This is a genomic window from Streptomyces sp. NPDC048825, from assembly GCF_043198355.1.
In the GTDB taxonomy this organism is placed as follows: Bacteria; Actinomycetota; Actinomycetes; order Streptomycetales; family Streptomycetaceae; genus Streptomyces; species Streptomyces xiangluensis.
Window position 1 is genome coordinate 1 of sequence record NZ_JBICUR010000009.1, and the last position, 226,796, is coordinate 226,796.

At 69.9% G+C, this 226,796-nt stretch carries 197 protein-coding genes and 10 pseudogenes (1 of these 207 running past the window's edge); 113 read left to right on the forward strand and 94 right to left on the reverse strand.

The genetic code is table 11. From position 1 onward, the window contains the following. Both ACGFNK_RS21955 and ACGFNK_RS21960 read left to right on the forward strand, forming a co-directional pair. Positions 1-180 (forward strand): hypothetical protein (locus ACGFNK_RS21955; RefSeq protein WP_393418271.1); only part of this gene is annotated, 180 nt, incomplete at its 5' end. Positions 181-465: 285 nt separating this feature from the next. Continuing rightward, on the forward strand, positions 466-660 hold the full coding sequence (locus tag ACGFNK_RS21960; RefSeq protein WP_393418273.1) for a hypothetical protein: 195 nt from the start codon (positions 466-468) through the stop codon (positions 658-660). Between the two features lie 408 nt (positions 661-1,068). Here ACGFNK_RS21960 and ACGFNK_RS21965 read toward each other — a convergent pair whose 3' ends face one another. Next, a complete protein-coding gene (locus ACGFNK_RS21965) occupies positions 1,069-2,139 on the reverse strand; it encodes a PucR family transcriptional regulator (protein ID WP_393418275.1) in 1,071 nt (356 codons plus the stop codon). 691 nt (positions 2,140-2,830) lie between these two features. Between ACGFNK_RS21965 and ACGFNK_RS21970 the strand changes: the two genes are divergently transcribed. Genes ACGFNK_RS21970 through ACGFNK_RS21980 form a run of 3 tightly spaced genes read left to right on the forward strand, consistent with a single transcriptional unit; the run spans position 2,831 to position 5,815 of the window. Further along, positions 2,831-4,075, forward strand: a complete 1,245-nt coding sequence (locus ACGFNK_RS21970; protein ID WP_393418276.1) for a cation:proton antiporter — start codon at positions 2,831-2,833, stop codon at positions 4,073-4,075. After that, positions 4,062-4,520 (forward strand): CBS domain-containing protein, encoded by a 459-nt coding sequence (locus tag ACGFNK_RS21975; protein WP_393418279.1) that lies wholly within the window; start codon positions 4,062-4,064, stop codon positions 4,518-4,520. The genes ACGFNK_RS21970 and ACGFNK_RS21975 overlap by 14 nt, the downstream gene beginning before the upstream one ends. After that, positions 4,517-5,815, forward strand: a complete 1,299-nt coding sequence (locus tag ACGFNK_RS21980; RefSeq protein ID WP_393418281.1) for an SLC13 family permease — start codon at positions 4,517-4,519, stop codon at positions 5,813-5,815. The genes ACGFNK_RS21975 and ACGFNK_RS21980 overlap by 4 nt, the downstream gene beginning before the upstream one ends. A gap of 239 nt (positions 5,816-6,054) precedes the next feature. On the opposite strand, the gene ACGFNK_RS21985 is transcribed toward ACGFNK_RS21980, so the two are convergent. Further along, the gene (locus ACGFNK_RS21985; protein WP_393418283.1) at positions 6,055-6,660 is read right to left on the reverse strand and encodes a hypothetical protein; all 606 of its coding nucleotides are present in this window, start codon (positions 6,658-6,660) and stop codon (positions 6,055-6,057) included. A 159-nt stretch (positions 6,661-6,819) separates the two neighbouring features. Here ACGFNK_RS21985 and ACGFNK_RS21990 point away from each other — a divergent pair, with 159 nt between their 5' ends. Both ACGFNK_RS21990 and ACGFNK_RS21995 read left to right on the forward strand, forming a co-directional pair. Then, entirely contained in the window at positions 6,820-8,184 is a 1,365-nt protein-coding gene (locus ACGFNK_RS21990; RefSeq protein ID WP_393418285.1) for a putative T7SS-secreted protein, read from the forward strand. Next, entirely contained in the window at positions 8,181-8,927 is a 747-nt protein-coding gene (locus tag ACGFNK_RS21995) for a hypothetical protein (RefSeq protein WP_393418287.1), read from the forward strand. Before ACGFNK_RS21990 ends, ACGFNK_RS21995 begins: the two co-directional genes overlap by 4 nt. A gap of 23 nt (positions 8,928-8,950) precedes the next feature. On the opposite strand, the gene ACGFNK_RS22000 is transcribed toward ACGFNK_RS21995, so the two are convergent. Beyond that, positions 8,951-9,256 carry a hypothetical protein gene (locus ACGFNK_RS22000; RefSeq protein WP_393418289.1) on the reverse strand — a complete coding sequence of 102 codons (306 nt, stop codon included), beginning with the start codon at positions 9,254-9,256 and terminating at the stop codon, positions 8,951-8,953. 444 nt (positions 9,257-9,700) lie between these two features. On the opposite strand from ACGFNK_RS22000, the gene ACGFNK_RS22005 reads away from it, so the two are divergent. Both ACGFNK_RS22005 and ACGFNK_RS22010 read left to right on the forward strand, forming a co-directional pair. After that, positions 9,701-9,925 carry a transposase gene (locus ACGFNK_RS22005; protein WP_393418291.1) on the forward strand — a complete coding sequence of 75 codons (225 nt, stop codon included), beginning with the start codon at positions 9,701-9,703 and terminating at the stop codon, positions 9,923-9,925. Between the two features lie 348 nt (positions 9,926-10,273). Further along, the gene (locus tag ACGFNK_RS22010; RefSeq protein ID WP_393418293.1) at positions 10,274-10,750 is read left to right on the forward strand and encodes a CBS domain-containing protein; all 477 of its coding nucleotides are present in this window, start codon (positions 10,274-10,276) and stop codon (positions 10,748-10,750) included. Between the two features lie 44 nt (positions 10,751-10,794). Here ACGFNK_RS22010 and ACGFNK_RS22015 read toward each other — a convergent pair whose 3' ends face one another. The 4 genes from ACGFNK_RS22015 to ACGFNK_RS22030 all read right to left on the reverse strand — a co-directional run bounded on the left by ACGFNK_RS22015 (position 10,795) and on the right by ACGFNK_RS22030 (position 19,311). Continuing rightward, entirely contained in the window at positions 10,795-11,352 is a 558-nt protein-coding gene (locus ACGFNK_RS22015; protein ID WP_393418295.1) for a hypothetical protein, read from the reverse strand. A 159-nt stretch (positions 11,353-11,511) separates the two neighbouring features. Then, positions 11,512-16,578 (reverse strand): DNA repair ATPase, encoded by a 5,067-nt coding sequence (locus ACGFNK_RS22020; protein WP_393418297.1) that lies wholly within the window; start codon positions 16,576-16,578, stop codon positions 11,512-11,514. A 78-nt stretch (positions 16,579-16,656) separates the two neighbouring features. Continuing rightward, entirely contained in the window at positions 16,657-18,702 is a 2,046-nt protein-coding gene (locus ACGFNK_RS22025; RefSeq protein ID WP_393418299.1) for an SPFH domain-containing protein, read from the reverse strand. Positions 18,703-18,780: 78 nt separating this feature from the next. Then, positions 18,781-19,311: a hypothetical protein gene (locus ACGFNK_RS22030; protein ID WP_393418301.1), complete on the reverse strand. Its 531-nt coding sequence runs from the start codon at positions 19,309-19,311 to the stop codon at positions 18,781-18,783. 490 nt (positions 19,312-19,801) lie between these two features. Between ACGFNK_RS22030 and ACGFNK_RS22035 the strand changes: the two genes are divergently transcribed. From ACGFNK_RS22035 to ACGFNK_RS22045, 3 genes and pseudogenes are all read left to right on the forward strand, one after another. Beyond that, positions 19,802-20,623: a hypothetical protein gene (locus tag ACGFNK_RS22035; protein WP_393418303.1), complete on the forward strand. Its 822-nt coding sequence runs from the start codon at positions 19,802-19,804 to the stop codon at positions 20,621-20,623. Then, positions 20,620-21,300: a response regulator gene (locus ACGFNK_RS22040; RefSeq protein ID WP_393418305.1), complete on the forward strand. Its 681-nt coding sequence runs from the start codon at positions 20,620-20,622 to the stop codon at positions 21,298-21,300. Before ACGFNK_RS22035 ends, ACGFNK_RS22040 begins: the two co-directional genes overlap by 4 nt. A gap of 58 nt (positions 21,301-21,358) precedes the next feature. Beyond that, positions 21,359-22,093: pseudogene (locus ACGFNK_RS22045) on the forward strand (sensor histidine kinase); the annotation flags it as partial. A 209-nt stretch (positions 22,094-22,302) separates the two neighbouring features. On the opposite strand, the gene ACGFNK_RS22050 reads toward ACGFNK_RS22045, so the two are convergent. Together ACGFNK_RS22050 and ACGFNK_RS22055 are read right to left on the reverse strand one after the other, a co-directional pair. Next, entirely contained in the window at positions 22,303-23,028 is a 726-nt protein-coding gene (locus ACGFNK_RS22050; protein ID WP_393418307.1) for a potassium channel family protein, read from the reverse strand. Next, entirely contained in the window at positions 23,021-24,370 is a 1,350-nt protein-coding gene (locus ACGFNK_RS22055; RefSeq protein ID WP_393418309.1) for a TrkH family potassium uptake protein, read from the reverse strand. Before ACGFNK_RS22055 ends, ACGFNK_RS22050 begins: the two co-directional genes overlap by 8 nt. A 196-nt stretch (positions 24,371-24,566) precedes the next feature. Between ACGFNK_RS22055 and ACGFNK_RS22060 the strand changes: the two genes are divergently transcribed. The 3 genes and pseudogenes from ACGFNK_RS22060 to ACGFNK_RS22070 all read left to right on the forward strand — a co-directional run bounded on the left by ACGFNK_RS22060 (position 24,567) and on the right by ACGFNK_RS22070 (position 26,031). Next, a complete protein-coding gene (locus tag ACGFNK_RS22060) occupies positions 24,567-24,695 on the forward strand; it encodes a hypothetical protein (RefSeq protein ID WP_393418311.1) in 129 nt (42 codons plus the stop codon). An 84-nt stretch (positions 24,696-24,779) separates the two neighbouring features. Next, positions 24,780-25,613, forward strand: a pseudogene (locus ACGFNK_RS22065) (IS5 family transposase). A gap of 25 nt (positions 25,614-25,638) precedes the next feature. Continuing rightward, positions 25,639-26,031: a hypothetical protein gene (locus ACGFNK_RS22070; RefSeq protein WP_393418313.1), complete on the forward strand. Its 393-nt coding sequence runs from the start codon at positions 25,639-25,641 to the stop codon at positions 26,029-26,031. Positions 26,032-26,069: 38 nt separating this feature from the next. Here ACGFNK_RS22070 and ACGFNK_RS22075 read toward each other — a convergent pair whose 3' ends face one another. Both ACGFNK_RS22075 and ACGFNK_RS22080 read right to left on the reverse strand, forming a co-directional pair. Beyond that, positions 26,070-26,795, reverse strand: coding sequence for an ABC transporter permease (locus tag ACGFNK_RS22075; RefSeq protein ID WP_393418849.1), 726 nt, complete (start codon positions 26,793-26,795; stop codon positions 26,070-26,072). Between the two features lie 10 nt (positions 26,796-26,805). After that, positions 26,806-27,762 (reverse strand): ATP-binding cassette domain-containing protein, encoded by a 957-nt coding sequence (locus tag ACGFNK_RS22080; protein WP_393418315.1) that lies wholly within the window; start codon positions 27,760-27,762, stop codon positions 26,806-26,808. A 101-nt stretch (positions 27,763-27,863) separates the two neighbouring features. Between ACGFNK_RS22080 and ACGFNK_RS22085 the strand changes: the two genes are divergently transcribed. Beyond that, a complete protein-coding gene (locus tag ACGFNK_RS22085; RefSeq protein WP_393418317.1) occupies positions 27,864-28,652 on the forward strand; it encodes a TetR/AcrR family transcriptional regulator in 789 nt (262 codons plus the stop codon). Between the two features lie 69 nt (positions 28,653-28,721). On the opposite strand, the pseudogene ACGFNK_RS22090 reads toward ACGFNK_RS22085, so the two are convergent. Beyond that, a pseudogene (locus tag ACGFNK_RS22090) lies at positions 28,722-28,964 on the reverse strand (transposase); the annotation flags it as partial. Between the two features lie 249 nt (positions 28,965-29,213). Here ACGFNK_RS22090 and ACGFNK_RS22095 point away from each other — a divergent pair. Beyond that, positions 29,214-29,471, forward strand: a complete 258-nt coding sequence (locus tag ACGFNK_RS22095) for a hypothetical protein (protein WP_393418871.1) — start codon at positions 29,214-29,216, stop codon at positions 29,469-29,471. A 66-nt stretch (positions 29,472-29,537) separates the two neighbouring features. Here ACGFNK_RS22095 and ACGFNK_RS22100 read toward each other — a convergent pair. Together ACGFNK_RS22100 and ACGFNK_RS22105 are read right to left on the reverse strand one after the other, a co-directional pair. Further along, positions 29,538-29,678: pseudogene (locus tag ACGFNK_RS22100) on the reverse strand (CBS domain-containing protein); the annotation flags it as partial. 164 nt (positions 29,679-29,842) lie between these two features. Beyond that, on the reverse strand, positions 29,843-31,348 hold the full coding sequence (locus ACGFNK_RS22105) for a SulP family inorganic anion transporter (RefSeq protein WP_393418319.1): 1,506 nt from the start codon (positions 31,346-31,348) through the stop codon (positions 29,843-29,845). Positions 31,349-31,761: 413 nt separating this feature from the next. On the opposite strand from ACGFNK_RS22105, the gene ACGFNK_RS22110 reads away from it, so the two are divergent. After that, positions 31,762-32,172, forward strand: a complete 411-nt coding sequence (locus tag ACGFNK_RS22110) for a MerR family transcriptional regulator (RefSeq protein ID WP_393418321.1) — start codon at positions 31,762-31,764, stop codon at positions 32,170-32,172. Positions 32,173-32,420: 248 nt separating this feature from the next. Here ACGFNK_RS22110 and ACGFNK_RS22115 read toward each other — a convergent pair whose 3' ends face one another. Continuing rightward, the gene (locus tag ACGFNK_RS22115) at positions 32,421-32,717 is read right to left on the reverse strand and encodes a TetR family transcriptional regulator C-terminal domain-containing protein (protein ID WP_393418323.1); all 297 of its coding nucleotides are present in this window, start codon (positions 32,715-32,717) and stop codon (positions 32,421-32,423) included. On the opposite strand from ACGFNK_RS22115, the gene ACGFNK_RS22120 reads away from it, so the two are divergent. Beyond that, complete coding sequence (locus tag ACGFNK_RS22120) at positions 32,716-32,979, forward strand: hypothetical protein (RefSeq protein WP_393418325.1); 264 nt, start codon at positions 32,716-32,718, stop codon at positions 32,977-32,979. The genes ACGFNK_RS22115 and ACGFNK_RS22120 overlap by 2 nt on opposite strands. A 38-nt stretch (positions 32,980-33,017) precedes the next feature. On the opposite strand, the gene ACGFNK_RS22125 is transcribed toward ACGFNK_RS22120, so the two are convergent. Continuing rightward, positions 33,018-33,266: a hypothetical protein gene (locus ACGFNK_RS22125; RefSeq protein ID WP_393418327.1), complete on the reverse strand. Its 249-nt coding sequence runs from the start codon at positions 33,264-33,266 to the stop codon at positions 33,018-33,020. Here ACGFNK_RS22125 and ACGFNK_RS22130 point away from each other — a divergent pair. Beyond that, positions 33,224-33,571 (forward strand): annotated as a pseudogene (locus tag ACGFNK_RS22130) (hypothetical protein); the annotation flags it as partial. The gene ACGFNK_RS22125 and the pseudogene ACGFNK_RS22130 sit on opposite strands and share 43 nt — an antisense overlap. A 255-nt stretch (positions 33,572-33,826) precedes the next feature. Here ACGFNK_RS22130 and ACGFNK_RS22135 read toward each other — a convergent pair. The 4 genes from ACGFNK_RS22135 to ACGFNK_RS22150 all read right to left on the reverse strand — a co-directional run bounded on the left by ACGFNK_RS22135 (position 33,827) and on the right by ACGFNK_RS22150 (position 36,060). Beyond that, the gene (locus tag ACGFNK_RS22135; RefSeq protein ID WP_393418329.1) at positions 33,827-34,873 is read right to left on the reverse strand and encodes an SPFH domain-containing protein; all 1,047 of its coding nucleotides are present in this window, start codon (positions 34,871-34,873) and stop codon (positions 33,827-33,829) included. Between the two features lie 4 nt (positions 34,874-34,877). After that, the gene (locus ACGFNK_RS22140; RefSeq protein ID WP_393418331.1) at positions 34,878-35,309 is read right to left on the reverse strand and encodes an NfeD family protein; all 432 of its coding nucleotides are present in this window, start codon (positions 35,307-35,309) and stop codon (positions 34,878-34,880) included. Between the two features lie 184 nt (positions 35,310-35,493). Next, positions 35,494-35,754, reverse strand: a complete 261-nt coding sequence (locus ACGFNK_RS22145; protein WP_393418333.1) for a hypothetical protein — start codon at positions 35,752-35,754, stop codon at positions 35,494-35,496. Between the two features lie 156 nt (positions 35,755-35,910). After that, a complete protein-coding gene (locus tag ACGFNK_RS22150) occupies positions 35,911-36,060 on the reverse strand; it encodes a hypothetical protein (protein ID WP_393418335.1) in 150 nt (49 codons plus the stop codon). A gap of 40 nt (positions 36,061-36,100) precedes the next feature. Between ACGFNK_RS22150 and ACGFNK_RS22155 the strand changes: the two are divergent. Together ACGFNK_RS22155 and ACGFNK_RS22160 are read left to right on the forward strand one after the other, a co-directional pair. Further along, positions 36,101-36,220, forward strand: a pseudogene (locus tag ACGFNK_RS22155) (DUF2017 family protein); the annotation flags it as partial. Positions 36,221-36,489: 269 nt separating this feature from the next. Then, positions 36,490-38,016 carry an alanine/glycine:cation symporter family protein gene (locus ACGFNK_RS22160; RefSeq protein WP_393418337.1) on the forward strand — a complete coding sequence of 509 codons (1,527 nt, stop codon included), beginning with the start codon at positions 36,490-36,492 and terminating at the stop codon, positions 38,014-38,016. Positions 38,017-38,574: 558 nt separating this feature from the next. On the opposite strand, the gene ACGFNK_RS22165 is transcribed toward ACGFNK_RS22160, so the two are convergent. Further along, positions 38,575-39,192, reverse strand: a complete 618-nt coding sequence (locus ACGFNK_RS22165) for a TetR/AcrR family transcriptional regulator (RefSeq protein WP_393418339.1) — start codon at positions 39,190-39,192, stop codon at positions 38,575-38,577. Positions 39,193-39,306: 114 nt separating this feature from the next. Here ACGFNK_RS22165 and ACGFNK_RS22170 point away from each other — a divergent pair, with 114 nt between their 5' ends. Together ACGFNK_RS22170 and ACGFNK_RS22175 are read left to right on the forward strand one after the other, a co-directional pair. Further along, positions 39,307-40,218 (forward strand): alpha/beta fold hydrolase, encoded by a 912-nt coding sequence (locus ACGFNK_RS22170; protein ID WP_393418341.1) that lies wholly within the window; start codon positions 39,307-39,309, stop codon positions 40,216-40,218. Positions 40,219-40,685: 467 nt separating this feature from the next. Further along, a complete protein-coding gene (locus tag ACGFNK_RS22175) occupies positions 40,686-40,859 on the forward strand; it encodes a hypothetical protein (RefSeq protein ID WP_393418343.1) in 174 nt (57 codons plus the stop codon). Positions 40,860-41,493: 634 nt separating this feature from the next. Here the strand turns inward: ACGFNK_RS22175 and ACGFNK_RS22180 are convergent. After that, the gene (locus ACGFNK_RS22180) at positions 41,494-41,868 is read right to left on the reverse strand and encodes a hypothetical protein (RefSeq protein WP_386336954.1); all 375 of its coding nucleotides are present in this window, start codon (positions 41,866-41,868) and stop codon (positions 41,494-41,496) included. 27 nt (positions 41,869-41,895) lie between these two features. Then, entirely contained in the window at positions 41,896-42,408 is a 513-nt protein-coding gene (locus ACGFNK_RS22185) for a hypothetical protein (RefSeq protein ID WP_386336952.1), read from the reverse strand. A gap of 212 nt (positions 42,409-42,620) precedes the next feature. Between ACGFNK_RS22185 and ACGFNK_RS22190 the strand changes: the two genes are divergently transcribed. Then, positions 42,621-43,613, forward strand: a complete 993-nt coding sequence (locus ACGFNK_RS22190; RefSeq protein ID WP_393418345.1) for an Acg family FMN-binding oxidoreductase — start codon at positions 42,621-42,623, stop codon at positions 43,611-43,613. A gap of 409 nt (positions 43,614-44,022) precedes the next feature. After that, complete coding sequence (locus ACGFNK_RS22195) at positions 44,023-44,565, forward strand: DinB family protein (RefSeq protein WP_393418347.1); 543 nt, start codon at positions 44,023-44,025, stop codon at positions 44,563-44,565. Between the two features lie 384 nt (positions 44,566-44,949). Here the strand turns inward: ACGFNK_RS22195 and ACGFNK_RS22200 are convergent, their stop codons facing one another. The 3 genes from ACGFNK_RS22200 to ACGFNK_RS22210 all read right to left on the reverse strand — a co-directional run bounded on the left by ACGFNK_RS22200 (position 44,950) and on the right by ACGFNK_RS22210 (position 46,969). Then, complete coding sequence (locus ACGFNK_RS22200; RefSeq protein WP_393418349.1) at positions 44,950-45,546, reverse strand: peroxidase-related enzyme; 597 nt, start codon at positions 45,544-45,546, stop codon at positions 44,950-44,952. A 140-nt stretch (positions 45,547-45,686) separates the two neighbouring features. Next, positions 45,687-46,589 (reverse strand): phytoene/squalene synthase family protein, encoded by a 903-nt coding sequence (locus ACGFNK_RS22205; RefSeq protein WP_393418351.1) that lies wholly within the window; start codon positions 46,587-46,589, stop codon positions 45,687-45,689. Then, positions 46,586-46,969, reverse strand: coding sequence for an undecaprenyl diphosphate synthase family protein (locus ACGFNK_RS22210; protein WP_393418353.1), 384 nt, complete (start codon positions 46,967-46,969; stop codon positions 46,586-46,588). Before ACGFNK_RS22210 ends, ACGFNK_RS22205 begins: the two co-directional genes overlap by 4 nt. 461 nt (positions 46,970-47,430) lie before the next feature. Here ACGFNK_RS22210 and ACGFNK_RS22215 point away from each other — a divergent pair, with 461 nt between their 5' ends. The 10 genes and pseudogenes from ACGFNK_RS22215 to ACGFNK_RS22260 form a co-directional block, all read left to right on the forward strand. After that, positions 47,431-47,820 (forward strand): SRPBCC family protein, encoded by a 390-nt coding sequence (locus tag ACGFNK_RS22215; protein WP_393418851.1) that lies wholly within the window; start codon positions 47,431-47,433, stop codon positions 47,818-47,820. Positions 47,821-48,108: 288 nt separating this feature from the next. Further along, positions 48,109-48,885 (forward strand): PspA/IM30 family protein, encoded by a 777-nt coding sequence (locus tag ACGFNK_RS22220; RefSeq protein ID WP_393418355.1) that lies wholly within the window; start codon positions 48,109-48,111, stop codon positions 48,883-48,885. Beyond that, positions 48,882-49,160 carry a hypothetical protein gene (locus ACGFNK_RS22225; protein ID WP_393418357.1) on the forward strand — a complete coding sequence of 93 codons (279 nt, stop codon included), beginning with the start codon at positions 48,882-48,884 and terminating at the stop codon, positions 49,158-49,160. Before ACGFNK_RS22220 ends, ACGFNK_RS22225 begins: the two co-directional genes overlap by 4 nt. A gap of 5 nt (positions 49,161-49,165) precedes the next feature. After that, positions 49,166-50,068 (forward strand): zinc metalloprotease HtpX, encoded by a 903-nt coding sequence (htpX, locus tag ACGFNK_RS22230; RefSeq protein WP_393418359.1) that lies wholly within the window; start codon positions 49,166-49,168, stop codon positions 50,066-50,068. Between the two features lie 80 nt (positions 50,069-50,148). After that, entirely contained in the window at positions 50,149-50,727 is a 579-nt protein-coding gene (locus ACGFNK_RS22235; RefSeq protein ID WP_393418361.1) for a hypothetical protein, read from the forward strand. A 15-nt stretch (positions 50,728-50,742) separates the two neighbouring features. Next, a pseudogene (locus ACGFNK_RS22240) lies at positions 50,743-51,229 on the forward strand (transposase); the annotation flags it as partial. Between the two features lie 449 nt (positions 51,230-51,678). Beyond that, entirely contained in the window at positions 51,679-52,752 is a 1,074-nt protein-coding gene (locus ACGFNK_RS22245) for a medium chain dehydrogenase/reductase family protein (RefSeq protein ID WP_393418363.1), read from the forward strand. 20 nt (positions 52,753-52,772) lie between these two features. Further along, complete coding sequence (locus ACGFNK_RS22250; RefSeq protein ID WP_393418365.1) at positions 52,773-54,644, forward strand: glycoside hydrolase family 15 protein; 1,872 nt, start codon at positions 52,773-52,775, stop codon at positions 54,642-54,644. A 784-nt stretch (positions 54,645-55,428) separates the two neighbouring features. After that, positions 55,429-55,692 carry an SHOCT domain-containing protein gene (locus ACGFNK_RS22255; protein ID WP_393418853.1) on the forward strand — a complete coding sequence of 88 codons (264 nt, stop codon included), beginning with the start codon at positions 55,429-55,431 and terminating at the stop codon, positions 55,690-55,692. Positions 55,693-56,330: 638 nt separating this feature from the next. Then, positions 56,331-56,602 (forward strand): annotated as a pseudogene (locus ACGFNK_RS22260) (transposase family protein); the annotation flags it as partial. Between the two features lie 162 nt (positions 56,603-56,764). Here the strand turns inward: ACGFNK_RS22260 and egtD are convergent. The 7 genes from egtD to ACGFNK_RS22295 form a co-directional block, all read right to left on the reverse strand. Beyond that, a complete protein-coding gene (gene egtD / locus ACGFNK_RS22265) occupies positions 56,765-57,745 on the reverse strand; it encodes an L-histidine N(alpha)-methyltransferase (protein WP_393418367.1) in 981 nt (326 codons plus the stop codon). Next, positions 57,742-58,647, reverse strand: a complete 906-nt coding sequence (locus ACGFNK_RS22270) for an L-histidine N(alpha)-methyltransferase (RefSeq protein WP_393418369.1) — start codon at positions 58,645-58,647, stop codon at positions 57,742-57,744. Before ACGFNK_RS22270 ends, egtD begins: the two co-directional genes overlap by 4 nt. A gap of 63 nt (positions 58,648-58,710) precedes the next feature. Continuing rightward, complete coding sequence (gene egtC, locus ACGFNK_RS22275) at positions 58,711-59,583, reverse strand: ergothioneine biosynthesis protein EgtC (protein ID WP_393418371.1); 873 nt, start codon at positions 59,581-59,583, stop codon at positions 58,711-58,713. After that, positions 59,583-60,911: an ergothioneine biosynthesis protein EgtB gene (egtB, locus tag ACGFNK_RS22280; protein WP_393418372.1), complete on the reverse strand. Its 1,329-nt coding sequence runs from the start codon at positions 60,909-60,911 to the stop codon at positions 59,583-59,585. The genes egtC and egtB overlap by 1 nt, the downstream gene beginning before the upstream one ends. Continuing rightward, positions 60,908-62,269 carry an ergothioneine biosynthesis glutamate--cysteine ligase EgtA gene (gene egtA, locus ACGFNK_RS22285; RefSeq protein ID WP_393418374.1) on the reverse strand — a complete coding sequence of 454 codons (1,362 nt, stop codon included), beginning with the start codon at positions 62,267-62,269 and terminating at the stop codon, positions 60,908-60,910. Before egtA ends, egtB begins: the two co-directional genes overlap by 4 nt. Before the next feature lie 558 nt (positions 62,270-62,827). Next, positions 62,828-63,289, reverse strand: a complete 462-nt coding sequence (locus tag ACGFNK_RS22290; RefSeq protein WP_386343046.1) for a type II toxin-antitoxin system PemK/MazF family toxin — start codon at positions 63,287-63,289, stop codon at positions 62,828-62,830. 47 nt (positions 63,290-63,336) lie between these two features. Beyond that, positions 63,337-64,779 (reverse strand): amidase, encoded by a 1,443-nt coding sequence (locus ACGFNK_RS22295; RefSeq protein WP_393418376.1) that lies wholly within the window; start codon positions 64,777-64,779, stop codon positions 63,337-63,339. 179 nt (positions 64,780-64,958) lie between these two features. On the opposite strand from ACGFNK_RS22295, the gene ACGFNK_RS22300 reads away from it, so the two are divergent. Both ACGFNK_RS22300 and ACGFNK_RS22305 read left to right on the forward strand, forming a co-directional pair. Continuing rightward, positions 64,959-65,993: a LacI family DNA-binding transcriptional regulator gene (locus ACGFNK_RS22300; RefSeq protein ID WP_393418378.1), complete on the forward strand. Its 1,035-nt coding sequence runs from the start codon at positions 64,959-64,961 to the stop codon at positions 65,991-65,993. A gap of 27 nt (positions 65,994-66,020) precedes the next feature. Next, complete coding sequence (locus ACGFNK_RS22305; protein ID WP_393418380.1) at positions 66,021-67,199, forward strand: 4-hydroxybenzoate 3-monooxygenase; 1,179 nt, start codon at positions 66,021-66,023, stop codon at positions 67,197-67,199. Between the two features lie 9 nt (positions 67,200-67,208). Here ACGFNK_RS22305 and trxA read toward each other — a convergent pair whose 3' ends face one another. Next, positions 67,209-67,586 carry a thioredoxin gene (trxA, locus tag ACGFNK_RS22310; RefSeq protein ID WP_386343039.1) on the reverse strand — a complete coding sequence of 126 codons (378 nt, stop codon included), beginning with the start codon at positions 67,584-67,586 and terminating at the stop codon, positions 67,209-67,211. A gap of 122 nt (positions 67,587-67,708) precedes the next feature. On the opposite strand from trxA, the gene ACGFNK_RS22315 reads away from it, so the two are divergent. The 3 genes from ACGFNK_RS22315 to ACGFNK_RS22325 all read left to right on the forward strand — a co-directional run bounded on the left by ACGFNK_RS22315 (position 67,709) and on the right by ACGFNK_RS22325 (position 71,886). Continuing rightward, positions 67,709-69,142 (forward strand): dihydrolipoyl dehydrogenase family protein, encoded by a 1,434-nt coding sequence (locus ACGFNK_RS22315; RefSeq protein WP_393418382.1) that lies wholly within the window; start codon positions 67,709-67,711, stop codon positions 69,140-69,142. 165 nt (positions 69,143-69,307) lie between these two features. Continuing rightward, positions 69,308-70,714 carry a PepSY-associated TM helix domain-containing protein gene (locus ACGFNK_RS22320; RefSeq protein ID WP_393418384.1) on the forward strand — a complete coding sequence of 469 codons (1,407 nt, stop codon included), beginning with the start codon at positions 69,308-69,310 and terminating at the stop codon, positions 70,712-70,714. 206 nt (positions 70,715-70,920) lie between these two features. Continuing rightward, a complete protein-coding gene (locus ACGFNK_RS22325; protein WP_393418386.1) occupies positions 70,921-71,886 on the forward strand; it encodes a pirin family protein in 966 nt (321 codons plus the stop codon). 23 nt (positions 71,887-71,909) lie between these two features. On the opposite strand, the gene ACGFNK_RS22330 is transcribed toward ACGFNK_RS22325, so the two are convergent. The 3 genes from ACGFNK_RS22330 to ACGFNK_RS22340 are packed head-to-tail and all read right to left on the reverse strand — an operon-like array spanning position 71,910 to position 75,098. Beyond that, positions 71,910-73,184 carry a sugar ABC transporter permease gene (locus ACGFNK_RS22330; protein ID WP_393418388.1) on the reverse strand — a complete coding sequence of 425 codons (1,275 nt, stop codon included), beginning with the start codon at positions 73,182-73,184 and terminating at the stop codon, positions 71,910-71,912. Between the two features lie 5 nt (positions 73,185-73,189). Then, a complete protein-coding gene (locus ACGFNK_RS22335) occupies positions 73,190-73,972 on the reverse strand; it encodes an ATP-binding cassette domain-containing protein (protein WP_393418390.1) in 783 nt (260 codons plus the stop codon). 37 nt (positions 73,973-74,009) lie between these two features. Beyond that, on the reverse strand, positions 74,010-75,098 hold the full coding sequence (locus tag ACGFNK_RS22340) for a substrate-binding domain-containing protein (protein ID WP_393418392.1): 1,089 nt from the start codon (positions 75,096-75,098) through the stop codon (positions 74,010-74,012). A gap of 337 nt (positions 75,099-75,435) precedes the next feature. Here ACGFNK_RS22340 and ACGFNK_RS22345 point away from each other — a divergent pair, with 337 nt between their 5' ends. Continuing rightward, positions 75,436-77,955 (forward strand): SpoIIE family protein phosphatase, encoded by a 2,520-nt coding sequence (locus tag ACGFNK_RS22345; RefSeq protein WP_393418394.1) that lies wholly within the window; start codon positions 75,436-75,438, stop codon positions 77,953-77,955. Between the two features lie 11 nt (positions 77,956-77,966). Further along, positions 77,967-79,085: a sugar ABC transporter substrate-binding protein gene (locus tag ACGFNK_RS22350; protein WP_393418396.1), complete on the forward strand. Its 1,119-nt coding sequence runs from the start codon at positions 77,967-77,969 to the stop codon at positions 79,083-79,085. Positions 79,086-79,241: 156 nt separating this feature from the next. Here the strand turns inward: ACGFNK_RS22350 and ACGFNK_RS22355 are convergent, their stop codons facing one another. From ACGFNK_RS22355 to rhaI, 8 genes are all read right to left on the reverse strand, one after another. After that, positions 79,242-80,051 (reverse strand): SAM-dependent methyltransferase, encoded by an 810-nt coding sequence (locus ACGFNK_RS22355; protein WP_393418398.1) that lies wholly within the window; start codon positions 80,049-80,051, stop codon positions 79,242-79,244. A gap of 137 nt (positions 80,052-80,188) precedes the next feature. Beyond that, the gene (locus ACGFNK_RS22360) at positions 80,189-80,500 is read right to left on the reverse strand and encodes a hypothetical protein (RefSeq protein ID WP_393418400.1); all 312 of its coding nucleotides are present in this window, start codon (positions 80,498-80,500) and stop codon (positions 80,189-80,191) included. Between the two features lie 115 nt (positions 80,501-80,615). Then, positions 80,616-81,278, reverse strand: coding sequence for a lactate utilization protein C (locus tag ACGFNK_RS22365; RefSeq protein WP_393418402.1), 663 nt, complete (start codon positions 81,276-81,278; stop codon positions 80,616-80,618). After that, positions 81,275-82,771 (reverse strand): LutB/LldF family L-lactate oxidation iron-sulfur protein, encoded by a 1,497-nt coding sequence (locus tag ACGFNK_RS22370; protein WP_393418404.1) that lies wholly within the window; start codon positions 82,769-82,771, stop codon positions 81,275-81,277. The genes ACGFNK_RS22365 and ACGFNK_RS22370 overlap by 4 nt, the downstream gene beginning before the upstream one ends. Further along, positions 82,768-83,523 carry a (Fe-S)-binding protein gene (locus ACGFNK_RS22375; protein WP_344397393.1) on the reverse strand — a complete coding sequence of 252 codons (756 nt, stop codon included), beginning with the start codon at positions 83,521-83,523 and terminating at the stop codon, positions 82,768-82,770. The genes ACGFNK_RS22370 and ACGFNK_RS22375 overlap by 4 nt, the downstream gene beginning before the upstream one ends. A gap of 103 nt (positions 83,524-83,626) precedes the next feature. After that, positions 83,627-85,090 (reverse strand): rhamnulokinase family protein, encoded by a 1,464-nt coding sequence (locus ACGFNK_RS22380; RefSeq protein WP_393418406.1) that lies wholly within the window; start codon positions 85,088-85,090, stop codon positions 83,627-83,629. Next, positions 85,087-87,126: a bifunctional aldolase/short-chain dehydrogenase gene (locus tag ACGFNK_RS22385; RefSeq protein ID WP_393418408.1), complete on the reverse strand. Its 2,040-nt coding sequence runs from the start codon at positions 87,124-87,126 to the stop codon at positions 85,087-85,089. Before ACGFNK_RS22385 ends, ACGFNK_RS22380 begins: the two co-directional genes overlap by 4 nt. Positions 87,127-87,324: 198 nt before the next feature. Next, positions 87,325-88,485 carry an L-rhamnose isomerase gene (gene rhaI, locus ACGFNK_RS22390; RefSeq protein WP_393418410.1) on the reverse strand — a complete coding sequence of 387 codons (1,161 nt, stop codon included), beginning with the start codon at positions 88,483-88,485 and terminating at the stop codon, positions 87,325-87,327. Between the two features lie 272 nt (positions 88,486-88,757). Between rhaI and ACGFNK_RS22395 the strand changes: the two genes are divergently transcribed. The 9 genes from ACGFNK_RS22395 (at position 88,758) to ACGFNK_RS22435 (ending at position 98,635) form a co-directional block, all read left to right on the forward strand. Next, positions 88,758-90,275, forward strand: coding sequence for a sugar ABC transporter ATP-binding protein (locus ACGFNK_RS22395; protein WP_393418412.1), 1,518 nt, complete (start codon positions 88,758-88,760; stop codon positions 90,273-90,275). Then, the gene (locus ACGFNK_RS22400) at positions 90,272-91,312 is read left to right on the forward strand and encodes an ABC transporter permease (RefSeq protein WP_393418414.1); all 1,041 of its coding nucleotides are present in this window, start codon (positions 90,272-90,274) and stop codon (positions 91,310-91,312) included. Before ACGFNK_RS22395 ends, ACGFNK_RS22400 begins: the two co-directional genes overlap by 4 nt. Continuing rightward, positions 91,305-92,309, forward strand: a complete 1,005-nt coding sequence (locus ACGFNK_RS22405) for an ABC transporter permease (protein ID WP_386342976.1) — start codon at positions 91,305-91,307, stop codon at positions 92,307-92,309. The genes ACGFNK_RS22400 and ACGFNK_RS22405 overlap by 8 nt, the downstream gene beginning before the upstream one ends. A 126-nt stretch (positions 92,310-92,435) precedes the next feature. Further along, positions 92,436-93,521 (forward strand): rhamnose ABC transporter substrate-binding protein, encoded by a 1,086-nt coding sequence (gene rhaS, locus ACGFNK_RS22410; protein ID WP_393418416.1) that lies wholly within the window; start codon positions 92,436-92,438, stop codon positions 93,519-93,521. Positions 93,522-93,538: 17 nt separating this feature from the next. Next, positions 93,539-93,859, forward strand: coding sequence for an L-rhamnose mutarotase (locus ACGFNK_RS22415; protein WP_388669162.1), 321 nt, complete (start codon positions 93,539-93,541; stop codon positions 93,857-93,859). A 67-nt stretch (positions 93,860-93,926) separates the two neighbouring features. Continuing rightward, positions 93,927-95,351: a BNR repeat-containing protein gene (locus tag ACGFNK_RS22420; protein ID WP_393418418.1), complete on the forward strand. Its 1,425-nt coding sequence runs from the start codon at positions 93,927-93,929 to the stop codon at positions 95,349-95,351. A 79-nt stretch (positions 95,352-95,430) separates the two neighbouring features. After that, entirely contained in the window at positions 95,431-96,456 is a 1,026-nt protein-coding gene (locus tag ACGFNK_RS22425; protein WP_344397374.1) for a LacI family DNA-binding transcriptional regulator, read from the forward strand. A 55-nt stretch (positions 96,457-96,511) separates the two neighbouring features. Then, positions 96,512-97,813 carry an alpha/beta fold hydrolase gene (locus tag ACGFNK_RS22430; RefSeq protein WP_393418420.1) on the forward strand — a complete coding sequence of 434 codons (1,302 nt, stop codon included), beginning with the start codon at positions 96,512-96,514 and terminating at the stop codon, positions 97,811-97,813. Positions 97,814-97,891: 78 nt separating this feature from the next. Further along, positions 97,892-98,635, forward strand: a complete 744-nt coding sequence (locus ACGFNK_RS22435) for a PIG-L deacetylase family protein (protein ID WP_393418422.1) — start codon at positions 97,892-97,894, stop codon at positions 98,633-98,635. Positions 98,636-98,671: 36 nt separating this feature from the next. On the opposite strand, the gene ACGFNK_RS22440 is transcribed toward ACGFNK_RS22435, so the two are convergent. Beyond that, entirely contained in the window at positions 98,672-98,872 is a 201-nt protein-coding gene (locus ACGFNK_RS22440) for a DUF5999 family protein (RefSeq protein WP_393418424.1), read from the reverse strand. A 194-nt stretch (positions 98,873-99,066) separates the two neighbouring features. Here ACGFNK_RS22440 and ACGFNK_RS22445 point away from each other — a divergent pair, with 194 nt between their 5' ends. Both ACGFNK_RS22445 and ACGFNK_RS22450 read left to right on the forward strand, forming a co-directional pair. Beyond that, the gene (locus ACGFNK_RS22445) at positions 99,067-99,906 is read left to right on the forward strand and encodes a pentapeptide repeat-containing protein (RefSeq protein ID WP_393418426.1); all 840 of its coding nucleotides are present in this window, start codon (positions 99,067-99,069) and stop codon (positions 99,904-99,906) included. Between the two features lie 119 nt (positions 99,907-100,025). Continuing rightward, positions 100,026-100,751 (forward strand): DUF2470 domain-containing protein, encoded by a 726-nt coding sequence (locus tag ACGFNK_RS22450; RefSeq protein ID WP_393418428.1) that lies wholly within the window; start codon positions 100,026-100,028, stop codon positions 100,749-100,751. Here ACGFNK_RS22450 and ACGFNK_RS22455 read toward each other — a convergent pair. The 3 genes from ACGFNK_RS22455 to ACGFNK_RS22465 form a co-directional block, all read right to left on the reverse strand. After that, a complete protein-coding gene (locus ACGFNK_RS22455; protein ID WP_393418430.1) occupies positions 100,719-101,948 on the reverse strand; it encodes a lactonase family protein in 1,230 nt (409 codons plus the stop codon). The two genes, ACGFNK_RS22450 and ACGFNK_RS22455, sit on opposite strands and share 33 nt — an antisense overlap. A gap of 90 nt (positions 101,949-102,038) precedes the next feature. Next, positions 102,039-103,286 (reverse strand): aromatic acid exporter family protein, encoded by a 1,248-nt coding sequence (locus ACGFNK_RS22460; protein WP_393418432.1) that lies wholly within the window; start codon positions 103,284-103,286, stop codon positions 102,039-102,041. A gap of 132 nt (positions 103,287-103,418) precedes the next feature. Beyond that, complete coding sequence (locus ACGFNK_RS22465) at positions 103,419-103,913, reverse strand: FBP domain-containing protein (protein ID WP_393418434.1); 495 nt, start codon at positions 103,911-103,913, stop codon at positions 103,419-103,421. Between the two features lie 181 nt (positions 103,914-104,094). Between ACGFNK_RS22465 and ACGFNK_RS22470 the strand changes: the two genes are divergently transcribed. Next, positions 104,095-105,072 carry a phosphotransferase family protein gene (locus ACGFNK_RS22470; protein WP_393418436.1) on the forward strand — a complete coding sequence of 326 codons (978 nt, stop codon included), beginning with the start codon at positions 104,095-104,097 and terminating at the stop codon, positions 105,070-105,072. 133 nt (positions 105,073-105,205) lie between these two features. Here ACGFNK_RS22470 and ACGFNK_RS22475 read toward each other — a convergent pair whose 3' ends face one another. Continuing rightward, positions 105,206-106,387: an aromatic acid exporter family protein gene (locus ACGFNK_RS22475; RefSeq protein ID WP_393418438.1), complete on the reverse strand. Its 1,182-nt coding sequence runs from the start codon at positions 106,385-106,387 to the stop codon at positions 105,206-105,208. 52 nt (positions 106,388-106,439) lie between these two features. Continuing rightward, complete coding sequence (locus ACGFNK_RS22480; protein ID WP_393418855.1) at positions 106,440-107,474, reverse strand: PHP domain-containing protein; 1,035 nt, start codon at positions 107,472-107,474, stop codon at positions 106,440-106,442. Between the two features lie 177 nt (positions 107,475-107,651). Here ACGFNK_RS22480 and ACGFNK_RS22485 point away from each other — a divergent pair, with 177 nt between their 5' ends. Beyond that, positions 107,652-107,888, forward strand: a complete 237-nt coding sequence (locus ACGFNK_RS22485) for a hypothetical protein (RefSeq protein ID WP_388669201.1) — start codon at positions 107,652-107,654, stop codon at positions 107,886-107,888. A 168-nt stretch (positions 107,889-108,056) separates the two neighbouring features. On the opposite strand, the gene ACGFNK_RS22490 is transcribed toward ACGFNK_RS22485, so the two are convergent. Next, entirely contained in the window at positions 108,057-108,680 is a 624-nt protein-coding gene (locus ACGFNK_RS22490) for a VanZ family protein (protein WP_393418440.1), read from the reverse strand. Between the two features lie 283 nt (positions 108,681-108,963). Here ACGFNK_RS22490 and ACGFNK_RS22495 point away from each other — a divergent pair, with 283 nt between their 5' ends. The 6 genes from ACGFNK_RS22495 to ACGFNK_RS22520 are packed head-to-tail and all read left to right on the forward strand — an operon-like array spanning position 108,964 to position 112,757. Continuing rightward, positions 108,964-109,149, forward strand: a complete 186-nt coding sequence (locus ACGFNK_RS22495; RefSeq protein WP_393418442.1) for a hypothetical protein — start codon at positions 108,964-108,966, stop codon at positions 109,147-109,149. Then, the gene (locus ACGFNK_RS22500; protein ID WP_393418444.1) at positions 109,146-109,604 is read left to right on the forward strand and encodes an MrpF/PhaF family protein; all 459 of its coding nucleotides are present in this window, start codon (positions 109,146-109,148) and stop codon (positions 109,602-109,604) included. The genes ACGFNK_RS22495 and ACGFNK_RS22500 overlap by 4 nt, the downstream gene beginning before the upstream one ends. Continuing rightward, the gene (locus tag ACGFNK_RS22505; protein ID WP_393418446.1) at positions 109,597-109,851 is read left to right on the forward strand and encodes a Na(+)/H(+) antiporter subunit B; all 255 of its coding nucleotides are present in this window, start codon (positions 109,597-109,599) and stop codon (positions 109,849-109,851) included. Before ACGFNK_RS22500 ends, ACGFNK_RS22505 begins: the two co-directional genes overlap by 8 nt. Continuing rightward, positions 109,848-110,630 (forward strand): hydrogen gas-evolving membrane-bound hydrogenase subunit E, encoded by a 783-nt coding sequence (gene mbhE, locus ACGFNK_RS22510; RefSeq protein WP_393418448.1) that lies wholly within the window; start codon positions 109,848-109,850, stop codon positions 110,628-110,630. The genes ACGFNK_RS22505 and mbhE overlap by 4 nt, the downstream gene beginning before the upstream one ends. A gap of 7 nt (positions 110,631-110,637) precedes the next feature. Continuing rightward, a complete protein-coding gene (locus tag ACGFNK_RS22515) occupies positions 110,638-110,988 on the forward strand; it encodes an NADH-quinone oxidoreductase subunit K (protein WP_386343534.1) in 351 nt (116 codons plus the stop codon). After that, positions 110,988-112,757, forward strand: coding sequence for a complex I subunit 5 family protein (locus ACGFNK_RS22520; RefSeq protein WP_393418450.1), 1,770 nt, complete (start codon positions 110,988-110,990; stop codon positions 112,755-112,757). The genes ACGFNK_RS22515 and ACGFNK_RS22520 overlap by 1 nt, the downstream gene beginning before the upstream one ends. A 34-nt stretch (positions 112,758-112,791) precedes the next feature. Here the strand turns inward: ACGFNK_RS22520 and ACGFNK_RS22525 are convergent, their stop codons facing one another. After that, positions 112,792-113,442, reverse strand: coding sequence for a DUF4230 domain-containing protein (locus tag ACGFNK_RS22525; RefSeq protein ID WP_386342943.1), 651 nt, complete (start codon positions 113,440-113,442; stop codon positions 112,792-112,794). Positions 113,443-113,809: 367 nt separating this feature from the next. Between ACGFNK_RS22525 and ACGFNK_RS22530 the strand changes: the two genes are divergently transcribed. Together ACGFNK_RS22530 and tuf are read left to right on the forward strand one after the other, a co-directional pair. Beyond that, positions 113,810-115,003 (forward strand): cytochrome P450, encoded by a 1,194-nt coding sequence (locus ACGFNK_RS22530; protein ID WP_393418452.1) that lies wholly within the window; start codon positions 113,810-113,812, stop codon positions 115,001-115,003. Between the two features lie 153 nt (positions 115,004-115,156). Further along, positions 115,157-116,350, forward strand: a complete 1,194-nt coding sequence (gene tuf, locus ACGFNK_RS22535; protein ID WP_386342939.1) for an elongation factor Tu — start codon at positions 115,157-115,159, stop codon at positions 116,348-116,350. Positions 116,351-116,397: 47 nt separating this feature from the next. Here tuf and ACGFNK_RS22540 read toward each other — a convergent pair whose 3' ends face one another. Next, the gene (locus tag ACGFNK_RS22540; protein WP_393418454.1) at positions 116,398-116,784 is read right to left on the reverse strand and encodes an anti-sigma factor antagonist; all 387 of its coding nucleotides are present in this window, start codon (positions 116,782-116,784) and stop codon (positions 116,398-116,400) included. Positions 116,785-116,954: 170 nt separating this feature from the next. Further along, positions 116,955-117,395, reverse strand: coding sequence for a MarR family winged helix-turn-helix transcriptional regulator (locus ACGFNK_RS22545; protein ID WP_386342935.1), 441 nt, complete (start codon positions 117,393-117,395; stop codon positions 116,955-116,957). Between the two features lie 104 nt (positions 117,396-117,499). Here ACGFNK_RS22545 and ACGFNK_RS22550 point away from each other — a divergent pair, with 104 nt between their 5' ends. Together ACGFNK_RS22550 and ACGFNK_RS22555 are read left to right on the forward strand one after the other, a co-directional pair. Further along, positions 117,500-118,954, forward strand: a complete 1,455-nt coding sequence (locus ACGFNK_RS22550) for an aldehyde dehydrogenase family protein (protein WP_393418457.1) — start codon at positions 117,500-117,502, stop codon at positions 118,952-118,954. A 38-nt stretch (positions 118,955-118,992) separates the two neighbouring features. After that, on the forward strand, positions 118,993-120,099 hold the full coding sequence (locus tag ACGFNK_RS22555) for an NAD(P)-dependent alcohol dehydrogenase (protein WP_393418459.1): 1,107 nt from the start codon (positions 118,993-118,995) through the stop codon (positions 120,097-120,099). 84 nt (positions 120,100-120,183) lie between these two features. Here the strand turns inward: ACGFNK_RS22555 and ACGFNK_RS22560 are convergent, their stop codons facing one another. The 3 genes from ACGFNK_RS22560 to ACGFNK_RS22570 all read right to left on the reverse strand — a co-directional run bounded on the left by ACGFNK_RS22560 (position 120,184) and on the right by ACGFNK_RS22570 (position 122,724). After that, complete coding sequence (locus tag ACGFNK_RS22560) at positions 120,184-120,741, reverse strand: TetR/AcrR family transcriptional regulator (RefSeq protein WP_393418461.1); 558 nt, start codon at positions 120,739-120,741, stop codon at positions 120,184-120,186. Next, positions 120,738-121,100, reverse strand: a complete 363-nt coding sequence (locus ACGFNK_RS22565) for a DUF1304 domain-containing protein (protein ID WP_344397333.1) — start codon at positions 121,098-121,100, stop codon at positions 120,738-120,740. Before ACGFNK_RS22565 ends, ACGFNK_RS22560 begins: the two co-directional genes overlap by 4 nt. 112 nt (positions 121,101-121,212) lie before the next feature. Continuing rightward, positions 121,213-122,724 (reverse strand): MFS transporter, encoded by a 1,512-nt coding sequence (locus ACGFNK_RS22570; protein ID WP_393418463.1) that lies wholly within the window; start codon positions 122,722-122,724, stop codon positions 121,213-121,215. Between the two features lie 275 nt (positions 122,725-122,999). On the opposite strand from ACGFNK_RS22570, the gene ACGFNK_RS22575 reads away from it, so the two are divergent. Genes ACGFNK_RS22575 through ccrA form a run of 4 tightly spaced genes read left to right on the forward strand, consistent with a single transcriptional unit; the run spans position 123,000 to position 131,453 of the window. Then, complete coding sequence (locus ACGFNK_RS22575; RefSeq protein ID WP_393418465.1) at positions 123,000-124,700, forward strand: fatty acyl-AMP ligase; 1,701 nt, start codon at positions 123,000-123,002, stop codon at positions 124,698-124,700. Further along, entirely contained in the window at positions 124,697-129,082 is a 4,386-nt protein-coding gene (locus tag ACGFNK_RS22580) for a beta-ketoacyl synthase N-terminal-like domain-containing protein (RefSeq protein WP_393418467.1), read from the forward strand. The genes ACGFNK_RS22575 and ACGFNK_RS22580 overlap by 4 nt, the downstream gene beginning before the upstream one ends. Positions 129,083-129,106: 24 nt before the next feature. Further along, positions 129,107-130,111 carry an alpha/beta hydrolase gene (locus ACGFNK_RS22585; protein ID WP_393418469.1) on the forward strand — a complete coding sequence of 335 codons (1,005 nt, stop codon included), beginning with the start codon at positions 129,107-129,109 and terminating at the stop codon, positions 130,109-130,111. A gap of 28 nt (positions 130,112-130,139) precedes the next feature. Further along, the gene (gene ccrA, locus ACGFNK_RS22590; protein WP_393418471.1) at positions 130,140-131,453 is read left to right on the forward strand and encodes a crotonyl-CoA carboxylase/reductase; all 1,314 of its coding nucleotides are present in this window, start codon (positions 130,140-130,142) and stop codon (positions 131,451-131,453) included. A 4-nt stretch (positions 131,454-131,457) separates the two neighbouring features. On the opposite strand, the gene ACGFNK_RS22595 is transcribed toward ccrA, so the two are convergent. Then, the gene (locus ACGFNK_RS22595; protein ID WP_393418473.1) at positions 131,458-132,951 is read right to left on the reverse strand and encodes a cytochrome P450; all 1,494 of its coding nucleotides are present in this window, start codon (positions 132,949-132,951) and stop codon (positions 131,458-131,460) included. 371 nt (positions 132,952-133,322) lie between these two features. Between ACGFNK_RS22595 and ACGFNK_RS22600 the strand changes: the two genes are divergently transcribed. Genes ACGFNK_RS22600 through ACGFNK_RS22620 form a run of 5 tightly spaced genes read left to right on the forward strand, consistent with a single transcriptional unit; the run spans position 133,323 to position 137,604 of the window. Next, on the forward strand, positions 133,323-134,969 hold the full coding sequence (locus ACGFNK_RS22600) for a sensor histidine kinase (RefSeq protein WP_393418475.1): 1,647 nt from the start codon (positions 133,323-133,325) through the stop codon (positions 134,967-134,969). Between the two features lie 5 nt (positions 134,970-134,974). Then, positions 134,975-135,385 carry a roadblock/LC7 domain-containing protein gene (locus ACGFNK_RS22605; RefSeq protein WP_386342921.1) on the forward strand — a complete coding sequence of 137 codons (411 nt, stop codon included), beginning with the start codon at positions 134,975-134,977 and terminating at the stop codon, positions 135,383-135,385. After that, on the forward strand, positions 135,382-135,753 hold the full coding sequence (locus ACGFNK_RS22610) for a DUF742 domain-containing protein (RefSeq protein ID WP_393418477.1): 372 nt from the start codon (positions 135,382-135,384) through the stop codon (positions 135,751-135,753). The genes ACGFNK_RS22605 and ACGFNK_RS22610 overlap by 4 nt, the downstream gene beginning before the upstream one ends. Continuing rightward, positions 135,734-136,354, forward strand: coding sequence for an ATP/GTP-binding protein (locus ACGFNK_RS22615; RefSeq protein WP_386342919.1), 621 nt, complete (start codon positions 135,734-135,736; stop codon positions 136,352-136,354). Before ACGFNK_RS22610 ends, ACGFNK_RS22615 begins: the two co-directional genes overlap by 20 nt. Then, positions 136,351-137,604 carry a cytochrome P450 gene (locus tag ACGFNK_RS22620; RefSeq protein ID WP_393418479.1) on the forward strand — a complete coding sequence of 418 codons (1,254 nt, stop codon included), beginning with the start codon at positions 136,351-136,353 and terminating at the stop codon, positions 137,602-137,604. Before ACGFNK_RS22615 ends, ACGFNK_RS22620 begins: the two co-directional genes overlap by 4 nt. Before the next feature lie 51 nt (positions 137,605-137,655). Here the strand turns inward: ACGFNK_RS22620 and ACGFNK_RS22625 are convergent, their stop codons facing one another. Then, positions 137,656-138,687, reverse strand: coding sequence for a 7-epi-alpha-eudesmol synthase (locus tag ACGFNK_RS22625; RefSeq protein WP_393418481.1), 1,032 nt, complete (start codon positions 138,685-138,687; stop codon positions 137,656-137,658). Between the two features lie 323 nt (positions 138,688-139,010). On the opposite strand from ACGFNK_RS22625, the gene ACGFNK_RS22630 reads away from it, so the two are divergent. Continuing rightward, the gene (locus ACGFNK_RS22630; protein WP_393418483.1) at positions 139,011-139,403 is read left to right on the forward strand and encodes a VOC family protein; all 393 of its coding nucleotides are present in this window, start codon (positions 139,011-139,013) and stop codon (positions 139,401-139,403) included. Between the two features lie 11 nt (positions 139,404-139,414). On the opposite strand, the gene ACGFNK_RS22635 is transcribed toward ACGFNK_RS22630, so the two are convergent. The 3 genes from ACGFNK_RS22635 to ACGFNK_RS22645 all read right to left on the reverse strand — a co-directional run bounded on the left by ACGFNK_RS22635 (position 139,415) and on the right by ACGFNK_RS22645 (position 141,327). Then, positions 139,415-139,876, reverse strand: a complete 462-nt coding sequence (locus tag ACGFNK_RS22635) for a peroxiredoxin (protein WP_393418485.1) — start codon at positions 139,874-139,876, stop codon at positions 139,415-139,417. Positions 139,877-139,939: 63 nt separating this feature from the next. Beyond that, positions 139,940-140,245 carry a DUF4235 domain-containing protein gene (locus tag ACGFNK_RS22640; RefSeq protein ID WP_393418487.1) on the reverse strand — a complete coding sequence of 102 codons (306 nt, stop codon included), beginning with the start codon at positions 140,243-140,245 and terminating at the stop codon, positions 139,940-139,942. A gap of 65 nt (positions 140,246-140,310) precedes the next feature. Next, positions 140,311-141,327 carry a glutathione S-transferase family protein gene (locus tag ACGFNK_RS22645; protein ID WP_393418489.1) on the reverse strand — a complete coding sequence of 339 codons (1,017 nt, stop codon included), beginning with the start codon at positions 141,325-141,327 and terminating at the stop codon, positions 140,311-140,313. Between the two features lie 163 nt (positions 141,328-141,490). Here ACGFNK_RS22645 and ACGFNK_RS22650 point away from each other — a divergent pair, with 163 nt between their 5' ends. Beyond that, the gene (locus tag ACGFNK_RS22650) at positions 141,491-142,423 is read left to right on the forward strand and encodes a cation diffusion facilitator family transporter (RefSeq protein ID WP_393418491.1); all 933 of its coding nucleotides are present in this window, start codon (positions 141,491-141,493) and stop codon (positions 142,421-142,423) included. A gap of 153 nt (positions 142,424-142,576) precedes the next feature. On the opposite strand, the gene ACGFNK_RS22655 is transcribed toward ACGFNK_RS22650, so the two are convergent. Together ACGFNK_RS22655 and ACGFNK_RS22660 are read right to left on the reverse strand one after the other, a co-directional pair. Continuing rightward, the gene (locus ACGFNK_RS22655) at positions 142,577-143,026 is read right to left on the reverse strand and encodes a nitroreductase family deazaflavin-dependent oxidoreductase (RefSeq protein WP_393418493.1); all 450 of its coding nucleotides are present in this window, start codon (positions 143,024-143,026) and stop codon (positions 142,577-142,579) included. An 86-nt stretch (positions 143,027-143,112) separates the two neighbouring features. Then, positions 143,113-144,573: an aldehyde dehydrogenase family protein gene (locus ACGFNK_RS22660; protein WP_393418495.1), complete on the reverse strand. Its 1,461-nt coding sequence runs from the start codon at positions 144,571-144,573 to the stop codon at positions 143,113-143,115. Between the two features lie 197 nt (positions 144,574-144,770). Here ACGFNK_RS22660 and ACGFNK_RS22665 point away from each other — a divergent pair. Further along, a pseudogene (locus ACGFNK_RS22665) lies at positions 144,771-145,276 on the forward strand (flavoprotein). Here ACGFNK_RS22665 and ACGFNK_RS22670 read toward each other — a convergent pair. Further along, positions 145,261-146,100, reverse strand: coding sequence for an endo alpha-1,4 polygalactosaminidase (locus tag ACGFNK_RS22670; protein WP_393418497.1), 840 nt, complete (start codon positions 146,098-146,100; stop codon positions 145,261-145,263). The pseudogene ACGFNK_RS22665 and the gene ACGFNK_RS22670 overlap by 16 nt on opposite strands. A gap of 144 nt (positions 146,101-146,244) precedes the next feature. Here ACGFNK_RS22670 and ACGFNK_RS22675 point away from each other — a divergent pair, with 144 nt between their 5' ends. Together ACGFNK_RS22675 and ACGFNK_RS22680 are read left to right on the forward strand one after the other, a co-directional pair. Then, positions 146,245-147,261: an NAD(P)-dependent oxidoreductase gene (locus ACGFNK_RS22675; RefSeq protein ID WP_393418499.1), complete on the forward strand. Its 1,017-nt coding sequence runs from the start codon at positions 146,245-146,247 to the stop codon at positions 147,259-147,261. Between the two features lie 10 nt (positions 147,262-147,271). Continuing rightward, complete coding sequence (locus tag ACGFNK_RS22680; RefSeq protein WP_393418501.1) at positions 147,272-147,919, forward strand: HAD-IA family hydrolase; 648 nt, start codon at positions 147,272-147,274, stop codon at positions 147,917-147,919. A 419-nt stretch (positions 147,920-148,338) separates the two neighbouring features. Here ACGFNK_RS22680 and ACGFNK_RS22685 read toward each other — a convergent pair whose 3' ends face one another. Continuing rightward, a complete protein-coding gene (locus tag ACGFNK_RS22685; protein WP_393418503.1) occupies positions 148,339-149,172 on the reverse strand; it encodes a phytanoyl-CoA dioxygenase family protein in 834 nt (277 codons plus the stop codon). A 63-nt stretch (positions 149,173-149,235) separates the two neighbouring features. On the opposite strand from ACGFNK_RS22685, the gene ACGFNK_RS22690 reads away from it, so the two are divergent. After that, positions 149,236-150,159 carry a helix-turn-helix domain-containing protein gene (locus ACGFNK_RS22690; protein ID WP_393418505.1) on the forward strand — a complete coding sequence of 308 codons (924 nt, stop codon included), beginning with the start codon at positions 149,236-149,238 and terminating at the stop codon, positions 150,157-150,159. A gap of 268 nt (positions 150,160-150,427) precedes the next feature. Continuing rightward, positions 150,428-152,149, forward strand: coding sequence for a ricin-type beta-trefoil lectin domain protein (locus ACGFNK_RS22695; protein WP_393418507.1), 1,722 nt, complete (start codon positions 150,428-150,430; stop codon positions 152,147-152,149). A 9-nt stretch (positions 152,150-152,158) separates the two neighbouring features. Here the strand turns inward: ACGFNK_RS22695 and ACGFNK_RS22700 are convergent, their stop codons facing one another. Further along, positions 152,159-154,567 (reverse strand): SpoIIE family protein phosphatase, encoded by a 2,409-nt coding sequence (locus ACGFNK_RS22700; RefSeq protein WP_393418509.1) that lies wholly within the window; start codon positions 154,565-154,567, stop codon positions 152,159-152,161. A 278-nt stretch (positions 154,568-154,845) separates the two neighbouring features. On the opposite strand from ACGFNK_RS22700, the gene ACGFNK_RS22705 reads away from it, so the two are divergent. Beyond that, positions 154,846-157,941, forward strand: a complete 3,096-nt coding sequence (locus tag ACGFNK_RS22705; RefSeq protein WP_393418511.1) for a glycoside hydrolase family 2 TIM barrel-domain containing protein — start codon at positions 154,846-154,848, stop codon at positions 157,939-157,941. On the opposite strand, the gene ACGFNK_RS22710 is transcribed toward ACGFNK_RS22705, so the two are convergent. Further along, on the reverse strand, positions 157,913-159,640 hold the full coding sequence (locus ACGFNK_RS22710; RefSeq protein WP_393418513.1) for a cytochrome bc complex cytochrome b subunit: 1,728 nt from the start codon (positions 159,638-159,640) through the stop codon (positions 157,913-157,915). The two genes, ACGFNK_RS22705 and ACGFNK_RS22710, sit on opposite strands and share 29 nt — an antisense overlap. Next, positions 159,637-160,599, reverse strand: a complete 963-nt coding sequence (gene sigJ, locus ACGFNK_RS22715) for an RNA polymerase sigma factor SigJ (RefSeq protein WP_393418515.1) — start codon at positions 160,597-160,599, stop codon at positions 159,637-159,639. Before sigJ ends, ACGFNK_RS22710 begins: the two co-directional genes overlap by 4 nt. A gap of 200 nt (positions 160,600-160,799) precedes the next feature. Between sigJ and ACGFNK_RS22720 the strand changes: the two genes are divergently transcribed. The 3 genes from ACGFNK_RS22720 (at position 160,800) to ACGFNK_RS22730 (ending at position 163,418) form a co-directional block, all read left to right on the forward strand. Beyond that, entirely contained in the window at positions 160,800-161,045 is a 246-nt protein-coding gene (locus ACGFNK_RS22720) for a hypothetical protein (protein WP_344397280.1), read from the forward strand. Between the two features lie 3 nt (positions 161,046-161,048). Continuing rightward, the gene (locus ACGFNK_RS22725) at positions 161,049-161,429 is read left to right on the forward strand and encodes a toxin Doc (RefSeq protein WP_344397278.1); all 381 of its coding nucleotides are present in this window, start codon (positions 161,049-161,051) and stop codon (positions 161,427-161,429) included. 348 nt (positions 161,430-161,777) lie between these two features. Beyond that, positions 161,778-163,418, forward strand: a complete 1,641-nt coding sequence (locus ACGFNK_RS22730; RefSeq protein ID WP_393418517.1) for an RICIN domain-containing protein — start codon at positions 161,778-161,780, stop codon at positions 163,416-163,418. A gap of 45 nt (positions 163,419-163,463) precedes the next feature. Here ACGFNK_RS22730 and ACGFNK_RS22735 read toward each other — a convergent pair whose 3' ends face one another. Continuing rightward, complete coding sequence (locus ACGFNK_RS22735; protein WP_393418519.1) at positions 163,464-164,048, reverse strand: hypothetical protein; 585 nt, start codon at positions 164,046-164,048, stop codon at positions 163,464-163,466. A 334-nt stretch (positions 164,049-164,382) separates the two neighbouring features. Here ACGFNK_RS22735 and ACGFNK_RS22740 point away from each other — a divergent pair, with 334 nt between their 5' ends. The 6 genes from ACGFNK_RS22740 to ACGFNK_RS22765 all read left to right on the forward strand — a co-directional run bounded on the left by ACGFNK_RS22740 (position 164,383) and on the right by ACGFNK_RS22765 (position 171,797). Continuing rightward, complete coding sequence (locus tag ACGFNK_RS22740) at positions 164,383-164,820, forward strand: protease inhibitor (RefSeq protein ID WP_393418521.1); 438 nt, start codon at positions 164,383-164,385, stop codon at positions 164,818-164,820. Between the two features lie 418 nt (positions 164,821-165,238). Beyond that, positions 165,239-166,093, forward strand: coding sequence for an ABC transporter permease (locus tag ACGFNK_RS22745; protein WP_393418858.1), 855 nt, complete (start codon positions 165,239-165,241; stop codon positions 166,091-166,093). Then, positions 166,090-166,977, forward strand: a complete 888-nt coding sequence (locus ACGFNK_RS22750) for a carbohydrate ABC transporter permease (protein ID WP_393418523.1) — start codon at positions 166,090-166,092, stop codon at positions 166,975-166,977. Before ACGFNK_RS22745 ends, ACGFNK_RS22750 begins: the two co-directional genes overlap by 4 nt. Positions 166,978-167,030: 53 nt before the next feature. Beyond that, positions 167,031-168,689, forward strand: a complete 1,659-nt coding sequence (locus tag ACGFNK_RS22755) for a sugar ABC transporter substrate-binding protein (protein ID WP_393418525.1) — start codon at positions 167,031-167,033, stop codon at positions 168,687-168,689. A 54-nt stretch (positions 168,690-168,743) separates the two neighbouring features. Continuing rightward, the gene (locus ACGFNK_RS22760) at positions 168,744-169,811 is read left to right on the forward strand and encodes a LacI family DNA-binding transcriptional regulator (protein WP_393418527.1); all 1,068 of its coding nucleotides are present in this window, start codon (positions 168,744-168,746) and stop codon (positions 169,809-169,811) included. 18 nt (positions 169,812-169,829) lie between these two features. Then, complete coding sequence (locus ACGFNK_RS22765; protein WP_393418529.1) at positions 169,830-171,797, forward strand: DUF2264 domain-containing protein; 1,968 nt, start codon at positions 169,830-169,832, stop codon at positions 171,795-171,797. Here the strand turns inward: ACGFNK_RS22765 and ACGFNK_RS22770 are convergent. Next, positions 171,718-172,158: an STAS domain-containing protein gene (locus tag ACGFNK_RS22770; RefSeq protein ID WP_393418531.1), complete on the reverse strand. Its 441-nt coding sequence runs from the start codon at positions 172,156-172,158 to the stop codon at positions 171,718-171,720. The genes ACGFNK_RS22765 and ACGFNK_RS22770 overlap by 80 nt on opposite strands. A 214-nt stretch (positions 172,159-172,372) precedes the next feature. Here ACGFNK_RS22770 and ACGFNK_RS22775 point away from each other — a divergent pair, with 214 nt between their 5' ends. From ACGFNK_RS22775 to ACGFNK_RS22790, 4 genes are all read left to right on the forward strand, one after another. Next, complete coding sequence (locus tag ACGFNK_RS22775; protein WP_393418533.1) at positions 172,373-172,906, forward strand: GNAT family N-acetyltransferase; 534 nt, start codon at positions 172,373-172,375, stop codon at positions 172,904-172,906. A gap of 69 nt (positions 172,907-172,975) precedes the next feature. Beyond that, positions 172,976-174,469 (forward strand): ABC transporter substrate-binding protein, encoded by a 1,494-nt coding sequence (locus tag ACGFNK_RS22780; RefSeq protein ID WP_393418535.1) that lies wholly within the window; start codon positions 172,976-172,978, stop codon positions 174,467-174,469. Between the two features lies 1 nt (position 174,470). Then, a complete protein-coding gene (locus tag ACGFNK_RS22785; protein ID WP_393418537.1) occupies positions 174,471-176,318 on the forward strand; it encodes an ABC transporter permease subunit in 1,848 nt (615 codons plus the stop codon). Further along, positions 176,315-177,586: an MDR family MFS transporter gene (locus tag ACGFNK_RS22790; protein ID WP_393418539.1), complete on the forward strand. Its 1,272-nt coding sequence runs from the start codon at positions 176,315-176,317 to the stop codon at positions 177,584-177,586. The genes ACGFNK_RS22785 and ACGFNK_RS22790 overlap by 4 nt, the downstream gene beginning before the upstream one ends. A gap of 105 nt (positions 177,587-177,691) precedes the next feature. On the opposite strand, the gene ACGFNK_RS22795 is transcribed toward ACGFNK_RS22790, so the two are convergent. After that, on the reverse strand, positions 177,692-178,300 hold the full coding sequence (locus tag ACGFNK_RS22795; RefSeq protein ID WP_393418541.1) for a TetR/AcrR family transcriptional regulator: 609 nt from the start codon (positions 178,298-178,300) through the stop codon (positions 177,692-177,694). A 93-nt stretch (positions 178,301-178,393) separates the two neighbouring features. Here ACGFNK_RS22795 and ACGFNK_RS22800 point away from each other — a divergent pair, with 93 nt between their 5' ends. Together ACGFNK_RS22800 and ACGFNK_RS22805 are read left to right on the forward strand one after the other, a co-directional pair. Next, positions 178,394-179,134, forward strand: coding sequence for an SDR family NAD(P)-dependent oxidoreductase (locus ACGFNK_RS22800; protein WP_393418543.1), 741 nt, complete (start codon positions 178,394-178,396; stop codon positions 179,132-179,134). A 78-nt stretch (positions 179,135-179,212) separates the two neighbouring features. Then, positions 179,213-179,899, forward strand: coding sequence for an SDR family NAD(P)-dependent oxidoreductase (locus tag ACGFNK_RS22805; RefSeq protein WP_393418544.1), 687 nt, complete (start codon positions 179,213-179,215; stop codon positions 179,897-179,899). Positions 179,900-179,955: 56 nt separating this feature from the next. Here the strand turns inward: ACGFNK_RS22805 and ACGFNK_RS22810 are convergent, their stop codons facing one another. After that, entirely contained in the window at positions 179,956-181,371 is a 1,416-nt protein-coding gene (locus tag ACGFNK_RS22810) for a glycoside hydrolase family 43 protein (RefSeq protein ID WP_393418546.1), read from the reverse strand. 210 nt (positions 181,372-181,581) lie between these two features. On the opposite strand from ACGFNK_RS22810, the gene ACGFNK_RS22815 reads away from it, so the two are divergent. Beyond that, on the forward strand, positions 181,582-181,956 hold the full coding sequence (locus ACGFNK_RS22815; protein WP_393418548.1) for an ArsR/SmtB family transcription factor: 375 nt from the start codon (positions 181,582-181,584) through the stop codon (positions 181,954-181,956). A 6-nt stretch (positions 181,957-181,962) separates the two neighbouring features. Continuing rightward, positions 181,963-182,499 (forward strand): SRPBCC family protein, encoded by a 537-nt coding sequence (locus ACGFNK_RS22820; RefSeq protein ID WP_393418550.1) that lies wholly within the window; start codon positions 181,963-181,965, stop codon positions 182,497-182,499. 33 nt (positions 182,500-182,532) lie between these two features. Here ACGFNK_RS22820 and ACGFNK_RS22825 read toward each other — a convergent pair whose 3' ends face one another. The 3 genes from ACGFNK_RS22825 to ACGFNK_RS22835 form a co-directional block, all read right to left on the reverse strand. Continuing rightward, entirely contained in the window at positions 182,533-183,030 is a 498-nt protein-coding gene (locus ACGFNK_RS22825; RefSeq protein WP_393418552.1) for a methyltransferase family protein, read from the reverse strand. Positions 183,031-183,137: 107 nt separating this feature from the next. Beyond that, the gene (locus ACGFNK_RS22830; protein WP_393418554.1) at positions 183,138-183,893 is read right to left on the reverse strand and encodes a dienelactone hydrolase family protein; all 756 of its coding nucleotides are present in this window, start codon (positions 183,891-183,893) and stop codon (positions 183,138-183,140) included. 34 nt (positions 183,894-183,927) lie between these two features. Continuing rightward, positions 183,928-184,563, reverse strand: a complete 636-nt coding sequence (locus ACGFNK_RS22835; protein ID WP_393418556.1) for a hypothetical protein — start codon at positions 184,561-184,563, stop codon at positions 183,928-183,930. 231 nt (positions 184,564-184,794) lie between these two features. Here ACGFNK_RS22835 and ACGFNK_RS22840 point away from each other — a divergent pair, with 231 nt between their 5' ends. Next, positions 184,795-187,842, forward strand: coding sequence for a helix-turn-helix transcriptional regulator (locus tag ACGFNK_RS22840; protein ID WP_393418558.1), 3,048 nt, complete (start codon positions 184,795-184,797; stop codon positions 187,840-187,842). An 86-nt stretch (positions 187,843-187,928) separates the two neighbouring features. Here the strand turns inward: ACGFNK_RS22840 and ACGFNK_RS22845 are convergent, their stop codons facing one another. The 4 genes from ACGFNK_RS22845 to ACGFNK_RS22860 all read right to left on the reverse strand — a co-directional run bounded on the left by ACGFNK_RS22845 (position 187,929) and on the right by ACGFNK_RS22860 (position 194,198). Further along, positions 187,929-190,766 carry an NHLP bacteriocin export ABC transporter permease/ATPase subunit gene (locus tag ACGFNK_RS22845; protein ID WP_393418560.1) on the reverse strand — a complete coding sequence of 946 codons (2,838 nt, stop codon included), beginning with the start codon at positions 190,764-190,766 and terminating at the stop codon, positions 187,929-187,931. 1 nt (position 190,767) lies between these two features. Further along, entirely contained in the window at positions 190,768-193,029 is a 2,262-nt protein-coding gene (locus tag ACGFNK_RS22850; protein WP_393418562.1) for an NHLP family bacteriocin export ABC transporter peptidase/permease/ATPase subunit, read from the reverse strand. Beyond that, positions 193,026-193,832 carry an HlyD family efflux transporter periplasmic adaptor subunit gene (locus ACGFNK_RS22855; RefSeq protein ID WP_386342861.1) on the reverse strand — a complete coding sequence of 269 codons (807 nt, stop codon included), beginning with the start codon at positions 193,830-193,832 and terminating at the stop codon, positions 193,026-193,028. The genes ACGFNK_RS22850 and ACGFNK_RS22855 overlap by 4 nt, the downstream gene beginning before the upstream one ends. Before the next feature lie 150 nt (positions 193,833-193,982). Further along, positions 193,983-194,198 (reverse strand): type A2 lantipeptide, encoded by a 216-nt coding sequence (locus tag ACGFNK_RS22860; RefSeq protein ID WP_386342860.1) that lies wholly within the window; start codon positions 194,196-194,198, stop codon positions 193,983-193,985. Positions 194,199-194,780: 582 nt separating this feature from the next. Here ACGFNK_RS22860 and ACGFNK_RS22865 point away from each other — a divergent pair. Beyond that, on the forward strand, positions 194,781-196,118 hold the full coding sequence (locus ACGFNK_RS22865; RefSeq protein ID WP_393418564.1) for a S1 family peptidase: 1,338 nt from the start codon (positions 194,781-194,783) through the stop codon (positions 196,116-196,118). A gap of 185 nt (positions 196,119-196,303) precedes the next feature. Here ACGFNK_RS22865 and ACGFNK_RS22870 read toward each other — a convergent pair whose 3' ends face one another. Then, positions 196,304-198,469 (reverse strand): SpoIIE family protein phosphatase, encoded by a 2,166-nt coding sequence (locus ACGFNK_RS22870; protein ID WP_393418566.1) that lies wholly within the window; start codon positions 198,467-198,469, stop codon positions 196,304-196,306. Between the two features lie 115 nt (positions 198,470-198,584). Here ACGFNK_RS22870 and ACGFNK_RS22875 point away from each other — a divergent pair, with 115 nt between their 5' ends. From ACGFNK_RS22875 to ACGFNK_RS22890, 4 genes are all read left to right on the forward strand, one after another. Continuing rightward, complete coding sequence (locus ACGFNK_RS22875) at positions 198,585-201,071, forward strand: SpoIIE family protein phosphatase (RefSeq protein WP_393418568.1); 2,487 nt, start codon at positions 198,585-198,587, stop codon at positions 201,069-201,071. Positions 201,072-201,108: 37 nt separating this feature from the next. Continuing rightward, on the forward strand, positions 201,109-201,651 hold the full coding sequence (locus ACGFNK_RS22880; RefSeq protein ID WP_393418570.1) for a metallophosphoesterase family protein: 543 nt from the start codon (positions 201,109-201,111) through the stop codon (positions 201,649-201,651). A gap of 281 nt (positions 201,652-201,932) precedes the next feature. Continuing rightward, a complete protein-coding gene (locus tag ACGFNK_RS22885) occupies positions 201,933-203,915 on the forward strand; it encodes a GTP-binding protein (RefSeq protein WP_393418572.1) in 1,983 nt (660 codons plus the stop codon). A gap of 126 nt (positions 203,916-204,041) precedes the next feature. Beyond that, positions 204,042-205,901, forward strand: coding sequence for an endoglycosylceramidase (locus tag ACGFNK_RS22890; RefSeq protein WP_393418860.1), 1,860 nt, complete (start codon positions 204,042-204,044; stop codon positions 205,899-205,901). 127 nt (positions 205,902-206,028) lie between these two features. Here the strand turns inward: ACGFNK_RS22890 and ACGFNK_RS22895 are convergent, their stop codons facing one another. Further along, the gene (locus ACGFNK_RS22895; RefSeq protein WP_393418574.1) at positions 206,029-207,300 is read right to left on the reverse strand and encodes a YncE family protein; all 1,272 of its coding nucleotides are present in this window, start codon (positions 207,298-207,300) and stop codon (positions 206,029-206,031) included. A gap of 170 nt (positions 207,301-207,470) precedes the next feature. Between ACGFNK_RS22895 and ACGFNK_RS22900 the strand changes: the two genes are divergently transcribed. After that, complete coding sequence (locus ACGFNK_RS22900) at positions 207,471-208,142, forward strand: TetR/AcrR family transcriptional regulator (protein ID WP_393418576.1); 672 nt, start codon at positions 207,471-207,473, stop codon at positions 208,140-208,142. Positions 208,143-208,166: 24 nt separating this feature from the next. Here the strand turns inward: ACGFNK_RS22900 and ACGFNK_RS22905 are convergent, their stop codons facing one another. After that, a complete protein-coding gene (locus ACGFNK_RS22905) occupies positions 208,167-208,538 on the reverse strand; it encodes a nuclear transport factor 2 family protein (RefSeq protein WP_386342846.1) in 372 nt (123 codons plus the stop codon). A gap of 202 nt (positions 208,539-208,740) precedes the next feature. On the opposite strand from ACGFNK_RS22905, the gene ACGFNK_RS22910 reads away from it, so the two are divergent. Continuing rightward, positions 208,741-209,337 (forward strand): DM13 domain-containing protein, encoded by a 597-nt coding sequence (locus tag ACGFNK_RS22910; RefSeq protein ID WP_393418578.1) that lies wholly within the window; start codon positions 208,741-208,743, stop codon positions 209,335-209,337. A gap of 216 nt (positions 209,338-209,553) precedes the next feature. Further along, the gene (locus ACGFNK_RS22915) at positions 209,554-210,804 is read left to right on the forward strand and encodes a serine hydrolase domain-containing protein (protein WP_393418580.1); all 1,251 of its coding nucleotides are present in this window, start codon (positions 209,554-209,556) and stop codon (positions 210,802-210,804) included. Positions 210,805-210,810: 6 nt separating this feature from the next. On the opposite strand, the gene ACGFNK_RS22920 is transcribed toward ACGFNK_RS22915, so the two are convergent. The 6 genes from ACGFNK_RS22920 to ACGFNK_RS22945 all read right to left on the reverse strand — a co-directional run bounded on the left by ACGFNK_RS22920 (position 210,811) and on the right by ACGFNK_RS22945 (position 215,795). Beyond that, positions 210,811-211,167 carry a DUF1876 domain-containing protein gene (locus ACGFNK_RS22920; RefSeq protein WP_393418582.1) on the reverse strand — a complete coding sequence of 119 codons (357 nt, stop codon included), beginning with the start codon at positions 211,165-211,167 and terminating at the stop codon, positions 210,811-210,813. Between the two features lie 9 nt (positions 211,168-211,176). After that, the gene (locus ACGFNK_RS22925) at positions 211,177-212,475 is read right to left on the reverse strand and encodes an SLC13 family permease (protein WP_393418584.1); all 1,299 of its coding nucleotides are present in this window, start codon (positions 212,473-212,475) and stop codon (positions 211,177-211,179) included. 168 nt (positions 212,476-212,643) lie between these two features. After that, positions 212,644-213,105, reverse strand: coding sequence for a CBS domain-containing protein (locus tag ACGFNK_RS22930; RefSeq protein WP_393418586.1), 462 nt, complete (start codon positions 213,103-213,105; stop codon positions 212,644-212,646). A 42-nt stretch (positions 213,106-213,147) separates the two neighbouring features. Beyond that, positions 213,148-213,552: a hypothetical protein gene (locus ACGFNK_RS22935; protein WP_393418588.1), complete on the reverse strand. Its 405-nt coding sequence runs from the start codon at positions 213,550-213,552 to the stop codon at positions 213,148-213,150. Positions 213,553-213,700: 148 nt separating this feature from the next. Beyond that, positions 213,701-214,423: a potassium channel family protein gene (locus ACGFNK_RS22940; protein ID WP_393418590.1), complete on the reverse strand. Its 723-nt coding sequence runs from the start codon at positions 214,421-214,423 to the stop codon at positions 213,701-213,703. Continuing rightward, a complete protein-coding gene (locus ACGFNK_RS22945; protein WP_393418592.1) occupies positions 214,416-215,795 on the reverse strand; it encodes a TrkH family potassium uptake protein in 1,380 nt (459 codons plus the stop codon). Before ACGFNK_RS22945 ends, ACGFNK_RS22940 begins: the two co-directional genes overlap by 8 nt. Positions 215,796-216,063: 268 nt before the next feature. Between ACGFNK_RS22945 and ACGFNK_RS22950 the strand changes: the two genes are divergently transcribed. The 3 genes from ACGFNK_RS22950 to ACGFNK_RS22960 all read left to right on the forward strand — a co-directional run bounded on the left by ACGFNK_RS22950 (position 216,064) and on the right by ACGFNK_RS22960 (position 222,264). Further along, the gene (locus ACGFNK_RS22950; RefSeq protein WP_393418594.1) at positions 216,064-217,005 is read left to right on the forward strand and encodes a polysaccharide lyase family 1 protein; all 942 of its coding nucleotides are present in this window, start codon (positions 216,064-216,066) and stop codon (positions 217,003-217,005) included. A 192-nt stretch (positions 217,006-217,197) separates the two neighbouring features. Then, positions 217,198-221,178: a substrate-binding domain-containing protein gene (locus ACGFNK_RS22955; RefSeq protein ID WP_393418596.1), complete on the forward strand. Its 3,981-nt coding sequence runs from the start codon at positions 217,198-217,200 to the stop codon at positions 221,176-221,178. Between the two features lie 102 nt (positions 221,179-221,280). Beyond that, positions 221,281-222,264, forward strand: coding sequence for an aldo/keto reductase (locus ACGFNK_RS22960; RefSeq protein WP_393418598.1), 984 nt, complete (start codon positions 221,281-221,283; stop codon positions 222,262-222,264). A 62-nt stretch (positions 222,265-222,326) separates the two neighbouring features. Here ACGFNK_RS22960 and ACGFNK_RS22965 read toward each other — a convergent pair whose 3' ends face one another. The 3 genes and pseudogenes from ACGFNK_RS22965 to ACGFNK_RS22975 all read right to left on the reverse strand — a co-directional run bounded on the left by ACGFNK_RS22965 (position 222,327) and on the right by ACGFNK_RS22975 (position 224,901). Then, positions 222,327-223,136: an SAM-dependent methyltransferase gene (locus tag ACGFNK_RS22965; RefSeq protein ID WP_393418600.1), complete on the reverse strand. Its 810-nt coding sequence runs from the start codon at positions 223,134-223,136 to the stop codon at positions 222,327-222,329. A 170-nt stretch (positions 223,137-223,306) separates the two neighbouring features. Next, positions 223,307-223,899 (reverse strand): annotated as a pseudogene (locus ACGFNK_RS22970) (DNA-binding response regulator). An 84-nt stretch (positions 223,900-223,983) separates the two neighbouring features. Further along, a complete protein-coding gene (locus tag ACGFNK_RS22975; protein WP_393418602.1) occupies positions 223,984-224,901 on the reverse strand; it encodes a hypothetical protein in 918 nt (305 codons plus the stop codon). 400 nt (positions 224,902-225,301) lie between these two features. On the opposite strand from ACGFNK_RS22975, the gene ACGFNK_RS22980 reads away from it, so the two are divergent. Next, positions 225,302-225,478 carry a hypothetical protein gene (locus ACGFNK_RS22980; protein ID WP_386342827.1) on the forward strand — a complete coding sequence of 59 codons (177 nt, stop codon included), beginning with the start codon at positions 225,302-225,304 and terminating at the stop codon, positions 225,476-225,478. Between the two features lie 175 nt (positions 225,479-225,653). Here the strand turns inward: ACGFNK_RS22980 and ACGFNK_RS22985 are convergent, their stop codons facing one another. Beyond that, positions 225,654-226,796, reverse strand: the 3' portion of a protein-coding gene (locus ACGFNK_RS22985; protein ID WP_393418862.1) for a dolichyl-phosphate-mannose--protein mannosyltransferase. It continues 549 nt past the right edge of the window; the window shows 1,143 of its 1,692 coding nt (coding positions 550-1,692); its start codon lies off the right edge, out of view — the gene reads right to left on this strand; the stop codon is at positions 225,654-225,656.

Sequence of the window (226,796 nt, forward strand, 5' to 3'; positions counted from 1 at the left end):
CAAGAGGACCTCCTGGAAAGACTCCTGCCCGCCAGACGACTCCGCAGCCAGCCCCGTGTCGTGAAGCGCAAGATGTCCAACTACTGGCTCAAGCGAGCCGAGCACCACGCCTGGCCCCAGCCCACCCGCACCGGCACCCAAGCCATCCGCATCAAACGACCCCAACCCGCAGACCCATAAAGCAACGGCATTGGTCTTAGACCGTGTCCTTGCCGACGTGGACGTTGACCCGGTATGGGGCTGTGAACGTGGCGCTGGAACGTGCCGGACGGGTTGTGGGATACCGCTGGGCCGCTGCTCCTTGAGGCACGGGCACGGCCACAAGGCGGTTGAACGGCCAACTCCGATGCAGTGCTGGGCCTACCTCTGCCGAGACCTGTGGGGCGTGGCGGGAGCGGGCTCGTTCCCGGCTTGCGGGACGGGAACCGGTCACGATCGCCACCACCGGCTCCCGTCCCATCTGGCGTGTCAGGCGCCGTCGCTCTCCAAGCTGAGCACCCGCAGCACCCTGATCAGCCCGTCCGCGTCGACGGTCACGCGCTCGATGCCGCCCTGGGGGTCGGTCAGGTCGAGGCGGCGCGGATCAAGGTGCTGCGGGCGATGTGGCCGAAGCGGTTGGCGGGCATGAAGAAGTGCGTCAGTGAGCGGTGGCGAGAGTGAGTGCGAAGCCGGCGTTCGGGTCGGCCCAGGCTTGATTGATGCGGAGGCCCGCGTCGCCCGGCGCCTCCAGGCCCTCACCTTGCACCGCCGCGAGCAGAACAACGCATCCGAGCGGCGGTCGACGCCGACCACCCACCGGGCCCCGCACTCCGGGCACTCCACCTCGCCCGTATCGCCCTGAACGGCCGCCAGCCGCCTGCGCAACCGCCGTTCCCGACGCCACTGCCCGGACCGACACACCGACGAACAGCGCCCCGGGCCGGGCTCCCGGCCTCAGCCGTTCGCCGCAGCACCCGCAGATCCTTTCCCCGGCCCGACCGGCGTCCTCGGACACCAGGCCAGCGTCTACTCAGAACCGGGGCTTAGAAACACGCACTTACTCTGCCGCCACGTGCGGACCCGCACCCCTCAGAAGGACTTCGTCGGCCAGTCCAGGAGCCGGGCCCCGATCACCGCGGTCTGCAGTGTGTAGCGGTGCACCGGGTCGGCAGGGTTCGCGCCGGTGAGCTTGTGGATGCGATCCAGGCGGTAGGTGAAGGCGCGCACGCTCAGTGACAGCCGCCGGGCCGCCTCCGCGGCCACGCAGCCGGAGTCGAAGTACGCGGTGAGGGTGTCGAGGAGCGACTGGGCGCCGCCGCGGGCCGCGATGAGCGGGCCGAGGGTGCTCTGCACCAGGTCGGCCATGGCCTGCCGGTCGCGGGTGAGGACGGGATAGACGAGGAGGTCGGCGGCGCGGAGGATGGGCGCGTCGAGTTCCAGGCGTTCGGCAAGGCCGAGGGCGTTCAACGCCTCCTCGTACGACTGGACGACACCGGCCGCGCCGGGCTGCGGGCGGCCGATCGCCACCTGTCCCCCGTCGGTGGCGGCGAACGCCTGCTTGGCGAAGTAGGTGACGACCTCGTCCTGGTCGCCGGGGGCGATGCACACGAGCCGGCCGTCCTTGGTGGTGAGCAGGATGCTGCGGTCACTGAACCGGCCGATCAACGCGCGCTCCACCTCACGAGGGACCGGGTCTCCCTCGCCGTACGCGTCCTTGCCGCGCGCCACGGCGACCGCGTGCGCGGAGGCCAGCCGCAGCCCGTAGCGTTCCGCGCGCTGAGCCAGTCGGCCCAGGTCGCTACGGCCATAGAGCAGGTCGTCGATGAACTCGCGGCGGGCGGCCTCTTCTTGGCGTACGGCCAGATGTTGGGCCCGTTCGTAGCCCTCGGCGAACGCGTCGATGGCCTGTGCCGCGGCGGCCAGCACGCTGTCCATGGATGCACCGTTCGCGGTCGGTCGGCCGGCCCGGGTGGCGGCCATGTGGGCACCGACCAGGGCACGCAGGCCGAGACCGGCCTCCGCCGCCTGCTCGCCCAGGACACGGCGCGAGTCGAGTTCCTCCCGGGTCAGGCGACGGCCGGTCTCGGAGGCGTCAGCCAGGATGCGGGCGTACCCGGCCAGGTACTCCTGGTACTCCTCGGATACGTCTCGCCCCGCCATGTACGCCCCCGGATCCGTTGGTGCACCGCTGACGCCTTTTTAGCGCATGCGCCAGGGCACGCGATCCGTCGGGGGCGAAAGCGCTGCCGGATTGCTGCAAGCGCGTAGAACATGGCGACACATGGGCGAAGGGTTTGGCTGGGTCAGGACACCAGCGGCGAGGAGCCGCGGCAGGTCACCGAAGGGAGGACATGTCGGGCGCTCCCGCTGTTACGGCCATACGCTGCCCGCAGGTGTGCCGGGAAGCCTGGTCGGCGGACATGCCCGCCTGCCCCGGAGCCCCTGATGCACCCCCGGGCGGGGCACACGGCTGGTCATCACACATGCCGAAGACCGGGCGCAGTCGGTCCTGCGCCAGGTCGGCCTGTCCCGTGCCCTGTCGGACAACGACGGCGGCCCCCAGTGAGGTGGATCGTTCCATGCGGCGGCTCATGTGGTCGGCGCACCCGTCCGGAGCACCGCCGCGGTCTCCGGATACCGCGCGACCAGGAGTCCCTGGGTGGCGGAGTACTGGGGCAGGAAGAGCCGAAGGCAGCTGACTATGCCGGAATCCGGCAATCTTCGGGCCGCTCGAGTGCACGCAGAGGACCTGTTAATGCCGCATAAAGAACGTGTAGGGTTCCCTTCGGTGTGCCGGGAAGCCTGGTCGGCGGTCTTGAGATAACTCTCTTCACCGATCGGGGTCGGGCTCATGGTGCTTGTCGTGGTCTTCGGGGTGGCGCTGCTCATCGCGGTGCTGCTGTCGGGCTTGGCGGCCCGGACGGTGCTGTCCACCTCCTTCCTGTTTCTTGTCGGCGGTGCCCTGGTCAGCGACGGTTTCCTCGGCCTGATCCACATCACTCCGGACAGCGACATCGTGTCTGTTACGGCCGATCTGGCGCTGTTCGCGGTGCTGTTCACCGATGGCATGCACGTCTCCTTCCCGACCCTGCGCGCCAACTGGAAGAACCCGGCCCGCGCCCTCGGGCTCGGCATGCCGCTCGCGTTCATCGGCATGGCGCTGATCACGCACTTCCTGGTGGGCCTGGACTGGACGACGTCCTTCCTGGTCGGCGCCGTCCTGGCACCGACCGACCCGGTGTTCGCCTCGGCCATAGTGGGTCGTAAGGAAGTCCCCGCGAAACTGCGGCAGTTGCTGAACGTGGAGAGCGGCATCAACGACGGGCTCGCCCTGCCGGTCGTCCTCATTTTCATCGCCGCGGCCGGACCCACAGCCGGGCACGCCGAGGCGTCCCTGGCGAAGATCGCGCTGGAGCTGGTCCTCGGCCTGGTCTTCGGGGTCGTGCTGCCGCTGACCGTGATCGGCCTCGTACGCTTCCGGCTGCTGGGCGCCGAGCCCAAGCTGCAACCGCTGCTGCCGCTGGCGATCGGCGTGATCCTGTACGCCACGTGCCACCTCACCCATGCCAACCCCTACCTCGCGGCGTTCTCCGCGGGCGCCGTCCTCACCGCCCGCTCCCCGGAGGCGAAGACAGCGTTCGAACCGCTCGGCGAGGCGCTGGCCGAGCTGGCGAAGTTCGCGGCACTGCTGGTGTTCGGTGCGCTGCTCACCCCGCAGCTCTTCGGGGACCTGTCGGTGGGCGGTTATGTCGCCGTCGTCCTGGCCATCGTGCTGATCCGGCCGGCGTCGCTGCTGCTCTCGCTGCTGGGCACCCGGTTCGACCGGCGGGAGAAGCTGGTCGCCGCCTGGTTCGGCCCGAAGGGGTTCGCCTCGGTGGTTTACGGGCTGCTGGTGCTGCAGGCCGGGATACCGCAGGGCGAGGAGGCGTTCACGCTCATCGCCGTCTGCATCGCCTTCTCGATCGTCGCGCACAGCAGCACTGACGTGCCGATCGCCCGCCTGTTCCACGTCGACGAGCTGGCCGGTGTGCCCGGTGCCCGCCACGACGAGGACACCGCCCGCACCAAGAAGGAGACCGGCCATGTCGGCGCGTGAACTTGCCGAGCCCTACCCGTTCGTGTCCACAGACGACGACGCCACCACGGCGGCCCTGTTGCTGGCCGAACACCAACTGCCCGCACTGCTGGTCGTCGACACCGACGAACAGCCGTACGCCATCGTGCCCGGCTCCCAGCTCATCGGGCAGCTGCTGCCCGAGTACGCGCTGGAGGACCCGCCACTCACCGCAGTGCTCGACGACCGGTGCCTCGACGACGTGCCGGAGAGGATGGCCGGACTCACGGTTGCCGAATGGCTGCCGCGGCGCCGTTTCTGGGCGCCGGTCGTCGGGCCGGACGCGGGTGTCCTGCAGATCGCCGCCCTCATGGCCCGCGCACATAGCCCGCTCGTCGCCGTCGTGGAACGCGACGGCGACCGTGCCCAGTTGGTGGGCGCCGTCACGGCCGCCCGCCTCATGGAACGACTCATCGGAGGATCGTGAACGGCTGGCAGAGCTGGGCGGCAATCGTCGTCTTCGTGGCGACGTACGGCCTGATCATCAGCGAAAAGATCCATCGTGTGGGGGCAGCCCTCGGCGGCGCCGCGCTGATGCTGGCGATCGGGGCGACCGACGACAAGTCGGCCTTCTTCTCCGAGCACAGCGGGGTCGACTGGAACGTCATCTTCCTGCTCCTGGGCATGATGATGATCGTCGGCGTGCTAAAGAAGACCGGCATGTTCGAATACCTGGCGATTTGGTCCGTGAAACGGGCCAAGGCCAAACCCTTCCGGGTCATGGTGATGCTGATCGTCATCACCGCCATGGCCTCGGCGCTGCTCGACAACGTCACCACGGTCCTGCTCATCGCGCCGGTCACGCTGCTGGTGTGCGAGCGGCTGTCCCTGCCGGCTGCGCCCTTCCTGATCGCCGAGGTGCTGGCCTCGAACATCGGCGGTATGGCGACGCTGGTCGGCGACCCGCCGAACATCATCATCGCGAGCCGGGCCGGGCTCACTTTCAACGACTTCCTGGTCCATCTCGCCCCGCTGTCCGCGATCCTGATCGTGGTGCTCGTCGCGCTGTGCCGCTTCCTGTTCCGCAAGTCCTTCGTCTATGACGAGGCGCGCGCCGACGAGGTCATGGCGCTGGAGGAGCGCGAGGCCATCCATGACCCTCGTCTGCTCGTCCAAGGGCTCGTGGTGCTCGCCCTGGTCGTCATCGGTTTCGTGCTGCACCCGGTCCTGCACTACGAGCCCAGCGTGGTCGCGCTGCTCGGCGCGGGCCTGCTCATCGCCATCTCCGCCGTGGAGACGGGCGACGTTCTCGGCGAGGTCGAATGGCCCACCCTGGCCTTCTTCGCCGGCCTGTTCATCATGATCGGCGGACTGATCGAGACCGGCGTCATCGGCGAGGTCTCCAAGACTCTCGCCGACGCGATCGGTGACAACGAACTCGGCGGCTCGATGCTGCTGTTGAGCGCGTCGGCCGTGCTGTCCGGCATCGTCGACAACATCCCGTACGTCGCCACCATGGCCCCGATCACCAGCGACCTCGTGCAGTCGATGGGCGGGTCGGGCAACCACGTCATGTGGTGGGCCCTGGCCATCGGCGCCGACCTCGGCGGCAACGCCACCGCCATCGGCGCCTCCGCGAACGTGGTCGTGCTCGGCATCGCCGAACGAAACCGACAGCCCATCTCCTTCTGGCAGTTCACCAAGTACGGACTTGTCGTCACCGTCGTCACTGTCGCGCTCTCCGTCGGCTACGTGTGGCTGCGCTACTTCGCCCTCGCCTGACGGACGGCTGCTGCGTCATCCACAGACTGCAGCACGCCAGGTGCACAGAGGGTCTCTCCACGCCGCCAATGGGTTGGAGGAGCGGGTGGTGCCGCTGCGCAGGGAACTGGCCGAGACCGAGGCGGAGGTGACCCGGCTGGAGGCAGCGGAGGTCGTCTTCCGGCATTACCTGGCCACCCCCCGGAGCATTGACCGTCATCGGCAAGGTCGTGCCCTGAGCGTCTTCCCGATCCCGGCAATCACGTACGCGCTCGCGCCGGCGGCCAGTCGATTCCGGCCGCGGTCAGGATGCGCCCGTACTTCGTGAGGCGACGCCGGGCGAGAAACAGGCCAAGTGCCCACAGCGCGGCGAAGAGCAGCCAGACGGCGGCGCAGACCAGCAGGGCGGTCGGGGTGAAGCCGGTCTGGGAGAGCGGGATGAGCATGGCGACCGGGAGGATCACGAGCGCGATCAGGCCGCGCCGCCGGTGAGTGCGGCTGTAGTCGACCAGGATGCGGGCGTGCAGCAGGTCGACGTCGCGCTGGGCTTCGGGCAGCGGACGCAGACGCCCCCCGCCAGGGCGCATGCCCGGCAGCTGACCGCCTTGCAGCGCAGTCGGGTACCGCTCGGCGGTGCGGGTCGCTCGCTCGACGGCGTCTGGCAGGCGACGGAAGGCGAAGTACGGGTTCGGGCTCCCCTTCGGCGAGATCGGGGACAGCCCCTCGTATCGATAGCCGTACTGCTCGGCGACGTAGGAGAAGGCCGCGAACTTCCGCCAGGACCGCTGCAGATTGCGGGCGTCGTGACGCTGCGCGCCCTGCGAGCCGTCCCGCAGCAGGGCCTTCAGCTGGGGCTGCAGGAACATCACGCCTCCTGGTTCCGGTTTTGTGGGCGCTGTCAGCATGCCGTAGCGGTGTGGTCACGACGATGGCGGAACCGCTCACATCACGGATAGCTTCCTGTCACCTGGATGATCCGGCTCCCCACGGACGGGAGGCGAGCGGCAGTTGTAGGGGGATGAGCGGTGGGTTCGTCGAAGTATCCCAATCTCGGGTTCGATCCGGCACCGGGAGACCTGGAAACCGTGCGGCTGATGGTCTCCGCTATCGGACGGGTCAACCGCGACAGCGGCACCGCCCAGATGCAGCTCAGCAAGATCGGTACGTCCGACGGGATCTGGGTGGGCAAGTCCGCCGACACGTTCACCAAATCCGTCGAGAAGATCCCCCCGTACCTCAAGAAGGCGCTGGACTCGATCAGTTCGGCCCACCGGGCACTGTCGAACTGGGAGACCAGCCTCGACGGCTTCCAGTCGCGGGCCCGCAGGCTGGAGGAGGAGGCCGCCGCGGCCGCCCGGAAGGTGAGCACCGCGAAGGGCAACCTGGACGGGCTGCCGAAGGACACGACCACGCTCTCCGAGAAGGAGAAGGACGAGCACGACAAGGACAAGCGGGGCAAGCAGAAGGCGTACGAGACGGCCAACGACGAGCTGGAGGACGTACGCAGCCGGGCGCGGACCCTGCACATCGAGTACACCACCGCCGCCGACGCCACCGCCCGCACGATCAAGGACGCCGCGGACGACGCACCGCCCGAGCCCGGCTGGTTCGACGACTTGGTGGACGGCTTCACGGACTTCCTCGCCGACGCCTGGAACATCCTGAGCGACCCGAACTTCTGGAAGCTGGTCGGCGACATCCTCGCCGATATCGCCATGGTCATCGGCGTCATCTGCCTCGTCGCCCTGGCCCTGGGCACCGGCGTCGGAGCGCTGGGCCTGATCGGCCTCATCGTCGGCATCGGCGCGCTGGCCGCGCACAGCGCCGCCATGATCGGCGGCGCGGAGGGCGTGACCTGGCAGACCCTCGCCTGGGACGCGCTCGGCGTGGTCGCCGGCGGCGTGGGGCTCGCGGGCGCCAAGCTGGCCCAGGCCGGGCGGTTGATGGTGCAGTCCGGGCGGGCGCTGCGGGCGTCCGAGGGGTTCATGGCGACACTCGGCAAGATCGGCCCCGGTGCCTGGGGCAACATCGCCAAGATCCCCAGCGGCATGTCCAACTCCCTGCGCGGCTTCGCCATGTCCGGCCAGGGCTGGGTTCATGTCGCCACCGGCAGGACGCTCGACGTCGTCGGCACGGTCACCGGCGTGGGCTTCGCGGCGGGCTCCAACACGAACGAGGGCCGGTGGCTGGACGGCGACTGGAACATCTCCGACATCCCTCTGGTCGGTCCCGGGGCCGCATTCTTCGACTACGAGGCGCCGGACAACGAGCCCAGGACCATGGCACCCGGCCCGCTGGGACCGCGGTTCGACACCGGCACGACGCTCACGTCCGCCGGGGACAGCTTCACGAGGGGCCTGCAGCCCTCGAACTTCGGGACCGTCGCATGACCCAGAGCCCCGTCGAAGCCGCCGCCGCACGCGAGATCCCGTACGCCTTCCAGTACACGGTCCCCGACGAGTTCGTCCGCCTGCCCGACCACACCGCCTCCGACGGCTGGCGGGAATCACTGGCGAAGCTCATCCCGGACGCCGACGAGGAGCAACTCGCCTCCGCCACCCAGCAGTTGCGCGCCACCCTGCCGGGGCTGTCGGCGGGCGGCGAGGAGACAGTCGTCCTCACCGCTATGTGCCTGGGCACCGAGGACGTTGACGGTGACGAGCGGCTCTCCATGGGCCTGCTCGCCGTCACCGTGAAGCCCAGCGGGCACCGCGACCGGCTGCTGGCCGCCGAGGGCATCTACCGGGCGAAGGAGCAGAAGTTCTTCGCGGGCGAACGTGAGCTCCAGGAGCTGGACTTCGCGCTGGGCAAGGGTGTGCAAGGCAGGCAGGACATGCTGCTGGCGGCCAAGCTGCCGTCCGGGCCCGGCGTCATGTCCGCGTCCCTGCGACTGCTCACCCTGCCCGCCGCGTTCGCGGCCGAGACCGGCATCGCGGACGTCGCCGGTACGGGGGAGGCGGTGCGGCCGACGCTGCCCATGGCCTTGCTCCAGCTGATCGTTCCGGCGCCGCGCGGCTACTGTGCGTACGTGACGATTTCCACGCCGTCGGTGTTCCTGCTGGACTCCTACTGCGGGCGCCTGGCACAGATAGGCCGGACGTTCACCTTCGACGTACCGAAGGAGAACCGCTGAGCCTGGAGGGCAGCGGGCGCGGGCTACTTCTTGCCCTCGCTCGTCTTCTTCTTCAAGTCGTCGTACAGCTTCTGGTCCAGCTTGGTGAATTCCTCTCTCGCCTTCTTGGCGAACTTCGAGACGCCCTTGGTGAGCTTGGAGAGCTCCCCGAAGCCGTAGTCCCACGAGTCCGCGAAGTCGTCACAGGCGGACTCGAGGCCGCTGTGCCCGATCTGCGAGGAGTCGGCGTGCTTCATCTCCTTGGAGGCGGACTTCATCTGACCACCGCTGGTCTCCAGCGTGCCCGCCATCTCCAGCACTTCATCACCCGCGAACTTCAAGAAGGACAACCCGACTCCCCACGCCGCATGCCACCGGTGGCTCAAGAGCACTGACGTTAGGCGCGGGTCCGCGGTTTCGCCAGCCGCTTCCCGTTGCCCGGCCGCTGATGCTCACTTCGTCGACGTCGGTCGTGCGGTACGGGCGGTGGCGTCCAGCAGGGTGTTGAGGCGGAAGGCGACGAGCGTGGAGTCGACACGAAGGGCGCGCGGAATCAGCCCCTCTACTTCACGATGAAATGCCCCTTCACCCTCCCCTTTCACAGACCCCGCAGCATGTGCTGGGTGTCCTCGGCTTCGCGGCCGATCCACTCACCGGCCTGCGACCGGTACCGCACGCGCAACTGTGCGCCGCCTGCTGCAGCGTGTGGACAGTGACGCGCTGGGCGCGGTGATCAGCGCGTATCTGCAGGCCAGAACGCCGCCCCGGCCGAGCCGGAGACGAAGAAGGGACCGGTGCGGCGGGTGATCTCGGTCGACGGCAAGGTGGTACGCGGGTCACGGACCAAGACCGCCACAGCGATCCAGCTGCTGATGGCGATGGACCACCACAGCGTGGTCCTGGCCCAGCAGCAGGTCGCCTCCAAGAGCAACGAGATTCCCTCCTTCGCACCCCTTCTGGACGGCCTGGATCTACAGAACACGGTGGTGACCGCCGACGCGCTGACGGGGCCTGTCTGATCGGCCGCGGCGCTCACTACGTGGCTGTGGTGAAGAAGAACCATCCCGGCTTGTACGCCCAGGTCAGGAAGCTGCCCTGGCGGGACATCCCGCTCGGGCACCGCGCTGCGGCCATGCGGCCTCCGGAGGCCGCATGGAGCCGTGCTTCGCCGTCGGTCGGGGCTCGGATATGTGGTCGCCGCTCTTGTCAATCCCCGAGGCGCGTGACGGTCACGGTTCGTGATCGGAGTGACGCGATCCGCGTTCAGTGGGGATCGCCGCGTATGTTTCGTGTCAATGACCTGGCCCGCGTCCCGAATGCGTACGACGCTGTGTACAGGAACATTTCCATCAGATGAGGAGCCGGTCGTGCGAGCTCGTGACCTGGCGGTCGGATACGAAACGGTGAGCGTCGACAGTGACGCCTTGGAGGCGGCCCGGCTGATGGCCGAGCACAAGCTGCCCGGTCTGCTGGTGCTCGACGAGCGGGGCGAGCCGAAGGCGATCCTGCCCGCCTCCCAGATGATCAAGGTGCTGGTGCCCGCATACGTCATCGAGGACCCCACGCTCGCCGCGGTCGTCGACGAAAAGCATGCCGACCGGCTCTGCCAGGCGCTGGCCGGCCGCCGCGTCGGGGACTGCCTGTCCAGCAAGGCGGCCCCGCCGCCGATCGCCGACCCGGACGACACCGCGCTGGAGGTGGCCGCGCTGATGGCACAGGTACGCAGCCCGCTGGTGGCGGTGGCGGAGAAGGCCAAGGACGGCACGCATCTGCTGGGTGTGATCACCGCCTCGCACCTGCTCCATGAACTCCTGGGTGCCACAGGGGCGTTGAGTACCACGTGAGGTGACTACCACGTGACCGGGCGCGACCCCTCGGCGCGTACGGGCTATTCCATGCCGGAGACCCGAAGGATTCCGCGCCATGCCTCGGCGTCGATCCGCACCCTCAGCCGTTCCAGCACCGGCATGCCAGACCGCAGCGTCCCCTGCTCCAGGGACCGGCGCGCACCCTGATCCAGCTCGTGCCACAGCAGCGGGTTGGTGACCAGGACACGCGGGTCCAGCACCAGCCGTCCACCGGACGTATCGCTCAGGACCAACCGCTCGGCGACCCCTTCGGACATCCGCACGGCCGCCAGTTGGTCGGTGCGCACGTGGTGGTGGGACACGAGCCCGCGTGCGTCGAGTCCACCGTTTTCCGCGCTCACTCGTGGCGGCGTCAGGATGATCAGGAGCAGCACGGCGAGTGCGGCCCACAGCACGGCGCGCGTGGCGGTGAGCCCCACGAGCCCCCAGTCGAGCAGCATCAGCATCCCGAAGAGCAGCACTCCATAGAACACCGCGCTGCGCAGCTCCCGCGCCCAGTAACGGTCATGGACCACTGCGACGGCAGCCACACGGTGGGTGTCGCCTACTGAGGCACGCTTCTTGCTGCGCCGTTCCATGCGAGCCACATTAGGCACGCCACCGGGTCATGTCTCTGTCCGTGACAAAGCTGCCTTGGGCCGGAGGGTCAGCAGGGCCCACCGATGGAAAATGCCGCTCCGTCCGGTCCCGCGCCTGCCGATCGAGCGCCTTGCGCAGGGCGCGCCGCCCGGGGCACCTCAGCGCTCCCCGGGATCAGGGGCCGGGCGTGCCGCGTGGCGGGCTGCGGGGTTGGCCATGAAGTGGCGGGGGTCGGTGGCGCGGGTGATGGCCGACTCGACGGCGGCGACGCGGTCTGCGAGGAGACCGAGGGCGGCAACTGCCCTGGTGAGGGGGTCGCCGTCCGGGCCGCCGAGGGTCTGTGTGCGGACGTACGTGGCCTTCAACTCGGCCCAGCGTGCGACCTGTCCGGTGCTGAGGGTGCCGCGTAGCTCGGCCAGTTTCAGCAGGTTGGCCTCGGCTCCGGTGGTGAGGGTCTGGGCCTCGGCCGTGTAGTGGTCGTCCAGGACGGCGGCCAGCTCCGCGTCGTTCATGACGGGCTGGATGCGCTGGGCGATCTTGTTCATGTTGCGGTAGGAGCCCTGGAGTCGGAAGGGCGGCTCGGTGCGCGTGCTGTCGGTCTGCGCGGCGGAGGCGATGTAGGCCGCGTTCACCGCGAGGACCGTCTCGCGCGTGGTGAGCAGGTGGCGCAGGACGGCGAGGATCTGTTCCAGTTCGGCGGGGGCGTACGGGTGGGTGAGGTCGTCGGCGCGAGCGGTGGAGTCGCCCTCGGCCAGCCGGATCAGCAGGTCGAGGTCGGCGCGGTCGCGGCCCGCGAGGGGGGCCAGGACCGCGGTCGCGGTCAGGGCGTTCTCGATGAAGCTGACCGCGAAGGCGTCCTCCTTGCCGGTCAGGACGTCACCGAGGTTCCATACGTCGGCACGGTTGGCCAGCATGTCCGGGACGCGGAAGCGGCTGCCCGACTCGGTGTAGGGGTTGCCCGCCATGCAGACCGCGAAGCGCTTGCCCCGCAGGTCATAGGTGCGCGGCTCGCCGTTCCGCACGCCCTCGATACGGCGCGTGGCATCGCACAGCGGGATGAACTTCTGCAGCAGCTCGGGCGAGGTGTGCTGGATGTCGTCGAGGTAGAGGAGCGTGTTGTTGCCCGCCTCCAGCGCGAAGTTGATTTTCTCGATCTCCTGGCGGGCGGTGACGTTCGGGGCCTCGGCCGGGTCGAGCGAGGTGACCGCGTGCCCGAGGGCCGGGCCGTTGACCTTGACCAGGACAAGACCGAGGCGGTCGGCGACATACTCCATGAGCGTCGTCTTGCCGTAGCCGGGCGGCGAGACGAGCAGCAGCAGACCTCCGCTGTCGGTCCGCTTGCCGTCACCGGTCGTGCCGAGCTGCTTGGCGAGGTTGTCGCCGATGAGGGGCAGGTAGACCTCGTCGATGAGGCGGTTGCGTACGAACGCGGTCATCACTCGCGGGCGGTACTCGTCCAGTCGGATACGGGACCGCTCGGCGGCGACCAAGGCGGTGCGCTGCCGCTGGTAGGCGCGGTGGCCGGGCACGTAACGGGTGCGGAAGTCGCCGGTGCGGGCGAGGAGTTCGTCGATGCGGACTGTGAGCGTACGGCCGGTGATGCGCGGGTGGGAGCCCAGCAGTCCCTCGACCGTCTCGGTCAGCGGCGCGTCGGACTCGTAGCGCGCCAGGTCCTGGCAGAGTTCGGCGGCCACGGACTCGGCGAGGTCACCGGGGTCGAGGTCCTTGCCGGTGGCGGAGATGTACGCGGACAGCCACGCCTCCACCAGCTGGCGGCGTACGGCGAGGTCGTCGAGCGCGGCGAGATCCTCGTCGTACGCGGAAGTGCCCACCGTACGGCGGAACTTGTCGAGCAGCGTGCGCGCGGCCGAGCTGATGACGAACCCGTCGGGGCCCCTGGTCAGCTCCTCGAAGAGGTACGCGGCGGCGAGTGCCTGGTCGGCGCGCCCGGTCGGCGTCCCACCGGCCGTGGCGGATCCGGTCTGCACGCTCCCCACCGTGGCGGGACCGGCTACCACGCCGATTTCAGCGCTCGGCCCTCGCAGCGTCGCCGCCGCGGCAGCCACGGAGCCCGCCATCGCGGCGCGCGTCCCGGCCCACGCGCCGATCGCCTCCGCCAGCTCCCTCTCGAAGTCGGCGATCGCGGGGGCGAGCCCGAACGTGTCGCGGGCGCGGGCCAGCGACACAGCTCGGCGAGTCCAGAACGCGCGCTCGTCATCAGTGGTGCCGTGGGCCCAGAAGAGCTGGGCGGCGGCGCGGGCGGCAGGCCGGTGCCGCAGCGGGCCCGCTCCCTCGTGCAGCCGTAGCAACGCGGCGAGGATCGCGGTCGCGTCGTGGTCGTGGACGCCGCGCTCGTAGCCCTCGTCGTACGACGCCTCCGCGGCCTGCCGTACGAGGATGGCGAGGTCGCCGGTCTTGGCCAGCGCGGCCGCGCCGTGCTCGTCCAGGAGCCGGGCGGCGAGGTGTTCGGCCCGGTAGACGTTGGGGGACTCGGAGGGCAGCGGCCGGTCCCAGTACGGGCGGGTGGCCGCGAACTCCGGGTCCGTCACCGGTGAGCGGTAGTCCGTGCCGGTGAGCGCGAAGGCGAGACCGTCACCGTGCGGAACCAGCGTGAGGTCGAGCGGCTGGGTGTTGACAGCGAAGCGGTGGCGGCCCAGGCGGAGGGTGCGGCCGCCGTCGGCGTACAGATCGGTGCGGTCGCGCAGGGCGCGGGACGCCTCCTGACGGGCGGCATTCAGCCGGCCGTCCAGCTCCTCCGCGCGCACCTGGTCGCCCAGTTCGCGCAGCTCGTCCGCCGTACGCCGGACCTTGGCGACCATCGGGTCGGAGGCGAAGTAGGTGCTGACCGCGTCGGTGTCGGCGAGCGTGGCGGCGCGGCGTGCCACCGTCTCCAGGACCCGGGACGCCGAGGCGGCGAGCTGTTCGGCCCGGCGGGCGCGGGCGTCGGCGAGGGTCTGCTTGCGTGCGGAGAACGCCTCGTAGACCTCGGTGCGCTTGTCCGCCAGCTCGCCGAGGAAGTCGTCGAAGTCGGCGAAGCGGGCTTCCAGGTTCTCCAACTGGACGAGCAGGCGGGCGAGTTGCTCGTCGCAGGACTCCAGGCTGTCGGCGGCCGTGAGCGCGCCGGCGGCGGACTGGCCGAGGAGCGCGAACTCGGCGGCGAACTCGGCGCGCCCCTCGTGGTCGAGGAGTTCGCGGCGGCGGGCGTCGAGTGTGGCGCGGGCGCGGTTGACGCCGCCCAGGACCTCGGCGATGCGCTCCAGGATGGACGTACGGACCGTGGCGTCGCCGATGTCGAGTCCGGCGACGACCTCGGTGACGGTCTGCAGCCCGTCGGTCAGTTCGTCGAGGCGGGCCGTGACGGGTGCGGCCTCGGCGACGGTGGTGATCGACTCGGCGTCCGTGACGAGTTGCTCGAGGTCCTGGTGGTGGCCGGTGAAGGCGTCCTCGCGGGCCAGGAAGGCGACGGCACGCTGCCCGAAGGTGGCCAGGTCCGCCTCGGCATCGGCGGCGAGTTCGTCGATGCGAGCGGTGTCCGCGTACCGCATCTCCTTCAGGGTCAGCAGATGCCCCTGGGAGTGGCGCAGTTCGGTCAGGCCGCTCACCCAGGCGGCGGCGTCCCGTGGCGCCTCGCCGCGCAGGCGCCGTACGAGCGAGGCGATGCGCTGGGCCGCCTCACCAAGCGCGTTGGCAGCCTGCCGGGTGAGGTCCTGCACGGTCTCGAACTCGGTCAGCACCTGCCCGGCCGTGGCACGGACCGCGTCCAGCGGGGTGCGCAGGTCGCCCAGTTCGTCGTCACCGAGCCAGTGGTAGGTGTCGGCCGCTCGCACGCAGGCGTCGACCAGGGCCTCGTACACCTCGCCGGCCGGGGTCATGTCCGCGACGGCGCGCGTGACGGACAGACAGTCGGAGATACCGCGTACGAGGTCGGCGTTGCCGACGCGGGCCAGCGGTCCGGTGCCGGTGGGTGCGGTGGCGGCGTGCGTGTCGGAGACGTACGGGGAGCGCCACAGCTGGATGGGGTGCACGCGGGCCGGCTCGTCGCTGTCGGCGCGCAGGACCATGAGCGTGCCGTCGTCGAACAGGGCCCAGCCGTGGCAGGACAGCGGGGTGGCGACCTCCTTGCGGATCATGTTGTAGGGCAGCAGCAGGCTGCGGCCCTCCACGCGCGCGTGGAACGCGAACAGCACGTCCTCGCCGTTGGGCGAGCGGACCACGCGCTCGAACTCCAGGTCGGCCGTGTCCGTGCCGTCGAAGGTCTTGTACGCGCCCGTGGCCAGGCAGTAGCCGCCCGGGAAGACGATGCCCTGGTCCTCGGGCAGGCGGCGGCAGGCCTGCCCGATGCCGTCGAGCCGTACGACGGCCTTGGTGAGCGTGTTGAACACCAGGTATCGGTGGGCGTCCTCCTTGTAGGGGCGGATCCGCAGCAGGACCAGGGCGCCCACGCGCGCGTGGGCGATGTCCGCGTCGGCGAGGGACTGCAGCCGCTCGTCGACCGGCTCGGCGTAAATCCCCTCCCCGGTCTCGGTGTTGTCCTCGACCTTGACGGTAAGAGTGCCGCTGACCGTCTCGACGAAGACCTCGCCCTGGACGGACACGTGCGGGTGGCGGCCGAGGACGTGGTCCTCGCGGGTCGCGTCGATCCACTCGAAGTCGTGGGAGGGCGGGAATACGTGATCGCGCTCGCCGCGCGCGTCCAGGAAGGTCGCCCGGCCGTCGTCGGACAGCGCCCAGCGCAGGACGCGGATGTCCTCGGCCTTCTCCCCGGTCTGGAACACCGCAAGCAACTTGCCGTCGGTTCGGCGCAGTTGGAGGAGGTGGGCCTGACGGTAGTAGCGGTAGAGGGCCGCGAACTCCCGTACGAACGCGGGGTCGTCGAGGAGACCTGGGACGGCGTCCTCGGGCAGCCGGTTCAAGTCGTGGTCGTGCATCGCGAAGACGTCGGCCACCGTCGTCTCAGGCTTGAGGCCGAGGAACACGTTGTAGCCGAACAACAGGTGGTCGCCGACGGCGACGATGTCGCGCGGAACGCAGTTGTGCTCGGTGCGAATGCGCTCGGTGCCGGTGAGTTCGAGCCGAGTCGAGCCGAACTCCTCGGTGCGGCGGGCATTCAGCGCCTCGGCGCGCCGGGCGAGCTCGGCGGCCTGCGCGGCGAGGCGGTCGCGCAGCACTTCGTACGTGCCGGTGTCGAGCGCGTCGTACGTACCGGTGTCCGGGCCGGTTGCCATGGTCCAGCTTCCCTTCGAGGAGCGGGGTCCGGAGCTGCCGTCCCCTGTGCGGCAGCTCCGGACTCGTGGGGCGGGTGATCAGGCCTTGACGCCGCCGTTGAGCTCGGCGAGCGGCAGGTCGGCCAGGCCCAGTTCGCCCGCCCGGTCCATGAGTTGCTCCAGTCGGCCGGCGTTGGCTCCGCCCGTGTTCATCAGCTTCATCAGGAGCGCGGAGACGGTCAGGTTCTGCACGTCGGCCGTGGAGACCGAGCCGAGGACGCGGCTCAGGTCGTCGGTGAAGCTCGACGTGCCGTCCAGCCAGGGCCCCGCGAGCGCCTGCGCGGTCTCGGAATGCTGTACGAAGCCGTCGACGCTCTTGCCGAGCGCGATCGAGGAGACGAGGCGGTCGAAGAAGACGGACTCCCCGCCGACGATGTTGATGTCGGCGTTCTCCAAGCCGGTCGCCAGCACCGTGGCCTGTGCCTCGGCGACCTGCCGCTGCACGTCCAGGCCGGCCAGCCGGATGTCCTTCTCGGCCTCCAGACGCAGCCGGTACTCCTCATGCCCGCGGGACGCGTCGTCGAGAGCGGCCATCGCGGCGGCCTTCTCGGTCAGACCGGCCGCCTCGGCCTTCAGCTTGCCGCCGATCGCCTCGGCCTCCGCGAGAGCCTTCGCCCGTGCGCCCTCGGCCTCCGCCTTGAGGCGTGCCTCGGTGGCCTCCGCCTCCGCGAGGCCGGCCTTCTCGATGACCTCGGCCTCCTTGTCGCGGACCTGGACGGCCGCGAGTCCTTCGGCCGCCGCCTCGGCCTGGATGCCCTCGGCTAGCCGCAGCTTGGCCCGCGCATCCAGGTCGGCGGCCTTCAACCCCGCCTCCGCCAGCGTGAGTTGCTCAGCCGCCCGGTGCGTGGCCGCCTGCTCGGCCGCCTCCGCCGCCTTGATGTCCTTGACCAGCTTCTCCTGCGCCTGAGCCTCGGCGGCGATGATCACCGTCTGCCGGCCGCGCTCGGCCTCCTCCAAGGCGCGCAGCTTCTTGATGGACTCCTCCTGCTCGGCGACCGTACGGTCCACCGCGACCCGCTCCCGGATGACCTCGGCGATCTCCCGCTTCTCCGCCTCGACCTCCTTCTCGGCGGAGATCCGCGTCAGCTGGGTCTCCCGCTCCCGGGCGATGACTTCGAGAAGGCGGTCCTTCTCGATGCGCTCGTTCTCGATGGCGATGACCCGCTCGCGGTTCTTCTGCGCGACGGCCACCTCACGGGCCTGGTTCTCGCGCTGGATGCCCAACTGCTCCTCGGTCTTCAGGAAGGCACCCTGCGACCGCAGCCGCTCCTCCTCCATCACCCGTGCCGTCTCGGCCTCTTCCCGGGCCCGTACGGTGTCGATCTCCCGCTTCTGCTTGATCTCGGCGTCGGCCTGGCGGCGTTCCAGTTCGAGGATGGCCTCCCGGGCGTCGACGTTCTGCCGGGTGATCTCCTTCTCCTCGGTGCGCTGGAACTCGTTGGTGCGTACGTGCTCGATGGCCGTCAGCTCGGTGATCTTGCGGATGCCCTGCGCGTCCAGGACGTTGGCCGGGTCGAGCTGGGAGAGCGGCGTCTGCTCCAGGTAGTCGATCGCCGCGTCCTCCAGGCTGTAGCCGTTGAGGTCGATACCGATGATCTCGATGATCCGGAAGCGCAGTTCCTCGCGCTTGGTGTAGAGGTCGGTGAAGTCCATCTGCTTGCCGACGGTCTTCAGCGCCTCGGAGAACTTCGCGTTGAACAGCTCCTGCAGCGTGTCCTTGTCGCTGGCCCGCGCCGTGCCGATCGCCTGGGCGACCTTGATGACGTCCTCGACGGTCTTGTTGACCCGCACGAAGAACGAGATCCGGATGTCGGCGCGGATGTTGTCTCGGCAGATGAGCCCGTCTCGGCCGGCCCGCATGATCTCGATGGTCTTCACCGAGATGTCCATCACCTCGGCCTTGTGCAGCACGGGCAGCACAACCTGCCCGGTGAAGGTCACATCGACCTTCCGCATCTTCGAGACGATCAGCGCCTTGCCCTGCTCCACCTTCCGGAACAGCCGGGAGAAGACGAACAGCAGGGCGAGAGTGGCAAGCAGGACAACGGCGACGAGCACGCCGATGCCCACAGTCATGGCATCCATGGCATACGTCCTTGAGGCATAAGGGAGTTGATTGATGAGGGAGGAAGGCGCCGGGGCGTATCCGGGTGGCGACGCGGCTCAGGCAGCGCGATCCCGCGGATAGGGCGCGTCGGCGCGATCTCGAGAGTCGAGCACGGCCGCATGCGGCATGAGGCGCAAGGGTTCCTCGACGTCGTAGGCGGCACACGGCGAAGTCGTGCTGTCGCCGATGCGGGCCTCGGTGTGCCGGGGCGGCTCGGGTTCATCAGGGAAGAGGCGGTGCAGCGGCCGTACGAACAGGCGGGTCAGCCGCCAAGCGGCGAGCAGCACCCCGAGCGGCACCACCAGGCGCAGCAGCCCGCCGAGGATTCCCGAAGGCACGTACGCATCCAGCAGGATCGCCGTACCCAGACTGAGGAACCAGGCGAGCACGGTCAGCAGTGAGAACGCGACCGCCACCGGCACCCCGCCCATGCCCCAGGCATCGAGGTCCGCATCCGCATCCGCGTCGAAGCTGTCGGAGCCGGCCGCGCCGAAAGCGACGAGAACCCAGAATCCGACGACCACGACGAGGGCGGCGGTGAACAGGAGGGTGGGAAAGCCGGTAGCCGCTTCAAGAAAGGCCCGCATGTCCACCCCCGCTCACCACGTCATCGCACCTGGCCTGTGGGGAGGACCGGGCCCCAGTGCCGGGACCGACGTCCCTGCCGGTATCGAGCACCGGGGCTGCCTGTGGCTCCCCCTGGGGACATCTTGCCTGCGGGAGACCCGCCCCCGCATTGCCGGAACCCGGCAGCATTCCCCCGAGCCTCGATGCCGGTCCCCGCTAAGAAAGCGTCACCGGCGCATCAAGATGCAGGAGGACTCCAGGAGACGAGCGTCGCCCTCCTGACGCGCCTCACCACGCACCCACGCACCTCACTGGCGCCGCGCAGTCCGGCCCAGGAAATGAAGCCCGCCCGCCGGCTCGGCGAACACGGCGGCCCGTACCGACTGAACAGACGATCGGGGGATCACCTGGAACCCCGGCGCGAAGGCCAGGAAACCGGCAACCAAACCGGGCTCGTCGCTGCCCGGCCGCCACCCTGATCCGGCGCCGTCGGACGGCCACCCTTGGCGCATGGCCCGCTTTCAGCACACGGTGACACTCGCCCCCGTACCCCGCCACTGGTTCGAGTCATGCGTCGTCATGCTCCACGACCTAGCAGAGAGTCTCGAAGATGACGGGGCGCGGCTGCGGCTACCCGACGGTCGTCCGCTGCCGGAACTGCTCTTGGGCGAGGGACGCCATCTGCAACCAGGCGCCCGATACCACCCCGGGAGCGACGAGGACGGGGAGCCGGATCTCGACGCGGCGCTCACGGTGCTGGCCTGGGACCGGCGGCGGGAGACGGCCCTGGAGATCGTCACCCTCGGCGACGACTCCCCCAACCCCACACACATGGCCTGCGCGCTCAGGCTCACCAGCGTCGAACGGCCACGGGAGGCGGAGCTCTCGGGGAAGATGCGGGCAAGCGGCGGCAAATGGACGAAGTACATCAGCGGCAGCGGGCGCCTTCACCTCGACCTCGGCACGTGGTGGCCCTCCGCCGCGGGCCTCGGCCGCCCCACGGCCCCACCCGTCACCGGTACCCTCCACCACCCGCTCACCCGCGCCACGGCGACGGTCGTGCCGCGTCCGGCTAAGGACGGGCGCTGGCGAGTCACCGTCAAGGTACGAGTCACGGGCCGCTCCTTCGCCCGCCTGCTGCTCCCCGTCGCCATGGCCGTCATGGGACGGCGGGCACGCGCAGCCTTCGCCGAGGCGCTGGATGACACGGCGGAGGCGTGGAACGGACAGGTACCCGTGCTGGTCCGCAAGGACATGGAGCGACTGCGCCTGGACCTCGTCGAGTCGCTGTTCAATGCCGATGAGGAACACAAGCCGGAGGCACCTCGATGACCCGTGTACTCGTGGTCGAGGACGATCCGCAGATCGTCCGGGCTCTGACGCTCAGTTTGAAGGCGCGGATGTACGAGGTTGGCACCGCCTCCGACGGTGCCACGGCCCTACGGTTGGCCGCCGCCTACCTGCCGGATGTAGTGCTGCTCGACCTCGGGCTGCCGGACATGGACGGCATTGACCTCATCAGAGCCCTGCGTGGCTGGGCCCGAGTTCCGATCCTGGTGGTCTCCGCCCGCCATACCCCGCTGGAGAAGGTCGCGGCCCTCGATGCCGGCGCCGACGACTACGTGACCAAGCCGTTCAGCATGGATGAGCTGATGGCCCGGCTACGTGCCGCCATCCGTCGCACCGAGGACGTGGGGGCGGGTGAATCGGGGATCGTCGCCACGGACGATTTCACCATCGACCTGCTCGCGAAGAGGGTCCGCCGCGGTGAGGAGGACGTACATCTGACCCCGACACAGTGGCAGTTGCTGGAGGTGCTGATCCGCCGACCGGGGCGGCTGGTCAGCCACAAGCAACTGCTCCAAGAGGTATGGGGCCCGCCGTACGAGACGCAGACGCACTACCTGCGGGTCTACATGGCGCAGCTGCGGCGCAAACTGGAGACGGACCCCTCACATCCGCGGCATCTCATCACCGAGCCCGGCATGGGATACCGCTTCGAGAAGTAATCTCCTTCCTTTCCCTCCTGTCCCGTCCAGTACCGGCCCGGCGATCGGGAGCTGGACGCTCGCGGTCGGTGTGTCGGTCGCCTCGGTCGTGGACCTGGCCGCCCGCCGCACCCACCAGGCCGCCCGGCTGCGGGCCGAGTCCGAGACCCTGTCGTTCCTGGCGGGCAGCATGCTGCGCGGTGAGGACAGCCTGGCCGCACTGCTGGAGCGGGTACGAGAGACCTTCGGTATGGAGTCGGTGGCGCTGCTGGAGCGGGCGCGCGAGGCCGAGCCGTGGACGTGCGCGGGCAGCGCCGGGACGGCCCGTCCCATCGAGCGCCCTGTGGACGCCGACGTCGACATGCCGGTCGGCGACAACCTCGTACTCGCCCTGTCCGGGCGGGTGCTGCCCGCCGAGGATAGCCGGGTGCTCGCCGCCTTCGCCGCCCAGGCCGCCGTCGTCCTGGACCGCCAGCGGCTGAAGCAGGAAGCCCGACGGGCCCGCGAGCTGGCCGAGGGCAAACGCATCCGCACCGCACTGCTCGCTGCCGTCAGCCATGATCTGCGGACCCTGTTGGCCACCATCAAGGCCTCGGTCACCTCGCTGCGCTCCGACGACATCGAATGGTCCGAGGACGACCAGGCGGAACTGCTGGCGAGCATCGAAGAAGGCACCGACCGGCTGGACCACTTGGTGGGCAACCTGCTGGACATGTCCCGGCTGCAGACCGGCACCGTCACACCGCTGATCCGCGAAATGGACCTGGACGAAGTGGTGCCGATCGACCGCGGCCCCGGGGTGCCCGACGAGGCCAAGGAGAGGACATGACCATGGTCCTCACCCTCAAGACCGCCCCCGGCCGCCCACCCGTACCCCCCGACCTGCCCGCCCACATCACCTCGTGACAGCTGATCGGACTGGTCATGTGCGCGCTGGCTCCCGGCTTGTCCGCCCACGGCCGTTGGAGGCGGGATCGCCGGTCCGGCGATGCCGTCCCCACGGCCCCTGCCCAGAAGGAGGACTCAGCTGAGTTCGGCGAAGGACTCCACATCGTGGATCTTGCCGGTGACGACGATGACATCGCCCTTCTCTATGACCGTCTCGGCGGTGGCATAGGTGAAGCCCTCGCCCGGCCGCTTGATGCCGACGACCGTCACCCCGTACTTGCTGCGCACCTGGCTCTCGCCGAGCGGCATGCCGGTGGAGATGGCCGGGGCGATGGTCTTCACCAGGGCGTAGTCGTCGTCGAACTCGATGAAGTCGAGCATCCGGCCGGTCACCAGGTGGGCGACGCGCTCACCCATGTCGTGCTCGGGCAGGACGACGTGGTGCACGCCGAGGCGTTCGAGGATCTGGCCGTGCTGGCGGCTGATGGCCTTGGCCCAGATGTTGGGCACATTCGCCTCCAGCAGGTTGGAGGCGATCAGGATGCTCGCCTCGATGTCGGTGCCGATGCCGACCACGGCGCTGCTGAACTCGTGCACGCCGAGCTGGCGCAGCGTCTCGGGGTCGGTGCAGTCGGCGACCGCCGCATGGGTGAGATCGTCGCTGATCCGCTGGACGAGGTGCGGGTCGGTGTCGACGCCGAGAACGTCCCAGCCGCGCCGGATCAGCTCATGGGCCAGCGAGCTGCCGAAGCGGCCGAGGCCGATCACGGCCACGCGCTGGTCACCGTGGCCGGAGGCGGCGGCGTGCTTGGCGAGCCGCTTGCGGCGGCGACGGCGCAGGGAGTGCAGAAAATTAGCCAATGACGGGTCGCTCCTCGGGTAGCTCGTAGCGGCGCTTCCGCTCGCGCAGGGCAAGCGCCGAGACCAGGGTGACCGGGCCGAGCCGGCCGACGAACATGAGCAGGATGACGATCAGCCGGCCGACGGTCGGCAGGTCGGCGGTGATGCCGGTGGACAGCCCCACCGTGCCGAAGGCCGAGACCGACTCGAACAGCACCTCCTCGAAGGGCTTGTCGACCACGGCAAGCAGGGCGAGCGTCGCCGTCATCACGAAGCCCACGCCGGCCAGCGCCACGGTCAGCGCCTGCCGCAGCACATGCGGCGCGAGCCTGCGGCCCATCACCGCGGACGTGGGCTCACCGCGCACCTCGGCGAGCATCGCCGCACCCAGCACCGCGAAGGTGCTGACCTTGATGCCGCCCGCGGTGCCCGCGCTGCCGCCGCCGATGAACATCAGCATGCAGGTCAGCAGCAGCGTCGCATCGGTCATCGCCCCGACATCGACACTGTTGAACCCCGCGGTACGCGACATCGCCGAGTGGAAGAATCCCGCCAGGATCTTCTTGTCCCAGTCGAACGAGCCCAGCGTGTCCCGGTTCGTCCACTCCAGCACACACGTCAGCAGCGTCCCGGCGAACAACAGCACGGCCGTGGTGATCACCGTCAGCCGGAAGTGCAGCGACCAGCGCCGCCGACCCGTGGCGCGGGCCCGGTTGCGGTGCCGCAGCAGCTCCAGCAGTACAGGAAAACCGATTCCTCCGAGAATCACGGCCGCGGCGACGGGCAGCGTCATCCACGGATCCTGCGCGTACTTCGTGAGGCTGTCGGCGTGCAGTCCGAACCCGGCGTTGTTGAACGCCGACACGGCATGGAAGAACCCCAGATATGTGGCGTCCCAGATGGACTCGGCGTAGCCGAAGCGCAGCCGCAGTGCCAGCATCGCGCCCACCGCGAGTTCCACCGCGAGCGTGCATCCGGCGACCCCGAGCAGCACCCGCCGCACATCGCCGATGTCCAGGCTCTTGGTCTCCGCCTGTGCGGTCAGCTGCATCCGCAGCCGCAGTTTTCCGGAGATCAGCAGACCCAGCAGCGAGGCCATCGTCATGATGCCAAAGCCGCCGATCTGGAACAGGACCAGGATCACGCCCTCGCCGAAGCCGCTCCAATAGGTGCCGGTGTCCACCACGGCCAGACCCGTCACGCATACTGCGGACGTGGCCGTGAACAGCGCCGTCACCGCATCGGCGCTCCGGCCGTCCTCTGCGGCGACGGGCAGCATCAGCAGCACCGTCCCCAGCAGGATCACCGCCGCGAAAGCCATGACCACCGTACGAGCGGGATGCGCCGCCAGGAGCGACTGCATTATCCGCACCGCGCGTTTCGCCACACCCCCGCCTTCCTGCCCCGCCAACGTTCGGTAAAGGATCCATCAGCATCCAGCCAAGATCCAGCGGGCTACCTTAACCGAGGCCGTCCGAACCGCACCCTGAGCGAGTCGACCGAGGCTTCGGGTACGTACTCTTGAAGTGCACGGAGTGACGGGGCTCGGGAGGTGCCCCATGGCCCGCAGACACCGCTTTCACCTGGACCGGGACGGCCATTCGGTCACGGTTCAGACGGGCGAGGCATCGGCCGCCGTAGAGCTCCTCGTCGACGACAAAGTGGTCGCCTCAGAGGGCGGTATGTGACGTGATGTCGCATCTGTCGTCACTGGAAGTGGGACCGTCGCATCAGCGCTGACCAGAGGGCCCGGCCGTGCTGGAGTGTCTCCCGTGAGTGACCGCCAGCCCTACAAGAGCGACTTATCCGACGAGCGCTGGGCCCTGATCGAGCCTGTGATCACCGCCTGGAAGGCCCGGCACCCCTCCGTCAGCGGCCATGAGGGCCGCTATGAGGTGCGGGAGATCGTCAACGCCCTGCTGTACCAGTCCCGCACCGGCTGCCAGTGGGACTACCTGCCGCACGACCTGCCGCCGAGCGGTGCGGTGAAGTACTACTTCTACAAGTGGCGCGACGACGGCACCGACCGGACCATCCACGACCTGCTGCGCTGGCAGGTTCGGGAGAGGAAGGGCCGATTAGCCGACCCCAGCCTGGTGGTGCTCGACACCCAGAGCCTGCACGCCGCCGCCGGAGTGCCGGCCGACACCACCGGACGGGACGCGGGCAAGAAGGTACCGGGCCGCAAACGGGGACTGGCCGTTGACGTGCTGGGCCTGTGATCGCGGTGGTGGTACTGGCCGCCTCCGTCCACGACAACGCCGCCGGCATCGCGCTGCTGGACAGGGTGGTGGCCGCCACCGAGCCGGGCACCGTGAAGAAGGCCCTGGTGGACCAGGGGTTCAAGAGCACCGTCAAAGACCACGGGGAGAAGGTGGGCATCGAGGTCGAAGTGGTGAAACGCAACCCTGGCGACACCGGGTTCGTCCCGCAGCCCAAGAGATGGGGTGGAGCAGACGAACGGGATCTTGATGCTGCACCGGAGGCTGGTGCGCGACTACGAACATCGGCCCGCCTCGGGCGAGTCGAGGGTGTACTGGGCCATAAGCGACCGGATGTCCCGGATGCTGACCGTAACCTCCGCCCCCACCTGGCGCGGCGCATGACCGGCGGGGAGCTGACTTTGGGGCGGTGCTGGCGCGGCTGGAGGAACGGGAGCGGGAGATCGCCGCGCAGGCCGAGGCGGCCCGGCAGAAGATCGCGGAGCTGACCGCGCTGCTGGACAGGCTCGACAAGGCCGCCGAGGAGATCCAGATCACCCGCAAGACGCTGCTGGAGCTGCCCGATCCGCAGTTGCCCGCGCCGTCGGCCGCGAAGCTGCCGGACCATCCGGCCTACCAGCAGATCACGGCGGTGTTCGCCGCGGCCGACGCCCCGCTGGGGGCGCGGGCGGTGTGCGAGGCGATGGACATGGAGATCGCGCCCAACAACATCAACAACGTCCGCCTGAAGCTCAAGCGGCTGGTCGAGCGCGGGATCCTGGTCGGGACCGAGCAGGGGTTGTTCACCCAGCCGCGGCCATAGCCGCCCAGTGAACGGGCATCAGCTCGTGTACCGCCCTCTCACACCGTTCGTCTCCTGAACAAAACCCCCGAAGTCCCTACCGAAACCACCAGGATCCCTGCACACCAGGCCAGCGCCACCCATGGAGTGGCTCCCACCGGCTGCCCGAGCAGCAGCCCCCGAAGCGCCTCGATCACCTTGGTCACCGGCTGATGGGCCGCGAAGCCCTGGAGCCAGCCGGGCATCGTGTCGGTCGGGACGAAGGCACTGCTGGGGTAGGGGAGGAAGCTGACGAAGAAGGTGTAGCCGCCTGCCGCTTCGGGAGACTTGACGAAGAGGCCGATCGCGGCCGAGAACCAGGACAGGGCGAAGATGTAGGCGAGGAGGATGGCGGTTGCCGCCAGCCAGCCCGAGAGGGTGGCCAAGGGGCGGAAGCCGATGGCGAAGGCAAGGCAGAGGACCAGGGTGGTGGCCAGCAGGTTGCGGGCCGCCGAGGCCAGGACGTGGCCGGTGAGGATCGGGGTGCCGCCGATGTCCAGGGAGCGGAAGCGGTCGATGATGCCGCCCTTGAGGTCCTCCGTCACCGCCATCGCGGTGTTGGCCGAGCCGAAGCCCGCGCAGAGAAGGAGGACGCCGGGGACAACGTAAGTGACGTACTGGGTACCGGTGTTGATCGCACCGCCGAAGAAGTAGACGAAAATCAGCAGGATCATCACCGGAAGGGCCATCGAGGTGATGAGGGCGTCGATGTTGCGGCGGCTCAGGCGCAGCGAGCGGCCGGTCATGATCAGGGCGTCAGACACGGGCGGGCTCCGCGGCGGGGGATCGGGTGAGTTCGAGGAAGACGTCGTCGAGGGTCGCCGTGTGGACGGAGAAGCTCGAGATGGCAGTGCGGGTGGGGTCCAGCAGGTCCAGCAGGGCGCGGATGTGGGCGGCCGAGCCGTCGGTGGGGATGCCAAGAGTGCGGGTGTCGGGGTCGGTGAAGGTCGCCCGGGGGGCCAGGCGCAGATAGCTCGCCGAGTCGGCGAGGACCAGGTCGAGGCGGTGGCCCGCGACGCGTCGCTTCAGCTCGGCCGAGGTGCCTTCGGCGACCAGGGCGCCCTGGTCGAGAACCGCGATGCGGTCCGCCAACCGGTCGGCCTCTTCCAGGTATTGAGTGGTCAGGAAGACCGTGGTGCCTTGGGTCGACAGTTCGCGTACGACGTCCCAGAGGGCGGCGCGGCTGCGTGGGTCCAGGCCCGTGGTCGGCTCGTCGAGGAAGATCACCTCAGGGTCGCCGACCAGGGACGCGGCCAGGTCCAGGCGGCGGCGCATGCCTCCGGAGTACGTCTTCACCAGGCGGTCGGCCGCGTCGGTGAGGTCGAACCGGTCGAGGAGTTCCGCCGCCCTCGTGCGGGCGGCCGCGCGGCTGTGGCGGGCCAAGCGGGTCATCATCCGCAGGTTCTCGGTGCCCGTCTGCATCTCGTCGACCGCCGCGAACTGGCCGGTCAGGCTGATCGCCCGACGGACCTGGGAGCGCGCGGTGCGGATGTCGTGGCCAGCCACCCGGGCCGTGCCCGCGTCGGCGGTCGAGAGCGTGGCCAGGATGCGTACGGCGGTGGTCTTGCCCGCGCCGTTGGGGCCGAGCAGTGCGTGTACGGCGCCGCGCGGGACGGCGAGGTCCACACCGCGCAGGACCTGAAGGTCGCCGTAGGACTTGGTCAGGCCGGTGGCCTCGATGGCCGGGTGTACGTCGGACGGGTGCTCTCGCATCGCCCCTCATCTCCGTTCCGCTTAACTGCGTATTCCATACGCATTATCGTGTAAGGGTTACGCAGAACTAGGATGTGCGTCAAGCCGGGGCCGGAGATCGGATGGCAGCGAGGGTGACGAGAGAGGCGTACGTGGCGGAAACGGAGAGCGGGACGGGGCTGCCGGCGAGCCTCGAAGTGGCCTGGGGCCTGCGCGAACGTCCCGCGAAGGGACCGCGGCCAGGGCTGAGCCTCGACCGGATCGTGGACGCCGCCGTCCGGATCGCGGCCGCCGAAGGGCTCGGCGCGGTGTCCATGGGGCGGGTCGCCAAGGAGCTCGGCGTCTCGACCATGTCGCTCTACCGCTATGTCGGAGCCAAGGACGAGCTCTATGTGCTGATGCAGGAGGCGGCCGTGGGTGCGCCACCCGAGGCGCCGCCCGCCGGTACCGGGTGGCGCGAGTGCCTCGCGTGGTGGGCGCGGGCGCAGCGGGCGGTCTTCCGGCAGAACCTGTGGCTGCTGCGCATCCCGACCTCGGGACCGCCCATCGGCCCCAACTCCCTGGCCTGGATGGAGGCGGCGCTCGCGGGGCTGGACGGCACCGGGTTGCGCGAGGAGGAGAAGCTCTCCGTGCTGATGCTGGTGGGCGGCTACGTACGGAATGAATCCGTGCTGATGTCCGACCTGGAGGCAGGGATGCAAGCGAGAGGGGTCGGGCCCGACGAGTCGCTGCGGCGCTATGCGGCGGCGCTTGGAGCGCTCACCGACGCCGAGCGGCATCCCGCCATCACGCGGCTCCTCGGCTCGGGCGTGTTCGAGTACGGGGGTGAGGCCGACACCGACACCGACTTCGACTTCGGGCTCGACCGGGTGCTCGACGGGATCGAGGTCCTGGTCGAGTCGCGACGCTGATGGCGCACACCTTGGTCAACTCCCGTCGTCCAGCTCGTCTTCGAGCAGATCGAGGAGGAGTCCGTCGCGCTACCGGGCGCGCTCGTGGCCGTACCACTGCTTCCGCAGGAGTCCGACCCGGCGAAACCCGAGACCTTCGTAGCAGGCGATCGCCGCGGTGCTGTCGGCCGCCTGGTCGGTGCCGTCGTCCGGCCAAAGGCCGCAGTAGTAGTAGTACGCCGCGCCGCTCGGCGGCAGGTCGTTGGGCAGGTAGGGCCACTGGCAGCCCGTCCGGGACTGGTACAGGATCACGTTGACGATCTCCCGCATCTTGTAATTGGCCTCGTGACTCGTGGCCGAGGAACGCCCGGCCTTCCACGCGGGGAGTTTCGGGCTCGCTCAACACCCACCGCTCGTCAGGCAAGTCGCTCGGGTACGGCTTGCGCTCACTCGCCCCGCCACCCAACACGGCCAAGCCGACCGACCGGCCCGGATTCCCGCAGACCCACACGATCAGGCGACCACTAACCGGATATCAGCTCACGTATCGCCCTCTCACAGAGAAAGCGCGGCAAGGACGTCATGGTGCTGGCCGCGGAGCTGCCCGGCGACCCGCCGCAGCCCTTCACCGTCCGCATCGACCAGTCATGTCGAAAGGCGGCGGGGGATGTGCCCGTCTGCGTCATGGAAACCGGCGGCACCCGCACCCCTGTGCCCTACGCGCCGTTCACTGCTCGACGGGCACTGCCCCGGACCACCGGCACTCCGGTGCGTCCCATGAGGTGGCTGCGCAGGCTCGTACGCCGACGGGCGCGGCACATTGGCCTGAGCCGCCGTTAGATGCCCGCCCTGCTCACCGGCTCTCCGTGCCGCGAGTGCGTGGCGCTGGACGATCTGGGAGAGGTCCCGCGCGGTGATGATGCCCACCAGGCGCGGGCCGTCGGCGACGAGGATGCGCACGCCGCTGCCCGGGCGGAGCTTTTCGAGCACGTCTTCCAGAAGGTCGTCCGGCGCGCAGGTGGTGCACTGCGACAACGGGATCGCCACATCACGTACGCGCAGCGTCTGCCGCTGCTGCGCAGGGACCCTCTGGTGCTATCGCCGAATCGAGTGGTACCTAGGCGTTCTGTTCGCACCTCCGCAGCAGACACAGCGAGGGCCGCCGTGGACGCTGGTGGGTCCGCGGCGGCCCTCGTGGGCGTGACAGTCGGTCAGTGGCTGCCGGTGAGCTCGCCGCTGAGCTTTTCGTGGATGTGGGTGCTCGGCTTGTTCAGGCCGATGATCTCGACGGTCTTGCCGCGCTGGGCGTACTTGGTCTCGATCGCATCCAGTGCGGCGACCGAAGAGGCATCCCAGATGTGGGCGGCGCTCAGATCGATGACGACCTTGTCGGGGTCGGTGGCGTAGTTGAACTGGCCGACGAGGTCGTTGGAGGAGGCGAAGAACAGTTCGCCGGTCACGGAGTAGACCACGCTGCTGCCATCGGGGTCGGTGACCGCCGTGACGTTCGCGAGGTGGGCGACGCGCTTGGCGAAGATGACCATGGCGGTGACGGAGCCGACGACGACGCCGATGGCGAGGTTGTCGGTGGCGACCACGCAGGCGACGGTGATGACCATGACGGCGATCTCCCCGGTGGGCATCCGCTTCAGAGTCTTCGGGGCGATGGAGTGCCAGTCGAAGGTCGCGAACGACACCATCACCATCACCGCGACCAGGGCCGCCATGGGGATGTCGGACACGACCGGCCCGAAGACGATGCACAGCACCATCAGGAAAGAGCCCGCCAGGAACGTGGACAGGCGGGTCCGGGCGCCGGACACCTTCACATTGATCATCGTCTGGCCGATCATCGCGCAACCACCCATGCCGCCGAAGAAGCCGGTGACGATGTTGGCGATGCCCTGCCCGATCGACTCTCGCGTCTTGGAGGAGTGCGTGTCGGTGATGTCGTCGACCAGCTTGGCCGTCATGAGCGACTCCATCAGGCCGACCAGCGCCATCGCGAGCGCGTAGGGGGCGATGGTCGTCAGGGTGTCCATCGTGAACGGCACATCCGGCAGGCCCGGTACCGGCAGGGAGGAGGGCAGGTCGCCCTTGTCGCCCACGGTCGGCACCGCGATGCCGGCGGCGACTGTGATCACGGTGAGGATGACGATGGAGACGAGCGGGGCCGGGATCACGGTGGTGACCTTCGGGAAGAACACCATGAGCGCCAGCCCGGCGGCGATGAGCGGGTAGACGGGCCAGGGCACGTCGTGCATCTCGGGCACCTGGGCCATGAAGATCAGGATGGCGAGGGCGTTGACGAAGCCGACCATCACGCTGCGGGGCACGAACCGCATCAGCTTGGCGACGCCGAGCGCGCCGAGGACGATCTGGAAGACGCCGGCCAGGATCACGGCGGCGACGAGGTAGCCCAGGCCGTGCTCGCGGTTGAGCGGAGCGATGACCAAGGCGACGGCGCCGGTGGCCGCGGAGACCATCGCGCGGCGGCCGCCGACGATCGAGATGGTCACGGCCATGGTGAACGAGGCGAACAGGCCGATCGCCGGGTCGACCCCGGCGATGATGGAGAACGAGATCGCCTCGGGGATCAGCGCCAGGGCGACCACCAGACCGGCCAGGACCTCGGTGCGCCAGACCTTCGGGTCGGACAGCCAGTCAGGGCGCAGGCCGCGCAGCCGCGCAGCCGGGGACAGTGCGGACGTAGACAAGAAAAGTACCTGTCGTGCTCGGGCACGCCCGGCATCACTCGGGGCGTGCGGGAAGGCGCAGGAAGGCCGGGTCGGCCATCCGCGAAGCCCACGTACGGCGGGCTGAAGTCGAAGGCAGCAGCGGCCGAGAGCTGGAATCCGCGGGGCTGCTCAGGGGCGAAGGATCACGGCGGGCAGGCGGCGGCGCTGGGCGTCATGGGCATGCGCACGCTCTCTCCTGCAGGCATCGGTCTTCGCCGGGGGCATCGTCGGCCCCGACACGGCTGACGGTCACGGGAACGATCTATCCCGCACCATGGGAGCGGGGACGGCGTGGAGCCGACCCCGACGATCACTTACTCTACCCTAACGTTACGGTAGAGATCGACGTCGGCCGCCTGTGGCCTTGGCGACAGATGAGGAAGGGCGCCCGCGTGAGCAGCGAGCACATGCAGATCGGCGAGGTCGCCGCACGGACCGAGCTGTCGCTGCGGACCATCCGGCACTACGAGGAGACCGGTCTGGTCATCCCCTCCGCCCGGTCCCAGGGCGGCTTCCGCCTCTACACCGAGGCCGACGTCGCCCGCCTGATGGTCATCCGCCGCATGAAACCGCTCGGCTTCACCCTGGACGAGATGCGCGATCTGCTGGAGGTCACCGACCGCCTCGACTCCGGCGAGGAGTTGACGGCGGACGAGCGGGAGACCCTGTTGGAGCGCCTCCGCGGATACGAGCGGGGCGCCGCCGAGCAGGTGGAGAAGCTCCGCACCCAGCTGGCGCGGGCCGAGGAGTTCGCCGCCACCCTCCGCGAGCGCCTGGCACGGGACCAGGTCGCCGCAAATTAGAAGCCGTCCGGTCACCCGATACCCCGGCATCCGGACGAAAGGAGCCAACAGGTTCTGCTGGATGGACCTCAAAACCCGCGACCTGCCCGGTACTGCGGCCTTCTTCTCGACGGCGCTGGGCTGGCGCTTCGCGGTGGATGAGGACGACTGGCACAAGGACGGCGACGGCGAACAGCAATAGCGCCGCCGTCCACGATCCAGCCGCGATACGCGTCAGCGCCGTACGACTCCGCTTTCCCGGGGAGGGATTATCCGGCACGGCCTGCTGCGGTATCCGGACTTGGTAGGGGGTGGGCAGGGGGTTGGAAGAGCTGGTCGAGGTGGGCTCGCAGGATGCCCATGGCCGCGTCCGCGCTGCGCTGGCCGACCAGGACGCTGGTGCCCAGGCCATGGCTGAGAGATAGCAGGTGAACGGCTTCGGCCGCCGCATCGCGCTGCCGGTCCAAGCTGCCCTCCTGCCGGGCCTGCTCCAGCACGGCGGTCAGCTGCCTCTCCAGGCGGTCGGGCCCTTCGGCGAAGGGCTGCGCGGCCAGGTTGTCCGACATGAATGACGACTCCGAACTGTCCGTCCTGCGGGAACGGGGAGCAAAGGGCGACGGAGATGCGGTGGATGAGCTGATCGAACTGGCCGCCGAGCGAGGCGACATGGACGAGCTGCGACGCCTCTCCGATGGCGGCAGCAGCACGGCAACCGACCAGTTCATCGAACTCGCCACCGAACTAGGGGCTATGAGCGAGCTGCGGCGGCTCGCCGACCAGAGCAACACCACCGCAGCCGAGCAGCTCATGGGACTCACCGCCGAGTGACCAGCCGCTGCCGATTCCGCGTCGGCCCAGCCGAGGAGTCAGAGCCCGTCAGGCGTCAGGGGCACATCAGCAGAAGGGGCGGAGTGACCGAGCCGGAGCCGACGCAGTGCTATCTGCGCGGGTACGCGGAGATCCTGGCCGATGTCTCCGCCACCGGGCGCCAGCTCACCCGGGACGAACTCGACGAGCGCCGTGCTCTGGGCGAGCAGGCCGCGGAGGACGGGTACAGCCACGATGCCCGCAGATGCCCGCCAGGCGCGGCACACCATGCTTGCCAAGGTCAGCACGGGAGGACGGCAAGGTGGAGACACTGGTGGGTCGTGCCGAACGGTACGGCCTGCGGCTCGTCAGCAGCTATGTGGTGATCGTGGCGGCGGGCCTACAGCCGTTCGTCGACGGCGGCCCGATGACCCGCCAGGTGGAGTCCATCGTCGGCCTTGATCCCGCGAGCAGAGACGTACTCGTGACGACAAGGGACGGTCTGCTGGTGTGCATCGTGCCCGACATACGCGGCACCGTAGAGGAGTTCGTCACGCGCGTCATGGAGAGCCTGAGGCCCGACGTCGCCTGGCGGGTCGGCATCGGAAGCCCGCAACGTGGGCCCGGCGGTGCCGTCCGGTCCTTCGAGCAGGCCCGGCAGGCACTGCAGATCGGCCAGCGCCTGCAACTGCCCGGTCATGTACACCGGGCGTCCGACTCGGGGCACAGCTGCTCGGCTGGCCCGAGGGATCCTGACTTCTTCCCGCGACCGGCCCGCGTCACGGCAGCCGCGGACCGGGGGCACCCGCAACGTCCAGGCGATCATGCCCCACGGCGGCCAATGATGTTATGGATGCTTGGCATTTTGTCACCCGTGATCAGCGAGGGGATGGGGCGGGAGGGCGTCGGAGGCGACTCGATCGGCCTTGGCTGCGTCGGCAAGGGCGGCGGCAGCGGCTTCTGCGGCCTGAGCCTTGTCGTCGGCGGCTTGCGCGGCGCTGTCGTCCGAGGGCTTCTCGCGGGTGGCCGGCGACTGCGGCAGCACCTCGCTGAAGGCGCGGGACACGCCCTGGAGCGCGGAGGTGACCTCACTGGGGATCACCCAGAAAGTACTGCCCGAGCCTTGCGCGAGTTGGGGCAGCATCTGGAGGTACTCGTAGGCGAGCAGCTTGGGGTCGGGGTCGTTGCGATGCACGGCCTGGAACACCTCGTCGATGGCCCGGGACCGGCCCTCGGCCTGGAGGATCGCAGCGGTACGGTTACCCTCCGCGCGCAGGACAGCGGCCTGCTTGTCGCCTTCGGCAGTGAGAATCTGCGACTGACGTTGCCCCTCGGCCCCGAGAATCGCGGCCCGCTTGTCCCGCTCGGCACGCATCTGCTTCTGCATCGCGTCCTTGATGGACTGCGGAGGGTCGATGGCCTTGATCTCCACCCGGTTGACCCTCAGCCCCCACTTGCCGGTGGCCTCGTCCAGCACGCCACGGAGCTGGCTGTTGATGGTGTCCCGGGAGGTGAGGGTCTTTTCCAGGTCCATGGATCCCACGACGTTGCGCAGAGTGGTGACGGTGAGCTGTTCGACCGCCTGAAGGAAATTCGCGATTTCGTAGAAAGCCGCTCGCGGGTCGGTGACCTGGAAGTACAGCACGGTGTCGATCTCGACGACCAGATTGTCCTCGGTGATGACCGGCTGCGGTTTGAAGGAGACGACCTGCTCCCGCAGATCGATCACCGGGTGAACGCGGTCGATGTAAGGGATGACGAGGCTGAGTCCGGGATTCAGGGTCCGGTGGTAGCGGCCGAGTCGCTCGACATTACGAGCGCGTGCCTGGGGCACGATGCGGACCGCCCGCACCACGGTGAAAACCGCGATGAGCGCGACGATCAGGCCGGCAATCAAGAACGCCGAGGTTTCCATGGTTTCAGTCCCGTGGGTAGACGAGCGCGGTGGCGCCGCTGATCTCTATGACGTCGACGGTCTTTCCAGCAGGAATCACCAGCGTCTCGTCGTAGGCGCGGGCCGTCCACTCCTCGCCGTCGATACGGACCCTGCCGCCCAGGCCCGTCACCTCCGAGACGACATAGGCGGCCCTGCCAACCAGCGCATCTACGCCGAATCGCGCCACTTGGGGCTGGAGCACGTGGCGCAACGCAATGGGGCGCACGAACAGCACGGTGACCGTGGCGACGATGGTGAACACCAAGAACTGGAAGGGCAGTGGCAGCCCGACCGCGGCGGACCCCGCCGTGAGCAAAGCCGCCGCACTCAGCATTCCGAGCGCAGCAGTAAGGGTGAAGATCTCCGCAACAGCCAACACAGCTGCGATGATCAACCAGATCAGCCATAGATCCATTGCGCGCCTCTTCTGACCGGTGCGGGTGCGAAGGGCTTGATTCTCACCATTGGACCCCGATACGGGACAGCCGCGGTACCCCTGGGATAAGGAAACCTTGCCGAACGAGCGGAGGCGTACTGGTACAACGCACCGTAAGCGACCGCTTCACGCCTTTACACTAGCTTTACCCACGCGGAAAAGATCACTCATTTCGCGCAGACGAGTCGATCTCGAAGCAGGGCGCGAAGAAGGCCGACGGCTCGTACCTGTCCGGCTCCGCCGGATCGCCTGCATACCCGATCCGTAGGAGCTGGTACAGCAGGTCGGCACGCCTGAGCATCGGCTCGACCACCTCACACGTGGCGCACACACCCTCCCCCGCGGACCGCATACTCTCGACGGCCCCGCCCGTGCCCCGCGAGCACACGGGGAAGCCGTCGGACTCGTGATGACGTACAGCCATCCCACGTGCCTCCTCGCAGAACCTAGTGAAGCGCGGATCTCGCCACCGGGACGGTCCTTGCGATGTCGGACGCTCGACGGCTGATCGCCGACTGCGCCTCGCGCGCGGGCCGCCCTTTCCGCCGCAGCCGCCGATAGTGCTCCACGACCTCGGCCTTCACACCGACCATGGGCTCCCGCCGCACCCGTCGTCCGTGCTCTCCTCTCCTTGGACGCGTGGGTGCGGTACCCGGCCGCTGACCAAAGACAGCCCGGCCGGGAGCAGCGTGACGGAGAAGACGACGAGGCCGAACCAGTGCCAGGTCATGGACGAGACTCCTGTGATGCGCGGATGCGGGGCGGATCGCGAGGAGGACACCGACCCCCTCTACCGGCTGCCGGACGACGATCCGCGCAAGCCGATGGTCATGGCGTATCTGTGGCCGGGCGGGCTCCAGGAGACGCTCGTCGAAACGCTCATGCCGTGAGATGCGGGGCGCATATGCCCCGACCTGCGCGGATTACGTGTTCGCTCAGAAGACGCTCAAATCCGGATAACGATCGCATCACCGCCCCTGGGGTTTTGTACCCCAGGGGCATCTTTGCGTGACTTGAGTCACTCGAGCCCCCTGGGGAGCGTGATACGACTTCCCAATTCCTTCATGGGGCGGCCTTTGCCGTGCGTGCACCGTCCCTTTACCTGTCCCCCCACTGCCGCGCCATGCCACTACGTCCCCGCCCCACCGAGGTACGCCAGATGTCACTCGAGTCCGTCACCACATCCATCGACGACGCCGTCAGCGACTTCTTCGAACCCGTCGCCACCAACGTCGGCGAGATCGTCTTCTACACCGTGCCCGTCGGCGGCACCGACCTCCCCCTCATCGTCGCCTGGCTCGTGATCGCCGGGCTGATCTTCACCACCTGGTTCGGGCTGATCCAGGTACGCAAGTTCAAGCTCGCCATCGACGTCGTGCGCGGCAAGTACGACGAGAAGGGCTCGCCCGGCGAGGTCAACCACTTCCAGGCGCTGACCGCCGCCGTCTCCGGCACCGTCGGCCTCGGCAACATCGCCGGTGTCGCCGTGGCCGTCTCCATCGGCGGCCCCGGCGCCACCTTCTGGATGATCCTGTGCGGCCTGCTCGGCATGGCGACCAAGTTCGTCGAAGTCACCCTCGGCGTGAAGTACCGCGAGGAGCACGAGGACGGCACCGTCTCCGGCGGTCCGATGCACTACCTGCCCAAGGGGCTCGCCGAGCGCTTCGGCAGCGGCGGCGCCAAGTTCGGCAAGGTGCTCGCCGTCCTGGCCTCCATCATGATCCTCTTCTTCGGCCTCTTCGGAGGCAACCTGTTCCAGACCAACCAGAGCTACGCGCAGGTCGCTTCGACCTTCGGCGGCGAGGACGGCTTCATGGCCTCCTCCGCCGGTGCCGTCCTCTTCGGCCTGGTGGTCGCCGCGCTGGTCGGCCTCGTTCTGCTCGGCGGTATCCGCTCCATCGCCTCGGTCACCAGCAAGCTGGTCCCGGCGATGGCCGGCATGTACATCGTGGCCTGCCTGGCCGTCATCATCGTGAACATCAGCGCGGTACCCGACGCGGTCCAGGGCATCATCCAGGGCGCGTTCGAGGCCGACGGTGTCGCGGGCGGTGTGATCGGCGCCCTGATCGTCGGCTTCCAGCGCGCCGCCTTCTCCAACGAGGCCGGTCTGGGCTCGGCCCCGATCGCCCACTCCGCGGTCAAGACCAAGCATCCCGCGAGCGAGGGCCTGGTCGCCCTGCTGGAGCCGTTCATCGACACGGTCGTCATCTGCACCATGACCGCGCTGACCATCGCCATCGCCAACCCGGCCAGCTGGGCCGAAGCCCGCGCGGGCGAGGACGTCGGCGGCGTCACCATCACCTCCGACGCCTTCGAGACCGTGCTGCCCTGGTTCCCGAACCTGTTGACCGTCGCAGTGCTGCTGTTCGCCTTCTCCACGATCCTGACCTGGGGCTACTACGGCCTCAAGGCGTGGACGTACCTCTTCGGCAAGAGCCAGACCAGCGAGATCATCTTCAAGGCCATCTGGAGCCTGTTCGTCGTCGCGGGCTCCCTGCTCTCCCTCGACACGCTGATCAGCCTGGCCGACTCGGCGCTCTTCCTGCTGTCGGTGTTCAACATCATCGGCCTCTACCTGCTCGCCCCCGTCGTCAAGCGCGAGCTCAACTCCTTCCTGGACTTCGTCCAGCGCCGCAAGGACGGCCTGCCGGACGCGGAGCCGGAGACCGCGAAGGTGCTCGACTGATCCGAGCCCTGCGGCTCAGCATGTGGGCCGTCCCGTACCACTCCTCGGTACGGGACGGCCCGATGTGTCCCGCCGAGGCGGGCAAGGCCCAGTGCCTCATCAAACCGGACACCTTGGGGCGCGGCATCCACCTGCCTCTCATCGACCCGGAACCCAGCCCTGCCGGTCCGCTCAAGGTCTGCCGCCAGCGCACGATCACCGTCAACCCTGAAGCCAGCGCCAAGGAGTGGCAAGCCCTGGACTACGGCTTCCCCCGGAGTGGCAGAGGGTCTACTTCCGGCTCCGCAACAGCGTCGAGGGCTACAACGGCTACGCCAAGAACCCCCTCGCCGAGGGCATCGAATCCGCAGGCTCCCGCCGTATCCGCGGCATCGCGGCACAGACGATCCTGCTCGCCTTCCAGCTCGCCCACGCCAACCGCCGCAAGATCAAGAAGTGGCTGGACACGCTGTCGCTCGGCGGCGAACGCCCCTGCCGACGCACCCACCACACCGGCTCGACAGGGGGTATGCGGCCGCCCCGCCGGCAGCGGCTCCCACGCGGTGAGTCGGCCGCCCATCAACTAGCCGCATCACCGGTGCGGAAGATTCGGTCCAGGCGGTGGTCCAGGACGGCGATGGCAGACTCCGGGCTGCGCTGGCCGACGAGGATGCTGGTGCCGAGTCCCGCAGACATGGCAAGCAGGCCGGCTGCCTCCAACTGTGCGTCCACACCGGGCTGGAGCAGAGCTGCCTCTTGCGCCTGCCGGAGGAGCTGGGTTACCGCGTCTTCTGCGGCATCCGGGTTCTTGATGAAGGGTTGGGCGGCGAGTGCCTGGTCGGTCACGGCCAGAACGGCGTACGAGGTGTAGACGAAGTGGAAGGTGCGGCTGTCCTCGTCGGTCGGCAGCGCCGCCATCAGCAGCGCCTCGATCATTTCCCGCGGACCGGGACTGTCCCCGGCGGCCTGCACACGGGCGGAGGCCCGTTCCCCGAACCTCTCTGTCAGGTGCTCCAGTCCGAAAAGCAGCAGCTTCTCCTTGGTCTGGAAGTAGTACTGCACCAGCCGCAGCGACACGCCCGCCTCTGCTGCCACATCGCGCATCCCCACGGCATGCAGCCCGCGTCGCCCGGCGACCCGGACCAGTGCCTCGGCGATCTCGGTGCGCCGTTCTGCGTGGTCCACGCGCTTGGGCATCGGCCGTTTCTCCGCTCGTCGTTCCACTGTTGCGGCCCCAGTGGGACCTTGATGATACAGCCGTACCAACATTGTGGTACGTTCGTATCACGAAAATGAGATCCGGAGGTGACCGTGTCCGAGACTGCTGTCCGTGCCCGAGCCGACATAGGCCGCTACGTGAGCGATGCCTGGCGCGACCGCTACTTCGCGGCCTGCGACGCGGTCTATGCACTGGGCACACCCGCGCTCGCGGAAGAGGACGTGGAGACGTCCTTCGGCACCACGCACGTCTACCGCTACGGCCCCGCGAACGAGGCCGCTCGATCCCGCACCCCCGTCGTCCTGGTACACGGGGCGGGCTCCTGCTCCGCCATGTGGTACCCGAACACCCCCGCCCTCAGCGCCGACCGCCCGGTCTACGCGATCGACACCCCGGGTGATCCCGGCCGCAGCGTGCAGCGCGAATCGATCCACCAACCCGAACGCGCCGCACAGTGGCTGGACGAGACCCTCGCCGGACTCGGCCTCGACCGCGTGCACCTCGTCGGCACCTCCTACGGTGGCTGGCTTGCCCTGAACCAAGCGCACCGCAGGCCCGGTCGCCTCGCCTCGATCACGCTGCTCGACCCCGGCGGCCTGGAGAAAGTGGGGCTGCGCTTTTTCGTCTGGATCTTCGCCGGCCTCTTCGCGACCTTCGCGCCCAAGGCACTGCGCCCGCGGCTGGCGGCGTGGCTGGAACAGCCGGTCCTCGTCATGCCGGAACTGCGCACGATGATCAGAACGGCCGTTCGCGCCTACCGCATACGCCGCCCGGCGCCGCTTCCCCTGTCCGAGGAGGAGCTGTCCACCATCCGCACTCCGCTCTATCTGGTGCTCGGCAAGCGAAGCCTCCTCGTGCACCCGCAGCGGCAGGCGGAGCGCGTGCCGCGCCTGGTCCCCGGCGCCCGAGCCGAGATCATCTCCAACACGGGCCACGGGCCACAGATCGACCACGCGGAGGAGATCAACCGCAGGATGCTGAACTTCATGGCCTCCGTCGACTGACAACCGCCCACGCCGACGGGGCCAGGACAGTGCCGAGGGATGGCCCGGCCAGAGCCCCGGTAGCGCCCGGACTGCAGGACCGTTCCGCCAGGGGATCCCTCTGTCATGCGAGTGGAGACGCTTGAGGACGTCCTCTTGCCGGGCCTGAACCTCAAGGTGCGGCAGCTCATGGCCGCCGACGGCAACTTGGTGGTAGACGCGGCGGGATGCGGACCGCCGGGCAGGTGCCCGCAGTGCGAGCATCCTGCCACGCGGGTCCACAGCCGATATTGACGTCAGATATCCGAGTTACCCGTCGGCCGGGGGGGGGTGATCGTCCGCCTGCACGTGCGTCGGTTCCACGGCAGCAAGCACGCTCCCAAACTGGGACCCCTGCACGGCGGCCACGCCGCCGCATGTGACCGGTCTCACCGAAGTTTGACACCACCAGGGGTGTCTTGCTGATCAGGCTGCGTACCTTGGACTCCGTGCCCCGCCATCCGAAGAAGCCCCGCCTGCTGGTCGCCGACGGGCGCGCGTACCTGTGGACGCTCCGCCACAGCCACGGCGTGCTGGACAGCGGCCGGTCCACCGACTGCCGCGAGACCCTGACGCTGTACCCGCAGCCGGCCGGCACCGGCGGCCCGCTGCGCATCGACTGATGCCCCGCCTCATTCCGTCACCCCGCGACCCGCATTTCGTCGGTAGCCCGCCCTTGCTCGCGGTGTGAGCGGCCATGTCGGCTACGCCTTGTGCTCGGTCAGGACGTGGGTCAGTGAGCGTGGCGTCCTCGACGTGCCCGGTCTGTTCGTCACCGCCTGCGGGAACGGTGGTGCTTGGAGGAGTCTCAGGTGCTGGCGTCTTGGTACCGGTGTCCTCGCTGTGGCTGTCCTCGGTGTGCGTGTCGCCGCTGGTCGTTTCCTCGCCGTGGCTATGGCCTGCGCCGCCGCCTGGTTCCTTGGCCATGTCGGTGGCGAACCCGCGCAGCCCGATGAAGGCCACACCAGCCGTGAGCGGCTCACCGTGCTGTCCCGGCCGTGGACGGCGCGGGTTCGTCGGCGGCCCTGTTCTTGAGAGCCACGGGCGCGGCACTGCGATGGAACAGTGCCGCGGCGGCCAGAGTGAGGCCGGCCAGCCACGCGACGGCGATCAGCAGGGTGCCGGTTTCGTCGAAGCCGGGGATACGTCGGTGGGGGACGCGGCCGGCGCCGTTGCCCGGCAGGGCGTGAGCAGGCTGGCTGGTTTGGCGAAAACCTGGTTACGCGTCGGGTGGTGCCGGCTGTGCGAGTACAGGTCCTAGGCGAAAAGCTGGAAGAACGGGGGGAAGGTTCCGAGGACCCCCAGGGCGATGAGTACGAGGCTGATGACGAGGGCGCGCACGGTCTCGAACGGCTTGTTGTGCAGTACGGCGTACAGGACGCCCCAAGCCAGCAGCCACACGATCACGGCCAGGACGGTCTTGCCGGACAGCGGACCGACTGAGTCGCTCCACTGCATGCCGTCCTGCACCGTCGTGCTGGCCTCGCTGAGTGTGGTGACAAGGCCCAGTGCGGTGGCTCCGACACCTGCGGCGATAATCGCTGCCGAGATCGGTCCCTCCACCTTGTCGCTCAGGGGAAAGTCCTCTTCCCCTCCGCTTGGGGTGGGTGTTGCGCCTTTCTTGGGTTCCATGTCCGTGGCCTCCGTTTCAGAGCCTGGTCATTGGACGGGTTCCACCTTGGTGATGAAGGCGCCGAATGCCCCGGCCACCGCCGCGAAGGCGAAGGCGAGGACGAACAGGGCGATGGTGGTGCGGCGGACACGGTTGTGCCGGATCAGGCCGGGGCCGTAGTACCAGACGATGAAGACGACGGCCGTCGCCAGGATCGGGCTGAGCCAGGCGATGTGCTCCTTCCACTCCATGCCGAACTCGTGCCAGTCCGCCGTGTCCGGGTCGGCGAGCAGCTGTGACCTGGGACTGTCCGGCGTTTTCTCCCGGTACCACGGGTAGACGACCCAGGTGCCGGTGATCACGGTCGCCCATGCCGCCACCGCCATGGCGGTGACCCCGATTCGTACCCGCCGCATCCGCTCCACCACTCCCTCACGCGTCATCAGGGCGGGCTTGAGGCTGTACAGCTCGGCAAGCCCACCGGCGAAGGCGAGTAGGAAGGCGGCGCCGAGGATCATGCCGTGGACGAGGGTCCACCACTCGCGCTCGGTGAAGTTCACGGCCCATCTCCTGTTCAGCCCTCGGGGGCGACGCTGCCGCCGCACCCCTCTCCGTTTCGGCGCTGATCGAAAAGTGGCAATTCGTTCAAGAGAGATCGTGATGACGTTATCGCCATATTTCGGCACTGCTGTGCGGGCGCGCCGCGACTACCGTGAGGAGAGGCGGGCCACAGTTGCGCCAGGCCGGCCCGTTCCCGGAGGGAGGCCCCTCGGTGTCAGCAAGACCGCTCGACGCGAAGACCGTGGCCGCTCTCGTCAGCGACGCCACAGCCGCACCGTCCATGCACAATGCGCAGCCATGGAAATTCCGCTACTTCCGTGCCGTCGGCACCTTCCATGTCCGAGTGGACATGGAGCGGACCATGCCGCATTCCGATCCCACCACCCGCGCCCTCCACATCGGATGCGGCGCGGCCTTGTTCAACCTGCGCGTCGCCGCCGCTCACGCGGGCTGGGAGCCGGCCACCCGGCTGCTGCCCGACCCGGCGGACTCGGAGCTGCTCGCGACGGTGGAGCTGGCCGGTCCGGTACGCCCGGAGACCGACCTCGCCCCGCTGTACCCGGCCATCCGCCGCCGGCACACCAGCCGTTATCCGTTCTCGGACGAGGACATACCCCAAGCCATACAGGACGCCCTCTGTGGCGCTGCCCTGCGGGAGGGAGCGCGGCTGCTCTTTTCCGACGCGTGGCATGTGGAGTCGCTGCTGGACCTGGTCCACGATGCCGAGGGACGCGACTCGTTGGACCCCGGCCAGTTCCAGGACGTCGTCCGCTGGACCCGTATTGGCGCCGACATCGCCGCCACGTCGGCGGACGGAATCCCCGACTACGCTTTCGGCCCGCGCCAGCAGGACGGAAAAGCCCCTGTGCGCGACTTCGCGGGCCGACGCGCTGTGCCCGGCCGCGAGGTGGCCATTTTCGAGAAGAAGCCTCATCTAGCCCTGTTGGGCACCACCGGCGACCGGGCGGAGGACTGGCTGACGGCGGGACAGGCAATGGAGCGCATCCTGCTCGAAGCAACCCTTGACGGGCTGGCGACCTCGCTCACGTCCCACGCCCTCGAATGGCCGGAACTCCGCTGGGCCGTACGCCACCCGCAATCGGCGATGGGGTACGTGCAGATGGTGCTGCGCCTGGGATATGGCAAGCAGGGCCCGGTGACACCACGTCGCCCGGTGGAAGACGTACTCGACATCGAGCCATAGGGGGCGGTTTCGGAAGCTTCCCCAGCCTGTACCGGATCCATCGCGTAGGCCGCATTGCTCACGCGGCCATCCGCATCCGCCCACAGCTTGGGAGTGGGGCCGCCGGTCAGCAGTTGCGATTTCTGGAGTGGTCTGGCGGCCCCAGGCCGAGGTCTCGGCATGGGGCCTGCGATGGCCGCTCATCGGCGACGCCGACCCGCGCCTGAGGCGGCTCGTGAGAAGTGCCCGCCTGCTGACGGCGACATGGCCCATGCGGGCGCTGGGGAAGCGGACCGTGCCGGTCTTGCCGGCTCCCGTCGCCCCTCCTGAGGCGACATCTGGCTCAGGGGCTGGGATGCGAGGATCATCATGCTCCCGAGGTGTCCGGCCGTAGCCGGACTGGAGAAACGAGCGGGATGGGGTGGCAGTCATGGATGAGCGAGGCCAGCTGGATCGGCAGGCCGTCCACGCCGAGTTGGAGCGCGTCCCGGCCGACTTCCACCGCTTGCTCGCGGAGGCGAGTGCTGCCGATCTGCGCCGTCCGACGGATGGGACAGGGTGGACCAACGAGCAGATGCTGTTCCACATGCTCTTCGGCTACATGCTCATCCGCGTGCTCCTGCGCCTGCTCGGAGGCTTCGCCAAGCTGCCGCGCTCCGTCGGCGGGACGTTCGCTCGTCTGCTGGACGCTGCGGCCAGACCGTTCCATGTCATCAACTACGTCAGCTCCGTGCTCGGCTCTCTCTACTACAACCACCGCCGTATGGGCGCGAAGATGGACCGCACCGTCGCTGCACTGCATCGGCGCCTGGACCGCGAGAGCACAGCCTCCCTCAGGCGCGGCATGCACTACCCGCCCCGCTGGGACCCCTTCTTCCACGACTGGATGACCCGCGCGGATCTGTACCGCTATCCCACCCAGCACTACGACTTCCACCGCGCCCAGCTCACCCTGGGCCCTGCGCAGGACTGACACGGTTCGGACAGCATCGGCTGGTCGCTGTCACCGGTGTGGCGTAGCAGTCAGACGACAACGCGGCTGCGGCCTTCGAGAAGGACGACGTCGCGCCGGCGACCGTGGTGGCGGACGATGCGCGCCCGGGTGCGGACGTGAGCGCCGCTGCCCTGCGGCGCGCGCAACGCTGGTTCTGGGCCCTTGCCACCACGGCGGTTATGCGCCTCGGTCGCCCTGTGGGACGCGGGCGTTCGGTCACGTGCCTCAGGCTGTGGCAGGCGGAGGTCCGTTGGTGCGTTCCCGTCCTGAGGATTCGGGGAACGGAAGCGGGTCGCCAGGCCGACGGGATGGCTTCCCCCCAGGCTTTCCCCGGAGTGGTTCTTGCTGGCCCGATGCCGTTTCTCAGCCTTCCGGCGCTGCGGTCCGGCCGAGGTCGTGGTATCCGGCGTTGGGGAACAACCCGGTGGCGGTGGCCAGGCGTACGTTGTAGTTGAAGATCGCTGTGACTTCCACGATGTGCAGGATGTCCGCGTCGGTGAATCCGACGTCCCGCAGGCGGACGGTGTCGTTTTCATCGCATGCCTCGGGCGTCTGGGTCAGCTTGACGGCGAAGTCCAGCATCATCTTGTCTTGGCGCGCCAGCTCGACGTGACGGTAGTTGGCGGCGAGGCGGTCGACCAAGGTGGCGTCTTTGGTGCGCAGCCGCAGCGCGGCGGCGTGCGCGACCACGCAGTAGGGGCAGCGGGCTTCGGCGGAGATGACCACGGCGATCATCTCTCGTTGGGTCTTGCTCAGTCCCGACGGTCCGCGCATCAGCTCGTCGAAGTAGCGCCACCAGCCGACGAAATGGTCGGGGCTGATCGCCAGGAGTCGCGCCACGTTGGGCACGAAGCCGATCTTCTTCACGATCGGATCGATCTCGGTGGCGACCTTTTCGGGCAGGCTGTCTGCCGACGGCACGGTGATCCATGCCGGGTTGGCCGCGTTGGCGGGGTACATGGGCAGTGCTCCTTTCAGGGGTGCTGGTTCCCAGCGACCCCGGGCGGTCGCCGTCCTTGCCGGCCCATGCTGCTGCGCTCGTGGACACCTGACTGCCCGAGACACTGACCGTAGTTTCGGTGGTTGCCTGAGCTGCCGGGCTACTTCAGCAGCGCGCCCAGCATGGTGCGGAGCATGGTGGCGGGGTGGAAGCCGACTGGCCGGTGGAGGATGCGTGTACGGGAGCTGCGGATGTCGTTGAGTTGTCGTTCCTGCCGAGCCAGCAGCGAGCGGGCGGCGATCAACTGGCCCGGGTCGCATACCTCCAGCACCCCGCGTGCTTCCTTGAGCGCGGCATGGGTGCGGTCGCACATGTCCTGCAGGAGAGCCCGCACGTCAGGGGTGTCCCGGCTCTGTTCGAGGTCGGAGCGGGCCACGGCGTGCTCCGTGAGGGCGTCGGCGGGCAGACACAGGCGTCCGGCCTCCAGGTCTGCCCGTAGATCGTTGAGGAAGTCCAGGCGCTGGGCGAAGTCGGCGTAGGCCCGCCACGTGCGGGCCGCTTCGTCGCTGGGGCCGCCCTGGTACTGGAGACCTGCCGAGCACATCAGCAGGGGCCAGGTGTAGCGGTCCACGTACTGGCCGAACTCCGCCTCGTCGGCGAAGCCTGCGAAGTCGGGCTTCAGCTCGGCGGCATCCAGTAGGCGCCGCATCCACGATGGGCACAGCCCTCGTACCGTTATGGAATTCACGAAGGCCTGCACGATCGGATAAGGGCACGAGTCGTCCGACGCTCCGCGTCGCGCTTGGGCCAGCCAGTCCGCGCGCCGGGCTTGGGCGAGCCGGCTGTTACCCGCGTCGGCGAGGTCGTCGGTGCGGTTGGCGAATGCGAGCCCGGCCAACAGGTGCGGCTGCAGGGCCAGCGGGGCCAGGACACGGACGCCGACGTACGGTCCGGTATCGCGGTCACGGATGAACTTCGCGCACCGGGTGTAGTCCAGGCGCAGCTGCTCGCCGCCGATGTCAGCGGCCTCCAGGGCCGTACGCCAAGTGGCGAGCGTGGTCATTGTGCACCCACCTTTCCGAAGCGGCGCGAGCGGTGGCGGTAGGTCTCGATGGCGTCCCGGAACTTCTCCGATGTCATGTCGGGCCACAGATCGGGAAGAAACACCAGCTCCGCGTACGCCATTTGCCACAGCAGGAACCCCGACAGGCGCATCTCCCCGGAGGTGCGGATCAGCAGATCCACCGGAGGCATATCGGGATAGGGCAGGTGCGCCGCAAGGGTCCGCTCGGTGATCCGACCGGCTGGAAAACCGGCGGCGACGATGGAGCGGACCGCGTGCGCAATGTCGCTGTGCCCGCCGTGGTTCAGGGCCACGGTGACTGTCATGCCAGTGTTGCTCGATGATCCGCCGAGCGGGGTCAGCCCCGTGACTGTGACCATCACGGCGCATCAGGCCACGCGCTTCAGCCCATCTGCCGTTCCCGTCCAGGATGCACGCCACATGGCTTGGATCAATAGATTTCATATGATATGACCTTTGTATCCTGAGGCGGCATCATCTACATGGATAAGTGGTGCAAGGGATCCACGCCATTCCATAGGGGTCAGCCGTGCTCAGCGGCGCCAGAGTCGGGAGACTCCATCGTTCAACGAGGGATGGCGATGTCCTCGCTCCCGCCGGGGCGGTGCGAGGACATCGCGGCCGCAGCCACCTGGCTGCCACCGGCTGCCCACTCTGGAACGTGCCGCCGCATGTGCCCAGGTGACGCTTGGATGCTCCCCTGGCTTGCCGAGCGAGCCGGGTGAGATCATTTCCATGACCCTGCAGAGGGGGCCAAGAATGTCGCGCGATCAAGGAAACCGTTGACATCGATCGCAGCCCCGAGGAGGTCTTCTCGTACATCACCGACCCCTCCCACATGCCGGAATGGCAGCCGAGCGCCGTATCCGCACACCGGGTGGGCGACGCCCCTCTGGGTGTGGGCTCCCAGGTCAAGGCGACCTGGCAGCTGGGCCGCCTCCAGTTCCCGATGACCATGGAGATCACCGAGTTCGAGCCGCCGAGAAGCTGGCGTCTGCGCGGCATCGAGGGCCCCGCCAGAGGAGAGGTCCACGGAACGATCGAGCCGCTTGACGACGGCGCGCGCTCACGCCTGACGATTGACCCCGAATTCGAGTCCCATGGGATGGGCAAGGCTCTCGTGCCCCTGGTGCTCTGCCCTCAGGCTCGCAAGGAACTGCCGCGCGACGAGCAGACGCTCAAGAACCTTCTGGAGCAGCGCGCCGCCTGACCGGTGCCCCTGACTGCTGCTAAGCGGACACTGGGACACTCCGTCGGGCGGGAACCCAGGCGGGGCGCTCGCCTCGGCCGTCATGACAAGGGCGTCCGGCCTTCGCCCTGATCCACAACGCGGCCGAAGTCCCCCCCTCGCCGCAGGTGGCCCTGTACCCGCCGTGGGGTTTGGGCCTGAGCCGGCCGAGGTTGCGGCCCGGACCACACCGCCGGAGCCTGGAGATGTCCCGCAGACGAGGCATGGCCTGGCTGATTCCTCACCCCTGTCGAGAGGAGGCAGGCCGCTATGACCAGCATCGCCCACCGCATGGCCACCCTGTTCAGGACCAAGGCGAACAAGGCCCTGGACCGGGCGGAAGACCCGCGCGAGGTCCTGGACTACTCCTATACCCAGCAGCAGGAAATGCTGCAGAAGGTGCGACGTGGTGTGGCGGACGTGGCCACCAGCCGCAAGCGCGTCGACCTGCAGATCAACCAGTTGCGCCAGTCCAGCGGCAAGCTGGAGGGACAGGCTCAGCAGGCGCTCGCCGCCGGACGCGAGGACCTCGCCCGCGAAGCCCTGAGTCGACGCACCGCCGTGGTTTCCCAGCTCACGGACCTCCAGACCCAGCAGGTATCGCTGCAGGCCGAGGAGGAGAAACTCACCCTCGCCTCACAGCGCCTGCAAGCCAAGGTGGACACCTTCCGCACCAGCAAGGAGACCATCAAGGCCCGCTACACCGCGGCCGAGGCCCAGACCCGCATCACCGAGGCTGTCACCGGCATCGGCGAGGAAATGGGCGATGTCGGCCTGGCCATGCAGCGCGCCGAGGACAAGACCGAGCAGTTGCAGGCCCGTGCTGGTGCGTTGGACGAACTGCTCGCCTCCGGCGCACTGGAGGACGCCACCCTCCCCGCCGGCCGCGACGACATCCAGGCCGAACTCGAGCGCGTCACTGCAGGCCAGGACGTGGACAAGGAACTGGCGCGAATGAAAGCCCAGCTCCCGGCGTCCGCCACCCCGCCGGCCGTCGAAGGCAGGAGCGCCGAGCAGGGCCCGCCGGACCAGGAGGCGACATCATGATCATGCGGATTCTCGGCGAGGGCCAGTACGAGATCACCGACGATCACCTCGACCGGCTCAACGAGCTGGATGCCGCCCTGCAGTCGGCAGCCGACGCCGACGACGAGACGGCGTTCACAACCGCCCTCTCGGCCCTGCTGGACGCGGTACGCAGCTATGGCACGCCCGTGCCGGACGCGACGATCACGCCGTCCGACCTGGTCCTGCCCGACGAGGACACCAGCCTCACCGAGGTGCGGGAACTGCTCTCCGACGAGGGCCTCATCCCGGGGTGATGGCGATGCGCAGCCGCTTCGAGCCCGACCGGCAGCTCACAGCCCGGATGCTGGTCACGATGTTCCTGCTCGGACTGCTGTACGTGGCGTTCGTCGCCGCGCTGATCGTGCTGCTCAAGTCCGTCGTCCTGGTCGTCGTCATCGCCGCCGGGCTACTGGCCGCGCAGTACTGGTACTCCGACCGGATCGCCCTGTACGCCATGCACGGCCGTCTCGTCACCCGGGAGGAAGCACCCCAGCTGCACGGCGTCATCGACCGGCTGTGCGCCGCTGCGGACATGCCGAAGCCACGGGTGGCCGTCTCCCGGATGGACCTGCCCAACGCGTTCGCCACCGGCCGCAACGCCGACCACGCCGTCGTCTGCGTGACCACCGGGCTGCAGCGCCGCCTGGAACCCGCCGAGCTCGAAGGCGTCCTCGCCCACGAGCTGTCCCATGTCGCGCACCGCGACGTCGCAGTGATCACCATCGCCTCGTTCCTGGGCGTGATTGCGGGCCTTATCGTCCGTTTCGCCTTCTACTCCCAGCTGTTCGGGGGACGCAGTCGCGATCAGAACACCGCAGCGGTGCTCGCACTGGTCATGGGGGTCTCCGCCCTGGTCTACGCGATCAGCTTCCTGCTGATCCGGGCACTGTCCCGCTATCGCGAACTGGCCGCCGACCGCGCCGGAGCCATGCTCACCGCGCGGCCCTCCGCGCTGGCCTCGGCATTGACCAAGGTCACCAGCGACATCGCCCGTATCCCGACCCAGGACCTGCGCACCACCCAGGCGTTCAACGCGTTCTTCTTCACGCCCGCCCTCGGGCCCGGCACCACGGTGGCCCGTCTGTTCTCCACGCACCCTAGTCTGGAGCGGCGTCTGGAGGCGCTCGCGGAGATCTCCGCAGAGCTGGGTGAGACGTCATGACCGCCACCACTGCCATACCGGCCACACCCGACCGGCATGCGGTCTCTGAACCGGGAACGTGAGGAAGGAGCTGAACCGCTGTGGGTTTCCTCGATGCCCTGTTGGGTCGGAGCAGGCCGGTCAAGCCCGACCTCGACCAGCTCTTCGGCTTGCCCTCTGCGGCGATCACTCTCCAGGCGGCCATCGGTTTCACCCCGACCGGAGCGGGCTCGGTCTGCTTCGCCAGCATCGAAGGGGGCGCATTCGCCCAAGTCCAGCAGGACGTGTGGGCCCTGCTGGACGCCGACCCCGAACGCAGCGGCACGCCCGTGGAGTTCAGCCGCGACGACTACGGCTACTCATGGCTGCTCTCCCGCCGTGGCCCCGACGACCTGCCCGCACTCGTCAACGACCTGCACGCGGTCAACACCGCCCTGCAGGACAGCGGCTTCGGTCCCCAACTTCTCTGCTCCCTCGTCGCCTTCCACGACGCCGAGCTCCGCCCTCTGGCGCTGGTCTACCTCTACAAACGCGGCACGTTCTATCCCTTCGCGCCCCAGCCCGGCGAGAAGCGCGACAACCCGCTCGAACTCCAGGTCAAGACCATCGTCAAGGACGACGTGCGCATCGAGCAGGACCTGACTCGCTGGTTCCCCCTCTGGGGTGCCCCCGGCCTGTGACTCTCACGCTCCGAGATCCAGTCCACCGCAGGCTCCTGCTGGGCCGAGCCGGGTAAGCTCAACCGCCTGCTGGCGACCTACTGCCGCACCCATGGCGTGACCTACTTCCACGGCAACAGTCTCGCCGCGCTGAAGTCGATCCGCGCCGCCCGACCCGACGGCGCCCCGATCTACATCATCCTGGACAACCTCTCCGCCCACACCGGCGCGGACAGCCGCCGCTGGGCGAAGAAGAACAAGGTCGAACTGTGCTTCACCCCGACCTACGCCTCCTGGGCCAACCCGATCGAGGCCCACTTCGGCCCGCTGCGGCAGTCACCCTGGCCAACTCCAACCACCGTAGCCACCCCGCCCAGACGCAGGCCCTGCACCGCTACCTGCGTTGGCGCAACGCCAACGCCCGCCACCCGACGTCCTCGCCGCCCAGAGCAAAGAACGCGCCCGCATCCGCAGCGAGAGAGGCATCCGCTGGGGCGGACACCCCCTCGCACCCGCAGCCTGATCAACCCGGCGAACCCTCCGCGCTGGTCGCCGTCGTGATGGCCGCAGGCAGGACGATCGGCATGTTGGTGTGGATGAGTAATCGCGGTCTGGATGGGCGAGCATCGGGGCGATTGCCCTCGCCATGTACCTGCCCTTCATTGTGTTGTTCGTCCCATACTGGGCGGGCCTGAGCGGAGTCATGCTGTTCGCCGGGCACGTCCTCATGCTCCCGCTCATGTGGGCGTGTCATGCTCCGGCGGCGCGACGAGTACGCACAGAATCAGCGGCGTCATCGCCACCATCGGCAACGGTCGTCCAAACAGTTCGCAACCTAGCGACCCCGGGTCGCCCGGTTTCCCGGAGGCGGATCAAGAACGTGGTCACGACGATTCCGGGCCTGATCCGCAGGCCGGATCAGGCCCGGAATCGCGAAGTGCGAGGCCGGTGCGGTCGGCATAGGCTGAGGTGATGAAGCGCGTCGTCGTCGACCACTTCGGTGACCCCGATGCCTTGAGGGTGGTGGAGGAGGACGCTCCCCGTCCGGGGCCGGGCGAGGTGCGCGTCAGGGTGCTGGCCGCGGGCGTCTCGTTCACCGATGCCCAGCTGCGCGCCGGCACGTACCTCGGCGTGCCGAAGCCGCCGTTCACGCCCGGCTACGAGCTCGTCGGCGTCGTCGAGGAGCTCGGTCCGGGCTGCTCGAGGCTGCGAGAGGGAGACCACGTCGCCGCGCTTACGGTGTGGGGCGCCTACTCGGAGCGCGTCTGCCTGCTGGAGGAGAACGCGATCGAGGTGCCCGAGGACCGCGACCCGGCGGAGGTCGTGAGCCTGATCCTCACGTACGTGACCGCCTACCAGGTGCTTCACCGCATGGCGAAGGTGAGGCGCGGAGAGACCGTGCTCGTGCACGGCGCGGCCGGCAGGGTGGGCACCGCTGTCCTAGAACTCGGAGCACTGACCGGGCTGCACCTGTACGGAACCGCTTCCGCGCGCGACCGTGCCGCGGTCGAGCGGCACGGCGCCGTCGCGATCGACTACCGCAACGAAGACTTCCTGGCCCGGGTGCGCGAGCTCCCCGGAAAGGGCGTGGACGTCGTACTCGACGGGCTCGGGGGCACGCTGTCGCTCCGCTCCTTCCGCGCGCTGCGCCCCGGCGGAAGGCTCGTCGTGTTCGGCCACTACGCCATGCTCGCGCGCGGGCGCAAGAGCTGGCGAGGGTGGCTGGAGTGGTACGGGGCGACAGCGGCCGTCGCCCTGTGGGGCCTGCTCTCGCCAAGTCGGCGGGTGTTCGCGTACCGCATCCAGAAGCTGCGCGACCGCCGCCAGGTGCTTCCCGTGGGCAGCCGTCCGCCAGCGTTTCCCGTCGGTGGGGGGCCACGTTACCCGGAGTGGTTCCAGGAGGACTTCCGTACGCTGCTGGAGCTGCTCCGGCGGGGCGAGATCCACCCGGTCGTCGCCGAGCGCCTGCCGCTGTCCGACGCCCGTCATGCCCACGAGCTGCTCGAGCAGTCGGCGGCGAAGGGAAAGCTCGTGCTGGTGCCGTAGGCCGAGGAGGCCGATTGCCCATGGCGCTCGATGGCCGTGCTGATCAGGCAGAGCGGGTCGTATCCGCTGGAGTTCGGCGAGCACCGCAGGCGCGTTATTTGCCCATCGCCGAACACGGCCTGATCGGCGACGTGCACACCGTCGCGCTCGTCGGCACCGATGGGACGATCGACTGGTACTGCTGCCCGCACTTCGATTCGCCGAGCGTCTTCGCGGCGCTCCTCGACGCCGACCACGGCGGCATGTTCCGTATCTCTCCCGACTGCGAGGGCTGGAGCTCCAAGCAGCTGTACCTCCCCGACACCACCATCCTCATTACGCGCTTCCTGATGCCCGACGGGGTGGGGGAAGTGCAGGACTTCATGCCCCCGCCACGTACCGGCGAGGCGGCCCACCGTCACCGTATGATCCGCCGGGTGCTTGCCGTGCGCGGGCAGATGCGCTTCGTCGTCGACGTCGCCCCGCGCTTCGACTACGCGCGCGCCCGCCACGAGGTCGAGCTCACCCCGCACGGCGCGCTCTTCCGCTCTCCCGAGCTGGCGCTCAGCCTCTCGACGCGCTCCCCGATCGAGATCGTCGACGGCGGCGACGTCCGCGCGCGCATCACCGTCCGGGCCGGGGAGACGGCCACCTTCGTGCTCGACCGCGTCGGGACCGGCGAGATACCGGTGCCGTACTCCGAAGCCGACATCGCCGCCGAGTTCGACGCCACCGTGGCGTTCTGGCGGCTCTGGCTGCGCCACTCGCGCTACAGCGGGCGCTGGCGCGAGACAGTGCATCGCTCGGCGCTCACGCTCAAGCTGCTCACGTACGCGCCCACCGGCGCGATCGTGGCCGCCCCCACCACCAGCCTGCCGGAGGCGGTGGGCGGCGCACGCAACTGGGACTACCGCTACACGTGGCTCCGCGACTCCGCCTTCTCGCTCTACGCGCTGCTCAGACTCGGGTTCACCGAGGAGGCCGCCGCGTTCATGCAGTGGCTGGAGGGACGCTTCCGCTACACGACCGACCGCGACTCGGGCCCCCTGCAGATCATGTACGGCATCGACGGGCGCGAGGACCTGCCCGAGGAAGAGCTCCCACACCTGGAGGGGTACATGGGCTCGGGGCCGGTGCGGATCGGCAACCGGGCGGCGACGCAGCTGCAACTCGACATCTACGGCGAGCTGATGGACTCCCTCTACCTCTGCAACAAGTACGGGCGCCCCCTCTACCACGACGGCTGGATGCAGCTCACTCGTAACCTCGAGTGGCTGATGAGCCACTGGGACCAGCCCGACGAGGGGATCTGGGAGATGCGCGCCGGCCGCCGGGACTACACGTTCTCCCGGTTGATGAGCTGGGTCGCGATCGAGCGCGCGATCCGGGTCGCACGCCAGCGCGGCCTGCCCGCCGACCTCCCCCGCTGGATGGCGGTCCGGGACAGCATCTACGACCAGATCATGGAGCGCGGGTGGAACCCAAGCCGCCAGGCGTTCGTCCAGCACTACGGTACCGACGTGCTCGACGCCTCGCTGTTGCTTATGCCCCTGTGCAAGTTCGTCGCACCCACCGACCCGCGCTGGATCTCCACGCTCGACGCCATCACCGCGGAGCTGGTCTCCGACAGCCTCGTCTACCGCTACAACGTGAGCGCGTCACCTGACGGGCTTTCCGGCGAGGAGGCGACCTTCTCGATGTGCTCCTTCTGGTGGGTGGAGGCGCTCGCCCGGGCCGGGCGGCTCGACGAGGCGCGGCTGGCCTTCGAGAAGATGCTCACCTACGCCAACCACGTCGGCCTGTACTCGGAGGAGATCGGGCCGACGGGCGAGCAGCTCGGCAACTTCCCCCAGGCCTTCACGCACCTGGCGCTGATCAGCGCCGCCTACAACCTGGACCGCCAACTGGGGTGAACGCTCGTCACCGCCAGTCGTGAGCCCGCCTGCTCGACCAGGACGCACCTGACGACGTCTACGCCCGCCACGACCGGGTCATCGCCGAGCAGACGGAGATTTTGCGCAGGTGGGAGCCGCAACTGCGAGCCGCACTGGCTGTCCCTCGATCAGGAACCACAGACGCCGCACGACACCCGCCCAGTGCTGCGGCAAGACAGGGCCATCACATGGATCGAGGACGCCCTGGTACCACCGGCCGAATCGCGCCCGCACATCGACCGCAGACGACTCGCAGTCGCCATTCGTGCCGACTACGGAATCGAGGCTTGGGCCTGGAGTGATCACCCCGTGATGGTCTCTCGAGAGGTGTACTCCCGGACTCCTGCCGGTCGAAGACCAGCTCACCGGCGTGCCCTGGCGGACCTTGATGAGGCTGGGGTTGTAGCCGCCCCGAACCATCACCTCCACCCGCTGCACTCCGCCTTCCACCCGGGCGTCACCCGCACGGCGAGGGCCGAAGAAGAACCAGCCCAGCGCGGCGATCAGTCCTGCGGCGGCCAGGACAACGACGACATCCATGGCACCCATGGCAGCGCGCCCCCTCCCAGCCCGCTCCTTCAAGGCTCCGCCCGGCTACCCCTACCTGCCAGGGGCTGAACGGCCCACCCGGTCGGGACCATCCGGCCCCAGTGCGCCGCTCCCCGGGAGAGGCACGATGCGTATGAGGACACAGGCTCCTTCAGGGCGCCGGACCTCCAGGCCCGCACCCGATCGCCGAACGATCCGAAGCAGGTGAATGGCGATGTTCTGGTACGGCCACGACGTCAGTGGATGGGGCTGGTTCGCGATGTCCGCCAGCATGATCCTGTTCTGGGCGCTGATCATCACTGCGGCTGTCCTGCTGTTCCGCGCCCTCAACCGCCCACACGAGCACACCCACACCCCCGGCGCGCCGCAGACACCCGAGCAGGTACTCGGGGAGCGGTTCGCCCGCGGGGAGATCGACGAAGAAGAGTACTGGCGCCGCCTGAACGCCCTGCATGCCGGCCCTCTCACCAAACCCTGAAAACTGGCCGCACTGGCTGCGGCCTCTGCTCACCTGAAGGAGGCTCGCGATGAACCAGCGCAACTACGGCAACCGGTACATGGCCGCAGTCATCCACTCGACATCGTTGAGAGGGCCTTGCCGGGATGCCTCGGCGGGAGTGCGCCCGAGCCGTGGGAAGCGCGCCTACCGACTTCAGTGCCCCGGCCAGGCATTTAGCCATCTCCAAGTGCAAGTCTGGGCAGGGTAGTTCAGCAAGCCTAAAGGTGTGCGTGCGGCCGTCAGCGGCCCGGAAGGCAACCGCCGTCGGAGGCAAGGTGGGAGGCTGGGGTGGTTCACTGCCGTCAGAGAAGAGCGTAGGCATGGGCAGCACCTTTCGTGCGGCAATCACGCACAGAGGACCCCCGCCGTAAACCAGGGGCCGGGAAGGACCGGATCCGCTTTAAGGATCATCCGAAGGCCTGCTCCGTTGTCCGGGGAATCTCCATACGGGTGATCCCCTGACGCCGCGTTCGAAGATGCCTTCGAACAACGAGTTGTCGCACTCATGCGCAGTTGGCGGTGAGACCCTGTGGGTTTTCATCCCCGCGCAACGTACGAGGCTCCCGTGCTGTTGGGGGAGGTGTTCGAAGTCTCAACCCACAGGAACAGGAGTCGAGTTGGTTCCGTATTCTGCCGCCCCTCGAGCTGCCCCATGCCCTGGTCGAGTGGGGTCACCATGCTCATCGTCACCCGCGAGGGTGACCGCCGCTGCAAACTACCGCCGCATCAGCGTGCGCTGGTCGGCCTGGTGTACCTGCGCAGGCACGACGCCCTCGCCCAGGTCGCCGCCAGCTTCGGCATCTCCGTCGGCACCGCACACGCCTACACCACAGCTGTTATCGACCTGCTCGCCGACCGAGCGCCCGGCCTGCTGCGTGCGTTGCGCGAGCCGATCTGCCGATCTTCCGCCGAACGGCAGGATCCTGCCGGTCGCTGTGACCGGTGAAGTCGGGGTCGAGCGAGCACGCGCCGCTTACCAGCCGTCGCTGCTCTGTTGTCCCGTCAGCAGAGCAGCGATCTGTGACTCATCAAGAATCGTGCACCAGCTTGTTCAGCGAGCGGTGGCGAGAATGAGTGCAAAGCCGGCGTTGGTGTCGGCCCAGAGCTGATTCGTACGGAGACCCGCTTCAGTCATTTCTTCCTGGAGCCCGTCTGGGGTGAATTTCGCGCTCCGCTCGGTGATCCATTCTTCTCCGCGCGCGAAGTGCACTGCCAGGTCAAGGCCTCGAATCTTGACGAGCTGCTCGACTCGGCTGCGCAGCCTCATTTCGATGTGACTTTCCGTGCCGTTCCAGACCGATACGTGGTCGAAGGCATCCGGGTCGAAGTCGGCGTTCAATTCGCGGTTCAACACGTGCAACAGATGTTTGTCGAACTCGGCCGTGACGCCTTGAGCGTCATCGTAGGCGGCGATCATTTCCTGCTCGGTTTTGACCAGGTCAGCGCCGATGAGAAGGAAGTCTTCGGGGCGAAGGGTGTCTCGGAGCCTGCGGAGGAACGGTCCACGGGCCGGGCGTCGGAAATTCCCCAGCGTGCTGCCGAGGAAGGCGATGAGGCGTGGGCCGTCCTCGGGCAGCGTCGGTAGGACGAGGGAAGTCGTGAAGTCGGCGCGGAGGGCGTGCAGACGGATCCGCGGGTAGTCCTGGACGAGTTGGGCGCTGGCCTGATGGAGCGCGTCCGCACTGACGTCGACAGGGACGTAGTGCAGACCGCTCGGCCCCAGTGCCTCGATGATCAGCTTGGACTTCGTTGAGCTCCCGGACCCGAGCTCGACAAGGCTGCGGGCTCCGGTCCGCACAGCGATGTCCTGGGCATGGAGTTGGAGCAGTCCCAGTTCCGCTCGCCACAAGGGGTATTCCGGGAGTTGGGTGATCTCCTCGAAGAGTTCGCTGCCCCGGGCGTCGTAGAACCACGTGGGTGCCGTGGACTTCGGGGTGCAGGTCAGCCCGTCGCTGATGTCAGCGCGCAGTGCCTTGGCGTAGTGCTCGGCCTCGAGAGTGTCGGTGTAGCCATAGGCCCGGTTGTCGGTCATGCGTGCCTCTCTTCGGTCGACGCCACATCGGCGGAGTGCCGGGATCGCAGTTTCCTTGTCGAGCGCGCAACGCCGGCAGCAGCGGGCACCCTCCCCACCACCGGGCCGCTGGGCGCTCGGGATGACCGACGGGGCCGGGGCGCAGGCCGAGTTCTTCCGTTACCGATCCGGCTTCTCTGCCTGGGCTTGGGCACACAGGTGGGCCTTGCAGTGCGGACAACGGACAGGATGAACGACCCACATAGCTCGGCCGTGATGCCCTGAGCGTCGTCATAGGCGGCGGTCATTTCGTGTTCCGTCTTGACCAGGTCGGCGCCGATCAGAAGGAAGTCCTCGGGGCGCATGATGTTCCGGAGCCCGCGAAGGAAGGGGCCCCGGGCGGGTCGCCGGAAATTTCCCAGCGTGCTGCCGAGGAAGGCGATGAGCCGTGGGCCGTCCTCAGGCAGCGCCGGCAGGACGAGCGGAGCCGTGAAGTCGGCACGGAGGGCGTGCAGACGGATTCCCGGATAGTCCTGGACGAGCTGGGCGCTGGCCTGATGGAGTGCGTCCGCACTGACGTCGACGGGGACGTAGTTCAGGTCGGTCGGCCTCAGCGCCTCGATGATCAGCTTTGATTTCGTCGAACTCCCGGACCCGAGCTCGACCATGCTGCGGGCCCCGGTCTGCGCTGCCACGTCCCGGGCGTGGAGCTGGAGCAACCCCAGTTCCGCCCTCCACAAGGGGTACTCCGGGAGCTGGGTGATCTCCTCGAAGAGTTCGCTGCCCCGGGCGTCGTAGAACCACGTGGGTGCCGTGGACTTGGGGGTGCTGGTCAGCCCGGCGCGGATATCGGCGCGCAGCGCCTTGGCGTAGTGCTCCGCGTCGAGGGTGTCGGTGTAGCCGTAGGCGCGGGTGCCGGTCATGATTGCCTCATTTCAGTCGACGTCCTGCCGCTGGGTACCTGGAGGGACTGCGGGAACCAGAAGTCAGGCCCGGTTCTCTCCTTTGGTCGGACGTCCCCACGTACTGGGCTCCTTGTGCGATAGGGGTCCCCCCGCTCGAGCGGAGCCGAGAGTGAGGGAGGATGCCGGGCGTTCTGCCATGGGTTCGTCGACGTCCTTGAGTGGCGTGAGCAGGACGTCCGTGCGGCTTGCGGCCAGCAGGGTGCGGTCGGGCACTTCCTGCCAGTGCGGATCGTCGTCGTACGGCTCGGAGGCCACGACGGTGCGTCGGCCGGGTTCGGTGAGATACCAGAGGGTGTCGCCCCAGGCGGTCGCGGCGATCGTCTCGCCGTTGGTGAGCAGGAGGTTGAGTCGCGAGCCGGGGGCGGCGGCCGCGATGTCCAGGACCGTACCGGCGAGCGCCTGTCCCTCCTCGTCGCCGGCGCGCAGCCGGTTCAGGATCAGGGCCCAGACGAGGGCCGAGTCGCAGCGCGCCTCCAGTGACAGCAGTTCGGCGGGCGGGAGGGTCTGTGCGAGCGGTGCCAGGGAGCGCGGCCAGCCGCTGATCGCGCCGTTGTGGCTGAACAGCCACGAGTCCGCGGTGTACGGGGCTGCCGCGGCCTCCCCGTCGGCGCCCGCCACGGTCGCGTCGCGCACGGCGGCGAGCAGTGCGCCCGAGCGCACCACCCGCGCCAGGTCGGCGAAGGACTGGTCGCCCCAGATGGGGCCCGTACGCCGGTACCGCCCGGGTACGGGATCCCCTTCGGCGTACCAACCGACCCCGAAACCATCCGCGTTGACGGTCCCGTGCCGCTGCCGGCGCGGCGCCCACGACTGGCGGAACAGGCTGTGCGCCGGTTCCACGAGGAGCCGGCCGAGCGGCTCTTCGGGTCCCAGGTAGGCAAGGTGACGGCACATCAGGCGGTCTCCGCGGCAGCGTCGCGCGCCGTACGGAATCCGGAGAAGATCTGCCGCCGGATCGGATAGTCCCAGTTGCGGAACGTCCCCCGGCAGGCCACCGCGTCGACTGCGAACGAGCCGCCGCGCAGCACCTTGTGCTCCGGCCCGAAGAACACCTCCGAGTACTCCTTGTACGGGAAGGCCGTGAACCCCGGGTACGGCAGGAAGTCGCTCGCCGTCCACTCCCAGACGTCGCCAATCAACTGCCGTACGCCCAGCGGGGATTCACCCGCCGGATAGCTCCCGGCGGGGGCGGGCCGCAGATGGCGCTGACCGAGGTTGGCGTGCTCGGGCGTGGGGTCGGCGTCGCCCCACGGGTACCTCGTGGAGCGGTCGGCCGCCGGGTCGTGGCGGGCCGCCTTCTCCCACTCGGTCTCGGTGGGCAGCCGCCGCCCGGACCAGCGGGCGTAGGCGTCCGCCTCGTACCAACTGACGTGCAGCACCGGCTCGTCGGGTGGTACGACCTCGGTGACGCCGAAGCGCCGCCGCAGCCACTGGCCGGCCTCGCGGCGCCAGAACAGCGGCGCCTCGATGGAGTGCGAGCGGATGTGGGTCCAGCCGTCGGGGGCCCACCAGCGCGGGTCGCCGTAGCCGCCGTCCGCGATGAACGCCTGGTACGCGGCGTTCGTCACCGGCGTGGTGTCGATGAAGAACGGCGGGACGAGACGCTGGTGCGCGGGTCGTTCGTTGTCCAGCGCCCATGGTTCGGCCGAGGTTCCCATCGTGAACGGGCCGCCGGGCACCAGGACTTCGGCCGGTCCGGTGAACGGCGGCGCGGGCGCGGGATCCGGCGCCGTCAGGGCCGCGGGGCCCTTGCGCAGCTGATGGGTGATCAGCATCGTCTCGTCGTGCTGCTGTTCGTGCTGGGCGATCATGCCGAAGGCGAAGCCCGCCTCGGTGAGCGGCGTACCGCGAAAGCGCGTGCCCTCCAGGACGTCGAGCGCCCGGCCGCGCACCTCGGCGGCATAGCGGCGTGCCTCGTCCGGCGGCAGCAGCGGCAGGGAGGGCCGTTCGGCGCGCGGGTGCTCGAACGCGTCGTACAGTCCGTCGATCTCGGGGCGCATCGCGTCACGCCCCGCGACCTCCCGCAGCAGCCACATCTCCTCCTGGTTGCCGATGTGCGCGAGGTCCCAGACCAGCGGGGACATCAACGGCGAGTGCTGTGCGGTGAGATCGGGATCCTCCACGCACGAGGTCAGCAGCGCGGTGCGGTCGCGGGCCGTGGTCAGCGCCGCCAGCGCGCGCTCCCTGAGCGTCTCCGGGTCGGTGAGGTCGGGGGCGGTCATGTGCGGATGTCCTTCCCGTGGAGCGGGTGTTGCGTGCCGTGGGCGCGGTCGGTCAGGCCGGTGGTGTCCAGGTCGATGGCCTCGACTTCGGTGGCGCCCAGGCCGACGGCGTCGAGCAGGTCGTCGGCGGGGCAGCGGCCCCGGGCCACGTAGCGGTCGGTGAACTGAGCGACGGCTTCCTGGACTTCGTCCGTGGCCCCCAGCCTGGGCAGGGCCTCGGCCGCCGCCGCGAAACAGGTGACCGCCGCCTCGCGCAGCTCGGGATCGGCGAGCCCGGACCGGGCGGCCGCGATCCACAGCGGATTACGCGGAGCGGCGAGCGAATCCGCCTGCTCCGCAAGGGGTTTGACGGTCCGGTAGGCGATCTCTGCGGCCTCCGCGTCGTCGAACAGCGCCGCCGTCACGGCGAGCGGCACGATCCATCCGTCGTCGCCCGGCTGCGCGTCGATCATGCGGAGTTCCAGATGCCCACGCGGACGGACCGGCGGGAACAGGGTCGTCAGGTGGTAGTCGAGATCCTCCCGGTCCGGCGGCGTGCCCGACCGGGTCCACGCCCGGAAACTCATGCCCTCCGGTACGTCCCAGGCGCCGCTGCCCCGTGCCCGGACGCACATCACCGGCGCGTCGAGCACGTGCCGTGCCCAGGCCGCCCGTGGATCGCCGTCCAGGGGCGGGGCACCCGAGCGCCCCGGGTCCATCGCGGTCCACAGGGACTGCCGGGTCGAGCGCCAGCCGGTGTGCCGCCCCTGGGCCAGCGGCGAGTGGGCGAAGGCGGCCACCAGGACCGCGCCCAGCTGGTGCGCAAGCCACCAGCGCCGTCCGTGCCCAAGCGGCCCCGGCTCCTCGTACCCGGCGTCCAGGCACACCTGGACGGAGGCCGAGCTGCACATCATGGCGCGGCCTTCGGGGCCCGTACGGTCGAGGTATCTCTCCATGGCGTCATAGCGCGGCTCATGGAGGAAGCGGGTGGGTGGGTGCCAGGGTTCCTGGCCTATTCCGGTGAGGCCGAGACCCGCCTCGCGCAGTACCGCGCGTACAGCGTCGAGGTCGGCGGAGACGGACCCGATGCACTCCATCAGGGAGGCGGCGGCGGGGGAGCTGAGCTCCAACTGGCCGCCGGGTTCGACGGTGAGCGCCGACCGCAGGGGCAGGGTCCGCAGTGTGGCGTACGCCGCTTCGAGTCGTTCCGGTCTTACGGGGAGCCGCGGGAAGCGCAGCTCGCGGATGAACCATTCCACTTCGACACCGAGGAAACGGGGTGGTCCGGTCTTGAAGCAGATGCCCCGGACCAGGGCCTCCACCTCGGCCTCGGTGACAGCGGAGCGGCTCTCCGTACAGTCACTTTCCGAATCGGACATGTCGGGATCCTCCTGAGATTCCACCATGCCGCCGGCCCGGTGTCGGATGGGCCGGCCCGGCAATCACCCGTCCACCCAAGACGCTTGCGCCGCTTCGCACAAGGGTGCGTATGGATGCTCTCGGGGTCGGGTAACTCTGTTGCGGCGCAGTACAAGGATCGCTCACGATGCGTTCATGAGCACGACGGGGGAGATGTTGCGGGGCGCGTTCATGGCGCGTACAGGGGTGGCGCCATGGGTGCGCGCCTGCGCGGTGGGCGCGGATGTACGGGCCAGGGCGCGTGGAGGTTGCGCAGGGGGATTTCGCCCCTGCCGCCCCTACCCGTCCCATCCCGGGGCCGGCCCCGAACCCGCCAGGGGCTCCACCCCTGGACCCCGCTGGGGCTGCGCCCCAGACCCCCATCGGCCTGAACGGCCTCGTCCTCAAACGCCGGAGGGGCTGAAAATCAGCCCCTCCGGCGTTTGAGGAGCGGGGGTTCGGGGGCTGGCCCCCGAAACGGGGTCCGGGGCGGAGCCCCGAGATGGGACGGGTAGGGGCGGCGGGGGCGAGAAAAGAGCTCAGCGCCAGCCGTAGCGCTCTCTCAGCCGGTGCACCACGGAGTTGAACCGCATCCGGTCCAGCGCGCACGCCTCCCGCCGCATCCCCGTCTCGTGGAGCCGCAGTACCCGGTCCACGGAAACCCACGAGTCGCGCCCCGAGCGGTCCCACGGCCCGCTGCCGATCGGGACCCACTCGCGGTCGCCGTCGTGCCGCTTGCTCGACAGTTGTACGGCGAGGAACGTACCGGCGGCCTCGCGGGCGACCACGAGCACCGGGCGGTCCTTGCCCCGGCCGTCGTTCTCCTCGTAGGGCACCCACGTCCACACGATCTCGCCGGGATCGGGGTCGCCGTCGTGCGCGGGCGAGTACTCCGTACGGACCCGGCCCACCTCGCGGGGCTCCGCCTCGGTGGTCGCCGACGGACCGTGGCGGCCGGGGACGTCGGAAGCATGGGCGGCGTCATCGGTGAAGGCAGTCACGCGAGTCACGGTAGAGCCCCCACGTCCCCGCCCGCCGAGCGGGGCGCCTACGAAGCGGCGGGCGGCCTGAACTCCCGTAGAGCGCCGTCGGCCTCAACCGTCGGCCACCGCTCGTGCCAGCGCAGCTCCGCCTCCAGCTGCGCGGCCAGCGACACGAGGAGCGGTTCGCTGTTCGCCGGGCCGAGGAGCTGCGCACCCACGGGCAGAGCGTCGTCGACGAAGCCTGCGGGGACGTTCACACCGGGCCAGCCCAGCACGTTCCACGGCCAGGCATACGGGCAGGCGGCGATCATGGCACGGTCGGTGCCCAGGCCGTTCAGCTGGGCGAGGGCACCGATCCGCGGCGGGGGAGCGGCCGTCGTCGGCGCGAGCACCACGTCGTACGTCTCGAAGAGTCCTCCGATCCGCCGGTGCAGCATCGCCTCGGCACGGCGCGCCATCCGCAGCGGAGCCCCGCCGAGCAGCCGTCCCACGCGGGCCGCCTCGCGCGTGCGCCTGTCGAGCAGATGGGGGTGGGGCGCCTCGCGCACCCGCTCGGCGATCCCCGCGGTGGCACGCGGCACGAACGTCAACCCGATCTGCCCGTACGGCGGATCGGCCTCCTCGACCTCGTGGCCGAGCGCGGCCAGCCCCTCAGCGAGCGCGACGACCCGCGCCCGTACGTCGGGCCGCAGCCGCGCGGGCAACGCCGTGAACGGCGGCTTCAGCGAGAGTGCGATCCGCAGTCGGCCCGGCTCCCGGCCCACCGCGTCCGACACGCGCAGCGCGGGCGGCCGGTGCAGATCACGTGTGTGGGAGCCGCTCGCCGCGTCCAGGAGCAGTGCGGCGTCCTCGACGGTGCGGGCCAGCGTGCCGTTCACCGTGATCCCGTGGAAGGACTCCGCGCGCGGCCAGGTCGAGATCCGGCCGCGCTGCGGCTTGATCCCGATCAGATGCGTCCACGAGGCCGGGATCCGTACCGAACCCGCGCCGTCCGAGCCCAGCGCGGCCGGCACCAGGCCCGCCGCGACCGCCGCCGCCGAACCGCCGGACGAGCCGCCCGGCGTGTGCCCGGTGTGCCACGGGTTGCGGGTCTCCCCGAAGGCGGGCCCCTCGGTGAACGGCCACTGCCCGAACTCGCAGGTGTTCGTCTTGCCCACGACGATCGCCCCGGCCGCCCGCAGCCGCCGTACCGCCTCACCGTCCTCGGCCACCGGCTGGAACTCCCCGCGGCAGCCGAACGCCGTCGGCTCGCCCGCCACGTCCATGTCGTCCTTCACGGCCACCGGCACCCCGAGCAACGGCCGCCGCACCCCCGCCGCCAGCTCCTTGTCCGCCGCCTCGGCCTCGCCGAGCGCCGCCTCGGCCCGCACCAGCCGGAACGCGTTCAACGTGCCCTGCGTCGCCTCGATCCTGGCCAGCGCCTCCTCGACGAGCACCCGCGACGAAACCTGGCCGTCGGCCAGGGCGCGAGCGCACTCAGCCAGTCCTGGGGCACGGTCGGCAGCCATTCGAGACACCTCCGGAAGCACAGCGAATACCGAACGGTAACCTCCGGGCGCGCGATCCGGTACAGGGCGCGCAACTTCCCTCGTACACCAGGGGTTCCCGTAGGCGCCACTGCGCTCCGGGAGCGAACCGAGACCCACGACAGGCGCCACGGAGGGCTTCTGCAAAGATGCGTTACGTCATGGTGCAGATACCGGAACAGCCCGCCCCGTCCCTGCCCGCGCAGCGCTCCGTGCCGACGAGCGCCGACGTTGCCCGCGTGGCGGGTGTCTCGCGCGCGACCGTCTCCTACGTCCTGAACAACACGGGCGCCGTACGGATCAGCGAGCCCACGCGGCGCCGCGTCCACCAGGCCGCCAGGGATCTCGGATACGTCCCGCACGCCGCCGCCCGCAGCCTGCGCGCCGGGCACAGCCGCATGGTGCTGATGCCCGCGCCGACCGTGCCGGCGGGCCCGCTCTACAGCCAGTTCTTCAACGAACTCCAGTGGGCGCTCAGCCGCCTCGACTACACCGTCGTGCAATACGGCAGTGTCGGCCTCCAGGGCGACGAGGCGGCCCGCGCCTGGGCGGAGCTGCGACCGGTCGCCGTCCTGGTGCCCGGCAGCGGACTCGGCCCGCAGGGCGTGGCCGTCCTCAAGCGCTCCGGTGCGCGCGCCGTCGTCACGCTCGGACCCGAGCGCGTCGAGGGCGCCCACGCGCTGCTCATGGACCACAGCATCGTCGGCCGCTGCGCCGGCGAGCACCTGCTGGCCCAGGGCCGCCGCCGCGTCGGCGTCGTGATGCCCGAGGACCCCGAACTGGAACTCTTCTCCAAGCCCCGGCTCGAAGGCGTACGCCAGGCGCTGCACGGGCAGGACGCCTCGGTCACCGAGGTGCCGCTGGCGTACGAGGAGGAGGCCGCGGCCCAACTCGCCAAGGGCTGGCGCTCCTTGGGGCTGGAGGCGGTGTTCGCGTACAACGACGAGTACGCCATGCTGCTGATGCGCGCCCTGAAGGACGAGGGCGTCCGCATCCCGGACGACACGGCCGTCATCGGCGCCGACGACCTGATGCTCGGCCGGCTGCTGCGCCCGCGCCTGAGCACCGTCCATATCGAGCTTCCCTCCGGGCAGGAGCTCGCCGAACTGGTCGACCGCGCGGTGCGTGCCGCCGGCGCCGTGCCCGAAACGCACGAGGTACTGGGAGCGACCGTCGTACACCGTGCGTCAACCTGACAACTCGCGTACGTGGGAGGCATGTTCATGCGAACCACGATCGGCATCATCGGCGGCGGCCCCGCCGGACTGCTGCTCGCCAGGCTGCTGCACCGGGCAGGTCTTGACTGTGTCGTCCTGGAGAGCAGAACACGCGCATACGTCGAGCAGCGCCAGCGTGCCGGAATGCTGGAACAAGGCACGGTGGACGCGCTGCGCGAGTGCGGAGCCGCCGACCGGCTGGAGGTCGACGGCCTGGTCCACAACGGCATCGAGCTGCGCTTCGACCGCGAGCGGCACCACATCGACTTCCCGGTCCTCACCGGCGGCCGTACCGTCACGATCTACGCCCAGACGGAGATCGTGAAGGACCTGATCGCGCTCCAACTCGCCGACGGGCCCCAGTTGTTGTTCGAGGCGGAGGCGCTCGCGATCGAGCGGCCGGAGAGCGACACGCCCGTCGTACGCTTCGTACACCAGGGCCGGGAACAGAGCCTCACCTGCGACTGGGTGATCGGCTGCGACGGCTTCCACGGCATCGCGCGCGACACGTTCCCGGCCGCCGTGAGCCGCACGTACGAGCACGACTATCCGTACTCCTGGCTCGGCGTCCTGGCCGATGTGCCACCGTCCTGCGAGGAGTTGATCTACGCGCGCGGCGACGGGGGCTTCGCGCTGCACAGCATGCGCTCGCCCTCCGTCTCACGCCTCTACCTGCAGGTCCCCAACGACACGTCCTCGGACGACTGGCCGGACGACCGCATCTGGGACGAGCTGTCCGCACGCTTCGCCATCGACGCCGACTGGCACCTGGAGCGCGGGCCGATCACCTCCAAGTCCGTTACCCCGATGAGGAGTTACGTCCACGAGCCGATGCGCCACGGGCGGCTGCTGCTCGCCGGGGACGCCGCGCACATCGTGCCGCCGACCGGCGCCAAGGGGCTCAACCTCGCGGTGTCCGACGTACGCCTCCTCGCCCGCGGCCTGATCGAGCTGCACCGAACAGGGTCGAGTCAACTCCTCGACCGCTACTCGGACTTGTGCCTGGACCGGGTCTGGCAGGCGATGCGTTTCTCGTACGACATGACCCGGATGCTGCACGCCGATCCGGACGGGGACGCCTTCGAACACCGGCTGCAACTCGCCCGGTTGCGCCGGATCACGGCGTCCCGCCCAGCGGCCGCGGAGCTGGCCGCGAACTACACAGGGCTGCCGCTGCCTCTGTGACCGGCTCGGTCACTGCTCCGGCTGGGCCTGCTGCTCCTCGATGGACTTGCGGACCTCTTCCATGTCCAGCTTCCGGGCCTGTCCGATGACGTCCGTCAGCGCGGCCTCGGGCAGCGCCCCGGGCTGAGCGAAGATCGCGACCTGGTCGCGGACGATCATCAGGGTCGGAATCGACTGGATGTTGAAGGCCTGGGCCAGCTCCGGCTGCGCCTCGGTGTCCACCTTGCCGAAGACCAGGTCGGGGTTGGCCTCCGCGGCCTTCTCGTAGACGGGCGCGAACTGCCGGCAGGGCCCGCACCAGGACGCCCAGAAGTCGATCAGGACGAATTCGTTGTCCGTGACCAACTGGTCGAAGTTGTCCTTGGTGAGCTCCACGGTGCTGCTCATGGCGTTGATTCCCACTTCCTGGTTTCGGGGCGTGGCCGCTGTGCACAACGGTGCCTGTCGGTGGCGTATTCCGCGCGCGTACCCGTGTGGCCACGGCGCACACCACCCACCAGACTGAACCCATGACGGAAACGGAAACCATCGCGTACGACGTCGTGGTGCTCGGGGCCGGACCCGTGGGGGAGAACGTCGCCGACCGCACGCGCGCGGCCGGCCTCTCCACGGCGGTCGTGGAGAGCGAGCTGGTCGGCGGCGAATGCTCGTACTGGGCGTGCATGCCCAGCAAGGCCCTGCTGCGCCCGGTCATCGCCCGGGCCGACGCACGCAGGGTGCCCGGCCTGCGGCAGTCCGTGCAGGGGCCTCTCGACGCCACCGCAGTTCTCGCCCACCGGGACTACTACACCTCGAACTGGAAGGACGACGGCCAGATCGCATGGCTGGACAGCATCGGCGCCGACTTCTACCGCGGACACGGGCGGCTCGCCGGGCCGCGCCGGGTCACGGTCGCCGGACCGGGGGGCGAGCAGCATGTGCTCACCGCCCGGCACGCCGTGGCCGTCTGCACAGGCAGCCGTGCCGTTGTGCCCGAGCTGCCGGGAATCGCCGAGATCAAGCCGTGGACGAGCCGCGAGGCCACCAGTGCGCAGGCGGTGCCGGGCTCTCTCGTGGTCGTCGGCGGCGGTGTCGTCGGCGTCGAGATGGCCACCGCCTGGCAGGCCCTCGGCGCCCGCGTCACAGTCCTCGTGCGCGGCAAGGGCCTGCTGCCCCGCATGGAGCCCTTCGCCGGGGAGCTGGTCGCCGAGGCGCTCACGGAGGCGGGCGCGGACGTGCGGACCGGCACATCGGTGGAGTCGGTGACGCGCAACGGCTCGGCGGTCGTGGTCATGACGGACAAGGGCGACCGTATCGAGGCCGACGAGATCCTCTTCGCCACGGGCCGCGCTCCGCGTACCGACGACGTCGGTCTGGACACGGTCGGTCTGGAGCCCGGCTCCTGGCTCACAGTCGACGACAGCTGCCGGGTGACGGGCAGCAAGTGGCTGTACGGAGTCGGGGACGTCAACCGCCGTGCGCTGCTGACCCACCAGGGCAAGTACCAGGCCCGCATCGCGGGCGCCGCGATCGCCGCGCGCGCCGCCGGCGTCCCCCTCCTGGAGTCCAACTCGTGGGGCGCCCACGCGGCGACCGCCGACCACGCCGCCGTCCCCCAGGTCGTCTTCACCGACCCGGAGGCCGCCGCGGTCGGCCTCTCCCTCGCCGAGGCCGAACAAGCCGGCCACCGAGTCCGCGCGGTCGACATCGACCTCGCCTCGGTAGCGGGCGCCGGCCTCTACGCCGACGGCTACCGCGGCCGGGCCCGCATGGTCGTCGACCTCGACACCGAAACCCTCCGTGGCGTCACCTTCGTCGGCCCCGGCGTCGGCGAACTCCTCCACTCGGCGACGATCGCGGTGGCCGGAGAGGTCCCGGTGGACCGGCTCTGGCACGCGGTGCCGGCTTACCCGACGGTGAGCGAGGTGTGGCTGCGGTTGCTGGAGGCGTATCGGGACGCGTAGTCGCGCCAGGGGGTGCCGCCGGTTCTGATGACCGTCGGCACCCCCCTGTGTGACCCACGCCACACGCAAGCCCGGGAACTCATCACCCCCGTCGGCCGACTTCTGGACCGCCGCGACCGAACACGGCCGCACGGCCCGTCCCCGCACGACCGGAGAAGCCCGCCGATGACCACCGCTCCCTCGACCGAGACGGATGACTCCCCGGACCCGGATTCCCCGGACTCCGTCACGCCCGCACCGGGGCGCAGCATCTGGTCGCCGCTGCGCCCCCTGGTGCTGCGGCTGCACTTCTACGCCGGAGTGCTCGTCGCCCCGTTCCTGCTCGTCGCCGCCACGACCGGGCTCCTGTACGCGGCCTCGTTCCAGGCCGAGAAGATCGTGTACGCGCAGGAGATGACCGTCCCCGTGGGCGAGAGCAGGCTGCCGATCTCCGAGCAGGTGGCCGCCGCGCGAGAGGAGCACCCGCAGGGCTCGGTCGCAGCCGTACGCCCCTCGCCGGAGGCGGACGCGAGCACCAGGGTGCTGCTGTCCGGGGTCCCGGGCGTCGACGCGGAGCACAAGCTCGCCGTGTTCGTCGACCCGTACACCGGTGAGGTGCGCGGCGCGCTCGAGCAGTACGGATCCACGGGCGCGCTGCCGCTACGCACCTGGATCGACGAGTTCCACCGCGATCTGCACCTCGGCGAGACCGGCCGGCTCTACAGCGAACTGGCGGCCAGCTGGCTGTGGGTGATCGCGGGCGGCGGCCTGGTGCTGTGGTTCAGCCGCCGTCGTAAGCAGCGGAAGGTGCGCGGCACCAGCGGTCGCCGCCGCGCACTGGGTCTGCACGGCACGGTCGGCGTCTGGGCGGCGGCCGGGTTCTTCTTCCTGTCGGCCACGGGCCTGACCTGGTCGGCGTACGCCGGATCCCACATCGACGCCTTGCGCACCTCCCTCAACCAGGCCACGCCCACGGTGTCGGCGTCGTCGGGCGGCGAGCACGCCGAGCACGGGTCCGCCTCCGCCGAGTCGGGCGCCGACCACGGCGTCGGCCTCGACAAGGTCCTCGCGGCCGGACGCGCCGAGGGCCTGGGCGACCCGGTGGAGATCGTGCCGCCGGCCGACGCCTCGTCCGCTTACGTCGTACAGCAGGTCCAGCGCAGCTGGCCCACCAAGCAGGACGCGGTCGCCGTGAACCCGACGAACGGCCAGGTCATGGACGTGGTGCGGTTCGCCGACCACCCGGTCCTCGCGAAGCTGAGCCGCTGGGGCATCGACGCGCACACCGGCGTCCTGTTCGGCATCGTCAACCAGATCGCGCTGATGGGCCTCGCGCTCTGCCTGATCCTGCTGATCCTGTGGGGCTACCGCATGTGGTGGCAACGCGGCCGCACCTCCGCTTTCGGCCGCCCGATCCCCCGCGGCGCCTGGCAACAGGTCCCGCCGTACGTACTCGTCCCCCTGATGGCGACCGTCACCGTGATCGGCTACTTCGTACCCCTCCTCGGCATCCCCCTGGCGGCCTTCATCGCCGTGGACGTGGTCCTGGGCGAGATCGCGTACCGGCGCGGAAAGCGGACGTACGCGCGGTAGTTGTGGCCATCTCTATCCGCTCACCGGCCTCGTCGCCGCGGCCTGGGGTACGGCGGCCTTCTTCGCGGCGTGCGGAGTGGTCTGTGTGCTCGCGGCGGCGACCGCACTCACGGCGCCCCTGCGGGGGGCACGGCTTGAGTCGTGTGCCCTTCGACGGGCCGGCGATGGCCTGACGGGAAGTCGCCCGCGGGGCTAGGTTGAGGGCCATGAGCAATCTTGATCGCGAGGCAGTTCCCGCTCTCTGCGGTGGCCGGGGTTTCGTGGTGGCCGAGCCGGTGCGCGAGCTCCTCAGCCCGCGCAAGGTCAAGCTCGGCGAGTCCAGTGAAGTTCGGCGGCTGCTGCCCAACCTGGGGCGACGGATGGTCGGCGCCTGGTGCTTTGTCGATCACTACGGGCCCGATGACATCGCCGACGAGCCCGGTATGCAGGTGCCGCCCCATCCGCACATGGGACTGCAGACCGTCAGCTGGCTGCACGAGGGCGAGGTGCTGCACCGTGACTCCACCGGCAGCCTTCAGACGATCCGCCCGCGCGAACTCGGCCTGATGACGTCCGGGCGGGCCATCAGTCACTCCGAGGAGAGCCCGCGCTCGCACGCCCGCTTTCTGCACGGCGCGCAGCTGTGGGTGGCTCTGCCCGACACCCACCGCCACACCGACCCGCTCTTCGAGCACCACGCCGGACTGCCCGTCGTCACCGCCCCCGGCCTCAGAGCCACGCTGATCCTCGGCTCGGTCGACGGCGCCGCCTCACCCGGCACGACGTACACCCCGATCGTCGGCGCCGATCTCGCGCTCGACCACGGCAGTGACGTACGCCTGCCGTTGGAGCCGGACTTCGAGTACGCCGTCCTGTCCATGTCCGGCGAGGCCCACGTGGACGGCGTACCACTGCTGCCCGGTTCCATGCTCTACCTCGGCTGCGGCCGCTCCGAACTGCCTCTGCGCGCCGAGTCGGACGCGGGGCTGATGCTCCTCGGCGGCGAGCCCTTCGAGGAGGAGCTGATCATGTGGTGGAACTTCATCGGGCGGACGCAGGACGAGATCGAGACGGCCCGGAAGGACTGGTCGCAGGGCTCACGCTTCGGTGAGGTGAAGGGGTACGACGGCGATCCGCTGACCGCTCCCGAACTGCCGCCGGTGCCGCTGAAGCCGCGGGGAAGGGTGCGCTGAACCGGGAGGAACCGGCAGGCGCGTCAAGCCCGCCCATGTGCTTCCTGCGAGCGTCGTGACAGTGAGTCGAGTACCACCGCGGCGAAGAGCACCCCGCCGGTGATCATGAACTGGACGGCAGCGGGGGTGTCCGTGATGGCCATGCCCGAGGCGATCGACTGGATGACCAGCATGCCGAGCACCGCTGACCAGGTCGTACCTCGTCCTCCGAACAGGCTGGTGCCACCGATGACGGCTGCGGCGATGGCATTGAGCAGCAGGATGCTTGAGCCTGAACCCTGGCTCACCGAAGTGATGCGCGAGGCCAGGAACAGGCCGCCGACCGCGGCCATGGTGCCCGAGACCGCGAGCACCGCGGTCCGCACCCGCGCCACACTGAGGCTGGCGCGACGGGCCGCCTCGACACCGCCGCCGAGCGCGTAGACCTGCCGCCCGTAGTGCGTGCGGCGGAGAATGACGTCGAGGACGGCCACCACCACCAGGAAGATCAGGAGGGCGAGCGGCAGCCCCTGGAACCGGTTGAGCAGATAGGCGGAGGCGAACGCGATCACCGCGAGGCCTCCTGTGCGCACCGCTGTTTCCTTCAGCGAGCGGTGCGGCATGCCGGCGGCCCTGCGGCGCCGCCTGTCCAGGTAGGACATGAGGAAGACGAGGCCCACGCCGACTGCCGCCAGGCCGTAGGCGGCGGCGTCGTTGGTGAAGTAATGGCTGGTCAGCTTGGCGACGAGTCCGTTCTCGTCGAGGTTGACGGTGGCGCTGGTCCCGAGGACGTAGAGCATAAGGCCGTTCCAGGTGAGCAGCCCGGCGAGTGTGACGACGAACGCCGGCACGCGGGTCCTGGCGAAGGAGAAGCCCTGGACGGTTCCCGCCACGGTGCCCGCGAGGACTCCGACGATGAGGGCCAGCCATTCCGGCACGCCGTTGTTCACGTTGAGAACGGCGAAGACAGCCGCCGCGAGGGCGCTGATCGAGCCGACCGACAGATCGAGCTCACCGAGCAGGAGCACGAAGACGAGGCCGACCGCGATCAGACCCGTGCCCACAATGTCCACGCTGAGATTGGACAGGTTCCGGGGTGACAGGAAATTCTCGTTGAGGGACTGGAATGTGATCCAGACCGCGGCGAGGAGGAGGACGATGGGGAGCGAGCCCACCTCACCGGCGCTCAGCCTGTGCCGGAAGGCGGCGACCCGGCTCTCCACGGCCCGGGCGATGGCCTGCCCGCGGTGTGGCTGACGGGCCTCGGAGGGGGGTGTGGCGGGTTCGGCCCGCGGGTCTTTGTCCGCCATGTCGCGCATCCCTTTCACCACCCCGCATCCCGGGAGGCCATCCGGCGCGGCACGCTTTCCGTGGCGCCGGTGATGGAAGAGAGGATCTGTTCCTGAGGCGCGGTATTCACGTCGAAGAAACCGTTGTTGCGACCGAGGCGCAGCACGGCTGCCCGATCCGCGAGAGCTTTGACATCGCCCAGGTTGTGGCTGATGAGCAGCACTCCCTTGCCGCGGTCACGCAGCTCGTCGACGATGTCCAGGACCTCGTTGGCCTGGTCGATTCCCAGAGCCGCGGTCGGTTCGTCCAGGAGGAGGACCCGTGGGTCGCCGAGGAGCGAGCGGGCGATGGCGACCGTCTGCCGCTGGTCGCCGGACAGTGAGACGACGGGGGCGCGCAGATCGGGCACACCCCTGGTCAGACGTTCCAGCAGCTGTCTGGTGCGGCGCTCCATCTCCATCTCGTCGAGGAACCCGAACCTGCGGATCTCCCGTCCGAGGAACAGATTGCCCACGACGTCGAGGTTCCCGCACAGCGCGAGGTCCTGGTAGACGGTGGCGATGCCGAGGTCCCGGGCGTCGTGCGGCCGCCTGATCTGGACCGTCCCGCCCTCCCACTCGATGGTGCCCTTGTCCGCGGGGGTGACGCCGGAGATCACTTTGACCAGAGTGGATTTGCCGGCCCCGGTGTCGCCGAGAAGAGCGACCACCTGGCCGGCGTGGATCTCCAGCTCGATTTCCGTGAGGACCTCGACGACGCCGAAGCGCTTGCACACGCCGTGAAGCGCCAGCAAGGGGGGAGCCGGCACGCGAACCATCTCCTTCCCGGGGCCCGGACCTCCTTGGACCGGCCTGTCAGGTCAGCCCCGCCCTCTTGCAGGCGGCCTCGAGTTGGGGCGTGCAGATCTGCTGGATCGTGTACACGCGGTCCTTCACCAAGGTGTCCTCGATGTTGTCGACGGTCACGGAGACGGGGGTGAGCAGGACGGCCGGGACAGCGTTCCCACTGCTGGTCTCCACCTCGCCCGTGGCAACGCGGTCGAGCTTTTCACCACGGGCCGCGGCCACGGCCATGGTGGCGCCGGCGGAAGCCTGGCGTCCGAAGGGCTTGTAGACGGTCATGTACTGATCGCCGGTGACCATGCGCCGCAAGGCTCCGAGTTCGGCGTCCTGCCCGGTGACGGGGGGCAGCGGGTTGACCTTGTTCGCCTTGAGGGCGGAGATGCTGCCGGCGGCGAGGCCGTCGTTGGCTGCGTAGACCCCGTCGAGGTTGTCGGCGCCGAGGGCGGAGATGGCGCTGGACATGTTCATGTTCGCGGTCTCCGTCCTCCACTGGAGGGTGTCGTACGCCTTGCCGATCCTCACTCTCCCCTCGAGCACGGACAGTGCGCCCTTCTTGAACGCCGCCGCATTGGGGTCGCTGGGATCGCCGTTCATCATGACGATCTGGCCGTCGGGCACCGTGGCGCCCATGGCCTGCAGCAGTGCCCTGCCCTGCAGCCTGCCGACGTCCTCGCCGTCGAAGGAGACATAGCCGGAGATCGGGCCCGCGGCGAGGCGGTCGTAGGCGATGACCGGGATATCTGCCTCATCCGCCTTCCTGACCGCGGCGCCGAGCGATCTGGCGTCCACCGCCACGAGCACGATGGCATCGACCCCCTTGGTGATCATCGAATCCATCTGTTGCCGCTGGACGGCCACGGAGCCCTCGGCATTGCCGTGCTCGACCGTGCAGTCGTCGCACAGCTCCTTGATCTTCTTCTCGAACGACGGCCTGTCCTGTGCCTCCCAACGATCCGTGGTGGCGTCCGGCAGCAGCAGACCGATCTCCGGCGTGTTCCCCCCGTCGGAGTCGTTCCCGGCACCCGCGCCGCACGCCGCGAGAGCAACAGCCGTCGAGACGGCGGTCATGGCGATGGCCGCGTCCCGTATGCGGGCCTTCATGTGAGAGACCTCCCTTGTCCTGCACCTTGCGTGGTGAGGGGGCGCTCACGGAGTACGCGCGACCGGGCTTCAGCGGGTACGCGTGGGGAAACGGCGCGCGTGCATCGCGGTGTCAGGGATGCGTGTGCGGGGGGAGCGGAAGTGACAGACGATGACGACCACGTCGTCAGTTTGACACCGGCTGTGGTGATCCGCGATCGCAGAGGCGGCGACCATCGATGTCCGGCGCAAGTACTAATCAAGTAGATCTGTCCGTTTAGTCCCCGTGTGCGATTCTGGTAGTGGGTGCCCCGATCTTGTCGGTACCTGCCGCATGGACGGGAGGTAGGTAGCGGAGATGCCTCATGACGGCCGTGCCCGGGCCGGAGTCACGGAGCTGCGGGCATCCGAGGTCGGCGCCGCAGACACGGGTTCTCCGCCTCCGGTGCCGGAGGCCGCTGTGAGCGACCGGACCCTGACCTTCGCCGGAGCGGCGCTGGCAGCGGTCTACGTGCCCGGGGCCAGGGCCGAAGAGCTCCGGTTGGTGGAAGCGGCCGGATACGCCACTTCCCAGTACGGGCTGCCGGAGCGGCTGCCCCTGTCCGGCGGCTCACCCGCGGCGCACGCCTTCCGCACCGACCGGCCTCTGTGGCTGAACGCCGCGGCACTCGCCTCCTACCCCGAGGGCGGGCCGACGCCGCCGCGAGCGGAGACGTCGCTGGGTGCGCTGCCACTGAGGGCGGGGGCCAGGCGACTGGGCTGCCTTGTCGTCGTGGGGCATCCCGAGGTCGGCTTCGAGGCCGAGCAACGGAGCTTCCTGGAGCGCTACGCCGACGCGATCGCGGGCCTGCTCCAGGCCGGGAGCGGCCGCCCCGCGCCGTCGTCGCTCCTGAGTCCCGCCCTGCGGAGTCTGCGCGTCGGCACTTTCGTCCTGGTGCCCGACACCGGCCTGATCGAGGCGGACGAGACTCTGCTCGAGCTGGTCGGGATCGCGCCGGATGACTTCGACGGCAAGGCCGACACCCTGATCGCGCATACCCTCCCGGAGGACGTGCACGCGCTGATGTCGGTCCTGGAGCCGTCCGGCCAGGCGTTCGGCCGTCGGGACCTGGAGTTCCGTGTCCGCCGCCCCACCGGCGAGATGCGCTGGCTTAGCCTGATCTGCAGAGTGGCGGCCACCATCGATGACCGGCCGGAGCAGGTGCTGGGCCTGGTGATGGCGACCTCGGTCCTTCGCCGGAGCGCCGACGACGTTGCCAGGATCCAGTGGCTGACCGCCGCACTCGACGATGCCGCGACCGTCGGTGACGTCGGCATGGTGGTGGTCACCGCGCTGCGTGAGCCGCTGGGCGCCGACCGGGTGGCGCTCGCCGAGTTGCAGGACGACCGGCTCACGGTCAGCGTGCTCGACCCGCCGCAGCCCGACGCCTGGCCGGAGATATGGCGATCCGAGTGGCGCTCGGAGTGGCCCGACGCACCGGTCAGTGCCTTGCCCACTCTTCAGATGGCTCTGCGGGACGGACGTATGGATTTGTGGCCCGCCGGCACGGCCCTCGAACCCGGACTGGCAGGCATCGGCACCGGAGGTCTGGCCGTCCTGCCGCTCCCTGCCAAGGGCCGGGTCGCCGGCGTGTGCCTGGTCGGCTGGGACCGGCCGCACGAGTTCGTCCCCGAGGAGCGGTCCCTGCTGACCGCCACCGCGGCGCTGGTCGGGCAGGCCCTCAATCGTGCGCACGCGTACGACGCCGAGCAGGAGCTCGCGACAATGCTGCAGCGCAGTCTGCTGCCCCGGCGCCTCCCCGAGCTGCCCGGGGGGAAGGCCGTCGCCCGCTACCTGCCCGCCAGGCGGGGGCTGCAGGTGGGCGGTGACTGGTACGACGTCATCGCCCTCTCCGAGGATCGCGTGGCGCTGGTCATCGGGGACGTACAAGGACACAGTGCCGGAGCCGCGACGATCATGGGCCAGATGCGTACCGCGGTCAGGGCATACGCGGTGGAGGGCCACCCGCCCGATGTGGTCCTCTCACACGCCAACCGCCTCCTCGTCGGTATGGAGACCGACCTGTTCGCCACCTGCTGCTATGCCGAACTGGACATGGACGAGGGCAACATGCTGTTCGTCCGGGCCGGGCACCTCTCACCGCTGGTACGCCATCCCGACGGCAGTACCGAGGAAGTGCAGGTCGAGGGCGGCCCTCCACTGGGCATTCTCGCGGAGGCGGAGTTCCCCATGACCGCAGTCGCACTGCCCCCCGGCGCGGTACTCGCCCTGGTCACCGACGGCCTGGTCGAGGCCTCCGACCTGCCTCTGGACGAGGGCATGCTCCGGACCCGCGCCGCGCTCGCCGCGGCCGATCCGGCGGATCCGGGGCGGATGGCCGACGAACTGCTCGGCGACGTCGGCCGTCGTGAGGACGACGTGGCGCTGTTGCTGCTGCGCTACGACGGCATGGAGACCCGGCCCATACGGGCCGGCTGGGCGGTGTGGCGGCTGCCCGACGCCGTCATGCACGCCCGCCGTTTCACGGCGCGCACTCTGCGTCGGTGGAAGGTGCAGGAAGTGGCCGACGCGGTGCTGCTGGTCGTGTCCGAGCTGGTCACCAATGCCCTGGTGCACACTCAGGGTGAGGTCCGCGTCGACCTGATGCTCCGCGGGGGCCGGGTGCGAGTCAGTGTGAACGACGCCTCGCCGCGTGCGCCCGCCAAGCCGGTGATCGTGGACTGGGAGGCCACCGGCGGCCGAGGCCTGGTTCTGGTCGAAGCGGTGTCGGAGTCCTTCGGCACGGTGCCGGTGGCCGGCGGCAAGCAGGTGTGGAGCGAGATCGCTGTGCCGCCGCGCGAGCCGGCTCCCGCGAACTCGGGGCCCGGAACGGAATGAGGGGGTCTGGTGTGAGAACCCGTACGACCCACATGTCCCGCAAGGCCCGTATGTCCCGTAAGTGGCGCATCGTCGCGGCGCTCGTAGCGGGATTCACGGCGATGTCCCTGGCCGCCTGCGGCGGGGACGGCGAGGCGGGCACCGACAGCTTCGCCGTCGGCCTGCTGCTGCCGAACCGAACGACCCCCCGCTGGGAGAAATGGGACAGGCCGCTGATCGAGCAGCAGCTGAAGGAGCGGTGTCCCTCCTGCACCGTGGAGTACGCCAACGCCGAGAACGACGTGGCGAATCAGCGGCAGCAGATGGTTTCCATGATCACCAAGGGGGTCAGGGTCCTGATCCTCGACCCCGCCGACACCAAGGCGCTCCGCTCCTCGATTCAGGAGGCACGCGAGGCGGGAGTCCCGGTCGTCGCCTACGACCGGCTCGCCGAAGGTCCGATCTCGGGCTTTGTCAGCTTCAATGGCGCGCAGGTCGGCAGGCTCCAGGGTGAGGCGCTCCTGAAGGCCATGGCCGACAAGGGGAACGACGGGAACGTCGTCATGATGAACGGCGATCCGACCAGCGCCAACGCGGCGTGGTTCCGGAGGGGCGCGCTGTCGCTTCTCACCGGCGAGGTGAAGATCATCAAGTCGTACGACACCCAGGGCTGGAGGTCGGAGAACGCCCACGCCAACATGTCCGCCGCCATCGCGGCCCTTGGCCCGGACCGGATCGGCGGCGTCCTGGCGGCCAACGACGACATAGCCGCAGGAGTCATCTCCGCTCTCAAGAGCGCCCGCGTCAAAGAGCTGCCCCCCGTCACCGGCCAGGACGCCGATCTCGGCGCCGTGCAGCGCATCGTCAAGGGCGAGCAGTACATGACGGTGTACAAACCCTTCGGGACTCAAGCCGCCGCGGTCGCGGCCATGGCCGTCGCCCTGGGGCGCGGCGAGGACGGCCGCGACGTCGCCACGACGACTTTTGACAGCCCCACCACCAAGAACATCCCGTCCGTCCTGCTCACTCCGACGGCGGTGACGGTCGGCAACATCGAGCAGACACTCGTCAATGACGGCGTGTACACCATCGACCAGATCTGCGTCCCGGAGCTCCGGCGCGCCTGCGACAGGGCCGGACTTATCCGCTGACTTTCGGAAAGTAGACCTTCGGGAATCCGCCGAGACTGGCCGGCTACTCGCCTGATGGTGCGGTCAGTGTGAACGTCTTGCCGCCCCGCTGAAGGACTTCGGCGCCCTCGTTGACCGCACCGCCCAGATGAACCCGACGTCCGCGCGCAGCTGCGGCTACGGCTTGCGTGCCACCCCGCCGAAGCTGTCGACCTCCTGAGGTTCCGCCGGTTCCTGCGGCTCGTCCGACTCATCCGCGGGGCGCCACTGGGCGACGGAGACCAGGCCGGGATCGAGGAGTTCCAGGCCTCCGAAGAAGCGGGCGAGCTGGTCGGGGCTGCGGTTGGTGCGCGGGTTGTCGCTCGCCTGGTTCCACTGCTCGACCATGGCGCGCATCTCCTCGGGATGGAACACCTCGGTGCTGTCGCAGAACACGAGGTGGCTGCCGGACGGCAGGGCGTCCAGCAGGCGCTCGACGATGCCGTACGCACTGTCGTCGGGTACGTGAGCCGCGATGCCCAGCAGCATCAGCGCCATCGGCTGCTCGAAGTCCAGCGTCCGGGCGGCGCCTTCCAATATGGCCGCCGGGTCGCGCAGGTCCGCGTCGATGTAGTCGGTGGCGCCCTCGGGCGTGCTGGTCAGCAGTGCCGTGGCGTGGGCCAGCACGATGGGGTCGTGGTCCACGTACACGATCCGCGCCTCGGGGGTGATCCGCTGGGCGACCTCATGGGTGTTGTCGAACGTGGGCAGTCCCGTGCCGACGTCGAGGAACTGGCGGATGCCGACCTCACCGGCCAGATACGTGACGGTCCGCTTGAGGAACGCCCGCTGGGCCCGGGCGATCTGGACGATCTCCGGGTTCACCTCGCGGATCTGGTCACCGACCTCGCGGTCGATCTCGTAGCAGTCCTTGCCCCCGAGCCAGTAGTTCCAGATCCGCGCGGAGTGCGGCACGCTGCTGTTGATCAACGGAACGTCATGAGGCATGGGGCATCTCCGAGTTGGCCTGAAGGTACCGCCCAAGATTAAGCCGGTGAGCGGCGTACGTCATCGGTTGCGTGATCTTCCCGGCAACGTACGGTCCACAGTGGGAGTTCCGTATCCCGGCGACTGCCATCGCCGGCTCAGCGACGCCGCCGCAAGGTGAAGGCCGCGCCTCCCGTGATGAGCACGCCCGCCGCGCCGCCCGCCACGAGGGGCAGGGCGGTACTCGCACGGTCATCGACTACGGAGTCCTCGGAGGACACCGCTTCACCGCGCTCGCTCGTGACACCCGCCGGGGACTCGGCGGTCGTGCTGGTGACGATCGTCGACGACTTCGCGGGAGCGCCGGCGCCGTCCTGCGCCCCTTGCGCTGCGGCGGGCCAGGCGGCCCACACCGTGAGCAGCAGCGGAGCCACTCCGACGAAGGCGGCGATGCGGCGGTGTGCGGTCATCCGTCGGGTCCTCCTTGGCACGGCAAACGGGTCGGCCCGCTGTGCCATGGCTGTCAGCCACGGCTGCCGGCCGCCCCGTTGTCTCCGTGAAGTACGAGGCCCGCGCGCGATCCGTTCAACTCCCGCCGACAGCAGGACCGGTCACCAGCACCACCTCGAGGGTGCGCGGACCGTGCACCCCCTCGACCCGGTCGAGCTCGATGTCACTGGTCGCCGAAGGGCCGGAGATCCAGGTCAGCGGGCGTGTCGGGTCGAGACGCGGGAGCGACTGCGGCACCGAGGAGACGACCTGTTCCGGTACGCGTACGACACAGATGTGGTGATCCGGGACAAGCGTGATGCGGCGACGGCCCTGATCCGGGCCACCGTCCAGCACGATCGTGCCGGTCTCGGCGATGGCCACCGCGCATGCCGTGATCACGCTGTCGACCTGGTCGAGTTCGTACGGTGTGCTCTCGGAACGGTCGGGAACGCGCGTGACATCGGTCGCCGCCAGCCACTCCGCATCCAGGCCCGGCGGCACGGCCACCGACGTCGAGCCCCGCCCGGCGAGCAGCCCGGCGATCAGCGCCGCAAGACCGTCGGCCTCGCAGCGGTGCACGATCGCCCGGTAGTCCGCCAGGTTCTCGGCCAGCAGATCCACCGTCTGCTCGACACTCCGGTCTCCGTGCTCGGGCAGATAACCCCGGTCAACGGCCCGCTCGTACGGCGTGTCGTCCTGTCCCACGTCCGCCAGCGCGCGGCGCACGCGGCCGAGGATCACATCCCTGGTACTCACTTGGCGTCCTTCCTGCCGTTCCTTCCGCCCTGCGTACGCTGCCACCAGTCGCGGAACGGTTCCGACGGCACCGTCGGCAGATCGCGGGTCGCGCTCCACGCACTGCCGGGGCCCGGCAGCGTACGGGGATGGAAGCGGCGGCTCCGCGACGCCAGCCGCTGGCCGGTGCGCAGGGCACCGGGGTGGCTGAACGCCCAGCGTGCCGCGCGCATCGCGGCCCGTTCGGCGGCGTGTCCCTTCGCGGGCTTGAGGACGACCTTGTTGCCGTCCCTGGTCACCGCACCTCCCTCGACGACCCGCTCCCGCAGATGCACGAGCACCTCGGGGATGTCGATCGCCACCGGGCACACCTCGTAGCAGGCGCCGCACAACGAGGAGGCGTACGGCAGGGAGGCGTCGATCTCGCTTGCGGTACCCCTCAGTTGAGGGCTGAGGATGGCGCCGATCGGGCCCGGGTACACCGAGCCGTACGCATGGCCGCCCGCCCGCTCGTACACCGGGCAGACATTGAGACACGCCGAGCAGCGGATGCAGCGCAGGGCCTGGCGGCCGACCTCGTCGGCCAAGGTGTCGGTGCGGCCGTTGTCGAGCAGGACCAGGTGGAAGGTCTGAGGGCCGTCCGCGGTCCGGCTGTCCGTCGTGCCCGTCCACATCGAGGTGTACGGGTTCATGCGCTCGGCCGTCGAGGAACGGGGGAGTGTCTGGAGGAAGACCTCCAGGTCCTGCCAGGTCGGCACGATCTTCTCGATGCCGACGACCGAGATCAGCGTCTCGGGGAGGGTCAGACACATACGGCCGTTGCCCTCGGACTCGACGACCACCATGGTGCCGGTCTCGGCGACCATGAAATTGGCGCCGGAGATGCCGACCTTGGCGCGCAGGAACTTCTCGCGCAGGTGCAGACGGGCGGCCTCGGCGAGTTCGGCGGGGGTGTCCGTGAGCCCTTCGGGGGCCGGGCGGCCCCACTCGCTCATCTCGCGTGCGAAGATCTCGCGGATCTCGCCGCGGTTGCGGTGGATCGCCGGGACGAGGATGTGGGACGGCCGGTCCTTGCCCAACTGCACGATGAGCTCGGCCAGATCGGTCTCGTACGCGTGGATGCCCTCGGCCTCCAGCGCCTCGTTGAGGCCGATCTCCTGGGTGGCCATGGACTTGACCTTCACGACCTCGGTCTCGCCGGTCATCTTCACCAGGTCGGCGACGATGCGGTTGGCCTCGTCCGCGTCGGCCGCCCAGTGCACGATGCCGCCCGCCGCCGTGACCGACTCCTCCAACTGCACGAGATACCGGTCGAGATGACGGAGCGTGTGGTCCTTGATCTGTTTGCCCGCCTCGCGCAGCGCCGCCCAGTCGGACACCTCCGCTACCGCCTTGGCACGCTTGGCGCGGATCGTGTGCGTGGCATGTCGCAGGTTGTCGCGCAGGGTCTGGTTGTAGACGGCTTCGTGCGCGGCCTCGGGGAAGGCCGGCATACCGACGAAGGTGCCGCTCATGTCAGGGGCTCCTCTTCCGTGCTCGCCAGGATCTCCGCGATGTGCACCGGCCGCATCTCCGTTCTGAGGCGGGCCATCGTGCCGCCGATGTGCATCAGACAGGAGTTGTCCGCGGCACACAGCGCGTCCGCGCCCGTCGACGCGGCGTTACGGACCTTGTCGGCGCCCATCGCCGACGAGACATCGGAGTTCTTTACGGCGAACGTGCCGCCGAAGCCGCAGCATTCGTCGGCGCCGGGAAGCTCCCTCAGCTCGAGGCCCTTGACCGCCTGGAGGAGCCGGCGCGGACGGTCGCCGAGGCCCAGGCTGCGCAGACCGTGACAGGTCGGGTGATAGGTGACGGTGTGCGGGTAGTACGCGCCGACGTCGGTCACGCCCAGGACGTCCACGAGGAACTCCGTGAGCTCGTATGTCTTGGGCACGACCGGTGCGAGCGTGCGCGCGAGGGTGTCGCCGCGACCTTCCGCGCGGGCCCGCTCGCCCATGCGCGGATACAGCTCCCGGACCATGGCGCCACAGGAGCCGGAGGGCGTCACGATCGCCTCGTACTCCCCGAAGACATCGGAGAAATGCCGGGCCAGTGGCTCGGCTTCATGGCGATAGCCGGTGTTGTAGTGCGCCTGCCCGCAACAGGTCTGGCCCATGGGGAAGTCGACGTCGACGCCCAGCCTGGTCAGCAGTTTCACCACGGCACGGCCGGTTTCCGGATACAGCGTGTCGTTGACACAGGTCAGGAACAGGGCGACACGCATCGCGGCTCCTTGAGGTCGATCATCGGATGGATGCAGGTTACGACGTGGAGGCGCCGGCGGGGAGGGGGCCCGGCCCACCGGGCCCCCGTTCGGCTGTTCCGGCTCACCGGGCGGTGAGCCGGGCCTCTGCCGCACGCCACGCCGCCGTGTCGCCCCGCGGTTCGTACCGCTCCAACGGCTGCGTACGAGCGAGGAGTTGCCGCATCGCCGTACGGTCGCCGACCAAACCGTCCGCCCGTGCCTGGACGAGGACGTTGCCCAGGGCGGCGGCCTCCGCCGGGCCCGCCACGACCGGGAGGCCGCAGGCGTCCGCCGTCAGCTGGCACAGGAGGGCGTTGCGGGTGCCGCCGCCGACGATGTGGACGGTGTCGACCGGGTGGTCGGCGAGGGCCTGGGCCTCGGTGATCGCCCGGCGGTGGGCGAGGGCGAGCGAGTCGAGGATGCAGCGCGTGATCTCGGCGGGGGACTCGGGCACGGGCTGGCCCGAGTCCCGGCACGCGTCGGCGATCCGTGCGGGCATGCGGCCGGGGGCCAGGAACGCCGCGTCCCCGGCGTCCACGACGGACCTGAGCGGCGGGACGTCGGCCGCCGCGCGCAGCAACTCGGCCAACTCCGGGTCCCCCCAGGCCCGTAGACACTCCTGGAGCAGCCACAACCCCATGATGTTCCGGAGATAACGGACCGTGCCGTCAAGGCCCAGCTCATTGGTGAAGTTGGCCGCCCGGCCGGCCTCGGTCAGCACGGGCGCGTCCAGCTCCAGGCCCGCGAGCGACCAGGTGCCCGTGCAGATGTACGCGAAGCGCTCTCCGCCGGTGGCCGGGACGGCGGCCACCGCGGACGCCGTGTCGTGCGAACCGACCGTGGTCACCGGGACCGGACCGGTCAGCCCGGTCTCCTCCAGGACCTCGGGGCGCAGGAGGCCCGCCGGATCTCCGGGCCGCCGCAGCGGTGCGAAGAGCCCGAGGTCGATGCCCAGGCGCGAGGCGACGTCGTTGGCCCAGTCGCCGGTGCGCGGGTCGATCAGCTGGGTCGTCGAGGCGTTGGTGAGCTCCGTGCCCGCCTCGCCCGTGAGCCAGTACGTCAGCAGGTCAGGGATGAGCAACAGCCGCTCGGCGTGAGCCAGTTGAGCCGACTCGCGCGCCGCCGCCAACTGGTACAGCGTGTTGAAGGGCGCGTACTGGAGGCCCGTCCGCGCATACAGCTCGTCCGCCGGAACCGTCGCCCACACCTTCTCCGCGACACCCTCGGTGCGCGTGTCGCGATAGTGCACCGGGTTGCCGAGCAGCGCCCCGTCCGCGTCCAGCAGCCCGTAGTCCACGGCCCAGCTGTCGATGCCGACCGAGTCGACCTGCCCTGCCGTACGCAGACCGTCGAGGACACCGGCGTACAGCGCGAGGATGTCCCACCGCAGCCCCTCGGGGGTGCGCACCGGCCGGTTCGGGAAGCGGTGCGCCTCGGTGAGGCCGAGTGAGTCCGGCCCGACGCGGCCGACCATGACGCGCCCGCTGGACGCGCCGAGGTCGACCGCCGCGTACGACTTCACTTGAGCCGAGATCGGAGCCGTCATCGCAGGAAGGCGGCGGCGACGCCGGCGTCGACGGGGATGTGCAGACCCGTGGTGTGGGTCAAGTCCCCACCGGTCAGGGCGAATACGGCGCCCGCCACATGCTCCGGCAGAACCTCCCGCTTGAGGATGGTCCGCTGGGCGTAGAACTCGCCGAGCTTCTCCTCCTCGATGCCGTAGGTGGCGGCGCGCTGTGCGCCCCAGCCGCCCGCGAAGATGCCCGAGCCGCGCACCACTCCGTCCGGGTTGACGCCGTTGACGCGGATCCCGTGCTCGCCCAACTCGGCTGCCAGCAGCCGGACTTGATGCGCCTGGTCGGCCTTGGTCGCCGAGTACGCGATGTTGTTGGGGCCCGCGAAGACGGCGTTCTTGGAGGCGATGTAGACGATGTCGCCGCCCAGGCCCTGCTGGGTCATCACCCGGGCCGCCTCGCGTGAGACGAGGAAGGAACCGCGGGCCATGATGTCGTGCTGGAGATCCCAGTCCTTCGCCGTCGTCTCGAGCAGAGGCTTGGAGATGGAGATACCGGCGTTGTTGACCACGAGGTCGACCCCGCCGAAGGCGAGCACCGCCGCCTTGAAAGCCTGGGCGATCTGCTCCTCGGAGGTCACGTCGACCGTGACGGACACGGCCTTGTCAGGGCCGCCCAGCTCCTCGGCGACCTGCGCGGCCCCCTCGGCGTTCAGGTCCGCGACCACGACACACGCGCCCTCGGCCGCGAGCCGCTGCGCGATCGCCTTGCCGATTCCGCTGCCCGCACCCGTCACCAGCGCGACCCGCGTGGCGAGCGGCTTGGGCTTCGGCATCCGCTGGAGCTTGGCCTCCTCAAGGGCCCAGTACTCGATCCGGAACTTCTCCGACTCCTCGATCGGCGCGTACGCAGAGACCGCCTCGGCCCCGCGCATCACGTTGATCGCATTGACGTAGAACTCGCCGGCCACCCGCGCGGTCTGCTTGTCCTTGCCGAAACTGAACATGCCGACACCGGGCACGAGCACGATCGCCGGGTCGGCGCCGCGCATAGCGGGGGAGTCGGGCAGAGCGTGGCGCTCGTAGTACGCGGCGTACTCCTCGCGGTACTCGGCGTGCAGCTCCTTGAGACGGGCGATCGACTCATCGACGGAAGCGGTCGGCGGCAGGTCGAGAACGAGCGGCCTGACCTTCGTCCGCAGGAAGTGGTCGGGGCAGGAGGTGCCGAGAGCCGCGAGACGCGGGTGCTCGGCGCTAGCGAGGAAGTCGAGGACCACCCCGGAGTCGGTGAAGTGACCGACCTGCGGACGGTCCTGCGAGGCGATGCCACGGATGACCGGCGCCAGCGCAGCCGCACGCTCCTTCCGCTCGACGGAGCCGAGAGCCGCGTATCCCTCGATCACCGGCCCGAACGGCTCAACCTTGCCGCGCTCGGCAAGGAACGCCTCGGCGGTACGGATGATGTGCAGCGAGTTCCGCTCGCACTCCTCGGAGGTCGCGCCCCACGCCGTGATCCCGTGCCCACCGAGGACGCACCCGATGGCCTGGGGATTGGCCTCCTTGACGGCCGCGATGTCCAGCCCGAGCTGGAACCCGGGCCGCCGCCACGGCACCCACACCACGGTGTCCCCGAAGCACTCGGCGGTCAGCTTCTCCCCGTCGGCGGCACACGCGAGCGCGATACCGGAGTCGGGGTGGAGGTGGTCGACGTGGGCCGCGTCCACGAGCCCGTGCATGGCGGTGTCGATGGAGGGAGCCGCACCGCCCTTCCCATGCAGGCAGTAGTCGAACGCGGCCACCATCTCGTCCTCGCGCTCAACGCCGGGGTACACCTCGGTGAGCGCCCGCAGCCGGTCGAGGCGGAGAACGGCCAGCCCCGACTCCTTCAGGGTGCCAAGATCGCCACCAGATCCCTTGACCCACATCAGCTCGACGTCGCCGCCGGTCACGGGGTCGGTGTCAGTGCCCTTCGCGGAGGCGTTGCCGCCGGCGTAGTTGGTGTTACGGGGATCGGCGCCGAGCCGGTGAGAACGGGCGAGGAGGGCATCGGCTTCGGGGTGGGGTGCCATGGGTGTGATCAGTCCTTACGTGATGTTGTCAGCGGAGGGTGAGTGGAGCGCCCCTCCAGGGGCGCGGGGCTGTATCAATGTGCGGCTCCGCCGCGATGGGGGTCCCCCGCTCGAGCGAATTCGAGAGTGGGGGAGCGACCAGCCACAGACGGCCCGCAGCCCGCAACGGTCCTTACTCGGCAGACGCGATACAGCCGATCACGCCCCCCAGCCGGCCTGCTGACCCCCGACCCTCTCCTCAGCGATCTTCGAAGCCCACCCAGACCGGCGGTACGCCCTCATGGGGTCGGGGTCCAACCCCATCTCCTCGCGCAGCTCGCGCAACAACGGCCGCACGTCCGTGTTGTACGCATCCATGAGCACGGCGTTCGCCTCAAGAACGTCACCCGACCGCTGCGCGGAGACAAGAGAGTCGCGGTCCACCAGGAGCGCCTTCGCCGTGGCTTCCTGCACATTCATCACCGACCGAATGATCGCCGGAATCTTCGCCTCGATGTTGTGACACTGATCGAGCATGAACGCGACGTCGGGCGTGAACCCACCCCCCCGAATCACCTCGTACATGATCCGGAACAGCTGGAACGGATCCGCCGCCCCCACCATCAGGTCATCGTCGGCATAGAAGCGCGAGTTGAAGTCGAACCCACCGAGCTTCCCCTCGCGCAGCAGCGTCGCGACGATGAACTCGATGTTGGTGCCGGGCGCATGGTGCCCGGTGTCCACCACGACCTGCGCCTTCGGCCCGAGCTTGAGGCAGTGCGCGTACGCCGTACCCCAGTCCGGAACGTCCGTCGTGTAGAAGGCGGGCTCGAAGAACTTGTACTCAAGAAGCATCCGCTGGTCGTCACCGAGCCGCTCGTACACGGCGGCCAGTGCCTCCGCGAGCCGGTCCTGGCGCTCGCGAATGTCGTCCTGGCCGGGGTAGTTCGTGCCGTCCGCGAACCACAGCTTCAGGTCCTTGGACCCTGTGGCGTCCATGATGTCGACGCACTCGAGCAGATGATCAAGGGCCTTGCGCCGCACCGCCGCGTCGGCGTGACAGACGCTGCCGAGCTTGTAGTCGTCGTCCTGGAAGGTGTTGGAGTTGATGGTGCCGAGCTTCACGCCGCGGTCCTGCGCGTACTTGGCCAGCGCGGCATAATCGTCGACCTTGTCCCAGGGGATGTGCAGCGCCACGGTCGGCGCGACGCCCGTATAAGCGTGTACCTGTGCCGCGTCGTCCAGCTTCTCGAAAGGATTGCGCGGGACTCCGGCCTGCGCGAACACCTTGAAGCGGGTCCCCGAATTCCCGTACGCCCATGACGGCGTCTCTACGGCCTGGGTCTTGAGGGCGGCCTTCACCGCGGCGAGCTCGGTCACTTCGGGACTCCTGTGACTTCGGGTCTGGAAGACGTCTTCTGAAGGGTGCCTGTCTGAAACGATTCAGAACGCGAAGCTATGAGCCGTCCGAAGGACTGTCAAGCCCTCCTGCACGGACTTCGTTTCGTGACTTGGTTGTGACCACTGGCTATCGAAATTTTCGCCCGGTACCCATTGACGTGACCTGCGTGACCTGTCTAACGTCCCGGCAATCCAGTTGAAACCTTTCACGACGTCGTGAGGCCCCCGCCCCGCGTCGCTGAGGAGCCCTCATGACCCACCCGTCCGACACGGGTCCGGCCCCGGTGCTGGCGCTGAAGGACATCTCGAAGTCCTTCGGTGCCGTACGCGCCCTGCGGGACGTGTCCCTGGAGCTGTTCCCCGGCGAGGTGCACGCCATCGCCGGAGAGAACGGCGCGGGCAAGTCGACCCTCATCAAGGCGCTCGCCGGGGTGCACCGACCGGACGCCGGCCAGGTGCTGCTGGACGGTGAGCCCACTGTCTTCAACGGTCCGGCCGACGCCCGGGACGCGGGCATCGCCGTGATCTACCAGGAGCCCACGCTCTTCCCCGATCTGTCGATCGCCGAGAACATCTTCATGGGACGCCAGCCCCGCCGCGCCCTCGGCCGTATCGACCACAAGGCCACGCACACCGCGACGCTGGCCCTGATGCAGCGCCTCGGTGTCGAACTCGACCCGGACCGTCCGGCGCGCGGACTGTCCATCGCCGATCAGCAGATCGTCGAGATCGCCAAGGCCCTCTCCTTCGACGCCCGCGTCCTGATCATGGATGAGCCGACCGCCGCTCTTACCGGCAGCGAGGTGGCCCGTCTCTTCGGAGTCGTACGCACCCTGCGCGAGCAGGGCGCCGCGGTGCTGTTCATCTCGCACCGCCTGGAGGAGATCTTCCAGATCTGCCGGCGGGTCACGACCTTGCGCGACGGTGCCCTGATCTCGAGCGAGCCGCTGGACGGCATGACCGAGGACGATCTCGTACGCCGCATGGTCGGTCGCGATCTCGACGAGCTGTACCCCAAGCAGGAGGTGCGGGCGGGCGAGGTGGCGCTGAGCGTGCGCCGGCTGACCCGCGAGGGCGTCTTCACCGACATCTCTTTCGACGTCCGCCGCGGCGAGATCGTCGGACTCGCGGGGCTCGTCGGAGCCGGTCGTACGGAGGTGGCGCGTGCCGTCTTCGGTGTCGACCGGTGGGACGCCGGCGAGGTCGAGATCGACGGCAAGGCGCTGACCAACGGCGCGCCGTCCACCGCCATGGCCGCCGGGCTCGCCCTCGTCCCCGAGGACAGGCGGGCCCAGGGCCTCGTGATGGACATGTCGATCGAGCGCAACATCGGCCTGACCGGGCTGCGTACGACCGTGAAGGCGGGCCTCATGGACCGCGGCGCCGAGCGCAGCCGGTCCCTCGACTGGGCCGTCAAGCTCCAGGTCAAGTACGCCCGCATCGCCGACACCGTCAACACGCTGTCCGGCGGCAACCAGCAGAAGGTCGTCCTCGCCAAGTGGCTCGCCACCGGCCCGAAGGTACTGATCGTCGATGAGCCGACGCGCGGCATCGACGTCGGTACGAAGGCCGAAGTCCACCGGCTGCTCAGCGAGTTGGCCGCCGACGGGGTCGCCGTACTGATGATCTCCTCCGACCTGCCCGAGATCCTCGGCATGGCCGACCGCGTGCTCGTGATGCACGAGGGCCGGATCACCGCCGAGATCCCCCGCACCGAAGCCACCGAGGAAACCGTGATGGCCGCAGCCACGGGGAGGGCCGCCGCATGACGGTGACGGCTCCCAACCCCGCGCCCCCCGCCGACGTGGAGAAGTCGAGCGGTACGCGACTTGTCGACCGGGTCTTCAAGATGCGCGAACTCGCCATCCTGGTCGTCTTCCTGGCGATGATCGCCGTCACCCAGGCGGGCAACAGCGAGTTCCTGTCCGAGCAGGGCATCAAGGACCTGCTGCTGAACGCGACCATCCTGATGCTGGTCGCCACCGGCCAGTCGCTGGTCGTGATCACCCGGAACGTCGACCTGTCGGTCGGTTCGACCCTCGGCATCAGCGCCTTCGCTGCCGGTACGTACCTCCAGGGCGGCGGCAACTCCGTCGTGGCGATCGTCCTCGCGGTCCTGCTGGGAGTCGGCATCGGGCTGCTGAACGGACTGCTCGTCAGCCTCGGCCAGGTGCCCGCCCTCGTCGTGACCCTCGGCACGCTCTACATCATCCGCGGCATCGACTCGATCTGGGTCGGCTCACGGCAGATCACGGCGGCCGATCTCCCCGACGGATTCGCGGACTTCGGCTCCGGCGGCATCTGGGCGGTGCCCTATCTCGCCCTGATCGCGCTGGCCGTACTGATCGCCACCGCCTACTACCTCAAGCACTTCGGCAGCGGACGCGAGCTGTACGCGCTCGGCTCCAACCCGGAGGCCGCCCGGCTCGCCGGCATCCAGGTACGCAAGCGGATCCTGGTCGCATACACCTTCTGCGGAGCCCTCACGGGTCTCGCCGGCGCGCTGTACCTGGCCCGGTTCGGCAACGTCGACTCCGGCACCGGCAACGGCTACGAACTCACCGTCGTCAGCGCGGTGGTGGTCGGTGGCGTCGTCTTCACCGGCGGATCCGGCAGCGTCTACGGCGCCGCGCTCGGCGCCCTGCTGCTGACCTCCATCAACAGCGTGCTGCCCGCCCTCGGAGTCAGCTCGGTCTGGGTGCTCGCCATCAACGGCATCCTGCTCATCCTCGCCATCGCGGTCGACCGCATCGTCGCCCTGCGCGTGGCGTCCGCCCTGAAGAAGAGGAACGCCCGCCATGGCTGACTCGCCCCTCGCGCGCGCCGTCCGCTGGTCCTCCTTGAAAAGGTGGGATTCCGCCGTCGGCGCCCTCCTCATCGTCGTACTGCTGCTGTCCTTCACCACCGTCGACGGCTTCGGCAACGCCCTCAACCTGTCGTTCCTGATCGGCAACACCCTGCCGATCGCGCTGATCGCCCTGCCGATGACGCTGCTCGTGGTCGCCGGCGAGATCGACCTCTCGGTCGCCTCCACAGCCGGCCTGTCCGGTGCCGTGATGGGTGCGCTGTGGAACCAGGGCATGACCATCGAGACGATCATCCCGATCTGCCTGCTGCTCGGCGTGGTCTGCGGGCTGATCAACGGCCTGCTGGTGACCCGGCTCGGGCTGCCCTCCCTCGCCGTCACCATCGGCACCCTCGCCGCCTACCGGGGCATCGCACAGATCGTGCTCGGCTCGGACGCGGTGACCGACTTCCCCGCCCAGTACCTGGACTTCGCGTCCGGACGCATCGGGGACACCTTCATCCCGTACGCCTTCTTCCCCTTCCTCGTGCTGCTCGCGATCGCCGTGGTCGCGCTGCACGCCACCCCGTTCGGGCGCTCGCTCTTCGCGATCGGCGCGAGCGAGGAGGCCGCACGGTTCGCCGGCCTCCGGGTGAAGCGGCAGAAGCTGATCCTGTTCACCCTGACCGGCCTGATGGCCTCGCTCACCGGCATCTTCTGGGCCCTGCACTACGCCAGCGCCCGGTACGACAACGCCACCGGGCTCGAACTCTCCGTCGTGGCCGCCGTGTTGCTCGGCGGCATCGATTTCGACGGAGGCAAGGGCACGCTCGGCGGCGCGATCGCGGGAGTCTTCCTGCTCGGCGCGCTGCAGAACGTGATGAGCATCCAGGACGTCTCCGCCCAGTCGCAGATCGTCGTCACCGGCGTACTGCTCGTCGTCTCCGTGCTCGGCCCCAGGGTCGCACGGCAGATCTCCATCGCGAGGGCGGGCCGAAAAGCGGCAGCGCTCCGCTGAAAGGGCCGTTCGAAAGCTGCGGGCCGTCCGTGGCTGGTCGCGCCCACGCGGCGGAGCCGCAAATCAATAACAGCCCCGCGCCCCTTTGGGGCGCGCCACACTCACCTCCGTTCAAAGGATCCCCTCATGCGCAAGTCATCGATCCGCCGCAGCGCCGTCGCGCTCGCCGCCGTCACCTCGCTCGCCCTCGCCGCCACCGCCTGCGGCGGCGGCACCACCAAGGAAGACGTCAGCAAGGAGGGCGGCGCCGCCGCCACTGCCGGCAAGGCCGACCCGAACGCCGAACTGAAGAAGGGTCTGACCGTCGGCTTCCTGCCCAAGCAGGTCAACAACCCGTACTTCACCACCGCCGACAAGGGCGGCGAGGCGGCCCTCAAGGAGCTGGGCTCCAAGTACAAGGAGGTCGGCCCGTCCAGCGCCACCGACACCGCCGGCCAGGTGAGTTACGTGAACACGCTCACCCAGCAGCAGGTCGACGCGATGGCCGTGTCCGCGCAGGACCCGGGTGCCCTGTGCACCGCGCTCAAGCAGGCCATGAGCAACGACATCAAGGTCGTCACCTACGACTCCGACACCAAGCCCGACTGCCGCAACGCCTTCGTCTCACAGGCCAGCGCCGAGGACCTGGGCCGTACCGAGGTGCAGCTGCTCGCCGAACAGATCGGCTACAAGGGCGAGATCGCGGTGCTGTCCGCCGCGCAGACGGCGACGAACCAGAACGTCTGGATCGACTTCATGGAGGACGAGCTCAAGGATCCCAAGTACAAGGACATGAAGCTCGTCAAGGTCGCCTACGGTGACGACGACGCCCAGAAGTCCTTCCAGCAGACCCAGGGCCTGCTCCAGGAGTACCCGAACCTGAAGGGGATCATCTCCCCGACCACCGTCGGCATCAAGGCGGCCGCCCAGTACCTGTCCGGCTCCAAGTACAAGGGCAAGGTCAAGCTGACGGGCCTCGGCACCCCGAACGACATGCGCAAGTACGTCAAGAACGGCACCGTCGAGGCCTTCGAGCTGTGGAACCCGGCGGAGCTCGGCGAGCTGGCCGCGCGTACGTCCGTGGCACTGGCCTCGGGCCAGATCACCGGCAAGGAGGGCGAGAAGTTCACCGCCGGTGACATGGGCGAGTACACCATCGGCAAGGACGGCGTGATCAACCTCGGCAAGCCGACCGTGTTCGACGCGAAGAACATCGACGACTTCAACTTCTAGGCCCCGGAGGGTCCTTGATGCAGCGCGTGTGCTTTCTGCTGAAGGTCCGCGAGGACCGGATCGCCGAGTACCGCGAGCGGCACGCCGCCGTGTGGCCGGAGATGCTCGAAGCTCTCTCGGCCACCGGCTGGCACAACTACTCGCTCTTCCTGCGCGAGGACGGCCTGCTCGTCGGCTATCTGGAGACCGAGGACTTCGAGGCCGCCGTGGCCGGCATGGAGGCCACCGAGGTCAACGCCCGCTGGCAGGCGGAGATGGCGCCGTTCTTCGAGTCGCTGGACGGCGCCCGCCCCGACGAGGCCATGAAACCGCTCACCGAGGTGTTCCACCTCGCGTGACAGAACCGCTCGGCACAACCCACCTGACTGAAGTGCTCGATCTCGCCCGACAAAGGAGTCCCCCGAGATGAGAAGACGTACGCTGCTGGCCGGCACCATCCTCAGTGCCGTGGCCGGCCCGGTCGTCGGCGCCGGTGCCGCAAGGGCCGCCGACCCCGGCCCCTCGGTCACCCGCATCGGCAGCAGCCGCCTGGACGCGCAGGCCCTCTTCTTCGTGTCGTACGACGGTCTGGTCAACAACAACTCGTTCCAGAAGAACGGCCTGTTCACCTACAAGGGCTACCAGTACGCCGCCTGGTACACCGCCGACCGCAACGCCGTCGTCGGCCGCCGCGCCCTCGGCGCGAGCACCTGGTCCACCGTCAAGGTCGGCCACACCCTGCGCTACAACGACTCCCACAACGTGATCTCCATGGGCGTCTCGAAGACCGACGGCCGGCTGCACCTCAACATGGACTCGCACAGCGACGGCTTCACCTACGTCAAGTCGGCGGCCGGGCTCCTCGACAACCCCGCCGGGCTGAGCTGGACCACGAGCCGCTTCGGCGCACCGCAGTCCACCCTCGACGGGCTGGCGCTCACCTCGCAGTTCACATACCCGCAGTTCATCTCCACTCCCGAGGGCAGGCTCCAGCTCAGCTACCGCGTGGCGGTCTCCGGCAACGGCCGCAACGCGCTCGCCGAGTACGACGGCACCAGGTGGACCAACCTCGGCGAGTGGACGAGCTCCACCGGCACTTACACCAGCGAGCACGGCTCCAGCACGGCCCGCAACATGTACCTGCACGGCATCGACTACGACGGCAACGGGCGCCTGCACGCCATGTTCACGTGGCGCGAGCAGAACGGCGCCGTGATGTGCAACGGCGGCGGCATCACCAACCACGACACCGGTTACGTCTACTCGGACGACCGGGGCCGCACCTGGCGCAACAACGTGGGCGCAGTCGTCGGCACCACCGGAAGCTCCGACCGCGTCTCCGTCACCGACGCAGGGCTCGTTGTGGATCCGCTCAATGCCGACCACTCCCTGATGAACCAGGAGAGCCAGTTCATCGACTCGGCCGGCCGCCCGCACGCCATCATCAGCTACGTACCCGGCCGTTTCGGCCAGTGCACGACGAACTACGTCGCCAACCGCACGGCCAACGGCCGTGCCTTCCTTGTCCGCAAAAGCTCGTCCGGCGCCTGGCAGAAGACCGAGATACCGGTGCCGCTGAACTCCAGCCAGCGCACGAAGCTCGTCCTCGACAAGTACAACAACGCGTACGCGATCTTCCCGTTCGGCCGGATCGCCGGTGCCTCGGTGGCCTCCGGACACACCGACTGGAGGATCCTGTTCGACGGCGCCGGGCTCAATGCCTTCGGCGAGGTAGTGATCGACGAGATGCGCATCGCGCAGGACGGGGTCCTGTCGGTCATGTACCAGGAGAAGTCCAGCGGTACGACGCCCTCGGCGCTCCATGTCGTCGACTTCCGGCTGCCCGCGTGAGTGCTGCTCGTGGCGGTGGGCGCGCCGGTAATGTGAGGGTCTGCCTGCCGCCCCCCGTCACCTTGGAGGTCCCTGCCTGATGGCTCATTCGGTGGGTATAAAGGACGTCGCCCGTGTCGCCGGAGTCTCGGTGGGCACCGTGTCGAACGTGATCAACCGGCCGGACACGGTCGCCTCCGAGACCCGTGCCCGCGTGCTGTCCGCGATAGACCGGCTCGGCTATGTCCGCAGCGAGTCGGCGCGGCAGCTGCGGGCCGGACGCAGCCGGATCATGGGCCTGCTCGTCCTGGACATGGGCAACCCGTTCTTCGTGGACGTGGCACGCGGCGCCGAGCGCGCCGCCCGTGACGCCGGCCTCGGCGTGATGGTCTGCAACAGCGCGCAGAGCCCGGGCGAGGAGGCCGAGTACCTGTCGCTGTTCGCCGAACAGCGGGTACGGGGCGTGCTGTTGACGCCCGCCGACGCGACCGGGCGGAACATCGAGGCGTTCCGCCGTCACGGCATCCCGTTCGTACTCGTCGACCGGGTCGCCGAGGGCGCCACCGAGTGCTCGGTCTCGGTCGACGACGTGGCGGGCGGCGCGCTGGCCGTAAGGCATCTGATCGACGCCGGGCACCGCTCCATCGCGTATGTGAGCGGGCCGCCCGGACTGAACCAGGTCAGGGACCGGCGCACGGGCGCGCTGAACGCGCTGGCCGAGGCGGGGCTCGGCGCCGACCGCCTTCGTGAACTGCCCACCGAGCGGCTCGACGTGGCCGCGGGCCGGGACGCCGGCGCCCGGCTCCTCGGTCTCGCCGAGCGACCGACCGCCGTCTTCTGCGCCAACGACCTGCTCGCGCTCGGCGTCCTGCAGGCCATGTTCGCGGCCGGCGTCTCCGTCCCCGACGACCTCGCGATCGTCGGCTACGACGACATCGAGTTCGCGGCCGCCGCAGCCGTCCCCCTCACCTCCGTACGGCAGCCCGCCGTGACCATGGGTGCGCTCGCCGCGGAACTCCTCCTGGAGGAGACCGAGTCCGAGACGGCGCCGGTCCCGCACGAGCACCGAAGGGTCGTACTCCAGCCGGAACTCGTCGTACGCCGCTCCAGCCTGCCCCCGCGCTGAGGAGACCATGTGCTGAACTGGCCCCGGAAGCGTCCGAACGTCCTCGGGAGCCGCAGTGAGCGTCAGTTACCGTCAGCCCGGCGTCGTCCTCACCGACCGCCGCTTCACGGTGCCCCTCGACCACGACGACCCGGGCGGGGAGACGATCGAGCTGTACGCCCGTGAAGTCGTCGCCACCGGAAAAGCTGAGCGTGACCTGCCCTGGATGGTCTACCTGCAAGGCGGCCCCGGCTTCGGCGCCAACCGCTTCATCGGCAAGCAGGCCTGGCTCGGCCGCGCCCTCGAGGAGTACCGGGTCCTGCTGCTCGACCAGCGCGGCACCGGCAACTCCACACCCGCCAACCGCCAGACGCTCCCGCTGCGCGGCGGCGCGCGTGAACAGGCCGACTATCTCGCACACTTCCGCGCCGACTCCATCGTCCGCGACTGCGAGGCCATCCGCCCCACGGTCACCGGGGGCCGGCCATGGACGGTTCTCGGCCAGAGCTTCGGCGGCTTCTGCACGGTGACCTACCTGTCGTTCGCGCCCGAAGGCCTGCGCGCCGCCCTGATCACCGGCGGCCTGCCCTCCCTGGACGCAGGCGCGGACGACATCTACCGGGCCGCGTACCCGCGCATCGAGCGCAAGGTGGTCGCGCACTACGCCCGTTACCCGCAGGACGTCGAGCGGGCCCGGCGCATCGCCGAGCACCTGCTGGCGCACGACGTCGTCCTGCCGAACGGCTACCGGCTCACCGTCGAGGCCTTCCAGTCCCTCGGCATCGTCCTCGGCAAGAGCGACGGCAGCCACCGCCTCCACTACCTCCTGGAGGACGCCTTCGTCCGCACCCCGCAGGGCCCGGCCCTCTCCGACGCCTTCCAGGAGGAGGTACAGGGGTTGCTGTCGTTCGCGGGCCACCCGCTGTACGCGCTGGTCCACGAGGCCTGTTACGGGCAGGACGCCGGGCCCACCGACTGGGCCGCGGAGCGGGTGCGTGCCGAGTTCCCGCAGTTCGACGCGGCCAAGACACTCGCGGGCGACGGACCGCTGCTGTTCACGGGCGAGTCCGTGCACCCGTGGACCTTCGACTGCGACCCGGCGCTGCGCCCGCTGCGCGAGACCGCTGAGGACCTGGCCGAGAACAGGGGCTGGTTGCCGCTGTACGACCCCGACCGCCTCGCCGCCAACGAGGTCCCCGTCGCCGCGGCCGTGTACCACGACGACATGTACGTCGACACCGAGCACTCGCTGGAGACGGCGCGGAGCATCCGGGGCCTGCGTGCGTGGGTGACGAACGAGTTCGAGCACGACGGGGTACGGGCGGGCGGCTCGCGCGTACTGGACCGGCTGATCGCCATGTCGCGGGACGAGGTCTGAACGACTGTCACGGGCCTGGTTTTTGCCCGGCGCGTACGACCGGGCGCCGCTAATCTGCGAACCATGACGGAGCCGAGCATGACGGAATCGACTGTCGACCAGCTCAAGCCCATGCCCGACGACTGGCAGCGCGCCCTTGCCGTGGTGGCCCACCCGGACGACCTCGAGTACGGCTGCTCGGCGGCGATCGCCGCGTGGACGGACGCGGGCCGGGAGGTCGCGTATGTGCTGGCGACCCGTGGTGAGGCGGGCATCGACACGCTGGACCCTGCCGAGTGCGGGCCGCTGCGGGAGCGGGAGCAGCTGGCCAGTGCGGCCGTCGTCGGGGTGAGCGAGGTGGAGTTCCTCGACCACAGCGACGGGGTCGTCGAGTACGGGATCGCGCTTCGGCGGGACATCGCGGCAGCGATCCGCAAGTACCGGCCCGAACTGGTCATCACCCTCAACCACCGCGACACGTGGGGTGGGGTCGGCTGGAACACCCCGGACCATGTCGCCGTGGGACGGGCCACGCTCGACGCCGCCGCCGACGCGGGGAACCGGTGGATCTTCCCCGAACTGGCCGACCAGGGACTCGAACCCTGGAACGGGGTCCGCTGGGTCGCCGTCGCCGGTTCGGCGAGCCCCACGCACGCGGTGGACGCGACGCCAGGGCTGGAGCGGGCGGTACGGTCTCTCCTCGAACACCGCACGTACATCGAGGTGTTGACGGACGAGGACCCTGAGACATACGTACGTGGCTTCCTGATCGGCTTCGCGGAGTCGATGGGCGAGCGCTTCGGCGGGAAGCCGGCCGTGGCCTTCGAGCTCTTCGGCCGGTAGCTGTTCAGCCGGCAGGTCAGTCAGTCAGCCGGTGGATCAGGCGGCCACGGTCAGGGTGCCGAGGGCGCGGAGCGGGTTGACGACGCTGCCGTCCGGGAGGAGTTCGCCGGTGTCGTCGAAGACGATGGTTCCGTTGCACAGCCGGTACCAGCCCTGCTCGGGATGCGCGGACACGATCACGGCGGCGTGGTGGTCGGGGCTCTCGGCGGTCGGGCACAGGGGCTGGTGGGTGCACATGACGCTCTCCTCGGTTTGTGTGGCGCGTGCCTTCGGGCTCGTATCTCTGTAGTAGCGGAGCTTGTTTTCTTCTGTATGTGGAGACCCCCACAGGGCCGGAAATTCATCGGTGAGGATTCGTTCGGTGGAGGGGAGTTGGATGGTCGAGACGGGGAGTTGGCTGGGCCGGACCGAGCCCACGTACGCTGACCGGCATGCACGACCAGCCCGTCAACCTCCCGGCCCTCCACGATCTGCGCGCGGACTGCACCCGCTGCTTCGGCCTTTGCTGTGTCGCGTTGCCCTTCTCGGCCTCGGCGGACTTCGCGGTCGACAAGAAGGCGGGGAAGCCCTGCTCCCACCTCGGCACCGACTCCCGCTGCGGCATCCACACCGAGCTGCGGCAGCGCGGCTTCACCGGCTGCACGGTCTACGACTGCTTCGGCGCCGGACAGCAGGTCTCCCAGGTCACCTTCGGCGGGGAGGACTGGCGGACGGGGACGCGGGAGCACGCCCGGCGGATGTTCGACGTCTTTCCAGTCGTACGGCAACTCCATGAACTGCTCTGGTACCTGACGGAGGCACTGTCCCTGCCCGCCGCTCGCCCGGTCCACGCCGACCTCCGCCGACTGCTCCGCGAGACCGAGCGGCTCACCCGCCAAGCCCCGCAGGAACTGGGCGAGTTGGACGTGGGCGCGCACCGGCAGGAGGTCAACGTGCTCCTGCTGCGGACGAGCGAGCTGGTGCGCTCGGGTACCCGTGGCCGCAAGAAGGACCGCCGGGGCGCCGACCTGATGGGCGCCCGCCTCAAGGGGGCCGACCTCAGGGGTGCCAACCTGCGCGGCGCCTACCTCATCGCCGCCGACCTGACCGGCGCCGATCTGCGGGGCGCGGACCTCATCGGTGCGGATCTCCGCGACGCCGACCTCACGGACGCGGACCTGACCGACGCCTTCTTCCTCACCCAGCCCCAGCTCAACTCGGCCCGGGGCAGCGGGAGCACGAAGTTGCCGAGGGCGGTCAGCCGCCCGGTGCACTGGACCGCGCAGCTCTGAGGGCGAACGGCCGTCTGCTGAGGGCGATGGGCCTTTTTCCTGTGAAAAGGGCCTGACGTGGTTGGCGTCAGCCTCGATCTTCGGTAGGTTAGGCAAGGCTTACCTAAGGGAGGTTTGGGATGGGTGACCGTCACACCTGGACCGCCGTGCCGGCAACGGCACAGCGGGCCCGCTCCGTGCTCGCCACGGCATGGTCCTGCGCGGTGACCGCCGAGGGCGGCCGCGAGGAGTTCATCGGCGTCCACACCGTCGCCGAGGACGGCCGCGTGCTGCTGCATCTGCCGGACGACAGCATGCTCACCACGGCCGCGATCTGCGCGCCACGCGGAGAGCCGTCCGCCGTCCTGGAGTTCGCCGACGTGGCGCCCGTCCCCGTACGCAACCGCATCCGCGCCCGGCTCTGGATGGCCGGCTGGTTCGCGCCCGAGGAGGGACACCTGACGTTCAGCCCGACCCGCATCGTGCTGCGCGACTCCGGCGGGGCGGTCGTGGTCGACCGCGACGAGTACGCCCACGCCGAACCCGACCCGCTGGCCACCGCCGAGGCCCGGCTGCTGACCCACCTCGCCGACGCCCACCCGGACGCCGTCGAGCGGCTCACCCGCCTCGTCGAGCCCGACAGCCTGCACGGCGCGGTACGCGTCCAGCCGCTCGCCGTCGACCGGCACGCGCTGACCCTGCGCATCGAGCGCTCCCGCGGCCACGGCGACGTACGACTGCCCTTCCACCGGCCCGCCGACGACCTCGGCCAGCTGACGGAACGTATGCACATCCTCCTCGCCCAGGCGAGCGCCGGAACCTGCCCCCGCGCCCTACAGCGGCAGCGCACAGACGGCGACGGGTGACGCGAACGGCTCGCCCGCGGGCCGGAGTTCGCCGGACTTCCCGTCGACGTGGAAGACACTGACCGTGCTCGACTTCTGGTTCGCGGCGAACAGCAGGTTCCCGTCCGGCGAGAAGGCGATGTGACGCGGGAAGTCGCCGCGCACCGGCACGGTGTCCAGCAGGCGCAGCCGGGCCCCGTCCGCCTCGACGGCGTACCGGGACAGGCTGTTGTGGCCGCGGTTGGCGAGATACGCGTACGAGCCCTTCGGAGTGACGAGCAACTGCGCCGGGTAACTCGTGCCCCCGCCCGTGCCCGTGGACTGCGGATCACCCGGCGTCAGCCGCCCCGTCGCCGGGTCGTAGGCGCACACGGTGACCGTGTTGTCGAGCTCGTTCGCCAGATAGGCGAAGCGGCCCCCGGGGTGGAAGGTGAGATGGCGCGGACCCGCGCCGGGGTGCGTGCGGCCTTGGGAGACAGGGCGGAGTGTGCCCGCGGATTCGTCCAGGCGGTATGTGTAGACCGTGTCCGTGCCCAGATCGACCGCGAGCACATGGCCGCCGTCCGGGCTGGTGATGAACTGGTGCGCGTGCGGCCCCTCCTGGCCGGGGCCCGGCGGCGGGCTCGAGTGCGTCACCAGGTCCGTCCGCCCGCCGAGCGCGCCCGAGGCCTCGATGGGGTGCACCGCCACGCTGCCGGACCCGTAGTTGGCGCTCAGCAGCCAGCGCCCGCCGGGGTGCACGGACAGATGAGTGGGAGCGGCACCTCCCGTGGGGCGCGTGCCAAGTACCTTGTGCCGTCCGCTCGTTGACAGCCGGACCGCCGTCACACCGCCGTCCTCACGCTCGTTGACGGCGTAGAGCGTACGGCCGTCCGGGTGCGCCGCGAGATAGGACGGGTCGCCGATGCCGGTGAGGGTTCCCCTGCCGGTGATACGGCCTGTCGTGACGTCGTACGTCGCGAGTCCGATGCCGGTGCCGCCGCCCTCGGCCGAGGTGTACGTGCCGAGGAACAGGGGGCGGGGGCCGGTGGGGCGGGGCTTCGCGGAGGGCGAGGGGGACGTGGCGCGCGCGGGGGTGGAGGTGGTGCCGGCCTCGGGGCGGTCCTGCGTGTCCTGGGTGCCGCAGCCGGCCGGGGCGGTCACCGCGGCTGCCGCGAGCGCCCCGACGAAACGGCGCCTGCCGAGCGCGCCTCGCGCCGGTTCCACACCCTTGCTCATGCCCGCACCTCTGGTCTCGATCGCCACGGCCGTGACAGCCACCTTGGCCGCTCGCGGCGGTGCGGGGCAAATGCGGCTCCGAGCGGCGGGTCAGGCAGCTCGGTCCGAGGCGGTACGAGGCTTCCGGCGGAGCCCCCGCATACGGCGGCGCAGGCGGGTCAGGCTGGGCATGCGTTCGCTCTGCTCGCGCGTGCAGCGGTCCAGTTCCTCCAGGAGCCGATCGGAGCGGCGCTCCATGTCGAGCTCGTCGAGGATCCGGGTGACCTCGGTGAGCACCGCGCCGTGCAGTTGCCACTGGCGCGCGTCCCGCTGGACCTCGTCGAGCATGAGCTGGGCCAGTTTGTCGCGGGTGGCGGTCGCCGAGGCGAGTTCGGTGGCGAGCCGGGCCTCCGCGGACTCCGCGCTGCGGCTGACATCGGTGGTCACCAGGACGGCGAAGCTGACCACGGCGTCACCGACCTCGGCCAGCAACTGCTCCACCGTCGCGCCGGTCTCGCGCTCGAACAGCGGCTCGGGCTCACGCAGCCTGGCGAGGTCGGTGAGGCTGCGGGCGAGTACCCGAAGGACCACCGTGCAGATCTCCAGCGTGTCGAGGCCGGTCCGCAGGACGACCCGGTGCAGCAGCCCTTCGCGTACGCGGGGATTGAGCTTCAGGCTGTCCTCGGCCTGCTTGAGGGCCGCGTCCACCTCGACGATGTCGTGGTCGAGGCGGCGGGCCTCGTACAGGCGTTCCGCCGCGTACGCCACGGGGGTGCGCCCGCCCGCCTCCTCGCCGACCAGCAGCATCAACTGCCGCATACGGCGGGCCAGATCCTCGATGGACTCTCCGGCCGCGCCCACCCACACCGGGGGAGAGAAGAGCAGATTGCAGCCGAGCCCGACCACGGCGCCGATGACCGTTTCCAGCACCCGCGCCCAGGCCGTGTCACCGACTCTGGTGACACCGAGGACCAGCATCGCGCTGATCGCCACCTCGGGGACGAACTCGCTGACCCGCACCAGGTGGCCGACGGCCAGCGAGGCGAGGATCAGCAGGCCGAGGCTCCACCAGGTGAGTCCCACGATCGCACTGAACGCGATGGCGAGGAGGACGCCTGCCACCACGGAGTTCACTCGGCGTACGCCGGTGGTGAGCGTGGAGTAGAGGGTCACCTGGACGACGAGGAGTGCGGTCAGCGGAGCGGTGAGGGGTGCCACCTCCGGGCTGAACTGAAGCGCGACCACGTAAGCGACCGTCGCGGCCGCGGCCGACCGCACCGTCTGGACGAAAACGGGCTCCTGGCGCCACTTCACGACCCGGGCCGCGGCGGCGGCCCATGCCTCACGTACATCCCGCATCTCAGGCAACTTCCCGTTCCGTAGCCCCACCGAACGTCTCCGACGGCGCGGTTGACCCGGAACGACGGCGGGGACACGCAGGCCGAGCGGCCAGTCTGACACGGGGCCGTTCGGCGGGCCGGGCCAGCCCTTCTAGGCGTACAGCTTGTCCAGGAAGGCGGAGAGATTGCCGGTCGCCCGGGCGATCTGCTCCTCCACCGTGAGGCTCTCCTCGATGCGGAGTACGGACTCCGGGACCTTTTTCCCGCGTACGTACAACGAGCACGCCAGGTCGGCGCACATGTACACGCCGACGGAGTTGCCCTCGCGTCCTGCCGCGCCCGCCTTGCGCGCCGTCATCAGCGAGACGCCGTTGCCAGGGTGAGTCGTCATGCACAGGGAGCACATGCTGCGGTGCAGGAAGCCGCGCCGCGAGGACGGGAAGCGCAGGGTGACGCCCACGAGTCGCTCCTCGCGCTCGGTGACGAGATAGCTGCGATCGGGCGCCCCCGGATCTCGCCAGCCGAGGAAGTCGAGGTCGCTCCACGGGCGTTCGGCGAGGTCACGCGGTATCGCCAGGCGTTTGGCCTCTCCCTTCGAGCAGTTGATGAATGAGTTGCGTATGTCCTGCTCGGTGAGTGGTCTCATCGTGCGGGTCCTTGTGGGGAGTCGGGGCGGTGGGCAAGCCGGTCGACTCGGACCGGCGCAAAACCTAGGGTGACTAGGTTTTAGCCTACGGTACATAGCCGTATTGCCGAGAGCTAACGAATTTCGGGGACCGTACGCTGTACCGGAGCCGTACGTCGGATCATGAACGGGGAGGGGCAGGATGTCGGAGGAGCGGGCTCGGCAAGTTCTTGAGGCGGTCGGGGTGCCGGGGGAACGGCTTGTCCGGTGCCGGTCGCTGGACGGGGGGACGTACAACGCGGTCGAGGAGCTTCTGCTCGACGACGGCAGTCGTTACGTGCTGAAGGTCCCGCCCCCGCCTACCGACCCCGGCATGAGTCATGAGCGTGAACTGCTTGCCTCCGAAGCGGAGTTCTACCGGGCCGCCGCCACAGTCGACGTGACCGCACCGCGTGTGGTGGGCGTCTGTCTCGACGGAGCCGCGTCCACCGGGCGTTATCTGCTGATGACGGCGTGCCCGGGTGAACCGTGGGGCGACTCCGTCACGTACGGCGAACAGGTCCTTCTCCGTGAGGAGTTGGGTCGCCAGGTGGCCCGACTCCACCGGGTGACCGGGCCCGGCTACGGATACCCGTCCGGTGCCCTCGGGCCCTTGGCCGACGACTGGCGTACGGCCTTCACCACGATGTACGACGCCGTTCTGGACGACGCCCGCCGCTATCGTGCGTGGCTGCCGCGACCGGTGGACGAGATCGCCCGGACGGCCAAGGCCGCGTACGACGCGCTCGACGAGGTCTCGGAGCCGTGCCTCGTGCACTTCGACCTGTGGCGGGGGAACATTCTGGTCGAGCGTCCGGAGGGCGGCGCGGCACCCGTGATCGGCGGGCTGATCGACGGCGAGCGCATGTTCTGGGGAGATCCACTGGCGGACTTCGTCTCGCTGGCGCTGCTCGGCGACATCGAGCAGGACGAGGCGTTCCTGACGGGCTATCGAGAGGCGGGCGGCCACGCCGTGTTCACCTCGGCCGCCCGTCGACGCCTCGCCCTTTACCGCAGCTACCTCTACCTGATCATGCTCATCGAGACCGTCCCCCGGGCCTCGGGCAACGAGCGCGGGTCCTGGGTCCGCGAGACCGTCTCTCCGGAACTGATCGCTGCCCTGGACGCGCTCGACTGCTGAGCCTCCGGCCGGGGCGCGGAATGGAAAGAGACCCCGACCGGACGGGGGAATCACGGTCGGGGTCCCACGACTCATTTAACGGGAAACCACTGGCCGAGGTTCCCAGGTACGTGCAGGTCAACCGTGATATGTGTCACGAGCGAGGCGCCCGGCTCGGCCGCTCCGTCTCGGCCCAGATGTTCTCGGCCTGGAGCAGCAGGGTGCCCAGGACCGCGGCGCGGGGCGCGCCCAGACCGGCGTGGTCCCGCAGGCTCGTCTGCAGCGCTTCGTGCAGTTCCCGCATCGTCGCCTCGGCCCGGCGGTCCGTTGCGTACGCATCCGAACCGTCCCGGCGTCCGTCCGGCTCCAGACTCCTCCGGCCCTCGCGGTGGCAGGCCTCCCCGAGCAGGGCGAGCAGCCGGGCGTAACGGTGAAGGGCCGCTCCGTCCGGTGGGCCGGCGGTCCGTCCGCCGTCGACGGAGACCGCCAGGGCCCGGATCAGCGCCGCCACATGCCCGGTGATCCTGCCCCACCGCTCGTCCTCGTCCGCCGCCGGAACATCCAGCGGCACCCGGTGGAACGCCCTCAGCCAGTGCCCAGTGAGCCGCAGGCTCTCCTGGCTCCAGCGCCTGGCCGCCCGCAGATCGTCGAGCCGGCGCGCCAGGCGGGCGGAGGCGCGCGACCAGTGCGCGGCGGTCGACGCGTCCCAGTCGCCCTGCCGCAGGTTCTCGGCGATATCGGTCAGTACGTCGCCCGTCTCCTGCGCGAGAGCTGCCAGGTTCTCGCGTACGTTGCGCAGGTGGACCGGTGGCAGGACCAGGGCGTTGACGGCCACCCCGATGACGGCCCCGAGGGCGGCCTGAGCGAGCCGATGGCTGATCGCGGAGCTCGTCACGGTGTCCGAGGCGAGGGTGAACAGGGCGGTGGTCGTGGCGTAGATGCCCTGGTCACCGAAGCGGGGCCAGTTGGCGAGCAGCATCAGCACCGGGACGGACAGCGCGAGCGCGGCCAGGGTGTTCCCCGTGAGGACCTGTGCAGCCGAAGCCAGCAGCGTGCCGACGCAGATCGCCGCGAACTGCTGGGCCGCCTGCCGCAGCGAGCTGTAGACCGTGGCCTGCACCAGGACCACCGCCACCCAGGGTGCCATCAGCGCCATCGGGTCGCCGAGCCATTCGTCCGCCACGGTCCACGCGAGCAGCGCCGCCGCGGCGGCCTTGAGCGACTGCACGACGAGGTCCCGTTCTCTGCCCGGCTCGCGCGCCGCCCGCCGTGCGGCCTCGGCCACGGTCCGCATCTCGTTCCGCACCCGGTCCTTGGCCTCAGTCACATGGATCATCCGGGCCGGGTAACCGGAGAAACGGAACGCGCACGCATCCCGGCCCCCTCGGCTACGAGCTCACGCCACCTGGCAGTTCCCGATGCCGCGCCCACGCCAGCAGCTCGTCCGCCGACCAGGTGGTGACCACGCGCTCGGCGGGCACCCCGCACTCCTCGGCCCGCGCGCACCCGTACCCCTGCCAGGCCAGCTGGCCGGGTGCGTGCGCGTCGGTGTCCACGGAGAACAGCACACCCGCGTCGACGGCACGGCGCAGCAGCCGGCGCGGAGGGTCGAGCCGTTCGGGACGGCAGTTGATCTCGAGAGCCGTCCCCGACTCGGCGCAGGCCGCGAAGACCGCGTCCGCGTCGAACTCCGACTCCGGCCGCCCGCCCCCGCTGACGAGCCGGCCGGTGCAGTGCCCGAGCACGTCGGAGCGCGGATCCCGTACGGCGGCGACCATACGGCGGGTCATCGCCGCCGCGTTCATCCGCAGCTTCGAGTGCACCGAGACCACCACGACGTCCAGCCGGTCCAGCAACTCCGGTTCCTGGTCCAGCGAACCGTCCTCGAGGATGTCGCACTCGATGCCGGTCAGCAGCCGGAACGGAGCCCAGCGCGCGTTGAGTTCCGCCACCACGCCGAGCTGCTCCCGCAGCCGCTGCGGGGACAGCCCGCGCGCGATCGTGAGGGTTGGCGAGTGGTCGGTGAGCACCGCCCACTCGTGCCCGAGCCCGGCCGCCGCCCGCCCCATCTCCTCGATCGGACTCCCTCCGTCCGACCAGTCCGAATGCATATGGCAGTCGCCCCGCAGCAACGACCGCAACCGCCCACCGCCCTGTGCCCGCGGATCCGGAGCCTCCTGCTCCAGCCGTTCCAGATACCCCGGCACCTGACCCGCCAGCGCCTCTCGCACCACCTGCGCGGTCTTCGGCCCGACGCCCTTCAGCGACTCCAGCGATCCGGTGGCCGCCCTCCGGACCACTTCCTCGGCGGGCAGCGCCGCGACCGCGTTCGACGCCGTGCGGAACGCCCGTACGCGATAGGTGGGGGCCTGGGACCGTTCCAGCAGGAACGCGATCCGGTCCAGGGCCTCGGCCGGGTCCATGTCACCAGCGTCGCGCCACTCGCTCGGCTCCGCACAGCGGCCGCCGGAGCTCTGCTGTGCCACCATGAAGTGCGACCCTCGTTCGGCCGCGGGCCCTCTCGGCGCAGCCGAGTGCCACGACTGACATCGCCGCCACGGCAGGGTTACCGGCGGCACGCGTGTGGAACCGGTGGGATCATGACTGAAAGCGCAAGCCCCTACATTTCGCACCCGCGGATCATGGTGCTGGGCGTCCAGCCCGGGGACCCTCCCTTCCGCATCGTGGAGATCGACGGCGCCGTCATCGGCGAGGCCAAGTCCTTCACCGACGTCCTGGTCGCCGCCGCGGCGTACGGCATCCCGGTGCACGACGCCGACGACCCGGAGGTCGTCCGCTGGGTGGGTGGCGACAAACACACGTGGACGCGCCGCTAGGCGCTCCGCTGGAAATGCGGTTCGAAGGCTGCGGGCCGTTTGTGGCTGGTCGTGCCCAGGCGGCGGAGTCTTGGCAGTACGCTGGACGAACCACTCGTCGCCGAGGCCGCCGCCCTCCTCGCGAAGGCGCTGGTCCAGCCGTCGCGAGGCGAGCGAACCCGTCACGGTTCAGGCCGGGCCCTTGGGCTTACGTGGGTGCACGGCCCGGCTCATACGCCTGCCGAGGAGCAGGTAACCGACCATCGCCCCGGTGATGTTGAGCAGTACGTCGTCGATGTCGAAGGCGCGCCCGGTGACCAGCGCCCCCTGCACCAGCTCGACGAGCAGCATCACCGCCGCGGTCAGCGCGATCACCCGCAGGATTCCCCGCGCCCGGGGGAGTACCACGGGCAGCAGAATCCCGAAGGGGACGCCGAGGACGAGGTTGCCGCCGATCTGCTTGGCCGCGTCGCGGAGTTCGGGCTGGTCCAAGTAGGCCCGCAGGGAGCGGCCCGGGTGCAGATTGCTGTGCGTCAGCGCCTCGGATGCGGGCGAGGGCTGGAGTGTGATCCGGGCCAGTGCGGCGGCGAACGCCACCATGGCGGTGACGGCGACCACCAGCACCAGCAGGCGTACGAGCAGTGGCAGGGGACGTCCGCCGCTCGGTGCGGGCGCCGGCTTACGGCCCGACTTCGCCGTACGGGAGCCGGACTTCGCGGTGCTCGGGCGAGCTTTTGAGGCGCTTGAGCGGGACTTCGGGGCGCTTGAACCTGATCTCGGGGTGCTCGAACGTGACTTCGGGGCACTGGCCATGCAACCCTCCAGCGTTCAAGTGACGCTTCAATAAAGACAGTTACCCCCGAATCGGTCGACGATGCCGACCGGCCGGTCCGAACCAGCCCCCGCAGAGCCTGCCTCCGCGCTACTGGGCACCGTTTCGGCACAGTTTCCCTCCGCGATACCGGGGCACTCCGGGCACGAACGCGTCGCGCGCCGCCGCTGGGCGATCCTCGGACGGTGTTTGGATGACGTGGCGGACGTATCGGTCATTCCGATCTAAAAGGGTCAAGGATCAGTGGGTTCGGAGGTGGGGCGCATGACGCGGCGTACGACTCTGCTCCGCGCCCTGTCCGAAGTCCTCGCCTGGTGGGTCGCACTGGCCGTCCTCTGGCTGGTGTTCATCACCACCGTGGACGCCCTGGAGCTGGTGGTGGGCGCGGGCGCCGCCCTCGTCGGCGCCGTCGCGGCGCGAGCCGCGCGCCGGGCGGTGAGCGCGGAATGAACGGCTGGACTGTCACGGCGACGGCCACGCTCGCCGGGGGAGGCGCGGCGCTGGTGTGGGGCGTGGCCACGGGCCCGCTGCGGCGCAGGGTCGTCGCGCAGAACCTGTCCACCACGCTGTTCTGCCCCGCTCTGCTCCTGCTCGCCCAGGGTTACGGCAGACCGTCGTACGTCGATATGGCCCTGATCCTCGCCCTCCTGGGCCCTGTCGGCACACTCGTCTTCGCCCGGCTGCTCGCCGAGGACCTCGACGATGACCCGCCGCACGCCCGGGCGCTCACTTGGGTGGCCGCGGGCTTCGGCGCGGCGGTCGTCCTCGCGGTGTGCGTGGCCACCGGACCGGGCCGGGCCATGGTGAAACTGCTGGTGACGGGCGTGCTGTTGATCGGCGGCACCCTCGTCGCCTCCCGGGCGCTGGCCCACGGCATGCCGAAGGGCGAGGACCGCCATGGCTGACGCGGTGATCGCTGTCGCCCTGCTGCTGGTCGCCACCGCCGCGACCGCCGCCGTCGTGGTCCGCGATCCCGTACGCCAGGCCCTGGTCCTGGCCGTGCTCGGCGTCGCGCTGGCCCTGCTGTTCACCGTGCTCCACGCCCCCGACGTGGCCCTCTCCCAACTCGCCGTCGGATCGGCCCTCACCCCGCTCCTGCTGCTCCTCTCGGTGCGCAAGGTGCGACGGCAACGGAAGGGGCGTACGGAATGACCAGGCGCGTACGGCTGTGGGTCCTCGCCGTCGGCGGCGCAGGCCTCGCGGTGCTCCTCGTCGCCGCCTGCCTGGAACTGCCCGGCTTCGGCGGCGACCAACACCCCTACGGGGACCGGGCGGTGCGCGAGTCGCTGGCCCGGCAGACCGCCAACACCGTGTCCTCCGTCATCTTCGACCAGCGCGCCTTCGACACCTTGGGCGAGATGACCATCCTCTTCTCGGCGGTTCTGGGCACCGTCGTGCTGCTCCGCCAGACCCGTGAGGAACACCGCGCCCGCCCGGCACCCGCTCAAGTGGCCGTCCCCGTACGCCGCTACGCGCTCCTCACGCTTCCGGTGGCCCTCCTCACCGGCCTGTACGTCATCGCCCACGGGCAGCTCAGCCCGGGCGGCGGCTTCCAGGGCGGCGTGGTTGCCGCGACCGCCCTTCACCTGCTGTACCTCGGCGCCGACTACCGGGCCCTGGAGCGGATCCGGCCGGTCGGCCTGTACGAGGTCGGCGACGCGCTCGGGGCGTCCGCGTATCTGGTCCTGGGCATCGCGGGGGTGCTGGCCGGCACGGCCTTCCTCGCCAACACGCTGCTCCCGTACGGCACTTTCAACACGCTGTCCTCCGGCGGCGCCGTCCCGCTGCTGAACGCGGCCATCGGCATGGAGGTCGCCTGCGCGGTGGTCGTCCTGCTCGCCCGCTTCCTGGACCAGGCCGTCGAGATCGAGGGGACCGAGAAGAACGGCGCGACCGAGAAGAACAGTGCGACCGATGAGAACGGGGAGTGAGCCGACCATGATGTCCGTCCTGCCGTATCTGATCGCCGCATGGATCTTCCTCGTCGGCTGCTACGGCCTCGCCACCAGCCGCAATCTCATCCACGCCGTCGGCTGCCTGTCGGTCTGCCAGGCGGCCACCTACGTCCTGCTGCTCGCCGTGGGATACCGCGACGGCGCCACCGCCCCCGTGTACTCCGACATCGAGCCCGGCTCCCGGCCCGTGGTGGACCCGGTCGTGCAGTCCCTGGCCCTCACCGATGTGGTCGTGGGCGCCACCGTCACCGCCCTGCTGCTCGCCCTCGTCCTCCAGATCGCCAAACGCCACGGCACCCTCGACCCGGACGAACTCTCCGAGCTGCGCGGCTGATGAACCACCCGAACCATCTGCTGCCGCTGCTCGTCGCCGTCCCGCTCCTCGGCGCCGCCCTGCTCGTCGCCGGTGGCCGCCGACTGCCGCGTGCCTGGGCCGAGTCGGCGGGCTGCGCCGTGTCGGCGGCCACGGCGGGCCTCGCGATCTTCCTGGCCCTCCAGTCCTCGCCGCCTCTGGTGGAATGGGCCGGCGACTGGGTGCCTCGCGACGGCGTGAGCGTGGGCATCATGCTCGTCGGCGACGGGCCGGGGCTCGGCATGGCGGCGCTCGCGTCACTGCTGACCCTGGCGGCACTGGCGTACTCCTGGCACTACTTCGACGAACCGCCGCGCCGCCACGCGGGCTCCTTCCCGGCGCTCATGCTGCTCTTCCAAGGCGGCATGTGCGGCTTCGCGATCGCCGGGGACCTGTTCAACGCCTTCGTCTTCTTCGAGCTGATGAGCGTCGTGGCCTACGCCCTGACGGGCCACCGGGTCGAGGAGGCCAAGGCGGTGCAGGGCGCGCTGACCTTCGGGGTGATCAACTCCCTTGGCGCGTATGCCATGTTGATGGGCATCGGGCTGCTGTACGCGCGTACGGGCGAGCTGGCCATGACGCAGATCGGGCGGCGGCTGGACGCGGCAGGGCCGCCCGACGCGCTGGTCCTCGCCGCCTTCGTTCTCGTCCTGACCGGGCTGCTCGTCAAGGCGGCGGCCGTGCCCTTCCACTTCTGGCTGCCGGACGCGCACGCGGTCGCGCCGACCCCCGTGTGCATGCTGCTGTCCGGCGTGATGGTCGAGCTCGGCGTGTTCGGGGTCTGGCGGGTGTACGGAGACGTCTTCGCGGGCCCGGGCGGCATCCCGGCGGCGGACCTGCAACGCGTGCTGCTGGTGCTGGGTGTGCTGACGGCGGTGGTCGGCGCGGTGATGTGCTGGTGCCAGCGCCACATCAAACGCCTGCTCGCCTACTCGACGGTCGCCCATACCGGGCTGTTCCTCACCGGTGTCGGCGTCCTCACCCCGGCGTCGGACGGCGGAGTCGCGCTCTACATCCTCGGCCATGCCGGAGTGAAGGCCGCCCTCTTCGCCTGCGCGGGCATCGTCCTCGACCGGTTCGGCAGCGTCGACGAGCACACGCTGCACGGGCGCGCCCGGGAACTGCGCGGTGTCGCGGCGCTCTTCGTCATCGGCGCGCTGGGCCTGGCCGGACTGCCGCCGTTCGGCACCGCACTGGGCAAGGCGCTCACCGAGGAGGCGGCCGGGCCCGCGCTGACCTTGCTGTACGTGGCCGTGTCGACGGTGACCGCGGGCGCAGTGCTGCGGGTCGCCGCGCGCGTGTTCCTCGGGCTCGGTCCAAAACCCGAGGAACACGCCTCGTACGAGACGACCGGCGCCGGTGAGCCGCCCGAGACCCGGCGGCGGCTCAGGCGCGTACCGGACACGATGACGACCGTCCCCGCGGTGCTGCTCGCAGCCTCGCTCACCGCCGGCGTGGCGCCGGGCTTCGCCACCGTCGTGGACCACGCCGTGAACGAAGCGGGCGCCGCGCCGGCGTTCGCCTCACCCCACTGGACCCCGGCCGGAGTGCTTCTGGGCCTGACCTCGACCTTGCTGGCCGTGGGCCTCGCCGGGCTCGCCGTCACCCGTCGGACCTGGCTGCCGGGCGAGGCCGCGGCCGCGCCGCTGCGCCGCCTGCAGTCCGGCCACATCGGGGACTACGTGGCCTGGCTGCTCGCGGGCGCGGCGCTGGTGGGCGGCCTGGCCCTGCCCGGCATCCACATCGGTTGAGGACGGCATGGATCACCGTTCGGGGACGGCGGGCTCACGACCCGTAGGTCACGTTCACCTCCTTGAAGCCCAGGGAGCCCAGCAGCCCCTTGAGCATGCTGGTGGTGTTCTCCTCGGCGCGGGCGGTGAGCCGGCTGTCCTTCGCCGCGTCACCGATGTGCCGGGCGGCGAGCCGCTGGACGGCGCGTTCGTCGTTCGGGTTGTCCGAGAAGATGTCGCCGAGGCGGTCGAGGAGACCGCGCTGCTTGGACACGGCGTACGAATGGTCGGGGTCGAGGGCGGGCTTGCCCAGCGCGGCGTGTGGGAGTTTGAGCGTGGCGGACGTGCGGTCCTCGTTGACCGTCACGTCGTTCTCGCCGACCTTTCCGAGGTCCACATAGGCGTCCACGGTGCCGGCGCCCACGTACAGGGTGCGGGTGCCGCGGAGCGCGTCGGGCAGGAAACGGGCGTCCTTCTCCAGATCCACCACCACCTGGAAGTTGCCGGAGGCGGCGTCGTAACGGCTGATGTCCTGGATCGACTTGAGGAGCGTGGGCCCCGACCGGTCGTGGGTGTCCTCGCGGAACACATCGCCCAGGCCGGGCAGCAGACTCAGCCGCAGCCCGGCGAAGAGCACCACCAGTACCAGGAGTACCGCGCTCAGGAGCTTTGCCCATCCGGGCATGCGCTTCAGGGACGTCGTCATGTCGAACGACCTCCTTCCCGATTGTTGAATACCCATCAAGTCCGTTGCCGGACCGCTTCCTTGGCCGAATGCGACCGAGACGGGCGCATTGACGGCGCACGAAACGCTCCGCAGGAATTGCGGTATCGAAGCCGCGGGTACGTCGTGGCTGGTCGCTCCCCCACTCTCGGCTCCTCCCCCACTCTCGACTTCGCTCGAGCGGGGGGGACCCCCATGAGCGGGGGGACCCATCGCGGCGGAGCCGCATACGTCACAGCCCCGCGCCCCTTCGGGCGCGGTATCTCGCCCTTGGCCGAATGCGACCGAGACGCGGCATTCGCGGCGCACTAGCGTGGGTGTTCCCCCACCGGCGTGCCAGGAGACCCGGATGACCTCACACAGCACCTCCCGGCCCCTCGTCCCCATGCATCGCATGCCCCTCCCGGAGGCCGGGCCGCCCCGTCGTGGCACCCTCGCCACCGGCACACCCGTCTGGCTCGTCAGCAGGCATGCCGACGTACGCCAGGTACTCATGGACCCGCGTTTCGACCGCAGTTCGCTGTACGGCGACGGTCCGCCACGCCTGCTCGTCGTGCCGAACCTGCTCGACAGTCCGAACGCGCTGCTCAACCAGGACGGTCCTGGCCATCAGCGGCTGCGCCGGACCGTGCAGCGGGCGTTCACCCCGCGGGCGATCGCGCGCTGGCGGCCCTGGGTGGCCGGTACGGTCACCACGTTGCTCGACCGGTTCGCCGAGCGGCCCCAACCCGCCGACATCATCGAGGGGTTCACCCGGCCGCTGCCGGTTTCGGTGATCTGCCGCCTCATGGGCCTGGAGCACCTGGACAGCGAGCGAATACGCTACTGGGCCGACCATGCCCTGTCCGGCGGCGCGCACACCGCGGAGGAAGTCGAGCGCGCGCTGATGGAGTTCGGCGCGTTCTCCGCGCAGCTCATCGCCGAGCGGCGGGCCGCGCCGGGGGAGGACCTGGTCAGCGAGCTGGTGGCGGCCGGGGATGCGACCCCCGGTGTCGACGACCTGCAACTGACGTCCCTCGTCTGCGGATTGGTCGTCGCCGGACACGAGACGACCATGACCGCCCTCGGCAACGCGGTCGTCTACCTCCTCACCGACGGCCGCGCCGACTGGCTGGGCCTCGCGAAGGACGAGGAGGCGGCGGCCACCGCGGCCGAACAGCTCCTGCGCACCGTTCCGCTCTCCGAGGGACGCGTCCTGCCCGGACTGATCCGGCGGGCCGTCGAGGACACGGAGGTCGGCGGAGTGACGATCCCGGCCGGCAGCGTCGTCGCCCTCCTGACGAACGTCGCCAACCGCGACCCCCAGGTCTACCCGCCGGGCATGCCGGACCTCTCCGGCCCGCTCCCGACCCCCAGCGTGGCCTTCGGCGCGGGCCCACACCACTGCCTCGGCGCATGGCTTGCCCGCCTCGAACTCGAACTCGCCCTGCACCACCTTGCCGCCCGCTTCCCCCGGCTGACCGCCGCGTTCACCCCGGAAACGATCACCTGGCGAGAGGGCCAGATGACCCGCAGCCCGCTGCGACTGCCGGTGAGCTGGTGACGGGGGCCTCGGTGCGGTGCCCGCAGCCGCCGCTCGATGCGGCTCGCCCTACCCGCGTACTCTGAAAACAGGACCCCATAACACGGAGAGAACACGGCGACAGGACCAAGCCAAGCGCGCTCGGCGTCACCCAGGTGATCAGGAGGGCCTGCAGTGTCCAAGGCGAAGTTCGAGCGGACCAAACCGCATGTGAACATTGGGACCATCGGTCATATCGACCACGGTAAGACGACCCTTACGGCAGCCGTGACCAAGGTGCTGCACGACAGGTTCCCCGACCTGAACCCGTACACGCCGTTCGAGCAGATCGACAAGGCGCCCGAGGAACGTCAGCGCGGCATCACGATCTCGATCGCGCATGTCGAGTACCAGACGGAGAACCGGCACTACGCGCACGTCGACTGCCCCGGTCACGCGGACTACATCAAGAACATGATCACGGGCGCGGCGCAGATGGACGGGGCGATCCTCGTCGTCGCCGCCACGGACGGCCCGATGCCGCAGACCAAGGAGCACGTCCTGCTCGCGCGTCAGGTCGGCGTGCCGTACATCGTCGTCGCCCTGAACAAGGCCGACATGGTGGACGACGAGGAGATCCTCGAACTCGTCGAACTGGAGGTGCGCGAGCTGCTCACCGACTACGAGTTCCCGGGCGACGACGTCCCGGTCGTCCGCGTCTCCGCGCTCAAGGCGCTCGAAGGTGACGAGCGGTGGAGCCAGTCGGTCCTCGAACTCCTCAGGGCCGTCGACGAGTTCGTGCCCGAGCCGGTACGCGATGTCGACCAGCCGTTCCTGATGCCGATCGAGGACGTCTTCACCATCACGGGCCGCGGTACGGTCGTCACCGGCCGTATCGAGCGCGGCGTCCTGAAGGTCAACGAGACCGTCGACATCATCGGCATCAAGCCGGAGAAGACCACGACCACGGTCACCGGCATCGAGATGTTCCGCAAGCTCCTCGACGAGGGACGGGCCGGGGAGAACTGCGGTCTGCTGCTGCGCGGCGTGAAGCGCGAGGACGTGGAGCGCGGGCAGGTCATCATCAAGCCGGGCTCGGTGACTCCGCACACCGAGTTCGAGGCGCGGTCGTACATCCTGTCCAAGGACGAGGGAGGAAGGCACACGCCGTTCTTCAACAACTACCGTCCGCAGTTCTACTTCCGTACGACGGATGTGACCGGTGTGGTGACCCTGCCGCAGGGCACCGAGATGGTCATGCCCGGCGACAACACCACCATGAACGTCGAGCTGATCCAGCCTGTCGCCATGGAGGAGGGGCTGAAGTTCGCCATCCGTGAGGGCGGTAGGACCGTCGGCGCCGGTCAGGTAACCAAGGTCGTGAAGTAGCCCCCGGGCGACCTCCGGGGCGCACCTCCGGGCAGGTCAGTGGCAGGTCATGCGGAGCCGGAGCTGGAGGTGGTCTCGGGCTGCTCCAGTGCCTCTTCCAGGGTCGACAGCGCGGGCAGGTGCGCCGCGAGCCCGGTCACCTGGAGGATGCGCAGGGTCAGCGGGTGGGTGCAGACCAGCCGCAGCCGCCCGCCGCGTTCGAGGACCCGGAGCCGGGCCCGGTGGAGTAAGCGCAGTCCCGAGCAGTCGAAGAACTCGATGTGCCGCAGATCGAGCACGACCTGCGCTCCTGGACGCCCCGTCGCCGCGTCCAGGAACGGGACGGTCTCCAGCGCCGCGATGATGTCGATCTCGCCGTGGAACTCCAGCACGGTGTACCCGCGGTCCCGGTGGACGTGCAGATGCGGGGTGAGGGTCTCGGTTCCGTTGCGCACGCCGACATCACCTCACCGTTCCCCGCCCCTGAGCACCCTGAGCACCCTGAGCACTCTGTCGACCCCGATGGCGTGAATTCCAGCATGTTCGATTGACATATGTCTTGGATTTGCGGGGTTCGATGGCCAACGGTTACAGGCCTATTCCGTACGACCGTGCAGCCGCGCCGCTACGAGAGCGCCTGCCACGCCTTCGACAGCGCCAGCCGGAACTGGTCGGTCTGGTGCGCGGTGAGATTGCGGACCATGCGCTCCTCGAGTTCTCTCACGGGTTCGGCGTGCCGTGCGAGCAGATCGCGGCCAGACTCGGTGAGAAGGATGAGGAGTTCCCGGCGGTTGCGGGGATTGCGCTCGCGGCGTACCAGGCCGCGGTTCTCCAGGGCCCGGACCACATCGGCCACGGACTGCGCGGTGACGAACGAGTCGCGCGCGAGCTGGGCCGCGGACAGACCGTCGTGCCGCTCCAGGACGGTGAGCGAGGTGTACTGCAACGCCGTGATCCCCGCCGGTCGCAGCAGCTCGTCCAGATGGGAGCGCACCACGAGTTCCACCTGCTTGATCATGTACAGGAGTGACGGAGGTGCCTTGGTGGATGCCTTGGTGCCGACCATGGGGTCAGCGTAAGGCATTGACAGGAAACCTGTCTGTAATGAGACTGCGAACCAACAGGAATCCTGTTGATTGAAATCTTGGCGAACAAGGCTGGGGAGTGGCCATGACCACCTTCGAGAGCGAGCCCGGGCAGCTGTTCATCGGCGGCCAGTGGCGGGAAGCGTCCGGCGGGGCGCGTACGGATGTGATCGACCCGTCGACGGGCCAGGTGGTCACGACGGTCGCGGAGGCCGATGCCTCCGACGTCGACGCGGCCGTACGGGCCGCACGCGACGCCTTCGAGAACAGCGGCTGGGCCGCGCTGAGCGGCCGTGAGCGGGGCCGTGTGCTGCACCGGGTCGCCGAGCTGATCAGGGAGAACGCGGACGAGATCGCGACCCTGGAGAGCCTCGACGTCGGCAAGCCGATCTCGCTGTGCCACGCCGTCGATGTGACGAACGCGGCCAATGACTACGAGTACTACGGCTCCCTCGCCTGGACCCTGGACGGCGCGACCCGGGACACCCCGCTCAACGCCCACGCCTACACCCGGCGCGGTCCGCTCGGGGTGGTCGCCGCGATCACGCCCTTCAACTTCCCGCTGATCCTTGCCGGTTCGAAGATCGCCCCGGCGCTCGCGGCCGGCAACACGGTGGTGCACAAGCCCGCCGACGAGACCCCGCTCAGCGCCCTCTACATGGCCGGCCTGCTGAAGAAGGCCGGCGTCCCGGACGGCGTCTACAACGTCGTCACCGGCAGCGGCCCGGTCGCCGGTGAGGCGCTGCTGCGCAACCCCGGCATCGACAAGGTGGCCTTCACCGGTTCCACCGCGGTCGGCCGGCACGCGGCGAGCATCGCCGGTGAGGCCCTCAAGCCGGTCACGATGGAGCTCGGCGGCAACGCGGCCCACATCGTCTTCGAGGACGCCGACATCGAGAAGGCCATCGGCGCCGTCATCAAGGGCTTCGTCTTCAACACGGGTCAGTTCTGCATGGGCGGCCCGCGCCTGCTGGTCGCCCGCCCGCTGTACGACACCGTGGTCGGCATTCTCGCCGACGCCGTGCCCGGCGTTCCGGTCGGCGACCCCCGCCGGCCCGAGACCGTCGTCGGACCGATGGCGGGGGAGAAGCACCTGAAGAAGGTCGAGGAGTACGTCGAACTGGCCCGCAAGGAGGGCGCCCGCATCGTCTGCGGCGGTGAGCGCCTCGACCTGAACGGCGGCTTCTACTACAAGCCCACGGTCATCGCCGACCTCGCCAACGACTCCCGTGTCGTCCAGGAGGAGATCTTCGGCCCGGTCCTCACCGTGCAGCCCTTCGACTCCGAGGACGAGGCCGTCGAGATGGCCAACTCCACGCCGTACGGGCTGGCTTCGGGCCTCCAGACCAGCAACCTCGCTCGCGCGCACCGGGTCGCCGACCGCCTCGAGGCCGGCATCGTCTGGGTCAACGAGTGGGCGATGCTCGACCCCAACGTCCCCTTCGGCGGGGTCAAGGCCTCCGGCTTCGGCCGGGAGTACGGGCCCGAGGCGCTCGCCGCGTACACCAAGGTCAAGTCCGTCGTCATCTCGCTCGACTGAGCGCTCCCGCTTCTCGTCACTCTCGTAAGGAGTTGAGTATGTCCACCACTCGTGCAGCCGTGGTCGAGTCCGGGGGAGCGCCGTTCACGCTGTCCACCGTCGAGCTCGACGAACCGCGTCCGAACGAGGCGCTCGTCCGGATGGTCGCCGCCGGTCTGTGCCACACCGACCTCGGTGTGGCCGGTGGCGGTCTGCCCTTCCCTCTGCCAGGAGTCCTCGGGCACGAGGGCGCGGGCGTCGTCGAGGCCGTCGGCTCGGACGTCACCGGCATCGAGCCCGGCGACCACGTACTGATGTCCTTCACGTCCTGCGGCGGCTGCAAGAACTGCCGTGACGGACACCCGGCCTACTGCGCCACCTGGCTGCCGCTGAACCTGCTCGGCGGGCGCCGGCCCGACGGCACCAGCACCATCAGCCGCGACGGCGAGCCCCTCGGGGGCCACTTCTTCGGCCAGTCCTCGTTCGCCGAGCGGGCGTTGGTGGACCAGCGCAGCCTCGTCAAGGTCGACCGGGACGTACCGCTGGAGACCATCGCACCGCTGGGCTGCGGCGTGCAGACCGGCGTCGGCGCCGTATGGAACGTCCTTGCGCCCCGGACCGGTGACACGCTGGTGATCCTCGGGGCCGGCGCGGTCGGTCTGTCCGCGGTGATGGCTGCCGCCATGACACCCGCGACCACGGTGATCGCCGTCGACTTGGTGGCCGAACGGCTGGAGCTGGCCCGCGAGTTGGGCGCCACACACACCGTGAACGCCGGTGACGGGGACATCCTGGAGGCGATCCAGGTGATCACGGACGGCGCCGGGGCGGACGGCGTGGTGGAGACCACCGGCAGCGTCGCCGTCCTGCGCAAGGGCGTGGACGCGCTCGCCGCACGCGGCACGGCGGTCATCGTCGGCGCCCCGCCGTTCGGCTCGGAAGTCGCCCTGGACGTCAACGGAATGCTCGGCGGCAAGCGCGTGGTGGGCCTCACGCTCGGCGACCACGAGACCCAGACCGCGATACCCGCCCTGGTCAAGCTGGTCCGCGAGGGCCGCCTGCCGTTGGATCGGCTGATCAGCAAGTACGCCTTCGAGGACATCGGGCAGGCCGTACAGGACATGGGCGCCGGCAAGGCGATCAAGCCGGTGATGACCTTCGCCTGACGTCGGCATCCGGCTTGGCGAGGGGCGCCCCGCGATGGGGCGCCCCTTCCGCCGTGCCGGCGCCGGCGGTGAACGGCGTGGGCCCTACTGGCTGAGGTTCAGGGTGACGAGCAGGCGCCACACCCGGTGTGCGATCTCCTCCGGGGTGGCCTCGATGAGTCCATGCAGCCAGTCGGCGAGGACTCCGGCGAACGTCGCGGCCACGGCGGAGGCGATGAGCGGTGCCTCGGGCGCACCCACGAGTTCGCGCTCGGCCTGGCTGCGGGCACGCAGATCCTGATGCAGTACGCGGCCCAGTGGGCCCCCGCCGCCCGGGCTCAACAGGGCGCGGTAGAGCGGAGCATGCGGGGGCAGGCCCTCGAAGAACTCCAGCAACGCGGGCGGCGCGGTCCTCGGGTCGGGCCGGCCGCGCCAGGCGTGCAGGGCCTCCACGGCATCGCGTACGACATCGGCGCAGGCGTCGACCGCGAGTGCCTCCAGGTCGGCGTAGTGCAGATAGAACGTGGCCCGCCCGACTCCGGCCCCACGCACCAGGGCCGCGACGGTGACCTCCGACAGCGGGCGCCGCGCGCACTCGTCGAGGAGCGTGCGGCGCAGCTTGGCCCGGGTGCGTTCGGACCGGGGGTCGGAGGCGGGGGTCACCGGGCGACGAGGACGGCGATCAGGGCGAGGGTGCCGGGCAGTGCCTGGGCGAACAGGATGCGGCGGTTCGCGGTCACAGCTCCATAGACACCCGCGACGATCACGCACACCAGGAAGAACACCTGCGCGCGGAACCCCGTCGGATCCCCGGCGACCAGTCCCCACACGAGGCCCGCAGCAAGAAATCCGTTGTAGAGCCCCTGGTTGGCGGCCATCGCCGCGGTGGCCCGCGCCATCTCCGGCTCAAACCCGTGCAGCCCCCGCCCCGGCTTCCGCTCCCACAGAAACATCTCCAGAACCAGGATGTAGGCGTGCAGGGCAGCCACAAGCCCGACCAACACGTTTGCGAGCGCTTGCATGACCGGGGGGCTCCTCTGAGGGGCTTGGTGCTGCCCTGGAATTCCTGGGCAGATGTCCACCATACATGGACAGCTGCCCAGGAAGTACCTGGGTGAGCTCCTCGCGATGTGGTCACCTCGGGGATGTCCCTGTGAGCGTCCCCGCGACCGGGGGAGTTCCGGCGGGTGTCGGCTCCCGGCGTTGCCGTACCCACCGTTGCCGTACCCACCGTTGCCGTGCCCGCCGATGCCGCCCCCGGCGGCGCAGCGTCGTCAGCGTGACGAACGCGCCCGCCAGCACACAGCACGCCGCGAGCCGCAGCCCGAGGTCGTAGCCCTCCAGGAACGCGTTGCTCGGATCCGTGCCCGACCGCAGTTCGGAGCGCTCGCGTCGGGTGAGGACGACGCCGACCAGTACCACCCCGAACACCCCGGAGACTTCGCGCGCCGCGCTCACCAGACCGGTCGCCATCCCTGTCCGTGCATCCGGGACCTGGGCGAGACAGCGGACCGTCAGCGGAGTGGTGAGCGCCGATCCTGCGCCGATCATCAGCAGGCCCGGCTGGAGATCCCAGTAGTCGGCGTGTGCGCCTGTCCCCGAGACGTACAGCAGACCGGCCGCCACCACGCCGAGCCCCGTCGCGATCGACACATGGGCGCCCAGTACGCGAGCCGCCCGCTCGGCCAGCGGAGTGCAGAGCAGCAGCGCACCGGCCAGCGGCAGGAAGGCCAGCCCTGCCTTGGTCGGGGAGAAGCCGAGCACCTGCTGGAGGTAGAGGGCCGTGAAGAAGAAGACGCCGTTCACGCCGATGCCCCACAGCACCTGCGCGATCACCCCGCCCGTGAGGAACCGGTCGCGCAGCAGCCCGAGTTCGAGGAGCGGCCGGCCGGTCCGGGTCTCCGCGAGGAGGAACGCACAGGCGGCGACGGCTGAAACACCCAGGCACAGCGGTACGGGGGCGGTGCCGAACCCGTGCTCCGTGCCCCGCACCAGCCCGTACGTCAGCAGATAGAGCGCGAGAACGGAGAGCAGCACACCCGGCAGATCGAGCCCGCCGCGCCGGGGCTCGGCCCCGGGCGGCCCTTTCGCCTTGGCGGGCACGGCGGGCATCAGCAGCAGAGCGATGATCCCGAAGGGTATGTTCAGCGCGAACACCCAGCCCCAGCTCCACTGTTGGGTGACGAAGCCGCCGACCACGGGCCCCAGCGCCAGCGCCACGGCGAGCGCCGCCGTCCACAGGCCGACAGCCATCGACTGCCGTCGCGCGGGCAGATCGGCGGCGACCACGGCCAGCGACGCCGGGATCACCAGCGCGGCCCCGACCCCCTGCACCGTACGGGCCGCGATCAGCGTGCCACCGCTGTCCGCGACGGCCGCAGCCGCCGACGCCGCCGTGAAGACCACGACCCCCACCGCCAGCACGGACCGGCGCCCGAACAGATCGGTCAGCCGCCCGCCGGGCAGCAGCAGCGCGCCGAAACTGAGTACGTAACTGCTGGCCACCCACTCCAAGTCCGTGACGCTCAAGCCGAGTTCGCGCTGCACGGTCGGCAGGGCCACGTTGATGACCGTGTTGTCGAGCGTCGTGATGAACCCGGTCAGCGTGAGAAGGGCAAACAACGCGAACAGCCGTGTACGTCCCAAGAGTCGCTCCTTCCGCCGGCCAGGGCAGCCGTCGCCCGGATTGTCGGCGGCGCGGCCTGGCGCTGGCTCTGGCCCACGGCATGGAATCGGCGGCCCGCTTTGTCAGTGAACTGACAGAACCCGGCAGACGAACTGTCAGTACGTCCCCTAACCCCTCAGCCCGAGGAGGCGGAACCTGGTGCACCGCCTCAACGTGCACCGCCTCAACTCGCGCCGCCCCCCTCACAGTTGGAGTCGCCATGTCGCCCGCCCGGCCAACTGTCGAAGCCACCCTCATGACGGACCACCTGCGGCACTGGGCCAGGCACCGGCCGCAGCAACGCGCCTTCAGTCACGTCGACTTCCCCGACAGCGCCCCCACGGGACGGCACCGCACCCTCGGCTGGCGCGCCCTCGACGCCCGCGCCAGAGCCGTCGCCGACCACCTCGCCACGATCGCGTCCCCCGGCGAACGGGCCGCCCTCGTACTGCCGCAAGGGCTCGACTACGCGGCCGGATTCCTCGGCTGCCTGTACGCCCGCGTCATCGCCGTGCCCCTTTTCGGCCCCGGGTTGCCGGGCCACGGAGGAAGACTCGCGGGCGTCCTCGCCGACTGCGAACCCGCCTGCCTGATCACCGACTCCGCCACGGCACCCTCAGTACGCACCTTCGTACGGGACCGCGAACTGCCGGACCTGCCAGTCGTTCCTCTCGACCAACTGCCCGCCCCTGGCACCGGATTCGAGGCTGCGGACGAGCCCCAAGCGCGGCCCGAGCCCGACGACATCGCGTACCTCCAGTACACCTCCGGCTCCACCCGCAGCCCCGCCGGCGTGATGATCAGCCACGCCAATGTCGTCGCCAACGCCCGCCAGGCCATCGACGCGTTCGTCGCCGACCCGCGGACCACCACGACGGTCGGCTGGCTGCCGCTCTTCCACGACATGGGCCTGGTCCTCAGCATCGCCGCCCCCGTGGTCGGCGGCTTCCCGTCCGTCCTCATGGACCCCGCCGACTTCCTCCAGGACCCCTCCCGCTGGCTGCGCCTCCTCGGCTCGTACGAGGGGACCGTCAGCGCCGCCCCGAACTTCGCCTACGACTACTGCGTGGCGCGTACGGATCCGGCGCTGGCCGACGAACTGGACCTGGACCGCGTACGGGTGCTCATCAACGGCAGTGAGCCGGTGCGCGCGGAGACGGTGGACCGCTTCCGCACCCGGTTCGCGCCCGCCGGACTCGACCCCGCGGCGCACTGCCCGGCGTACGGACTGGCGGAGGCCACGGTCTTCGTGACCGCGGACGCTCTGGACGCGGCGCCCTCGGCCATGGCCTGCGACGCCGACGCCCTCGCGGAGGGACGCGTCGAGGAGGCGCCGGATGCGGCGACCGCCGCCGTGCTCGTCTCCTGCGGGACGCCCGTCGGGCAGGAGGTGCGGATCGTCGGCGCGGACGGTGCGGTACTCCAGGAAGGGCGGGTCGGCGAGATCCAGGTGCGCGGGCCGAACGTCGGGCTCGGCTACTGGAAGCGCGCCGAACTCTCCGCCGAGACCTTCGGCTTCGGCGCGACGGGCGACTGGCTGCGCACCGGCGATCTCGGAGCCCTGCATCAGGGGCGGCTCCTCGTCACCGGGCGGCACAAGGACGTGATCATCGTGGACGGGCGCAACCACTACCCCCAGGACATCGAGCAGACCGTACAGACGGCCGCCTCCCTGGTCCGCCGCGACCGGCTCGCCGCGTTCGGCGTCAACCGGCCGGACGGCACGGGCGAGGAACTCGTCGTGATCGCGGAACACCGCCGTGACACCGAACCGACGGCCGAGGACGCCCGCGCGGCCGAACGCACCGCACGCGCCACCGTCTCCACCCGCCACGGCCTGCGCCTTGGCACCCTGCTCCTCGTCCCACCCGGCTCCGTGCCCCGCACCAGCAGCGGCAAGGTCTCCCGGACGGCGACCCGGAGCCGGTTCCTCGAAGGAGGATTCGGCATCCGATGACCGCGTCCAGTACGGCGATCCGCGCCCTGGTGACAGAGCGGCTCCACACCTGGTACGGCCTCGCCCCCTCCGACCTCCCCGACGACCTGCCCCTCGCCGAAACCGGCCTCACCTCCCGCGACGCGGTAGCCCTGACAGCCGCCCTGAGCGAACTGTCCGGCCGCAGCCTCCCGAACACGTTCCTGTGGGACGCCCCGACGATCGACGCGGTGGTGACGCGACTGACGGAGGACGCGGGTCCGGTGGCCGGCGCCGACGGGGCGCAAGCCGCGCCCCCGCCGGCGCAGGGCGGCCCGCGGTCAGGCGACGTGCCGCTCGCGGCTGCCGGCGGCTGGGCGTCGGACGCGGCGGCAGCGGACGGCCGCACGCCGGGCGTACCGGCCAACGGCCACGGGCCCGGCACGGCGGCTCACACCCCGCGCGTCGCCGATGGCGCCGCAGCTCCGGCAGCCAGCGCACCGCTCGCGGAAGCGGACGGCCGGATGGCGGGCGTAGCCGACGACAGTCGTGCGGCAGGCGCGACGCCTGCCGGCAGCCCAGCGCCGAGCGAGGAGGCCGGCGGCCGCGCGCCAGGTGCCCCCGCCCGCCACGTGCCCGGTGTCGGCGCCCACGCCCAGCGTGTCGCGGACGGCCGCGGAGCCCCGACCCCCGTCGCCGTCATCGGCCTCGGCTGCCGGCTCCCCGGCGGGGTCCGCTCGCCGGAGGCGTACTGGCGGCTTCTCGCCGAGGGGCGGGATGCCGTGGGCACGGTTCCGTACGGGCGGTGGGAACCCTTCGTGCGGCACCCGGCGCGGTTGCCGGGCGACGTGAGTCCGCACGGAGCCTTTCTCGGTGGCATCGACGAGATCGCCGGGTTCGACGCCGAGTTCTTCGGGATCGCCGGGCACGAGGCCGTCGCCATGGACCCCCAGCACCGCATGCTCCTCGAAGTCGCCCGCGAGGCCCTCGATCACGCGGCCCTGCCCGTGCCCGCGCTCGCCGGCACCCGCACCGGCGTCTTCGTCGGCATCAGCGGCAACGAATACGCCCATCTCACCACCGCCGACCCCGGCGCCGTGGACGCCTGGACCGCCACCGGCGCCTCCCTGAGCATCGCCGCGGGCCGCCTGTCGTACGCCCTCGACCTGCGCGGGCCCAGCATGTCCGTCGACACCGCGTGCTCGTCATCACTGGTCGCGGTGCATCACGCGGTACGGAGCCTGGTGAGCGGCGAGAGCGACACGGCGCTCGCCGCCGGGGTGAACCTGCTGCTGAGCCCCGCCGTGACCCTCGGCCTCCAGCGCGCGGGCGCCCTCGCCCCGGACGGCCGGTGCAAGGCGTTCGACGCGGAGGCCGACGGGATCGTACGTGGCGAGGGCTGCGGCGTGGTCGTACTGAAACGCCTCGCCGACGCCGAACGCGACGGCGACCGTGTCCTGGCGGTCATACGCGCGACAGCCGTCAACTCCGACGGCCGCTCCAACGGGCTGACCGCCCCCAACGCCGAAGCCCAACGCGCCCTCCTCGCCGAGGCGCACCCCGACCCCACGACCGTCGACTACGTCGAGGCGCACGGCACCGGAACCGCCCTCGGAGACCCCATCGAGGCGAGCGCCCTCGGCGCCGTACTCGGCCGGGGCCGCCGCGCGGACCAGCCCTTGCTGATCGGCTCCGCCAAGACGAACCTCGGACACCTGGAAGCCGCGGCGGGCATCGCGGGCCTGATCAAGACCGTACTGGCGCTGCACCACGGCGAGATCCCCGGCCAGCTCCACTTCACCCGCCAGGGCCCGCACGCCGACCTCGACGCACTCGGCCTGCGCGTGGTCACCGCCCCGGAACCCTGGCCCCGCTACTCGGGCACGGCGACCGCAGGCGTCTCGGCCTTCGGCTTCGGCGGCACGAACGCCCATGTCGTCCTCGCCGACCACAGACCGGCCCGTCGGGCGAGCAGCATGCCGGAGCGTCCCCGGCTCCTGCTGCTCGACGGGCCCACCAAAGAAAGGGTGCGGTCGTACGCGGCTGAGCTCGCGGCCTGGCTGAACACCCCCGGCAGCCGACGCGTACGCGACGCAGACCTCGCCCGCACCCTCGCCGGCCGCATCGGCCGCGGCCGGCACCGCGCGGCCCTCGTCACCCGGGACCGCCCGGAGACCGTCACCGCGCTCACTCGCCTCGCCACCGGCGCCCCGTCCCCGCACCTGGTTACCGGGGAGGGGACACCGGGCGGCCCCGGCCCGGTCTGGGTCTTCTCCGGCTACGGCTCCCAGTGGCCCGGGATGGGCGGCCAACTCCTCGCCACGGAAGAGGAGTTCGCCGCAGCCGTCGACCGCCTGGAGCCACTGCTGCGCGAACACGCAGGCGTCTCCCTGCGCGCCGGGCTCCGCCCCGACGCCGACCTGTCGACCCCTGCCACCGTCATGCCCGTGCTGTACGGCATCCAGGTCGCCCTCGCCGAACTGTGGCGCTCGTACGGCCTCGAACCCGCCGCCGTCATCGGCCACTCCCTGGGCGAGATCGCCGCGGCGGTCGTCTCCGGGGCCCTCGACGAGGCCACCGGTGCCCGCATCATCGCCGTACGCTCCCGGCTGCTGGACGGGCTCACCGGCGGAGCCATGGCCGTCGTGGACCTTCCGGCTACTGAAATCCCCGTACTGGCAAGGGAGTGGCGCACACTTGATGTCGCCGTACACGCCTCGCCGGTGCAGTGTGTGGTCACCGGCTCGGCCGAGGACGTCGCCGCCCTGGTCGCCCGGGTGAACGGCGACGGCGGCTTCGCCCGTGCGCTGGGCGTGTCCGGAGCCGGTCACTCGCCCGAAGTGGAGCCGCTACTGGGGGAGTTCACCCGCGAGCTGGGCGAGGTCCGGCAATCCGCGGAAGCCTTCCGCTGCCGCCGCTACTCCACCGTGCTCGACAACCCCCGCGAGGTCGCGCCCGCCGACACGGCGTACTGGGCGGCCAATCTGCGCAACCCCGTCCGCTTCACTCAGGCCGTACGCGCGGCGGCCGAGGACGGACACCGCGTTTTCGTCGAAGTCGCCCCGCACGCAACGCAGTTGCACCCTCTGACGGAAACCCTGCGCGCGGCAGGCGCCGAGGACTCCCTGGTCGTCCCCACCCTGCGCCGCGACACCGACGACGCGCTCACCTTCCGCACCTCGCTCGCCACTCTCCTCGTGCATGGCGTACGGACAGCCCGGCCGCGCGAACGCCTGCACCCCGAGGGGCGCATCGTGGACGTACCGGCGCCGCGCTGGCGGCACCGCAGGTTCTGGGTGGGGGAGGAGACGGCGGCGGGCCCGGCCGAGCCCCAGGCCGGGTCCACCGACCGCGCCATGAGCCCCGTCGAACGGCTGCGGCTGTGCGTGGCCGGAGTGATGGGGTACAGCCCCGAACACATCGATCCCGACACGCCGTTGACCGACTTCGGCCTGGACTCGCTCACGGCCGTGCGCATCCGGGCCGTCGTGCAGCGGGAGTTCGATGTCGAGGTCGAGCCCGGCGTGCTGCTGAGACAGGGGACTCTGCGGAAGGTCGCCCAACTGCTCGTGGGCGACGTGGACTTGGGGCACCCGGCCCTCCCCGTACGAGCGCGATCCGTCGCCTCTGATCACCTCCGTGCCTTCCCCGCCACCGGCCCGCACACCCCCCTCTTCCTGGCCCACGCCGCCGGCGGATCCGCTGACGTCTACGCCCGGTTGGCCGCACGCCTCGACGGCGACCGCCCGGTCCACGGCTTCGACCGGCTGCCGGACCCCGACGATGTGCAGGGCCGGGCCGCCGAGTTCGCCAGGCGCATACGCGAAGTCCGCCCCAAGGGGCCCTGGGCTGTGGGCGGTTGGTCGTACGGCGGCGTCGTCGCCCAGGAGACGGCCCGGCTCCTGTCCCCGCACGGCACCGTCGCCGCCCTCGTCCTGATCGACTCGGTACTGCCGCTGCCGACCCGGCTCACCGGCACCGAGCGGGCCCTGCGCCACTTCCAGGACTTCGCCGGGTACGTGGAACGCACCTACGGCACCCGCCTCGACCTGCCGTACGACGAACTCGCCGGACTCAACGATTCGGACCGGATCGACCTCGTCCTCAAGGTGCTGAGCGACACCGTCGAGCTGCCGGACTCCGTGCTGGAGCACCAGCGCACCTCGTACCTGGACCTCCGCAGCGGCGAACGCCACACACCCGGGCCGCACACCGGCCGCACCCTCCTCTACCGCGCGAGCGAGCCCGCCCCGCACACGGTCCGCGACCCCCGCTACGAACGCGACGACCAGGCGCTCGGCTGGGACGCGCACTGCACCGACCTCACCGTCGTCCCGCTGCCCGGCCACCACCTGTCACTGCTCGACCCACCGGTCGTCGACATACTCGCCGGACTGCTGACACGCGACCTGCGGGACTTCTGAAGGACTCCTGAAGGGACTTCACCCATGCCGCGTCCGATACCGCGTTCGCAGCGCCGCTGCGCCCTCGCCATCGCGCTCACAACCTCTCTGCTCGGCACGGGAGTTGTGCTCGCCCCGCAGTCGTCCGCGGTACCCACGGCGGCGACCGTGGCAGACGCGGACGGCGCCGCCATCGTGGGGGAGAAGTGGCTGGACGCCCGCACCGTCGACCTCATGATCGACTCCCCGGCCGTCGGCGCCACCCTGCCCGTACGCGTGATCCTTCCCACGCGTTACGCCGCGCAGCCGAACCGCACCTGGCCCGTCCTCTACCTCCTCCAGGGCGCCCACGACGACTACACGTCCTGGACCCGGGAGACGGACGCCGCCGACTTCCTGGCGGACAAGGACGTCCTCACCGTGATGCCCGCCTCGGGCCCCACCGGCATCCCCACCGACTGGTGGAACTACGGCAGCGCCGACGCGCCGGACTACGAGAGGTTCCAAGTCGACGAACTGATGGGGCTGTTGGCGCAGAGGTTCAGGGCCGGCACCAAGCGTGCCGTGGCCGGTGTCTCCACCGGCGGCTACGGAGCCCTCGCCTTCGCCGCACGGCACCCCGGCACCTTCGGGGCGGCAGCCTCGTACAGCGGGATCCTCGACACCACCGCCCTCGGCATGCCCACCGTCCTCAACGCGATCGTCGCCCGCGAACAGCTGCCGCCCCTGACCCTGTGGGGCAACCCGTTGTTCCAGCGCGACAACTGGATCCGGCACAACCCCTACGCGCAGGCGCGTCACCTCAAGGGCACCAAGCTGTACGTCTCCCAGGGCAGCGGTCTGCCCAGCAATGACTTCGGCAATCTCGAAGGTGCGGTGCTCGAAGGCGTCCTGTGGTCCCAAGCACACCGATTCGCAAGGCAGTTGGAGGCTCTGAACATCCCGGCCCAGGTGCACTTCTACAACGGGGGAGTGCACAACTGGCCGAACTGGCGGCAGGAGTTCAAGGCCTCGTGGCCGACGCTCGCAGCGGGCCTCGGCCTGAGCTGACCTGTCAACGCCCCACAAGGAGGAAGACATGGATGCCCTGGCCGAGGCCGTGGTGGCGGGAGCCGCCCGTGCCGAACTGGAGCAGCTGCCCGTTCCCGGTCACTACAGCGCCGCTCATCTGCGGGCGGAGGACGTGGACAGCTTCACGGGATTCACCGAAGCCGACGACAAAGATGTCCGCAAGTCCATCCACATCGGCTCCGTACCGATGCCCGAACTCGCCCCGAACGAGGTGCTGGTGGCCGTCATGGCGAGCGGCATCAACTACAACACCGTCTGGTCGGCGATGTTCGAACCCATCCCGACCTTCACCTTCCTGAAGCACTTCGGCCGCCAGGACCGCTGGGCGGCCCGGCACGACCAGCCGTTCCATGTGATCGGCTCGGACGCGTCCGGGGTCGTGGTGCGCACCGGATCGGGCGTACGCCGCTGGCAGGTCGGCGACCGGGTCGTGGTGAGCCCGGTGTACGTGGACGAGGAGGATCCGGCGACCCACGCCGACGGCATGCTGGGCTCGGGCATGCTGGCGTGGGGCTTCGAGACCAACTACGGGGGCCTTGCCCACTACTGCGTCGCGCGCACCAGCCAACTCCTGCCGAAACCAGCCCACTTGAGCTGGGAGGAGGCGGCCTCGAATCCACTGTGCGCGGGCACGGCGTACCGCATGCTGGTCAGTGACCGGGGCGCCCGGATGACGCAGGGCGATGTGGTGCTGATCTGGGGAGCGGCCGGCGGGCTCGGGGCGTACGCCGTCCAACTCGTCCGTAACGGAGGCGGGATCGCCGTCGGCGTCGTCAGCAGCGAGCGGAAGGCGGAGTACGCCCGCCGGCTGGGCTGTCATGTGGTGATCAACCGGGAGGAGATCGGGCTCACCAGCAGCGAGGCGCCGGCCGATCCCACCGTGGTCGGCAAGCGGCTCGGGAAGCTGATCCGGGCCGCGACGGGCGAGGACCCGCACATCGTCTTCGAGCACGTCGGCCGGGCCACCTTCGGTGTCTCCGTCTTCGTCGTACGGCGTGGTGGCGCGGTCGTGACCTGCGGGTCCAGCTCCGGCTATCAGCACGAGTTCGACAACCGCTACCTCTGGATGCGCCTCAAGCGCGTCATCGGCAGCCACGGCTCCAACCTGCAGGAACAGGCCGCCGTCGGCCGCCTCCTGGACCTCGGCCACCTCACCCCGGCGCTCACCGCGACCTACCCCCTCACCGCGACCGCGGAGGCCGCCCGTCTGGTCCAGAGCAACGACCATCTGGGCAAGGTCGGCGTCCTCTCCCTGGCGCCCGCTCCCGGTCTCGGAGTGAGTGACCCCGAGCGCCGGGAGCTCCTCATGGCGGGGGCGTGAGCAGTCAGACGGGCTGCTCCGCGTTCTCCTCCGTTCTCTTCGGCACCCTCAGCTGCGGCGTCATCGAGAGCTTGTCCGGCTTGACCGTGACGATGGCCTGCGGGCGTGGGGGAGGCGATGTCAGGGTCAGACGCCAGCGCTGGACGATGGTGGCCAGGACGATGAGGAGTTCGGTCCACGCGAACTCCTCGCCGATGCACTTGCGGCGGCCGTCGCCGAAGGCGAGGAACGAGGCGCGGTTGATGCTCTTGGCGCGCTCCGGCTCCCAGCGGTCCGGGTCGAAGGCCTTGGGGTCGGCGTAGACGTCGGGGTCGTGCTGGTGGACGTACGGGCTGTAGACGACGTCCGCACCCTCGGGGATCGGGTGTCCGTCGAGGACGACCTGGCGCGTGGTGGTGCGTGTGACGAGCCAGGCGGGGCCGTACATGCGCATGGCTTCCTTGAGGACGCTGCGCATGTACGGCAGTGAGCTCAGGTGCTCCTGACGCAGCGGCCGGTCGCCGCACACGGCGTCGAGCTCGTCGTGCAGCCGCCGCTCGATCTCCGCGTTCCGGCTGATCTCGTACAGGGTCCAGGCGAGTGTCGTCCCCGTGGTCTCGATGGCCCCGGTGAGAAGCGTGATCGCCTCGTCCTGGAGCTGCTGGCGTGAGAGGGGGCCCGTCTCGGGGTCGTCGGCGGTGAGGAGGGTGGAGAAGAGGCCGCCTTCGGGAGAGTTGCCCGTCGAGCTGCCTGTTGAGCTGCCTGCCGGGCTGTCCGTCGAGCCGCCCGCGTGAGCGGGACAGCCGGCGGGTGGCCCGGCCGGCGTGTCCGGCTCCGCGGCCAGTTGGGCGCGGTGATGGTCGATGGCCTGGTCGATGAGCGCCCGCAGGCGCGCGACCCGCCGCTCGTGCGCGCGGTTCGCGGGCAGCGGCAGCTTCGTCACCCAGCCCGGCAGGATGGTCTGCCGGATCGTGCCGCGCATGATCGCCGGCATGAGGCTCTGGAACTCCCCCTCGACGTGACCCGGCAGTCCCGAACCGAAGAGCGCCACGAGGAAGGTCGACAGCGTCAGATCGTTCATGTCCTCGTACGTGTCCCGCGCGACCCCCTCCGCCCACGCCTCGGTCGCGGCCCGTACGTGCCCGATCATGACGTCGCCCCGGGTGGCGATGTGTGCCTTGTTGAACATGGGCTGCATCAGCCGCCGGTGCTTCAGGTGCAGGTCGCCGTCGGCGATCGTGGCGAGCCCGTCGCCGAAGAACACCCGCAGCGCATCGATGATCTTGCCGCCCTTGGCGAACGCGTCGACCTCCGTCACCAGCACCCGGCGGGTGACGGCGGGATCGGTGACCACATAGGCAGCGGTAGGTCCTATCAGGATCTTGACGACGCTGCCCTGACTGCGCAGCGAGTCCATGAACTCCAGGGGACGTCTGGCCAGTTGGTGTCCGTGCCCGATCAAGGGCAGGCGACCGGGCGCGGTGGGAGCCGCCGCGGAAGTACCTGACATTCCGCTCATCGGTGTATCTCCTCAAGGTCAACCAGGGGGCTTGGGGGCGATCATGAAATGCATGCCCATGTGTCCCATGGCGTATCCGCGCGCTCGTGTCACACCGCCGAGAGAGGTCGGAGTGACGAGTAAAGGGATTTGTCGACTCGAACGTCCCAGGTCAAAGCGTGGTGAAAGCCTTATGGATGTGGGTCGGGAGGTTGATCCTCAGGACATCAGACCCGATAAGGTTCCTTGTGGCGCGGCGAGTTGGCGCGGCAGCACTCCGTTGTCGCTCGCTGTCCACGCATGTCCGTTGCGCGGTTGACCGCCGCGCGACGAGTGCGTCCCCGAGCTTCTCCACGCCCCCCTGTTCGACCATGTTGCTTCGAAGGATGCAGATGGAACTTGCCACTCCGCCACCGGCGGTGCGGGCTCCGGTCTCCTGGTACGGCTGGTGGCTGCTGCCGCTTGCCTTGGGCACCGGGACCGTGGTCGCCGCCGTCGCGGGATCCGATCAGACCCGAATACCCGCGATCGTCGCCGGGGCTCTGGCGACGACGGCAAGTGCCTTCTGCGTACGTTTACTTGTCCGCTCCCAGCGCCAGCTGCGCAGTAGTGCAGGCGAGTTCAGGAACGCGCAGGCCGAGCACTCCCAGCAGTGGCAGCAGCATGTGGTCGGCCTGGAGCGGAAGTACGCCGCCGAGCGCTCGGCCCACGACGCGCAGCTGGCCGAGCAGGCCCAGGTGTACGAGGCACGGATCGCCGAGCAGGCCCAGGCCTGGCAGGTGCAGCTGGACCGGCAGCAGGCCGCCGTGGCTCTGCTCGCGGACACCCAGCTGCCGGACGCCCTGAAGAGGCTGCGCAGCGGTGAGGCCATCGACGACGTGCTGCCCACCGTCAACCAGTGCGCGGAGGTCAGCCCCGACCTGCGGGCCGAGTTGCGCAAGGTGCTCAGGACCGCGCTGATCGGCGTGGAGGAGGAGTTCAACCGCTCCACCTCGGCCGAACAGGCCGTCATCAGCATCGGCAGCCGTATCCACGTGCTCACCAGCAAGCTGCGCGGACGGCTGCACGAGATGCAGGGCGAGCACGGCAGGCTGCCCGCCGTGGCCCAGGGACTGATGGAACTCGACCAGGAGATCGGCCCCGCCGACTGTCTGGCCGCGAGCATCGGCGTACTCGGCGGCTCGGACCGGCCCGGCCGGCAGTGGCAGGAAGCGCAGCGGCTGCTCAGCGTGGTCCGCGGCGGCATCGGCCGGATCAAGGACTTCGACCGTGTCCAGGTCCGGCATCTGCCCGAACTCGGCGTCGACGGCGGCCTGGTGGACCACCTCACGCTGGTCTTCGCCCACCTCCTGGACAACGCGGCGCGCTACTCGCCGCCCACCGAGCCCGTGGTCGTCTCCGGCAAGGAGGTGCCCAACGGCGTCGGCATCGAGATCCAGGACTCGGGCAAGGGGCTGAACGAGGAAAAGAAGCGGGAGGCGCTCCAGGCGCTCGAGGGCGAAGCCGCCGGCCCCGGTCTCGGCGGTGTGTCCGAGGACGCCCATCTCGGCCTCCGCGTGGTGGGGGCCCTGGCCCGCCGCTACGGCATCAGGGTCACGTTCGCGGACTCGCCCTGGCTCGGCACCTCGGTCGTACTGGTGGTACCCCACAAGTACTTCAGCCCGTTGCCTGCCGCCGTCACGGCTTCGGCTCCGGTCGCCCAGGTCGCCGCCCCGGCCGCGACGAGCACCGAGGCGGCTGCGCCCGAGTCCGCTCCGGACTCCGCTGAAGAAGCCGGGGACACCACACCCGGCGGTCTGCCCCGGCGCCGCAAGCGAGCGGAGTCCGCCCGGCCGAAGCCGGTCGAGCACGCCGAAGACGAGTCGGCGACGTCTGCGGACACGGCCTCGCACGCCGTGCCGCCGGACGCGTCCTTCACCGGCCTGGCCGCTTTCGCCACCGCCGGGCGCGAGCCGACCGCCGGAGACGAGCCGACCGCCGGACTCGAGGCCACCGCGGGACGTGAGTCCACCGAGCACCGCACTGAAGAGAGCGACTAGTCCACATGACGCAACAGGGAACCGACGTGAGCTGGGCGCTGCGCGATCTGGTCGAGAGCATCAAGGAGATCCGCTTCGCCCTGGTGGCCTCCAGCGACGGAAAGGCCATCACCTCCTACGGCGCCGACGACCCCGACGACGTGGACCGTTTCGCCGCCGTGGTGGCGGGACTGCAGGCGCTGGCCCAGCCGGTGGCCGGGCAGTTCCCCCAGTACGCCGGGCAGTTGCGCCTGGCGATGATCGAAGTCGACGGCGGCCATCTCTTCGTGGTGCGGGCCGGCGTGGAGACGTACCTCGGAGTCCTCGCCAGGGAAGGCCTCGACCAGGGCCTGCTCGGGCATCAGATGAGGGATCTCGCCCGCAGGATGGGTGAACTCCTCGGCACCACTCCGCGCCTGGAGGAGCACTCTGGATGAGTGGTCCCAGCCGACCCCTGAACCCGTCCGGTCTGGAGCGCTACTACGTCCTCACAGGCGGCCGCAGCGGACCGGGCGGTTCGGCGTCGAGCCTCGACGTGGCGACCCTCATCACTTCCCGTGCCGCCACCGTCCCCGGTATGCAGCACGAACACGAGGAGATCCTCCGGCGCTGCCGCGATCCGCTGTCGGTCGCCGAACTCGGCGCCCACCTCGGATTGCCGTTCAACATTCTCGCGGTGCTCCTGGCCGATCTGCTGGATGCAGGCCGTATCGAAGCCCGTGATCCCATCCCGGCGTCCGGCGCCGGTCGCGGGCCCGATCTTGCGCTCCTTGAGGAGGTACTCAGTGGACTTGAAAGGCTTTGACCATCCCGGCCGGCAGGCGGCCGGGGGCACCCTGCCGGCCGGCGCCCGCTCGGTGAAGGTGATGATCGCGGGCGGATTCGGCACCGGAAAGACCACCATGGTCCGCTCGGTCAGCGACATCAAGCCGCTCACCACCGAGGAGACGCTGACCCAGGCCAGCGCCGACGTCGACAACCTGATCGGGGTGGCGGACAAGCAGGAGACCACCGTCAGCCTGGACTTCGGCAAGATCGGCATCAACGAGCAGCTGGTGCTGTACCTGTTCGGGACGCCTGGGCAGGAACGGTTCTGGTTCCTGTGGAACGGCCTGTTCAAGGGCGCGCTCGGCGCCGTCGTCCTGGTCGACACCCGTCGGCTGGCCTCCAGCTTCCGGGCCATCGAGGAGATGGAGCGGCAGGACGTCCCCTTCGTCATCGCCCTCAACGTCTTCCCCGACTCCAAGGACCACCCGGTCGAGGAGATCAGGGACGCCCTGGACATCCCCCCGCACACTCCGGTCGTGGCCTGCGACGCCCGCGACCGGGAATCAAGTCGTGACGTACTCATCGCCCTGATACGTCATCTCAAGGAACGCTCTGCGGTCGCTCTGGAGACTCGATGACCGATCAGCCCTCGAACGGTCCGGACGCCCCGCGCGGCTGCCCTGTCGCGCACGGCGGGGGAGAGGAATCCACCCGCCTCTACGGGCCCGAAGCGGCGAGCGACCCGCACGGCATCTACGCCAGGCTGCGCAAGGAACACGGGCCGGTCGCGCCGGTACTCCTCGAAGGCGACATCCCCGCCTGGCTGGTGCTGGGCTACCGGGAGAACCGACGGGTGCTCGACAACCCCCGTCAGTTCAGCCGCGACGCGCGGATCTGGCGCGACTGGAAGGAGGGCCGCGTCGAGAGCACCTCACCGCTGATCCCGATGCTGGGCTGGCGCCCGGACTGCGTGTCCCAGGACGGCGAACCGCACCGCAGGCTGCGCGGCGCCGTCACCGACAATCTGCAGGCCGTGGCGAGCCGCGGGATACGTCGCCATGTCACGCACTTCGCGAACAAGCAGATCGACGCCTTCGCGGGCGCGGGCAGCGCCGACCTCGTGGCCGAGTACGCCGAGTACCTGCCGATGCTCGTACTCACCAGGATCTACGGACTCGCGGAGGGAGAGGGGCGGCAGCTGGCCGAATCCTCCGCGCAGGTGCTCAAGGGCGGTGAGGACGCCGTTCTGCACAACGACCGCATCATGCAGATCCTCGGCGAACTCGCAGAACGCAAGCGAGTGGAGCCCGGCTCCGACTTCACCACCGGGCTCATGGAACACCACGCCGAACTCGACGAGGACGAGATCCTCAGCCACCTGCGGCTGGTGCTGATCGCCGCGCACACCACCACCAGCAATCTGCTGGCCCGGGTGCTGCAACTGATCCTCACCGACACCACCCGGCTCGCCGGGCTGATCAGCGGGCAGCTGAACATCTCCGCGGTCGTCGAGGAGGTGATGTGGAACACCCCGCCGCTGGCCGTCCTGCCGGGCCGGTTCGCCGCCGCCGATCTCGAACTCGGCGGACACCGGCTCCAGGAGGGCGACCTGCTGGTGCTCGGACTGACCGCGGGCAACGTCGACCCGGAGGTCCGGCCCGATGTCGGTATCTCCGTGCACGGCAACCAAGCGCATCTCGCCTTCAGCGGCGGCCCGCACGAGTGCCCGGGGCAGAACATCGGCCAGGCCATCATCGAAACGGCCGTCGACGTCCTGCTGCACCGCCTGCCGGGTCTGCGCCTCGCGGTCCCGCCGGAAGAGCTCACCTCGACGGCCTCCACCTGGGAGGCGCGCCTGGACCGCCTGCCGGTCGAGTTCGCCGCATAGGAACACGTTCGGCCGGCCATCTGTGGGGTGGCCGGCCGAACGGTTCCCGCGTCAGACCGTGAGCAGGTCGTCCACCGACCCCTTGCCCGCCAATTCCGCGGCAGCCGCCGGGGTTTCCTTGTTCGCGGTGTAGCGGCCCGAGGTCAGCGCCCACTCGTAATTGCCGTTGATCCAGTGCTGGATGGCCTCGACGCCCATGCGCACCTGAGTTCGCTCTTCCTCTTCCAGGCCGAGCTCGTCGCACATCGTCGGTACCTGGGCCTCCAGTTCGAGGTACCGGTCGAGACACTCCGTGGTCATCCGGAACGCCTCGTCGGCCGCCTCCTGCCAGGTGCACCGGCGCTCCCGGTGCAGGACGGCTATGAGGTTGTGTCCGTCTCCTCTGCGCTTCTCGCGCTCGAAGGAGTGGATGTCGTTCATGAAGCCGATGGTGTCCGCGGCCAGATCCCGCATCCGGATCATCAGCGGATGGGCCTGCACCTGTGCCGGAACCTCGAAGCCGCGGCTGCGCTCACCGGCGTCGATGCTGTGGTGAATGCCGACCGTACGGCGGCGGAACTCGGCGTACTCCTCAAGACCGAGTGTGCCTTCCAGGCCGCGGGCCGCCAGGTCGACCTCCTCGGTGTGCGCCACGAGGAACCGGCCCCAGGAGGCCGCGAACCGCGTACGCCACGTCAGCGACATGCCCTCGGAAAGGTGCGCCCAGACCTCCGCCCAGGCCACCGTGATCGGGCAGTCCACCCGGGGCGTGTTCCCCGCGGGACGCAGCGGCGTGACGATGAGCTCGCGCGCCACGTCCGCTATGCGGTCGGCACGGTCCGGCCTGGCGGCGTCGAACTGGTCGTCGAAGAGGAAGGCCAGCGAGAACCAGTTCATGAGGACGACCATGTCCTCGGCCGAGGCGTGCGGATACGTTCGGGCAGCGGCCTGGGGCAGATCCCAGGACCGGTACTCCTCGAAACCTTCTTTGCTGCGGACCAGACGACGGTCCCAGACCCAGCGCAGATGACGCGCCCGGGCGTACTCGAGATGTTCGCTGATGGGGGTGGTGAACGGGAGGTCGAATTTGACGTCCTGCGGCATTCGCATCCTCTCTTGGAGACGATTCACAGGGCCCCCCACCCTGCGAGCGGGCGATCGGAACCGATCCCCGCCGACTCGAACTGCGCTTCCCGAGACGAAAGTTGACTCGAATTCGCTACGAGGCTGCCCTGATCGTAAATGATCTATGCCGTGACCTCCGTGACTTCTCCGTGACCTTCGTTACTCTTTCGGCGACCTTGGCGAAATGTCTACGCCGGGCGGCCCGTTGGTCCTGGACGACTGAATCCGGGGTGCGGGGTACCCGTGGACGACGGGGCGGTGGCTGGGAACGCCGCCGCGTTCGGTCCCCGTATGGAGGAGACATGGCACTCGTAGTGGCAGGCGTCGTGGTGCTGGACTGTGCCGAGCCCGAGAAGCTCGCCCTGTTCTACAAGGAGTTGCTGGAGGCCGAGCAGACGGACGCGACCGCGAACCGCGTGGAGATCAAGGGCGCCGACGGGACCCGGATGGCGTTCCGCCGGGACATGACGGCCACTCCGCCGAGCTGGCCGCGCCCCGAGAACTCCCTGCAAGTCCACCTGGACTTCCATGTGGAGGACCTCGACGAGGCGGAACGCAGGGTCGTATCACTCGGCGGACGGCCGCTGGAGACCAAGGAGCCGTCCGGCCCGTTCGAGGAGCGGGGATACGCCGATCCGGCCGGCCACTCCTTCACACTGCGCCGCACCCGCGCCACGGCACCCAAGTCGGGCTGAGGGCAGCCGAGTCAGGCGGAGCGCAGGGCCGCCAGGGCGCGGTCCGCGTGTGCGCTCATCCTGAACTCGCTGCGCACCACCTCGAGTACCTTCCGGTCCTCGGAGATGACGAAGGTGACCCGCTTCGTGGGCGCCATCGAGAAACCGCGCTTCACACCGAACCGCTCCCGGATCGCCCCGTCGGGGTCCGACAGCAGCGGAAACCCGAGCGTGTGCTTCCCCGCGAACTCCTGCTGCCGGTCCACCGGATCGCCGCTGATCCCCACCGGACGCGCCCCGGCGGCGGCGAACTCCGCGGCCAGATCGCGGAAGTGGCACGCCTCGGCGGTGCAGCCCGGCGTGAGGGCAGCCGGGTAGAAGAAGAGGACGACGGGACCGTCGGCCAGGAGCTCGGAGAGCTTCCGGGACGTGCCGGTCTCGTCGGGCAGCGCGAAGTCCTCGACAGTGTCGCCCACTTCTGGCTTGCTGGTCACAGCTCGCTCTCCTGCCTTCCGGCCGCCGTTCCGGAAGCCAACCTTACGCGACGGTAAGGGTGTTCAGTCGCGCCCTCCCCCATCGCCGGACGGCCACACTCCGGTCGTGCGCTCGACGAACGCGGCACCCGTACGGTCCACGGCGCTGCGGACGACGGCGAAGATGGCCCCCTGGACGGCCGCGGCCAGCAGGATCTCGCCCCAACTGCGGTCCTTGTCCAGTGCGTCGGGCGCGTCGTCCTCGTGCCGGATCGCCTTCCATGTCCTCTGGAAGGCCAGGCTGGCGAGGGTTCCGCTGGTCCAGCCGAGCAGGAATCCGAGGGGCTTGTAGGCGAGGGGCAGCTTCATCTTCTTCTGCTTCTTCGGCATCGCTGACTCCTTATGTCCTTGTGCCTTTGTCTATTTGTCGTTGGCGATGTTCCTGTACGCGCGGGTCAGGGCCGCCCCGCTGCCGGGACCCGCTCGCCCTCGGACACCGGCCCCGGCGGCGTCCCGTCGCCGAACGGGCGGCCACCGAGCTCCTCACGGCGGTGCGGCATCAGCCAGCCGGACAGATCGGGGCCGAGCGGCACGATGCGGGTCGGGTTGATGCCCGTGTGGACCTGGTAGTAGTGGCGCTTGATGTGGTCGAAGTCGACGGTGTCGCCGAAGCCGGGCGTCTGGTAGAGATCGCGGACGTACGCCCACAGCACCTCATCCTCCGTCAACTTCCAGCGGTTGCACTTGAAGTGGCCGTGGTAGACGGCGTCGAACCGGACCAGCGTGGTGAACAGCCGGATGTCCGCCTCCGTGATCGTGTCGCCGACCAGATAGCGCCGGTCGGTGAGCCGCGCCGACAGCAGCTCCAGTCGCCGGAAGAGCCGATCACAGGCCGTCTCGTACTCCTCCTGGCCGGTGGCGAAGCCCGCCCGGTACACCCCGTTGTTGACGTCCTCGTACACCTCCTCCATGACCTCGTCGATCTCGTCGCGCAGCCGGGCCGGACAGAGGTCCGGCGCCCCGTCCCGGTGCAGGGCCGTCCACTCGGTGGCCAGGTCCAGGGTGATCTGCTGGAAGTCGTTGGTGACCAGGCGGCCACTGGGTACGTCCACGATCGCGGGGACGCTGACGCCGCCCGGGTAGTCCGCCTCGCGTGCGTCGTACGCCTCGCTGAGGAACCGGATGCCGAGTACGGGGTCGCGGCCGTCCGGGTCCAGCGTGAAGCGCCAGCTGCGGTCATCCTGGATGGGGTCGGCGATGGCCAGCGAAAGGGCGTCCTCCAGACCCAGCAGCCGCCGGGAGATCACCGCGCGGCTCGCCCAGGGGCAGGCGCGGCTGACGACCAGCCGGTAGCGTCCGGGCTCGACCGGCCAGCCGTCCCGCGCGTCCGCCGTGATGCGGTCCGTGAAGTGGCTCTTGGATCGCTTGAACGACTTCCTGCCGTACTCAGTGTTGCCGTCTGTGTCGCTCATGGCTCCTGTCTCCTGATCCTGCCTGTCCTACTTGTCCTGCCTGTCCTGCCTTAGGGGTGCCCGGACCGGCCCTGGTGACAGGAGTTCCCCGATTTCGCCGCTCACCTCGTGTGAGGGCGCGCGACTGGGGCAATCGGCCGAAGTGAGCCGTAAGCCCTTGACCATGTCGGACCGCAGGACCCGTGTCACCGTGCTGGTGGCGCTGGCCGCGAACGTCGTGATCGCCGTGGCCAAGACGGTGGGCGGCCTGATCGCGGGCTCGCCCGCGCTGCTCTCGGAGGCGGCGCACTCCGTGGCCGACAGCATGAACGAGGTGTTCCTCCTCGCTGCCCTGCGCCGCAGCCGGCGTCCCGCCGACAGCCGCCATCCCTTCGGCTACGGCAAGGAACGCTTCTTCTGGTCGCTTCTGGCAGCCGTCGGCATCTTCGTGATGGGCGGCTGCTTCTCCTTCTTCCAGGCCTTCGAGGCGCTGCGCGGGGGAGCGGCGGAGTCGTACGACGGCTATGTGGCGGGGCTCGTCGTCCTCGGGGTCGCCCTCGTCTCCGAGGGGATCTCCCTGTTGCGGGCCTTGCACCAGGTGCGCATCCAGGGCGGTGTCGCCGGGGCCCGTGACCCGGCGCTGCGGACGGTCGTCGCCGAGGACGGCACCGCCGTGCTCGGCGTGACCCTCGCGATCGCCGGGATGGCGCTCCACATGGCCACCGGCCAGGTCGTCTGGGAGGCGCTGGCCTCGTGCGCCATCGGGGCGCTGCTCGTGTACGTGGCGTACCGCCTGGGCCGCGACGCCCGCGACCAGCTGATCGGCCGGGCCGCGGACCCCGAGCAGAGCCGCCGCATCCGTTCCCTGCTTCAGGCGCAGCCGGAGATCGACTCCGTGGAGTCCCTGCTGACGATGAAGCTGGGTCTGGACTCGACCCTGGTGGCCGCCCGGGTCGACCTGGCCCCCGGCCTGGACAGCGAAGAGGTCGAACTGGTCGCCGAACGCATCAAGCGCACCGTGTCCTACGCGATCCCGGAAGCCGACCAGATCTTCCTCGACATCACGGACGCACTGACCGCGAAACGAACCGCCCGCCGCCAGCCACGTGGCAGCTGACCTGCGGGTTCACCCCCTGCTCAGACAGGGGGCGACCCCGCCGCGACGGGGGAGCGCGGCGGGGCCTGAGACTCGTCTGCCCGGCGTATGCCGCTTCATGCCTACCGGATTCGGAGGAACCGGCCGGGCCTGCCGAGCACCGTGGCTCCGGGATCAGTGGTCGTCGACCGGTTCCAGGACGAAGACCGGGATCTCGCGGTCGGTCTTCTTCTGGTAGCTGGCGTAGGGCGGGTATGCCGCGACGGCGCGCTCCCACCACAGCGCCTTTTCCTCGCCGGTCACCTCGCGGGCCGTCATGTCCTGGCGGACCGTGCCGTCCTGGAGTTCCACTTGGGGGTCGGCCTTGACGTTGTAGTACCAGACCGGGTGCTTGGGGGAACCGCCCAGGGAGGCGACGGCGGCGTACGTGCCCTCGTGCTCCACACGCATGAGGGGTGTCTTGCGGATCTTGCCGCTCTTGGCGCCCCGGGTGGTCAGCAGGATCACGGGCCGTGTCGTGCCCTGCAGCGTCATCCCCTCGGTCCCGCCGGAGCTCTCGATCAACTCCACCTGCTTACGTACCCAGCCGGTGGGGCTGGGCTCGTACTCGCCCTCAAGAGGCATGTCATCGTTCCCATCGTCGTCTGCGTGGTGAATCACCACAGTGGTGCACTCACCGTCTACCCCACAGCACCCGGCGAACGAACGGCCTAGAACGGATAGTGCGCGTGCTGCGTCGCCAGTGTCACCCAGCGGGTGTTGCTGAACGCCTCGATGCCCCAGCGCCCGCCGAACCGGCCGTATCCGCTGGCCTTGAAGCCGCCGAAGGGAGCGTTCGGCTCATCGGCTACGGACTGGTCGTTGACGTGCACGATGCCGGTACGGATCCGGCGGGCGACCTTCAGCCCGTGGGTGCCGTTCTCGGTGATGATGCCGCACGTCAGCCCGTGCTCGGTGGCGTTGGCGAAGTCGACCGCCTCGTCGTCCGTGGCGAACGTGCTGATCACGGCGACCGGGCCGAAGGCCTCGCCGTGGTACAGCTCGGCGTTCTGCGGCAGGTCGGTGAGCACGGTCGCCGGGTGTACGGCACCCTCGGGAGCCGTACCGCCGGTCAGTACGGTGGCGCCCTTGGCGACGGCGTCCTCGACCAGCGCCGCGACCCGGCGGGCGGCGTCCGGGGTGACCAGCGGGCCGACCACGGTGTGATCGTGGGCGGGGTCGCCGGCCGCGAGCGACTCGGTCTTCGCGACGAACTTGGCCGTGAACTCCTCGGCGAGGCTCTCGTGCACGAGGAGCCGGTCGGCCGACATGCAGATCTGACCGGAGTTCATGAACACGGAGAAGACGGCGGCGTCGACCGCGTAGTCGACGTCGGCGTCCGCCAGCACGATCACGGAGTTCTTGCCGCCGAGCTCGAGGAGCGCGGGCTTGAGGTGCTGGGCCGCGTGGACGCCGATGATGCGGCCGACTCCCGTCGAACCGGTGAAGTTGACGGACCGCACCCGCGTATCGGCGATCAACGCCTCGGCAACGGCGGCGGCGTCCTCGGGGGCGTTGGTGATCACATTGAGCACGCCGTCGGGCAGGCCCGCGTCCCGCAGGATGTCCGCGACGAAGAGACCGCAGGCCAGCGGCGCGTCCTCGCTCGGCTTCAGCACCACGGTGTTGCCCGCGGCGAGCGGCGCCGCGACGGCACGAACGCCAAGGATGACCGGCGCGTTCCACGGCGAGAACGCCGCCACGACACCGACGGGCTCCCGGACCGCGAGGCCGAGCGCGCCCTCCGTCTGGGCGCTCAGCACCTCGCCGCGCGGGGCGGTCACCGCGGCGGCGGCCTCGCGGAACATGTTCGCGGCGAGGCCGACATTGAACATGGCCCAGGGCCGGGTCCCGCCCACCTCGCCCGCCATCGTCCGCACGGCGTCCTCGACGCGCGACTCCAGCAGGTCGGCCGCGTCGAGAAGGATCTTGCGCCGGACCACCGGGCTGGTCGCGGCCCAGTCGGCGAACGCGGCATCCGCGGCGTCCACGGCCCGCGTGACATCCTCGACTCCGGCCGCGGCGACCGTGGCGTACACCTCGGAGCTGTACGGATTCACGTCCTCAGCGGTGCGGCCGGAGGTGGCGGGCACGTCCTTGCCGCCGATCAGCAGGTCACGATGCAGGGTCATGCGCGGCTCTTCCCGTCGTGCGAGGCAAGACGACCATGCCACGCCTGGGGCTCAGCCGCTTGTCCGCCTGGTGAACATATCTTCGTTGAATGTTGGATTGAGTCTGCAACGTGACACGGTCTCCGTCAATCAGCGATGTTGATCAGACGTTGATCAACCGAGCGCCGGATCCCCGGTCCGTTGAGTACGGTTTCCAGGTGACCGAACAGGCCCGGAAACCCTTCCTCTACGTCGTCGTCTGCGCTGCCCAAGTCGCCGAGGACGTCGGCGACTTGATCAGCCTGGCGCAGGAGCAGGGCTGGGACGTCGGAGTCATCGCGACGCCGCCCGCAATGGGCTTCTTCGACACCGCGGCGGTCGAGGAGCAGACCGGCCGGATCATCCGTTCCGCCTGGCGGTCGCCGGGCGACCCGCGCCCGTTTCCGGACCCGGACGCAGTCCTCGTGGCACCCGCGACGTTCAACACCATCAACAAATGGGCCGCCGGGATCGCCGACACCCTCGCCCTCGGCACCCTCTGCGAGGCGTACGGCCTCGGCGTGCCGATCGCCGTACTGCCCAGCGTGGGGAGGCGCTGACCGCCCACCCCGCGTACCAGGAGAGCCTCACGCGGCTGCGCGGTATGGGTGTCCGGTTCAGCGAGCCGGGCGACGGGTTCCGCTGGGAGCAGGGTCTGGAGCTGCTGACTCACTCGCGGACGTAACCTGCGTCGCCCGGCGTCGACACCTGCACATCCCGGCGCACGATGCTCAGCCGGTCACCGAAGCCCGAACGTGCCTTCTCCAGGCCGCTGTCGGTGTACTCGATCACCACGACCCGGTCGTCGAATGCCTCCGCGTACGCACCGCACTCGTCGTACGCGCCGCACTCCTCCGCCACCGCGAAGTCCAGTCCCGTACGGGACTTGAAGCCGGCCAGCTCCACGGCGTTCTTCTGGGCGACGGCCAGACCACGGGCGTGCGCGTGCGCCGAGAGCAGCTTGACGAAGGACATGGCGTCGTCGGCGGTCAGCAGGCCGCGGGAACGGGTGTAGCTGTCGTAGTTGTCCGGCTCGACGGCGTCGTACCCCTTGGCCGCGCAGTCGTCGACCCACTGGTTGATCCGGGCGGCGATACGCTCCCGTTTCGCCGGCGTGCTGATGTCGAGCAGCGCCTCGTCCCATTCGCCGTCCATCACGACCTTGCCCGCCTTGTCGCGCAGCAGCAGGTCGGCGGGCCAGTCGTTCCGTGCGTCCGGCTGGGCCTGGAAGGCGTTGACGTAACAGATGTTGTAGAGGCCCCGAGCGGGGTCAGCCGAGCGGTCGCGGGCGACGATACGGACGCGCGCCGGCGGGGGATAGGCGCCACCGATCTGGTAGTCGAAGCCGGTGTTCCGGGGCGGCAGTTGAACATTCCCGGGCTTCGGCGGTGCGGCGCTGCCAGTCGTGTGCTCACCGTTCCTGCCGGACCCGGACGTACAGGCGGCCAGCGCCACGAGGGCGGCAAGGGCAACGGCAATGCGCTTGACGGGCATGCCCGTTCGGTCCATGGGGAGTCCTGCGCGCCTCGGCACGTCAGGATCAAAGCCGGGGGCTGACGCACACGTCAAGTTCGCACGGCAGCGGCCCACCGCGGGCCCGGTTACCGTTTCCTGAGGTCGACGCCTGTTCCCGTACGGATGCCAAGGAGAGCCGTGAGCACCTCGGACAAGCCGCTTGTGATCCTGCGCGCCGCCCCGCACCCCATCGACCGTATCTTCACGCCGGACGCGCTGACCCGGTTGCACGACCGCTTCACCGTCATCGAACCGGACTCCGAAGCGGCCCTCGACCAGGCCCTGCCCGACGCCTTCGCCGTCGTCGGGCAGCCCAAGCTGCCGGCCGAACGGCTCGCCCGGGCTGGGAAGTTGAAGGCCGTGCTCAACGTCGAGGGCAACTTCTATCCGCATGTCGACTACGACTCCTGTTTCGAGCGTGGCATCCACCTCCTCAACTGCGGCCCGGCGTACGCCCAGGCCGTCGCCGAATACGCACTCGGTCTCGCCCTCGACCTGGCGCGCGGCATCAGCCGCGAGGACCGGGCCTTCCGCGCCGGACGGGAGCGGTATGTGGCCGAGGGCAACGCCGATGCCGTACTGCTGCGGGGCTCCGACCTCGGTCTGATCGGCTTCGGCCAACTCGGCCGTGCCCTCCACCCGCTGCTGGCGGCCTTCCGCCCCACGCTCCGGGTGTACGACCCCTGGCTGCCGCCCGCCGTCCTGCGCGAGCAAGGCCTCCTGCCCGCCACGCTGGACGAGACCCTGACCCGCAGCCGGTTCGTGTTCGTGCTGGCCACCGTCACCGACGAGAGCCGTCATCTGCTCGGCGAGCGCGAACTGGACCTGCTGCCGGACGGTGCCCGGCTCGTGCTCATCAGCCGGGCGCCCGTCGTCGACTTCCCGGCGCTGCTCGCGCGGGTGGCCGAAGGCCGTCTGCTGGCGGGCATCGACGTCTGGCCCGAGGAACCAGTCGCCGCCGACGACCCCGCTCGTGGTCTGGAAGGACTGGTGCTCTCGGCTCACCGCGCGGGCGGCATCCCGGAGGCGTTCTGGACCATCGGCGACATGGTGGTCGACGATCTGACCCTGATCGCACGTGGCCTGCCGCCCGCCCGTATGCAGGTCGCCGCGCGCGAACTCGTCGGCCGCTACCGCAACCGTCCCGTCAGCTGAAGGACCCCGCATGAAGATCCCCTGCCAAGGCCTCCTCTTCGACAACGACGGCGTCCTGGTCGACTCCGACGCGGGTGTCGACCAGGCATGGAGCCGGTGGGCCCGGGAGCGCGGGCTGCCGGCCGAGGAGGTCACCGCGATGGTGCACGGGCGGCGCTCCGCCGACACCGTCGCGCTGCTCGTCGCTGATCCGGCCGAGCGGCCCGCGGCGCTCGCCGAGATCGACCGCCTGGAGATCGAGGCCGCCGCCCTCACCACCGCGCTGCCTGGCGCGCTCGACCTCCTCACGTCTCTGCCGCAAGGGAGTTGGGCCGTCGTGACCTCCGGCGTCACCGCCCTCGCCCGGGCCCGCCTCGCCGCCGCGGGTCTGCCGCTGCCGCCCGTACTCATCACCGCGGACGACGTCACCCACGGCAAACCGGCCCCGGACGGCTACCGCGCGGCGGCCGAGAAGCTCGGCGTCGACCCCGCGGGCGCCGTCGTCTTCGAGGACAGCGTCGCGGGTGCGAGGGCGGGGGCGGCGGCGGGGGCGTACGTCATCGGCGTAGGTCCGCGGGGCCTTGCCACCGACGCCCCCGTCGTCGTACCCGATCTGCGGGGGGTGACCTGGCAGGACGGCGTCCTGGACCTCACCGAGTCGCGCCTACTGCGGTCCTGACGCCCACCGGGGCGGGGCGGGGTTTCTTTCCCCAGTCCCGCCCCTTCCCGAAACTGGGGGCTGCGCCCCCAGGCCCCCCGCCAGGGGGTGGGGTGACACGCCGTGTCGCGGCTGCGGGTGCGTCGTGGCTTGTCGCGCAGTTCCCCGCGCCCCTGAAAAGCAAAAGCCTGCGCCACAACGAACCCGCAGCCTCCCACCGGCGGGAGGGGACGTGGGTCGGTGCGTCGTATGCCCGTCGCGTAGGTTCTGTCTCAGGCCACCTGCGCCCTGTGGAAGCGGAACGGCCGTATGCCCACCCTGCGACGGGCTGACGCACCGGCCCGCGGCCCCGACCCACCACGCACCTAAGGGGCGCGGGGAACTGCGCGATCAGCCACCCACCAACCCGCAGATCAGAAACCGCCCTCCCAGCGGAGCGCCTAGTGGGGGCCCGCCGGAGCGAACTCCGTCCCGCACGGCCCCGCGCCCTCACTCTCCCGCAGCGGCACGGGATCCCCGCTCATCGTCAGCGTGCGGTAGTGGCTTCCGATGCAGTCGGCCGACCGCCCCACGTAGTGGGCGATGAACGACCGGCGGAACCGGTCAGCGGAGCGATTCGGCTGCGAACCGTGGACCAGCGTGCCGTTGAAGAACAGAACGTCGCCCGGCGACATGTCGACCGGCACGGCGGCGAGCCCGGCCGGCGGCGGTACGTACTCCCGCGCGAACGACAGCCCCTCGTCCGCCTCCTCCGGGCAGAACAGGTCCATCTTGTGCGTGCCCGGAACGACCTCCAGACCGCCGTTCTCCCGGTCGATCACATCGCAGGCGATCCACGCGGCCACACAGGTGCCCGGCTCGACACGGAGATAGAAGTTGTCCTGGTGCAGGGCCTGGCCCCGGGCGCCCGGCGGCTTGAAGTAGAACATGCTCTGGGCGGCCAGCACCTCCTCGCCGAAGAGGTTCTCCAGGACGCCGCGCAGCCGCGGTTCGAGAAGGAAACGCAGCGCCAGTTCGTTGATGCGGTGCGGATGCATCACACGGGGGTAGCGGTGCAGCGGATCGGCGGGCCCCAGCGTCTCCGACACGCGCGGCTCGAAGTGGCCGGGCACCGGACCGGCGGCGTGCAGGGACATGAACTCCGCGTTCAGCTCGGCGATCTCGTCCCGGCCGAACAGCCCGCGCAGCACTGTGAAGCCGTCCTCCTCGAACTGGCGGTGGCCGGCCTCGGGCAGGATGGGCTCATGGAAGGCGCCGATGTCCGTGACTGTCATGCGTTCACCTTTCCGGCGGGGGCTCCGTCCAGTCCACGCTAGGCGGCCGCGCCGTACGGGAGGATGCCCGTGAACGCTGAGGGATTGCCCGAGCCTGCTGCCCCCGCCCCGCCACCAGGCCTCGTCACCGTCGGCCGCTTCGACGAGCGGCCCGGCTACAGCGTCAACCGCCCGCGTGGTGCGGACAGTTGGCTGTTCACCTGGACCACGGGCGGGATCGGACGGCTGAGCCAGGGCGCCGTCGAAACGCGGGCGGGCGCGGGTGACCTGGTGGTCCTCGGACCGGACGTTCCCCACAGATACGCGGTCGCGCCGGGCGCGCGGCACTGGGCATTCTGGTGGGCGCACTGCCAGGCCAGGCCGTCGTGGGCGGGCTGGCTGCGGCCGTACGCACACGGGGACCGGCTGTACGCCGTGAGGCCGGTCCCGGTCGGTGTGCACGAACGCGTGGAGTCGGCGTTCCGGCGGATGCTGGCCGACGCGCGGTGGACGGGTCAGGGCGCACCGCCCGGCCGGATCGCCGCGCCGGGCGGCACCCACGAGGCCGGTCAGATCGCCGTCGCCCATGAAGCCGCGGCCCGCGAGCTGACCCTCAGCTCGCTGGAGTCGATCGTGCTGCTCACGGCCGCCACCGCGCGCACGGAGCCGCAGCGCTCCGGCATCGACGTGCGGATCCGCCGGGCCGAGGCGCTGATCGCTGCGGACCCGGGCGCGCCGCACTCCGTGGAGTCGCTGGCCGCGGGCGTGTCGCTGTCGCCCTCCCGGTTCGCGCATCTGTTCAGCCAGCAGCTGGGCCAGTCCCCGATGCGGGCCCTGCTCGCCGCGCGGCTGCTGCACGCCGCCCGGCTCCTGGAAGCCACCGATCTGCCGGTGGAACGGGTGGCGGCGGCTTCCGGCTTCGCCAGCCCGTACCACTTCAACCGTGTCTTCCGGCAGCGTTACGGGACGCCTCCCGGTGCGTATCGGGCGAGACTCCGAGCCCCGTAGAAGTCCGACCTCTGATCCGATGTCTGCCCTTCCCGGACGGCAAACCGCCACATAGGCCAGGCAACTTCGGGAAATGAATTTCGAATCACCGTGCGACGAACTCTCGTTGACCATTTGAGTGCTCCAACTACACGGGTAGAAACGGGCATTGAGAGGTTTCGCTTGTACCGGGACGGTGCGCTGTGCGAGGGTGCGTTTGGTGGCCTGCGGTAATTCCATACCGGGTGGTATGTACTGATTTCGGTAAATTCGTTGGAGGAAAGTGCACGTGAACGGCGCGACGGACGAGCAACTGCTGGCGCGGCACTGGGCAGCAGTCCACTCGTACGCGCGACTGTGCACCAGTAGTACGCAGTACGCAGGAATGCTCACCACGGCCGCATTCACACGATTGTTCGGGGAATCCGGGCGACGGACGGGAGAGACCGTGGCGTGGCTGCCGCGGCTGCTCGTCACCGTGCGCGCTGTCGCGGCGGAATGGGACGCGGACCACCGGCGCTCACAGCTCCACCCCGATCTCCACTCCGGCCCCGAGGACGGGGACCGCGCCTCGGTACGGCTTCTTCCGCCGGAGAACAGGCGCCTGGTGTCCCGCGCATTTCAGGAGCTGCCGGAGCCCGCCCGCTGCATTCTGTGGCACGTGGAAGTCGAGGCGGAGGACCTCGCGATACCGGCCGAACTGCTCGGCCTGACCGCCGCCGACGCGCCCGCGCAGCTGGAGAAGGCGCGTGAGCTGTTACGCGCGGGCACCCTCGAGGCGCACAGCGCACTCGCCCCCCGGGAGGAGTGCCGCCGCTACAACCGACTGCTGGAAGCCTCGGTCCGGCGCAGCAACACCAAGACCTGCCGCGATCTGCTGCGCCACATGAACAAGTGCGGGTACTGCCGGTACGCGTCCGACCAGTTGGACCAGTCCGGTGGCCGGCTGCCGGTGCTGCTGGCCGAGGCGGTGCTCGGCTGGGGGGCACGGCCCTATCTCGACTCCCGTCCCGGCCGCCGTGCCCGGTTCGAGGAAGCGCAGGCGGGCCCCGTCGTGGCGCAGGCACCCACAGGCCCGGTCATGGCGAAGCGACCCACGGGCCCGATCGTGGAGGAGGCGCCGCCCGGCCCGGTCGTGGCCGTGACCTCTGGCGAATCCTGGACCAGCACCCCGGCGAACGTCGCCCACCACCATGAGGCAGGCGCCCCCACATACCCTGACGACCTCTCCGCGCAGCTCGACTTTCCTCCCACGGAGCCGCCCTACCCCCCGGAGCCGGGAACGCGCTCGCGCGGCCGGAGAACCCTCGCCCTGGTGGTACTCGCCGTCAGCGCATGCATCACCGTGCCGCTCGTCCTGTGGGCCGGCGACAGGGACGACACACAGCCCCCCTCCGACGTGGGAACCGGGACGGCGTCCAGAACACCCGGTTCCAGGGCGCCCGACGCCGGGCCCACCAGAGCCGGCTCGGGCGGTGCGGGCGGTGCGGGCGGTGCGGACGACTCGCCGTCCGGCACCACGCGCGGCCGGCTGCGCAATGCCGGAAGCGGTCTGTGCGTCGGCATCGTCGGCGACAAGGCGGTCAAGGACGCGGAGGCCGTGCTCACCACCTGCACCTCCTCCGCCCGGCAGCAGTGGTCGTACGAGAACGACGGCCGGCTCCGCAGCCTCGACACCCCTGAGCTGTGCCTCGACTCCCGCCTCGCCTCCTCGGTCCGGCTGGGCCCATGTGAGGGCGAGGCCCAGCGGAACACCAAGAACGTGCGGTACGACTTCACCCGCGAGGACAAGCTGCTGCCGCTCGCGCGCGAGGAACTGGCCCTGACACCCGCCGCGGAAGAGGGCGAGACGGCCCTCGTCCTCAAGACCCGGGAGGACAGCGCATCCCAGCGCTGGCAGTTCGAGACCTCGGCGACCTCGCTCCAGATGGAGTGGATCAACGCGTACACGGACGGCGATTCACCCGAGCCGACGCGCAGCGCCCGGCCCAACCCCGGCCGCACACCATGATCCGTACGGTCAGTCCTCGTCCATGATCAGCTCCGCCCAGATCGTCTTCCCCTCGGGCGTGTACCGGCTGCCCCACCGCTGGGTGAGCTGGGCGACCAGGAGCAGTCCGCGACCGCCCTCGTCGAAGATCTTGGCGCGCCGCAGATGCGGGGCCGTGTGGCTGGCGTCCGACACCTCGCAGATCAGCGTGCCGGCATCGTGGATCAGGCGCAGCCGGATGGGGCGCTCGCCGTACCGGATGGCGTTGGTGACGAGTTCGCTCACCACGAGCTCCGTCGTGAACACCGCCTCGTCCAGGTCCCAGGTGTCCAGCTGCTGGACGACCTGCTTGCGGATCGGGGCGACGAGGGCGGGGTCGGCCGGGATGTCCCAGGTCGCGACCCGGGAGGCCGGAAGTCCGCGCGTGCGGGCGAGAAGCAGGGCCACGTCGTCGGCGACGCCCCTCGGCGGGAGCAGCGACTGGAGGACATGGTGGCAGGTGTCGTCCAGGGAGCTCGACGGGCGGGCCAGCGCCTGGCACAGCATCCGGTGACTGACGTCGATGTCCCGCTCGCGGCTCTCGATCAGACCGTCGGTGTAGAGGGCGAGCACGGTCCCTTCGGCGAGCGTGAGCTCGATGGACTCGAACGGCAGCCCGCCGAGGCCGAGCGGGGGCCCCGGCGGTACGTGGATCTCCCGCGGCGGGCCGTCCGGCGGCAGCATCACCGGAGGCGGATGCCCGGCCCGTGCGAGGGTGCAGCGGCGGCTGATCGGGTCGTACACCGCGTACAGGCAGGTGGCGCCCACCTCGCCCGTCGTGCCGTCGCTGCCCGCCTCGGTGGACAGCCTGAGGACCAGGTCGTCGAGGTGGGTCAGCAGCTCGTCCGGAGCCAGGTCGATGTCGGCGAGCGTGCGGACGGCGGTCCGTAGCCGTCCCATCGTGGCCGAGGCCTGGATGCCGTGGCCGACGACGTCCCCGACGACCATGGCGGCCCGCATGCCCGACAGCGGGATCACGTCGAACCAGTCGCCGCCGACCCCGGCCCGGGCCGCGGGCAGATAGCGGGAGGCCGCTTCCAGGGCGGCCGTGCGCGGCAGCGTCCGGGGCAGCAGGCTGCGCTGCAGAGCGAGCGCGGTCGCGCGTTCGCGGGAATAGCGGCGGGCGTTGTCGATGCAGACGGCCGCCCTGGCTGTGACCTCCTCGGCCAGCAGGACGTCGTCGGGCGTGAAGGGCTCGGGCCGCCGGAACCGGGTGAAGACCACGACGCCGAGGGGGGCGCCGCGGGCCTGCATCGGGACCGACATCGTCGAGTGGATGCCGTGCTCCTTGGCGTGCTCGAAGCGCGGCCGGTCCCAGGCGAGCCACTCCGACAGCGTGGACGCGAGGTCCGAGGCCACGATGGGCCGGCCCGCCAGCAGGGAGTCGGCCTGCGGCGAGGACGCCGGGTAGACATCGACCTGGCCCGGCTTGACCATCGCCTCCGGGTTGCCCGGGTTCACCGACCGGTGCGCGGCACGGCGCAGGCTGACGGGGGCGGACAGCCGTCCGGGATCGCCGCCCTGGTCCTCCGGATCCATCAGGTCGACGCTGACGAAGTCGGCGAGCGCGGGCACGCACACGTCGGCCAGCTCCTGGGCCGTGCGTCTGACGTCGAGGGTGGAGCCGATGCGGATACTCGCCTCGTTGACTAGTTGGAGACGTTCACGGGCCAGGTACTGCTCGGTGAAGTCGTGGGCGGTCAGACAGACGCCGCACACCCTGCCCTCGGAGTCCATGAGCGGCGCGATCCGCGCCAGCCAGGCGTGCGGCTCCCGGACGTCGCCCACCCGCATGTACGTCTGCACATCCTCGGGCTGCCCGGACAGCAGCACCCGGATCAGATGCCGCTCGATGTCCTCGCTCTGCGGCTTTCCGCCGATCTCGGGGAGCCGGAGCCCGCGGATCCGTTCCTCCGGGAGGCCGATCGTGTCGGCCATCGCCTCGTTGATCCGGCGCAGCCGCAGCCGCTCGTCGTAGATCGCCGTGGCACAGGGGGACTGTTCCAGGACCGCGGTCGTCAGGGGATCGCCGTCGGGCAGCGGGACCGTACCGTCGAGGGGCGTCACGAGGAGCCAGTCGCTGCGGTCGCCGCGGTCGGGCCGTCGCCGGTGCGCGAGCAGCCATACGTCCCGGGGGCTCCCGTCCCGATGGCGCAGCGCGAGCTCTCCGCTCCAGCGGTTGCTCGTCAGCTCGGGGCGCCTCCCCGCCTCGGCGCCCGGGGCCAGCAGATCCGCGGCGGGCCGACCGAGGACATCGGCCGGGGCATGCCCGAGCAGGCGCCGGGCGCCCTCGTTCCACTCGACGATGATTCCGTCGCCGTCGAGGACGGCCCGTGCCGTGGCGGTCTCGTCGAAGGGGTAGTCCGGACCGTCGGGCGGTGTGTCGTCGTGGCTCCTCATCGTCGCCACACTCCATTGCGGACACTGGCAGTGATCAGATGCGTCACTTGGATCCCAGCCTAGTCCGTGCCGGTGGTCCGCACACCGCCTGAGGCACCCCGGCACCGACCGTCTCCCTGGGCCCGTCCGTCACCGGGAGGGTTTCCGGCCGATGTGACGTGACGGACAGAAGAGGCCTGCCGGAGTCTTGACGGTCCAGAGAGTCAGACCGTCAAAATCTGTTCGATCACGAGTAGTTGTGAGCTTTTCTGAGCCCTTGACGAAGGGAAAGACACGGCATGACGGTGACGCGCAGGTCGGTACTGATCGCAGGCACGGCGACTCCGGCGGTCCTCGCCGGAGCCACCGACGTACAGGCCGCACCCGGGCCCCGCGCCGCCGTCGGAGAGCGGCGTTCCATTCCGCTCCGTGACGGCTGGCGCTTCGCGCTCGTCAACCCGTCCGGCATCACCGACCCCACCGGCGCCTACGCCCGGGCCGCCGAGCCTGGCTACGACGACTCGGACTGGCGGCCCATCGCAGTACCGCACGACTGGAGCATCGAGCTGACCCCCACCACCGAGCACGGCACCACCAGCGGCACCGGCTTCCTGCCCGGCGGCCTCGGCTGGTACCGCCTCGCCTTCACCCTGCCGTCCGCGTACACGGGCAAGCGCGTCTCCATCGAGTTCGATGGCGTCTACATGGACGCGTACGTCTACTGCAACGGCAAGCTCGTCGGCCAACACCCCTACGGCTACACGGGGTTCGCCCTCGACCTCACCGACCTGCTGCACACGGACGGCAAGACCGCCAACGTCATCGCCGTCAAGGTCCAGAACCAACTCCCCAGCAGTCGCTGGTACTCAGGCAGCGGCATCTACCGCGAGGCCCGCCTCGTGGTCACCGAGCCGGTGCACGTCCGCCGCTGGGGCACGCATGTGACCACGTCCGAGATCGAGAAGGGGCGCGCACTCTTACGGGTGGAGACGAGCGTCGTCAACGAGTCGGGTGCCGCGGGACAGGTCGAGATCAGATCGAGCGTCGTCGATCCCGACGGCCGTACGGTGGCCCGCGAGACCTCCACGACCGAGGTCGGGGACACGGCCACCGAGAGTCATCAACTCACTGTGCACAAGCCGAAGTTGTGGTCCTTCGAGAGCCCACACCGCTACACCCTGCACACCGAACTCCGCGTCGACGGCAAGACCACCGACACCTACCGCACCCCGTTCGGCATCCGCCACGCCGTCTTCGACCCCGACGACGGAATGACCCTCAACGGCGAGTACGCCAAACTCCGCGGCGTCAACCTCCACCACGACCTGGGCGCGCTCGGCGCCGCCGTCAACGCGGACGCCGTCGAACGCCAGCTGAAGATCATGAAGAGCATGGGCGTCAACGCTCTGCGCACCTCGCACAATCCGCCCGCCCCCGAGGTGATCGAGGCCTGCGAGCGGCTCGGCATCGTGATGATGGTGGAGGCCTTCGACTGCTGGCGGCGCGGCAAGAACCCGTACGACTACGGACGCTTCTTCGACGAGCACAGTGACGCCGACATCGCCGAGATGGTCCTCGCGGCCCGCAACTCGCCCGCCGTCCTGATGTGGTCCATCGGCAACGAGGTCCCCGACTTCACCTCGACCGCCGGACTGACCATGGCGGACCGGCTCATCGACGGCATCAAGAAGCTCGACGAGACCCGCCCCATCGTGATCGGCTCACACCGGCACCGCAGCGTGCCCCCCGTCGGATCGCCCGCGGACCTCCTCCTCGCCAAGATCGACGGACTCGGCCTCAACTACAACTCCGCCGCCTCCGTCGACGCCCTGCACGCACGTTATCCACGCCTCTTCCTGTTCGAGTCGGAGTCCTCCTCCGAGACCTCCACCCGCGGCACCTACCAGGATCCGGAGCGCCTCAACACCGGCGAGAACTACACCCCGGGCAAGCGCGCCACATCCTCGTACGACAACAACCTCGCCTCCTGGACGATGAGCGGCGAGTACGGGCTGAAGAAGGACCGGGACCGGAAGTGGTTCACGGGGGAGTTCCTGTGGTCGGGGATCGACTACATCGGTGAGCCGACGCCGTACGACGTGTTCCCGGTGAAAGCGTCCTTCTTCGGCGCCGTGGACACGGCGGGCTTCCCGAAGGACACGTACCACCTCTTCAAGAGCCAGTGGACCGACGAGCCCATGGTCCATCTGCTGCCGATGAGCTGGAACCATGAGGAGGGCGAGACGGTCGAAGTCTGGGCCTACTCGAATGTGGACACCGTCGAGCTGTTCCTCAATGGAAAGTCGCTGGGCACAAGGAAGTTCGACGAGAAGAAGACCACCGACGGCCGTACGTATCTGGAGACCACCGAGGCGACCGGCGACGACAAGACCGTCACCGGCGGTCCCTGGCCCGGCAGTTACACCAGCCCCAACGGCAGCGCGGGCAAGCTCCACCTCATCTGGAAGGTGCCGTTCGCGCCCGGAGAGTTGAAGGCGGTGGCCCGGCGTGACGGCAGGGCCGTCGCCACCGACGTACTGCGCACCGCCGGGAAGCCGCACGCCGTGCGCCTCACCGCGGACCGCAAGTCCCTTCCGGCGGACGGTCGTTCGCTCTGTTTCGTGACCGCGGAGGTGGTGGATGCCAAGGGTGTGGTGGTGCCGGGCGCCGAACACCTCCTGGCGTTCGACGTCGACGGTGGCTCGCTGGCCGGGCTCGACAACGGGCGCGAGGAGAGCGCCGAGCGCTATCACGCGAGCACCCGCACAGCCTTCCACGGGAAGGCCCTGGCGATCGTCCGCTCCGGTGCGAAGGCGGGACGCCTCACGGTCCGGGCCCGCTCGCAGGGTCTGCGGACCGCCACCGTCACCTTACGTACCACGCCCGCGAGGACGAAGGTCCTCACCCCGGCGCCGGAGTTCGAGGCCGACCCGGGTCCGGGCGCACCGAACTACCCTGTGGCGGACGCCAGTTACTCGGGTCGTCCGGACACCCTGCCCGCTGCGATGCTCGACGGCGACGCGGCGACCGGCTGGTCCAACGCCTTCCACAAGGAGGCCACCGCCCTGTTGCCCGCCTTCAACGGCGCCCGCGAGGAGGACTGGGTCTCCGTCGACTGGGGACGTATCCGCACCCTGGACCGTATCGAGGTCTCCTTCACCGTCGACGCCACGCACACCCTGCCCGCCACGGTCGAGGTGGCGTACTGGGACGGCCGCCGCCATGTGCCCGTGAAGGGAGCCGAGATCGACTGGGCCACCGCGTCCGACGCGCCGACGGCGATCACCTTCGACGCGATACGCGGCAGCCGGATCCGGCTCACCATGACGAGCCGCCACCCGGGTGAGGCCCGGGGCGCCCAGCGGATCAGCCGTCTGGAGGCCCCGCCTCGCTGACTGCTCGGGCTTCCCGGGGCTCCTCGACCACCTCGACCACCTCGACCTCCTCGACCACCTCGGCCTCCTCCTCTGGATGAGCCTCGCGGTACTCCTCGGCCGTAGGTTTCGCCACCTGCGATCCGTCGCCGTACAGACCGCGGGACAGGAGAGCCCGCAGCCGCCCCTTCGAGCCGTTCGGGCTCGGCACTCCGTTCGCGTCGTGTGCCGGGCCCGTCTCGAGCGGCCGGGGCTGCTCGTGCTGGGTCAGCGTGTGCAACTCGGCGGGGGAGAGCGGCTGGTGCACTTCGACGAACTCGCCGTGCGGCAGGCGCTTGATGACGCCGGTCTCGCGACCGTGCAACACCAGGTCGCGGTCCCGGCGTTGCAGCCCGAGACAGATGCGCCGGGTGGCGATGAAGACCAGGACGGGGACGACGAACAGCGCGATCCGGGCCGCCCAGGTGACCGTGTTGATCGACAGATGGAAACGGGTGGCCACGATGTCGTTGCCGCCGGCCGCGAGCAGGATCAGGTAGACGCTGATCCAGGCCGTGCCGATGGAGGTACGGACCGGCCGGTTGCGCGGGCGGTCCAGCAGATGGTGCTCGCGTTTGTCGCCGGTGATCCACGACTCCAGGAACGGATAGGCACCGATGAAGACGAGGAGGAGGGGGAAGACGACGATCGGGATCAGCACGCCGAGGACCAGCGTATGGCCCGCCATATTGATCTCCCAGCCCGGCATGATGCGCACCAGGCCCTCCGCGAAGCCCAGATACCAGTCCGGCTGGGCTCCCGTGGACACCTGGTCGGCGCGGTAGGGCCCGTACGCCCAGACGGGGTTGATCGTCGCGATGGCCGCGATCAGCGTGATCACCCCGAACACCAGGAAGAAGAACCCGCCTGCCTTCGCCATGTATACGGGCATGAACGGCGCGCCCACGACGTTCCGTTCGGTCTTTCCGGGCCCCGGGAACTGGGTGTGCTTGTGGTAGAAGACCAGGATCAGATGGGCCACCACCAGGGCCGCCATGATGCCTGGGATCACCAGGATGTGCAGGGAGTAGAGGCGGGCGACGATGTCATCTCCGGGGAACTCGCCGCCGAACAGGAAGAACGACAGATACGTCCCGATGACCGGCACGGACAGGATCGCGCCGTCCAGGAACCGCAGCCCGGTGCCGGACAGCAGATCGTCAGGCAGCGAGTAGCCGAAGAGCCCCTCGAACAGGCCGAGGAACAGCAGCGTCCAGCCGAACAGCCAGTTGATCTCACGGGGTTTGCGGAACGAGCCCGTGAAGAAGTGCCGCATCATGTGCATCAGCATCCCGGCGACGAAGATCAGCGCCGCCCAGTGATGGATCTGCCGGATCAGCAGTCCGCCCCGTACGTCGAAGCTGATGTCCAGTGTCGAGGCGTACGCCTCCGACATCCGCACGCCCTTCAGCGGGACGTAACTGCCGTGGTACGTCACCTCGTTCATCGACGGATGGAAGAACAGCGTCAGATAGACGCCCGTGAGGATCAGTACGACGAAGCTCCACAGACAGATCTCCCCGAGCAGGAACGACCAGTGGTCCGGGAACACCTTGCGCAGATACTTCCTGCCGAGGCTGTGGATGCCCAGACGGCCGTCGACCCAGTCGGCCACACGCTGCCCCGAGGACGCCTCCTCGGCCGCGGACCGGCGCGAGGTTGCCTTCTCGTACGTGGTCATACGTCATCGTCCTTGCGTACGTGCGTGAGCTTGTCGGGGTTGAAGACGATGTAGACGCCGCTGACCCGGTCGCCCTCCGGCGTGAGGTCCATGACCATCACGGCGAACGGGGACGTGCCGTCGAAGAACACCACGGAGTCGTCACCGTTGACGCGCCGGTATGTGATGTCCAGCCGCGCCCCGCCCCGCCCCGCCTGCGCCGTGAGGAGCCGCACGGCCTTGTCCCTGCCCCGCACCGGCCTGAGCGCCGCGCGCCTCTTGCCGCCGCCGTCCGACCACACCGTGACGTCCGGCGCGAGGATCTCCATCAGCGCACCGATGTCACCGCCGAGCGCGGCCTGCACGAACCGCTCGGTCGCCTCCCTGCGCACCCGCGGATGCGCTTCGTACAGCGGGCGCCGGGCGTGCACGTGCTGCCTGGCGCGGTGCGCGAGCTGGCGCACGGCGGCGGGACTGCGGTCGAGGACGCCGGCGATCTCGGTGTGGGCGTAGCCGAACACCTCGCCCAGGACGAACACCGCGCGCTCCAGCGGGGACAGCGACTCCAGCACCACCAGCATCGCCATCGACACGGACTCGGCGCGCAGGGCGGGGTCGGCGGCGTCCGGTGGCGGTTCGTCCGTGGGCTGGGTGACGAGCGGCTCGGGCAGCCAAGGGCCGACGTAGGTCTCGCGTCGCCGGCTGATCACGGACCGCCGCTTCAGCGCGTGGTTCACCGCGATGCGGACGAGGTACGCGCGCGGATTGCCGATCTCCTTGTGCGGTGACCGGCTGCGGCTGCCGGACCAGGACAGCCAGGTCTCCTGCAGTACGTCCTCGGTGTCGGCGACACTGCCGAGCGTGTTGTAGACGATCGCGAACAGCAGCTCGCGATGGTCCATGAACAGACGGGTCGCCGTGTTCAGGGCCTCATCGGGCCGCGACTGCGTTGCCGGATCCGCTGCCGGACTTCTGGACATGCCTGTGCCTCCCGTAGCGCGCCTCACTACTTCGAGGGCTACGGGGGCCCGGAGTGTGACATCCGGCCGGGGTGAGTGACGTACGTCTCAGCTCGTACGAGCCGGGGAGTGTCGTCGCCCGCACCTGCTCGGTACCGCCCTGAGTAGTACTTGACCTGGGACTATTTACGAGTAAGTACCTGCGCGGTACCGTGAGGGGCATGCCAGCTCTCAACGTGGAGTTCAGCGAGCGCGAGCTCGAGGATCTGCGGCAGATCGCCAAGGAGCGCGGTACGTCGATGAAGGCCCTGGTACGCGAGGCGGCAGCGGCCGACATCGTGCGGCACCGCGCGTTGCAGGAGGGTGCGGACGTGTTCCGCCGGTTCTTCGCGGCGCACGCCGATGAGTTCGCCGCTGCTTTTCCCGACGACGAACCACCCGGCACAGGCGAGGGGCGGGCAGCCTGAGTCATGGCCGCCCCAGTCATTCATATCGACGTGCCGTGGCTGCTCCAGCGCCACGAAGAGGTCCTGCCCGACCAGCCCACGGTGAACGACTTCTCCGCACTCGTGGCCGCCGTGGCCCGGCACCGCGTGGACCCGCCGCGGCTCGGCGTGGACTCGGACCCGGCCTGGCGCGCCGCCGCGCTGCTGCACACGCTGGCCATGCTCAAGCCGTTGCCGTCCGCCAACGCCCGCTTCGCCTGCGCGACGGCGGTCTCGTACATGTTCGTCAGCGGCGTCGGCATCGACCCGCCCTACGGCGCCCTCGTCGACCTCGCGCGCGACCTGATGTCCGGCAAGGCGGACGTGTTCGGCGCGGCCGACCGGCTGCGCTCCTGGCAGATCTGAAGTTGCACTTGATTTTCAAAAGCCCTTACGGCGGGGCGACTTGGCCGGAGCGAACTTGACTTTCCTTCAGAGGTCGGATGTTGCGCAAGTCGCCCGAGTGGCTTGTTGGCTGTGAGGGATTTGTGCAAGGGTGAACTTCCTCGTACATGGCTAATGGCCGGGTCTGATTCGATGCTCGAGTTTTAGTTCTGCCGGTTTTGCTCAAAAGGCGGTCGGCCGACGACTCGACCGGGCCACCCGCCGGCCGCTTTCCATGCACCAAGCCAGAAAGGTATGCACCAACAGGAGCACCTTTTCGGCGGCCAGAACTTCTGTGTGCCATCTTGTGCCTTGGAAGGACCCCGCTCAGTGCACACCCCCCACCCGCCTCGTCCCACATATCCCCCGCGCCCCGGCCTCGCCGTTCCCGCTCCCGGGGGTGCCGCCGCTCCCGGGGAGTCGGACGAGAGCCTCGCCGCTCTCCTGCGGGCGCAGCCGGAGGGCGAACTCGCCCAGTCCGTCGCGCTGTTGATGGCGCGGCACTGGCAGCCGGCGTACGACTACGCGGTCATCTGCCTGGCCACCTCGGCGAGCGTCGCCTCCATGGTCACCGCGGCCGCCTTTCAGCAGGCCCTCGACCGCCTCAAACGCGCCGAGTCCGCCGCCGCGCTGCGCCCCCACCTGCTGGTCACCGTGCGGGACACGGTCCGGGCCTGGTCCGCCGCGGACCGCATATCCGGCGTTCTGCCGGAACTCCGGAAACCCGCCGGAGGCCGTGGTATGCGCGCCACGAAGTCGATGACGCCGGAAAATCGCAAGCTCGCCGAACGTTCTTTCCAGGCTCTCCCGGGACTGGCCCAGTGCATCCTCTGGCACACCGAGGTCGAGGCAGAGCACATATCCGTACCTGCTGGTCTGTTGGGTATGGATCCCGACACCGCGTCGGCCGCTCTGGACCAGGCACGGGAGCAATTCCGCCAGGGCTGCGTACGTGCCCACCGCGAACTCGCGCCGAACAAGGATTGCCGCTACTACAACCGTCTCCTGGACGTCCCGATTCGGCGCGGCGGCACCTTGCTCCCCGATGTCCAGCAGCATCTGCTGGAGTGCCGCTTCTGCCGTTACGCGGCCGAGCAGCTCAGCCATTTCGAGGGTTCTCTCGGCGTTCTGCTCGCCGAATCGGTGCTCGGCTGGGGCGCCCGCCGCTATCTCGACTCCCGTCCGGGACGGGGCCAGTCCGGAACGAGGCCGAGCCGTTCCGGCAGCAGACGGCAGGGCGGCGGCCGTCATCGCGGGCGCGTGCTGCCCCAGTTCCCCAGCGGGGGCCGAAGGGCCGCTCAGGGCCCGGGGAACTCGAAGGCCCTGCTCACCGGGGCGGGCGTGCTCTCCGGGGCGCTGCTGGCGACCGTACTGATCACCACCCTGTGGCCGCAGGACGACGGCGGTGACCCCTCCGCCTCCGGCACTACCGGCCCCGGACAGAGCGCCACTCCCGGTCCACAGGCGCCGCCCGCCGGGTCGACGTCCCCGCCGCCCGCAGTGCCCACGCCTCCCGTGCAGACCCGGCTGCGCAATGCCGCCGCGGACCTCTGCCTGGACATCAAGGGGGGCAAGGCGCAGTCCGGTGCCTCGCTCAAGCTGGCGGCGTGCTCCTCCGCCGGGACCCAGGAGTGGTCCTACGAGGAGGACGGACTGCTGCGCAGCGTCGCGAACCCCGACCTGTGCGTGGACTCCCACGTGGATGCCGGCGTGGTCGTCCTCGGCAGCTGCGCCTCCGCGGGCTCCAAACGGGGCGACGACGTCCGCTACGACCTCACGGTCCAGGGGGAGTTGCTGCCGCGCTGGCAGGAAGACCTCGCGGTCGCCCCCGCCGCCAAGGACCCGGATTCGGACGTGGTCGTCAAGATCCGCGACAGGACGGACGAACAACGCTGGCGCTCGGACGGCAGCACGTCCTCGGCGAGCCCGGAGTCCTTGTCGGTGGCGGAACCGGTGAGCGACTTGGGCTGAGGGCTCCGCCCGGCCGGGCGCCTCAGGTCGCCCGGCCGACTCGGGTCAGTTCTCGGTCTGTTCGTCGCGTGGCGTGTCCTCCGGCTCGGCTTCGCCGTCCTCGGTGCTCTCGGCGTCCGGTCCCTGTGCCCGGACTCGCTGGACGTGTTCCAGGGAGTCCCTCAGTTCCGTGAGCCAGTCGTCCGCGTGGCGTTCGACGAGCCGTACGCACCAGGCGAGTGCGTCGCTCCGGCTGCGGGCGACCCCGGCGGCGATCAGGGTGTCCAGAACCTGCCGCTGGGGCTGGCGCAGCCGGGTCATGACGGGGGCGGCGACATGGGTGAACAGGGCGCGCTCGCCCCCGCACTCCACGCCCCACGAGACCTTCTTGCGGAAGCGGTGCTCGGCCTCGCGGGCCACCGCGACCCGGTCGTCGCGGGTGCGCTCCCGGAACTCCTGGATTCGGGACTCGACGGCCGCCTCCTTCTCGGCGTCCGAGGTGCCCTCGGCGAGCCGGGGCTCGGCTATGCGGCCGATGACGGTGATCTCCTCGCGGTCGACCGTCACCTCACTGAGGCTCTGGAAGAGATCGTCGGGCAGCCGACCGACGAACCAGCCGCGCAGTTTCTCGTGCTGCTCCGTTGTAATCATGAAATGAGCCTTACTCTGCCGCTCAGTGAAGGCAAGAGTTCCGCTTCTGCTGGAAGCGGAATGTTTCCGGCCTATTACTGAGCGGTGCGAATCCGGCCAGAGCGCGTCTTCCGCACCGTGACGCCCGCTCAGTCGCAGGCTCGTCGTGCTCAAGTTCCGTCACTTCGCGCCACTGATTCAACACGCAACGTTACTGAAACGCGTGGGGTGGACGTGTGTTTCCGCCGCGGACTCGGCAGACTCGCGCTCGCCGGTCCGGCATACAGGAACCGGCACTCGAATGTTCCGGAACGCAAACGATCCGGAACGCCACCCGAGCGGAAGGATGCACACAATGCCGAACACCGCGCGCTGGGCAGCGACCCTCACCCTGACGGCCACCGCCGTCTGCGGCCCCCTCGCCGGAGCCGCCCACGCCGCCCCCGAGCCCGCCCCGTCCACCCTCTACGCCCCCTCGGCCCTCGTGCTCACCGTGGGCCGAGGTGAGAACGCGACCACTGCCGCCCCAGACCGCGCGGTCACTTTGACCTGTGCGCCCGCCGCCTCGGGCACGCACCCGGATGCTGCCCGCGCCTGCGCCCAACTGCGCGCGTCCGGCGGGGACTTCGACACCCTGGCCGGCAGAGGCGAGGGTATGTGCACCCGCGAGTACCGACCCGTGGTCGTCACGGTCGACGGTGTCTGGCAGGGCCGCCGCGTCTCCTACGAGCGCACCTTCGCGAACGAGTGCGTGAAGAACAGTTCCCAGGGGAGAGCCGTCTTCGCGTTCTGAGACCGGGATCGCGTGCCGCCCGCGAACCTCGACCGGGGCCCGTAGCTGGGGAGTGCGGCCCTGTCGTGGACGCCACGCGATCTCACCCGGGGGTCGGCAGGGACGGAGTGGGGCCGTCCTGCCGGCCCCCGGCATCCACAGCATCCACGGCCTAAAACGTTTTCAGGGATCAACGCAGGTCGGGGCGCAAGGCGCCCCAAGTCCCAACAGCCAGCTGTGTCAGAAGTGTTGACGCTGCGTTGGAAACGTTTTAATTTTCTCCGCACCCGACAGCCAGAGGTGAGGAGGCTCCGTGGCCGCGGTGTTGCGGGAGCGCACGGGCAAGGAGGCGGTGAGCCCCACTCGCCGTCGTCCGCCTGAAGCGCGTACGAAGCGAAAAGGGTTCCACGCCCGCAGAAGCCGGACCTTGTTCCTGCTGATGCTGCCCGGGCTCGTGTACTTCCTTGTGTTCCACTACGGCGCGCTGGTGGGCAACGTCATCGCGTTCAAGGACTACGTGCCGTTCGACGGCATCTGGGGCAGTCCCTGGGTCAGCCTGGAGAACTTCCAGCGGATGTTCCAGGACACCGCGTTCTGGGACGCGGTCCTCAACACCCTCTGGATCGCGGTCCTTCAGATCGTCTTCTACTTCCCCGTCCCGCTCGCGCTCGCCCTGCTCCTGCACACCCTCACCTGGAGCACCGTCCGGCGTTTCGTGCAGTCGGTGGCGTATCTGCCGCACTTCATCTCATGGGTGATCGTCGTCGCCCTGTTCCAGCAAGTCCTCGGCGACACCGGCCTGGTGAACAGCTACCTCGGCGACGCCGGACTGAGCACCGTCGACATCATCGGCAACCCGGACGCCTTCAAACCGCTCACCGTCGCCCAGGTGATCTGGAAGGACGCCGGCTGGGGCACGATCATCTTCCTCGCCGCGCTCTCCCAGGTCGACGAGCAGCAGTACGAGGCCGCCGCCATCGACGGCGCCGGACCCTGGCGGCGCTTCTGGCACGTCACGCTGCCCGCGATCCGCCCGGTGATCGTCCTGCTGCTCATCATGCGGCTCGGCGACATCCTCTCCGTCGGCTTCGAGCAGATGCTGTTGCAGCGCGACGCGGTCGGCCCCGAGGCGGCCGAGATCATCGACACCTTCGTCTACTACCAGGGCATCGTCGGCGGCGACTACGGATTCGCCGCGGCAGCAGGCCTGTTCAAGGGCGTCATCGGAGCCCTGCTCGTCTACGCGGCCAACAAGGTCGCCCATCGCCTCGGCGAGCAGGGGGTCTACAAGTGAGCGCCCACGTCCGGCCCGGCTGGATGGAGAAGCCGAAGCCGCTCACCCAGGCCGCCAAGGCGGTGGCCCTCACAGCCGTCGTCCTGCTGGTCTGCGTACCCTTCCTGGTCATCGTGTCGACCTCGCTGGCCTCGCAGCGCGAGGTGGTCGAGGGCGGCGGCTGGGTGCTGTGGCCGCAGGAGCCGACCCTCAAGGCGTACCAGGACATCCTCGACGGCGGCATCGTCACCCACGCGCTGGGCGTGAGCGCGGGAGTGACCGTCGTCGGCACCCTGCTCAGCCTCGCCTGCACGGTGACCCTCGCCTATGCGCTGTCCCGCCCCGGCGTCTTCGGCGGCAAACCCGTTCTGCTGCTGGTGCTGTTCACCTTCCTCTTCCCGCCGGGCATGATCCCCAGCTTCCTGGTGGTCAAGGAGCTCGGCCTGCTCGACTCGTACTCCTCACTGGTGCTGCCGGTGCTGGTGAACGTCTTCAACCTGGTCGTCCTGCGCGGCTTCTTCCAGGGCATCCCCGAGGAGTTGTACGAGGCAGCACGCCTCGACGGGGCGGGGGACTGGCGCGTGCTGTGGTCGGTCGTGCTTCCGCTGTCGAAGGCGGCACTCGCGGTCGTCGGCCTGTTCTACGCGGTGGCGTACTGGAACTCCTGGTTCTACGCCTCCCTCTACCTGGAGAGCGACCACTGGCCGCTCCAACAGGTGCTGCGTACCTATGTGGTGGCCGGTACGGACCTCACCGACACCGCCACGAGCGAGGGCACCGTCAACGCTCCGCAGACCGTGCAGATGGCGGTCCTGGTGATCGCCACCGTGCCGATCCTGCTCGTCTACCCCTTCCTGCAGAAGTACTTCACCAAGGGCGTACTCACCGGCGCGATCAAGAGCTAGCCGTCCAGAGCCAGTCGTCCAGAGCCGTCATCAAGAGCTGGGAGAGAACACGCATGTCCGGAACCCCGCTGTCCCGCCGTGCCCTGATGCGCACCGCCGCCGTGGGCAGTCTCGCGCTCGCCGCTCCGGCCACCCTGACCGCCTGCTCCACGGAGTCCGGCGACGACGGTGTCTCCAACGCGGGCAAGAAGCTGGCGCCCTGGCCCACGTACAAGGCCTTCGCAGGGCCCAAGCCAGACCTCGCGCCGACCGCGGAAGGAGTCCAGCCCGGCTACACCTCCTACCCGTCCGACCTGGCGAAGTCGGTCTCCCGCACCCCCGGGGACGGCTCCACGGTCAAGGTGATGACCATCAGCTTCGGCGTGCCCCCGAAGGGGCGGGGGGAGAACCGGTTCTGGCAGGCCGTGGAGAAGGCCCTCGGCGTGAAGATCGAGTACACGATCATCTCGCAGCCCGACTACCAGAAGAAGATGGCTACGGTGATGGCCGGCGACCCGGGTGAGCTCCCGGACATCATCAACGTCTTCTCCGGGTTCGTGCTGCCGCGCGAGGCCCAGTTCGTGCAGCGTCGCGCCGAGGACCTCACACCGTTTCTCTCCTCAGACGCGGTCGCGGACTACCCGAACCTGGCGAACATCCCCACCGACGCCTGGCGCGACATGGGCCGCATCGGTGGGCGCATCTACGGCATCCCCCTGGAACGCCCGCTGCCCGGCTCCACGCTCTGGCTCAACCAGGAGTCCTTCGGGGCCGCCGGGATGAAGGAAGGCTGGACGGACCAGGACTTCGCGGCGGTCGCCAAGAAGGGCACGGGCGGGAAGAAGTACGCCCTGGGCGCGGCGGAAGGGTCCGTGTTCGGCGACGGTTTCCACTCCGCGGCGCACGGCGTCCACGCACGAGGCTGGTCGGTGAAGAAAGACGGTACGTTCGTCCCGTCCGCGGCCGACGAGCGCTACAAGCAGATGCTCGACTTCCAGCTCCGGCTGCGCAAGGCGGGCTCTTACCACCCCGACGCGACCTCGAGCGCACAGCCCGAGATGATCGACCTCTACTACAACGGGACGGTCGGCTCCATACAGGACGGTTTCGGCGGCTACCTCCCCAAGTTCCTTGAGAAGGGCCGGGAGTTCACACCGGCACCGGCCCTTCCGTACAGCGTGGGCGGGGAGCCGGGGGGCATCGTCGGGGCACGCCGCTCGTTCGGCTACACCATCCTCAAGAAGGCGAAGAAGGAGCGTATCCAGCTGCTGCTGCGCGTACTCGACTATCTCGCGGCGCCGTTCGGCAGCAAGGAGTGGGAACTCGTCCACTACGGCCTGGAAGGCACCCACTTCACCCGGGCCAAGGACGGCTCGCCCGAGCCCAACGACCTCGGCCAGGTCGAGAACAACACCAACCTGCCGCTGAAGTACCTCGCCGAAGGACCCCAGGTGCTGTTCGTGCCCGGTATGCCCGACGCGGTGAAGGCCCTGCACGCCTGGCAGGTGAAGACCGTCCCGCACGCCATCCGCAATGCCTCGTTCGGACTCCAGTCCCGGACCCACACCTCCCAGGGCACCACCCTCGAAACGCTCCTCAAGGACACCGCCACCGGGATCATCGCCGGACGCACGCCGCTGTCCGAGTGGGACGCGGCGGTCAAGACATGGCGTCAGCGAGGTGGCGACAGAATGGCCGAGGAATTCGCCGAGGACCATGCCGCCAATACATGAGCGGCAGGGACCGACAGGTCACGGGCGAAGTGAACCAGAGGAACGGGGAACGACATGGCGGCAAAGGGGCGGGTCACGATCCGCGAGGTGGCCGAGCGGGCGGGTGTGTCCGTGGCCACGGTTTCGCGGGTGCTCAGCGGCAACTACCCGGTCCCGTCGGCCACCCGCACCAAGGTGATGCGCGCGGCACGTGCGCTCGACTATGTCGCCAACGCGCACGCCCGCGCCCTGGTCGGCGGCGGCCGCAAGATGGTCGCCGTCGTACTGCGCCAGGTCACCAGCCCCTTCTACGCGCAGGTCGCCGAGGGAGTCGAGGCGGAGGCGGCCGAGCGCGGCTGGCTCTGCCTGGTCGGCGCCACCGCGGGGGATCCACAGCGGGAGATGGACTTCGTGCAGCTCATGCGCGAGGAGGGCGCCCGGCTGGTGATCCTGGTCGGCGGGGTCGTCGAGGACGACGCCTACCGGGAGCGGGTGGCGCACTACGCGCACGCCCTCGACTCGTCCGGAGCGCGGCTCGTGCTGTGCGGGCGGCCCGCGCCCGACCCCGACATCCCCGCGCTGGTCGTCGAGTTCGACAACGAGGCCGGAGCCCGCGCCATCACCGGCCATCTGCTCTCCGCGGGCCACCGCCGCATCGCCTTCCTGGGCGGGCTGCCCGGCAACACGGCCCTCGACGCGCGCGTCGCCGGATACCGCGCCGCGCTCGCCGAGCACGGACTGCCGCCCGAGGCCGCACATGTCGTCGACTGCGGTCTCGGGCGGGCGGCGGGCCACCGTGCGATGACCGAACTTCTCAAGAGCGCAGGGGACACAGGGGAGTTCACCGCAGTGTTCGCCGGAGACGACATGGTCGCCGCCGGCGCCCTGCGGGCCATCGCCGACGCCGGGCTGCGGGTGCCCGACGACATCTCCGTCGTCGGCTACAACGACATCCCGCTCGCCGAGGACTTCAGCCCACCGCTCACCACCGTGCGCACCCCCGCCGAAGAACTCGGCCGGGCCGCCGTGCGCATCGCCCTGCGCGACCCCGAGCACGCCGCGGGCGCCCACCATCTGCTCGGCACCCACATCGTCGTACGCGACAGCGTCTCGCCGCCCCCGCCGGGGCGCGCCCCCAAGTGACGGAGGATCCGCCCCCGTATGACCGCGCCGCATGTGTCGCTTCCCGACCCGACGCACCTTCCCCACCTTCCACAGCTGCCCTCCCCCGACCCCGTCGGCTCGCCCGTCACCGGCTGGACCCGCGCGCACTGGGAGACGATCGCCGACCGCCTTCTGGACGGTCTGCTGCCCTACGCGTCAAGGGAGTTGGCGCACTACCGGCTGCCCGGCCGGGCCAGCCACTCCGGAGACTGGTCGGACGGCCTTGAGGGATACGCGCGCTCATTCCTGCTCGCCGCCTTCCGCATCGCCGGCTCCGGCGGACAGGTCTCCGAGGCCCTGATCGAGCGGTACGTGGCCGGGCTCGCCGCGGGCACCGACCCGGACGGCGCCGACCGCTGGCCGCCCATCACCGACCGGGCGCAGCCGATGGTCGAGGCCGCCTCCATCGCGATCGCCCTGCACGAGAGCCGCCCCTGGATCTGGGACAAGCTCGACGACCCGGTACGCCAGCGCGTGGCCGACTGGCTCGGCGGCTTCGTCGGAGCCCGGGCGAACGACTCCAACTGGCGGCTCTTCCAAGTCATCACGGAGGAGTTCCTCGCCTCCGTGGGCGCCCCGCACAGCCGGGCCGACATCGACGGAGGGCTCGCGCGCCTGGAGGACTGGTACCGGGGCGGGGGCTGGTACACCGACGGGGACGGCCGCAAGTTCGACTACTACAACGCCTGGGCCCTGCACCTGTATCCGGTCCTGTGGGCCCGGATGGCGGGACCGCGCGCGGACCCGGCCCTGGTCACCGCCCACCGCTCCCGCCTGCGTGAATTCCTCGGCGTGTACCAGTACTTCTTCGGCTCCGACGGCGCGCCCGTCCACCAGGGCCGCTCGCTGACGTACCGCTTCGCGACGGTCGCCCCGCTGTGGGCCGGAGCGCTCGCGGACGCCACCCCGCTGCCGCCGGGCCGTACCCGGCGCCTCGCCTCCGGGGCGCTGAAGCACTTCGCGGAGCACCAAGTGCCCGACGAGCGGGGGCTGTTGAGCCTCGGCTGGTACCGGCCCTTTCTCCCGGTCACCCAGCGGTACTCCGGGCCCGCGTCGCCGTACTGGGCGAGCAAGGCGTTCCTCGGGCTGCTGCTGCCCGCCGACCATCCCGTGTGGACGGCGCCCGAGGAGCCCGGCCCGGTGGACACCGCCGACGTGACGCTGGCGCTGCCCGCCCCCGGCTGGCTGCTGCACTCGACGGCGGCGGACGGCATCGTACGGCTGGTCAACCACGGCAGCGACCGCCTTCCCCCGCCTCCGGCCGAGGCCGACGACAGCCCGCACTACGCGAAGCTCGCGTACGCGAGCGCGGCGGCCCCCGACACTCCGCCGGACGATCTTGCTCTCGGCCCCGACAACCACATCGCGCTCCTCACGGCCGACGGCACGGCGGCCTCCCGGCGGGGCCGGATCCATCCCCTCGGCGCGAGCGGACGGCACGCGGCGTCCTGGCACCGCGCCGTCCTCCCGGGCACCGGCGAGGGGCACCGCATCGAGACGACCAGCGTGGTGCACGGTCCCTGGGAGATACGGGTCCATCGCGTCGAAGGGCCGCACGGAGCGGTCGTACGCGAAGGGGGGTGGGCCGTGGCCGACGACAGCGGTCCGCCGGAGGAGGCGACGGGGGACGGCTGGGCGCTGGCGCGACGGCCGGGGGACGGGCTGACGAGCGCGATCGTCGCGCTGCGCGGCTGGGAGGCGGCCGAAGGCGCGGTTGCTCAGGCCCGGGGCGCCAACGCCTATGGCGAGTACTCGGCCACCCCTTGTCTCCGGCTGCCCGCCCACCCGGGCCGCACCCACCTCCTCGTCACCCTCCTCCTCCTCAGCGCTGACCCCGAATTTCCCTGTGATCCAGGGGAGTTGAGGGCACGGGCGGACACCCGGGTCACTCCTGAGGGCGGGGTCCTGGTCCGCTTTCCGGACGGCACTCAGGAGGAAGTTCCGCAAGCGGCGGGAAGCGGCTGAGGAGTCCCGAGACGCGCAACAGCCGGTGGATGCGGGGTTGATCGGAGACGAGCCGAAGGATGCCGCCGCGCTCCTTCGCGCGGCGCTCGGCCCGGCACAGCGCCCGCAGGCCCGAGCAGTCGAGGAAGTCGACGAACCGCAGGTCCACCAGGACCTGCGGCACGGGACGGGAGGTGGCGGCGTCCAAGTGCTCGGTCAGGTCGTCGGTCGCCGCCATGTCGATCTCGCCGCGCACCACGACCACGGTGAACGGACCGCTCACCCGGCTGTGGGCGTACGCATTCACCGCGGGGAGACCGGAGTAGTGCGCCGCACTGCCCTCGGGCAGTGCGGCGGCTCGGTCATCGGCTTCCGGCGGCATGTTCGGCTCCACCTCGTGCAGGGGAGGGCGCACTTGATCCAGGCAGCTACCCCGGTGGGCCAGGAGCCATCCCCGCCACGCCGACCGTAAGATCCAATCTCACTCGAACTGATGAATCTCGGGCGTGACCATTGACTTTGAGGGTCAGGGTACAGGCCGCCCGCGGATCGTGCCCCCAGCGGAACCCTGTGCACTTAATGCATATGATGTGCAGGTGCGTGACTACTGCATAAGAACGGCCGCCCCCGACGACCTGGACGGCGCGCGGTCCGTCATGCTCGACACCGTCTACCGCGACTTCGGCACCGGGTACGTACCGCGGTGGCATCGCGACATCGTCGACCTCGAGCACGCCTATGTCGCACCCGCCCGGCACACCCTGCTCGTCGCGGTCGACGAGCGGGACGGCACGGTCGTCGCGACCGGCGCGCTCGACTCCCGCGGACCGGCCCATCCGCCCAACCCGCGTCATCTCGCCGAGCGTTACCCCTCGGGAGAGACCGCCCAGCTGCGCCGTGTGTACGTACGTCCCGAGCACCGACGACGGGGCCTGGCCCGGCAGTTGGTGGACGAGCTGCTGAACTTCGCGGCGAAGGACGGCAGTTACCGCGCCGTCTATCTGCACACGGACCCGTCGGTGCCGGGCGCCGAGGCGTTCTGGCGGTCGCGCGGCAAGGCGCTGCTCGACGAGCGCGCGGAACCCGGCGGCGGCAAGAGCGTCATGCACTTCGAGGTCCCGCTGCTCTGACGGACCCGCCGTGCGCACTCGCCGGTATCCCACGACGAAGCTCCACGAAGCCCCACCAAGAAAGAGACCATGCGCTCTCCGTCTCGCCGTCGGTTCCTCGCCGGCCTGCTGCTCACTCCGCTGCTCACCGGCTGCTTCGCTTCCGGGGGCGGGGCAGCCTCCGACACCTCGGACGGCTCCCGGCTGCGGGTCGCGCTCGCCTTCCCGCCCGCCGAGAACTACTCCCCGTACGGCGCCGACGCCACCCTCCTCAGCCGTCTCGGCGTCACCGAGGGGCTGACCCACCTCGACGCCAACGGCGCGGCCGTCCCGGCACTCGCCGAGTCGTGGAGCCGTGAGAACGACCGAAGCTGGCTGTTCACCCTGCGCGAGGCCACCTTCCAGGACGGCACAGAGGTCACCCCGAAGGCCGTCGCCACCTCCCTCACCCATGCCACCCGTGCCAAGCCCGTGACCGCCGCGCTGTCCGGGGTCGAGCTGACCGCCGAGGCCGCGGACGGCGGACGGGTACGAGTGACCACCGCCGACCCGGATCCCGTACTGCCACTGCGTCTGTCGAGCCCCGGCCTGGCCGTGCTGTCGGCCAAGGCGTATGCGAAGAAGGACGCCGTCAGTCCGGTCGGCACCGCCACCGGGCCCTTCGAGCTCACCAAGGTCACCGGCACCACCGCGGCCACCCTGGACCGTTTCGACGACTACTGGGGCGGCCGGACGCAGGCCTCCGGGATCGACGCGAAGTTCATCGCCGACGGCACGGCCCGTACCAACGCGCTGCGCACCGGCGAGACCGACATCGCCGAGGCCGTCCCGGTCTCGCAGGCCGCCTCGCTGGACAAGGCGACCCGCCGCGACACGGCCACCACCCGCACCACGAGCCTGTTGCTCAACACCAAGTCCGGCCCCTTCAAGGACCCGAAGGTCCGGGCCGCCGCCCGCGAGGCGATCGACACCTCCGCCTTCGCCAAGGGCGTGTACGAGGGGTACGCCGATCCCGGCGCCGGAATCTATGGGCCCGCCCTGACATGGGCGGCCGAAAAGCAGCTGAAGCCCTCCGGCCGGGCCGGCGCAGGGGGCGCGGACGGGACTTCGGTCACCGTGGCGACATACGACAACCGGCCCGAACTGCCCGAGGCCGCCCAGGTGCTCAAGCAGCAGCTCGAACGAGCCGGATTCAAGGTCGAGTTGGAGGTGCGCGAGTACTCCCGGCTCGAAAGCGACGCCCTGGCAGGGAAGTTCGACGCGGTCGTCTCCGCGCGCAACACCATGCTCGACACCGGCGACCCCGTCTCCATCCTCGCCAGCGACTACACCTGCGACGGCAGTTACAACCTGGCCCTGCTGTGCGACAAGACGGTCGACAAGGCCGTCGCCACGGCCGAGTCGATCACCGACACCGCCGAGCGGCGGGACGCGTCGATGGCCGCGGAGGCGGCGGTCCTCGGCACCGACGCGATGGTGCCGCTCGTCCATCAGCGGATCATCACCGGAGTGGGCGCCGAGGTGAGCGGTGTGCAGCTCGACCCGTACGAGCGCGCTCTCGTCGGCGTCGGGACGCGGCGCTGACGTGACTGTCGTACGGGGGCTCGTGCCGCTGTGGCGTGCCGTACTCGTCGGCTCGCTGCTGTGCGGGGTCGGGCTGCTGCCGTGGCTGTCGCGCACCGATCCGGCGCTCACCGTGCTCAAGGCGCGGTCCGCGGAACGCGACCCCACGCCCGAGGCGCTGGAGGCCGTTCGCTCCCAACTCGGCCTGGACGCAGGCCCGTTGCAGCTGCTCGGGACCTGGCTCGGCGGGCTGCTGCGCGGTGACGCGGGCCGGTCGTGGATCTCCGGAGAGGAGGTCACGCCGGCGGTCCTGCAGGCGCTGGGGGTCTCGCTGCTGCTGATGGCCGGGGCGCTGGCCGTCGCGGTGGTCACGGCGGGTGCGGTGTGCGCGCGGACGCTGAAGCTCGGGGCGCGGCGAGAACTCGCCGGGCGTCCGTCGGCAGGTACCGGCTCGGCGTTCCTGTCCACGCTGCCCGACTTCTTGACCGCGTCCGTGCTGGCCGCCGTCGTCGGCGTACAGCTCGGCTGGCTGCCCGCGCTCGGCTGGTACGGGCCCCAGTGGATGGTGCTGCCCGCGCTGTCGCTGGGCCTGCCCGCGGGCGCGCTGCTCGGGCGGCTGCTCGGCGACATGCTGCCGGGGGCCTTCGCCGAACCCTGGGCGCTGGCGGCCGCCGCCCGCGGAGTCCGCGGCCGCAGCATCGCCCGGCAGGCGCTGCGCCGCTGTGTGCCCGGACTGCTGCCGAACGTCGGCCTGTTCGTCGTCGGTCTGACCGGCGGTGCGGTCGCCGTGGAGCAGATCTTCGACATCCCCGGGCTCGGACGGCTGAGCCTGCAGACCGCGGTGGCGCAGGACCTGCCCGTACTCCAGGCCGGAACGCTCGCCCTGGTCCTGCTCGCGGCGGCAGCCGGAGGCCTCGCCCGGCTCGCGGCACGGCTGCTCGTCGGACCCGCCCTGCGCGACGGCGCGCTCTCCTCGCTGCACCGCCCGGCGCCGCCGCGTCCCACGACACTGCCCCTCCTCCACAGCGCCCTGCTCTTCGCCGTCATCGCGCTCGGCCTGACTCGGGACCCACTGGAGCTGGACACCACGGCACGGCTCCAACCGCCGTCCTGGGCCCACCCCTTCGGCACGGACGCGCTCGGCCGCGACGTGCTGGCCCGGGTCGGGCACGGTGCGCTGGACACGCTGGCCCTGGCCATCGCGGTGAGCGCGGCGGCGCTGGTGGTGGGGGTCGTACTGGGGCTGCTGCCGCGTTTGTCCGGACCGCTGCTGGACACGGTCAACGCCATACCGCCGGTCCTCGCGGGACTCCTGGTCGCCTCGGTCGCGGGGAGCGGGCGCTGGACGCCGGCCCTCGCCGTGACCGCCGTCGCCTGGGCGCCGCTGGCCGCCCACACCTCGGCACTGCTCCAACAGGAGCGCGCCACCACCCACTTGACGGCGACCCGAGGGCTCGGCGCCGGCCCGTCCTACCTCCTCCGCCACGAACTCCTCCCCGCTGTCCTGCCCCCGGTCGTACGCCACGCACTCCTGCGCCTGCCGGGCGTGGCCCTCGCCCTCGCGGCCCTAGGCTTCCTCGGTCTGGGAGCCCAACCACCGTCCCCCGAATGGGGGTTGCTGCTCGCCGAGAACCAGCCGTACGTCGAACGCGCCCCGTGGGCCGTCCTGGCCCCGGCCGCCGTGCTCGCCCTGCTGGGCGCGGTGGCAGTGACGGCCGGGGGAGGGGTGCGGTGGCCCTGGGGACCGCGACGCCGACGCCGACGTTTCGCGAAGCCCGTCGCCGCACAGCCGCCGACCACCCTCGCCGTCCCCCGGTCCGCGCCCGCTGCACAGCAGCCCGCCACCACCGCAACCAAGGAGTCCCGATGACCCGGCAGCCGACCGAGGAGGCCAAGGCGGCGGACCCGGAGACCGGTGCCGGTGCTTCGCGCCTGCGCACCTGGAGCCGGCTGAACCCGTTGCTGCGCCTGCTGATCCTCACTCAACTCGCCTTCAACGTCGGCTTCTACGCCGTTCTGCCCTTCCTCGCCGAACACCTGGGCACCGCGATCGGCATGGCGGGCTGGATGGTCGGACTCGTCCTGGGCCTGAGGACCTTCAGCCAGCAGGGCCTGTTCGTGGTGGGCGGCGCGCTGGCCGACCGCTATGGCGTACGGCCCGTGGTGCTCGCCGGCTGTGCCCTGCGCATCGCCGGGTTCGCCTGGCTCGGGTACGCGGACCGGACCTGGGCGGTCATCGGGGCCGTCCTGCTGATCGGATTCGCCGCCGCGTTGTTCTCCCCGGCCGTCGAGTCGGAGGTCGCCCGCCAGGCCGTGGTGTGGGAGGAGACGGGCGGTGGACCCCGTACGGGCGTGCTCGCGCTGTTCACCGTGGCCGGACAGGCCGGAGCGTTCGTCGGGCCGTTCCTCGGTGCGCTGCTGCTCGCGGTGGACTTCCGGGTGGCGTGCCTCGCGGGAGCGGGCGTCTTCGTCCTCGTCCTGGCCGGGCATCTCCGGCTGCTGCCGCAGCACATCCCGGGGCGGCAACGGGTCGCGGTCAAGGGCGGAGCCCGCGTGCTGGTGGGCAACCGCCGCTTCCTGGCGCTGTGTTGTGCGTACGGCGCCTACCTGCTGGCGTACAACCAGCTGTATCTGATCCTCCCCGACGAGGTGGAGCGGGCGGCGGGCTCGCAGGCGCCGCTGGCGTGGCTGTTCGCGCTGTCCTCGCTGCTCGTCGTGACCGCCCAACTGCCCCTCACCCGCTGGGCCGGGGACCGGCTCGACCTGCGCCGGTCCATGGCCGCGGGGTTGTTGCTGATCGCCGCAGGGTTCGCGGTGGTGGCCGCGGCGCGGCCCGCCGGGTGGACGGGCAACGCCGGGCTGCTGCCCGCGGCGGGCTTCGTCGTGCTGCTCACGCTCGGCCAGATGCTCGTCGCGCCCGCCGCCCGCGCCTGGGTGCCGGATCTCGCCGAGGACGGCCGCCTCGGCCTCTACATGGGCGCCCTGTCCTCCGTATCCGGCCTGATCGTCCTGATCGGCAGCGCGGGCACCGGCTCACTGCTCGACGTGGGCCTGCCACCCGCCGTGCCCTGGCTGGTTCTCGCCGCGATCCCCGTTGCGTCCGTCGCCCTGCTGCCTCGTCACTCGCAGTCGTCGTAGGGCCCGAAGTTCAGCGGAACTGAAGTCTTTTCACGGTGACCTTCGGACGGTGGCGGGGCCTGGAGGGGATAGCGGAAGTTCGTCAAGACGCACGCCGGGCGGTTCTCAGAAGAGCGGCCAGTTGCGTAGGGCGGCGTCGGCCATCTCCTGGAGTTCATCGCGGCCGACACCGCTCGCGGCTTGTACGGCGATGCCGTAGGCGAAGGTGGTGACGTAGCGGGCCAGTAGCCCCGGATCGGTCTGCGGAGGCAGGTCGCCGTCGTCGACGGCGCGCTGGAACCGCTCTCGGATGCAGGAGTAGCCGTTGTCGCGCCAGGCGACCAGGAGGTCACGGACTTCCTGCCCGGAGTCGCTGGTGGTCAGGGCGCCCTGGACGCCCAGGCACCCGTGGGGATGGGCCGGGCGGGTGGTGGTCCGAACGGTGCCGGCCAGGATCGCGGTGGCGACGCCGAGGGCGGTCGGCTCCTCCAGAGCCCGGGGCAGGTATGCGCTCGGGCCTTCGGTGTAGCGCTCCAGAACCTTGCAGAACAGCTTTTCCTTGTTGCCGAAGGCTGCGTACATGCTGGTGGTGGAGATGCCCATCGCCTTCGTCAGGCAGGCCGTGCTGGCCCCCTCGTAGCCGTGCTCCCAGAAGACCAGCATGGCGCGCTCGAGAGCTTCGTCGGCGTCGAATCCTCGCGGTCGGCCGATGGGGCCGTTCTGTTTGATCTCCACCCCCGCAGCCTACCTCTTCTGCAGCGATCGCTGCAGAAGTGCTAACGTTCGACTTCCGCAGCGATCGCTACAGAAGTCGAAGGAGCTACTCACGTGGGATTACTTGAGGGAAAGACCGCTCTCGTCACCGGGGGCAGCGCCGGAATCGGCCTGGCCAGTGCCATCCGGCTGGCGGCCGAGGGCGCACACGTGTTCATCACCGGCCGACGCAAGACCGAACTCGACGCGGCCGTCGAGGTGATCGGTTCAGCGGCTACCGCGGTGACCGGTGACATCTCGAACCTGGCCGACCTGGACCGGCTCTACGAGACGATCCGTAGCCGGGGACGAGGCCTGGACGTGCTGTTTGCGAATGCCTCCGTCGCCTCGCTCGTGCCGCTTGAGCAGGTCACCGAGGAGCACTTCGACACCCTCTTCGGTATCAACGTCCGGGGCACGCTGTTCACCGTTCAGAAGGCGCTGCCCCTGCTCAACGACGGCGCCTCGGTCATCTTGAACGGCTCTACCAACGTGGACGTCGGCGATGAAGCGCTCGGCGTGTACGCGGCGACCAAGGCCGCCACCCGATCGTTCTCCCGGACCTGGGCCAACGAACTCAAGGGACGCGGCATCCGGGTCAACACCATCACGCCCGGCCCGACCGATACTCCTGCACTGTCGGCGCTCACTCCCGCCCCGGAGCACTTCAAGCAGCAACTGGCTACGCGTGTGCCGCTGGGCCGGCTCGGGCGCCCGGAGGAGGTCGCCGCCGCCGTGACCTTCCTCGCCTCCGAGCAGAGCAGCTTCATCACCGGTTCGAGCTTGTACGTCGACGGCGGCCTGAACCAGATCTGAGTTCCACGACCGTCACATCCGGCGAGGACGGCGGCGCTCGGCCGGCCAGTTCGGGCGACGTATATCTAGAGGAGACGCATGACCGTCACACTGATCACTGGGGCCAACAAGGGCATCGGTTTCGAGACAGCCAAACAACTTCTGGAGTTGGGCCACGTTGTCTACATCGGCGCGCGTGACGTCGAGCGAGGTGTAAAGGCTGCGGCAGCGCTTGGCGCACGATTCGTGCAGCTCGACGTGACCGACGACGCGTCGGTGAGCAGCGCGCTGGCGACAATTGACTCGGCTGAGGGCCGGCTCGACGTTCTTGTGAACAACGCGGGCATCCTCGGGAACGAATTCCTCGACGGTCCCACGGCACTGCGAATTTTCGACACCAACGCGGTGGGAGTCGTGCGGGTCACGGAGGCGGCACTTCCCCTACTGCGCAAATCATCGAACCCTGCCGTGGTTACCGTTTCGAGCAGCCTCGGGTCATTTTGGGCAGTGAACAACCCCGACCGGCCGGAGTTCAACGTGCCGCTTGCGCTCTACTCTGCGTCCAAGTCAGCAGCGACCATGCTGACGGTCCAGTACGCCAAGTCCCAGCCGGGCATCAAGTTCAATGCACTTGAGCCCGGCACCACCGCCACCGATATGACCGCGGCCTTCGGAATCGGAAGGCCAGTGGAAGAGAGCGCCAGAACTGTCGTGCGTCTGGCAACTCTCGACGCGGACGGTCCGACAGGGACTTTCCAAGACGAAACCGGGGAATTGCCCTGGTAGGCGTGTAGGAACGATCGAGGGGTGGCACGACTGCGCCGCCCCTCGATCGCCGGGTGTCAGTAGCCGACCTGGAAGGTCGCGTCGGCCCGTTCACTCGCCGTCGAGACGGGATCGATCCGCAGGACGTACCCGGAGTGCCTGATGTAGCGCGTCGGGAAGTTGTGCGAGCGGAACGACGCCCAGGTGGAGTCGGCCAGGCCGGCGGTCCGGTGGAACGTCGCGTCCTGCGCGAACGCCGTCGTGCCGTCGTTCACGTCGAGGCGCAGGTTGTAGCTGTAGTGCCGCAGGTAGCGGGTGGGGTGGCTGACCGACTGGAAGGACACCCCCGCTGAGTCCGCCAGGCCCGGCACCAGCTTCCACTGGGAGTCGGCGTACGGGTCGATCGGGTACGGGTCGATCCTGCCGACGTAACCGCTGTGCCGGACGTAACGGGCCGGATAGTTGTACGACTTGAGCCTGTTCCAGGCCGGTGCCCCGTAGCGCGCGACGAGGTTGTCGTACTCGGCTCCCGTGATCGCCGCGGTCGTGCCGTGCTTGGAGTTGAGGGGTTGCGTGTAGAGCCGCTGGTCCACGGGGGTCCACGTGCCGGAGGCCAGGTTGCTCGTCTGCCAGGCGTAGAAGACGCCGTTGGGCGTGTAGGTGTCGCCCCACAGGTACCAGGTGCTGGACGTGTGGGCCTTCACCAGGATCGGCGCCTCTGTGCCGCCGTGCGCGACCGGCGTACTGAACTTGGTGAAGCTGCCGGGGTTGAGGGAGGTGGACCGCGCCCCCACCAGCGTCTGGTTCTCCTTGTAGTAGAGGTAGTTGACGCCGTTCACGCCCACGGCCAGGTTGCCGTCGATGACGTCGTACCCGGGGTCGAAGAAGACTTGTGGGCTGGCGCTCGTCCGGAAGTCGGTCGTGTAGCTGACCATGATCACGTTGTGGCCGCTGCTGTTCACCGAGGAGTAGAGGATCCCGTACCGGCCGCGTGAGGCGTCCCAGTACGCCTCCGGCGCCCAGCTGTGGGTGTTGGTCATGTCGTGCAGCTTCAGCAGCCGGTAGCCGGTGAAGGTGCGCAGGTCCGTGGAGTCCCAGACATGGATGTTGACGCTGGTACGGCTCCAGTCGGTGCCCTGGAGGTCGGTCGCCAGGACGACGAAGGTGCCGTCCTGCTTGCGCATGATGAACGGGTCGCGCAGGCCGAGGGCGCCTTGGGTGGGGGTCGCCACCGGGTTGTTCTGGTTCAGCGGCAGCCACTGGAGGCCGTCGGTGCTGACGGCGAGGTGGAGGCCGTAGTCGGTGCCCGCGCCGAGGTTGGTCGACTCGGTGAAGTACCCCATCACGTACGACGGCCCGGTCGCCGCGCTCGCGCTCCCGGCGCCGAGGCTGAGAGCGCCGGTCATGGCCACCGGGACGGTGGCGGCCATGCCGAGGAAGAGCCGGCGGGAGGGCCCGCCCGCGTCCGAGGGTCTGTTCACGTCAGGCTCCATTTCAAGGCAAGGGAGGTGTGGTCGAAATGTCGAACATGGATCGGCAATCCGAACGAGCGAGCGCGCCGAACGTAGAGCCGTGTGAGGAGGAAGTCAACGGATGGGGCAGGGATGGCTGTTGTGGCCCCGCATGCTGTTTCGATCTCGGGCCATTTGCTCTGGACCATGTATGCCTTGACTGGCATATAACTGTAGAGGCATATTGAATCCATGTCCGATGCGTCCCTGTGGACCGCACTCGCCGACCCGCACCGGCGGGTCATCGTCGGTCTGCTCCTGGAGCGTCCGCGGCCCGTCGGTGAGATCGCCGACGCCTGCGGTCTGAGTCAGCCCAGTACGTCCAAGCACCTCAAGGTGCTGCGCGAGGCGGGCCTGGTGCGCGTACGGCAGGACGCGCAGCGCCGGGTCTACACCCTCGATCCGGCGCCGATCGCGGAACTGGACGCCTGGCTGGCGCCGTACCGCAAACTGTGGAACGACAGCCTCGACGCGCTCGGGCGCCGCCTGGACGAGACGGCGGCGACAGCAGCGACGATGGGGGAGTCGTCGGACGAGGACAACCGAGCCCACGACCCGAAGGACTGAGTCACCATGTCCGTCGAACTCACCGGCACCTACCTCACTCTGGACGACGGCCGCTCGGCCGTCCGCTTCACCCGCGTCTACGGCCACCCCATCGATCGCGTCTGGCAGTTCGTGACCGACACCGACGAACTGGCCCACTGGTTCCCGTCCCGCGCCGAGATCGAACTGCGCGTCGGCGGCACGATCAAGTTCAGCGATGACCCGAACACGGTGGACACGATGGGCCAGGTGCTCGCCGTCGACGCGCCCCGGCACCTCTCCTTCAGCTGGGGAGGCGACGAACTCCACTTCGACCTCGAGGAGTTGGACGAGAAGCGCACCCGCTTCACGCTCACCAACGTGCTGGTGGAGGAGAACACGGCTGCCCGTAACGGCGCGGGCTGGGAGGTGTGCCTCATGGCCCTCGACGTATGGGCCCGCGGCGAGCGGTTCGCGGGGCCGCACGCCGGTGACACTCCGCAGTGGCACGAGTTCTACCGCGGCTACGTCGGTGCCGGAGCCCCGTCGGGCGCACCGGTACCCGGCATGGACGACGCGAGCTGACCCTGTCGGCTACCGCCGGTACACGAATGCGCGTCACTCAGGCTCGCGCCAGGGGCGCAGCCGGGGCCACCAGCCGGGCACCGCGTCCCGGTAGCGCTCGTAGTCCTCGCCGAACTGCCGCGAGAGCGCCGGCTCCTCGTACCCCCTCGCGAAAGCCCACATCCCCAGCCCGGCGAGCGCGCCGTAGACGAACAACACCGGCCGCGCCAGCAGCAGTGCCTGACCCGCGATGACGGCGACGATCGCCACGTACATCGGATTGCGTACGTGCCGGTAGAGCCCGCCCACGACGAGGTGCTCGGTGGGCGCGACGGGGGCGGGCGTGCCCAGCCCCTCCACCACGAACCGCACGAACGCGGACAGCAGTACCACCGCGCCCGCCACCAGCGGCACGATCCCCAGCCCTCGCAGGGGTGGCCACCAGTCCACTGCCCGCCAACCCGTCAGCCACCACGGCACCAGTACGGCCACCGTGCCGGGCGCGAGTGCGAGGAACAGCGAACTGCCGACAGCCGCCGCGGATCTGCGCATACCGCCACCATGGGCGCCGCACGACAAGTTGTGAACCCTGGCGGGCCCGTTCGCTCCATCAGGCCATCTGCCGCCGCACCAGCTCGTGCAGCCGCCCCCTTGGTCGATCAGCCCTCCCGGCTTTCCGGCTTGAGGTGCGTGGCGAAGAAGTCGTCGATGCGTCGCCAGGCATCGACGGCGGACTCCGGGTGCGGCCTGATTCCGACGACACGCATCAGCGGACGCAGGGCGCGTGGACCGACCTCGGCGTCGTTCAGGAAGGAGTGCCCGGCCTCCGGATACTCCTTGACGTCGTGGACGATGCCGAGCCGGTCGAGCGACGCCTCCAGACCGGAGGCCGCGCCCTTCAGTGTCCGGTCGCGGGCTCCGTAACTCGCGACGACGGGGCAGGAATCGGTGAGCGCCCGTTCGAGATGCTTCGGCAGACGGCCGTAGTTGACGGAGGCGGCGTCGAAGTCGCCACCGCTCACGGCGAGGAGGGCGAAGGAACCGCCCATACAGAAGCCGATGACGCCGATCCGCCCGGTGCAGTCGGGATCCCGGGCGAGGTGGGTACGGGCCGCCTCGATGTCATGGAAGGCTCGGCCGCGTCCGGACAGGGCGGCCCGGAAGGTCGGCACCAGGCAGCGTGCGGCCCCTCCGTCGGTGAACAGGTCGGGCATGAGGACGAGGTACCCGGCTCTCGCCAGTCGTTCCGCCTGACGGTGCATCACATCGTTGATGCCCAGCGCCTCATGGATCACGACGACGCCGGGCCAGGGGCCCGGCCCGGTGGGCCGGGTGAGATGGCCTCTGAGCTGACGGGAGCCGCCGAGGGCGGCGCTGAACTCGGTGAGATCGACGGCGGTGGTCGTGGCGGGCACGCTGTCCTCCAGGGGAGGGTGGGGGCGGGACGGCTTACGGCGCGATGAAGGGCTGGACGCGCTTGCGGTAGTCCTTGGGCCGCACCTCGTTGTAGTACTTGTCCTTGTCCTCACCCTCCGAGGTGAGGATGTACACCGGGCACTCGTCGGACTTGGCCTCACCAGTGTGCTCGTACAGTGCCTTGCCCGTCCGCGCCTCGACGACCTTCAGCTGGTACGAGGTGTTGTACGTGCGTATCTTCAGCGGCTTGCCGTCATCGGTCTCCATGTCGCACACCTTGCCCGTCGGGGTCGCCTTGGTGCGCTCGAGGCAGACGACCAGCTCCGCGGCGGCCGGCTTGTCCGAGTAGCCGAGGAACCAGCCCTTGGGGAAGTCGCCGGCGGGCGGCTCGAACTGCGACCAGTTGTCGCCGGGGTTGTTCATGAGCATCGCCGGGTGCACGGTCTTCTTCGTACGGTCGTAGGCGGGCATCCCCGAGAAGCCGAGCCCGTCCGTGCACACCCGCTCCAGGTCCAGGACGGAATCCGGCACCTCCGGCCCGTCCGCTGCCGAACCCTTCGACGACGACGTGCCCGCACCCACTTCCGAACTTCCGGTGAGCGACGAGCATCCGCACAGGACCACACCCAGAAGCCCGGCGGTGACCAGAACCGAAGACCTTGAAGGCATTGGGAACCCCCCATCGAAGAAAGAACAGCAACAGGGCATGTCCCCCGGACATGCCCTGTCCCCCCTACCTGCTGGAGAAGAGCGTGCCGTGCGCCTCGGCCGCGGACATGGGGGAAGCGCCCCCATCTAGTTGTGCGGCCCCTGTGACTCGTGGGTACTACGCTGTATGAACTCGAAGGAGTATTCGAGGGGGCGGCCGGGGCATCCCGGAAGAGGGCACAGGGGGCCTGAGTGTCGTCGTTGTCGTCACCGACGCTGGTCGGCAGAGGACCGGAACTGGACCTTCTGACCGAGGCAGGCCGGTCGGCGGGCGAAGGGCGGGGCTCGTCGGTGTTCGTGCTGGGCGAGCCGGGCATCGGCAAGTCGCGCCTCGTCGAGGAGGCCGCAGCCACAGCCGTACGCACCGGGTTACGGGTGCTGCGCGGGCGGGCCGCATCCGCCGGGCGCGCGGTGCCACTGCGCCCGCTGGCGGAGGCCGTGTTCTCCGGACTGCGCGGTGAAGGCGCGCCCGCGGACGGGGACTTGGGCCCCTACGAGCCGCTGCTGTCGCGGCTGTGCGGGCTGGCGCCGCAGGACGGTGCGCCGCTGGTGGGCTACGCGGAGGCGGTGCTGCGGCTCCTGGGTGTCCTCGGACGCACCCGTGGCTGCGTTCTGGTGCTGGAGGACCTGCACGACGCGGACGCCGACACACTGACCATCGTCGACTACCTCACGGACAACCTTCCCGGCCAGCGGGCCGTCCTGCTGGCCACCCTGCGCGGTGGGCCCGGACCCGCCCTCGACCTCGCCGAAGCCGCGGCATCCCGCCGTGCGGCCCGCACACTGCGCCTGGCCCGCCTCGGGCCCGCCCATACGGCGGAACTGGCCGCCCGCTGTCTGGGTCACGACGACGCCGACAAGGTACCGGCGGCCGTACTGGACCGCCTGCACGCCGTCTCGGATGGCGTCCCCTTCGTCGTGGAGGAACTGCTGCGGGCCATGGTCGACAGCGGCGACCTCGTCGAGCGGCAGGGCGCCGGCTGGACGGTGACCGGCGCGCTGAACGCCGGAGTACCCGCGACGGTCGCCGCCGCTGTCCTCCAGCGCGTGGACCACCTGGAACCGCCCGGAGTCGCGCTCCTGGAAGCGGCGGCCGTCCTGGGCAGGCGCTTCCCCGTGGACGTCGCCGCCCGTGTCGCCGGGCTCGACCGGACGACGGCGCTGCGCCAGCTGCGGCAGGCGGCACGCGCTCACCTGGTCGCCGACGGCACCGCCCACGGCCCCACCGCGGAGGAGCCCGGCTGGCACATTTTCCGCCACGCCCTGACCGCCGATGCCATCGCCCACCGGCTGCTGCCCGCGGAACGGGCGGCGCTCTGTCTCGCCGCCGCCGACGCCATCGAGTCCGCCCACGCGAGCCACGCGACCGAGTCCGCCGACGCGTCGGAGCGGGGGACGGGAGGCGCAGGGCGGCTCGGGCAGACCCACGGTCTGATCGGTGGTGACTCGGGCGACGACCTGTACCGCCTGGCCGCTGAGCTGTGCGTCGCCGGCGGGCAGCGGGCGCGGGCGGCCGTGCTGCTCACCCGGGCCGGCCGGCAGGCGGTCCAGCGGGGTGCCCTGCTGACCGCGATGGAACTCCTCGACCGGGGCCTGGAGCTGACCGCCGACGCCACGGACGCCCCGCCCGAGGCCGTGGCCCGGCTCCTGGAGGAGCTGCTGCGGACACTCGTCCTCACGGGCGACGTCCAGCGCGTCCCGGAGCTCGGCGCCCGGCTGGACCGCATTCTGACCGCATGGGGCGCGCCGCCCGCCCGGCGTGCCGCGGGTTTCCTGACGCAGGCCGGGGCCGCGGCCACCGTCCAGCGCTGGGAGGAGGGCCTGACCGCCGTCCGGCGTGCGCGGGAGCTGCTCGGTGCCGAGCCCGACCCTGCGTCCCGCGCGGCCCTGGACGCGGTCGCCGCGCACCTGGTGCTCAACTCACAGCGCCCGGACCGGCTGGAGAGCGCCAGGGCCCTGGCCGAAGGGGCCGTGGCGACCGCCGAGGCGGTCGGTCTGCCGGAGGTGAGCTGCAAGGCGCTGAACATGCTCGGGTACTGCCTGAGGCCCCTGGACCTGGCCGAGGCGGAGAAGGTGTTCGAGCGTCTGGTGGCCACGGCCGAGACCTACGCGCTGCCGGTCTGGCGAATTCGCGGCCTGCTGGAACTCGGCGCGCTCGACCGGGTCCGGTTCACCGGGACCGAGCGGCTGCTGGCCGCGCGGAAGGCGGCCGACGAGACCGGCGCGGTGCTGATGACGGCCTGGGCCGACATGCATCTGACGCTCGCCCATGTGCTGCGCGACGACCTGGCTGCGGCCGCTGATTCCGCCCGGCGGCTCCGGGCGACGGCTCGCAGACTACGGCTGGAAGAAGTGGAGCTGCTCGGTGCCGGAATGGACGCCATCATCGCCGCCGTCCGTGGGGAGCGGGAGAAACTCCAGGCCGCGCTGCACATCCTGGAGAACGCACTGGCCGGAGGGAGCGCCGGAGCGGTCTGGGGCTACGCCGACACCTCCGTGTGGGGCTGGGCCCGGGGCGTCTGCTCCCTGCTGCGGGAGGAACACGACCGGGCGATGGCCGAGTTCACCGAGGCGGACCAGGTCATGCGGGCACTGCCCAGCACCCGGGGGGTCACCGGCTTTCTGGGTCCGTACCTGCTCCTGCGTACCGTACGGGGCGCGGCCGGCTGGGCGGAGCTGGACGGGGCCGTCGCCGGCCGGCTCACCGAGGCCCACTGGGACCGGCCCTTCGTCGGCTGGTCCCGGGCCGTGCTGCTGGGCCGCGAAGGCCGGGCCGCCGAGGCCGCCAAGGCGGCTGAGGAGGCCCTGGCCGGGACCGACGTCATACCCCTGGCCCGCCACCTGTGTCTGCGCCTGGGCGCTCAGGCGGCACTCACCGACAACTGGGGAAGTCCCGTCGAGTGGCTGCGCGCCGCCGAGCACTTCTTCCACGACCGGGGCACGACACGGGTGTCGGCAGCCTGCCGCGCCCTGCTGCGGGAAGCGGGCTCTCCCGTTCCCCGTCGCCGACAGGGCCACGACACGATTCCGCAGGAGCTGCGGCGGACGGGCGTGACCGCCCGGGAGTACGAGGTGCTGCGCCTGCTCGGTCGGGGGCTGGGCAACCAGGAGATCGCCGAGCAGCTCTTCCTCTCGCCACGCACCGTCGAAAAGCACCTGGCGAGTCTTCGCGACCGCACCGGTCAGAACAGCAGGGCCGCCCTGCGCATCCTGGCTCGCCGGTACTCGCACGGGCAGTGACTCCGGAGCGCTTCGGCGCCCGACCGCCGGGGGAACGCGTCCCAGTGCCCGAGACCGCAGCGCTCGTACAGGACTTTCGGCGTCACTCACGCCATCTGGCGTCGTACCAGCTCGTGCAGCCGCCCGCTCGTGTCGGCGAGCAGCTGCGCGGGCGGGCCCTGCTGCACCACGCGTCCCTCGGACATGACGATGACGCGGTCCGCGTCCAGCACGGTCGACAGCCGGTGTGCGATCACGACACGTGTGGCGTTGAGCGCGTGGGTGCTCTCGATGACCCGGCGCTGCGTCTCGTTGTCGAGGGCGCTGGTCGCCTCGTCGAAGAAGAGGATGCGTGGCCGGCGGATCAGTGCCTGGGCGATCATCAGCCGCTGGCGCTGGCCGCCTGAGATCGCGCCGCTGCCGGAGACGATGGTGTGCAGGCCCATCGGCATGCGCTTGATGTCCTCGGCGAGTCCGGCCATCTCGGCGGCGGCCATGGCCTCTTCGGGTGTGTACGGCTCGGTGCCGCAGATGCAGTCCAGGATCGAGCCGGTGAACGGCTGCGCGTGCTGGAGCACGACACCGCACTGACGGCGTACGGCCGACTGGTCGAGTGCGGCCAGGTCCTGACCGTCGTACAGGACGCTTCCCGAGACCGGTTTGTCGAAGCCGATGAGCAGGCGCAGCAGGGTGGACTTGCCGCAGCCGCTGGGACCGACGATCGCCACGAACTCGCCCGGCCGGATCGCGAAGGACACGCCGTCGAGGACCAGCGGGCCGTCGTCGGTGTACCGGAAGGACAGCTTCTTGGCCTCCATGGCGCCGGACAGCGCGGCGGGGCGGGTGCTCGCCACACGGACCTCGGGCGTCGCGTCGAGGACCGGCTTGATCTCCTCGAACATCGGCAGCGCGGCGACCGCCGAGACGAACGCACCGGTCAGCTGGGTCACCGAGGTCAGCAGCATGGTCATCGAGGTGGTGAAGGTCAGAAAGGCGCCGGCCGACATCGACCCGCGTGCCGGTCCCGCCAGCAGCATGAAGATGATCAGCGAGCTGAGCGGCAGATACACCGCGCCCAGCACCGTGTTGAGGTTCTTGATCCGCCCGACCCGCTGCTGCAGCTCACGGCTGCGCGCGAACTCGCTCGCCCAGGCCGCGTACGCGTAGTTCTCGGCCGCCGCGACCCGCAGCTTGGGCAGGCCCCGCAGCGTCTGGAACGCCTGGTTGTTGAGCTTGTTGCTCAGCACGACGAGGCGGCGCTGCCAGCGCACCTGCCACAGTCCGAGCCCGAGGAACACCGCGGCGATCACGACGAGCATGCCGATCGCGGCCAGCGCCATCGGGACGCTGTACACGAGCAGCAGGACGAGGTTCATCAGGCCGACCGTGCCCGCCTGGACGACGACCGGGCCGATGCCCGCCATCATGCGGCGCATCGAGCTGATGCCCATGGCGGCGCTGGCCAGTTCGCCGGTCGAGCGCGCGGTGAAGAACTTCGTGGGCAGCCTGAGCAGCCGGTCCCACACGGCGGGTTGGAGCGTGGCCTCGATACGTCCCTCCATCCGCAGGATGGTGAGGTTCTGCATCAGCATGAACGCCGCCGACACCACACTGGCGATCATGATGGCCAGGCAGAACTGGACGATCAGGTTCTCCTGGGCCTTCGGCACATAGACCCCGAGCACCTGCCCGGTCGCGATCGGCACCAGCGCGCCCAGCGCCACCGTGACAAGTCCGCTGAGCGCGAGATTGCGCAGATCGCCGCCGGTGCCGCGGAGGCTGAAGCGCAGCAGCCCGAGCGGGCCCAGCCGGCGTTCGGGCAGCGGCCGGTAGAACATGACGGCGCGCGGCTCGAACTCCGCCACGTTGGCCTTCTCGACCGGTGTCTCACGACCGCTCGGGTGCACGGCCACATAGCCGCCGCGCCGCCACAGCAGCGCGACCGGAGCGCCGGACGCGGACCGGTGGCCGACCAGCGGACCGATGTTGTCGCGCCACCAGCGCCCGTCCAGGCGTATGGCCCGGGTACGGAGGCGGGAGGCGAGCGCGATCCGCTCGACGGGGTCGAGTCGGTCGCTCTCCGTGCCGCTCTGCGCGGGGTCCGCGAGCGCGAGCCCGGCAGCGCGGGCGACGAGCTTGCAGGCGGCGTAGGTGGCGTCGGCGTCCGCCGCGGGCCCGGTCGATCCCGAGCGCTTGGAGATGGAGGCGATCAGGGTGCGGTCGGCCCGGGCGCGGACCTCCTCACCGGCCTTGATGCCCTCGGCCGTACGGTCCTCATGGGTGCGTTCCAGTTGCTCGATCCAGCGGTCGAGGGTGGCGAGCAGCCGGTACTGCTGATCGACCATGGCCTGCCACATCGCCGGGTCCACCAGCAGATCGGCCGCGGCCTCGGCGCCGTACACCGACCCGTACTGCACACTGCCCGGCGGCACCTGCATCCACAGGATGTCGTCGTCGGTCAGGGCCGCGCCCCGCTCGGTCGCGAGGGGCGCCTCGAAGAGGATGGCCAGGCCCCGGCCGACACCCAGGGAGAGGGCGTACTCCAGGGGGCTGGTGGCCGGGGGTACGAACACGGGGTTGCCGTACGGGTCGTACGTCCATGTCTCGGTCTGCGGCGGCTGGTACAGCTCCCGCATTTCGATACGGCGCAGGACGCACTCGCGCAGGGGCCTGCCGACGAGGCTGTGCTGCGGTCCCGCGACCGGGCCGAGCAGCAGTGTGCCCGCTTCGAGGCGGCCGAGGTGGTGCCAGTGGCCCTGCTGGACCGCGTCGACCGCGAAGAGGTCCATGGCGCCGGAAGCGACGAGCCACAGCACGTGCGGGCCTTCGAGGTCCAGGCGGGTGAGGCCGGAGCCGTCGACCGGAGTGCCCATGCCGCCGAGCGCGGCGAGCACGTAGTCGCCCTCGGCGACCGGCTGTTGGTGCTGGTCGGGTACGGATGTCATCTCAGCGCTCCCTGACCAGCTCGGCGTACGGGCCGCCGGCCGCCACCAGGGCGTCGTGACGCCCGCGTTCCACGATCGTGCCGTGCTGGAGGACCACGATCTCGTCGCTGTCGCGCACGGTGCTGAGCCGGTGTGCGATCACCACGCAGGCGCAGCCGCGCTTGCGCAGGTTGTCCATCACGATCTGCTCGGTCTCCGCGTCCAGGGCGCTCGTCACCTCGTCGAGGACGAGGATGCTGGGCCTGCGCACCAACGCCCGTGCGATCTCCAGCCGTTGGCGCTGGCCGCCGGAGAAGTTACGGCCGTCCTGCTCGACCTTGCTGTGGATACCACCGGGGCGGCGCATCACGACGTCGTACACCGCCGCGTCCTGGAGCGCCGCGACCACGGCGTCGTCCGGGACCGAGGGGTCCCACAGCGCGATGTTGTCGCGGACCGTGCCCTCGAAGAGGAAGACGTCCTGGTCGACGAAGGACACGGAGGCCGCGAGCGCGCCGCGGGGGATGTCCTCCAGCCGCTGTCCGTCGATCCGGATCACGCCGTCCCAGGGAGCGTAGAGACCCGAAATCAGCCTGGACACGGTCGACTTGCCGCTGCCGGAACCGCCGACGAGCGCCACCTGCTGCCCCGGCCCGACCGTCAGCGAGAAGCCGGACAGCAGCGGCTTGTCGAGCGGGCTGTAGCCGAACGTGATGTTCTCCAGCTCCACATGACCGTGCAGCCGGCGGGTACTTTCGCCCGCGCCCGGGCGTGAGTAGAGGGGGTCCGCCGCGAAGTTCTCGACGTCCTTGAGACGGGCCACGTCGGCGGCGAAGTCCTGGATGCGGCCCGCGACGCCGTTGAGGCGGGTGATCGGCGCGGTGAAGCGGGTCACCAGCGCCTGGAACGCCACGAGCAGACCGACGGAGATGTGGCCCTCCACGGCCCGCATTCCGCCGATCCACAGGATCAGCGCGCTGTTGAGCGTCGCCAGCGTCGGCGCGACCACACCCAGCCAGGCGCTCGGCACACCGAGCCGCTGCTGCTCCTCGAGCGTGGTGGCGTGCTGCCCGGCCCATTTGCGGAAGTAGCCGTCCTCACCGCCGGTCGCTTTCATCGTCTCGATCAACTGCAGCCCGGTGTACGCCGTGTTGGTGAGCCGTGCGCTGTCCGCGCGCAGCTTGGCGGTACGCGTCGCCCGCAGCCGGATCACCACCCGCATCGCCACCAGGTTGAGCAGCGCGACCCCGATGCCCACGGCTGTGAGCTGCGGGTCGTAGGTGTAGAGCAGGACCGCGTACAGCACCACCACGACCGCGTCCACGCCCGCCGCCGCCAGATCCCGGGCCAGCGTCTCGGCCACCGCGTCGTTCGACTGGAGCCGCTGCACCAGGTCGGCCGGACTGCGCTGGGAGAAGAACGTGACGGGCAGCCGCAGCAGATGCCGCAGGAACTTCGCGCTGCTCAGCGTCGAGGAGATGATGCGCCCGCGCAGCAGGTTCGCCTGCTGCAGCCAGGTCAGCACGACCGTGAGCAGCACGGTCGCGCCCATCGAGGCGAACAGCACGGTGAGCAGCGAGGTCTGCCCGCCGATCAGGAACATGTCGATGTATGTACGGCTGAGCGCGGGGACCGCGGCCCCGACTGCCACCAGCAGCAGACTCGCCAGCACTGCGGCGGGCATGGTGCCCGAAGTCCCGCGCAGCCGGGCCGGCATGGCGCCCAGGACGCCCGGTTTGCGTCCGCCCTTCTCGAAGTCAGGACCCGGCTCCATGACCAGGACCACACCGGTGAAGCTGGTGTCGAAGTCCTCCATCGGGATGAAACGGCGGCCCTTGCCGGGGTCGTTGATGTGCACTCCGCGCCGGCCGAAGCGGCGCCCCATGCCGTCGTAGACGACGTAGTGGTTGAACTCCCAGAAGAGGATCGCCGGGGCGCGCACCTCGGCGAGCGCCGCCGTGTCCATCTGCATGCCCTTGGCGGTGAGGCCGTAACTGCGCGCCGCCTTCAGCAGGTTGCTGGCCCGCGAGCCGTCCCGCGAGACACCGCAGGCGATGCGCAGTTCTTCGAGCGGGATGTGCCGCCCGTAGTGGCCGAGCACCATGGCGAGGGAGGCGGCGCCGCACTCCACGGCCTCCATCTGGAGGACCGTGGGCGTGCGGACCGTCTTGCGGCGGCCCTTGGGTACGGTGCGCTTCGGCGGCGCGGCGCGGCGTCGTCCCCGTACGGGCGGCGGAAGTTCGGACCGATCGGTGCCGGTTCCGGTTTCCTGGGGGGCGGTCACGGCAGCAGCCAATCGATCGGATGCTCGTCGGCCATCCGGATCGAGCCGGAGGCCATGGTCATGGAGTCGAGCCGGAACGGCGGGCCCTCCGTGGACGACCACTTGTAGCCGGACTTCGTGCCGGACGAACGGTCGAGGCGGACGAGTACCGCCACCGGCCGGCCGTCCTTGGTGAACTGCTCGGCCAGTTGGCTGTCGCCGAGGAAAGCGGTGATCTGCTGCGGCGTCTGGGCGTTCCGGTCGACCTTCTTCACCTGGCCGCGCAGCACGCCGTACTCCTGGGTGGGCACCGACTGGACGGTGAGGTCCACGGCCGCGTCGTCGGGAATCGTGGCGGCGTTCTCGGCGGGCACGTACACCGTCGCGAACAACGGGTCTTTGGCGCCTGCGACCTTCTCCACGGAGGCGACGTTCGCGCCGGTCTGGATGATGGCGCCCATCGTGGCGGCGAGGGCGTTGACCCGGCCGGCGGCGACGGTGCGCACGACCGTCTCGCCCTTCGCCGTACGGACCTTGAGTACGGGGGCGTCGGCGCCGATCCGCTCGCCCTGCTTGGCGAGGACCGCGGTGACCTGGCCGGAGACCGGGCTCTGCAGAACGTAACTGCCCTGCCCGTGCGTGAGGATGGCGGGAGCGGTCACCGTGGAGGCGACGGATCCCGTGACGGCCCAGACGGAGGCGGCGGCCATCACGACGACCGTCACGGACAGCACGAGCCAGCCCTGCGGGCGGGCGAAGCGCACCGGAAGGTCGAGCTCCTCCGGTGACTGGAGCTTGGCGAGGGCCTGTTGGCGGAACTGCACGGAGAACTTTCCCTCACCTGCGGACGACAGGACGTATGGGATCGGTCCGTACGGGCTTGATGAACGGATGCCGTACGGCCGACTGGTTCACGGCATCCGGAAGCCCCGGAACCGGCGAACGGTTCCGGGACTCACGGCACACTGATGCGATCAGAGACCGGCGACCAGGCTGGTGACCGGGGCCGTGTTGAGGCCGGTCGCACCCTCGACGGTGCCGACGGCGGTGTCAACGATGCCCGAGACCGGGGCAACGGAGTCCAGCGCGCTGGTGGCGGTGCCCAGGGCGTTGACGGACAGGCCGCCGGAGACGGTGTCGAGGTCGGCGTCCGAGATCTCGACGGTCTCGACCTGGGGGGTGGAGTTCATGTGGGAACTTCCCTTCCTATTGATATTCACAAGGGGGGAGCGGCCCCCTCTGGGGGACAGATGGTCGGCCGCGTCCGCAAGGCTCAGGCACCCGTCGCCGGGGACCGTGGGGTGACCCTGCGGTGCGATGGATCAAAGCACGCTGCCGCGCCGCGCTTCCAATCAACGGCCCATGTGATCAGGGCATTTGCGGCCGACGGAAGCCCAACCGTGCACACCTGCGCACGGCTCAGTGGCGACTTCTTCACACGATCCCCGGTGTGATCCCTCCGAGGGCCTTGCGGGCGTACTGGCGAAACAGACACTCCCGAACCAATGAGGCGGCAGCCGCCGGACCGCTGTGCAGATTCGCCATCGGCCGTGACCCGGCTGCGTAATCGGTGTGCAGATTTCCTGAAGCCGGGATTCCGGTCTCTGGGGCGAACGCGCTGTTACTTCGCGGTAGCGGAGGGCGAGTGAACGAGGAAGTTCGCCAAGGGAGTTGAACACCCCACGCGCAGCATCCGTACCAGTCGGCATCCAGGCGCCGCCATCAGCTGCCTAGCGGCAGCGCGGACCCCGTCCCCACAGGAGGTCAAGAAGTTGAGTCACAAGCGAACACCAAAGCGCAAGGCCGTAATAGCAGCGGGCAGCGTGGCGGCGCTCGGAGCGGCGGCACTGATACTGCCCAACGCGATGGCGTCCCAGGACGAAGGAACCGACGCCGCCGCGGCCCCGAAGACGGTCAATGCCGCGCAGGCGTCCGACCTGTCCTCGGAGCTGGAGGCGCTGCTCGGTGAGGCGTTCGCCGGCTCGTACTACGACGAGGACAAGCAGCAGCTCATCATCAACGTCGTGGGCGACAACAACAACGTCGTCGTCGGGGCCGAGCAGGCGGGCGCGGTCGTCCGCGAAGTCGACAACAGCATGTCCGAACTCAAGGCCGCCGAGCAGACCTTGAAGTCCGAGGCGACCATCCCCGGTACGGCCTGGTCCGTCGACCCGAGGACCAACAAGATCCAGGTCACCGCCGACAGCACGGTCACGGGCTCGAACTGGGACCAGGTGGAGTCGACGGTCAAGTCGCTCGGCTCGGACATGGCGTCCGTCAAGAAGACCGCCGGTGAGTTCAAGACGTTCGCCGCGGGCGGCGACGCCATCTTCGGTGGTGGTTCGCGTTGCTCGCTCGGCTTCAACGTCACCAACGCCGAGGGCAACCCCGCGTTCCTGACCGCCGGTCACTGTGCTGTCGCGGCCGCCGAGTGGTCGGAGGAGGAGGGTGGCGCGCCGATCGGCACGGTCGATGCTCAGACGGCCACATTCCCCGGTGAGGGCGACTTCGGGCTCGTCAACTACGACGACCCGGCGACCGAGGCGCCCAGCACGGTGAACCTCGGCGGCGAGCAGGTCGACATCGCGCAGGCCGCCGAGGCCGAGGTCGGTATGCCGGTCACCCGGATGGGCAGCACCACCGGCCAGGACTCGGGCACGGTCACCGCCCTCAACGCCACTGTGAACTACGCGGAGGGCACGGTCACCGGTCTGATCCAGACCGACGTCTGCGCCGAGCCCGGTGACAGCGGCGGCTCGCTGTTCAACGAGAACAGTGCGGTCGGCCTGACCTCCGGCGGCAGCGGCGACTGCACCGTCGGCGGCGAGACCTTCTTCCAGCCGGTCACCACCGCCCTGGAGGCGGTCGGCGCGACGATCGGCGACGGCGGAGCCGGTGGCGATGCCGGTGCTGGTGAGGAAGCCGGTGCCGGTGGAGCGGGCGCTGGTGAAGAGGCCGGCGCAGGTGAAGAAGCGGGCGCTGGTGAAGAGGCCGGCGCAGGTGAAGAAGCGGGCGCTGGTGAAGAGGCCGGTGCAGGTGAGGAAGTCGGTGCCGGTGAAGAAGCGGATGCCGACGAAGAAGCCGGTCTGATCGCGGGCCTGACCGGCTGACGCACAGCAGATTTCGGCCGCACGTGACAGCGGCCGTAGTGGGGCGGTCCGGCTCTCCGGCGGGAGGGCCGGACCGCCCCGCGCATGCGTGAGGAGGGCTGGGCGGCCTTGTGAAGTCCGGTTGCGGTACCGCGCCCCGCAAGGGGCGCGGGGAACTGCGCGACCAGCCCCCACCGACCCGCAGGTCAATCACCGGTCTCAAGCGAGCGCAGAAGCAGCAGCGCCACGTCGTCGACCCGCTCCAGCTCCGTCCCGCTGTGCCGTACGAGCGCGTCGGCCAGCTCCTCCAGCGGCTGGTCGCCGATCTCGGTGAGCCGCCCCGCGAGACGGGCCAGCGCCTCCTCGATGTCGGCACCGGGGGACTCGATCAGCCCGTCGGTGTAGAGGGCGAGTACGGACCCGGGCGCGAGCGACACCTGAGTCGTCGGATACGTGGCCGCCGCGTCGATCCCGAGCAGCGGCCCGCCGGCCAGATCGAGCACCCGCACCTGCCCGTCGGGCCTTCTCAGCAGGGGCGGCGGATGCCCGGCCCGGGCCATCACGGCCTGGCCGTGCGCCGGGTCCAGACGCAGATACACACAGCTCGCGAAGAGCTCGCTGCCCAGGTCCATCAGCAGCCGGTTGGTGCTGCTCATGACCTCCTCGGGCGGCTGGCCGACGGTCGTGTACGCGCGTACGGCGGTCCGGATCTGTCCCATCAGCCCGGCTGCCGTGACGTTGTGACCCTGCACGTCCCCGATCACCGCCACGGCCCCGCCGGGCGTCGGCGCCAGGTCGTAGAAGTCACCGCCGATCTCCATGCCACGGGTGGCGGGCAGATACCGGGCGGCCGCCTCGATACCGGGCAGCGACGGCAGCGAGGGCGGCAGCAGGGCCGCCTGCAGACCGTGCGCCAGCTGGTGCTTCACGTCGTACAGCCGCGCCCGCTCCAGCGCCTGCGCGATCAGCCCGCTCATGCTGGTCAGCACGGCACGCTCGTCGGCGGGGAAATGATGCGGCTCGGCGTACGCGAGGACACAGGTGCCCACCGGACGGCCCGACGCGATCAGCGGCAGATACGCCCAGGCCGCCATGCCGTCTTGTGTCGGGGACTGCTCCGGATAGAGCCGCTCCATCTGCCGGCGGGACTCGAAGAACGCGGGCACCCCACTGGACAGCGCGTGCACCCCCGGCGACTGCGCGGTGAGCGACATCCCGTCGAACCGCTCCACGGCGTGCGGGTCCGGATAGCCACGGTGACCGAGCACGTGCAGTCGGCCGCCCTGGGAGCCGAGGAGAACCAGCGCCTGGCTGCCGACGGCGGGCGCGATCTCGTCCGCGACCAGCTGCACCACGTCCTGCACACCCACCGCCTTGGTGAGCGCGCCGGACAGGTTCAGGACGTGCGACATGGTGACGAGACGCGAGCCGCCGTCCCCTGGCCGCTGCCCGGTGCGGCCGGTCGCCTCCGCCGACCGTGCCCGGGAGATCCTGAGGCTCAGCCCGTTCGTACTGGGATACAGCCGGAACGACAGCCAGTCGGCAGGCGGTCGCAGCGCCACGAACGACGTCACCTGCTGGCCCAGCAGCGCGGCACGGTAGCGGTCCTCGAAGAGCGGATCGTTCAGCCACGGCACGCACGCCCACAGATGTGAACCCAGCAGCGCGCTGACCGGCAGGCCGAGCAGCTCACCCGCCGACGCGTTGGCGAAGCTGATCCGGCCGTGCAGATCGAGCGCGCACAGCCCGTACGGCAGCCGCGCCACCATTCGCACGGCCTCCACCGCGCCGAGCGTCCCCGCCACGGTCGCCGCCGACGCCGGGGCGAGCAGGTCGGGCTCGGGGCGCACCGGGTGGCCCTCCTCGGCGGCCCGCTCAAGGCGCAGCGCGAGCCGGCCGCAGGCCGCGGTGAGATGGTCACGCTCACGGTCGGACAGTTCCGCCGGACGCGTGCCCGGCCAGGTCACGAAGATCGCCCCGTACACGGCTCGCTCGGTCGCCACCGGCACCGCGGCCAGCGCGAACGGATAGGGCAGGACCACGGCGATCCGCGGATAGTCGCGGGCCATGTCCTCCTCGCCGCCGACCCAGACGAGCCGCCGGTCGCGCACCGCCTTCGCCACCGGGACCGGCGCGCTCAGCCCCACCCGCTCCCAGGGCGCCGCGAAGGCCCGCGGCAGACCGGCCATCACGGCCATCTCCAGGACCTGCTCACCCGGCGCCAGCAGATAGACCGCGCCGGAGTGCGCGCCGACATCGTCCATGATCGCGGCCAGCGTCAGCGACAGCAGCGGCCGGCCGACCGGCGCCGCACGGCGCTCCGACTGCCGCCCGGACGTCTGGTCGGACGTTTGATCGGACACGCCGACCACCTCCTCCCACGGCAGACATGAAGCAGCCCAGGGTCAAGGCTCCCTCTTGTACGGGGTTCCCGCACAGGGAGCACCCACAGTGACCGCCGGTCACGTACCGCCGTAGGGGCTGCGCATGCGACCCGGACGCGCTGTAATTGCGGACGTGGTCAGTGACGGTGGTGCGGGACGCAGAACACGAACGCTGCGTGCCGAACTTGCCCTCAAGACCCTTCACGCGGAGCCCGGTTCGCGTGAGCGGCTACGCAGCGTCATCGAGCTGGTCCTGGTCTTCAGCGGCGGGGTCGTCGCCGCCGTGTACGCACCCAGGGACGACCGGCTCACCCTGCTCGAGTCGGCGGGCGTACCGAGATCCTTGTACGAGTTGCGCGACAGCTATCCGCTGACCGGCGGCTCGCCCGCGGCGGAGTCGTACCGCCTGGGACAGCCGCTGTGGTTCGGCCCCGAGGAATTCGCCGTCAGCCCCGACACCCGGCGGACGTCCGTGGGGGACTTCTCGCTGGCCGCCCTGCCGCTGCCGCCCGGCCCGCATGGCGGCGGCTGTCTGATCGCCGTGACCGACAGCCCCGGCGGCTTCGACACCGAGGACCGGCACTGTCTCGGGCTTCTCGCCGAGGCCATGGTCTGCCCGGAGCCGGTCCGGCCCGCGCCCGAGGACGCCCTGACGGCCGAGGACCTGCTCCCCCCCAGCTCGTTCAGCCTGGCCATGGACACCGGGCGCGTCGAGGTCGACGACGAGACGCTGGAGCTGTTCGGCATCGGGCGCGAGGATTTCGACGGCAAGGTCGAGACGCTGCTGGGCATGACGGTGCCGGAAGATCTGCCTTCGCTGATGTCCGTGGTCGAGGCGGACCACATGTCCATCGGCGAGCGTGAGCTGGAGTTCCGGATCCGCCGGCCCACCGGGGAACAGAAGTGGCTCAGGCTGCGCGGACATCTGCTGCCCGCCGCCGACGGGCAACCGGACCGGCTCGTGGGCACGGTCACGGACGCCTCGAAACTGCGGTCCGGCGTCAACGAGGTGGCCCGCGTCCAGCGCCTCGCCGCCGCCCTCGCCACTGCGGGCACCGTCCGCGACGTCAGCCAGGCCGTCGTCACCGCCCTGCGCCAGCCCCTGCTGGCCGACCGGATCGCGCTGGCCGAACTGGAGGGCGACCGGCTCGTCGTCACCGTCCTGGACCCGCCCGAACCGGAGGCCTGGCCCGAGCTGTGGCGCAGCGAATGGCGCTCGGAGTGGCCCGACGCGCCCGTACGCACCATGCCGACCCTGGCCGCCGCCCTGCGCGAGGGCCGCGCCGCGATCTGGCCCGCCGGGACACCGCTGGAACCCGCGCTCGCCGACGTCGGACCCGGCGGCCTCGCCGTCCTGCCGCTGCCGGCCGGCGGACGCATGGCAGGAGCCTGCCTGATCGGCTGGGACACCCCGCACGACTTCGGCCCCGACGAGCGCGCCCTGCTCACCGCCTCCGCCGGGCTCGCGGGTCAGGCCCTGATGCGCGCCCACGCCTTCGACGCCGAACACGAACTCGTCGGCACGCTTCAGCGCACCCTGCTCCCGCGCCGGCTGCCCACCCTGCCCGGCGCGGTCGCCGTCGCCCGCTACCTGCCCACCACCGCGGGCCTGGAGGTCGGCGGCGACTGGTACGACGTGATCCCGCTGCCCGACAACCATGTCGCCCTCGTCATCGGCGACGTCCAGGGGCACAACGCCGGAGCCGCGACCCTCATGGGCCAGATGCGCACCGCCCTGCGCGCCTACGCCGTCGAAGGACACCCCCCGGACGTGGTGGTCTCGCACGCCAACCGGCTGCTCATGGACATGGAGACCGACCTCTTCGCCACCTGCGCCTACGTCGACGTCGACCTGGAGGAGGGCACGGCCTGGTGCGTACGGGCCGGACATCTGCCCCCGGTCCTGCGCCACCCGGACGGCACCACCGAGATCGTGACCACAGAGGGCGGACCCCCGCTCGGCGTCGTCACCCAGGCCGAATTCCCGATGACCGAGATACCGCTACGGCCCGGCGCGCTGGTGGCACTGACCACGGACGGTCTCGTCGAGTCCGCCGAACTCGACCTCGAGGACGGCCTGCGCCGCATGGCCGACCAGATGGCGGCCTCCGACCCCGCCCACCTCGGTCTCGTCGCCGACGCCCTGCTCACGTACGCCAACCGCTCCGACGACGTCGCCCTGCTGCTCATGCGCTACGACGGCATGGCGCTGCGCCCCGAGCGCGAGTCCTGGACGGTGTGGCGCGTACCCCAGGCCGTCGGCCACGCCCGCCGCTTCACCAAGCGCACCCTGCGCGCCTGGGGCGTCACCGAGCAGACCGACGCCATCCTCCTGGTCGTCTCCGAACTGGTCACCAACGCCCTCGTCCACACCGACGGCCAGGTCCGCCTCGACCTCACCCTCATCAACAACCGCTTCCGCGTAGCGGTCGCCGACATCTCACCCCGCACACCCATCAAGCCCACCAGCATCGGCTGGGAGGCCACCGGCGGACGGGGCATCCTCCTGGTCGAGGCCCTGTCGGCAGCCTGGGGAACGGTCCCGGTCAGCGGCGGCAAGCAGGTCTGGTGCGAGATCGCCCTGAGCTGAGCGGTGCGCCGCCGTGATCCGCCCTAGGCTTTCAGGCGTGTTCCGCCTCCTGTTGATGTCCGACACCCACCTTCCCAAGCGCGCCAAGGAGCTCCCGGCACCGCTCCTCGCCGAACTCCCGCGCGCCGATGTCGTGATCCACGCAGGCGACTGGGTGGACGTGGCCACCCTCGACCTGCTGGAAAGCCGGTCGCGGCGGCTGATCGGCGTGCACGGCAACAACGACGGCCCCGAGCTCAGGGCGCGCCTGCCCGAAGTGGCCCGCGCCGAACTGGACGGCCTGCGTCTCGGCGTCGTCCACGAAACCGGCGCCGCTGCGGGCCGCGAACGCCGCTGCTCAGCCCGCTTCCCCGACCTCGACGTCCTCGTCTTCGGCCACAGCCACATCCCCTGGGACACCACGGCACCCACCGGCCTGCGCCTGCTCAACCCCGGCTCACCCACCGACCGCCGACGCCAGCCGCACTGCACGTACATGACCGCGCTCGTGGACGGCGGCCGGCTGACCGACGTGACGCTGCACCGGCTGCCGCCCCGTCATCGCGAAGCGCTCATCGCCGACTCCCGCGACGGCGCCTGAGCCGCCACAGGTGTACGGGGAGAGGCGGTGTCCAGTACGACCATCCGCAGCCGTGGCGGGGGGAGCCGCGGGCAAGGTCCTGCGATCCGCCCCCGTGCCCCCGAGGTACGCGGCAGGCCTTGTTGAGCGTTAATCCGTTGCAGCCGCTCGCGGCCGCCTGCTGCACTACGGGGGACAAGCCGTCAGGAAGATCCGTCAGGAAGATCAAGGAGCAGCGATGCGAGCAGCGTTCATGTCCACCCAGGAAGGAATCCCCCTCACTCCAAAGGACATGACGCCAGGTGCACTCGCTGAACTTGGGAATTCTCGCGCACGTAGACGCCGGTAAGACGAGCCTGACCGAGCGGCTCCTGCACACCGTCGGGGTCATCGACGAGATCGGCAGCGTCGACGACGGCAGTACACAGACGGACACACTCGCGCTGGAGCGGCAGCGCGGCATCACGATCAAGTCCGCCGTCGTCTCCTTCGCGATCGACGACGTGACGGTCAACCTGCTCGACACCCCCGGCCACCCCGACTTCATCGCCGAGGTCGAACGGGTACTGAGTGTGCTCGACGGCGCGGTCCTGGTGATCTCGGCCGTGGAAGGCGTACAGGCGCAGACCCGTGTCCTCATGCGGACGCTGCAACGGCTGCGCATTCCGACGCTGATCTTCGTGAACAAGATCGACCGTGCCGGAGCGCGTTGCACGGACCTGCTGGAGAGCATCTCCACGCGGCTCACCCCGGCGATCGTCCCGATGGGCGAGGTCCGCGAACTGGGCAGCAGGGACGCCCACTTCGCCCCGCACGACGGCTTCCCGCCAGGCCTGCTCGAACTGCTCGCCGAGCACGACGACGCACTGCTGGCCGCGTACGTCGACGACGAGGCGACCGTTTCGCAGGACCGGCTGCGCACCGAACTCGCCGCGCAGGCCGGGCAGTCACTGGTGCACCCGGTGTTCTTCGGCTCGGCCGTCACGGGCGCGGGTGTCGATGAACTCGTCGGCGGGATCCGGAAGTTGCTGCCCTCGGCCGAGGGAGACGCTGACGGTCCGGTCTCGGGCACCGTCTTCAAGGTCGAGCGCGGACCGGCGGGGGAGAAGATCGCGTACGTGCGGATGTTCTCGGGCACGCTGCGCACCCGCGACCGCGTGACCTTCGGCGACGGCGAGGACGGGAAGGTCACCGGCATCACCGTCTTCGACCGGGGCTCGGACCCGCGGGGCGATCAGGTGCCCGCAGGGCGGATCGGCAGGCTCTGGGGGCTGACCGGCATCCGTATCGGCGACACCCTCGGCGTACCGCGGAAAGGGCCGGACGAGCACTACTTCTCACCACCGACCCTGGAAACCGTCGTCGTGCCCCGCGACAAGGCCGACAAGGGCGCTCTGCATCTCGCGCTGACCCAACTCGCCGAGCAGGACCCGCTGATCAACCTGCGGCAGGACGAGATCCGGCAGGAGATCTCGGTGTCCCTGTACGGAGAGGTGCAGAAGGAGGTCATCCAGGCCACGCTGGCCGAGGAGTTCGGCCTCGACGTCGGCTTCCGCGAGACGACGCCCCTGTGCATCGAGCGGCTGGTCGGCACCGGTGCGGCCGTCGAGTTCAACGGCAAGGAGCCGAATCCGTTTCTCGCGACCGTCGGACTGCGCGTCGATCCGGCGCCGGTCGGCTCCGGGGTGGAATTCCGGCTGGAGGTCGAGCTGGGGTCGATGCCGTACGCCTTCTTCAAGGCCGTCGAGGACACCGTGCGGGAGACGCTCGGCCAGGGACCGCACGGCTGGCAGGTCACCGACTGCACGGTCACCATGACGCACTCCGGCTATTCACCGCGGCAGAGCCATGCGCACCAGGGCTTCGACAAGAGCATGTCGAGCACGGGTGCGGACTTCCGCGGACTGACGCCGCTGGTGCTGATGGACGCGCTGCGGCAGGCGGGCACCCTGGTGCACGAGCCGATGCACGCCTTCCGGCTTCAGGCCCCGGCGGACACGCTGGGCGCGGTGCTGCCCGTCCTGGCGAAGCTGCGCGCCGTACCGCAGACGACTCAGGCGCGGGGCTCGGCGTCCGTGCTCGAGGGCCGGATCCCGGCCGCCCGGGTACACCAACTGGAGCAGCAGCTCCCGGCGTTGACCCGAGGCGAGGGCGAGCTGGAGACCGTCTTCGACCACTACGCACCGGTCGCCCGAGGCGTGCTCCCCGAGCGGGAGCGGACCGATCACAACCCTCTGGACCGGAAGGAGTACCTACTCAACGTGACGCGACGTGTCGGTGGGTGAAAGCGAACTCCCCTTGAGGGAAAGGTCACTTACTCCCGAGTAAATTGGGTACTTACTCTGGAGTCAGGGGTGTTGACGGGGCCGCTGAGCATTGCGAACGTAATGAACATGTCAAAGATGACGGACATGTTCCGATTGCGTATGCCTGTGCTCGGTGTGTTCCTGCTGCTCACCGGCCTGCTGACCACGGCGGGCGCTCAGCGCGCCACCGCTCTCCCCGACGACCTCTGGTTCGACGGACCCGCCGCGGCCACCCTCACGGTCAAGAACGGCCGCTTCACCGACGGCCTCGGCCGCGAGGTGGTGCTCCGCGGCTACAACGTCTCCGGCGAGACGAAACTGGCGGAGAACAACGGCCTGCCCTTCGCCTCGGTCGCCGACGCCAAGAAGTCCGCGACCGCGCTCCGGGCACTGGGCGGCGGCAACTCGGTCCGCTTCCTGCTCTCCTGGGCGTACGCCGAACCCGAACGCGGCAAGGTCAGCGCCGAGTATCTCGCCGCCGCCACCGGCCAGATGCGTGCCTTCCTCGACGCGGGGATCCGTGTGTATCCGGACTTCCACCAGGACCTCTACTCGCGCCACCTCTTCGACCCGGACAGCTGGTACACCGGCGACGGAGCCCCCAAGTGGGCCGTCGACGCCGGGAACTACCCGGACGAGTACTGCGGGATCTGTCCCTTCTGGGGCCAGAACATCACCCAGAACAAGGCCGTGACACAGGCGACCCACGACTTCTGGCACAACAAGTACGGGCTCCAGGACGCCTTCCTCACGACCGCCCAGAAGACGATGGCGTACGTCGAACAGAACCTGACCGACGCCCAGTTCGCGGGCGTCATCGGCTTCGACCCGTACAACGAGCCGCACGCGGGCACCTATGACTCCGGGCAGAGCAGCCGCGCCTGGGAGAAGGACGTGCTGTGGCCGTTCTATGAGAAGTTCCGCGCCCGGATGGACGCGGCCGGCTGGCAGGACAAGCCCGCCTTCGTGGAGCCGAACCTCTTCTGGAACGCCAACCTCGACTTCCAGAAGCAGGAGGGCGGCCTCCTCGACGCAGGCAAGATCGGCCCGGACTACGCCTTCAACACCCACTTCTACGACCAGAAGGCGATCTCGGGCATCTTCATGCCGGGCAAGGCGGGTGACGGTCAGTACAGCACCGACTTCGGGGTGGTGCGTGACCGTGCCGCCGCGGCCGGCACGGCGGGGATCATCAGCGAGTTCGGCCATCCGCTGGCAGGGCTCGTCTCCGACAAGGCCCCGACCGTCCTCAAGGGCATGTACCAGGCCCTCGACTCCCGTCTGCCGGGCGCCAGTTGGTGGTCCAAGCCCGCAGAGTCCGGACCGGTGCTCTCCGGTTCGCAGTGGCAGTGGGACATCTACAACGGCCGCCACAAGGAGCTGATGAACGGCAACCCCGACAAGGTGCTCACCCACGGCGACGCCTGGAACGACGAGGACCTGTCCGCCGTACGCCTCGACGACTCCGGCAAGGCCGTGCTGCGCCAGGACGCCCGGCTCCTCGACCGGGTCTATCCGAGCGCCACCGCGGGCAGCACTGTCGCGTTCACGTACGAGGACCGCTCCCGTGACGGCTCCACGACCCTGACCTGGAACCCGGTGCCGGACTCGCTCCCGCGTGTGAAGGAACTCGTGGGCTCGGGCCAGTACGCCCTCCACGTGTGGCGCTCCGACGGCAGCTCGGCCCCCACCGAACTGCACCTGCCCGCGTCCTTCCCGACGTCCTCCACCTCGGTGGTCTCGGACCTCGGTACGACGGCGGCCCCGCCCTCGTACACGAAGACCACCCCGATCGCGGTCGCGAACGAGCCGGGCGGGACGGGCAGCCGTCGACTGCTCCTGACCGCACCCGGCTCGGGCACGCACTACGCCCTGGTCACCAATGGCGCGACGGCTCCGTCCGCGGAGCTGCTGAGTGCCGCGCGGACGGAGCTGGCCAACTGGGCCGCGTCGAAGGCCGGTTAAACAGGTCTGCTGAGGTCCGTTGCGGTACCGCGCCCCTAGAGAGGCCGCAGGCCTCTTAGGGGCGCGGGGAACTGCGCGACCAGCCACGACGGACCCGCAGCTTCGAACTGCCTGACCAGCGGAGCGCTTACGCGGACGGGCCCGTCCAGTCCGCCGGGACCTTGGCCAGGCGTACGCGCTGAGGGTGGTCGCCGACCTCCACCGACGCCGTCTTCCTCCCCGTGGCGAAGTCGATGGCGGTGACCCGGTCGGAGCCGCTCTCGGAGATGACGCAGGACTTGCCGTCACCGCTGACGGTGGCCCAGTAGGGCTTCGAGGCGGTGACGAGCGGGCCCTCTTGGAGGGAGGAGCGGTCGACGACGGTCGCGTAGTCGTCCATCGTCCCGGCGATGCACAGCTTGTCGCCGGCGGGGCTCATCGACATGCCGTGGTGGCGCGAGTCGTTGACCCAGGTCGTACGGTCCTCACTGGTCGCCGGGTTCTTCGGGAGGGTCTTCACCCGGGTGATCTTGTCGCTCGCGACGTCGTACTCGACGAAGCCGTTGAAGAAGGACACCTGGAAGTAGAGCTTCGACTCGTCCGGGGTGAAGGCGACGGGACGTACGGCGTCGGACAGGTCCTTGCGGCCGAAGGCGTCGAGCCGCTCACGCATGTCGATGACCTTGACCTGCTCGTACGTGTTCGCGTCGACGACGGTGATCTTGCGGTCGCCCTTCGTCCAGTCCAGCCACGGGGCGTCGGTTGCGGTGTTCACGTCCCCGATCGACATGTTCCACAAGTGCTTGCCGTCCTCGGTGAAGACGTTCTCGTGCGGCTTGTCTCCGGTCTTGAACGAACCGAGCTGCTTGCCGGTGGCGATGTCCAGGACGTGCACGGTGTTGGAGATCGAGGCCGACACGGCGACCCGCTTGCCGTCGGGGGAGACGGCCATGTGGTCGGAACGGTAACCGGACACGGGGAAGCGCCAGTTGATCTTCCCGGTGGCCAGGTCGATCGACACGACATCGGCGAAGCTGGGCCGGGAGACCACCATGGCCGAGCCGTCCGGCGTGGAGTACATGTCGTCGACGTACTGGTCGTGGCCCTCACCGACGCCGTTGCGGATGGCCGTGAAGTAGATCCACTTGATCGGGTCCGCGTTGATCTCCGCGATCCGCTCCTCCTTGTCCGGGATGACGTTGATCCGGCCGATCTTCGCGAGGTCGCCGCCGGGCTTGATGACGTCGGCGGTGCCGTCCCAGTTGTTGCCGACGAACATCACCTCGCGCAGGTCCGCGGCGGCGTTCTTGCTGCCTTTGAAGGCGTCCTGAGCCTCGGCCGTGGCCGCCGCCGACCCGGCGACGGTCAGGGCGAGGGCGGCTGCTAGGGAGCCGACGTGCCGGGCTTTGAAGGCAGTCATGACTTCTCCTGAATGTTGGGCGCATGACAAGGTGTGCGGGAGGGTGAGTCTGAATACACGGGCGTTCAGAGTTACTTACTGGAAAGTAAGGAGTCGATGGCGCTCTACACAAGACGTCGAAGGCGACAAAATTGGTCACCTATGTGACATGTGAGATCGGGGAGGCCCCAGTGACGGGCAGGCTCAAAGCGCCGACCGGCCGTTATGGCGGCAAGTCCGCCCAGGAGCGGCAGGCCGAGCGGCGTCGGCGCTTTCTGGACGCCGCGCTCCAGCTCTTCGGCGACAGCCCCGGCTACCGCGCCACGACCGTCGCCGCCCTGAGCGAGGCCGCCGGGCTTTCGACACGTCAGTTCTACGAGGAATTCCGGAACTTGGAGGACCTACTCGCCGCCCTGCACCTCCAGGTCAACGACTGGGCCGAGGAAGCCACCCTGGCCGGGCTCGCCGAGGCGGACGGCCGGCCGATCGATGAGCGCGTCACCGCGGCCTTCCGTGCCTACGCCGCCGATGTCACGGGCGATCCGCGGCGCCTGCGTATCGCCTTCGTCGAGATCATCGGCGTCAGTCCCCGTCTCGAACGGCAGCGGCTGGCCCGCCGCTCCCGCTGGATCGACTTCATCTGCGCCGAGGCCGAGGCCGCCGCCGAACGCGGCGAGGCGGCGTCCCGCGACTACCGGGTCGCCGCCGCGGCCTTCATCGGCAGCGTCAACGGTCTGCTGCACGACTGGAGTTCGGGCTGGGTCGACGCGACGCTCGACGAGGTCGTCGACGAACTCGTGCAGATGCTACTGGGGGTACTGCAGCCGGTGGGATGGCGAGAGCCCGGGTCGGACGAGAAGTGACCCGGGCCCTCGGTGGGGTGCTTGCTAGCCCTCGTCGTCCCATTCCTGGAGCAGGGTCTGGTCGACGATCTTCCCGTTGCGCAGCTCCACCATCGAGCTGGCGAGGACCTTGACGCCGTCGGGGTACTGGCACGACTCCGTGTACGCGAGGTGGTCGCCCTGGACGATGCACTGTTCGACCTTGTGGGTCATGTCGCGGCTGTAGACGTCGCTGAGCATCTCGCTGATCTGGTCGCGACCGTGCATGACCTTCGGGTGGCTGGGCTGGGTGTTGCGGTCGACGACGCGGAGCTCGGCGTCGTCGGCGTACAGCGACAGGAGTGCGTCCGCGCTCTGGCCTTCGATGGCCCGGCGCAGAGTTTCGGTGTCGAAGCCGGGGGCTGCGGCAGTGCCCATGGTGAACCTCCTGGTGGACTGTCTTCGAAGGCCGGGGCCGCGCGGGGGAGCGGGCCGCGAACGGCCTCTCCCTTCGAGACTCCTCCTGCTGGAAGGCGTCAGCAAGCGCAGCCGTAAGCCTTCCGTCATCTCTTGATCGGTGTTGTGCCGGCGTCGGTCGGATTGAATGAGGGCGAGAAGTTCTGGGCTGGTGGAGGGCAGGGTGAGGCGCGTGCGCAGGGTGTTGAGCGGGCCGGTGATCGCGGGGTTCGTGGTGGTGGCGGTCGTCGTGGTCGGGGCGGGGCTGTACTGGTTCCAGCCGTGGAAGCTGTGGCAGGACGAGACCGTGCAGGAGTCCCTGCCGGCTGCCGCCGCCACACAGACGCCCGCGGCCGAAGATCCCGCGGGCGAAGCCCCGGCGGACGAACCCTCGAAGGCCGCCTCCACGCCACCCGAGCCGGCCGGGCCCCGGGCGCTGGCGCGCGGTGACCTGATCAGCCACGAGCACACGACGTCCGGTACGGCGACCGTGCTGCGGCTGGCCGACGGCTCCCACGTACTGCGGCTGGAGAACCTCGACACCAGCAACGGCCCGGATCTGCGGGTATGGCTGACCGACGCGCCGGTCAAGGAGGGCAAGGCAGGCTGGGGTGTCTTCGACGACGGGAAGTACGTCAGCCTCGGCAAGCTCAAGGGGAACAAGGGCGACCAGAACTACGTCCTGCCGGCCGACACCGACCCCGCCGCGTACACAAGCGTGAGCATCTGGTGCGACCGGTTCAACGTCTCGTTCGGCGCGGCGGAACTGGCTCGCGCGTAAGCGCTCCGCTGGAAGCACAGTGATGACCCCACGGGCCGGTGGGGCTGGTCGCAGCCCCGCGCCCTCCTCGGGGGCGCGTCATGCCGCACCGGACTTCATCAGGAGAGCCGGGGCGAGGGTGGGGAACTCAGCCCCCCGGAACGGGGGTTGGCCCTACTTCAGACGCTCGGGTTGCCTGGATGGGCCGAGGAGTTGACGATCCGTAACGTCTGACGCATGGGTACGCAGACACGCGAGCGGTTCAGTCGGTCGGCATGGGTGAGGGTGACGCTGGCGGTGGCCGGGGTCGGGGCGATCGGGGCGACCACCCTGCTCGGCTCGGGCGCCGGAGCCCTGGGCGCCGACAGCGAGGCGGTCTCACGCGGCCGGTTCCAGCGGGACGCGGACGCGGTCCGGGACACCGGCGCCACCGGACTGGTGGCCAGGGCGCGGGATGCCGCCGGCCGGGACATGTCGGTCAGGTCCGGTGTCGCCGATCTGGAGCGGGGCGGGCCCGTGCCGTACGACGCCTACTACCGGATCGGCAGCGACACCAAGACCTTCGTGGCCGTCGTCGCCCTCCAACTGGTTGCCGACGGCAAGCTGAGCCTGGACGACACCGTCGACAAGTGGCTGCCCAAAGTGGTCACCGGCAACGGCAACGACGGCAGCCGCATCACCATCCGCAACCTCCTCCAGCACACCAGCGGGCTCGTCGACTACACCGACATCCTCTTCGACGACCCGGCCGAGCTGACGCCCGAGCGCTATCGCGAGCAGCGCTTCAAGGTACGCACCCCCGAGGAACAGGTCGCGCTGGCCATGACGCGCAAGCCCGGCTGGCTGCCGGACGCCGACGACCCGGGGTCCGAGACCCGCTGGGCGTACTCCAACACCAACTACGTACTGGCCGGCATGATCATCGAGAAGGCAACCGGTCACCGCTGGGAGCAGGAAGTCCACGAGCGCGTCATCGAGCCGCTGGACCTGCGCCACACTCTCACCCCCGGCACCTCGCCCTACGTCCCCCGGCCCACCGCCACTGCGTACCTCCAGTTCCCCGGCCGCGAGGACCTCACCGACACCACGCTCGCCCTGGAGGGAGGCGCGGACGGTGCCATCATCAGCACCACCGACGACATGAACACCTTCCTGCGCGCCCTGATGAGCGGACGGCTGCTGCCCGCGGAGCAACTGGCGCAGATGCGCACCACTGTCCCGGCGCCCGACGAGGTCGGCGGCGACAGGACGCGCTACGGGCTCGGCATCGCCTGGCGCCCGGTCAAGGGCTGTCCCGAGGGTGTCTGGCACCACGGCGGCACCTCCTTCGGCACCGTCTCCGAGTCCGCCGTCACCCCGGACGGCCGGGTCTCGGCCGCAACGGCCGTCTTCACCACCCGCTTCGGCGACGAGAAACGCTTCATCCAGCAGGCCGAGGCCACCATCGACCTGATCGACCGCGCGGTCTGCGGCCGACAGGGTCAGTAGCCCGCGTCACGGGTGGGGGTGGGCCGGTGCGTGCGTGGCCTCCTCGATCTCGTGGGCGGCCTTGCGCAGCAGTCGCCGGGCCAGGTCGTTGAGCGCCCTGGCCGCGGCGAGTTCCTCACCGACCTGGGCCTGTTCCGGATCGTTGGGATTGCGCTTCGCATGACCGTGGGTCGTCAGCCGCGTGGTGTCGGGCAACTGCAGGGTCGCCCTCGCCTCGCTCTCGGTCTCGGACCGGTCGATGTTCAGGTCGATATGCCAGTTGAGGTGTGCCATGGTGCTCACCCGTTCGCGCCCGCCGGAGTTCCGTGCAGTGGCGACGAGTGCCCGGATCCCGGGGCCGTATGCGTCGGGGCCTGCCGGCATCGGCGTACGTCATGCGAGGGCGAAGTACCGCAGCCACACATAGACGAGGGCGAAGGCCACCGTGACCGCGGTGACGATCAGGCCGTACTTCGTGAACTGCCAGAAGGAGATGGGCTGGCGATTGCGTTCCGCGATGCCCAGGACGACGACGTTGGCGGAGGCGCCGATCGCGGTGGCGTTGCCGCCGAGGTCGGCCCCCAGAGCGAGGGACCACCACATGACGTGATCGCTGCCGCCACCCATGTTCTCGACCAGGTCACCGGTGATGGGCGCCATCGTGGCGACGTACGGAATGTTGTCGACGATGCCCGACAGGACCGCGGAGGCGCCCAGCATCGTCAGGGATCCGCCCAGTTCGTTGTCACCGATCGCGTCGGCCAGGGTCTTGGAGACCTCGCCGATGACACCGGTGTCGATCAGTCCGCCGATCATGATGAAGAGGCCGGCGAAGAAGGCGAGCGTGGGCCATTCGACCTCGGCCAGGACTTCACCGGTCTCCACCGAGGAGATGGCGATGAGGAGCCCGGCGCCGAGCAGCGCCACGATGCTGGGCTCGTAGTGCAGCACCGGGTGGAGAACGAACCCGGCGACGACCAGGGCGAGCACGATCAGCCCCTGGATCAGCAGCCGCGGATGGCGGATGGCCTCCCGCTCCTCCAGCGCCATGATCTCGGCGGCCCGGTCCTCGTCGTACACGAAGGTCTTGCGGAACATCACCCGGCACAGCACGACGAGGACGACCACGAGGAACGCGGACAGCGGGGCGAGGTGGATCAGGAAGTCGTTGAAGGTCAGACCGGCGCGGCTGGCGATGATGATGTTCGGGGGATCGCCGACGAGGGTGGCCGTGCCGCCGATGTTGGAGGCCAGCACCTCGGCGATCAGGAACGGTGCGGCGGGAAGGCCGAGCCGCTCGCAGACCAGCAGGGTGACGGGGGCGATCAGCAGAACCGTGGTGACATTGTCGAGGAGTGCCGAGGCGACCGCCGTGATGACGACGAGCATCGCCATCACCCGGAACGGCTTGGCGCGTGCCTTCTTCACGGACCAGATCGCCAGGTACTCGAACATGCCGGTCTTCTTCAGCACGCCGACGATCATCATCATGCCCATGAGCAGGAAGATGACGTTCCAGTCGATTCCGGAGTGCTCGGAGTAGAACGCCGAGACGTCGTCGGTCGCCCCGATCGCGAGCATCAGGCCGGCACCGCCGAGAGCCACGGCGACGCGATGGATCTTCTCGCTGATGATCAGCGCGTACGCGCCGACGAACACGACGATCGCGGCCCAGCTGTGCCAGTCGTTCATGATTCACACCGATCGGAAGAGAGAGTGATCCTCTGCTCGCCGACCAGGCTTCCCGGCACACCGGAGGGAACCTTACCCGTTCTTCACGCGTCTTTGGCAGATGGCCTCTGCGCAGGGGAGTAGCCGGAATCCTGCCGGGTTCCGGAAGCACGGAGGGGGATGCCGCCCTTACGACACGGCGCCGAGCAGCCGGTCCAGCAGATGCGAGGCGGTGATCACGCCGAGCAGATGCAGACCGGCCTTGTCCTTTTCCACCACCGCCACAAGCGGGCTGCGCACCTGCGCCATCAGCGCCGCGACCTCGAGGGCGGTGTCGTCCGGCGCGGCGACCGGCGGCGCGGGCACGGACTTCGACAGACAGTCCCGTACGGTCCGGCCCTTGAGCGACTGGCACAGCCGGTCGGCGTGGCGCTCGTCGACCACGGCGGCCAGCGTCGGGTCCTCGATGACGTACTCCGGTACCAGGATCTTGATCATCTGGGAGGCCGGCAGGATCGCCTTCGGCGCACCCCACTCGTCGACCACCAGGAGCGCGGGCAGCCGGTGCCGGGCCATCAGGCGTGCCGCCTCCAGGGCGTCGGTGTCGAGACCGACCGTCTCGTACTCCACTGCCAGATCACGTGCCCGCACGATCGGCTCCTGTCTCCCGCTCGGTCGCCGCACTGCTCATTGTCACTCCCGCCTCGGTGTGACGCGGTGGTGGGCGCCGCGGGCGTGCATGATCCGCGCGAGGACCGTGCCGAGGAACGCGGCGGCCAGGAGCAGGACGAGCCGCGCGGCGTCGAGCCCGTCCCAGCTGAGTTCACCGCGGGGCGCGATGGCGAAGTTGTTGAGGAACAGCCAGCACACGAGGGCGATACCGGGCGCCGCGCGGAAGCGGGCGGGCAGCCCGAGCAGCACCGCGAGCCCGCACAACGCTCCCAGCGCCAAGGACGGGCTGGACAGTCCGCCTACCGCACCGAGCACGGCCACCAGGAGGCAGGATCCCGCGAAGGCCGCCATCCACACGAAGCCGGTCGCCACCGGCTCGGGCACGGGCCTGACGGTGGGAGTCCGCAGCGGGTGCCACTCCACCATGACTGCTCCTCTCCCCCGTCCCTGTGCGTACGCGGTTGCCGCTCTCTCATAGCAACGCACGGCGAGCCGCGTTCGTCGACCGTCTCGGGCCGGCCTGATGGATTCTGTATGGCTCGTTGACGAAATACGTACACCACGGAGCTGAGCCTCAACTCAGCTCGGCGAAGGACTCCACCGCGTGGGTCTTGCCGGTGACGACGAGGACGTCGCCCTTCTGGACGACGGTGTCGGCGGTCGCGTACGTGAAGCCCTCGCCGGGCCGCTTGATGCCGACGACCGTGACGCCGTACCTGCGGCGGACCTGGCTCTCGCCGAGCGGCATGCCGGTGACGACCTGAGGGGCGACCGTCTTCACCAGGGCGTAGTCGTCGTCGAACTCGATGAAGTCCAGCATCCGGCCGGTGACCAGGTGGGCGACGCGTTCGCCCATGTCGTGCTCCGGCAGCACGACATGGTGCACACCGAGGCGTTCGAGGATCTGGCCGTGCTGGCGGCTGACGGCCTTGGCCCACAGGTTGGGCACCTCGGCCTCCAGCAGATTCGAGCTGACCAGGATGCTCGCCTCGACGTCGTTGCCGATGGCGACGACGGCGCTGGTGAACTCGTGGACACCGAGCTGGTGCAGCGCTTGGGCGTCGGTGCAGTCGGCGACGGCGGCGTGGGTGAGGCTGTCGCTGTACTTCTGCACCAGCCGGGCGTCGGTGTCGATCCCGAGGACGTCCCAGCCGCGCCGCATCAGCTCGCCGGCCAGTGAGGAGCCGAAGCGCCCCAGGCCGATCACGGCGACGCGCTGGTCGGCGCCGCCGCGGGCGGGGGTCTCGGCGCGGCGCTTGCGGCGCCAATGACGCAGGGAGGGCAGGTGCTCAACCAATGACGGGTCGCTCCTCGGGCAGTTCGTAGCGGCGGGTGCGCTCGCGCAGGGCGAGGGCCGAGACGAGGGTGATGGGGCCGAGGCGGCCGACGAACATCAGGCCGATCAGCAGCAGTTGACCGGTCGCCGGCAGGTCGGCGGTGATGCCGGTGGACAGGCCCACCGTGGCGAAGGCGGAGACGACTTCGAACAGCACCGCCTCCAGACGTTCCTCGGTGAGCGCGAGCAGGGCGAGCGTGGAGGCGATGACCAGGCCGATGCCCAGCAGCGCCACGGTCAGCGCCTGCCGCAGTACCTGCGGGGCCAGCCGGCGGCCCAGCACCACGGAGTGACTCTCGCCGCGGACCTCGGCGGTGATCGCGGCGAACAGGACGGCGAAGGTCGTGACCTTGATGCCGCCCGCGGTTCCGGCACTGCCGCCGCCGATGAACATCAGTACACAGGTCATCAGCAGCGTCGAGGCGTGCAGGGCGCCGATGTCGAGGGAGTTGAACCCGGCGGTGCGCGACATGGCAGAGTGGAAGAAGCCGCTGAGGATTTTGTGCGCCACGCCCTGTGGGCCCAGCGTCGCGGCGTTGGTCCACTCCAGCAGGCACGTCAGTACGGTCCCCGCGACCAGCAGGACAGCGGTCATGATCAGCGTCAGCCTGGTGTGCAGCGTCCAGTTGCGGCGCCCGGTCGTCCGGCGCCGGTTGCGATGGCGCAGCAGCTCCAGCATGACGGGGAAGCCGATGCCGCCCAGGATCACGGCGGCGGCGATCGGCAGCGTGACCCAGGCGTCCTGCGCATAGCGGGTGAGGCTGTCGGCGTGCAGCCCGAACCCGGCGTTGTTGAACGCCGACACGGCATGGAAATAGCCCAGGTACGCCGCCTCGCCGAAGCCGTTGCCGTACCCGTAGCGGAAACGCAGCGCGAGGACGGCGCTCACCGCGAGCTCGACGATCAGGGTCGTACCGGCGACACCGATCAGCACCCGGCGTACGTCCCCGATGCCGAGGCTCTTCGTCTCGGCCTGCGCCGTCAGTTGCAGCCGCAGCCGCAGCCGGCCCGAGACCAGCAGCGCCAGCAGCGAGGCCATCGTCATGATCCCGAAGCCGCCGACCTGGATCAGCGCGAGGATCACGCCCTCGCCGAAGCCGCTCCAGTACGTTCCCGTGTCGACCACCGCCAGACCGGTGACGCAGACCGCGGAGGTGGACGTGAACAACGCCGTCACGAAGCCCGTCGCGGAGCCGTCCTCGGCGGCGACCGGCAGCGTCAGCAGCACCGCACCGCCCAGCACCACGACGGCGAACGCCACCACGACCGCACGCGCGGGATGCGCCGCAAGCAGCGACGACCACGACCGCAGCCGCGTCAGCAGTCCCGCCACCGCCCCTTCCTTCCCCGTATGACGAGAGCCGTCGCTGCGTATCGCCGGCGTCAAGCGCTCGTCAAAGGCTCGTCAAGATCCCGCCGCACACGTTACTTCGTCCGCTGCGCGCAATAGTCCACACAGCCGCCGTCATCGTCCACAACGGTCGCTCTAGCATCGTGCAAAGCCAGTCGCGCGGCTCAGTCAACACGTACGCGTACATCAGCTCTCCAAACCCCCACGGATGGAGAATCCCATGCGCAGGACGAGCGCAAGGATCACTTTGATGAGCGTCGCCGCCGGTACGGCCGTTGTGCTGGCCGTGACCGCGGCGACCACCGCGAACGGAGCCCCGACCGAGTCGGAAAGCGACAAAGCGGTAGCGGCAGCGGGCCCCATCGGCTTCGGTGCCGGTACGACGGGAGGCGCGGGCGGCAGCACGGTCACCGTGTCCAACGCCTCCGCCTTCACCGAGGCCGTTCAGAGCAGCGGCGCCGCGATCGTGAAGGTCGACGGCACCATCTCGCTCAGCGGCATGACGAAGGTCGCCGGCAACAAGACCGTCGTCGGCGTCGGCACCAACGGCAAGATCACCGGTGGCGGGCTGAACGTCAGCAAGGTCAACAACGTGATCATCCAGAACCTGGCCTTCTCGGGTTCCAACGACGACGCGATCAACGTCGAGTACGCCGAGAAGGTCTGGATCGACCACAACGACATCTCCGGCGCCAGCGACGGCGGAGTCGACATCAAGCGGGCCTCGAACAACATCACCGTTTCGTGGAACCGCAGTCACGACCAGGACAAGAACATGCTGCTGGGCCACTCCGACGACAACGGCAGTGAGGACAGCGGCAAGCTGAAGGTGACGTACGACCACAACTGGTTCGACGGCACCGGCCAGCGCAACCCGCGCGTCCGCTTCGGCAACCCGGTCCATGTGCTGAACAACTACTTCAGCGACATCGGGTCCTACGGCGTGGCGTCCACCGAGGGTGCGGGCGTGCTCGTCGAGGGGAACTACTTCGAGAACACCGAGGACCCCTTCCACCTCGGCGAGGGCGACTCAGGACCCGGCACGCTGGCCGCCAAGGACAACCACTTCGAGGGCTCCGGCGAGGGCCAGACCGGCGGCAGCGTGGCGAGCATCCCGTACGACTACACCGCCGACGCCGCCTCCGGCGTGAAGGCCGCGGTGATGGCGGGCGCCGGAGTGGGCAAGATCTGACGCACCATTCGATCCGGTACACACCGGATTCCCACCGTGCGGCACCTGATGGCCGCACGGACACCGGGGCAGGACCCGCGGACGAGCCGTGTCGCAGGTCTTGCCCCGGTAAGCGCTTTCCCCTACGTTCCTCCACCCGACGGGACATCCCCGGGCCGGCATCCGGGAGCACCCCTGACGAGTGAGGCACACATGGCGGAACAAGGGCCCGCCGGAGCCGCGGGACGGCGGGAGGTACCGGAGCGGCTCACGATCGGGCTGGTCACGGCGAACATCCATCTCGGAGTCGGCGCCACCCTGTGGTCCGGGGCGGTGAGGGCCGCGGAGCGCGACGATGTGAACCTCGTGTGCTTCCCGGGAGGCTCGCTGCGCCCGGGCGGCGACGCATCGCGGAGCGCACTGTACGAACTGGTGGACCGGGCCCGGCTCGACGGCGTCGTCTGCTGGAGCTCCACGCTTGGCCTGCCGGCATCGGGCGACCACGCCGAGCGGCTGCTGCGCTCGCTGAGACGGTTGCCGGTCGTCAGCCTCAACCACGCCCTGGAGGGCGTCGACGACCACGAAACCCTCACGCTCGACTCGTACGCGGGTATGCGGGAGCTCGTCGGCCACTTGGTCGCACGGCACGGCGTCCGGCGACCCGCGTGCATCCGCGGGCCGCTCACCAACCCCGTCTCCTTCGGGCGGTACCGGGCCTACACCCAGGCACTGGCCCAGTACCGCCTGCCCGCCGAACGTCAACTCGTCTGCGCCGCGGGCGACTTCGCGGCGGGCGCCGGCGCCTCGGCGATGCGGGTGCTGCTGGACGCGCGCGGGCTGCGGCCCGGCGTCGACTTCGACGCGGTGGTCGCCTGCAGCGACGTACTGGCGGCGGACGCGCTGCGGCTGCTCGCCGAGCGGGGCATCCGGGTACCCGAGGACGTCGCCGTGGTCGGCTTCAACGATTCCCCCGAAGCCCGTCTCTCCGAGCCGCCGTTGACCTCGGTCTCGCTGCCCTTCGCGGAGCTGGGCGGGCTGGCCGTGGACACCCTCGTCGCCCGCCTGCGGGGTGGGCGTGCGCCGGACCGCAGGGCGGTTGCGGGGGCTGTGGTCGTCCGCCGGTCTTGCGGGTGTCCTTCGCCGTTGGTGGCGGAGGGATTGGTGAGCGGGGGGTCGCTTTCTGGTGGGTCGCTCGGTGATGGGCCGGGCTCGGGCGGGTCGCTCGCCGACGGGCCGCAGCCGAGCGGGTCGCGGTCGGAGGGGCTGCGCTCGGGCAGGTCGGCCTCGGATGGGTTGGGCTCGGGAGGGTCACTCACCGAGGGGTCGGGCTCAGGCGGGTCGCTCACCGACGGGCCGCAACCGGGCGGATCGCGCTCGGAGAGGCCGCGCTCGAGCGGGTCGCGCTCGGGTGGTTCGCTCCTGTACGACGAGGTCTTCGCGGCGCTTCCTTGCGCCGGGCGGGAGTTGGCGGCGGCGTTCCGTGCGGATGCGGATCCCGCGTGGGCGGATGCCGGTCGCGTGGCGGACGTCGATCGCGCCGGTGCCCGGGGCCCTGGCGTCCAGGGCGCCGGCCTCCGGGGCGCCGACGTCCATGGCCCTGGCTCCGGCCCCCACGGCTTTCTGCCCATGCTGGAGCGCCTGCTGGGCCGGCAGGTGCGCAGGCCCGAGACGGTGGCGGCCTGGGAGCGGGCCTTGCTGGAGATACGTGACGACGCGGTCAGGTGTCTGCCGGAAGCCGCGCGGGTCCGGGGGGAGCGGCTTCTCGCACAGGCACGGCTGCTGGCGGCCGATGCGTCCCGGCGACTGCTGGAGTACGAGCGGTGGCTTGATGCCCAGGAGGCGGGCCGGCTGCGGGAGTTCGGTACGGCGCTGACCACGGTGGTCGATCTCGACGGGCTCGGCGAGGTACTGGAGCGGCACGCGGTGGCGGGCGGGCTGCCGGGGTGCCGGGTGGTGCTCTACGAGGGTGCCTGGAACCGGCTCTCCGGCCCCGGCCGCGGACTGGCGCGGGTCCTGCCGGTCCCGTCCGCATCGGGCGACCATGGCGGGGCGCGCCCCGATCCGGATCCGTACCCCGCGCACCTGCTGCTTCCCGACGAACTGCTGCCCGAGGCCGATCGGTTCACCTTCGTGCTCGAACCCCTCCACGTCGGTGACGAGCAACTGGGCTTCGCCGTCTTCGAATCCGGTACGGGGCACGAGGCGGACCGGCGAGGAAGCCTGTACCGGGCGCTGGGTGACCAGATCAGCGCGGCGCTGAAGGGGATCAGGCTGTTCGCGGAGGTGCGCCGCGCCCGTGACGCCGCGGAACGGGCCAGCACGTTCAAGACACGGCTGCTGGCCCAGGTCACCCAGGAGCTGCGCGGACCACTGGAGGAGATCCGGCGGCATGCGGGCACCGAAGCGGGCGGGGACGAAGCGGGCGGGGGCGAAGCGGGCGGGGGCGAGGCGCTCCAGCTGGTGCGTCGCGATGCCGACCGGCTGCTGCGGCTGGTCGACGATCTGCTGGAGTGGTCCCGCACCGGGACGGACGAACTCGGCCCGTCCCCGCGGCTGATCGACCCGCGTCCCGTACTGGTGAAGGCGTTCCGTGCCGTCGCCGCCACGGCACCGGGCGGGGCCGACTGGTCACTCGTACTGCCCCGTCGGCTGCCGGCCGTGCTCGCCGACCGGGAACAGCTGACCAAAGCTGTCTGTCATGTACTGGACGCCGCGGCGCGATCCGACACGCAGGGAGGCGTCGTGCTGACGGCGCGCACCGCGCCGACGTCCGTCAGGATCACCGTCACGGCGGTGGCCGATCCGTCCGCGGACCCGCGGTCTGGGGAGGCCGAAGGGGCGGGCCTCGGTTCGGCCACGGCGCGTCGTCTGGTGATGCTGCACGGCGGTTCGTACGCGGTCGGCGACAGCCCGCCGCACATCCGGCTGACCGTGGAACTGCCGCTGCCCGCCGCGCCGGGGCCACGGGCGCCATCGGCCGGAGCCGGGCGCACCCTGCTGGCCGTCGGTACGGGCCGGCCTTCCGCCGGGGATGTCACCGCCCTCGCCAGGCAGCACCGGCTCCGGCTCCGCCCGGTCGACCCCGACCCCGACCTCGACTCCGACGCGGACGCCGCCCCGCCCACCGGCGAGCGCACGGTGGCCGCAGTGGTATGGGACGTCGAGGCCGCCGGGCCCGAGGAGTGGCGGGTGGCGCAGCGCCTGTACGACGAACCGGCCCTGAGCGGCACTCCGTTCGTGCTGTTCGGGGTGACGGGCGAGGACCTCGCGCAGGCGCTTCGGGGCCAGCGGCCGAGCAAGAGTCCGCGGCCGGTGATCGTGGCCGACGGAGTGACACCGTCGCGGGAACGTCTCAGACGATCGGTGGCCACCGCGTTACGCGGGCACCCGGTCCGTACGGCCGCCGACGGCACCACGGCGCTCACCCTGATCGCCGAGGAGGAACCGCACCTGGTGATCGCGCAGCGGACGCTCGCGGACATGGACGGCTTCGACTTCGTCGACCGCATACGGGTGCTGGAACGACGTCTCTGGGAAGGAGGGCCCGGCGAAACAGGCGTGGCAGGAGGCAGCCTCCCGGGAGGCGGGGTGGCCGGGGGAGTCCTCGCCGGCGGACATCTGACCGGAGGGCGTCCGCCGTGCCCCGTACTGCTGCTCAGCGCCGAAGGGTTCACCCACGCCGACGCCCACCGCGCCAAGTCCCATCCCGGTCTCGTCCTCCTCGACCGCGACATCCTCACCGAGGACGAGACCGCCCGGCTGGTCGTCGCGATGACGGGCGACGGGGCGCAGGCCGCCGGACGGAACCGGGCTCTGGTCCACCAGGCCCTGGTCTGCCTCCAGACGCACTACCGCCGGCGGATCTCCCGCTGGCAGATCGCCCAGGCCGTCGGCGTCAGCGCCGATCACCTGGGCCGGCTCTTCCACCAGCAGTACGGCCTCACGGTGTGGGAGTACCTGACGCGCCTTCGGATCCAGCGGGCTTGCGAGCAGTTGCGCGGCAGCGAGGACAGCATCCAGAGCGTGGCCCGGGCGGTGGGCTTCACCGACCGGGCGTACTTCAGCCGGGTGTTCCGCAGGGTGACCGGCGTCGCGCCGCACGCCTACCGCACGGCCGGTCCCGCGGTCGGCCCTCAGCCGCGGGACGCGGGCACGGGTACGGGTACGGGGCTCATTGAGAAGGCCGGCTCATGAATGCGTGCGAGTTCTTCTGTTGGACGGGCGATCTTCCCAGGGCCGATGCTGGAGGCTCGGCACCGCACTGCGCCCCACGGGCACCACTGAAAGAGATCACACATGGAACAGCGGGTAATCGGCAGGATCAACCAGCAGGTCTCCGTCGTCGGCCTCGGCACCTGGCAGCTGGGCGCCGACTGGGGCGACGTCAAGGAGGAGGACGCGCTCGCCGTGCTGGACGCCGCGGTCGAGAGCGGCGTGACCTTCTTCGACACCGCCGATGTGTACGGCGACGGGCGCAGCGAGCAGCTCATCGGCCGCTATCGGCGTGAACGCCCGGACGCGGATCTCCTCGTCGCGACGAAGATGGGCCGTCGCGTGGCGCAGGAGCCGGCGCACTACACCCTCGACAACTTCCGTGCCTGGACGGACCGTTCGCGTACGAACCTGGGCGTGGACACCCTCGATCTCGTACAGCTGCACTGCCCGCCCACACCCGTCTACTCCTCCGACGCGGTCTTCGACGCCCTGGACACCCTCGTCGAGGAGCAGCGCATCGCCGCGTACGGCGTGAGCGTGGAGACCTGTGAGGAGGCGCTGACCGCGATCGCCAGGCCCGGCACGGCCAGCGTCCAGATCATCTTCAACGCCTTCCGGCTCAAGCCGCTGGAGGCGGTGCTCCCGGCCGCCGCCGAGGCGGGTGTGGGCATCATCGCTCGGGTGCCGCTGGCCTCCGGGCTGCTGTCCGGCAAGTACACCAAGGACACCGTCTTCCCGCCCGACGACCACCGGACGTTCAACCGGCACGGCGAGTCCTTCGACCAGGGCGAGACGTTCTCCGGTGTCGACTACGAGTCGGGCCTCGAAGCGGCCGCGGAGTTCTCTGCACTCGTGCCCAAGGGGGCGACGCCCGCGCAGACCGCACTGCGCTGGATCATCCAGCAGCCGGGCGTGACCTCGGTCATCCCCGGCGCCCGCTCTCCCGAGCAGGCGCGGGCGAACGCGGAGGCCGCCGCGCTGGCGCCACTGCCGGACGCGACGCTCGACGCCGTACGGGAGCTGTACGACCGCAGCATCCGGGCGCAGGTCCACCACCGCTGGTAGCAGGGGGGCGGTCAGCAGGCGTAGGTCCCTCCTCGCCACCTGACCGCCCCGCAGCCGTACCGCTACGGCTTGCGGCCCACTCCGCCGTAGGCGTCGACCACCGACACGTCGGACTCCGGGCGCCACTCGGTGACCTGGACGACGCCGGGCTCGGCCAGTTCCAGCCCGTCGAAGAATCCGGCGACCTCCTCGACGCTGCGTACGTAGTACGGAACGGCCCCGCTCTCGTTGTACGCGTTCGACGCGGCGATCATGCCCTCGCTGGTGGCGGTGCTGTCGCTGATGACCAGGTAACTGCCGGACGGCAGACCGGCCATGAGACGTGAGACCAGCGAGCGGGCCTGCTCGTAATCGGCCACATGGCCCAGCGTGTTGAGGATCATCAGGGCGACGGGCTGCGAGAGGTCCAGCGTGCTCGCCGCCGTCTTGAGGATCTCCTCGGGCTCGTAGAAGTCGGCGTCGATGTACGCCGTCTCGCCCTCGGGTGTGCTGGTGAGCAGCGCGCGGGCGTGGGCGAGGACCATGGGGTCGTTGTCGACGTACACGATCCGGGAGTCGGGGGCCACGCGCTGGGCCACCTCGTGGGTGTTGTCGGCGGTCGGCAGGCCGGTGCCGATGTCGAGGAACTGCCGGACGCCCTGTTCGCCGGCCAGGTGCCGGACGGCGCGCCCGAGGAACTGGCGGCTCGTGCGCGCCACGTCGACGAGGCCGGGGAAGATCTCCTTGATCTGGTCGCCGATCTCGCGGTCCACCTCGTAGTTGTCCTTGCCGCCCACGAAGTAGTTCCAGAAACGCGCGGAGTGCGGCTTGGTCGTGTCGATCCGGGCACGTATCTCGGCAGCGGCGGCGAGCTGGGGGTCTTGATCGGACACGAAAGTGCCTCCTGCGCATCGGTGTTCGGTAACCGGACATCAATCTAGTCGAACGGTCCGGCTTCCCGCCCACGTCCTGGCAGGTGAACACGGCCGCACCATACGGGATTTGGCCAAGTGAGCCGCCGTCAGGCCCAAATCGGCATGGGGCGGGGCAGGGGGAGGGGGAGTCAGATCCAGCCCTGCTGCCAGGCGTGGTGGGCGGCGGCGATGGGGGTCCCCCCGCGCGAGCGAAGCCGAGCCTGGGGGAGGGCGGGGGCTCCCAGCTTGGACATGGCGGCGGAGAGGTAGTTGCGGACCGTGCCCGGGGCCGGATGGACCTCGGCGGCGATCTCGACGACCGAGGCGCCGGTACCGGCGGCGCGCAGGACCACCAGTTCGCGGTCCGTGAGCGGGCAGCCGTCCTCGGTCAGCGCGGAGGCGGCGATGTGGGGGTCGACATAGCAACGGCCGGCGGCGATGTCGCGGATGATCTCCGCCAGCCGGGCCGCCGGCGTCGTCTTGGGACGAAGCCGCGTACGCCGGCGGCCAGGGCCCGGCGCAGCACCGCGGGCCGGGCTTGCCGGGTGACCAGGACGATCTGGGCGGGCAGGCCGGCGGCCCGGATCTCCTCGGCGGCGCGCAGCCCGTCGGTGGGCGGTATATCCAGGTCGAGTACGGCGATGTCGGGGCGGTGCTCGCGCGTCAGCCGTACCGCGTCGGTGGACGTGGCCGCCTCGGCGACCACGGTGAGGTCGTCCTCTGGCGGGAGCAGGGCGGACAGGGCGCTTCTGAGGAGGTCCCGGTGTCATGGACGTCCTCGCCGCCGTCCAACTGCTCTTCCTGGTGGAGCCGCGCCAAGGGGTGATCACATCAGCGCAGCCCCCAACTCGTCGTACCCGGCCGCCAGTTGACGCAGCGCACCGGCGGCCGACCGCGTGTCGCCCACGACGAGGCCGTACTGCACGCTGCCGAGCAGCCGCGCTTGACGCTCCGCGATTCCGGAGGCGCGCATCTCGTCGATCTCGGCCAGCCAGAGCGAGGCGTCGGCGAGACGGCGGGTGCCGACCCGGATGGCGAATTCGGCGAGGTGGCTGAGGGTACGGTCGTCCAACCCGGCCTGTACGTCGTCCGCGAGCCGCTCCACCGCGGCAGCACCGCCATCTTTCAAGGGCCTGCCGGGCCCGCTGTGTTGACCTGTGAGCCACCCCAACGCGGCGGGCAGGGACCGACGCAGAGCCGTCGATACGTCGACCTGTTCGGTACGCCGGAAGTCGCTGCGCATGGTGAACGGACCCGCGCAGTAGGGCAGTTGCTCCCGCCAGGCCGCCACGAAGGCATCGATGGGCAACGTGGCGAAGGGGAAGCCGCCGGGGTCGTGGAAGAGCACCGTACGGTCGTCGACCCCGAGCACCGCCACCCAGTGGTCGCCACCGTTGGCGGTGCCGGTCGACCAGGGCTGGTGCAGGAGCAGCCCGATGTCCACGGGGCCGACCAGCACCGGCCCTCGCCCGGTGGCCTCCTTCAGGCGGCCGACGGCCTCGTCCGCTGTACCGCCCGTGGTGCGGCGGCAGGTCCAGCCGAGCAGCCCGACGGCCTGGTCGAGGCCGAGATCGGGATTCCAGCCGAGCGGATCGAAGTACGGCAGCCCGCCCTCGATCTGCGCACCGAAGGGCGACCCGGTCAGAACCTCGATCGCCGAGGGCGGCGGCGCGTCCGGGTCCAGGACCATGGCGAGTGAGTTCGCGTAGCAGTACGGGGTCGCACCCAGAAAGGCAGTTGGCATGCTCCAACCCTGACATTTTCAATTTTTCACCACCAGCCCCCGCGCCTCCGCCTGCACGAAAGGCTCCTTTCCCCAATCCCGCCCCTTCCCGAAACCGGGGGCTTCGCCCCCAGGCCCCCACGACGGGGATGGGGGTGACGGTCGTGTCTCGTCTCGGCTGCGGGTCCGTGGTGGCTTGTCGCGCCCTGCGGCGGATCCGCATATGTCACAGCCCCGCGCCCCTGAAAATCAAAGGCCCGCGGCTGGACCAGGTCCGAGCGGCGATCAACGAAGCGTTCGAGATCATCGCCGGCCACACCAGAGGCCGCCGTCGACGTCGGCCTCTGAACACCTAGGGCTGCTCTGGCCCCGTTGCGGTCCCGGGAGGAGTATGGGAGATGAGCGACCAAGGAGGACCGTCATGAAGACCGGGGCCTCGGACTACGACCGCTGGCTGTACTCGCACACGCCATCCCAGGCCGAGGGCGAGCGCGACGAACCTGCCGAGCGTGCGGCCATGGAGCAGCACCCGGACGTCCCCAGAACCGAGCCATCCCAGGCGGAGGGCGAGAGGGTGGACGACATCCGGACCACATAACCGCTGCTATTCAAGGAATCCGCAGGGGCCGGCTCCGAAGTGGGACGGAGACGGCGCCCGTCCCGCACCCAGGGGAGCGACCGCCGGCGCGGTCAGCGTGACGACGGAGAGTGCCCGGCGGCCCGTCCGGGTGAGCCACGGTGCGACGTCACGTCGGAGACTGTGAGGACGGAGCTCAGATCCAGGTGTCGAGCCACATGCGGGTGTGCCAGCCGGGATACGGAATCGTCAGGCCCGTGTAGATCGGGAAGAAGTAGATGAAGTTCCAGGTGATGAGCAGCACCAGCGCGCCCGCAGCCACCGCACCGCTTTTGCGGCGTGTTTCGCTCGTCCCCGGCGGACCCAGCAGCGCGCCCAGCATCATCGCCACGGCCAGGCACAGGTACGGCACGAAGACAACGGCGTAGAAGGAGAAGATCGTTCGGTCCTGGTACAGGAACCAGGGAAGATAACCCGCGCCCACGGCACACAGAACGGCACCGGCGCGCCAGTCGCGGCGCAGCGCCCACCGGAAGAGCAGATACACGAGGGCGCAGCATGCCAACCACCACAGCAACGGTGTGCCCAGTGCCAGGATCGTCTGCGAACAGTCGGCCGTCGCCCGGCAGCCTGCCTTGCCGGGCTCCGGTGACTGTGAGTGGAACAGCACGGGACGGCCGAGGACCAGCCAACTCCAGGGATTTGACTCGTACTTGTGCGGAGTGTGCAGTCCCACATGGAACTGGTAGACCCCGTACTCGTAGTGCCACAGGCTGCGGAGTGGTGCCGGAATCCACGACCAGGTGCCGCCGCGGCCGTCCGCCCAGTGCCTCCCATAGCCGTTGTCGGACAGGAACCAGCCGGTCCACGTCGCCAGATACGTCACCACGGCAGCCGGCACGACGGACACCACCGACCAGCCGAGGTCCTTGCGCAGCACCGCACGGTACGGGTGCCGTGCCCCCGCGACACGGCGGGCACCGACGTCCCACAGCAGGGTCAGGATGAGGAAGGAGGCCAGGAAGTACAGGCCGCTCCATTTGACCGAGATCGCCAGTCCCAGGAAGAAGCCGGCCGCGAGCCGCCATGGACGCACTCCCGTCGCGGCGCGGTCGCCGGTGTCCTCGTCGGGGCGTACGTGACCGTCCTCGCCCGCCGGCAGGGCTGCCGCGAGCCGTGCCCGCGCCCGGTCCCGGTCGAGGAGCAGGCAGCCGAACGCGGCCAGGACGAAGAACATGACGACGAGGTCGAGCAGCGCGGTACGGCTCATCACATAGTGCAGGCCGTCCACCGCCAAGAGCGCGCCGGCCAGGCAGCCCAGTACCGTCGAGCGGAACAG

Bases quoted from the DNA above. Each gene is read 5' to 3' on its own strand.
- ACGFNK_RS21965 (WP_393418275.1), bottom strand. From the start codon at position 2,139: ATGGCGGGGCGAGACGTATCCGAGGAGTACCAGGAGTACCTGGCCGGG.
- ACGFNK_RS21970 (WP_393418276.1), top strand. From the start codon at position 2,831: ATGGTGCTTGTCGTGGTCTTCGGGGTGGCGCTGCTCATCGCGGTGCTG.
- ACGFNK_RS21975 (WP_393418279.1), top strand. From the start codon at position 4,062: ATGTCGGCGCGTGAACTTGCCGAGCCCTACCCGTTCGTGTCCACAGAC.
- ACGFNK_RS21985 (WP_393418283.1), bottom strand. From the start codon at position 6,660: ATGTTCCTGCAGCCCCAGCTGAAGGCCCTGCTGCGGGACGGCTCGCAG.
- ACGFNK_RS21995 (WP_393418287.1), top strand. From the start codon at position 8,181: ATGACCCAGAGCCCCGTCGAAGCCGCCGCCGCACGCGAGATCCCGTAC.
- ACGFNK_RS22015 (WP_393418295.1), bottom strand. From the start codon at position 11,352: ATGGAACGGCGCAGCAAGAAGCGTGCCTCAGTAGGCGACACCCACCGT.
- ACGFNK_RS22020 (WP_393418297.1), bottom strand. From the start codon at position 16,578: ATGGCAACCGGCCCGGACACCGGTACGTACGACGCGCTCGACACCGGC.
- ACGFNK_RS22025 (WP_393418299.1), bottom strand. From the start codon at position 18,702: ATGGATGCCATGACTGTGGGCATCGGCGTGCTCGTCGCCGTTGTCCTG.
- ACGFNK_RS22030 (WP_393418301.1), bottom strand. From the start codon at position 19,311: ATGCGGGCCTTTCTTGAAGCGGCTACCGGCTTTCCCACCCTCCTGTTC.
- ACGFNK_RS22035 (WP_393418303.1), top strand. From the start codon at position 19,802: ATGGCCCGCTTTCAGCACACGGTGACACTCGCCCCCGTACCCCGCCAC.
- ACGFNK_RS22040 (WP_393418305.1), top strand. From the start codon at position 20,620: ATGACCCGTGTACTCGTGGTCGAGGACGATCCGCAGATCGTCCGGGCT.
- ACGFNK_RS22055 (WP_393418309.1), bottom strand. From the start codon at position 24,370: ATGCAGTCGCTCCTGGCGGCGCATCCCGCTCGTACGGTGGTCATGGCT.
- ACGFNK_RS22060 (WP_393418311.1), top strand. From the start codon at position 24,567: ATGGCCCGCAGACACCGCTTTCACCTGGACCGGGACGGCCATTCGGTC.
- ACGFNK_RS22075 (WP_393418849.1), bottom strand. From the start codon at position 26,795: ATGACCGGCCGCTCGCTGCGCCTGAGCCGCCGCAACATCGACGCCCTC.
- ACGFNK_RS22080 (WP_393418315.1), bottom strand. From the start codon at position 27,762: ATGCGAGAGCACCCGTCCGACGTACACCCGGCCATCGAGGCCACCGGC.
- ACGFNK_RS22085 (WP_393418317.1), top strand. From the start codon at position 27,864: ATGGCAGCGAGGGTGACGAGAGAGGCGTACGTGGCGGAAACGGAGAGC.
- ACGFNK_RS22095 (WP_393418871.1), top strand. From the start codon at position 29,214: ATGGTGCTGGCCGCGGAGCTGCCCGGCGACCCGCCGCAGCCCTTCACC.
- ACGFNK_RS22120 (WP_393418325.1), top strand. From the start codon at position 32,716: ATGAATGACGACTCCGAACTGTCCGTCCTGCGGGAACGGGGAGCAAAG.
- ACGFNK_RS22115 (WP_393418323.1), bottom strand. From the start codon at position 32,717: ATGTCGGACAACCTGGCCGCGCAGCCCTTCGCCGAAGGGCCCGACCGC.
- ACGFNK_RS22135 (WP_393418329.1), bottom strand. From the start codon at position 34,873: ATGGAAACCTCGGCGTTCTTGATTGCCGGCCTGATCGTCGCGCTCATC.
- ACGFNK_RS22140 (WP_393418331.1), bottom strand. From the start codon at position 35,309: ATGGATCTATGGCTGATCTGGTTGATCATCGCAGCTGTGTTGGCTGTT.
- ACGFNK_RS22145 (WP_393418333.1), bottom strand. From the start codon at position 35,754: ATGGCTGTACGTCATCACGAGTCCGACGGCTTCCCCGTGTGCTCGCGG.
- ACGFNK_RS22150 (WP_393418335.1), bottom strand. From the start codon at position 36,060: ATGACCTGGCACTGGTTCGGCCTCGTCGTCTTCTCCGTCACGCTGCTC.
- ACGFNK_RS22160 (WP_393418337.1), top strand. From the start codon at position 36,490: ATGTCACTCGAGTCCGTCACCACATCCATCGACGACGCCGTCAGCGAC.
- ACGFNK_RS22165 (WP_393418339.1), bottom strand. From the start codon at position 39,192: ATGCCCAAGCGCGTGGACCACGCAGAACGGCGCACCGAGATCGCCGAG.
- ACGFNK_RS22180 (WP_386336954.1), bottom strand. From the start codon at position 41,868: ATGGAACCCAAGAAAGGCGCAACACCCACCCCAAGCGGAGGGGAAGAG.
- ACGFNK_RS22195 (WP_393418347.1), top strand. From the start codon at position 44,023: ATGGATGAGCGAGGCCAGCTGGATCGGCAGGCCGTCCACGCCGAGTTG.
- ACGFNK_RS22200 (WP_393418349.1), bottom strand. From the start codon at position 45,546: ATGTACCCCGCCAACGCGGCCAACCCGGCATGGATCACCGTGCCGTCG.
- ACGFNK_RS22205 (WP_393418351.1), bottom strand. From the start codon at position 46,589: ATGACCACGCTCGCCACTTGGCGTACGGCCCTGGAGGCCGCTGACATC.
- ACGFNK_RS22210 (WP_393418353.1), bottom strand. From the start codon at position 46,969: ATGGTCACAGTCACGGGGCTGACCCCGCTCGGCGGATCATCGAGCAAC.
- ACGFNK_RS22220 (WP_393418355.1), top strand. From the start codon at position 48,109: ATGACCAGCATCGCCCACCGCATGGCCACCCTGTTCAGGACCAAGGCG.
- ACGFNK_RS22225 (WP_393418357.1), top strand. From the start codon at position 48,882: ATGATCATGCGGATTCTCGGCGAGGGCCAGTACGAGATCACCGACGAT.
- htpX (WP_393418359.1), top strand. From the start codon at position 49,166: ATGCGCAGCCGCTTCGAGCCCGACCGGCAGCTCACAGCCCGGATGCTG.
- ACGFNK_RS22245 (WP_393418363.1), top strand. From the start codon at position 51,679: ATGAAGCGCGTCGTCGTCGACCACTTCGGTGACCCCGATGCCTTGAGG.
- ACGFNK_RS22250 (WP_393418365.1), top strand. From the start codon at position 52,773: ATGGCGCTCGATGGCCGTGCTGATCAGGCAGAGCGGGTCGTATCCGCT.
- ACGFNK_RS22255 (WP_393418853.1), top strand. From the start codon at position 55,429: ATGTTCTGGTACGGCCACGACGTCAGTGGATGGGGCTGGTTCGCGATG.
- egtD (WP_393418367.1), bottom strand. From the start codon at position 57,745: ATGACCGACAACCGGGCCTATGGCTACACCGACACTCTCGAGGCCGAG.
- ACGFNK_RS22270 (WP_393418369.1), bottom strand. From the start codon at position 58,647: ATGACCGGCACCCGCGCCTACGGCTACACCGACACCCTCGACGCGGAG.
- egtC (WP_393418371.1), bottom strand. From the start codon at position 59,583: ATGTGCCGTCACCTTGCCTACCTGGGACCCGAAGAGCCGCTCGGCCGG.
- egtB (WP_393418372.1), bottom strand. From the start codon at position 60,911: ATGACCGCCCCCGACCTCACCGACCCGGAGACGCTCAGGGAGCGCGCG.
- egtA (WP_393418374.1), bottom strand. From the start codon at position 62,269: ATGTCCGATTCGGAAAGTGACTGTACGGAGAGCCGCTCCGCTGTCACC.
- ACGFNK_RS22295 (WP_393418376.1), bottom strand. From the start codon at position 64,779: ATGGCTGCCGACCGTGCCCCAGGACTGGCTGAGTGCGCTCGCGCCCTG.
- ACGFNK_RS22300 (WP_393418378.1), top strand. From the start codon at position 64,959: ATGGTGCAGATACCGGAACAGCCCGCCCCGTCCCTGCCCGCGCAGCGC.
- ACGFNK_RS22305 (WP_393418380.1), top strand. From the start codon at position 66,021: ATGCGAACCACGATCGGCATCATCGGCGGCGGCCCCGCCGGACTGCTG.
- trxA (WP_386343039.1), bottom strand. From the start codon at position 67,586: ATGAGCAGCACCGTGGAGCTCACCAAGGACAACTTCGACCAGTTGGTC.
- ACGFNK_RS22315 (WP_393418382.1), top strand. From the start codon at position 67,709: ATGACGGAAACGGAAACCATCGCGTACGACGTCGTGGTGCTCGGGGCC.
- ACGFNK_RS22320 (WP_393418384.1), top strand. From the start codon at position 69,308: ATGACCACCGCTCCCTCGACCGAGACGGATGACTCCCCGGACCCGGAT.
- ACGFNK_RS22325 (WP_393418386.1), top strand. From the start codon at position 70,921: ATGAGCAATCTTGATCGCGAGGCAGTTCCCGCTCTCTGCGGTGGCCGG.
- ACGFNK_RS22330 (WP_393418388.1), bottom strand. From the start codon at position 73,184: ATGCGCGACATGGCGGACAAAGACCCGCGGGCCGAACCCGCCACACCC.
- ACGFNK_RS22335 (WP_393418390.1), bottom strand. From the start codon at position 73,972: ATGGTTCGCGTGCCGGCTCCCCCCTTGCTGGCGCTTCACGGCGTGTGC.
- ACGFNK_RS22340 (WP_393418392.1), bottom strand. From the start codon at position 75,098: ATGAAGGCCCGCATACGGGACGCGGCCATCGCCATGACCGCCGTCTCG.
- ACGFNK_RS22345 (WP_393418394.1), top strand. From the start codon at position 75,436: ATGCCTCATGACGGCCGTGCCCGGGCCGGAGTCACGGAGCTGCGGGCA.
- ACGFNK_RS22355 (WP_393418398.1), bottom strand. From the start codon at position 80,051: ATGCCTCATGACGTTCCGTTGATCAACAGCAGCGTGCCGCACTCCGCG.
- ACGFNK_RS22360 (WP_393418400.1), bottom strand. From the start codon at position 80,500: ATGACCGCACACCGCCGCATCGCCGCCTTCGTCGGAGTGGCTCCGCTG.
- ACGFNK_RS22370 (WP_393418404.1), bottom strand. From the start codon at position 82,771: ATGAGCGGCACCTTCGTCGGTATGCCGGCCTTCCCCGAGGCCGCGCAC.
- ACGFNK_RS22375 (WP_344397393.1), bottom strand. From the start codon at position 83,523: ATGCGTGTCGCCCTGTTCCTGACCTGTGTCAACGACACGCTGTATCCG.
- ACGFNK_RS22380 (WP_393418406.1), bottom strand. From the start codon at position 85,090: ATGACGGCTCCGATCTCGGCTCAAGTGAAGTCGTACGCGGCGGTCGAC.
- ACGFNK_RS22385 (WP_393418408.1), bottom strand. From the start codon at position 87,126: ATGGCACCCCACCCCGAAGCCGATGCCCTCCTCGCCCGTTCTCACCGG.
- ACGFNK_RS22395 (WP_393418412.1), top strand. From the start codon at position 88,758: ATGACCCACCCGTCCGACACGGGTCCGGCCCCGGTGCTGGCGCTGAAG.
- ACGFNK_RS22400 (WP_393418414.1), top strand. From the start codon at position 90,272: ATGACGGTGACGGCTCCCAACCCCGCGCCCCCCGCCGACGTGGAGAAG.
- ACGFNK_RS22405 (WP_386342976.1), top strand. From the start codon at position 91,305: ATGGCTGACTCGCCCCTCGCGCGCGCCGTCCGCTGGTCCTCCTTGAAA.
- rhaS (WP_393418416.1), top strand. From the start codon at position 92,436: ATGCGCAAGTCATCGATCCGCCGCAGCGCCGTCGCGCTCGCCGCCGTC.
- ACGFNK_RS22415 (WP_388669162.1), top strand. From the start codon at position 93,539: ATGCAGCGCGTGTGCTTTCTGCTGAAGGTCCGCGAGGACCGGATCGCC.
- ACGFNK_RS22420 (WP_393418418.1), top strand. From the start codon at position 93,927: ATGAGAAGACGTACGCTGCTGGCCGGCACCATCCTCAGTGCCGTGGCC.
- ACGFNK_RS22425 (WP_344397374.1), top strand. From the start codon at position 95,431: ATGGCTCATTCGGTGGGTATAAAGGACGTCGCCCGTGTCGCCGGAGTC.
- ACGFNK_RS22435 (WP_393418422.1), top strand. From the start codon at position 97,892: ATGACGGAATCGACTGTCGACCAGCTCAAGCCCATGCCCGACGACTGG.
- ACGFNK_RS22440 (WP_393418424.1), bottom strand. From the start codon at position 98,872: ATGTGCACCCACCAGCCCCTGTGCCCGACCGCCGAGAGCCCCGACCAC.
- ACGFNK_RS22445 (WP_393418426.1), top strand. From the start codon at position 99,067: ATGCACGACCAGCCCGTCAACCTCCCGGCCCTCCACGATCTGCGCGCG.
- ACGFNK_RS22450 (WP_393418428.1), top strand. From the start codon at position 100,026: ATGGGTGACCGTCACACCTGGACCGCCGTGCCGGCAACGGCACAGCGG.
- ACGFNK_RS22455 (WP_393418430.1), bottom strand. From the start codon at position 101,948: ATGAGCAAGGGTGTGGAACCGGCGCGAGGCGCGCTCGGCAGGCGCCGT.
- ACGFNK_RS22460 (WP_393418432.1), bottom strand. From the start codon at position 103,286: ATGCGGGATGTACGTGAGGCATGGGCCGCCGCCGCGGCCCGGGTCGTG.
- ACGFNK_RS22465 (WP_393418434.1), bottom strand. From the start codon at position 103,913: ATGAGACCACTCACCGAGCAGGACATACGCAACTCATTCATCAACTGC.
- ACGFNK_RS22470 (WP_393418436.1), top strand. From the start codon at position 104,095: ATGTCGGAGGAGCGGGCTCGGCAAGTTCTTGAGGCGGTCGGGGTGCCG.
- ACGFNK_RS22475 (WP_393418438.1), bottom strand. From the start codon at position 106,387: ATGATCCATGTGACTGAGGCCAAGGACCGGGTGCGGAACGAGATGCGG.
- ACGFNK_RS22480 (WP_393418855.1), bottom strand. From the start codon at position 107,474: ATGGACCCGGCCGAGGCCCTGGACCGGATCGCGTTCCTGCTGGAACGG.
- ACGFNK_RS22485 (WP_388669201.1), top strand. From the start codon at position 107,652: ATGACTGAAAGCGCAAGCCCCTACATTTCGCACCCGCGGATCATGGTG.
- ACGFNK_RS22490 (WP_393418440.1), bottom strand. From the start codon at position 108,680: ATGGCCAGTGCCCCGAAGTCACGTTCGAGCACCCCGAGATCAGGTTCA.
- ACGFNK_RS22495 (WP_393418442.1), top strand. From the start codon at position 108,964: ATGACGCGGCGTACGACTCTGCTCCGCGCCCTGTCCGAAGTCCTCGCC.
- ACGFNK_RS22500 (WP_393418444.1), top strand. From the start codon at position 109,146: ATGAACGGCTGGACTGTCACGGCGACGGCCACGCTCGCCGGGGGAGGC.
- ACGFNK_RS22505 (WP_393418446.1), top strand. From the start codon at position 109,597: ATGGCTGACGCGGTGATCGCTGTCGCCCTGCTGCTGGTCGCCACCGCC.
- mbhE (WP_393418448.1), top strand. From the start codon at position 109,848: ATGACCAGGCGCGTACGGCTGTGGGTCCTCGCCGTCGGCGGCGCAGGC.
- ACGFNK_RS22515 (WP_386343534.1), top strand. From the start codon at position 110,638: ATGATGTCCGTCCTGCCGTATCTGATCGCCGCATGGATCTTCCTCGTC.
- ACGFNK_RS22520 (WP_393418450.1), top strand. From the start codon at position 110,988: ATGAACCACCCGAACCATCTGCTGCCGCTGCTCGTCGCCGTCCCGCTC.
- ACGFNK_RS22525 (WP_386342943.1), bottom strand. From the start codon at position 113,442: ATGACGACGTCCCTGAAGCGCATGCCCGGATGGGCAAAGCTCCTGAGC.
- ACGFNK_RS22530 (WP_393418452.1), top strand. From the start codon at position 113,810: ATGACCTCACACAGCACCTCCCGGCCCCTCGTCCCCATGCATCGCATG.
- ACGFNK_RS22545 (WP_386342935.1), bottom strand. From the start codon at position 117,395: ATGGTCGGCACCAAGGCATCCACCAAGGCACCTCCGTCACTCCTGTAC.
- ACGFNK_RS22550 (WP_393418457.1), top strand. From the start codon at position 117,500: ATGACCACCTTCGAGAGCGAGCCCGGGCAGCTGTTCATCGGCGGCCAG.
- ACGFNK_RS22555 (WP_393418459.1), top strand. From the start codon at position 118,993: ATGTCCACCACTCGTGCAGCCGTGGTCGAGTCCGGGGGAGCGCCGTTC.
- ACGFNK_RS22565 (WP_344397333.1), bottom strand. From the start codon at position 121,100: ATGCAAGCGCTCGCAAACGTGTTGGTCGGGCTTGTGGCTGCCCTGCAC.
- ACGFNK_RS22575 (WP_393418465.1), top strand. From the start codon at position 123,000: ATGACGGACCACCTGCGGCACTGGGCCAGGCACCGGCCGCAGCAACGC.
- ACGFNK_RS22580 (WP_393418467.1), top strand. From the start codon at position 124,697: ATGACCGCGTCCAGTACGGCGATCCGCGCCCTGGTGACAGAGCGGCTC.
- ACGFNK_RS22585 (WP_393418469.1), top strand. From the start codon at position 129,107: ATGCCGCGTCCGATACCGCGTTCGCAGCGCCGCTGCGCCCTCGCCATC.
- ccrA (WP_393418471.1), top strand. From the start codon at position 130,140: ATGGATGCCCTGGCCGAGGCCGTGGTGGCGGGAGCCGCCCGTGCCGAA.
- ACGFNK_RS22595 (WP_393418473.1), bottom strand. From the start codon at position 132,951: ATGAGCGGAATGTCAGGTACTTCCGCGGCGGCTCCCACCGCGCCCGGT.
- ACGFNK_RS22600 (WP_393418475.1), top strand. From the start codon at position 133,323: ATGGAACTTGCCACTCCGCCACCGGCGGTGCGGGCTCCGGTCTCCTGG.
- ACGFNK_RS22605 (WP_386342921.1), top strand. From the start codon at position 134,975: ATGACGCAACAGGGAACCGACGTGAGCTGGGCGCTGCGCGATCTGGTC.
- ACGFNK_RS22610 (WP_393418477.1), top strand. From the start codon at position 135,382: ATGAGTGGTCCCAGCCGACCCCTGAACCCGTCCGGTCTGGAGCGCTAC.
- ACGFNK_RS22620 (WP_393418479.1), top strand. From the start codon at position 136,351: ATGACCGATCAGCCCTCGAACGGTCCGGACGCCCCGCGCGGCTGCCCT.
- ACGFNK_RS22625 (WP_393418481.1), bottom strand. From the start codon at position 138,687: ATGCCGCAGGACGTCAAATTCGACCTCCCGTTCACCACCCCCATCAGC.
- ACGFNK_RS22630 (WP_393418483.1), top strand. From the start codon at position 139,011: ATGGCACTCGTAGTGGCAGGCGTCGTGGTGCTGGACTGTGCCGAGCCC.
- ACGFNK_RS22640 (WP_393418487.1), bottom strand. From the start codon at position 140,245: ATGCCGAAGAAGCAGAAGAAGATGAAGCTGCCCCTCGCCTACAAGCCC.
- ACGFNK_RS22645 (WP_393418489.1), bottom strand. From the start codon at position 141,327: ATGAGCGACACAGACGGCAACACTGAGTACGGCAGGAAGTCGTTCAAG.
- ACGFNK_RS22650 (WP_393418491.1), top strand. From the start codon at position 141,491: ATGTCGGACCGCAGGACCCGTGTCACCGTGCTGGTGGCGCTGGCCGCG.
- ACGFNK_RS22655 (WP_393418493.1), bottom strand. From the start codon at position 143,026: ATGCCTCTTGAGGGCGAGTACGAGCCCAGCCCCACCGGCTGGGTACGT.
- ACGFNK_RS22660 (WP_393418495.1), bottom strand. From the start codon at position 144,573: ATGACCCTGCATCGTGACCTGCTGATCGGCGGCAAGGACGTGCCCGCC.
- ACGFNK_RS22670 (WP_393418497.1), bottom strand. From the start codon at position 146,100: ATGGACCGAACGGGCATGCCCGTCAAGCGCATTGCCGTTGCCCTTGCC.
- ACGFNK_RS22680 (WP_393418501.1), top strand. From the start codon at position 147,272: ATGAAGATCCCCTGCCAAGGCCTCCTCTTCGACAACGACGGCGTCCTG.
- ACGFNK_RS22685 (WP_393418503.1), bottom strand. From the start codon at position 149,172: ATGACAGTCACGGACATCGGCGCCTTCCATGAGCCCATCCTGCCCGAG.
- ACGFNK_RS22690 (WP_393418505.1), top strand. From the start codon at position 149,236: ATGCCCGTGAACGCTGAGGGATTGCCCGAGCCTGCTGCCCCCGCCCCG.
- ACGFNK_RS22700 (WP_393418509.1), bottom strand. From the start codon at position 154,567: ATGAGGAGCCACGACGACACACCGCCCGACGGTCCGGACTACCCCTTC.
- ACGFNK_RS22705 (WP_393418511.1), top strand. From the start codon at position 154,846: ATGACGGTGACGCGCAGGTCGGTACTGATCGCAGGCACGGCGACTCCG.
- ACGFNK_RS22710 (WP_393418513.1), bottom strand. From the start codon at position 159,640: ATGACCACGTACGAGAAGGCAACCTCGCGCCGGTCCGCGGCCGAGGAG.
- sigJ (WP_393418515.1), bottom strand. From the start codon at position 160,599: ATGTCCAGAAGTCCGGCAGCGGATCCGGCAACGCAGTCGCGGCCCGAT.
- ACGFNK_RS22720 (WP_344397280.1), top strand. From the start codon at position 160,800: ATGCCAGCTCTCAACGTGGAGTTCAGCGAGCGCGAGCTCGAGGATCTG.
- ACGFNK_RS22725 (WP_344397278.1), top strand. From the start codon at position 161,049: ATGGCCGCCCCAGTCATTCATATCGACGTGCCGTGGCTGCTCCAGCGC.
- ACGFNK_RS22735 (WP_393418519.1), bottom strand. From the start codon at position 164,048: ATGATTACAACGGAGCAGCACGAGAAACTGCGCGGCTGGTTCGTCGGT.
- ACGFNK_RS22740 (WP_393418521.1), top strand. From the start codon at position 164,383: ATGCCGAACACCGCGCGCTGGGCAGCGACCCTCACCCTGACGGCCACC.
- ACGFNK_RS22745 (WP_393418858.1), top strand. From the start codon at position 165,239: ATGCTGCCCGGGCTCGTGTACTTCCTTGTGTTCCACTACGGCGCGCTG.
- ACGFNK_RS22755 (WP_393418525.1), top strand. From the start codon at position 167,031: ATGTCCGGAACCCCGCTGTCCCGCCGTGCCCTGATGCGCACCGCCGCC.
- ACGFNK_RS22760 (WP_393418527.1), top strand. From the start codon at position 168,744: ATGGCGGCAAAGGGGCGGGTCACGATCCGCGAGGTGGCCGAGCGGGCG.
- ACGFNK_RS22765 (WP_393418529.1), top strand. From the start codon at position 169,830: ATGACCGCGCCGCATGTGTCGCTTCCCGACCCGACGCACCTTCCCCAC.
- ACGFNK_RS22770 (WP_393418531.1), bottom strand. From the start codon at position 172,158: ATGCCGCCGGAAGCCGATGACCGAGCCGCCGCACTGCCCGAGGGCAGT.
- ACGFNK_RS22780 (WP_393418535.1), top strand. From the start codon at position 172,976: ATGCGCTCTCCGTCTCGCCGTCGGTTCCTCGCCGGCCTGCTGCTCACT.
- ACGFNK_RS22790 (WP_393418539.1), top strand. From the start codon at position 176,315: ATGACCCGGCAGCCGACCGAGGAGGCCAAGGCGGCGGACCCGGAGACC.
- ACGFNK_RS22805 (WP_393418544.1), top strand. From the start codon at position 179,213: ATGACCGTCACACTGATCACTGGGGCCAACAAGGGCATCGGTTTCGAG.
- ACGFNK_RS22810 (WP_393418546.1), bottom strand. From the start codon at position 181,371: ATGGAGCCTGACGTGAACAGACCCTCGGACGCGGGCGGGCCCTCCCGC.
- ACGFNK_RS22815 (WP_393418548.1), top strand. From the start codon at position 181,582: ATGTCCGATGCGTCCCTGTGGACCGCACTCGCCGACCCGCACCGGCGG.
- ACGFNK_RS22820 (WP_393418550.1), top strand. From the start codon at position 181,963: ATGTCCGTCGAACTCACCGGCACCTACCTCACTCTGGACGACGGCCGC.
- ACGFNK_RS22825 (WP_393418552.1), bottom strand. From the start codon at position 183,030: ATGCGCAGATCCGCGGCGGCTGTCGGCAGTTCGCTGTTCCTCGCACTC.
- ACGFNK_RS22835 (WP_393418556.1), bottom strand. From the start codon at position 184,563: ATGCCTTCAAGGTCTTCGGTTCTGGTCACCGCCGGGCTTCTGGGTGTG.
- ACGFNK_RS22845 (WP_393418560.1), bottom strand. From the start codon at position 190,766: ATGACATCCGTACCCGACCAGCACCAACAGCCGGTCGCCGAGGGCGAC.
- ACGFNK_RS22860 (WP_386342860.1), bottom strand. From the start codon at position 194,198: ATGAACTCCACCCCCCAGGTCGAGACCGTCGAGATCTCGGACGCCGAC.
- ACGFNK_RS22875 (WP_393418568.1), top strand. From the start codon at position 198,585: ATGCGACCCGGACGCGCTGTAATTGCGGACGTGGTCAGTGACGGTGGT.
- ACGFNK_RS22890 (WP_393418860.1), top strand. From the start codon at position 204,042: ATGTTCCGATTGCGTATGCCTGTGCTCGGTGTGTTCCTGCTGCTCACC.
- ACGFNK_RS22895 (WP_393418574.1), bottom strand. From the start codon at position 207,300: ATGACTGCCTTCAAAGCCCGGCACGTCGGCTCCCTAGCAGCCGCCCTC.
- ACGFNK_RS22905 (WP_386342846.1), bottom strand. From the start codon at position 208,538: ATGGGCACTGCCGCAGCCCCCGGCTTCGACACCGAAACTCTGCGCCGG.
- ACGFNK_RS22915 (WP_393418580.1), top strand. From the start codon at position 209,554: ATGGGTACGCAGACACGCGAGCGGTTCAGTCGGTCGGCATGGGTGAGG.
- ACGFNK_RS22920 (WP_393418582.1), bottom strand. From the start codon at position 211,167: ATGCCGGCAGGCCCCGACGCATACGGCCCCGGGATCCGGGCACTCGTC.
- ACGFNK_RS22925 (WP_393418584.1), bottom strand. From the start codon at position 212,475: ATGAACGACTGGCACAGCTGGGCCGCGATCGTCGTGTTCGTCGGCGCG.
- ACGFNK_RS22935 (WP_393418588.1), bottom strand. From the start codon at position 213,552: ATGGTGGAGTGGCACCCGCTGCGGACTCCCACCGTCAGGCCCGTGCCC.
- ACGFNK_RS22950 (WP_393418594.1), top strand. From the start codon at position 216,064: ATGAGCGTCGCCGCCGGTACGGCCGTTGTGCTGGCCGTGACCGCGGCG.
- ACGFNK_RS22955 (WP_393418596.1), top strand. From the start codon at position 217,198: ATGGCGGAACAAGGGCCCGCCGGAGCCGCGGGACGGCGGGAGGTACCG.
- ACGFNK_RS22960 (WP_393418598.1), top strand. From the start codon at position 221,281: ATGGAACAGCGGGTAATCGGCAGGATCAACCAGCAGGTCTCCGTCGTC.
- ACGFNK_RS22975 (WP_393418602.1), bottom strand. From the start codon at position 224,901: ATGCCAACTGCCTTTCTGGGTGCGACCCCGTACTGCTACGCGAACTCA.
- ACGFNK_RS22980 (WP_386342827.1), top strand. From the start codon at position 225,302: ATGAAGACCGGGGCCTCGGACTACGACCGCTGGCTGTACTCGCACACG.